This is a genomic window from Streptomyces sp. NPDC002643 (assembly GCF_053592555.1).
Window position 1 is genome coordinate 171665 of the sequence record NZ_JBSFVY010000006.1, and the last position, 229355, is coordinate 401019.

General features: G+C 69.7%; 198 protein-coding genes, 3 tRNA genes and 2 pseudogenes (2 of these 203 running past the window's edge). 105 read left to right on the forward strand and 98 right to left on the reverse strand.

The genetic code is table 11. The features are described 5' to 3' along the window. A protein-coding gene (trxB, locus tag ACWD4G_RS11400; RefSeq protein WP_451292449.1) for a thioredoxin-disulfide reductase crosses the window boundary here: on the forward strand, positions 1–175 show its end. 797 nt of this gene lie to the left of the window's left edge; the window shows 175 of its 972 coding nt (coding positions 798–972); its start codon lies beyond the left edge, outside the window; the stop codon is at positions 173–175. Between the two features lie 41 nt (positions 176–216). Next, a complete protein-coding gene (gene trxA, locus ACWD4G_RS11405; protein WP_451292450.1) occupies positions 217–549 on the forward strand; it encodes a thioredoxin in 333 nt (110 codons plus the stop codon). Between the two features lie 104 nt (positions 550–653). Here trxA and ACWD4G_RS11410 read toward each other — a convergent pair whose 3' ends face one another. The 9 genes from ACWD4G_RS11410 to rpmH all read right to left on the reverse strand — a co-directional run bounded on the left by ACWD4G_RS11410 (position 654) and on the right by rpmH (position 7639). Next, entirely contained in the window at positions 654–1271 is a 618-nt protein-coding gene (locus tag ACWD4G_RS11410; RefSeq protein WP_451292451.1) for a GNAT family N-acetyltransferase, read from the reverse strand. Between the two features lie 326 nt (positions 1272–1597). After that, positions 1598–2692 carry a ParB/RepB/Spo0J family partition protein gene (locus ACWD4G_RS11415; RefSeq protein WP_451292452.1) on the reverse strand — a complete coding sequence of 365 codons (1095 nt, stop codon included), beginning with the start codon at positions 2690–2692 and terminating at the stop codon, positions 1598–1600. Further along, the gene (locus ACWD4G_RS11420) at positions 2689–3762 is read right to left on the reverse strand and encodes a ParA family protein (protein WP_451292642.1); all 1074 of its coding nucleotides are present in this window, start codon (positions 3760–3762) and stop codon (positions 2689–2691) included. Before ACWD4G_RS11420 ends, ACWD4G_RS11415 begins: the two co-directional genes overlap by 4 nt. A 355-nt stretch (positions 3763–4117) precedes the next feature. Next, positions 4118–4834 (reverse strand): 16S rRNA (guanine(527)-N(7))-methyltransferase RsmG, encoded by a 717-nt coding sequence (gene rsmG / locus ACWD4G_RS11425; protein WP_451292453.1) that lies wholly within the window; start codon positions 4832–4834, stop codon positions 4118–4120. Positions 4835–4949: 115 nt separating this feature from the next. Next, positions 4950–5462, reverse strand: coding sequence for a Jag family protein (locus tag ACWD4G_RS11430; protein ID WP_451292454.1), 513 nt, complete (start codon positions 5460–5462; stop codon positions 4950–4952). Positions 5463–5477: 15 nt separating this feature from the next. Beyond that, the gene (gene yidC / locus ACWD4G_RS11435; RefSeq protein ID WP_451292455.1) at positions 5478–6755 is read right to left on the reverse strand and encodes a membrane protein insertase YidC; all 1278 of its coding nucleotides are present in this window, start codon (positions 6753–6755) and stop codon (positions 5478–5480) included. Positions 6756–6758: 3 nt separating this feature from the next. Continuing rightward, complete coding sequence (yidD, locus tag ACWD4G_RS11440; protein ID WP_451292456.1) at positions 6759–7112, reverse strand: membrane protein insertion efficiency factor YidD; 354 nt, start codon at positions 7110–7112, stop codon at positions 6759–6761. Continuing rightward, positions 7109–7480 (reverse strand): ribonuclease P protein component, encoded by a 372-nt coding sequence (gene rnpA, locus ACWD4G_RS11445; protein ID WP_451292457.1) that lies wholly within the window; start codon positions 7478–7480, stop codon positions 7109–7111. The genes yidD and rnpA overlap by 4 nt, the downstream gene beginning before the upstream one ends. 21 nt (positions 7481–7501) lie before the next feature. Continuing rightward, on the reverse strand, positions 7502–7639 hold the full coding sequence (gene rpmH, locus ACWD4G_RS11450; RefSeq protein WP_003956500.1) for a 50S ribosomal protein L34: 138 nt from the start codon (positions 7637–7639) through the stop codon (positions 7502–7504). A 417-nt stretch (positions 7640–8056) separates the two neighbouring features. On the opposite strand from rpmH, the gene dnaA reads away from it, so the two are divergent. From dnaA to ACWD4G_RS11495, 9 genes are all read left to right on the forward strand, one after another. After that, complete coding sequence (gene dnaA, locus ACWD4G_RS11455) at positions 8057–9988, forward strand: chromosomal replication initiator protein DnaA (protein ID WP_451292458.1); 1932 nt, start codon at positions 8057–8059, stop codon at positions 9986–9988. A 959-nt stretch (positions 9989–10947) separates the two neighbouring features. After that, entirely contained in the window at positions 10948–12078 is a 1131-nt protein-coding gene (dnaN, locus tag ACWD4G_RS11460) for a DNA polymerase III subunit beta (RefSeq protein ID WP_451292459.1), read from the forward strand. Positions 12079–12258: 180 nt separating this feature from the next. Continuing rightward, positions 12259–13134 carry a phosphogluconate dehydrogenase (NAD(+)-dependent, decarboxylating) gene (gnd, locus tag ACWD4G_RS11465; RefSeq protein WP_451292460.1) on the forward strand — a complete coding sequence of 292 codons (876 nt, stop codon included), beginning with the start codon at positions 12259–12261 and terminating at the stop codon, positions 13132–13134. Between the two features lie 129 nt (positions 13135–13263). Beyond that, the gene (gene recF / locus ACWD4G_RS11470) at positions 13264–14388 is read left to right on the forward strand and encodes a DNA replication/repair protein RecF (RefSeq protein ID WP_451292461.1); all 1125 of its coding nucleotides are present in this window, start codon (positions 13264–13266) and stop codon (positions 14386–14388) included. Then, positions 14385–14915, forward strand: a complete 531-nt coding sequence (locus ACWD4G_RS11475) for a DUF721 domain-containing protein (RefSeq protein ID WP_451292462.1) — start codon at positions 14385–14387, stop codon at positions 14913–14915. Before recF ends, ACWD4G_RS11475 begins: the two co-directional genes overlap by 4 nt. A gap of 395 nt (positions 14916–15310) precedes the next feature. Next, a complete protein-coding gene (gene gyrB / locus ACWD4G_RS11480) occupies positions 15311–17380 on the forward strand; it encodes a DNA topoisomerase (ATP-hydrolyzing) subunit B (RefSeq protein ID WP_451292463.1) in 2070 nt (689 codons plus the stop codon). Positions 17381–17422: 42 nt separating this feature from the next. Next, a complete protein-coding gene (gyrA, locus tag ACWD4G_RS11485; RefSeq protein ID WP_451292464.1) occupies positions 17423–20029 on the forward strand; it encodes a DNA gyrase subunit A in 2607 nt (868 codons plus the stop codon). Between the two features lie 18 nt (positions 20030–20047). Continuing rightward, a complete protein-coding gene (locus ACWD4G_RS11490) occupies positions 20048–20845 on the forward strand; it encodes a DUF3566 domain-containing protein (protein WP_451292465.1) in 798 nt (265 codons plus the stop codon). Between the two features lie 141 nt (positions 20846–20986). Next, a tRNA-Ile gene (locus tag ACWD4G_RS11495) sits at positions 20987–21063 on the forward strand. A 150-nt stretch (positions 21064–21213) separates the two neighbouring features. Here ACWD4G_RS11495 and ACWD4G_RS11500 read toward each other — a convergent pair. Next, positions 21214–21582 carry a DUF6344 domain-containing protein gene (locus tag ACWD4G_RS11500; protein ID WP_451292466.1) on the reverse strand — a complete coding sequence of 123 codons (369 nt, stop codon included), beginning with the start codon at positions 21580–21582 and terminating at the stop codon, positions 21214–21216. 360 nt (positions 21583–21942) lie between these two features. Here ACWD4G_RS11500 and ACWD4G_RS11505 point away from each other — a divergent pair, with 360 nt between their 5' ends. Both ACWD4G_RS11505 and ACWD4G_RS11510 read left to right on the forward strand, forming a co-directional pair. Then, a complete protein-coding gene (locus tag ACWD4G_RS11505) occupies positions 21943–22071 on the forward strand; it encodes a DLW-39 family protein (protein ID WP_003999697.1) in 129 nt (42 codons plus the stop codon). Positions 22072–22394: 323 nt separating this feature from the next. Next, on the forward strand, positions 22395–24014 hold the full coding sequence (locus ACWD4G_RS11510; RefSeq protein WP_451292467.1) for a hypothetical protein: 1620 nt from the start codon (positions 22395–22397) through the stop codon (positions 24012–24014). Between the two features lie 37 nt (positions 24015–24051). On the opposite strand, the gene ACWD4G_RS11515 is transcribed toward ACWD4G_RS11510, so the two are convergent. Together ACWD4G_RS11515 and ACWD4G_RS11520 are read right to left on the reverse strand one after the other, a co-directional pair. Next, the gene (locus ACWD4G_RS11515) at positions 24052–26028 is read right to left on the reverse strand and encodes a protein kinase domain-containing protein (RefSeq protein ID WP_451292468.1); all 1977 of its coding nucleotides are present in this window, start codon (positions 26026–26028) and stop codon (positions 24052–24054) included. A gap of 218 nt (positions 26029–26246) precedes the next feature. Next, complete coding sequence (locus tag ACWD4G_RS11520) at positions 26247–26795, reverse strand: helix-turn-helix domain-containing protein (RefSeq protein WP_451292469.1); 549 nt, start codon at positions 26793–26795, stop codon at positions 26247–26249. A gap of 183 nt (positions 26796–26978) precedes the next feature. Here ACWD4G_RS11520 and ACWD4G_RS11525 point away from each other — a divergent pair. Beyond that, positions 26979–27051 (forward strand) — tRNA-Ala (locus ACWD4G_RS11525). A 495-nt stretch (positions 27052–27546) separates the two neighbouring features. Here ACWD4G_RS11525 and ACWD4G_RS11530 read toward each other — a convergent pair. After that, positions 27547–28269, reverse strand: a complete 723-nt coding sequence (locus ACWD4G_RS11530) for a DUF5324 family protein (protein ID WP_451292470.1) — start codon at positions 28267–28269, stop codon at positions 27547–27549. Between the two features lie 363 nt (positions 28270–28632). Between ACWD4G_RS11530 and ACWD4G_RS11535 the strand changes: the two genes are divergently transcribed. Beyond that, the gene (locus tag ACWD4G_RS11535; protein WP_451292471.1) at positions 28633–29166 is read left to right on the forward strand and encodes a peptidylprolyl isomerase; all 534 of its coding nucleotides are present in this window, start codon (positions 28633–28635) and stop codon (positions 29164–29166) included. Positions 29167–29350: 184 nt separating this feature from the next. After that, the gene (locus ACWD4G_RS11540) at positions 29351–30241 is read left to right on the forward strand and encodes a rhomboid family intramembrane serine protease (protein ID WP_451292643.1); all 891 of its coding nucleotides are present in this window, start codon (positions 29351–29353) and stop codon (positions 30239–30241) included. Between the two features lie 331 nt (positions 30242–30572). On the opposite strand, the gene crgA is transcribed toward ACWD4G_RS11540, so the two are convergent. Next, on the reverse strand, positions 30573–30827 hold the full coding sequence (gene crgA / locus ACWD4G_RS11545; RefSeq protein ID WP_451292472.1) for a cell division protein CrgA: 255 nt from the start codon (positions 30825–30827) through the stop codon (positions 30573–30575). Between the two features lie 141 nt (positions 30828–30968). On the opposite strand from crgA, the gene ACWD4G_RS11550 reads away from it, so the two are divergent. From ACWD4G_RS11550 to ACWD4G_RS11575, 6 genes are all read left to right on the forward strand, one after another. Further along, positions 30969–31868, forward strand: coding sequence for a DUF881 domain-containing protein (locus ACWD4G_RS11550; RefSeq protein ID WP_451292473.1), 900 nt, complete (start codon positions 30969–30971; stop codon positions 31866–31868). A gap of 33 nt (positions 31869–31901) precedes the next feature. Beyond that, positions 31902–32594, forward strand: coding sequence for a class E sortase (locus tag ACWD4G_RS11555; RefSeq protein ID WP_451292474.1), 693 nt, complete (start codon positions 31902–31904; stop codon positions 32592–32594). 53 nt (positions 32595–32647) lie between these two features. After that, positions 32648–32809: a hypothetical protein gene (locus ACWD4G_RS11560; RefSeq protein ID WP_451292475.1), complete on the forward strand. Its 162-nt coding sequence runs from the start codon at positions 32648–32650 to the stop codon at positions 32807–32809. Further along, the gene (locus tag ACWD4G_RS11565) at positions 32806–33456 is read left to right on the forward strand and encodes an aminodeoxychorismate/anthranilate synthase component II (protein ID WP_451292476.1); all 651 of its coding nucleotides are present in this window, start codon (positions 32806–32808) and stop codon (positions 33454–33456) included. The genes ACWD4G_RS11560 and ACWD4G_RS11565 overlap by 4 nt, the downstream gene beginning before the upstream one ends. Next, complete coding sequence (locus ACWD4G_RS11570; protein WP_451292477.1) at positions 33453–34805, forward strand: class E sortase; 1353 nt, start codon at positions 33453–33455, stop codon at positions 34803–34805. Before ACWD4G_RS11565 ends, ACWD4G_RS11570 begins: the two co-directional genes overlap by 4 nt. Positions 34806–34986: 181 nt before the next feature. Next, positions 34987–35661 carry a class E sortase gene (locus tag ACWD4G_RS11575; RefSeq protein WP_451292644.1) on the forward strand — a complete coding sequence of 225 codons (675 nt, stop codon included), beginning with the start codon at positions 34987–34989 and terminating at the stop codon, positions 35659–35661. A 198-nt stretch (positions 35662–35859) separates the two neighbouring features. On the opposite strand, the gene pknB is transcribed toward ACWD4G_RS11575, so the two are convergent. The 6 genes from pknB to ACWD4G_RS11605 all read right to left on the reverse strand — a co-directional run bounded on the left by pknB (position 35860) and on the right by ACWD4G_RS11605 (position 43987). Then, a complete protein-coding gene (gene pknB, locus ACWD4G_RS11580) occupies positions 35860–37860 on the reverse strand; it encodes a Stk1 family PASTA domain-containing Ser/Thr kinase (RefSeq protein ID WP_451292478.1) in 2001 nt (666 codons plus the stop codon). Between the two features lie 170 nt (positions 37861–38030). After that, positions 38031–39491, reverse strand: coding sequence for a peptidoglycan D,D-transpeptidase FtsI family protein (locus ACWD4G_RS11585; RefSeq protein ID WP_451292479.1), 1461 nt, complete (start codon positions 39489–39491; stop codon positions 38031–38033). Next, positions 39488–40924, reverse strand: coding sequence for an FtsW/RodA/SpoVE family cell cycle protein (locus ACWD4G_RS11590; RefSeq protein ID WP_451292480.1), 1437 nt, complete (start codon positions 40922–40924; stop codon positions 39488–39490). The genes ACWD4G_RS11585 and ACWD4G_RS11590 overlap by 4 nt, the downstream gene beginning before the upstream one ends. A 27-nt stretch (positions 40925–40951) precedes the next feature. Then, positions 40952–42514, reverse strand: coding sequence for a Stp1/IreP family PP2C-type Ser/Thr phosphatase (locus ACWD4G_RS11595; RefSeq protein ID WP_451292645.1), 1563 nt, complete (start codon positions 42512–42514; stop codon positions 40952–40954). Positions 42515–42612: 98 nt separating this feature from the next. After that, on the reverse strand, positions 42613–43134 hold the full coding sequence (locus ACWD4G_RS11600; protein WP_451292481.1) for an FHA domain-containing protein FhaB/FipA: 522 nt from the start codon (positions 43132–43134) through the stop codon (positions 42613–42615). A gap of 10 nt (positions 43135–43144) precedes the next feature. Next, on the reverse strand, positions 43145–43987 hold the full coding sequence (locus ACWD4G_RS11605; protein WP_451292482.1) for an FhaA domain-containing protein: 843 nt from the start codon (positions 43985–43987) through the stop codon (positions 43145–43147). A gap of 483 nt (positions 43988–44470) precedes the next feature. Between ACWD4G_RS11605 and ACWD4G_RS11610 the strand changes: the two genes are divergently transcribed. The 5 genes from ACWD4G_RS11610 to ACWD4G_RS11630 all read left to right on the forward strand — a co-directional run bounded on the left by ACWD4G_RS11610 (position 44471) and on the right by ACWD4G_RS11630 (position 51132). After that, positions 44471–44554: transfer RNA gene (locus ACWD4G_RS11610), tRNA-Leu, on the forward strand. A gap of 393 nt (positions 44555–44947) precedes the next feature. Then, positions 44948–47758 (forward strand): beta-L-arabinofuranosidase domain-containing protein, encoded by a 2811-nt coding sequence (locus ACWD4G_RS11615; RefSeq protein WP_451292483.1) that lies wholly within the window; start codon positions 44948–44950, stop codon positions 47756–47758. Positions 47759–47981: 223 nt separating this feature from the next. Then, complete coding sequence (locus ACWD4G_RS11620; RefSeq protein WP_451292646.1) at positions 47982–49409, forward strand: DUF2252 domain-containing protein; 1428 nt, start codon at positions 47982–47984, stop codon at positions 49407–49409. Between the two features lie 75 nt (positions 49410–49484). Continuing rightward, positions 49485–50552: a J domain-containing protein gene (locus ACWD4G_RS11625; RefSeq protein ID WP_451292484.1), complete on the forward strand. Its 1068-nt coding sequence runs from the start codon at positions 49485–49487 to the stop codon at positions 50550–50552. Between the two features lie 250 nt (positions 50553–50802). Then, positions 50803–51132: a rhodanese-like domain-containing protein gene (locus ACWD4G_RS11630; protein WP_451292647.1), complete on the forward strand. Its 330-nt coding sequence runs from the start codon at positions 50803–50805 to the stop codon at positions 51130–51132. Positions 51133–51253: 121 nt separating this feature from the next. On the opposite strand, the gene ACWD4G_RS11635 is transcribed toward ACWD4G_RS11630, so the two are convergent. Beyond that, positions 51254–52465, reverse strand: a complete 1212-nt coding sequence (locus ACWD4G_RS11635) for an acyl-CoA dehydrogenase family protein (protein WP_451292485.1) — start codon at positions 52463–52465, stop codon at positions 51254–51256. 321 nt (positions 52466–52786) lie between these two features. Between ACWD4G_RS11635 and ACWD4G_RS11640 the strand changes: the two genes are divergently transcribed. Genes ACWD4G_RS11640 through ACWD4G_RS11650 form a run of 3 tightly spaced genes read left to right on the forward strand, consistent with a single transcriptional unit; the run spans position 52787 to position 55749 of the window. Then, complete coding sequence (locus ACWD4G_RS11640; protein WP_451292486.1) at positions 52787–53635, forward strand: DUF5819 family protein; 849 nt, start codon at positions 52787–52789, stop codon at positions 53633–53635. After that, the gene (locus ACWD4G_RS11645) at positions 53632–54933 is read left to right on the forward strand and encodes an HTTM domain-containing protein (protein WP_451292487.1); all 1302 of its coding nucleotides are present in this window, start codon (positions 53632–53634) and stop codon (positions 54931–54933) included. Before ACWD4G_RS11640 ends, ACWD4G_RS11645 begins: the two co-directional genes overlap by 4 nt. Before the next feature lie 21 nt (positions 54934–54954). Further along, positions 54955–55749: a TrmH family RNA methyltransferase gene (locus ACWD4G_RS11650; RefSeq protein WP_451292488.1), complete on the forward strand. Its 795-nt coding sequence runs from the start codon at positions 54955–54957 to the stop codon at positions 55747–55749. Positions 55750–55755: 6 nt separating this feature from the next. Here ACWD4G_RS11650 and paaN read toward each other — a convergent pair whose 3' ends face one another. Next, complete coding sequence (gene paaN, locus ACWD4G_RS11655; RefSeq protein WP_451292489.1) at positions 55756–57447, reverse strand: phenylacetic acid degradation protein PaaN; 1692 nt, start codon at positions 57445–57447, stop codon at positions 55756–55758. 147 nt (positions 57448–57594) lie between these two features. Between paaN and ACWD4G_RS11660 the strand changes: the two genes are divergently transcribed. Both ACWD4G_RS11660 and ACWD4G_RS11665 read left to right on the forward strand, forming a co-directional pair. Beyond that, positions 57595–59109: a 3-hydroxyacyl-CoA dehydrogenase gene (locus ACWD4G_RS11660; RefSeq protein WP_451292490.1), complete on the forward strand. Its 1515-nt coding sequence runs from the start codon at positions 57595–57597 to the stop codon at positions 59107–59109. Beyond that, a complete protein-coding gene (locus tag ACWD4G_RS11665; RefSeq protein ID WP_451292491.1) occupies positions 59106–59696 on the forward strand; it encodes a TetR/AcrR family transcriptional regulator in 591 nt (196 codons plus the stop codon). The genes ACWD4G_RS11660 and ACWD4G_RS11665 overlap by 4 nt, the downstream gene beginning before the upstream one ends. 24 nt (positions 59697–59720) lie before the next feature. On the opposite strand, the gene ACWD4G_RS11670 is transcribed toward ACWD4G_RS11665, so the two are convergent. Continuing rightward, a complete protein-coding gene (locus ACWD4G_RS11670; RefSeq protein ID WP_451292648.1) occupies positions 59721–60206 on the reverse strand; it encodes an Lrp/AsnC family transcriptional regulator in 486 nt (161 codons plus the stop codon). A gap of 189 nt (positions 60207–60395) precedes the next feature. Between ACWD4G_RS11670 and pdhA (ACWD4G_RS11675) the strand changes: the two genes are divergently transcribed. The 6 genes from pdhA (ACWD4G_RS11675) to ACWD4G_RS11700 all read left to right on the forward strand — a co-directional run bounded on the left by pdhA (ACWD4G_RS11675) (position 60396) and on the right by ACWD4G_RS11700 (position 68440). Further along, on the forward strand, positions 60396–61610 hold the full coding sequence (gene pdhA, locus ACWD4G_RS11675) for a pyruvate dehydrogenase (acetyl-transferring) E1 component subunit alpha (RefSeq protein ID WP_451292492.1): 1215 nt from the start codon (positions 60396–60398) through the stop codon (positions 61608–61610). After that, entirely contained in the window at positions 61607–62611 is a 1005-nt protein-coding gene (locus ACWD4G_RS11680) for an alpha-ketoacid dehydrogenase subunit beta (RefSeq protein ID WP_451292493.1), read from the forward strand. Before pdhA (ACWD4G_RS11675) ends, ACWD4G_RS11680 begins: the two co-directional genes overlap by 4 nt. Then, on the forward strand, positions 62611–64170 hold the full coding sequence (locus ACWD4G_RS11685) for a dihydrolipoamide acetyltransferase family protein (RefSeq protein ID WP_451292494.1): 1560 nt from the start codon (positions 62611–62613) through the stop codon (positions 64168–64170). The genes ACWD4G_RS11680 and ACWD4G_RS11685 overlap by 1 nt, the downstream gene beginning before the upstream one ends. Before the next feature lie 394 nt (positions 64171–64564). Further along, positions 64565–65695, forward strand: a complete 1131-nt coding sequence (locus ACWD4G_RS11690; RefSeq protein WP_451292495.1) for a DUF6457 domain-containing protein — start codon at positions 64565–64567, stop codon at positions 65693–65695. Next, positions 65692–67212 (forward strand): molybdopterin-binding protein, encoded by a 1521-nt coding sequence (locus tag ACWD4G_RS11695; RefSeq protein WP_451292496.1) that lies wholly within the window; start codon positions 65692–65694, stop codon positions 67210–67212. Before ACWD4G_RS11690 ends, ACWD4G_RS11695 begins: the two co-directional genes overlap by 4 nt. Before the next feature lie 112 nt (positions 67213–67324). Next, positions 67325–68440: a potassium channel family protein gene (locus tag ACWD4G_RS11700; protein ID WP_451292497.1), complete on the forward strand. Its 1116-nt coding sequence runs from the start codon at positions 67325–67327 to the stop codon at positions 68438–68440. 63 nt (positions 68441–68503) lie between these two features. On the opposite strand, the gene ACWD4G_RS11705 is transcribed toward ACWD4G_RS11700, so the two are convergent. Continuing rightward, on the reverse strand, positions 68504–69352 hold the full coding sequence (locus tag ACWD4G_RS11705) for an ABC transporter permease (RefSeq protein WP_451292498.1): 849 nt from the start codon (positions 69350–69352) through the stop codon (positions 68504–68506). Next, the gene (locus ACWD4G_RS11710; protein WP_451292499.1) at positions 69349–70371 is read right to left on the reverse strand and encodes an ATP-binding cassette domain-containing protein; all 1023 of its coding nucleotides are present in this window, start codon (positions 70369–70371) and stop codon (positions 69349–69351) included. Before ACWD4G_RS11710 ends, ACWD4G_RS11705 begins: the two co-directional genes overlap by 4 nt. 419 nt (positions 70372–70790) lie before the next feature. Between ACWD4G_RS11710 and ACWD4G_RS11715 the strand changes: the two genes are divergently transcribed. After that, the gene (locus ACWD4G_RS11715; protein ID WP_451292500.1) at positions 70791–71771 is read left to right on the forward strand and encodes an NAD(P)H-quinone oxidoreductase; all 981 of its coding nucleotides are present in this window, start codon (positions 70791–70793) and stop codon (positions 71769–71771) included. 80 nt (positions 71772–71851) lie between these two features. Here the strand turns inward: ACWD4G_RS11715 and ACWD4G_RS11720 are convergent, their stop codons facing one another. Then, positions 71852–72271, reverse strand: coding sequence for a hypothetical protein (locus ACWD4G_RS11720; RefSeq protein ID WP_451292501.1), 420 nt, complete (start codon positions 72269–72271; stop codon positions 71852–71854). A 226-nt stretch (positions 72272–72497) separates the two neighbouring features. Between ACWD4G_RS11720 and ACWD4G_RS11725 the strand changes: the two genes are divergently transcribed. After that, positions 72498–73043: a bacterial proteasome activator family protein gene (locus ACWD4G_RS11725; protein ID WP_451292502.1), complete on the forward strand. Its 546-nt coding sequence runs from the start codon at positions 72498–72500 to the stop codon at positions 73041–73043. A gap of 126 nt (positions 73044–73169) precedes the next feature. Here the strand turns inward: ACWD4G_RS11725 and ACWD4G_RS11730 are convergent, their stop codons facing one another. Further along, complete coding sequence (locus ACWD4G_RS11730; RefSeq protein WP_451292503.1) at positions 73170–74822, reverse strand: protein kinase domain-containing protein; 1653 nt, start codon at positions 74820–74822, stop codon at positions 73170–73172. A 433-nt stretch (positions 74823–75255) separates the two neighbouring features. On the opposite strand from ACWD4G_RS11730, the gene ACWD4G_RS11735 reads away from it, so the two are divergent. The 4 genes from ACWD4G_RS11735 (at position 75256) to ACWD4G_RS11750 (ending at position 81142) form a co-directional block, all read left to right on the forward strand. After that, positions 75256–76845, forward strand: a complete 1590-nt coding sequence (locus tag ACWD4G_RS11735) for a protein kinase domain-containing protein (protein WP_451292504.1) — start codon at positions 75256–75258, stop codon at positions 76843–76845. 496 nt (positions 76846–77341) lie between these two features. Further along, entirely contained in the window at positions 77342–78598 is a 1257-nt protein-coding gene (pdhA, locus tag ACWD4G_RS11740) for a pyruvate dehydrogenase (acetyl-transferring) E1 component subunit alpha (RefSeq protein ID WP_451292505.1), read from the forward strand. Beyond that, positions 78595–79626 (forward strand): alpha-ketoacid dehydrogenase subunit beta, encoded by a 1032-nt coding sequence (locus tag ACWD4G_RS11745; RefSeq protein WP_451292506.1) that lies wholly within the window; start codon positions 78595–78597, stop codon positions 79624–79626. Before pdhA (ACWD4G_RS11740) ends, ACWD4G_RS11745 begins: the two co-directional genes overlap by 4 nt. Before the next feature lie 10 nt (positions 79627–79636). Further along, positions 79637–81142 carry a dihydrolipoamide acetyltransferase family protein gene (locus ACWD4G_RS11750; RefSeq protein ID WP_451292507.1) on the forward strand — a complete coding sequence of 502 codons (1506 nt, stop codon included), beginning with the start codon at positions 79637–79639 and terminating at the stop codon, positions 81140–81142. Between the two features lie 119 nt (positions 81143–81261). On the opposite strand, the gene ACWD4G_RS11755 is transcribed toward ACWD4G_RS11750, so the two are convergent. Next, positions 81262–82095, reverse strand: coding sequence for a D-alanyl-D-alanine carboxypeptidase family protein (locus ACWD4G_RS11755; RefSeq protein ID WP_451292508.1), 834 nt, complete (start codon positions 82093–82095; stop codon positions 81262–81264). Positions 82096–82570: 475 nt separating this feature from the next. On the opposite strand from ACWD4G_RS11755, the gene ACWD4G_RS11760 reads away from it, so the two are divergent. Together ACWD4G_RS11760 and ACWD4G_RS11765 are read left to right on the forward strand one after the other, a co-directional pair. Then, complete coding sequence (locus ACWD4G_RS11760; RefSeq protein WP_451292649.1) at positions 82571–83245, forward strand: GntR family transcriptional regulator; 675 nt, start codon at positions 82571–82573, stop codon at positions 83243–83245. Beyond that, on the forward strand, positions 83242–84561 hold the full coding sequence (locus tag ACWD4G_RS11765; protein ID WP_451292509.1) for an MFS transporter: 1320 nt from the start codon (positions 83242–83244) through the stop codon (positions 84559–84561). The genes ACWD4G_RS11760 and ACWD4G_RS11765 overlap by 4 nt, the downstream gene beginning before the upstream one ends. Before the next feature lie 92 nt (positions 84562–84653). Here the strand turns inward: ACWD4G_RS11765 and ACWD4G_RS11770 are convergent, their stop codons facing one another. Continuing rightward, positions 84654–85478: a maleylpyruvate isomerase family mycothiol-dependent enzyme gene (locus tag ACWD4G_RS11770; RefSeq protein ID WP_451292510.1), complete on the reverse strand. Its 825-nt coding sequence runs from the start codon at positions 85476–85478 to the stop codon at positions 84654–84656. Positions 85479–85773: 295 nt separating this feature from the next. Between ACWD4G_RS11770 and ACWD4G_RS11775 the strand changes: the two genes are divergently transcribed. After that, positions 85774–86592 carry a carbon-nitrogen family hydrolase gene (locus ACWD4G_RS11775; RefSeq protein ID WP_451292511.1) on the forward strand — a complete coding sequence of 273 codons (819 nt, stop codon included), beginning with the start codon at positions 85774–85776 and terminating at the stop codon, positions 86590–86592. Positions 86593–86615: 23 nt separating this feature from the next. Here ACWD4G_RS11775 and ACWD4G_RS11780 read toward each other — a convergent pair whose 3' ends face one another. Together ACWD4G_RS11780 and ACWD4G_RS11785 are read right to left on the reverse strand one after the other, a co-directional pair. Next, on the reverse strand, positions 86616–87107 hold the full coding sequence (locus ACWD4G_RS11780; protein WP_451292512.1) for an LURP-one-related/scramblase family protein: 492 nt from the start codon (positions 87105–87107) through the stop codon (positions 86616–86618). After that, positions 87104–88138: a helix-turn-helix domain-containing protein gene (locus tag ACWD4G_RS11785; RefSeq protein WP_451292513.1), complete on the reverse strand. Its 1035-nt coding sequence runs from the start codon at positions 88136–88138 to the stop codon at positions 87104–87106. The genes ACWD4G_RS11780 and ACWD4G_RS11785 overlap by 4 nt, the downstream gene beginning before the upstream one ends. Positions 88139–88190: 52 nt before the next feature. Between ACWD4G_RS11785 and ACWD4G_RS11790 the strand changes: the two genes are divergently transcribed. Further along, complete coding sequence (locus ACWD4G_RS11790) at positions 88191–88595, forward strand: cupin domain-containing protein (RefSeq protein ID WP_451292514.1); 405 nt, start codon at positions 88191–88193, stop codon at positions 88593–88595. Positions 88596–88692: 97 nt separating this feature from the next. After that, positions 88693–90531 (forward strand): NHL domain-containing thioredoxin family protein, encoded by a 1839-nt coding sequence (locus tag ACWD4G_RS11795; protein ID WP_451292515.1) that lies wholly within the window; start codon positions 88693–88695, stop codon positions 90529–90531. Between the two features lie 57 nt (positions 90532–90588). Here the strand turns inward: ACWD4G_RS11795 and ACWD4G_RS11800 are convergent, their stop codons facing one another. From ACWD4G_RS11800 to ACWD4G_RS11810, 3 genes are all read right to left on the reverse strand, one after another. Continuing rightward, positions 90589–90828, reverse strand: a complete 240-nt coding sequence (locus tag ACWD4G_RS11800; protein ID WP_451292516.1) for a DUF6458 family protein — start codon at positions 90826–90828, stop codon at positions 90589–90591. A 94-nt stretch (positions 90829–90922) separates the two neighbouring features. Continuing rightward, positions 90923–92221, reverse strand: a complete 1299-nt coding sequence (locus tag ACWD4G_RS11805; RefSeq protein ID WP_451292517.1) for a M18 family aminopeptidase — start codon at positions 92219–92221, stop codon at positions 90923–90925. A 367-nt stretch (positions 92222–92588) separates the two neighbouring features. Continuing rightward, positions 92589–94430: an acyl-CoA dehydrogenase gene (locus ACWD4G_RS11810; protein ID WP_451292518.1), complete on the reverse strand. Its 1842-nt coding sequence runs from the start codon at positions 94428–94430 to the stop codon at positions 92589–92591. A gap of 159 nt (positions 94431–94589) precedes the next feature. Between ACWD4G_RS11810 and ACWD4G_RS11815 the strand changes: the two genes are divergently transcribed. The 3 genes from ACWD4G_RS11815 (at position 94590) to ACWD4G_RS11825 (ending at position 97376) form a co-directional block, all read left to right on the forward strand. Further along, complete coding sequence (locus tag ACWD4G_RS11815) at positions 94590–95096, forward strand: SseB family protein (protein ID WP_451292519.1); 507 nt, start codon at positions 94590–94592, stop codon at positions 95094–95096. A 297-nt stretch (positions 95097–95393) separates the two neighbouring features. After that, on the forward strand, positions 95394–96365 hold the full coding sequence (locus tag ACWD4G_RS11820) for a pirin family protein (protein ID WP_451292520.1): 972 nt from the start codon (positions 95394–95396) through the stop codon (positions 96363–96365). 408 nt (positions 96366–96773) lie between these two features. Further along, a complete protein-coding gene (locus ACWD4G_RS11825; protein WP_451292521.1) occupies positions 96774–97376 on the forward strand; it encodes a hypothetical protein in 603 nt (200 codons plus the stop codon). A gap of 1 nt (position 97377) precedes the next feature. On the opposite strand, the gene ACWD4G_RS11830 is transcribed toward ACWD4G_RS11825, so the two are convergent. Further along, a complete protein-coding gene (locus ACWD4G_RS11830; RefSeq protein WP_451292522.1) occupies positions 97378–98112 on the reverse strand; it encodes a right-handed parallel beta-helix repeat-containing protein in 735 nt (244 codons plus the stop codon). A gap of 254 nt (positions 98113–98366) precedes the next feature. On the opposite strand from ACWD4G_RS11830, the gene ACWD4G_RS11835 reads away from it, so the two are divergent. Together ACWD4G_RS11835 and ACWD4G_RS11840 are read left to right on the forward strand one after the other, a co-directional pair. Then, positions 98367–99515 (forward strand): helix-turn-helix domain-containing protein, encoded by a 1149-nt coding sequence (locus ACWD4G_RS11835; protein ID WP_451292523.1) that lies wholly within the window; start codon positions 98367–98369, stop codon positions 99513–99515. Between the two features lie 135 nt (positions 99516–99650). Beyond that, positions 99651–100656 (forward strand): annotated as a pseudogene (locus tag ACWD4G_RS11840) (AI-2E family transporter). Positions 100657–101085: 429 nt separating this feature from the next. On the opposite strand, the gene ACWD4G_RS11845 reads toward ACWD4G_RS11840, so the two are convergent. Beyond that, a complete protein-coding gene (locus ACWD4G_RS11845) occupies positions 101086–103434 on the reverse strand; it encodes a SpoIIE family protein phosphatase (RefSeq protein WP_451292524.1) in 2349 nt (782 codons plus the stop codon). 393 nt (positions 103435–103827) lie between these two features. Here ACWD4G_RS11845 and aspS point away from each other — a divergent pair, with 393 nt between their 5' ends. The 3 genes from aspS (at position 103828) to ACWD4G_RS11860 (ending at position 107829) form a co-directional block, all read left to right on the forward strand. Continuing rightward, the gene (aspS, locus tag ACWD4G_RS11850; RefSeq protein ID WP_451292525.1) at positions 103828–105591 is read left to right on the forward strand and encodes an aspartate--tRNA ligase; all 1764 of its coding nucleotides are present in this window, start codon (positions 103828–103830) and stop codon (positions 105589–105591) included. Positions 105592–105800: 209 nt separating this feature from the next. Next, on the forward strand, positions 105801–106697 hold the full coding sequence (locus tag ACWD4G_RS11855) for an intradiol ring-cleavage dioxygenase (RefSeq protein WP_451292526.1): 897 nt from the start codon (positions 105801–105803) through the stop codon (positions 106695–106697). A gap of 160 nt (positions 106698–106857) precedes the next feature. Further along, entirely contained in the window at positions 106858–107829 is a 972-nt protein-coding gene (locus tag ACWD4G_RS11860; protein ID WP_451292527.1) for an intradiol ring-cleavage dioxygenase, read from the forward strand. Between the two features lie 731 nt (positions 107830–108560). Here ACWD4G_RS11860 and ACWD4G_RS11865 read toward each other — a convergent pair. The 3 genes from ACWD4G_RS11865 to ACWD4G_RS11875 form a co-directional block, all read right to left on the reverse strand. After that, complete coding sequence (locus ACWD4G_RS11865) at positions 108561–109160, reverse strand: O-methyltransferase (RefSeq protein ID WP_451292528.1); 600 nt, start codon at positions 109158–109160, stop codon at positions 108561–108563. Between the two features lie 92 nt (positions 109161–109252). Beyond that, positions 109253–110710 (reverse strand): AAA family ATPase, encoded by a 1458-nt coding sequence (locus ACWD4G_RS11870; protein ID WP_451292529.1) that lies wholly within the window; start codon positions 110708–110710, stop codon positions 109253–109255. A gap of 188 nt (positions 110711–110898) precedes the next feature. Then, positions 110899–111600, reverse strand: coding sequence for a hypothetical protein (locus tag ACWD4G_RS11875; protein ID WP_451292650.1), 702 nt, complete (start codon positions 111598–111600; stop codon positions 110899–110901). A gap of 136 nt (positions 111601–111736) precedes the next feature. On the opposite strand from ACWD4G_RS11875, the gene ACWD4G_RS11880 reads away from it, so the two are divergent. Then, positions 111737–112636, forward strand: a complete 900-nt coding sequence (locus ACWD4G_RS11880) for an aminoglycoside phosphotransferase family protein (protein ID WP_451292530.1) — start codon at positions 111737–111739, stop codon at positions 112634–112636. 96 nt (positions 112637–112732) lie between these two features. On the opposite strand, the gene ACWD4G_RS11885 is transcribed toward ACWD4G_RS11880, so the two are convergent. Together ACWD4G_RS11885 and ACWD4G_RS11890 are read right to left on the reverse strand one after the other, a co-directional pair. Beyond that, entirely contained in the window at positions 112733–113323 is a 591-nt protein-coding gene (locus ACWD4G_RS11885; RefSeq protein WP_451292531.1) for a pathogenesis-related family 1 protein, read from the reverse strand. Between the two features lie 217 nt (positions 113324–113540). Next, complete coding sequence (locus ACWD4G_RS11890; RefSeq protein ID WP_451292532.1) at positions 113541–116732, reverse strand: S8 family serine peptidase; 3192 nt, start codon at positions 116730–116732, stop codon at positions 113541–113543. A 361-nt stretch (positions 116733–117093) separates the two neighbouring features. Here ACWD4G_RS11890 and ACWD4G_RS11895 point away from each other — a divergent pair, with 361 nt between their 5' ends. The 3 genes from ACWD4G_RS11895 to ACWD4G_RS11905 are packed head-to-tail and all read left to right on the forward strand — an operon-like array spanning position 117094 to position 120385. Further along, complete coding sequence (locus ACWD4G_RS11895; protein WP_451292533.1) at positions 117094–117699, forward strand: DUF4956 domain-containing protein; 606 nt, start codon at positions 117094–117096, stop codon at positions 117697–117699. Further along, positions 117696–118493 carry a polyphosphate polymerase domain-containing protein gene (locus tag ACWD4G_RS11900; RefSeq protein ID WP_451292534.1) on the forward strand — a complete coding sequence of 266 codons (798 nt, stop codon included), beginning with the start codon at positions 117696–117698 and terminating at the stop codon, positions 118491–118493. Before ACWD4G_RS11895 ends, ACWD4G_RS11900 begins: the two co-directional genes overlap by 4 nt. After that, positions 118490–120385: a carbohydrate-binding domain-containing protein gene (locus ACWD4G_RS11905; protein WP_451292535.1), complete on the forward strand. Its 1896-nt coding sequence runs from the start codon at positions 118490–118492 to the stop codon at positions 120383–120385. The genes ACWD4G_RS11900 and ACWD4G_RS11905 overlap by 4 nt, the downstream gene beginning before the upstream one ends. Positions 120386–120568: 183 nt before the next feature. On the opposite strand, the gene ACWD4G_RS11910 is transcribed toward ACWD4G_RS11905, so the two are convergent. From ACWD4G_RS11910 to ACWD4G_RS11920, 3 genes are read right to left on the reverse strand one after another with little or no spacing between them, the layout of a single operon-like run. Beyond that, a complete protein-coding gene (locus ACWD4G_RS11910) occupies positions 120569–121039 on the reverse strand; it encodes a hypothetical protein (RefSeq protein ID WP_451292536.1) in 471 nt (156 codons plus the stop codon). After that, entirely contained in the window at positions 121036–121344 is a 309-nt protein-coding gene (locus ACWD4G_RS11915; protein ID WP_451292537.1) for a hypothetical protein, read from the reverse strand. The genes ACWD4G_RS11910 and ACWD4G_RS11915 overlap by 4 nt, the downstream gene beginning before the upstream one ends. A gap of 53 nt (positions 121345–121397) precedes the next feature. After that, entirely contained in the window at positions 121398–121865 is a 468-nt protein-coding gene (locus ACWD4G_RS11920) for an ATP-binding protein (RefSeq protein ID WP_451292538.1), read from the reverse strand. Between the two features lie 223 nt (positions 121866–122088). Here ACWD4G_RS11920 and ACWD4G_RS11925 point away from each other — a divergent pair, with 223 nt between their 5' ends. The 10 genes from ACWD4G_RS11925 (at position 122089) to ACWD4G_RS11970 (ending at position 128297) form a co-directional block, all read left to right on the forward strand. Beyond that, positions 122089–122937 carry a helix-turn-helix domain-containing protein gene (locus tag ACWD4G_RS11925; protein WP_451292539.1) on the forward strand — a complete coding sequence of 283 codons (849 nt, stop codon included), beginning with the start codon at positions 122089–122091 and terminating at the stop codon, positions 122935–122937. A gap of 3 nt (positions 122938–122940) precedes the next feature. Then, positions 122941–123144, forward strand: coding sequence for a DUF397 domain-containing protein (locus ACWD4G_RS11930; protein WP_451292540.1), 204 nt, complete (start codon positions 122941–122943; stop codon positions 123142–123144). Between the two features lie 38 nt (positions 123145–123182). Further along, positions 123183–123413, forward strand: coding sequence for a hypothetical protein (locus tag ACWD4G_RS11935; protein ID WP_451292651.1), 231 nt, complete (start codon positions 123183–123185; stop codon positions 123411–123413). Beyond that, positions 123397–123918 carry a DUF6879 family protein gene (locus tag ACWD4G_RS11940; protein WP_451292541.1) on the forward strand — a complete coding sequence of 174 codons (522 nt, stop codon included), beginning with the start codon at positions 123397–123399 and terminating at the stop codon, positions 123916–123918. Before ACWD4G_RS11935 ends, ACWD4G_RS11940 begins: the two co-directional genes overlap by 17 nt. Then, a complete protein-coding gene (locus ACWD4G_RS11945) occupies positions 123908–124741 on the forward strand; it encodes a helix-turn-helix domain-containing protein (RefSeq protein ID WP_451292542.1) in 834 nt (277 codons plus the stop codon). Before ACWD4G_RS11940 ends, ACWD4G_RS11945 begins: the two co-directional genes overlap by 11 nt. Before the next feature lie 599 nt (positions 124742–125340). Beyond that, complete coding sequence (locus ACWD4G_RS11950; protein WP_451292543.1) at positions 125341–125544, forward strand: hypothetical protein; 204 nt, start codon at positions 125341–125343, stop codon at positions 125542–125544. After that, positions 125544–126668 carry a radical SAM protein gene (locus ACWD4G_RS11955; RefSeq protein ID WP_451292544.1) on the forward strand — a complete coding sequence of 375 codons (1125 nt, stop codon included), beginning with the start codon at positions 125544–125546 and terminating at the stop codon, positions 126666–126668. The genes ACWD4G_RS11950 and ACWD4G_RS11955 overlap by 1 nt, the downstream gene beginning before the upstream one ends. Beyond that, positions 126665–126829, forward strand: a complete 165-nt coding sequence (locus ACWD4G_RS11960) for a hypothetical protein (RefSeq protein ID WP_451292545.1) — start codon at positions 126665–126667, stop codon at positions 126827–126829. The genes ACWD4G_RS11955 and ACWD4G_RS11960 overlap by 4 nt, the downstream gene beginning before the upstream one ends. 88 nt (positions 126830–126917) lie before the next feature. Further along, positions 126918–127787, forward strand: coding sequence for a GNAT family N-acetyltransferase (locus tag ACWD4G_RS11965; RefSeq protein WP_451292546.1), 870 nt, complete (start codon positions 126918–126920; stop codon positions 127785–127787). Between the two features lie 213 nt (positions 127788–128000). Beyond that, positions 128001–128297, forward strand: a complete 297-nt coding sequence (locus ACWD4G_RS11970) for a hypothetical protein (RefSeq protein ID WP_451292547.1) — start codon at positions 128001–128003, stop codon at positions 128295–128297. Between the two features lie 18 nt (positions 128298–128315). Here ACWD4G_RS11970 and ACWD4G_RS11975 read toward each other — a convergent pair whose 3' ends face one another. Beyond that, the gene (locus ACWD4G_RS11975) at positions 128316–129035 is read right to left on the reverse strand and encodes a CAP domain-containing protein (protein ID WP_451292548.1); all 720 of its coding nucleotides are present in this window, start codon (positions 129033–129035) and stop codon (positions 128316–128318) included. Between the two features lie 662 nt (positions 129036–129697). On the opposite strand from ACWD4G_RS11975, the gene ACWD4G_RS11980 reads away from it, so the two are divergent. The 5 genes from ACWD4G_RS11980 to ACWD4G_RS12000 all read left to right on the forward strand — a co-directional run bounded on the left by ACWD4G_RS11980 (position 129698) and on the right by ACWD4G_RS12000 (position 135822). Continuing rightward, on the forward strand, positions 129698–130063 hold the full coding sequence (locus ACWD4G_RS11980) for a hypothetical protein (RefSeq protein WP_451292549.1): 366 nt from the start codon (positions 129698–129700) through the stop codon (positions 130061–130063). A 167-nt stretch (positions 130064–130230) separates the two neighbouring features. Beyond that, the gene (locus ACWD4G_RS11985) at positions 130231–131583 is read left to right on the forward strand and encodes a pectate lyase family protein (RefSeq protein ID WP_451292550.1); all 1353 of its coding nucleotides are present in this window, start codon (positions 130231–130233) and stop codon (positions 131581–131583) included. A gap of 236 nt (positions 131584–131819) precedes the next feature. Beyond that, complete coding sequence (locus ACWD4G_RS11990) at positions 131820–132410, forward strand: Crp/Fnr family transcriptional regulator (protein WP_451292652.1); 591 nt, start codon at positions 131820–131822, stop codon at positions 132408–132410. Positions 132411–132568: 158 nt separating this feature from the next. Next, positions 132569–133645: a hypothetical protein gene (locus ACWD4G_RS11995; protein WP_451292551.1), complete on the forward strand. Its 1077-nt coding sequence runs from the start codon at positions 132569–132571 to the stop codon at positions 133643–133645. After that, positions 133642–135822: a hypothetical protein gene (locus tag ACWD4G_RS12000; RefSeq protein WP_451292552.1), complete on the forward strand. Its 2181-nt coding sequence runs from the start codon at positions 133642–133644 to the stop codon at positions 135820–135822. Before ACWD4G_RS11995 ends, ACWD4G_RS12000 begins: the two co-directional genes overlap by 4 nt. A gap of 49 nt (positions 135823–135871) precedes the next feature. On the opposite strand, the gene metG is transcribed toward ACWD4G_RS12000, so the two are convergent. Together metG and ACWD4G_RS12010 are read right to left on the reverse strand one after the other, a co-directional pair. Beyond that, the gene (gene metG, locus ACWD4G_RS12005; protein WP_451292553.1) at positions 135872–137599 is read right to left on the reverse strand and encodes a methionine--tRNA ligase; all 1728 of its coding nucleotides are present in this window, start codon (positions 137597–137599) and stop codon (positions 135872–135874) included. Between the two features lie 174 nt (positions 137600–137773). Further along, the gene (locus ACWD4G_RS12010) at positions 137774–140029 is read right to left on the reverse strand and encodes a VWA domain-containing protein (RefSeq protein WP_451292554.1); all 2256 of its coding nucleotides are present in this window, start codon (positions 140027–140029) and stop codon (positions 137774–137776) included. A gap of 256 nt (positions 140030–140285) precedes the next feature. Between ACWD4G_RS12010 and ACWD4G_RS12015 the strand changes: the two genes are divergently transcribed. Next, on the forward strand, positions 140286–142364 hold the full coding sequence (locus tag ACWD4G_RS12015; protein ID WP_451292555.1) for a PhoX family protein: 2079 nt from the start codon (positions 140286–140288) through the stop codon (positions 142362–142364). A gap of 69 nt (positions 142365–142433) precedes the next feature. Here ACWD4G_RS12015 and ACWD4G_RS12020 read toward each other — a convergent pair whose 3' ends face one another. The 4 genes from ACWD4G_RS12020 to ACWD4G_RS12035 form a co-directional block, all read right to left on the reverse strand. Next, on the reverse strand, positions 142434–142706 hold the full coding sequence (locus ACWD4G_RS12020) for a hypothetical protein (protein WP_451292556.1): 273 nt from the start codon (positions 142704–142706) through the stop codon (positions 142434–142436). Between the two features lie 450 nt (positions 142707–143156). Beyond that, positions 143157–144170: an endonuclease/exonuclease/phosphatase family protein gene (locus ACWD4G_RS12025; protein WP_451292557.1), complete on the reverse strand. Its 1014-nt coding sequence runs from the start codon at positions 144168–144170 to the stop codon at positions 143157–143159. 186 nt (positions 144171–144356) lie between these two features. Further along, on the reverse strand, positions 144357–144929 hold the full coding sequence (locus ACWD4G_RS12030; RefSeq protein ID WP_451292558.1) for a hypothetical protein: 573 nt from the start codon (positions 144927–144929) through the stop codon (positions 144357–144359). 191 nt (positions 144930–145120) lie between these two features. Next, entirely contained in the window at positions 145121–146365 is a 1245-nt protein-coding gene (locus ACWD4G_RS12035) for an erythromycin esterase family protein (protein ID WP_451292559.1), read from the reverse strand. A gap of 70 nt (positions 146366–146435) precedes the next feature. On the opposite strand from ACWD4G_RS12035, the gene ACWD4G_RS12040 reads away from it, so the two are divergent. After that, on the forward strand, positions 146436–147293 hold the full coding sequence (locus ACWD4G_RS12040) for a TioE family transcriptional regulator (protein WP_451292560.1): 858 nt from the start codon (positions 146436–146438) through the stop codon (positions 147291–147293). 25 nt (positions 147294–147318) lie between these two features. On the opposite strand, the gene ACWD4G_RS12045 is transcribed toward ACWD4G_RS12040, so the two are convergent. Then, positions 147319–147798: a DUF7144 family membrane protein gene (locus ACWD4G_RS12045; protein ID WP_451292561.1), complete on the reverse strand. Its 480-nt coding sequence runs from the start codon at positions 147796–147798 to the stop codon at positions 147319–147321. 163 nt (positions 147799–147961) lie between these two features. After that, on the reverse strand, positions 147962–148777 hold the full coding sequence (locus ACWD4G_RS12050) for an alpha/beta fold hydrolase (protein WP_451292562.1): 816 nt from the start codon (positions 148775–148777) through the stop codon (positions 147962–147964). 231 nt (positions 148778–149008) lie between these two features. Here ACWD4G_RS12050 and ACWD4G_RS12055 point away from each other — a divergent pair. After that, positions 149009–150262 (forward strand): annotated as a pseudogene (locus ACWD4G_RS12055) (aminotransferase-like domain-containing protein); the annotation flags it as partial. A gap of 364 nt (positions 150263–150626) precedes the next feature. Here ACWD4G_RS12055 and ACWD4G_RS12060 read toward each other — a convergent pair. After that, positions 150627–151544 (reverse strand): hypothetical protein, encoded by a 918-nt coding sequence (locus ACWD4G_RS12060; protein WP_451292563.1) that lies wholly within the window; start codon positions 151542–151544, stop codon positions 150627–150629. Positions 151545–151685: 141 nt separating this feature from the next. Continuing rightward, entirely contained in the window at positions 151686–152135 is a 450-nt protein-coding gene (locus ACWD4G_RS12065; protein WP_451292564.1) for a hypothetical protein, read from the reverse strand. 167 nt (positions 152136–152302) lie between these two features. Between ACWD4G_RS12065 and ACWD4G_RS12070 the strand changes: the two genes are divergently transcribed. After that, a complete protein-coding gene (locus ACWD4G_RS12070) occupies positions 152303–153640 on the forward strand; it encodes a PP2C family protein-serine/threonine phosphatase (protein ID WP_451292653.1) in 1338 nt (445 codons plus the stop codon). A gap of 90 nt (positions 153641–153730) precedes the next feature. Further along, positions 153731–155080 (forward strand): hypothetical protein, encoded by a 1350-nt coding sequence (locus ACWD4G_RS12075; protein WP_451292565.1) that lies wholly within the window; start codon positions 153731–153733, stop codon positions 155078–155080. Positions 155081–155369: 289 nt separating this feature from the next. Here the strand turns inward: ACWD4G_RS12075 and ACWD4G_RS12080 are convergent, their stop codons facing one another. The 8 genes from ACWD4G_RS12080 to ACWD4G_RS12115 form a co-directional block, all read right to left on the reverse strand. After that, the gene (locus tag ACWD4G_RS12080) at positions 155370–156764 is read right to left on the reverse strand and encodes a sensor histidine kinase (RefSeq protein ID WP_451292566.1); all 1395 of its coding nucleotides are present in this window, start codon (positions 156762–156764) and stop codon (positions 155370–155372) included. A 91-nt stretch (positions 156765–156855) separates the two neighbouring features. Next, positions 156856–157641 carry a response regulator transcription factor gene (locus ACWD4G_RS12085; RefSeq protein WP_451292567.1) on the reverse strand — a complete coding sequence of 262 codons (786 nt, stop codon included), beginning with the start codon at positions 157639–157641 and terminating at the stop codon, positions 156856–156858. 656 nt (positions 157642–158297) lie between these two features. After that, positions 158298–158492 carry a hypothetical protein gene (locus ACWD4G_RS12090; RefSeq protein WP_451292568.1) on the reverse strand — a complete coding sequence of 65 codons (195 nt, stop codon included), beginning with the start codon at positions 158490–158492 and terminating at the stop codon, positions 158298–158300. A gap of 93 nt (positions 158493–158585) precedes the next feature. Then, positions 158586–159434 carry a helix-turn-helix domain-containing protein gene (locus ACWD4G_RS12095; protein WP_451292569.1) on the reverse strand — a complete coding sequence of 283 codons (849 nt, stop codon included), beginning with the start codon at positions 159432–159434 and terminating at the stop codon, positions 158586–158588. Positions 159435–159464: 30 nt separating this feature from the next. After that, a complete protein-coding gene (locus ACWD4G_RS12100) occupies positions 159465–159995 on the reverse strand; it encodes a DUF6879 family protein (protein ID WP_451292570.1) in 531 nt (176 codons plus the stop codon). Continuing rightward, a complete protein-coding gene (locus ACWD4G_RS12105; RefSeq protein WP_451292571.1) occupies positions 159970–160227 on the reverse strand; it encodes a hypothetical protein in 258 nt (85 codons plus the stop codon). The genes ACWD4G_RS12100 and ACWD4G_RS12105 overlap by 26 nt, the downstream gene beginning before the upstream one ends. A gap of 171 nt (positions 160228–160398) precedes the next feature. Then, a complete protein-coding gene (locus ACWD4G_RS12110; protein ID WP_451292572.1) occupies positions 160399–160920 on the reverse strand; it encodes a DUF6879 family protein in 522 nt (173 codons plus the stop codon). Next, positions 160904–161113: a hypothetical protein gene (locus ACWD4G_RS12115; protein WP_451292573.1), complete on the reverse strand. Its 210-nt coding sequence runs from the start codon at positions 161111–161113 to the stop codon at positions 160904–160906. The genes ACWD4G_RS12110 and ACWD4G_RS12115 overlap by 17 nt, the downstream gene beginning before the upstream one ends. Positions 161114–161308: 195 nt before the next feature. Here ACWD4G_RS12115 and ACWD4G_RS12120 point away from each other — a divergent pair, with 195 nt between their 5' ends. Next, complete coding sequence (locus ACWD4G_RS12120; RefSeq protein ID WP_451292574.1) at positions 161309–161836, forward strand: DUF6879 family protein; 528 nt, start codon at positions 161309–161311, stop codon at positions 161834–161836. 8 nt (positions 161837–161844) lie between these two features. On the opposite strand, the gene ACWD4G_RS12125 is transcribed toward ACWD4G_RS12120, so the two are convergent. Continuing rightward, entirely contained in the window at positions 161845–162111 is a 267-nt protein-coding gene (locus ACWD4G_RS12125) for a DUF397 domain-containing protein (RefSeq protein ID WP_451292575.1), read from the reverse strand. Positions 162112–162121: 10 nt separating this feature from the next. Next, positions 162122–162973, reverse strand: a complete 852-nt coding sequence (locus ACWD4G_RS12130) for a helix-turn-helix domain-containing protein (RefSeq protein ID WP_451292576.1) — start codon at positions 162971–162973, stop codon at positions 162122–162124. A 225-nt stretch (positions 162974–163198) separates the two neighbouring features. Between ACWD4G_RS12130 and ACWD4G_RS12135 the strand changes: the two genes are divergently transcribed. After that, entirely contained in the window at positions 163199–163645 is a 447-nt protein-coding gene (locus ACWD4G_RS12135; RefSeq protein WP_451292577.1) for an ATP-binding protein, read from the forward strand. A 295-nt stretch (positions 163646–163940) separates the two neighbouring features. Here the strand turns inward: ACWD4G_RS12135 and ACWD4G_RS12140 are convergent, their stop codons facing one another. After that, the gene (locus ACWD4G_RS12140) at positions 163941–165902 is read right to left on the reverse strand and encodes an Ig-like domain repeat protein (RefSeq protein ID WP_451292578.1); all 1962 of its coding nucleotides are present in this window, start codon (positions 165900–165902) and stop codon (positions 163941–163943) included. Positions 165903–166244: 342 nt separating this feature from the next. Between ACWD4G_RS12140 and ACWD4G_RS12145 the strand changes: the two genes are divergently transcribed. Further along, positions 166245–167012 carry a membrane protein gene (locus ACWD4G_RS12145; protein ID WP_451292579.1) on the forward strand — a complete coding sequence of 256 codons (768 nt, stop codon included), beginning with the start codon at positions 166245–166247 and terminating at the stop codon, positions 167010–167012. 159 nt (positions 167013–167171) lie between these two features. Here the strand turns inward: ACWD4G_RS12145 and ACWD4G_RS12150 are convergent, their stop codons facing one another. Further along, positions 167172–168023: an NPP1 family protein gene (locus tag ACWD4G_RS12150; RefSeq protein ID WP_451292580.1), complete on the reverse strand. Its 852-nt coding sequence runs from the start codon at positions 168021–168023 to the stop codon at positions 167172–167174. Positions 168024–168338: 315 nt separating this feature from the next. Between ACWD4G_RS12150 and ACWD4G_RS12155 the strand changes: the two genes are divergently transcribed. Together ACWD4G_RS12155 and ACWD4G_RS12160 are read left to right on the forward strand one after the other, a co-directional pair. Then, the gene (locus ACWD4G_RS12155; protein ID WP_451292581.1) at positions 168339–169925 is read left to right on the forward strand and encodes a hypothetical protein; all 1587 of its coding nucleotides are present in this window, start codon (positions 168339–168341) and stop codon (positions 169923–169925) included. 364 nt (positions 169926–170289) lie between these two features. Continuing rightward, entirely contained in the window at positions 170290–170913 is a 624-nt protein-coding gene (locus ACWD4G_RS12160; RefSeq protein WP_451292582.1) for a Uma2 family endonuclease, read from the forward strand. Between the two features lie 23 nt (positions 170914–170936). Here ACWD4G_RS12160 and ACWD4G_RS12165 read toward each other — a convergent pair whose 3' ends face one another. Continuing rightward, positions 170937–171098: a hypothetical protein gene (locus ACWD4G_RS12165; RefSeq protein ID WP_451292583.1), complete on the reverse strand. Its 162-nt coding sequence runs from the start codon at positions 171096–171098 to the stop codon at positions 170937–170939. A 171-nt stretch (positions 171099–171269) separates the two neighbouring features. Here ACWD4G_RS12165 and ACWD4G_RS12170 point away from each other — a divergent pair, with 171 nt between their 5' ends. The 3 genes from ACWD4G_RS12170 (at position 171270) to ACWD4G_RS12180 (ending at position 175250) form a co-directional block, all read left to right on the forward strand. Then, positions 171270–172613 (forward strand): tetratricopeptide repeat protein, encoded by a 1344-nt coding sequence (locus ACWD4G_RS12170; protein ID WP_451292584.1) that lies wholly within the window; start codon positions 171270–171272, stop codon positions 172611–172613. A 757-nt stretch (positions 172614–173370) separates the two neighbouring features. Beyond that, positions 173371–174408: a permease gene (locus ACWD4G_RS12175; RefSeq protein ID WP_451292654.1), complete on the forward strand. Its 1038-nt coding sequence runs from the start codon at positions 173371–173373 to the stop codon at positions 174406–174408. Next, positions 174405–175250, forward strand: coding sequence for a TIGR03943 family putative permease subunit (locus ACWD4G_RS12180; RefSeq protein WP_451292655.1), 846 nt, complete (start codon positions 174405–174407; stop codon positions 175248–175250). The genes ACWD4G_RS12175 and ACWD4G_RS12180 overlap by 4 nt, the downstream gene beginning before the upstream one ends. Before the next feature lie 78 nt (positions 175251–175328). Here the strand turns inward: ACWD4G_RS12180 and ACWD4G_RS12185 are convergent, their stop codons facing one another. From ACWD4G_RS12185 to ACWD4G_RS12200, 4 genes are all read right to left on the reverse strand, one after another. Continuing rightward, complete coding sequence (locus ACWD4G_RS12185; RefSeq protein WP_451292585.1) at positions 175329–176093, reverse strand: hypothetical protein; 765 nt, start codon at positions 176091–176093, stop codon at positions 175329–175331. Continuing rightward, complete coding sequence (locus ACWD4G_RS12190) at positions 176090–176698, reverse strand: SigE family RNA polymerase sigma factor (protein WP_451292656.1); 609 nt, start codon at positions 176696–176698, stop codon at positions 176090–176092. Before ACWD4G_RS12190 ends, ACWD4G_RS12185 begins: the two co-directional genes overlap by 4 nt. Before the next feature lie 231 nt (positions 176699–176929). Continuing rightward, positions 176930–177544: a hypothetical protein gene (locus ACWD4G_RS12195; protein ID WP_451292586.1), complete on the reverse strand. Its 615-nt coding sequence runs from the start codon at positions 177542–177544 to the stop codon at positions 176930–176932. Positions 177545–177773: 229 nt separating this feature from the next. After that, the gene (locus ACWD4G_RS12200; protein ID WP_451292587.1) at positions 177774–178052 is read right to left on the reverse strand and encodes a hypothetical protein; all 279 of its coding nucleotides are present in this window, start codon (positions 178050–178052) and stop codon (positions 177774–177776) included. Positions 178053–178156: 104 nt separating this feature from the next. Between ACWD4G_RS12200 and ACWD4G_RS12205 the strand changes: the two genes are divergently transcribed. The 3 genes from ACWD4G_RS12205 (at position 178157) to ACWD4G_RS12215 (ending at position 180556) form a co-directional block, all read left to right on the forward strand. After that, entirely contained in the window at positions 178157–178660 is a 504-nt protein-coding gene (locus tag ACWD4G_RS12205) for a SigE family RNA polymerase sigma factor (protein ID WP_451292588.1), read from the forward strand. Continuing rightward, positions 178650–179522: a L,D-transpeptidase family protein gene (locus tag ACWD4G_RS12210; protein WP_451292589.1), complete on the forward strand. Its 873-nt coding sequence runs from the start codon at positions 178650–178652 to the stop codon at positions 179520–179522. Before ACWD4G_RS12205 ends, ACWD4G_RS12210 begins: the two co-directional genes overlap by 11 nt. A 137-nt stretch (positions 179523–179659) precedes the next feature. Further along, positions 179660–180556, forward strand: coding sequence for a calcium-binding protein (locus tag ACWD4G_RS12215; protein WP_451292590.1), 897 nt, complete (start codon positions 179660–179662; stop codon positions 180554–180556). A gap of 52 nt (positions 180557–180608) precedes the next feature. On the opposite strand, the gene ACWD4G_RS12220 is transcribed toward ACWD4G_RS12215, so the two are convergent. Next, a complete protein-coding gene (locus ACWD4G_RS12220) occupies positions 180609–181085 on the reverse strand; it encodes a hypothetical protein (protein WP_451292591.1) in 477 nt (158 codons plus the stop codon). A 195-nt stretch (positions 181086–181280) separates the two neighbouring features. Between ACWD4G_RS12220 and ACWD4G_RS12225 the strand changes: the two genes are divergently transcribed. Next, a complete protein-coding gene (locus tag ACWD4G_RS12225; RefSeq protein WP_451292592.1) occupies positions 181281–182486 on the forward strand; it encodes a hypothetical protein in 1206 nt (401 codons plus the stop codon). A gap of 48 nt (positions 182487–182534) precedes the next feature. Here the strand turns inward: ACWD4G_RS12225 and ACWD4G_RS12230 are convergent, their stop codons facing one another. The 3 genes from ACWD4G_RS12230 to ACWD4G_RS12240 all read right to left on the reverse strand — a co-directional run bounded on the left by ACWD4G_RS12230 (position 182535) and on the right by ACWD4G_RS12240 (position 184419). After that, on the reverse strand, positions 182535–183143 hold the full coding sequence (locus tag ACWD4G_RS12230) for a TlpA disulfide reductase family protein (protein WP_451292593.1): 609 nt from the start codon (positions 183141–183143) through the stop codon (positions 182535–182537). 104 nt (positions 183144–183247) lie between these two features. Beyond that, complete coding sequence (locus tag ACWD4G_RS12235; protein ID WP_451292594.1) at positions 183248–183793, reverse strand: DUF3515 family protein; 546 nt, start codon at positions 183791–183793, stop codon at positions 183248–183250. A gap of 275 nt (positions 183794–184068) precedes the next feature. After that, positions 184069–184419 (reverse strand): LuxR C-terminal-related transcriptional regulator, encoded by a 351-nt coding sequence (locus ACWD4G_RS12240; RefSeq protein ID WP_451292595.1) that lies wholly within the window; start codon positions 184417–184419, stop codon positions 184069–184071. Between the two features lie 501 nt (positions 184420–184920). Between ACWD4G_RS12240 and ACWD4G_RS12245 the strand changes: the two genes are divergently transcribed. Further along, on the forward strand, positions 184921–186099 hold the full coding sequence (locus ACWD4G_RS12245; protein WP_451292596.1) for a hypothetical protein: 1179 nt from the start codon (positions 184921–184923) through the stop codon (positions 186097–186099). 18 nt (positions 186100–186117) lie between these two features. Here the strand turns inward: ACWD4G_RS12245 and ACWD4G_RS12250 are convergent, their stop codons facing one another. The 6 genes from ACWD4G_RS12250 to ACWD4G_RS12275 form a co-directional block, all read right to left on the reverse strand. Further along, complete coding sequence (locus tag ACWD4G_RS12250) at positions 186118–188232, reverse strand: serine/threonine-protein kinase (RefSeq protein WP_451292597.1); 2115 nt, start codon at positions 188230–188232, stop codon at positions 186118–186120. Positions 188233–188577: 345 nt separating this feature from the next. Then, positions 188578–189162: an AAA family ATPase gene (locus ACWD4G_RS12255; protein ID WP_451292598.1), complete on the reverse strand. Its 585-nt coding sequence runs from the start codon at positions 189160–189162 to the stop codon at positions 188578–188580. 450 nt (positions 189163–189612) lie between these two features. Then, the gene (locus ACWD4G_RS12260) at positions 189613–191967 is read right to left on the reverse strand and encodes an SdrD B-like domain-containing protein (RefSeq protein WP_451292599.1); all 2355 of its coding nucleotides are present in this window, start codon (positions 191965–191967) and stop codon (positions 189613–189615) included. A 131-nt stretch (positions 191968–192098) separates the two neighbouring features. Next, positions 192099–192926, reverse strand: coding sequence for an ABC transporter permease (locus tag ACWD4G_RS12265; RefSeq protein ID WP_451292600.1), 828 nt, complete (start codon positions 192924–192926; stop codon positions 192099–192101). Further along, positions 192923–193912, reverse strand: coding sequence for an ATP-binding cassette domain-containing protein (locus ACWD4G_RS12270; RefSeq protein WP_451292601.1), 990 nt, complete (start codon positions 193910–193912; stop codon positions 192923–192925). Before ACWD4G_RS12270 ends, ACWD4G_RS12265 begins: the two co-directional genes overlap by 4 nt. Positions 193913–193992: 80 nt before the next feature. Continuing rightward, entirely contained in the window at positions 193993–194664 is a 672-nt protein-coding gene (locus ACWD4G_RS12275; RefSeq protein WP_451292602.1) for a DUF4097 family beta strand repeat-containing protein, read from the reverse strand. Between the two features lie 258 nt (positions 194665–194922). Between ACWD4G_RS12275 and ACWD4G_RS12280 the strand changes: the two genes are divergently transcribed. Next, positions 194923–195687 (forward strand): helix-turn-helix domain-containing protein, encoded by a 765-nt coding sequence (locus ACWD4G_RS12280; protein WP_451292603.1) that lies wholly within the window; start codon positions 194923–194925, stop codon positions 195685–195687. Positions 195688–195717: 30 nt separating this feature from the next. On the opposite strand, the gene ACWD4G_RS12285 is transcribed toward ACWD4G_RS12280, so the two are convergent. From ACWD4G_RS12285 to ACWD4G_RS12295, 3 genes are all read right to left on the reverse strand, one after another. Continuing rightward, entirely contained in the window at positions 195718–198279 is a 2562-nt protein-coding gene (locus tag ACWD4G_RS12285) for a SpoIIE family protein phosphatase (RefSeq protein ID WP_451292604.1), read from the reverse strand. 414 nt (positions 198280–198693) lie between these two features. After that, entirely contained in the window at positions 198694–199086 is a 393-nt protein-coding gene (locus tag ACWD4G_RS12290; protein WP_451292605.1) for an SCO5389 family protein, read from the reverse strand. A gap of 41 nt (positions 199087–199127) precedes the next feature. Continuing rightward, positions 199128–200096 carry an ATP-binding protein gene (locus ACWD4G_RS12295; protein ID WP_451292606.1) on the reverse strand — a complete coding sequence of 323 codons (969 nt, stop codon included), beginning with the start codon at positions 200094–200096 and terminating at the stop codon, positions 199128–199130. Between the two features lie 490 nt (positions 200097–200586). On the opposite strand from ACWD4G_RS12295, the gene ACWD4G_RS12300 reads away from it, so the two are divergent. After that, on the forward strand, positions 200587–201552 hold the full coding sequence (locus ACWD4G_RS12300; protein WP_451292607.1) for a hypothetical protein: 966 nt from the start codon (positions 200587–200589) through the stop codon (positions 201550–201552). 117 nt (positions 201553–201669) lie between these two features. Here ACWD4G_RS12300 and ACWD4G_RS12305 read toward each other — a convergent pair whose 3' ends face one another. Beyond that, entirely contained in the window at positions 201670–202173 is a 504-nt protein-coding gene (locus ACWD4G_RS12305; protein ID WP_451292608.1) for an NUDIX hydrolase, read from the reverse strand. 90 nt (positions 202174–202263) lie between these two features. On the opposite strand from ACWD4G_RS12305, the gene ACWD4G_RS12310 reads away from it, so the two are divergent. Next, entirely contained in the window at positions 202264–202722 is a 459-nt protein-coding gene (locus tag ACWD4G_RS12310) for a hypothetical protein (protein WP_451292609.1), read from the forward strand. A gap of 308 nt (positions 202723–203030) precedes the next feature. Here the strand turns inward: ACWD4G_RS12310 and ACWD4G_RS12315 are convergent, their stop codons facing one another. The 3 genes from ACWD4G_RS12315 to ACWD4G_RS12325 all read right to left on the reverse strand — a co-directional run bounded on the left by ACWD4G_RS12315 (position 203031) and on the right by ACWD4G_RS12325 (position 210742). Next, complete coding sequence (locus ACWD4G_RS12315) at positions 203031–204440, reverse strand: glycoside hydrolase family 43 protein (RefSeq protein WP_451292610.1); 1410 nt, start codon at positions 204438–204440, stop codon at positions 203031–203033. Further along, positions 204437–206473, reverse strand: a complete 2037-nt coding sequence (locus ACWD4G_RS12320) for a ricin-type beta-trefoil lectin domain protein (RefSeq protein WP_451292611.1) — start codon at positions 206471–206473, stop codon at positions 204437–204439. The genes ACWD4G_RS12315 and ACWD4G_RS12320 overlap by 4 nt, the downstream gene beginning before the upstream one ends. Positions 206474–206749: 276 nt before the next feature. After that, positions 206750–210742 carry a glycoside hydrolase family 2 TIM barrel-domain containing protein gene (locus tag ACWD4G_RS12325; protein ID WP_451292612.1) on the reverse strand — a complete coding sequence of 1331 codons (3993 nt, stop codon included), beginning with the start codon at positions 210740–210742 and terminating at the stop codon, positions 206750–206752. A gap of 250 nt (positions 210743–210992) precedes the next feature. On the opposite strand from ACWD4G_RS12325, the gene ACWD4G_RS12330 reads away from it, so the two are divergent. Next, on the forward strand, positions 210993–212486 hold the full coding sequence (locus ACWD4G_RS12330; RefSeq protein ID WP_451292613.1) for a beta/gamma crystallin domain-containing protein: 1494 nt from the start codon (positions 210993–210995) through the stop codon (positions 212484–212486). A gap of 133 nt (positions 212487–212619) precedes the next feature. Here ACWD4G_RS12330 and ACWD4G_RS12335 read toward each other — a convergent pair whose 3' ends face one another. The 7 genes from ACWD4G_RS12335 to ACWD4G_RS12365 all read right to left on the reverse strand — a co-directional run bounded on the left by ACWD4G_RS12335 (position 212620) and on the right by ACWD4G_RS12365 (position 217032). Further along, positions 212620–213039 (reverse strand): hypothetical protein, encoded by a 420-nt coding sequence (locus ACWD4G_RS12335; protein ID WP_451292614.1) that lies wholly within the window; start codon positions 213037–213039, stop codon positions 212620–212622. Further along, the gene (locus ACWD4G_RS12340) at positions 213036–213494 is read right to left on the reverse strand and encodes a hypothetical protein (RefSeq protein WP_451292657.1); all 459 of its coding nucleotides are present in this window, start codon (positions 213492–213494) and stop codon (positions 213036–213038) included. The genes ACWD4G_RS12335 and ACWD4G_RS12340 overlap by 4 nt, the downstream gene beginning before the upstream one ends. A gap of 118 nt (positions 213495–213612) precedes the next feature. Further along, positions 213613–213978 carry a hypothetical protein gene (locus ACWD4G_RS12345; protein ID WP_451292615.1) on the reverse strand — a complete coding sequence of 122 codons (366 nt, stop codon included), beginning with the start codon at positions 213976–213978 and terminating at the stop codon, positions 213613–213615. 53 nt (positions 213979–214031) lie between these two features. Then, positions 214032–214577, reverse strand: a complete 546-nt coding sequence (locus tag ACWD4G_RS12350; protein ID WP_451292616.1) for a class IV adenylate cyclase — start codon at positions 214575–214577, stop codon at positions 214032–214034. A gap of 254 nt (positions 214578–214831) precedes the next feature. Further along, positions 214832–215191 carry an ASCH domain-containing protein gene (locus ACWD4G_RS12355; RefSeq protein ID WP_451292617.1) on the reverse strand — a complete coding sequence of 120 codons (360 nt, stop codon included), beginning with the start codon at positions 215189–215191 and terminating at the stop codon, positions 214832–214834. Continuing rightward, positions 215188–216303, reverse strand: a complete 1116-nt coding sequence (locus ACWD4G_RS12360; RefSeq protein WP_451292618.1) for a hypothetical protein — start codon at positions 216301–216303, stop codon at positions 215188–215190. Before ACWD4G_RS12360 ends, ACWD4G_RS12355 begins: the two co-directional genes overlap by 4 nt. Before the next feature lie 288 nt (positions 216304–216591). Further along, complete coding sequence (locus ACWD4G_RS12365) at positions 216592–217032, reverse strand: ATP-binding protein (protein ID WP_451292619.1); 441 nt, start codon at positions 217030–217032, stop codon at positions 216592–216594. A 153-nt stretch (positions 217033–217185) separates the two neighbouring features. On the opposite strand from ACWD4G_RS12365, the gene ACWD4G_RS12370 reads away from it, so the two are divergent. Next, on the forward strand, positions 217186–218538 hold the full coding sequence (locus tag ACWD4G_RS12370; protein WP_451292620.1) for a transcriptional regulator: 1353 nt from the start codon (positions 217186–217188) through the stop codon (positions 218536–218538). A 371-nt stretch (positions 218539–218909) separates the two neighbouring features. Beyond that, on the forward strand, positions 218910–220625 hold the full coding sequence (locus tag ACWD4G_RS12375) for an AIPR family protein (protein ID WP_451292621.1): 1716 nt from the start codon (positions 218910–218912) through the stop codon (positions 220623–220625). Positions 220626–221059: 434 nt separating this feature from the next. On the opposite strand, the gene ACWD4G_RS12380 is transcribed toward ACWD4G_RS12375, so the two are convergent. Beyond that, positions 221060–221539, reverse strand: a complete 480-nt coding sequence (locus ACWD4G_RS12380) for an Lrp/AsnC family transcriptional regulator (protein WP_451292622.1) — start codon at positions 221537–221539, stop codon at positions 221060–221062. A 150-nt stretch (positions 221540–221689) separates the two neighbouring features. On the opposite strand from ACWD4G_RS12380, the gene ACWD4G_RS12385 reads away from it, so the two are divergent. From ACWD4G_RS12385 to ACWD4G_RS12395, 3 genes are all read left to right on the forward strand, one after another. Further along, positions 221690–222487 (forward strand): class I SAM-dependent methyltransferase, encoded by a 798-nt coding sequence (locus ACWD4G_RS12385; protein ID WP_451292623.1) that lies wholly within the window; start codon positions 221690–221692, stop codon positions 222485–222487. Then, complete coding sequence (locus ACWD4G_RS12390; protein WP_451292624.1) at positions 222484–223047, forward strand: N-acetyltransferase family protein; 564 nt, start codon at positions 222484–222486, stop codon at positions 223045–223047. The genes ACWD4G_RS12385 and ACWD4G_RS12390 overlap by 4 nt, the downstream gene beginning before the upstream one ends. A 127-nt stretch (positions 223048–223174) precedes the next feature. Further along, complete coding sequence (locus ACWD4G_RS12395) at positions 223175–224161, forward strand: hypothetical protein (protein ID WP_451292625.1); 987 nt, start codon at positions 223175–223177, stop codon at positions 224159–224161. A 42-nt stretch (positions 224162–224203) separates the two neighbouring features. On the opposite strand, the gene ACWD4G_RS12400 is transcribed toward ACWD4G_RS12395, so the two are convergent. Further along, a complete protein-coding gene (locus ACWD4G_RS12400) occupies positions 224204–227440 on the reverse strand; it encodes an AfsR/SARP family transcriptional regulator (RefSeq protein ID WP_451292626.1) in 3237 nt (1078 codons plus the stop codon). Positions 227441–227725: 285 nt separating this feature from the next. Between ACWD4G_RS12400 and ACWD4G_RS12405 the strand changes: the two genes are divergently transcribed. Further along, positions 227726–228772, forward strand: a complete 1047-nt coding sequence (locus ACWD4G_RS12405) for an alpha/beta hydrolase-fold protein (RefSeq protein ID WP_451292627.1) — start codon at positions 227726–227728, stop codon at positions 228770–228772. A gap of 213 nt (positions 228773–228985) precedes the next feature. After that, positions 228986–229355, forward strand: the start of a protein-coding gene (locus ACWD4G_RS12410; protein WP_451292628.1) for a serine hydrolase domain-containing protein. The gene runs 1079 nt beyond the window's last position; only the first 370 of its 1449 coding nucleotides appear in the window; it begins with the start codon at positions 228986–228988; the stop codon falls past the right edge of the window.

A 229355-nucleotide genomic window follows, 5' to 3' on the forward strand; every position in this document is an offset into this window, starting at 1 on the left:
GACCCGGACGAACCTGACTGGTGTCTTCGGCGCCGGCGACGTCGTCGACCACACCTACCGCCAGGCGATCACGGCAGCCGGCACCGGCTGCTCCGCCGCCCTCGACGCCGAGCGCTTCCTGGCCGCCCTCGCGGACGGCGAGCAGAGCGCCGAGCCCGAGAAGACCACGGTCTGACCCCCATCCGCCCCACCGCACGAACCAGTTAGGAGCCCTCAGTGGCCGGCACCCTGAAGCAAGTAACCGACGACTCCTTCGAGCAGGACGTCCTCAAGAACGAGAAGCCCGTCCTGGTGGACTTCTGGGCCGAGTGGTGCGGCCCGTGCCGCCAGATCGCGCCGTCCCTCGAAGCGATCGCCAAGGAGTACGGCGACAAGATCGAGATCGTCAAGCTCAACATCGACGAGAACCCGGCCACGGCTGCCAAGTACGGCGTCATGTCCATCCCCACGCTGAACGTCTACCAGCGTGGCGAGGTCGCCAAGACCATCGTCGGTGCCAAGCCGAAGGCCGCGATCGTGCGTGACCTTGAGGACTTCATCGCTGAGTGATGTTTCACGTGAAACATGAAGGGGCCGACCCGAGCGGGTCGGCCCCTTCGCTTTGAGTCTCTTTGAGCGCGTCGCCTGCGGAAGGCCTACGCCCTCGCACCTCTTCACAGCGGCCTCAGGACCGGCTCCTTCTGTACCGCCCCCAGAAGCCGGTCGAGTGCCAACTCGACGTCCTCCTTCCAGGAGAGCGTCGTCCGCAGCTCCAACCGCAACCGGGGATAAGTGGGATGAGGGCGAACCGTCTTGAAGCCCACAGCTGTCAGATGGTCGGCGGGCAGCACGCAGGCGGGGTCCTTCCACCGTGCGTTCCCAAAGGCTTCGATCGCCCGGAAGCCACGCCGCAACAGATCCTTCGCGACAGTCTGGACCATCACACGGCCGAGCCCCTGTCCCTGATAGCCCTGCATGATGAAGGCGGTCATCAGCAGGACCGCGTCGGAAGACACCGGGCTCGTCGGGAACGCCGTGGAGCGGGGCACATACGCCGGCGGCGCGTACAGCACAAAGCCCACCGGTACGTCATCGACATAGACGACGCGACCGCAGGAGCCCCAGTCCAGGAGAACGGCGGAGATCCATGCCTCCTTCTCCAGCGCGGGCGTTCCGGCCCTTACCGCGGCCTCGCCGCTGACTGGGTCCAACTCCCAGAAGACACACGAGCGACAGCGCTTGGGAAGGTCCTGAAGGTTGTCCAGCGTGAGCGGTACGAGCCGACGCCCCATGAAGGCTGTTCCTCGCTTCCTTCGCCCGCGGCCTCACGGGCGGCTGTCAGAGCGTTCCGCTCCCTGAGCAGGCTGCCGACGAAACCGCCGACCGCGCCCAGTCCCAAGCCTGCGGTCACCAGACCGGAACGGCTCACGGTTCGCATTGCCCCCGCCTCCCCGATAAAGGTGTCGCCAGGTGGATGCGTCATACCCGAACGCATCGTATCCACGATGCGATGGCCTAGATACCGCATGAAAGCAAAGAGCGGGCTGTGTCCGGTAAGGATCGGACACAGCCCGCTCAGACGGTCGACCAGCCGAAAGCCGTTCCGTCCCCCGAAGGCTCAGGCTTCCGCGTCGTCGGAGTCGTCGTCCAGAAGACTCTTCTGCAATGCCAGCTTCTCGCCCGGGGCGAGCGTGCTGAGGATTCGCTCAAGATCCTCCGGAGAGGCGAACTCAACGGTGATCTTTCCCTTCTTCTGGCCGAGATCGATCTTCACCCGGGTCTCGAAGCGGTCCGAGAGCCTGGTCGCCAGATCGGTCAGCGCCGGAGAGACCCGGGAGCCGGCACGCAGTCCCTTGGAGCGGGATGCGGTCTTGGGCCGCGAGCCCATGAGGGTCACGATCTCCTCGACGGCGCGGACGGAGAGCCCCTCGGCCACGATCCGGTGAGCCAGCTTGTCCTGCTCCTCCGAGTCCTCGACGGATAGCAGCGCCCGGGCATGCCCAGCGGAGAGAACACCGGCGGCCACACGGCGCTGGACCGCAGGCGAGAGCTTCAGCAGACGCAGGGTGTTGGAGACCTGTGGACGGGACCGGCCGATACGGTCCGCCAACTGGTCGTGCGTGCAGTTGAAGTCCTTAAGCAACTGGTCGTAGGCGGCTGCCTCTTCCAGCGGGTTCAGCTGGGCACGGTGGAGGTTCTCCAGAAGGGCGTCCAGAAGAAGCTTCTCGTCATCCGTGGCCCGCACGATCGCGGGGATAGCCTCCAGGCCGGCTTCACGGCAGGCCCTCCAGCGCCGCTCACCCATGATGAGTTCAAAGCGAGCGGGGCCCAACTGCCGTACGACGACGGGCTGTAGGAGTCCGACCTCCTTGATGGAGGTGACGAGTTCCTGAAGAAGGTCGTCGTCGAACACCTCACGCGGCTGGCGAGGGTTCGGCGTGATGGAGTCGAGGGGCAGCTCGGCGAAGTAGGCGCCGATGGGTGCTGCCGGTACATCGGTAACGCTGTTGGCAGGTGGCTCCTCTGTTTCACGTGAAACAGGAAGCGCGGCCACCTTCGCAGCCGCCACCCCGCGCTCGGGGGTGAGGACCGGTACCGCTGCCGGTGATGTGGACGCGGGTCCACCCGTCTGCGGTGCTGCCTTCTCCCCCGTTGGGGCTGCCGGGATCAGTGCGGCGAGACCACGGCCCAACCCCCTCCGTCGCTCGCTCACTGCATCCCCTCCACCATGTTCGGGTTGTTCTGGGTGCCGATATGGGCGTGCGTCGGGTCGTACCCCACGCCGACGCCCTTCAAGGCGATTTCTCGTGCGGCCTCAAGATAGGAGAGAGCACCGCTCGATCCTGGATCGTAGGTCAGTACCGTCTGCCCATAGCTCGGCGCTTCGGAGATCCGGACCGAGCGCGGAATGCTGGTCCGCAGCACCTCGTCGCCGAAGTGGCTGCGCACCTCGTCGGCGACCTGGGACGCGAGACGCGTCCGGCCGTCGTACATGGTGAGCAGGATGGTCGACACATGCAGGGCGGGGTTGAGGTGCCCCCGCACCAGGTCGACATTACGGAGCAGCTGTCCAAGGCCCTCCAGCGCGTAGTACTCGCACTGGATCGGGATGAGGACTTCCTCGCCGGCGACCATCGCATTGACCGTCAGAAGGCCGAGCGAGGGCGGGCAGTCGATCAGGATGTAGTCCAGTGGCTGCTCGTACGCCTGAATCGCTCGCTGAAGTCTGCTCTCTCGCGCCACCAGCGAGACCAACTCGATCTCCGCACCGGCGAGATCGATCGTGGCGGGCGCGCAGAAGAGACCCTCGACATCGGGAACGGGCTGGACGACTTCCGCGAGCGGCTTGCTCTCGACCAGCACGTCGTAGATGGACGGCACCTCGGCATGATGGTCGATGCCCAGCGCGGTGGACGCGTTGCCCTGAGGGTCGAGGTCGATCACCAGGACCCGGGCGCCGTGCAGGGCAAGCGAGGCGGCGAGGTTGACCGTCGTGGTGGTCTTGCCGACCCCGCCCTTCTGGTTGGCGACCACGATGACCCTGGTCTGCTCGGGCCGTGGCAGCCCCTCACCGGCACGACCCAGCGCCTCTACCGCCAGTTGGGCAGCACGACCGATGGGAGTGTCGTCCATCGGGGGCGGTGTTTCACGTGAAACATCGTCCCCCATCGACTCGGTACGGGGGCCGGGGACCGGATCGGTCATCGGTCCCGCGATGTTGGCGTCGGACCGCAAGGATTCACTCTCCTCGACTTCAGACTCGCAATGAACAGAGCCTCCCATGTCTTCGGGGTCGTGAACCAGTGAGGCCTGGTGTTCTGTGGAGAAATCCACCTCTGTGGAAAACTCCGTGCCCCGCAAGGGGGACGGAGAGTCATTGGAAGCACCCTCTCTGAGTGATCCAAGGGGCTTCCGGTCGCGCGGTTCGGCCGCAGCGCGGCCACGGCCGATGATTCCGTGCAGCAGTGAGCGACGTTTCACGTGAAACACGATGCCTAGCGGCTCAGGCCGTCACCGCGCGACACTCCGAGATGCGTAGGTTTGGAAGCTTGTGTGGAGTACGAATCGTCCTCAGTACGACTCGTCCTCAGGACGGATCAGCCAACGTCCACATCAATAGCGCCCCTGCCCACCCGTCTCACCGGCGTCGACGTGCCCGCCCCGTCCGGGCCGCCTTCGCACGCTTCGCCGCGAAGCGCACACCGCCAGGGCTCTCACCGACCTCCACCCGGACAACGGTGGACAACGGGTCCACCACGCCCTCGCCGACATGGAGGATCGAGGTCTCGACAGCACCGAGCTTGCTCAGGGCCACAGCCGCGCTCTTCAGTTCCTCCTCGGCGGTGTCGCCCTTGAGGGCCAGCATCTCGCCGTAGGGACGCAGCAGCGGAATGCCCCAGGTGGCCAGTCGGTCCAGCGGAGCCACGGCCCGTGCCGTCACCACATGGACCGGCTGGAGCGTGCCGAGGACCTCTTCCGCCCGGCCTCGCACCACGGTCACATGGTCCAGGCCCAGCAACTCGACAACCTCGGTGAGGAAGTTGGTGCGCCGCAGCAGGGGCTCCAGCAACGTGATCTTGAGGTCCTCCCGGACAAGGGCCAGCGGAATACCGGGCAGCCCCGCACCCGAGCCGACGTCGCACACCGTCACCCCCTCGGGAACGACCTCGGAGAGCACCGCGCAGTTCAGCAGATGCCTCTCCCACAGACGAGGCACTTCCCGTGGACCGATGAGCCCCCGCTGCACTCCCGCCTCCGCCAGGAGCTCGGCGTACCGGACCGCGTCCGCGTAGCGATCACCGAATACGTCACGCGCCTGCTCGGGCGCAGGGGGGAGCTCCGCTGCCTCCGTCACGGGGACCGTCCTTCCGTACCGCAAGAGCGCACTGGGCGCTGACACCAGAACTACAGGCTGACAAAGTTCGGCCCCGCCTGCCGACAGACGGGGCCGGGGAAACGTACGTACCGAATCAGGCAGGAAGCACGACGACGAAGCGCTGCGGCTCCTCGCCCTCGGACTCGCTGCGCAGGCCCGCGGTCTTGACCGCGTCGTGCACGACCTTGCGCTCGAAGGGCGTCATCGGCTTCAGCTTCACGGGCTCACCGGTGCTCTTGGCCTCGGCCGCGGCCTTGGCGCCCAGTTCGGAGAGCTCGGCCCGCTTCTTGGCGCGGTAGCCGGCGATGTCCAGCATCAGTCGGCTGCGGTCGCCGGTCTCACGGTGCACGGCCAGGCGCGTGAGCTCCTGGAGGGCCTCAAGCACCTCGCCCTCGCGGCCGACGAGCTTCTGCAGATCGCGGCTGCCGGCATCGCTGATGATCGAGACGGAGGCACGGTCGGCCTCGACGTCCATGTCGATGTCACCGTCGAGATCGGCGATGTCCAGCAGACCTTCCAGGTAGTCCGCCGCGATCTCACCCTCCTGCTCCAGGCGGGTGAGGGTGTCGCCACCCTCGGAGGCGGCGGGGGTGGTGCCTTCCGTCACGGGATGGGCTCCTTCTTACTTCTTGGACGGGGACTTGGGGCGCTGCTGGCCCTTGCGCTGACCGGACTGGGCCCTGCTGCGGCCACCGGCGCCGGCCTTGGGCGCGGCCTTTCCGGCAGCGGCGGGCCCCGCGTCCTCGGGCTGGTCGGACTTGGTCAGCGAGGTGGGCTCGCTCTTCGGCTCGGAGTCGCCGGGGGTCTTCGCCCCGCCGGACTGACGCTGGGCCTTGGTCTGGCGCTTGGGCTGCTGGCGCTTGGGAGCGCCGGTCGGCGTACCGTCCTCGGCCGTGGCGACGGCCGAGACCTCGCTCTTGACCACGGTGCCGTCGGCCTGAGCCGCGAGGCCCTCCTTGCCGAGGCCGTTGATGAACTTCCGCTCGAACTCGTTGCGGTCACGGCCCTTGGCGACGATGGCCTTGACGATGGCGCGCTCGCCACGGCCGCGGGTCTTGCCGTGGTGCGTGACGTGCTTGAACAGGCGCTCCAGGTAGGCGGCCTGGGCCTTGGAACCCGGAGTCGGATTGTTGTGGATGACGTACATCTGCTGGCCCATGGTCCACACGTTGGTGGTCAGCCAGTAGACGAGAACACCGACCGGGAAGTTGATGCCGAAGACGGCGAACATGATCGGGAAGATGTACATCAGCATCTTCTGCTGCTGCATGAACGGCGTCTTCACCGTGGTGTCGACGTTCTTCGTCATCAGCTGACGCTGTGTGTAGAACTGCGACGCCGACATCAGGACGATCATGATCGCGGTGACGATACGGACAGTCGTGATCGAGGCGTCGAGCGCCGCGGCCTCCGCGGAGGTGTCCGTGAACGTGGCGGCCAGCGGAGCACCGAAGATGTGCGCCTTCTGCGCGCTCTGCAGCAGGCTCTCGTTGATGACACCGATGGTGTCGTTGTTCGCGATGCTGTTGAGCACGTGGTACAGGGCGAAGAAGAACGGCGACTGCGCCAGGATGGGAAGGCACGAGGAGAGCGGGTTGGTGCCCGTCTCCTTGTACAGCTTCATCATCTCTTCGGACTGACGCTGCTTGTCGTTCTTGTAGCGCTCCTGGATCTTCTTCATCTCGGGCTGGAGCGTCTGCATCGCCCGGGTCGCCTTGATCTGCTTCACAAAGAGCGGGATCAGGCAGATACGGATCAGGATCACCAAGGACACGATGGACAGGCCCCAGGCCCACCCGGTGTCATCGCCGAAGATGGCGCCGTACACCGTGTGGAACTGGACGATGACCCAGGAGACGGGTGTCGTGATGAAGCTGAAGAGACTGGCAATCGTGTCCACTAATCATGCTCCTTGGGCATGGGACGGGGTCTCGGCGGCCGGGCCCGAGGGACCGTGGCCCTCGGTGGCCGGTTCGGCGGCGGAGGTCCCGCCCTTTCGTGCGCGCCAGGCGCCACGCAGCATCTCGTGCCACCGGGGGCGCTTGCGCGGCGGAACATGGTCCACCCCGCCGAGCGACCACGGGTTGCACCGCAGGATGCGCCAGGCGGTCAGTGCCGTGCCCTTGATCGCACCGTGCCTGTCGATGGCCGTGTAGCCGTAGTGGGAGCACGACGGGTAGTACTTGCACACCGGCCCGAGCAGTGGACTGATCGTCCACTGGTACAGCTTGATCAGCGCCAGCAGCGGGTACTTCATCGTGCGCCCCCTCCCAGCAGCCGCCGTAGAGCGGCGTCCAGGTCTTGGGCCAGTTGTACGTGGTCGGCGTCGCCCGCACCGGGCAGCGCTCGTACGACTACCAGGCTACCGGGGGGCAGCTGAGCCACCCGGTCGCGCATCAGATGGCGCAGTCGACGCTTCACCTTGTTCCGTACGACGGCGCCACCGACGGCCTTGCTCACGACGAAACCCGCACGCGTCGGGGGAGCGCTCTCCCCAGGCGCGTGCGGGTCCGTGGCACCGCTACGTAGGTGAACGACGAGGAGTGGGCGTCCGGCCCGGCGCCCTCGTCGTACCGCGGTCGCGAAGTCCTCGCGCCGCCTCAGCCGGTTCTCGGTGGGCAGCACGACGGCATGACCTGACCGGGATCAGGCGGACAGTCGGGCGCGACCCTTGCTGCGGCGGGACGCGAGAATCGCGCGGCCGGCACGGGTGCGCATCCGCAGCCGGAAGCCGTGGGTCTTCGCGCGACGACGGTTGTTCGGCTGGAAGGTGCGCTTGCTCACTCGGGGGCTCCAGAGATAAATCGGGGTTTGCGGGTGCCGTCCTGGCTGTCACCGTGCGCCCACGAAAAGCTTCGTATTCACGCCCGAGTGCACCGCTTTCCGATCACCTGACGCGATCTGTGCCCATCGGAGGCAGGCGGCAGCAGCCATCGACAACTCGACCTGGTTACGGTACGCGCGGCTACGCCATCCGGTCAAACCAGAGGTCACGGGGGGACACTATCCACAGGCTGGGGACAACAACTTGAACCGCACCGGCCGCCGTGACTACCGTGACGGAACTCCGCTTCGTTCCCTTTCCCGTGGCTGCCGGGCCACCGACCCGCCACCGGACCCCGTTCCGAGCGCACCACCGCAGTTCCAAACCGACCCGTCCCAGAACCACACGTTCGTGGGACCTGTGAGAGAGCGTGCCCTGTGGCTGACGTACCTGCCGATCTTGCCGCAGTGTGGCCACGAGTACTGGAACAGCTCCTCGGTGAGGGTCGCGGCCAGGGGGTCGAGGCGAAGGACGAGCACTGGATCAAGCGCTGCCAGCCGCTGGCGCTCGTGGCGGACACCGCTCTGCTCGCCGTTCCGAACGAGTTCGCGAAGGGCGTACTCGAAGGCCGCCTGGCGCCGGCCGTCAGCGAGAGCCTGAGCCGGGAGTGCGGTCGCCCGATCCGGATCGCGATCACCGTCGACAGTTCGATGAACGAGCCCCCACCGCCGGTCCAGTCCCGATTCGAAGAACCCGAGCTCCCCTCCTCCCCGGTGCGGAGCGGCGACGCCTACGACCGAGGCGACTCCTATGACAGGAGGGACGCGTACGACGGAGGCCGCGAGGCCCGCGGCCCGTACGGCGACCAGTTGCCGCCCCCGCGCACGGACCAGCCGCCCACCGGCCGCGGCGACCAACTTCCGTCCGTGCGCCCCGCGTACCCGTCCGAATACCAACGCCCCGAGCCGGGCGCCTGGCCTCGGCCGCCGCAGGACGACTACGGCTGGCAGCAGCAGCGACTCGGCTTCCCCGAGCGGGACCCGTACGCGTCGCCGTCCCTGGACTACCGCGCGCAGAGCCTGGACCGACCGCCATACGACCAGCAGCGACCGGACTACGACTCTTCTCGTACTGAATACGACCGTCCCGGCACGGAGTACGACCGCCCTGGCCCCGACTACGACCGGCCGGGTGGCGACTACGACCAGCGGCCCGACCGCCGTGAGCTGCCCGAGCCCTCGACAGGGCCGGGGCACGCGCACCGGGGCGGACCGGCCGGCGGCGCACCCGGTGGGCCGGGCGCCCAGCCGTCGCCCACGCCCGGCCCGGGTGAGCCCACGGCCCGTCTGAACCCCAAGTACCTCTTCGACACCTTCGTCATCGGTGCCTCGAACCGCTTCGCGCACGCCGCCGCGGTGGCCGTCGCCGAGGCGCCGGCGAAGGCGTACAACCCCCTCTTCATCTATGGGGAGTCGGGGCTCGGCAAGACGCATCTGCTGCACGCGATCGGGCACTACGCGCGCAGCCTCTACCCGGGCACGCGTGTGCGGTACGTGAGCTCCGAGGAGTTCACCAACGAGTTCATCAACTCGATCCGCGACGGCAAGGGCGACAGCTTCCGCAAGCGGTACCGCGAGATGGACATCCTGCTCGTCGACGACATCCAGTTCCTGGCGGACAAGGAGTCGACGCAGGAGGAGTTCTTCCACACCTTCAACACGCTCCACAACGCCAACAAGCAGATCGTGCTCTCCAGCGACCGGCCGCCCAAGCAGCTGGTCACGCTGGAGGACCGGCTGAGGAACCGTTTCGAGTGGGGTCTGATCACCGACGTCCAGCCGCCCGAGCTGGAGACGCGGATCGCGATCCTCCGCAAGAAGGCGGTCCAGGAGCAGCTCAACGCCCCGCCGGAAGTACTGGAGTTCATCGCGTCCCGCATCTCGCGGAACATCCGTGAGCTGGAGGGCGCGCTGATCCGGGTCACGGCGTTCGCGTCGCTCAACCGGCAGCCCGTGGACCTCGGGTTGACCGAGATCGTCCTCAAGGACCTGATCCCGGGCGGGGAGAACGCGTCCCCCGAGATCACCGCGACCGCGATCATGGCGGCGACGGCCGACTACTTCGGACTGACCGTCGACGACCTGTGCGGCACCTCGCGCGGGCGCGCGCTGGTGACCGCCCGGCAGATCGCCATGTATCTGTGCCGTGAGCTCACCGATCTGTCGCTGCCCAAGATCGGCGCGCAGTTCGGCAACCGCGACCACACCACCGTCATGCACGCCGACCGCAAGATCCGCGCGCTGATGGCCGAGCGGCGCTCCATCTACAACCAGGTGACCGAGCTGACGAACCGCATCAAGAACGGCTGACGCACCGCTTCGTACGACGCAGAGGGCGCCCCTGGGACGAGTTCCCGAGGGCGCCTTCGTCGTTCACGAGGGGCGCTCTCGGCATCCTTGAGGACCCCTCCGCCTCGCTGCGGGGCGCCCCTCAATGGCTCCGAGGGGCCCTTCAGCGCGGCCTGCTCCGTCGTCGCGTCGTCAGCCGGTGTTCGAATACCCGCCGCGTTACGGCCACCCTCCACAGATTCGGGGACTTTTTCCCGTCCACACCCTGGGGATCGGGAAGTTATGCAGATCGCATCCACAGGCGGGCCTGTGCGTAGATCATCGAAGCAGGTCAGCCCCCTGTGGATTCGTGGACAAACGATCTCCACAGGCTGTGGACGAAGCGGAGATCCACAGCCTGTGGACGGGGTTGTCCACCGACTGCCCACAGGCTGTGGCCAGTTGTCCCCAGTGATCGTCCACTTCTCCACATGGCTGTCCACTGTTCGGCAGCGCGACGCCCTCTCTCACCGCGTCGAGTGAAAGGCGTCACACGAAGTTGCCGGGTTGGGCTGTGGGAAAGGCGGGTAAACCTGGGGACGCCGCTGGGGAGAACTGCCCTCGGCCTGTGCATGGTGTGTGCAGAACTTTCTGTTCTCCACAGAGACCCCTGGTTTTCCACCGCCTCCACCCACAGGCCCGGTGGACAAAATCTGCCCCCTGAGCTGGGAAAACGGGGTTATCCACGGTATCCACAGGCCCTACTACTACTCCCAACTAGAGAGAGCTGGGAATCCGTTTCGAAGGGGGTCCTGTGCACAACTCGCTCCCGGCTGCCTGACCGCGTCTCGTCATGACTTGACCCCGAGAGGCTCCGAGTGTCAGTGGCGTGCGTCAGACTGGTCCCCGGTGTCCTTCCCCTCACAGGGACCGACGACACCGAGACAGACGACGAAGCCAGGCAGGGCGAGAAGCGCCGGCAACAGCAGGAGGCGGCAACGGTGAAGATCCGGGTGGAACGCGACGTACTCGCGGAGGCGGTCGCCTGGGCGGCGCGCAGCCTCCCGGCCCGCCCGCCGGCGCCTGTCCTCGCCGGCCTCCTTCTGAAGGCCGAGGAGGGGCATCTGAGCCTGTCCAGCTTCGACTACGAGGTCTCCGCGCGTGTGTCCGTGGAGGCCGAGGTCGACGAGGAGGGCACGGTCCTCGTCTCGGGCCGACTCCTCGCGGACATCTGCCGCGCCCTGCCCACCCGCCCGGTGGAGATTTCCACAGACGGTGTACGGGCGACGGTGGTCTGCGGCTCCTCGCGGTTCACACTCCACACACTGCCTGTGGAGGAGTACCCGTCCCTTCCCCAGATGCCGAACGCCACGGGCACCGTCCCCGGCGAGGTCTTCGCCTCCGCCGCCGCCCAGGTGGCCATCGCGGCCGGGCGCGACGACACACTGCCCGTTCTCACGGGTGTGCGCATCGAGATCGAGGGCGACACGGTCACGCTCGCCTCCACCGACCGCTACCGCTTCGCGGTCCGCGAGTTCCTGTGGAAGCCGGAGAACCCCGAGGCGTCCGCGGTCGCCCTGGTGCCCGCCAAGACGCTCCTGGACACCGCCAAGGCGCTCACGAGCGGCGACAGCGTCATCCTGGCGCTCTCCGGCTCGGGTGCGGGCGAGGGCCTGATCGGTTTCGAGGGCGCCGGGCGCCGTACGACGACCCGTCTCCTCGAAGGCGACCTGCCGAAGTACCGCACGCTGTTCCCGACCGAGTTCAACAGCGTCGCCGTGATCGAGACCGCCCCCTTCGTGGAGGCCGTCAAGCGTGTGGCGCTGGTCGCCGAGCGGAACACCCCGGTGCGGTTGAGCTTCGAGCAGGGCGTGCTGACCCTGGAGGCCGGTTCCAGCGACGACGCACAGGCTGTGGAAAGGGTCGACGCCCAGCTGGAGGGCGACGACATCTCGATCGCCTTCAATCCGACCTTCCTGCTGGACGGTCTGAGCGCCATCGACTCCCCGGTGGCCCAGCTCTCCTTCACGACGTCCACGAAGCCCGCGCTGCTCAGCGGCAAGCCGGCCGTGGACGCAGAGGCGGACGAGGCCTACAAGTACCTGATCATGCCGGTGCGCCTCAGCGGCTGACGTTGTCCACAGCGCCGGGTGCCCTTGTGGGTGCCCGGCGCTGTGGTGACGGAGGATTCCGCAGGTCGGGGCGTACGTATGAGCGCGTATGCCCACTGATGTGCGCGTGCGTCCGGGTTTAGGGTCGTGCGTGGGCACCACAGGTGCCCTCATGCCACGTCGCAACCTAAGGAACAACTGATGGAGCTCGGTCTCGTCGGCCTCGGCAAGATGGGCGGCAACATGCGTGAGCGGATACGCCGCGCGGGCCACACCGTCATCGGATACGACCGGAACCCGGACCTCGCCGATGTCCACAGCCTGGAAGAGCTTGTGGGCAAGCTCACGGGCCCGCGCGTCGTCTGGGTCATGGTTCCGGCCGGTGCTCCCACCCAGTCGACCATCGACGAGCTGGCCGAGCTGCTGGAGCCGGGCGATGTCGTCGTGGACGGCGGCAACTCCCGCTGGACGGACGACGAGAAGCACGCCGAGGAATTGGCGGCCAAGGGCATCGGCTTTGTCGACTGCGGGGTCTCCGGCGGTGTCTGGGGCCTGGAGAACGGCTATGCGCTGATGTACGGCGGCGACGCGGAGAACGTGGCCAAGGTGCTGCCCGTCTTCGACGCGCTCAAGCCGAAGGGCGACCTCGGTGCCGTGCACGCCGGCAAGGTCGGCGCCGGGCACTTCGCGAAGATGGTCCACAACGGCATCGAGTACGCCATGATGCAGGCGTACGCCGAGGGCTGGGAGCTGCTGGAGAAGGTCGACTCGGTGACGGACGTCCGTGAGGTCTTCCGCTCCTGGCAGGAGGGCACGGTCATCCGCTCCTGGCTGCTCGACCTCGCGGTGAACGCCCTCGACGAGGACGAGCACCTGGAGCGGCTCAAGGGGTACGCGCAGGACTCCGGCGAGGGCCGCTGGACCGTGGAGGCCGCCATCGACCACGCCGTGCCGCTGCCCGCGATCACGGCCTCGCTCTTCGCCCGCTTCGCCTCCCGCCAGGACGACTCCCCGCAGATGAAGATGATCGCGGCGCTGCGGAACCAGTTCGGCGGGCACGCGGTCGAGAAGAAGTAGCGCGCGGGAGAAGCGGTCTGCGGTCGGCACGCACGACACATCAGGCACAGGACACGACTACGGTGGACGGCACGTCGTCCACAGGGCCGCGCGGCGGTCCACAAGCCCGGGGGAGGTCGGCACCCGACCATGCACGTCACGCATCTGTCGCTGGCCGACTTCCGCTCGTACGCCCGGGTCGAGGTCCCGCTCGACCCGGGCGTCACCGCGTTCGTGGGCCCCAACGGACAGGGCAAGACGAATCTGGTCGAGGCCGTCGGCTATCTCGCCACCCTCGGCAGCCACCGGGTGTCCTCGGACGCTCCGCTGGTGCGCATGGGCGCCGACCGCGCGGTGATCCGGGCGCAGGTGCGCCAGGGCGAGCGGCAGCAGCTGATCGAGCTGGAGCTCAACCCGGGCAAGGCCAATCGCGCCCGCATCAATAGATCCTCGCAGGTAAGACCGCGTGATGTGCTCGGCATCCTGCGCACCGTGCTGTTCGCGCCGGAGGATCTCGCCCTGGTCAAGGGGGACCCCGGGGAGCGGCGGCGCTTCCTCGACGAGCTGATCACCGCGCGTGCGCCGCGCCTCGCGGGGGTCCGCTCCGACTACGAGCGGGTCCTCAAGCAGCGCAACACTCTGCTGAAGACGGCGGCTCTTGCCCGACGGCATGGCGGGCGCTCCATGGATCTGTCCACCCTTGACGTCTGGGACCAGCACCTCGCGCGCGTGGGCGCCGAACTGCTTGCCCAGCGGATGGACCTGGTCGCCGCCATCCAGCCGCTCACCGACAAGGCGTACGAACAGCTGGCGCCCGGCGGCGGCCCCGTGAGTTTGGAATACAAACCCTCTTCGCCCGGCATCGTCGGCCATGGCCGCGAGGAACTGTACGAGCAGCTGATGACCGCCCTCGCCGAGGCCCGCAAGCAGGAGATCGAGCGGGGCGTGACCCTCGTCGGGCCCCACCGGGACGATGTGATTCTCAAACTCGGTCAGCTGCCCGCCAAGGGATACGCCTCCCACGGCGAATCCTGGTCCTACGCCCTGGCACTGCGCCTCGCCTCGTACGACCTGCTGCGCGCCGAGGGCAATGAGCCGGTGCTCGTCCTGGACGACGTCTTCGCCGAGCTGGACTCCCGTCGGAGGGAGCGGCTGGCGGAACTGGTCGCGCCGGGTGAGCAGGTGCTGGTGACCGCCGCGGTCGACGACGACGTACCGGACGTACTGACGGGGACGCGGTACGCCGTGTCCGACGGGATGGTGGAGCGCGTATGAGCGGTTCCGAAGGAGCGCCGAAGCCGCCCGAGCCGTCCGGCGTGGACCTCGCGCGCGTGGCGCTGCGCGCCGCCAAGGAGGCCGCACGCGCGCGCGGGGACGCCGCCCAGCAGAAGAAGCAGGCCCGGCGCGGCGGTCTGCGCTCCGGCGCGCGGGCCGACGGCAGGGACCCCATGGCGCTGGGCTCCGCCATCAACCGGCTGATCACCGAGCGGGGTTGGGAGACACCGGCCGCCGTCGGCGGGGTCATGGGCCGCTGGCCGCAGATCGTGGGCGCGGACCTGGCCAAGCACTGTGTGCCGACGCGGTACGACGAGGACGAGCGGGTGCTGGTCGTGAGTTGCGATTCCACGGCCTGGGCGACCCAGCTGCGCCATCTCTCGCCGGCCCTGGTCGCCCGTCTCAACGACGACCTGGGGCACGGCCGGGTCCGGATGATCAAGGTGCTGAATCCCGGTGGCCCGGCCCGACGCTACGGACCCCTGCGCGCCCCGGGAAGCACCGGCCCCGGCGACACCTACGGGTGACCGTAGTCACATTTCCAGGCTCCTCCGCACCCCTGACCGGGGGCCCTCGGCTGCCCTCTGAGCGCCCATGCGCTCCGCTGCGCGCGTTCGCATGCGGTTGCGAACATCGACCTGACCCGGGAGTAGCAAAGGGTTGACACCCGGAAGCGCTGAGTGCCGCTGTGAGCCTCTTGGAGCCCCGTTCCGCATATGGGGAGTCGGGCGAGACCGGTTCAGGGCGGCACATGCGGACTCAGGTACCGGCAAACCCCCATCACTGTCGGCGCTACCGGTAGACTGGAAGCCAATCCCGCCCCATACGTGGGGACCGCTTCGGAAACACTGTGCAACGCTGACAAAGGCTTCCACCGCTACATGCCGCAGCCGCTCCGGCAAACCCGCCGGGAGCCTGGCTTGTGCTGTGCCAGAAAGGGCGCTTCGTGGCCGATTCCGGCAACCCCAACGAGAACATCCCGTCCACCGAGGCCCTGGCCGGACCGGCCGAGGCCTCAGCCTCGGCGTACGACGCCAGCGCCATCACCGTCCTCGAAGGGCTGGACGCGGTCCGCAAGCGGCCCGGCATGTACATCGGCTCGACCGGTGAGCGCGGCCTGCACCACCTCGTGCAGGAGGTCGTGGACAACTCCGTCGACGAGGCCCTGGCCGGTCACGCGGACACCATCGACGTGACGATCCTGCCCGACGGCGGTGTCCGGGTCGTCGACAACGGCCGCGGCATCCCCGTGGGCATCGTCCCGTCGGAGGGCAAGCCCGCCGTCGAGGTCGTGCTGACCGTCCTGCACGCGGGCGGCAAGTTCGGCGGCGGTGGCTACGCGGTCTCCGGCGGTCTGCACGGCGTCGGCGTCTCCGTGGTGAACGCCCTGTCGACGAAGGTCGCCGTCGAGGTCAAGACCGACGGCCACCGCTGGACGCAGGACTACAAGCTCGGCGTCCCGACGGCCCCGCTGGCCAAGCACGAGGCCACGGAGGAGCACGGCACCTCGGTCACGTTCTGGGCCGACCCGGACATCTTCGAGACCACCGACTACTCCTTCGAGACGCTCTCGCGGCGCTTCCAGGAGATGGCGTTCCTCAACAAGGGGTTGAGCATCAACCTCACCGACGAGCGCGAGTCCGCGAAGGCCACCGCCGGGGCGGACGAAGCCGGTGAGGACGAGAAGCACGAGGTCAAGACCGTCTCGTACCACTACGAGGGCGGCATCGTCGACTTCGTGAAGCACCTCAACTCCCGCAAGGGGGACGTGGTGCACCCCTCCGTGATCGACTTCGAGGCCGAGGACAAGGACAAGAACCTGTCCGTCGAGGTCGCGATGCAGTGGAACAGCGGTTACAGCGAGGGTGTGTACTCCTTCGCGAACATCATCCACACGCACGAGGGCGGCACCCACGAGGAGGGCTTCCGCGCGGCGATGACCGGTCTGATCAACCGCTACGCGCGCGACAAGAAGCTGCTGCGCGAGAAGGACGACAACCTCACGGGTGACGACATCCGCGAGGGTCTGACGGCGATCATCTCGATCAAGTTGAGCGAACCGCAGTTCGAGGGCCAGACCAAGACCAAGCTGGGCAACACCGAGGCGAAGACCTTTGTGCAGAAGGTCGTCCACGAGCACCTCACGGACTGGCTGGACCGCAACCCGAACGAGGCCGCGGACATCATCCGCAAGTCCATCCAGGCGGCCACCGCGCGTGTGGCGGCCCGCAAGGCCCGTGACCTCACGCGCCGCAAGGGCCTCCTTGAGACGGCGTCCCTGCCGGGCAAGCTGAGCGACTGCCAGTCGAACGACCCCACCAAGTGCGAGATCTTCATCGTCGAGGGTGACTCCGCCGGCGGCTCGGCCAAGTCCGGCCGCAACCCGCAGTACCAGGCGATCCTCCCGATCCGGGGCAAGATCCTCAACGTCGAGAAGGCGCGGATCGACAAGATCCTGCAGAACCAGGAGATCCAGGCACTGATCTCCGCCTTCGGCACCGGTGTGCACGAGGACTTCGACATCTCCAAGCTCCGCTATCACAAGATCATCCTGATGGCGGACGCCGACGTCGACGGCCAGCACATCAACACCCTGCTGCTGACGTTCCTGTTCCGCTTCATGCGCCCGCTCGTCGAGGCCGGACACGTGTTCCTGTCGCGCCCCCCGCTGTACAAGATCAAGTGGGGCCGGGACGACTTCGAGTACGCGTACTCGGACCGTGAGCGCGATGCCCTGATCGAGCTCGGCCGGCAGAACGGCAAGCGCATCAAGGAAGACTCGATCCAGCGCTTCAAGGGTCTCGGCGAGATGAACGCCGAGGAACTGCGCGTGACGACCATGGACATCGACCACCGCGTCCTCGGCCAGGTCACGCTGGACGACGCCGCCCAAGCCGACGAGCTGTTCTCGGTCCTCATGGGTGAAGACGTCGAGGCCCGGCGCCAGTTCATCCAGCGCAACGCCAAGGACGTCCGCTTCCTCGACATCTGAGTCGGTCTCCGCTGACCGCACCAGGAAGGATTCCCACCAGCAATGGCCGACGAGACCCCTGATCTTTCTTCTGGCCCAGTCACGCCCGACGAGGCCGGCGACACCCTGCGCATCGAGCCCGTCCAGCTAGAGACGGAGATGCAGCGCTCGTACCTGGACTACGCGATGTCCGTCATCGTGTCCCGCGCGCTGCCCGACGTCAGGGACGGCCTCAAGCCCGTCCACCGCCGTGTGCTGTACGCCATGTACGACGGCGGCTACCGGCCCGAGAAGGGCTTCTACAAGTGCGCCCGCGTCGTCGGCGACGTCATGGGCAACTACCACCCGCACGGCGACTCCTCGATCTACGACGCGCTGGTCCGCCTCGCGCAGCCGTGGTCGATGCGCATGCCGCTGGTGGACTCCAACGGCAACTTCGGCTCTCCGGGCAACGACCCGGCGGCGGCCATGCGCTACACCGAGTGCAAGATGGCGCCGCTGTCGATGGAGATGGTCCGCGACATCGACGAGGAGACCGTCGACTTCACGGACAACTACGACGGCCGCTCCCAGGAGCCGACCGTCCTCCCGGCTCGCTTCCCGAACCTGCTGATCAACGGCTCGGCCGGTATCGCGGTCGGCATGGCCACCAACATCCCGCCGCACAACCTCCGCGAGGTCGCGGCCGGCGCCCAGTGGTACCTGGAGAACCCGGAGGCCACCCACGAGGAGCTGCTCGACGCCCTGATCGAGCGCATCAAGGGCCCCGACTTCCCGACCGGTGCCCTGGTGGTGGGCCGCAAGGGCATCGAGGAGGCGTACCGCACGGGCCGCGGCTCCATCACGATGCGCGCGGTCGTCGAGGTCGAGGAGATCCAGAACCGCCAGTGCCTGGTGGTCACGGAACTGCCGTACCAGGTCAACCCGGACAACCTGGCGCAGAAGATCGCCGACCTCGTCAAGGACGGCAAGATCGGCGGCATCGCCGACGTCCGTGACGAGACCTCCTCCCGCACCGGTCAGCGTCTCGTGATCGTGCTCAAGAGGGACGCGGTCGCCAAGGTCGTCCTGAACAACCTCTACAAGCACACCGATCTGCAGACCAACTTCGGCGCCAACATGCTGGCCCTGGTCGACGGCGTGCCGCGTACCCTCTCCCTGGACGCGTTCATCCGTCACTGGGTGACGCACCAGATCGAGGTCATCGTCCGCCGTACGCGCTTCAGGCTGCGCAAGGCCGAGGAGCGGGCGCACATCCTGCGCGGCCTGCTGAAGGCCCTGGACGCCATCGACGAGGTCATCGCGCTGATCCGGCGCAGCGACACGGTCGACATCGCGCGCACGGGTCTGATGGACCTCCTGGAGATCGACGAGATCCAGGCCAACGCCATCCTGGAGATGCAGCTGCGTCGACTGGCCGCCCTGGAGCGCCAGAAGATCCTCCAGGAGCACGCCGAACTCCAGGCGAAGATCAACGAGTACAACGAGATCCTCGCCTCGCCGGTCCGTCAGCGCGGCATCGTCAGCGCCGAACTCGCCGCGATCGTCGAGAAGTACGGCGACGACCGCAAGACCATGCTGGTGCCCTACGACGGTGACATGTCCATCGAGGACCTCATCGCCGAGGAGGACATCGTCGTCACCGTCTCGCGCGGCGGCTATGTCAAGCGGACGAAGACGGTCGACTACCGCGCGCAGAAGCGCGGCGGCAAGGGCGTACGCGGCACGAAGCTCAAGGAAGACGACATCGTCGACCACTTCTTCGTGTCCACGACCCACCACTGGCTGCTGTTCTTCACCAACAAGGGCCGCGTCTACCGGGCCAAGGCCTATGAGCTGCCCGACGCCGGGCGTGACGCGCGTGGACAGCATGTCGCCAACCTGCTGGCCTTCCAGCCGGACGAGTCGATCGCCGAGATCCTCGCGATCCGCGACTACGAGGCCGCGCCCTATCTGGTGCTCGCCACCAAGGGCGGTCTTGTGAAGAAGACGCCTCTGAAGGATTACGATTCGCCCCGTTCCGGCGGTGTGATCGCGATCAACCTCCGTGAGAAAGAAGACGGTTCCGACGACGAACTGATCGGAGCCGAACTGGTCTCGGCCGAGGACGACATCCTTCTGATCAGCAAGAAGGCACAGTCGATCCGCTTCACGGCGACGGACGAGGCACTGCGTCCCATGGGCCGCGCGACCTCGGGTGTCAAGGGCATGAGTTTCCGTGAGGGCGATGAGCTGCTCTCGATGAATGTTGTTCGACCCGGTACGTTCGTGTTCACTGCCACAGACGGTGGGTACGCGAAGCGGACCGCCGTCGACGAGTACCGCGTCCAGGGTCGCGGTGGCCTCGGCATCAAGGCCGCCAAGATCGTCGAGGACCGCGGTTCGCTGGTCGGCGCGCTGGTGGTCGAGGAGACGGACGAGATCCTCGCCATCACGCTGTCGGGCGGTGTGATTCGTACACGAGTGAATGAGATCAGGGAAACCGGCCGTGACACCATGGGCGTCCAACTGATCAACCTGGGCAAGCGCGATGCCGTGGTCGGTATCGCTCGGAACGCCGAGGCGGGGCGTGAGGCGGAGGAAGTCGACGGCGACGAAGCCGTGGACGAGACCGCCGAAGGTGCCACGACGACCGGTACGGCCGAGGGTGAGGCACCCTCGGCCGAGTAGCACGAGGAGTGAGTCAGCGTGAGCGGAGCCACGGGCGCGGGATCGTCCGGTACTTCGGCCGGCACTTCGACCGGTGCGGAGGCGGGCGGCGGCGGCCGTGGCTCCGCCGCGCCTGCGATGGACACGCACACCACCCAGCTGAAGGCGATCAAGCCGGGTGCCGCCGAACCGTCGGCGTCGGCGGCGGACGCGCAGGGAGCCGCGGTGGGAGCCGTGAAGGACGGCCGGGCCCCGCAGGCCCAGCCCCTGCCGGGTACGGCTCCGGGTGGACCCGCCGCGGCGCAGGCGCAGCCTCCGGCTCCGGCGCCTGCTTCCGCCTCCCCGCTGCCCGGGGAGCGGCGACCGCAGCAGCAGGGCCCGTACCACCCGCCGCAGGCCTACCAGCCGGTCCCCGAGGGGGCCTCGCGCAAGCCGCGTACGGGAGTGGGAGCGCGTACGGCGCCTCGTACGCGCAAGGCGCGGCTGCGGGTGGCCAAGGCCGATCCGTGGTCCGTGATGAAGGTCAGCTTCCTGCTCTCCATCGCCCTCGGCGTCTGCACGATCGTCGCCGCGACGGTGCTGTGGATGGTCATGAACGGGATGGGCGTCTTCTCCACCGTCGGCGACACCATCTCCGAGGCCACCGGTTCGAACGAGTCCAACGGCTTCGATCTGCAGTCGTTCCTGTCGCTGCCCAATGTGCTGATCTTCACCTCGATCATCGCGGTCATCGATGTCGTCCTCGCCACCGCGCTCGCCACGTTGGGCGCGTTCATCTACAACCTCTCCGCGGGCTTTGTGGGCGGTATCGAGCTGACGCTCGCCGAGGACGAGTGAACGAGGACGACTGAACAAGGGCGCTGAACCGCGCTGTGCTGTGCCGCGTTGTGCGTGGGCCGGGTATCGATTTTGGGACTGCCCGCGTCGTGCGCTAATCTTCAGGAGTCAGCGCGCGGGACACACACCGCAGAGCGCGGCGGGGCTATAGCTCAGTTGGTTAGAGCGCATCCCTGATAAGGATGAGGCCACAGGTTCAAATCCTGTTAGCCCCACCAGTATGAAGACCCTCGACCGGGATCGGTTGAGGGTCTTTGTCGTGTGACATGAAAATCCCCCGGCCGTTGTGGGCCGGGGGATTTCTCATTCCGGTGTGGCGTTGTACGCGAGATCGCCGCCGGGTTCGTCGGGGTTCGACGGGGCCGGAATCAGCGCTGGAGCGGTGTGATCGGTTCGACCGCTGTCACCGGCGTCACTGATGTCACCGGTGTGTCGGGGGCGGCCGGGCTCGTGACGGGGAGGGCCAGGGCCATGGCTGTGCGCGGGCGGCAGGAGGGCGAGGAGCCGTGCGCCTCGGCGCGGATGCGCTGCTTCATCGTCGGGGGCAGGGAGCGGTCGTGTGGCCTGCTCTGGAGGGGCAGTGAGGGCTTCGTCGCCGGGGCCGCGCAGTTGCGGGTCGTCTCGGCCTGCGGTACCGCGGCGGCGGCCGTGGTCGTGATGAGTCCGAGCGCCGTGCACAGCGCGAGGAAGGCGGTGACGACGGTGGTCCACAGCTTCATGACCTTGTTCTGGGCCATGGCCCCTCACTTTCGGGTTGGGCGATTTGCGTACTTTGCTCATGATGTGTATGTGGGTTCCGAAACGGCGGACCGACGCCCCTGGCGCGTCGATCTTCGGATGAACACCACTCGGATGGGTGTGAGAGGTGCGGAACGTTTCGAGAACTCGCGGGAAGGAGGTCCCGGCCGGGTCCGCCGAGGTGTGCGAGATGTGATGGATCTGTGTGATGAACTTGCGATCGGAATGACGGCATCCGGTTCTATTGCGGTCTTCCGAACGGGAGTTGAGGGGCCGACGCAGGTCACCGTTGGATATCGGTCGGTGTGTATAGTCGGGCGCCAGAGGTCCCCTACGTCAAGGAAAGACGAGGTCGCGCGGTGAAGAAGCTTCTCCTGGTCGCACTGGCCGCCATCGGCGGGCTCCTCGTGTACCGCCAGATCCAGGCGGATCGCGCCGAGCAGGATCTGTGGACGGAGGCGACTGACTCCGTGCCCACGGGTTCGTGAACATCGACATCAGTCTCAGAGCGGACCCCGGTCGCCTTCGCGGCCGGGGTCTCGTGTTGTCCGGCCGCAAGGCCTGATCACTCGCGATTCAGGAGTGATTGAGGCGTGATCGAGGCGTGATTCAGGTGTGAATCAGATGGTCGCCGCGGTGGAGGAGAGGCTTCCCAGAGGCTGTTTTCGGCCGCTCGGCCATCGGAAGGTGGGCACGCGCGCGTACGGCCCGGCAGGATGGGCCCGTTCGGGGCCAGGGCATCCCGGCCACGACTTCTGAACTCGGCCTACGAGGCCACGGCTTCGGGGCTCACGACGAGGGGTGGCGCGTGATGGGGCGGCGCACGGTCTGGTGGCGAGCCGCGGCGGCCTTCGGGGCGGTCCTGTGCGTGATGTGCGCGCCGACGGCCCTGGCCGGCCCCGCCGAGGCGTCCGACGCGCCTGCGCCCTACTCCTACGCCGAGGACGCCACTACCGTCGAGGGCGCGACGAGCACCACGGGAGCGGTACGGCTGTTGCCCGGCAAGACCTACCGCAGCTCCATCGGCCCCGGCGAGAAGCTCTACTACCGCCTCGATCTCGACGCCGTGTCCAACGCGTACGCCTCCGCCACGGCCGTCCCCGACGTGGGAGCCGCCGTCGCCTCCGCCGACGGCATCCGGGTATCCGTCGAGGACGCCGACGCCCACCGCTGCTCCTACGAGACCACCCGCTTCGGCGCGACCCGCAGCGCACGTCCCGTCACGGCCTGGGCCTCACGCGTGATCGGCGCCGACGAGTACATGTGCCAGGGGGCCGGGACGTACTACGTCGTCGTCGAACGGGTCTCGTCGGGGGCGGCGGGTTCGTCGGCGGCTTCGTCGTCGGGTTCGTCGGGCGCGGGGAGTGTGTCGGGCGCCGCGGGGACGTCCACTTCGGGCTCCTCGTCCGGTACCTCGTCCGACCCGTCGTCGGGTTCCGGGGCAGGGGGATCAGGAGGGGACTGGGGGCTGGAGGTCGGCTCCGCCGTGGAGGCCGCCGTGAAGCAGGGCGGCTCGACGACCGCCCCGGAGAACTGGGACTCCGCGTCGCCCGAAGCGCTGCGAGGAGATCCCGTGATACGTGGTGGCGGGAGCGGCTTCGCCACGGCGACACCTGTGGCGCAAGGCGTCTGGCAGGACAAGGACGGGATCAGGCCCGGGGAGACGCTCTACTACAAGGTGCCCGTCGACTGGGGTCAGCAGATCCACACCACCGTCGAACTGGGCAGTACGACCGGCGGCGACGGCTATGTGGGCAGCGCGCTGGCCATGTCGCTCCACAACCCCGCACGCGGGCCCGTGGCGGACAGGGTCTTCAACTACAGCGGTGACCAGCGGGCCGCCGACCTGGGTCCGCTCCCCCCTGTCGCCTACGACAACCGCTTCTCCTTCGACGACGAGATGCGCGGGATGCGGTTCGCCGGCTGGTACTACCTGTCCTTCCACCTCGCTGCGGCGGTCGCCCAACAGTTCGATGACCAGTCCGTCGGCCTCACCCTGCGGATCAGGGTCTCCGGCCAGGCGGAGGCGGGGCCGGGGTACCTGGGCGAGTCCGCGCCGCGCGGGGTCTTCGAGGTGACCGCCGAGGACCTGGAGGCGGCGGAGAACGGGACGACGCAGGACACCTTGGAGGGGGACGGCGAGGGGGAGGCCGCTGGTACGGGGGACACCGAAGCCTCGGGGGGCGGAGGGGGCTCCGGGAATTCCCCGCTGACCGGCGACGAGCGGCTTGCCATGACGGCGGTCGCCGCGGGCGGGATCGGTACGGGAAGCCTGCTTGTGCTCATGCTGATGGTGTGGACGCTCGTGGCACGCAAGCGAGCGGCCCGGGCGGAGCTGGTGGGGCATGGGCAAGGCGGGTCCGCGTCCGGCCGGGGATCGGGGCCGCGCAGGGGCCGACGGGGGCGGCACGGGCCGTCTCGGGGCCGGTGAGCCGCGTCGTACGGGGCGAGGCGTCGGCAGGGCCGGGTCAGAGGCGGCTCAGTGCCCAGAAGCCCACCGCGAAGCAGGCCAGGGCCACCAGGAGGACCGGGACCACCACCTTCGCGGGCGGGCCCGGGCGGCGTCGAGGGACAGCCCGTGAGTGACGTGGAACTTCTGAGGTCCCTCCGGCGTAGGAATCAGCAGAGGCGTACGCGTGCTGCCGCACCGCCGAGGTCGAGGCCTGAGAGAGGTCCAGGGGTGGGTGCGGCTGGGGGGAGGGCACGTGCGTGGGTTCGTGGTGCGGAGCGGGCAGACCCGTCGCGGTGGGAAGGGGCATCGCGGACGGGGGAGTGGCCTGCTGCTCCGGCTGGTGCTGTGGGTAGCCGGAGGCGTGCTGCTGTTGCTCGGCCTGGAGCGCCGACGCCCGAGCGGCCAGCATCTGCGGCGGCGGCAGATGGAAGCTGCCGGTGTCCGACATCGTGGCCGGCCGCGGCGGCTCGGGGTCCCGCTCGGGCCTCGGGGGTACCGCGGCGGGCGACTCGGGAGCGGGTGCCGGGCCGGGGGATGCCTGGCCCGGGGGCACCGGACCAGGGCTTACGGGGGCGGAGTACGCCGAAGACGGGGAAGCCGCGCCCTGATACCAGTGCCCGGAGCCGGAGCCGGAGCCGGAGCCGGAGCCGGTCTGGGACGGGGCTGTGGTGGGCATGGGCGGTGTTGATATGGAGCCGGTCGGCAGCGAGGGGGGCGCGTTCCCTGTGCCGGTCGGTGCCGAAGGGTTCGGCGAGGGCGGGCTGTTGGGCGGCAGACCTTGCGGTGACACGCCTTGCGGTGACATGCCTTGAGAGGGCGGGCCCTGCGGTGGTAGCCCCTGCGGTGGCGGGCCCTCAGGCTGTGGACCGAGTCGCGGAGGGTTGGGTGGCGGGGGCGGCGTCAGGTCCGTGACGGACGAGGACGTACCGCCGGTACTCCCGATGCCACCTGCGCTGCTCGTACCACCGGTGTTGCCCGTACCGCCGACGTTGCCGTCGGCCGCACCCGTACCGCCGCTGCCGCTGACGTTGCCCGTACCCCCCGTACCGCCGCCGCTGCCGCCCGTGTCGTCGCTGGTGCCGGAGTAGGCCCTGTCCAGCCCGGATGCCCTGTGCAGGGGTCCTTTGGGGCCGAAGCCGGTGGGGAGGGGGCCGAGTTGGTCGAAGACCTCCACCAGTTCGTCGTCGGCGGTCGGCTCGGGCAGGAGCTCGACGGCTGCGGCGAGCGCCTTGCGGGCGCCGGTGGCGGTGCGGAAACGGGCGTCCGGGTCGGGCTGGAGCAGCGTGGCGATCACCTGCCACAGCGGCTCGGGGATGCTGCGAGGTGCCTTCGGGGTGCCGTGGGTGGCGAAGTGCTCGATGAGGGCCTTGGCGTCGGGTTTGGCGCCCTCCAGCAGATACAGGGCGACCAGACCGACCGCGAACAGGTCGGCGGGGAAGTCCGGGTCCGCGCCCAGCATCTGCTCGGGGGCGAAGTAACCCGGCGTGCCCACCACGTAGTTGGTCTCGGTCAGCCGGGGCTCACCGAGCCGCATGGCGATGCCGAAGTCGGACAGACGCAGTCGGGGCCGGGCGGTGCCGGTGGCCTCCAGCAGCACGTTGGCGGGCTTGATGTCGCGGTGGATGACGCCCTCGGCGTGCACGGCGGCGAGGCCGGACAGCAACTGGTCGAGCAACTCGCAGACATAGCCGGGCGGAAGGGGGCCGTAGTCGTTCACGAGATTGACCAGGGAGCCCCCCGCGACCAGGTCCATGGTGAAGAGGACCTTGTCGTCGTCGGCGGCCCAGCTGGCGGGCGCGAGCACATGGGGATGGTCGATCCGTACGGCCTGTTCACGGACGAACCTCAGCAGGGCGTGCGCGTCACGCTGCTGCAGGACCTTGGCGGCCACATAACGGCGGCGCCGGTGGTCCCAGGTGCGCCAGACCGCGCCGACTCCCCCGCGCCCGATCGGGTCGACCAGTTCGTACCGGCCGGCGAAGACCTCACCCATGGTTGTGCGTCGTTCCCCCTTCGGCTCCCCCCTTGGCTGCCCGTCGACGGAAGGCCGCGGCAGTCATGCCGCCCTCCGCGGAGCCGGCTCCTTCCGAGCCTACGGCCAGGTCTCCGAGGCCTCTTCGGGACGGCTCGACTTCCCCCTCACCCCTTGCGTTCCCCTTTGTCGGCCGAGGCCCGGTCGCCGAACCCCCTTTCGGTGACCGGGCCTTGGGCTCAGTTCTGGTGGGACTGGTAGTGGGAGACGGCGTCGGAGGTGCGGCCCGCGCCGTACACCCGGAGAAACTCTGCCAGTTCCGGGTGGGTCGGGGCGAGGGTGTCCGCCGCCTCGATGATGTCGCCGGCGGCCGCCACCGAGCGCAGCAGCGACTGGATCTCGCGGACGACCCGCTTGACCGTGGGCGCCCCCGAACTCGTCGTCGACTGCGTGGTGTTGCTGAGCACCGATCCCCCCTGTGACTTCTTGATCTCGTCCATGCGCTCGGTGGCCTCGGCGGCGCTCACGCTGCCGTCGGCGACCTGACCGGCCAGGTCCTGCAGCAGTTGGACCCGCTGAACCACCGCCGGATTGCCGATCTTGGCACGCTGACCGCTCATCAGCTGCGACAGCATCGGGGCGGACAGCCCCAACACCCCTGCGAGGCGAGCCTGGTTGAGCCCCAGGTCCTCGATGAGCCTACGGAAGAGCGCCCCCAACGGCTCTCCGTACCAGTTCCGCTGCAGCTCCCGGGCTCTTGCGGTCGCTTCCTGCTGTGCGGCGTCCATTGCGTCTCCCCATCGCTTCCCCAAAAACTGCGGTTCGCTGTAGCGAACCACGACGAGCATCTTACGGAGAGTGGTCGTTCACGGGGACCCCCAATCTTTTTGCGAGATCCCGGGGGTGACCCGGTACTCTGGTCTGCGGCACCTCCCAGTGGTCGGTACTTCTGGGTGGACGCCTTCCCTTCCGGGGCCTTAGCTCAGTTGGTAGAGCGCTGTCTTTGCATGGCAGATGTCAGGGGTTCGACTCCCCTAGGCTCCACAGCCGGTTGACCGGGCCGGACGTCGTACGACGTCCGGCCCGGTCTTTTTCTGTGCGGCGGCAGCGGGGCACCGGGCGTTGCCTCGGGCTGCGGGCGTCGCGATCGCTATCGATGCACTTCACGAGGGAACGGGCCCTGGATTGGGGCGACGGGCGGCGGCCCCTGTCGACGTGCGCATTTGCGAAACCCGTGGTGTGGGTCACAGCGAGTTGTGATCCTCTACGCGCATAACCCTTTGCAACCGGAACAACACATTCCGGGGTGGGGGTGCGGTGTGGGTCCCGCCGAGGGCGACAGCGGGGATGTTTCACGTGAAACGGCCCTGTGGGGCAGGAGACTTTCTCAAGTCTGCTGCCCCACAGGGCCGTTGAAAGTGGACCACCGGGCAGTCGAATCGTGCCCTCAGGTCTCGCTGCCGTCTCACCGCGTGAGCCAATGGGCTCTCGGCTGTCTTCGGCTCTCTGTCTTCGGCTCTCTGCCCTCGGCTATCGGTCTCAGCGGCGGTCGTCGCGTTCCGCTGCCTCCTCCTCGGCCTGCTTGGCCTGGACCTCGGGGTCCAGGACGGACTGGTCGCTGCCGTCGACGGAGGACAGCCGATCGGAATCGGAGACCTCGGTGGCGGCGGGCGGCTCGACCAGCCAGTCGGGGTTGGCCTGCTTGTCCCACCACTTCCAGACGGCGAAGGCACCGCCCGCCACCACGCCCACCACGGCCATGCCCTTCAGGGCCCGGCCGAGCTTCGCACGGCGCCGCTGCCTGCGGACCAGCCTCTCGATCTGCCGGGGCGAGACCTGCCCGCGCAGCGCGGCCAGCACGGCGACACTGCGCGCTGCCGCCTCCTCACGGACGGGGCCGGCCGCGGCCACCGCCTGCTCGATCCGTGGACGGGAGTAGTCGGCGGCCTGCCGAGCCGCCTCACGGGTCTGGCGGGCCGCCTTACGAGTACGGACGGCGGCCTCGTGGGCCGCGTAGTCGACCTTCGGCGGCACATGCGTACGGGCCTGCTCCAGACGCGGGACGATATGCGCCTCGTACTGGACGCGTGCCTGTTCCGCGGCCTGGGACACCTTCGGCGCGAGCACGACACGTGCCTCGTGCGCGTAGTGCGAGGCCTTCTCCTTGGCCGTGTCGGCGTAGGGCGCCACCACTTCCGCGGCGTGCAGCACGCTGTCCTTCGCCGTACCGGTCGCGGCGCGCACGCTGTCGATGCGGGTCACGGGTTCCTCCTCCTCGGTGGCGTACGGTATTTCGACTTTCCACCCTTTTGGGGATCATGCATCCCGGAGCGCTCCGGGGCATGCGAGGGCGGGCATCCGGGTCATGGGCGCCGACTCCACGGGATCGCGGAACGGAAGCCGCCCAAGATCCGGGGTGTGCGATAGCGGATGAATATGGGGCAACGGGAACTAGTCCACGACAGTGCCGACAATGCCACGGATCGCCGTGAAGCGCGCCGGTACCGGGGGGTACGCGACCGTATTTCCGCGTGCCCGGCGCACGAGGGTGCGGGCGTCGGGCGACGCGGCGCCCCGTCCGTGCGAGGATCGGGGGAGTTCACAGAGGACAACGGAAGGCAGATCGTGGCTGAGCAGCTGTACGCCACCCTGAAGACCAACCAAGGCGACATCGAGGTGCGGCTGCTGCCGAACCACGCGCCCAAGACGGTCCGTAACTTCGTCGAGCTCGCCCAGGGCGAGCGTGAGTGGACCAACCCGGCCACCGGCCAGAAGTCCACGGACAAGCTCTACGACGGCACGGTCTTCCACCGGGTGATCAGCGGATTCATGATCCAGGGCGGTGACCCGCTGGGCAACGGCACCGGTGGTCCCGGCTACCAGTTCGCGGACGAGTTCCACCCGGACCTCGCCTTCGACAAGCCCTACCTGCTGGCCATGGCCAACGCCGGCCCGGGGACCAACGGCTCGCAGTTCTTCATCACCGTCGCCCCGACGGCCTGGCTGACCCGCAAGCACACCATCTTCGGCGAGGTCGTCGACGCGGCCAGCCAGAAGGTCGTGGACGCCATCGCGACCGCGCAGACCAACCCGCGCACGGACCGCCCGGTCAACGACGTCGTCATCGAGACGGTCGTCGTCGAGACCCGCCAGGGCTGAGTTCAGGGACCTGCCGGGTTTCGAGACCCGCTCGGTTTCGAGATCCGCCGAGTTTCGAGACCTGCCGGGTGCCGGGATCGGAACCCGAAAGGTTCGCAAGGTCCCGAAGGGAACCATTCGCCCCGCTCATCCGTAAGGATGGGCGGGGCCGATGCGTTCCACACGCGAGAGGGAGGCGACATCGATGGAGCAGGTGCCGAGCAGCCGGCCGAACGCGCAGAGCCTGCCGTCCTGCTACCGTCACCCGGGCCGTGAGACGGGCATCCGGTGCACCCGCTGCGAGCGCCCCATCTGCCCCGAGTGCATGGTCAGCGCCTCCGTCGGCTTCCAGTGCCCGGAGTGCGTCCGCGGAGGCTCCGGCACAGGCCACGCACCGTCGGCCTCCCAGCCCCGCACCCTCGCGGGCGGTACCGTCACGGGCGACCCCCGGCTGCTCACCAAGCTGCTGATCGGTGTGAACCTGCTGGTGTACCTGGTCCAGCTCTCCCTGGGCGATCAGTTCACCGAACGGTTCGAGCTCATCGGCCGTGCCTGGGTCCCCGAACTGGGCAGCACGCTCCAGGGCGTCGCCGAAGGCCAGTGGTACCGACTGGTCACGTCGATGTTCCTGCACGGCAGCGTCATGCACATCGCCTTCAACATGCTCAGCCTGTGGTGGCTCGGCGGCCCCCTGGAAGCCGCCCTCGGCCGCGTCCGCTATCTCACGCTCTACGCCGTCTCGGGCCTCGCGGGCAGCGCGCTCACGTATCTGCTCTCCGCGCAGAACCAGGCGTCCCTCGGCGCCTCCGGCGCCATCTTCGGACTCTTCGGCGCGACCGCCGTCCTGATGCGCCGGCTCAGGTACGACATGCGCCCGATCATCGTCCTGCTGGTGATCAACCTGATCATCACGTTCGGCTGGTCCGGTATCGCCTGGCAGGCTCATGTGGGTGGCCTGGTGGCCGGTGTCGTCGTGGGTTACGCGATGGTCCACGCACCGCGCGAGCGCCGGGCGCTGATCCAGTACGGCGTGGCCGCCCTGGTGCTGATCGCCGCCGTCGTCCTGGTTCTGGTCAGGACCGCGCAGCTCGGCTGAACCGGCGCTCCGGGCGGGCCGGCAATCGATACAGCACTGTTGTCCACAGATCGTGGCGGATCTTGTGCACAAAGTGCGGGAACAGATGTGCCCCCTGTCGCTCACCTGCTTTTTCGCAGGTCAGACAGGGGGCGAACAGGCTTACGGGAGGTGGTCGGTCAGTCGTACCGGCGTCAACGTCCTGCGGGTTATCCACAGATGGTCTTTCTTTTCCCCATGTGGATAACCCCTGTGGATAACTTTGTGACCAGCTCTGGTCAGAGCTGGTCACACGGCCCGGAACCGGTTGGACCGCCGAGGCGGAGGCGGCTGCTTCCGTGGCGCGGCGCCGCTACTTCCACTGGGTCGAGACGCCGAATCCCGCGGCGATGAAGCCGAAGCCGACGACGATGTTCCAGTTGCCGAGCGAGTCGATGGGCAGGGAGCCGTCGGTCACGTAGAAGACGACGATCCAGGCCAGACCGATGACGAACATGGCCAGCATGACCGGCGCGACCCAGCCGCGGCTGTTGAGCTTGATGTTCGTGGCCTGCTTGGACGGCGGCGGCGTGTAGTCGGCCTTCTTGCGGATACGTGACTTCGGCACGAGGGTCTCTCCTGTCGATGCGCTGCGTGGCCGCGCAGGGAACGATGGCGGGCTCCGGGGCAGCGTACTAGGGGACTCTTGAGCTCCCCCGGGCGTCCGTTAGCGTAGTGCTTCCGCGGCGCCGAAGGAGATAAGGGTACGTTGAGCAATTCAGCCGACTCCCCCGAGGCAGGTTCCGGCGACGCTTTCCCGGCGGGTGCCGTACCTCCCGCCCAGGTGCCGGGCGCCGAGCCTTCCGCCTCGAACGGTGCCAAGGCTTCCACCCCGCACGGTGCCAAGCTCACCGCTCCGAACGGTGACGCGGCCGCCCGTGGAGGCTTCCGGCCCGCGCGCGTGCTCACGGTGGGCGTCTTCGCCCTCGCCGGGCTGATCTTCTTCACCAGCTTCGACACCGCCAAGGGCACGAACATCCGCACGGACGCCTCGCTGCTCAAGCTCTCCGACCTGATCCAGGAGCGCAGTCACAAGAACGGGCAGCTGAACGAGTCCAACGCGACGCTCCGGGACGACGTCGAGGCCCTCGCCGAGCGGGACGACGGCAGCAGCGAGGCCGACGACGCCCGGCTGAAGGCGCTGGAGAAGAACGCCGGCACTCAGAAGCTCAAGGGCGACGCCCTCACCGTCACCCTCGACGACGCCCCGCCGGACGCCACCGCCAAGCTCCCCGGCTACCCCGAGCCCCAGCCCGACTACCTCGTCATCCACCAGCAGGACCTCCAGGCTGTGGTGAACGCCCTGTGGCTGGGCGGCGCCAAGGGCATCAAGGTCATGGACCAGCGTCTGATCTCCACCAGCGCCGTACGCTGCGTCGGCAACACCCTGATCCTCCAGGGCCGCGTCTACTCGCCCCCGTACAAGATCCAGGCGGTCGGGGACACGGAGAAGCTGCAGAAGGCGCTCGCGGAGTCCGCGGCGATCCAGAACTACATGGTGTACGTCAACGTCTACGGGCTGGGCTGGAAAGTCACCGAGGACGGGCCGGTGACTCTGCCCGGCTACTCGGGCACAGTGGACCTGAAGTACGCGAAGCCGGTGGAGTAACCGCCGCCGGCGCGACGGCAGCCCGGGGGCCCCGTGTCGGTGCGCGTGATCGTCAGGACCGTCAGCGAGCTCTGCGTCACCGTCGGCACCCTCATCGTGCTTTTCGTCGTCTACGTCCTGTTCTGGACCGGTGTGAAGGCCGACACCGAGATGGACCGCCAGGTCGATCTGCTCCAGGAACAGTGGGCGAGGCAGCCGGAGAGACCGGCCTTCGCGCCGGGGGGCTCGGACAGCACGGAGCCGCCCGCCGCGTACGAGGACGGCAGACCGTTCGCCCTCATGTACATCCCGCGTCTTGGTTTCACGTGGAACAAGCCCGTCCTTGAGGGCACGAAGACGAACACACTCAAGAAAGGGCTCGGTCACTACGCGAATACCGCGCAGCTGGGACAGAAGGGGAACTTCGCGGTGGCCGGACACCGCCGTACGTACGGTGATCCCTTCAAAGATTTTCCCAAGCTGCGCCCCGGCGACGCGGTCGTCCTGAGCGATGGGACGACCTGGTTCACCTATGTCATCGACCGGGGGCCCCATCGGACCCTGCCCACGGATGTCCAGGTCATCGACCCCGTGCCGAGGAAATCGGGGTACACGCGCGCGGGGCGCTATCTGACGCTGACGACCTGCGACCCGGAGTGGGGGCACAGCCACCGGCTCGTCGTCTGGGGCCATCTCGAATCCACTCAGCCTGTGGAGACCGGGAAACCGGAGGCACTACGCCGTTAGTCTGGTGGCGGTACGGCGTGAGTCCGGTGCCGTGGTGTGAAGAAAGGGACGGCATGTACGGCTGGATCTGGCGGCATCTGCCCGGGAACGTCTGGGTGAAGGCGCTGATTTCCCTCGTGCTGACCCTGGCCGCCGTCTATGTCCTCTTCCAGTACGTCTTCCCCTGGGCCGAGCCCATGCTGCCCTTCAACGATGTGACGGTGAACGACCAGTGAGTGCCGCCCGCCCCGCCCGCATCCTCGTCGTCGACAACTACGACAGCTTCGTCTTCAACCTGGTCCAGTACCTCTACCAACTGGGTGCCCGGTGCGAAGTGCTGCGCAACGACGAGGTGGCGACCTCGCACGCCCAGGACGGCTTCGACGGCGTGCTGCTGTCCCCCGGCCCCGGCACGCCCGAGGAGGCCGGCGTCTGCGTCGACATGGTCCGCCACTGCGCCGCGACCGGCGTGCCCGTCTTCGGCGTCTGCCTCGGCATGCAGTCGATGCAGGTGGCGTACGGCGGTGTCGTGGACCGCGCGCCCGAACTGCTGCACGGCAAGACCTCGCTGGTGGAGCACGAGGGCAAGGGCGTCTTCGCGGGCCTGCCCTCGCCGTTCACCGCGACCCGCTACCACTCGCTGGCCGCCGAGCCGGAGACCGTACCGGCCGAGCTGGAGATCACCGCGCGTACGCACGACGGGATCATCATGGGGCTGAGGCACCGTGAACTGCCCGTCGAGGGCGTGCAGTTCCACCCCGAGTCGGTGCTCACCGAGCACGGTCACCTCATGCTGGCCAACTGGTTGGTGGAGTGCGGGGACCAAGGGGCCGTCGGGAGGTCGGTGGGGCTCGCCCCGGTGGTGGGCAGGGCCACGGCGTGACGGCCCTGCGCCCCGAGCGCGAGAGTGCCCCCTACGGCGGTGAGGCCGCGTACGGGGGCACCGAGGCGTTCGAGGCGGAGGCGTTCCAGACGCCGCCCGGCGGCTTCCCTGCGCCGGCCGAGGCGGCACAGCAGTGGCACGGCCGGCAGGACCCGGAGTACGCGCGGGGGGACTGGTACGGGCAGCGGCCGATGGAGGAGCCGCCGTACGAACCGCGACACCGGCCCCCGTACACCGAGCCCTTCGAGCCGCGCCCCCAAGTCCCGGGGGACGAGCGGTTCGAGCGTCCCGAGGCCCCGCGGAGCGAGACGTACGAGTCGTATGGGTCCTTCGCGGCCACGGCCTACGACACGCCGGCGCCCGCGCATCCCTCGGTCGACCGTATCCAGGAGCACCCTCCCATCGACGAGGAGACCGTGGCGCTGCGGGTCGAGGAGGCCCGGCGGATGGCGGCGGCGGCCGAGCCCATAGCCCCTCCGCCCGCTCCCGGAGGCCGTGCGGCCCGCCGTAAGGCCGCGAGACGGCACGGGAGGCATGGCGGGTCCTCCGGAGCCCACATGGGCCCGGGAGCCGCTCACGTGGCCGCCTACGGGACCGAGACGCCGTTAGGCGCCGCCGGAGAGGCGTCGGCGTCGCTCTCCCGCGTCGAGGCGCGGCGGGCGGCGCGGGCGCGGAAGCCCAGCTTCGGTGTGATGGCGAGCCGGGTCATCGGCGAGGTGTTCATCACCACCGGCGTGCTGATGCTGCTGTTCGTGACCTACCAGTTGTGGTGGTCGAACATCCGGGCCCAGCAGCAGGCGGGCAAGGAGGCGACGAGCCTTCAGCAGGAGTGGGCCAACGGCAAGCGCGCGCCGGGCGCGTTCGAACCGGGGCAGGGCTTCGCCATCCTGCACATCCCGAAGCTGGACGTGGTCGTGCCGATCGCGGAGGGCATCAGCAAGTCGAAGGTCCTGGACCGCGGCATGGTCGGGCACTACGACGAGAACAGCATCAAGACCGCCATGCCCGGCGACAAGACGGGCAACTTCGGTCTCGCCGGGCACCGCAACACCCATGGTGAACCGTTCCGCTACATCAACCGGCTCCAGCCCGGTGACCCCATCGTCGTCGAGACCCAGGACACGTACTACGTCTACGACATGGCCTCGATCCTGCCGGTGACCCCGCCGACGAACGTCAGCGTGCTGGAACCGGTCCCGCCGGGCTCCGGATTCACCGGGCCGGGCCGCTACATCACACTGACCACCTGCACGCCGGAGTTCACCAGCAAGTACCGGATGATCGTGTGGGGCAAGATGGTCGAGGAACGGCCGCGCAGCGAGGGGAAGCCCGACGCGCTCGTCCAGTAGGGGCTCGACCAAGGGCGGATGAACTGTGGCAGTGACCACCGACGGTACGGACGACACCGAGGCCGCACAGGCCACCGAAGAACGAACCGATGACGCGTCCGGACCGGAGCAGCGGACGGACGACGCGTCCGGGACCGAGGAGCGGACCGAGGCGGCCGAAGCCGCGCCGCGACGGCGCGGTATGGGGCGGATCGCCATGGCGGTCAGTGTCTTCGGCGAACTCCTCATCACGGCCGGCCTGGTGCTGGGTCTGTTCGTCGTCTACTCGTTGTGGTGGACGAACGTCCTCGCCGACCGTGAGGCGGGCAAGGAAGCGAACAGGGTCCGTGACAACTGGGCGACCGCGGACGACGACCCGGGGGCCCTGGACACCAAGGACGGCATCGGCTTCCTGCACGTCCCGGCCATGAACAACGGCGAGGTCCTGGTGAAGAAGGGCACCTCCACCAAGATCCTCAATGGCGGCGTCGCCGGGTACTACACCGATCCGATCAAGGCGACCCTCCCGACCGCCGACAAGGACGGCAACTTCACCCTCGCCGCCCACCGCGACGGCCACGGCGCCAAGTTCCACAACATCGACAAGCTCAAGAAGGGCGACGCGATCGTCTTCGAGACCCGGGACAACTGGTACGTCTACAAGGTCTACGACACCCTTCCCGAGACCTCGAAGTACAACGTCAAGGTGTTGTCGGCCGTCCCGAAGGAGTCGGGGAAGAAGGAGCCGGGCCAGTACATCACTTTGACCACCTGCACACCGGTGTACACCTCCCGGCACCGCTTCATCGTCTGGGGCGAGTTGGAGCGCGTGGAGCGGGTGAACGCGGAGCGGACGCCGCCGAAGGAACTGCGGTAGCGAAAGGAACTGCGAGAGCGACAGGAACTGCGGTAGCGCCGCGGCGAGTTGCTCGCAACGCGGAGCATCGACGGATGTTTCACGTGAAACATCCAAAGGTCATGTGAAACGGGCACAGCATGACGGAGGCCCGGCCCCCTTCCGAGAGGGGGCCGGGCCTCCGTCCTATCCGGACGAGATGGCGGATCGAGGTCCGCGTCAGTCGTCTCCGAAGCCTCCGAAGAAGCCTCCGTTGTTGCCACCGTTGTTGTTGCCGCCGTTGTTGCTGAAGCTCACGGTGGCGAGGGTGATCGTTGTCTGGCTCGGGTCGGCCTCGTTGCCGGAGTCCGGGTCCTGGTCGGTGACGATCGCGGTGTCGCTCTGGTCGCTGCCGTTGGCGAACTGGATGTTCGTGAAGCCGGCTGCCTGAAGGGTCTGCTTGGCCTGACCCAACGTCTGACCGACGACGTTCGGGACCTCGGTCTCCTGCTCCTCGGCCTCTTTGCCGATCTGGATGGTGACCGTGTCACCTGGGGCGGCCTCGCTGCCGCCTTCCGGCGACGTGGCGATGACCTTGCCCACCAGGTTGGCGTCCTGGGTCTCGACCTCGGTGCACTCGCCGACCAGGTTGTTGGCCGTCATCTGGGCCTTCGCCTGGTCACAGCTGAGGCCGGTGACCGTCGGGACCGTGACCTTCTCCGCCTCTGTGGCGACCGTCAGGGTGACCGTGGAGCCCTTCTCCAGATTGCCGCTGGAGGGGTCCTGCCCGATGACGATGCCCGCTGTGCGGTCGGACTCCTCGGTCTTCTTCTCGACCTCGAAGCCCTTCTCCTTGAGCTGGGCCTCGGCCTCGTCGAACTGAAGGCCCTGGACGTCGGGGACCGCGACCTTCGGGGCGCCCGTCGAGATCACCAGGGAGATGGTGTCGCCCTTTTCGACCGAGTCACCTGCGGCGGGATTTTGGCTGCAGACGTTGCCGGTCTTCTGGTCCTCGCACTCGTCCTTGGTGGTCGTCACCTTGAGGTCGACGTTCTCGGCGGCCTGTTTGGCCTCGGCCTCGGTCTGGCCCACGAAGTTCGGTGCCTTGAGGGCGCTGTCGGCCGCGTTGTTGCCCGAGAACATCCACTGCCCGATGAGGACGGCGCCGATCAGCACCAGTACACCGGCGACGACCAGGAGGATCGTCGAGGTGTTGTTCTTCTTCGGCTGCTGACGGCGGCGCCCCTGGCGGTCGTCGTAGCCTCCGTAGCCGTCGTCCGGGCCCATCGGCGGCAGCATCGTGGTCGCCTGGGCGTCATGGGTGCGCAGGGCCGTGGTGGCCTGGTCGTCCCCGTAGCCGCCGTACCCGACCGAGCCCATGGCCGCCGTGGCCGCGACGGGCTGGCCGTCGAGACAGGCCTCGATGTCGGCGCGCATCTCGTCGGCGGACTGGTAGCGGTAGTCCGGGTCCTTGACCAGGGCACGCAGGACGATGGCGTCCATCTCCGGAGTGATCTCCGGGTCGAAGACGCTCGGCGGCTGCGGTTCCTCCCGTACGTGCTGGTACGCGACCGCCACGGGGGAGTCGCCCACGAACGGCGGGCGGACCGTGAGTAGTTCGTAGAGGAGACAGCCCGTCGAGTACAGGTCGGAGCGGGCGTCCACCTGCTCGCCCTTGGCCTGCTCCGGGGAGAGGTACTGGGCGGTGCCGATGACCGCGGAGGTCTGCGTCATCGTCATACCGGCATCGCCCATGGCCCGGGCGATACCGAAGTCCATCACCTTGACCTGGCCGTTGCGCGTCAACATGACGTTCGCCGGCTTGATGTCGCGGTGGACGATGCCGTTGCGGTGGGCGTACTCCAGACCCTGGAGGATGCCGATGGTCATCTCCATGGCCCGCTCCGGCAGCAGCTTGCGGCCGCTGTGAAGTAGCTCACGGAGGGTGGAGCCCTCGACGTACTCCATGACGATGTACGGGATCGAGACCCCGTCGATGTAGTCCTCGCCCGTGTCGTAGACCGCGACGATCGCGGGGTGGTTGAGCGAGGCGGCCGACTGGGCCTCCCGGCGGAACCGGGCCTGGAAGGTGGGGTCGCGCGCGAGGTCCGCTCGCAGCGTCTTCACCGCCACGGTGCGGCCGAGGCGGGTGTCCATCGCGAGGTAGACCTCCGCCATGCCACCACGGCCGAGCACCTGGCCCAGCTCGTACCGGCCGCCGAGGCGACGCGGCTCTTCCATAGCTTCCTACCAGCCCTCTCCGTCGGTCCCCGACCGCACCCATGTGTGGTCCGGCGGCTGTGCTCCGGGCATACGGTACCCGTCTCGCCTTCACTGACCTGGCCGACCGCGTCACCCGATACAGGACCGGTATCGCAACGTGCACCGATGTGGAGGTGACGTGAGCGGGGTCACTTCTTGCTGTTGATCACTGCCTGCATCACGCTCTTCGCGATCGGGCCGGCGAGACCGCCACCGGAGATCTCACCGCGGTCCGCGCTGCCGTCCTCGACGACCACGGCGACGGCGACCGGCGAGCTGCCGTCGCTGAGCTTGGCGTACGAGATGAACCAGGCGTACGGCAGTTCCTTGTTGTCGACGCCGTGCTGGGCGGTACCGGTCTTGCCACCGACGGTGACACCGTCGATCTGCGCGCCGGTGCCGGTGCCCGACTTGACGACGGACTCCATCATCTCCTGCAGCTTCTGGGCGGTCTCCGCCGAGACCGCCTGGGAGAGGGTCTCGGGCTCGTGCGTCTCGATGACGTCGAGGTTGGAGGCGCGCAACTGGTCGACCATGTACGGCTTCATCAGCTCACCGTCGTTGGCGACGGCCGAGGCGACCATGGCCATCTGCAGCGGGGTGGCGCGGTTGGAGGCCTGACCGATGCCGGCCAGGGCGTTCTGCGGACGGTTGTCCTCGGGGTAGACGCTCTCCGCGGCGCGGACCGGGATGTCCAGCTCGCTCTCGTTGAAGCCGAACTTCTCGGCCTGCTCGATCATCTTGTCGTTGCCGACGGTGTCGGAGAGCTTGGCGAAGACCGTGTTGCAGGACTGCTCCAGCGCGTAGCGGAGCGTGGCGTTCTTGCACACGCCGTGCTGGTTGCCGAGATCGGTGCTCGACTCGGGCAGCGGGTACGGGTCCGGGGAGTCCGTCTTGTCGTCGACGCCCGAGACGGCACCGTTCTCCAGCGCCGCGGCAGCCGTGACCACCTTGAACGTGGAGCCCGGCGGGTAGGTCTCGCGCAGCGCGCGGTTCAGCATCGGCTTGTCGTCGTCCTTCTCCAGCTTCGAGAAGGTCTCGCTGTCCTTGCTGCTGATACCGGCGAACGTCGACGGGTCGTACGACGGCGTGGAGGCCAGGGCGAGGACCGCGCCGGTCTGCGGGTCGATCGCGGCGACGGCGCCCTTCTTGTCACCGAGGCCCTTGAACGCGGCCTTCTGCGCGGCGGCGTTGAGGGTGGTGACGACGCTGCCGCCCTCCTTGGACTTGCCGGTGATCATGTCGAGGGTGTTGCGGAAGAACAGCCGGTCGTCGTTGCCGGTGAGGATGCCGTCCTCAAGGTTCTCCAGCTGGGTGGCGCCGACGATCTGGGACGAGTACCCGGTGACGGGCGCCCACATCTCGCCGTCCTTCCAGGTCCGCTTGTACTTGTAGTCGGTGCCCTCGGTCTCGACGGACCCGGTGATGGCCTTGCCGTCGACGATGATGTCGCCGCGCGGGGTGGCGTACCGCTCGATGGAGACCCGGCGGTTCTTGGTGTCCGTCTTCAGGGCGTCGGCCTGGACGTACTGAATCCAGTTGTCGCGGATGAGCAGGGCCAGGACGAGGAGGCCGCAGAAGATCGCGATTCGGCGCAGGGGCTTGTTCACGGTCGGACCACCTGGGTCATCTCGGCGTCGGGGTTCGGGGCGGGAGACGGCGCGGGGCGGCGCGCGGTGTCGCTGATGCGCAGCAGGATGCCGATCAGCGCCCAGTTGGCGATGACGGAGGAACCGCCGTACGCCACGAACGGCAGCGTCATACCGGTCAGCGGGATCAGGCCCATGACACCGCCGGCGACCACGAAGACCTGGAGGCCGAAGGCGCCGGACAGGCCGACCGCGAGCAGCTTGCCGAAGGGGTCGCGGGCGGCGAGGGCGGTGCGGATGCCGCGCTCCACGATCAGCCCGTAGAGCAGCAGGATCGCCATGACACCGGCCAGGCCCAGCTCCTCACCGAAGGTGGCGAGGATGAAGTCGGAGTTGGCGGCGAAGCCGATGAGGTCGGAGTTGCCCTGGCCGAGGCCGGTACCGAGGGTGCCGCCGGAGCCGAAGGCCCACAGGGCCTCCATGGACTGCTGGGAGTGTCCGGCGATGCCCTGCTGGCTCAGCTCGTACTCGCCCATCGGGTCGAGCCAGGCCTGGACACGCTGCTGGACATGGATCTCGAACGAGGCCACACCGACGGCGCCGGCGGCCGACATCAGCAGACCGAAGACGATCCAGCTGGTCCGCTCGGTGGCGACGTACAGCATGATCACGAACATGCCGAAGAACAGCAGGGAGGTGCCGAGGTCGGTCTCGAAGACCAGGATGAGGATCGACAGCACCCAGACGACCAGGATGGGCCCGAGGTCGCGGCCACGCGGCAGGTACAGGCCCATGAAGCGGCGGCTGGCGAGCGCGAGGGCGTCTCTCTTCACCATCAGATAGCCGGCGAAGAAGATGGCGAGCACGATCTTCGCGAACTCACCGGGCTGGATGGTGAATCCGAAGATGGAGATCCAGATCCGCGCGCCGAAGACGTTCAGACCGAGGCCCGGTACGAGCGGCAGCAGCAGCAGGACGAGGGCCGCCGCCATGGAGATGTAGGTGTACCGCTGCAGGACGCGGTGGTCCTTGAGGAAGACCAGCACGGCGATGAACAGGGCCATGCCCAGCGCGGAGTACAGCAGCTGGCGCGGGGACGCCTGGAAGAACTCGTCACGCAGCTGGAGCCGCTCCGACTGGTCCAGCCGCCAGATGACCACCAGCCCGAGTCCGTTGAGCAGGGTGGCCAACGGCAGCATCAGCGGGTCCGCGTACGGGGCGAACTTGCGCACGACGAGGTGGCCGATGCCGGCGACGATGCCGAGGCCGAGGCCGTAGGCGAGCAGGCCCGCCGGGACCTGGTCGCTGATGGCGAGGCCCGCGTTGGCGTAGGCGAACACCGGGATGGCGACGGCGAAGACCAGCAGCGCCAGTTCGGTGTTGCGGCGGCTCGGTGCCCCGATCGCCCCGATCGTGGACGTGTGCTGCGTCGACGTGTTGGTAGTACTGCTCATCGTGTACGTGGGCCCCTCGCGGCTTGCCTACTGCTCACCGCACCGTGAGACCAGTTCCTTCTCCTCCTCGGAGAGGGTGGGGCCGGCCGACGGTGTGGGTGCGGTCTGGTTCGGGGTCGGGGACGTCGATGGCGTCGACGTCGGGGACGGTGTGGCCTTGGACGTGAGGGAGGTCTTGGTGGTTCCCGTGACGCCTCCGGCCTCGCCCTCTCCGGTCTTGGCGTTGCTGTCAGCGGCCTCGCGGCGCTCGGCGTTCTTCTTGCACGCCGACGCCTGGGTGGACAGCTCGTCGATCTTCTTCCGGGCGTCGCTCAGATTGCCCTGGGGGATCGTGGCCTCGACCTGCTTCTGCCAGAAGGACGGCAGGTACTTGAGTTCGATCTCGGGGTGGTCCTTCTCCACCTTCGAGAGCGAGATCCACGCCAGGTCCTGGCTGATGCCGCGGTACAGGGCGACATGGTCGTCCTTGGTGCCGACGTAGTACTGCGTCTGCGTCCAGCGGTAGCCGCCGTACAGGCCCCCGCCGAGCACGGCGAGGGCGAGGATGCCGAAGAAGGATCTCTTCAGCCACTTGCCCTTCTTGCGGGGCTTGACGAAGTCGTCGTCGGAGTAGGCCCCGAAGCTGCCCGCGGCCGGCATGTACCCGGTGGTGTCGCCGGAGCCGGGCGGGCCGAACTCGCCGCCACCGCCCTGTCCGTGCCCTTGCCGCCCGAGCCCGGAGGCGCGGCCCGCAGGGGTCTGCATGATGCCGTTGTCCTGCAGGTGGAGCTGGTTCTCGGCGACCGCGCCGACCACGACCGGGGTGTCGTGGAGCTGCCCGGCGAGGGTGTCTCCGGTGTCGAGGTCGAGGACGTCGGCGACGATGACGGTGATGTTGTCGGGGCCGCCGCCGCGCAGCGCCAGCTCGATCAGCTGCTGGACGGTCTCCTCGGGGCCGTGGTAGCTGGCGAGGGTCTCCTCCATCGTCTGGTGGGAGACCACGCCGGACAGGCCGTCGGAGCAGATCAGATAGCGGTCGCCGGCGCGGACCTCACGGATGGAGAGGTCGGGCTCGACGTGTTCGCCGCTGCCCAGCGCGCGCATCAGCAGGGAGCGCTGCGGGTGGGTGGTGGCCTCCTCCTCGGTGATGCGGCCCTCGTCGACCAGACGCTGCACCCAGGTGTGGTCCTGGGTGATCTGGGTGAGGACGCCGTCGCGCAGGAGGTACGCGCGGGAGTCGCCGACGTGGACGAGGCCGAGCCGCTGGCCGGTCCAGAGCAGGGCGGTGAGCGTGGTGCCCATGCCCTCCAGCTGGGGGTCCTCCTCGACCATGGCGCGCAGCTGGTCGTTGGCGCGCTGCACGGCCGTGCCGAGGGAGGTGAGGATGTCGGAGCCGGGGATGTCGTCGTCGAGGGTGACGAGGGTGGAGATCACCTCGGAGGAGGCGACCTCGCCGGCCGCCTGGCCGCCCATGCCGTCGGCGATCGCGAGGAGCCGGGGACCGGCGTAGCCGGAGTCCTCGTTGCCCTCGCGGATCATGCCTTTGTGCGATCCGGCGGCGAAGCGCAGTGACAGACTCATGCGCACCTCGCCCGTCGGCTCCGGGTACATCCGCACGGTGCCCACCCTCCGGTCGGGAGCGCGCCGGGGCCCCTGGTGGGGGCCTCCGCTGCGTGCTCGCTCCGCTCGCGCCTATTCATGATGTAGCACTACTTCCGCAGCTCGATGACGGTTTTGCCGATGCGGATCGGCGCACCCAGCGGAATCGGCGTGGGGGTCGTCAGTCGGTTCCGGTCGAGATATGTGCCGTTGGTGGACCCCAGGTCCTCGACGATCCACTGGCCGTCGCGGTCCGGGTAGATCCGGGCGTGCCTGCTGGAGGCGTAGTCGTCGTCCAGCACGATCGTGGAGTCGTGTGCGCGGCCCAGGGTGATGGTCTGGCCCTGCAGCGCGACGGTCGTGCCGGTCAGCGTGCCCTCGCTGACGACGAGCTTCGTCGGGGCGTTACGGCCGCGGCGGCCGCCGCCGGAGGGCTGCTGGCCGCGCTGCTGCGGGGGCGCGGCCTGCTGCCGGGGGGCGGCCTGGGCGCGCGCGTTGTCCCGGCGCGACCCCCGCTGGGTGACGCGCGTACCGAACAGGTCGCTGCGGATGACCTGCACGGCCACGATCACGAACAGCCACAGAACGGCCAGGAACCCCAGCCGCATAACCGTGAGGGTCAGCTCTGACATTGCCCCCGCTTCACCCTTCGGCTTGCCGGTAAATGATGGTGGTGCTGCCCACGACGATCCGCGAGCCGTCGCGGAGCGTAGCGCGGGTGGTGTGCTGCCCGTCCACCACGATGCCGTTGGTGGACCCGAGATCCTGGATCGTCGAGGGCGTTCCGGTCCGGATCTCGCAGTGCCGGCGGGAGACGCCGGGGTCGTCGATCCGCACGTCGGCTTCGGTGCTGCGGCCCAGCACCAGCGTCGGGCGGGAGATCTGATGGCGGGTGCCGTTGATCTCGATCCAGTAGCGTGTGCGTCCGCCGGCCGCCGGGGCGGCACCGGCCCGCTGGAGATAGGGCGCGGAGCCGGGTCGGCCTCCGGGCGGCGGTGTGGACGGCATGGGAGGGGCGCCCGAGGGGCCCGCGCCCGGTGCGCCGAAGCCGCCGGGGCGTCCGCCCGTGGCGGGGCCGACCGGGGCGCCCGCGGGAGCCTGCTGGTCGGTGGAGGAGGCGAGCGTACGGCTGCGCACCCGGTACAGGCCGGTATCGAGGTCCTCGGCCTTCTCCAGATGGACCTTGATCGCACCCATGAAGGTGTACCGCTGCTGCTTGGCGTAGTCGCGCACCATGCCGGCGAGCTCGTCGCCGAGCTGGCCGGAGTAGGGGCTGAGGCGCTCGTAGTCGGGCGTGCTCAGCTCCACGATGAAGTCGTTGGGGACGACCGTCCGGTCGCGGTTCCAGATGGTCGCGTTGTTGTCGCACTCCCGCTGGAGTGCTCCCGCGATCTCCACGGGCTGGACCTCGGACTTGAACACCTTGGCGAAGGTGCCGTTGACCAGACCTTCGAGACGCTGCTCGAACTTCTTCAGGACTCCCATGGGGCACCTCCTCCGTCGTCACCGCTCTGGGTACTGCGTCCGTACTGCTTACTGATCGTATCCACGCACCGGGAAATCGGCTGGTTCCCCCTGTCGGCCCGGTCGACCGGTGTCACCGGTGTCGACGCCCACTGAAGTCCCCTGCCGGATTCCCACGGGAGCTCCTCTTCGAACTACCCCCGTCCGCACTCTGCCAAGGATCGTAGAGGCGGCGCGAGACCAGTGTCCCGCACCCGACTGTGCACCCTGTCCTCCTCCAGGAGAGATGGCCAGGACCGGTACGAGGTTGATACGTGAACCAGCACTGGTTGATACGCGCCCGGAGGCCCCCGGGTTCGGCCCGTGCGGGCAGGTCCTGACATGGCGACGTGCGTCCTCGTCGGCCATGGACAAGGGATGTGAACGCACCCTCCCCAGCGTGCTAATCTTCTCGATGTCGGAAGGCGCCAGCCCGCAAGGACAGGGCCTGAGGACACACCCAATGCGCGGGTGGCGGAATAGGCAGACGCGCTGGATTCAGGTTCCAGTGCCCGCAAGGGCGTGGGGGTTCAACTCCCCCCTCGCGCACAGCGAAGCGGTCCCATCGTGATCACGATGGGACCGCTTCTTTTTTGTGTCCTCACTCACGTGCTTCCACGACCTCTTGGGTCGCTCTCCGGCCGGCCATCGGGCCTGTGAAGTGTGAGGAGTCTCTCAGGGGGTTCGGTGGGGATCTTGAGTTCCTGATCACGTCACGGGTGGTGATGTTTCACGTGAAACGGTGCGTGATGGGTTGATCGTTCCGGCGAGAACTGCGGGTCTGGCGATGGAGGTTGATCCGACGAATCCCGTCCACACCGTTGACGCCCGCCTGCCTCATACCTATCTTCTGGTCGGAAATTCGTACAACGTTCGCGATTTCGAACATTGCGGTTTCCGTGTCTCTTCCACGCCCCACCCCCAGCCAGAGACGAGGCGCACATGGCACCGCCCCTCTCCAGACGATTCCTCCTCCAGTCCGCGATCCTCGCCGCGGCCGTACCGGGAGTCTCCTTCGGCGCGGGCGGTGGTCGCGCCTCCGCCGCCGCCCTTCCCGCGCCCTCCGCCTGGTCGGTGCGGCCGTTCGAGCTCCAGGACGTGTCCCTCGGGCAGGGCCTGTTCGCCGGCAAGCGGCAGCTGATGCTCGACCACGGCCGCGGCTACGACGTGAACCGCCTCCTGCAGGTCTTCCGCGCCAACGCCGGTCTCTCCACGGGCGGCGCGGTCGCCCCCGGCGGCTGGGAGGGGTTGGACGGCGAGGCCAACGGCAACCTCCGCGGCCACTACACCGGCCACTTCATGACCATGCTGTCGCAGGCGTACGCGTCCACCGGGGACCAGGCGTACGCCGACAAGATCCGCACCATGGTCGGCGCGCTCACCGAGGTGCGCGCCGCCCTGCGCACCGATCCGCGCATGCTCGCCGTCACCGGCAAGTGGGGCGGCGCCCACGAGAACGTCCGGGGCTCGTACCAGTACATCGACCTCCCCGCCGCCGTGCTCGGCGGCTCCGCGGAGATCACCCTGTCGGTCTGGGTGAAGCCTACTCACAACGCCAACTGGCAGCGGGTCTTCGACTTCGGCGACAACACCACCCGGTACATGTACCTCGCCACCCGTAACGGCAGCGGCGTGCCGAGGTTCGCCATCACCACCAACGGGCCGGGCTCGGAACAAGGGCTCAACGGCACCGCCGCGCTTCCGCTGAACCAGTGGAGCCATCTCGCGGTGACCATCTCCGGCACCACGGGCACCCTGTACGTCAACGGCAGCCCCGTCGCCACGAACACCTCGATGACGCTCAACCCCTCCGTCCTCGGCACCCTGACGAACAACTGGCTGGGTCGGTCCAACTTTCCAACCGACCCCGTGTACGCGGGCGCCTTCGACGAGTTCAACGTCTATTCGCGGGCCCTGACCGCCGCCGAGATCACCTCGCTGCAGACCAACGAGGCCAAGAACTCCACCGCGGGGCTCGGCAACCTGGCCTCGTACTACTTCTCCGCCACCGACGGCGGCACCTTCGAAGACGCCTCCGGGCGCGGGCTCACCGCCACGCTGCGCCGGACCTGGGGCGGCCCGAGCCATCCCGGATTCCTCGCCGCGTATCCGGAGACGCAGTTCATCGAACTGGAGTCGATGACCAGCGGCGACTACACGAAGGTGTGGGCGCCCTACTACACCGCGCACAAGATCCTCAGGGGTCTGCTGGACGCGTATCTGGCCACGGACGACTCCCGGGCGCTGGACCTGGCGTCCGGGATGTGCGACTGGATGTACTCCCGGCTGTCCAAGCTGCCCGACGCCACCCTGCAACGGATGTGGGGGATCTTCTCCAGCGGTGAGTTCGGCGGCATCGTCGAGTCGATCGTCGACCTGTACACGCTCACCGGAAAGGCCGACCATCTCGCCCTCGCCAAGCTGTTCGACCTCGACCGGCTCATCGACGCCTGCGCCGCGAACACCGACATCCTCGACGGGCTGCACGCCAACCAGCACATCCCGATCTTCACCGGCTACGTACGCCTGTACGACGCGACAGGGGAGGCCCGCTATCTGACCGCCGCGAAGAACTTCTGGGGCATGGTCGTCCCGCCCCGCATGTACGGCATCGGCGGCACCAGCACGGGTGAGTTCTGGAAGGCGCGCGGGGTCATCTCGGGGACCATCAGCGACACCAACGCCGAGACCTGCTGCGCGTACAACATGCTCAAGCTCAGCCGGACCCTGTTCTTCCATGAGCAGGACCCGAAGTACATGGACTACTACGAGCGTGCCCTGTTCAACCAGGTGCTCGGCTCCAAGCAGGACACGGCCGACGCGGAGAAGCCGCTGGTCACGTACTTCATCGGCCTGAAGCCCGGCCATGTGCGCGACTACACCCCCAAGCAGGGCACCACCTGCTGCGAGGGCACCGGCATGGAGAGCGCCACCAAGTACCAGGACTCCGTGTACTTCACCAAGGCCGACGGCACCGCCCTCTACGTCAACCTCTACAGCGCGACCACCTTGAACTGGTCCGCCAAGGGCGTGACCGTCACCCAGACCACCGACTACCCGCGCGAGCAGGGCACGACGATCACCATCGGCGGCGGCAGCGCGGCCTTCGAACTGCGGCTCAGGGTGCCGTCCTGGGCGACCGCGGGCTTCCGCGTGACCCTCAACGGCGCCGAGGTGAGCGGCACTCCGACCCCCGGGAGCTACTTCACGATCCCGTCCCGCACCTGGCGCGGCGGCGATGTCGTACGCATCACCATGCCGTTCCGGCTGAGGGTGGAGAAGGCCCTCGACGACCCGTCCCTGCAGACCCTGTTCTACGGGCCGGTCAACCTGGTCGGCAGGAACAGCGCCACCGATTACCTGTCGTTCGGCCTGTACCGCAACGCCGGCCTCTCCGGGGATCTGCTGCCCTCCCTCACCCCGGTGAGCGGAAAGCCCCTGCACTACACGCTGGACGGCACCGAGTTCGCCCCCTTCCACGAGGGGACCGAGGACCCGACGCACGCCTACATCAGGCGGGCCGAGCCGAAGGTCCACTTCGGCGGTACCGACTCCGGGGTCGCCAACCCGGCGAAGTCCGACGGCACGACCCTGCTCGACGAGATCTGGGCCGGGGCGCCGTTCGCCAACAAGGGCGCGCTCGTCGCGCGCGTGCAGTCGACGGTGAACTCCTGGGTATCCGCCGAGTTGCTGAGCCGGGCCGACGGACAGGCGGTGATCACGACCGCGGCGAACGCGACGTACGAGGCGTGACGCGAGGCGCTCGGCCCGGCCGGTGCGGCCGGGCCGAGCGCCCGTGAGTGGGTTTTCCACAGGCACGGACGGCACGGGCGCGGAGTTGTCCACAGGCTGTGACGCGTTTTCGCCGTCGGCGGTACCGTCGTCACGAGTTGATGTTCGTGTACGACAGAGTGCGGGGGAGGCGGTCGGTGTGACCGAGGGCGGCGTGAGCGGTACGACAGCGGTGGAGCCGGAGATGGGGGCGGCGTCGGCGGCCACCCGCGCGGGTGCGGACGCGGCGGCGCGGGTCTCGTGGGTGCCCGGGTTCGGCAGGTGGCCCGTGGAGGGGTCACCCAAGGACGAGGGCAAGGCGTTGCGCGAGCGGGTGCCGCGCGCCGCGCACGCCGAGCTGACGCTCACCGACGACCGGCCGAACGCGGTGACTGCGGTCGAGGAGTCCAACCGCGGCCGTATCCCCGCCCTCACCCCGATAAGGGTCGGCCGGATGACCGCCAGCCCGTTCGCGTTCCTGCGCGGCGCGGCCGGACTCATGGCCCACGATCTGGCCCGTACGCCCATGACCGGGATCGGCACCCAGATCTGCGGCGACGCCCACGCGGCGAACTTCGGCCTGTACGCGGACGCCCGCGGCGGCCTCGTCATCGACCTCAACGACTTCGACGAGACCGTGCACGGCCCCTGGGAGTGGGACCTCAAGCGGCTCGCCACCTCCCTGGTGCTCGCCGGCCGTGTCGGAGGCGTGGGCGAGGACATCTGCCGCAAGGCCGCGTACGACGCGGCGGGCGCCTACCGGCGCACCATGCGGCTCCTCGCCAAGCTCCCGGCACTCGACGCGTGGAACGCCATCGCCGACGAGGAACTGGTCTCGCACAGCGACGCCCACGATCTGCTGGGCACACTGGAGCGGGTCTCCGAGAAGGCCCGGGCCAACACCAGCGGCCGTTTCGCGGCCAAGGCGACCGAGCAGGTGGCGGGCGGCGGACGCCGCTTCGTGGACGCCCCGCCCGTGCTGAGCCGGGTGGACGACGCGGTCGCCGATGCGGTCGCCGCCTCCCTGGAGCACTACCTGACCACACTCTCGGAGGACCGCCACCCGCTGCTCGCCCGGTACGCCGTGCACGATGTGGCGTTCCGCGTGGTCGGCACCGGCAGCGTGGGCACGCGCTCGTATGTCGTGCTGCTGCTGGACCACCGGGGTGAGCCGTTGGTCCTCCAGGTGAAGGAGGCCCGCGCCTCGGCACTTGAGCCACACCTCGCGGCGGCCGGGTTCGACGTCCCCAAGGTGAGCCACGAGGGCCGCCGGGTCGTTCTGGGACAGAAGCGGATGCAGGTCGTCAGCGACATCCTGCTGGGCTGGACCACCGTCCACGGACTGCCCTTCCAGGTCCGCCAGTTCCGCAACCGCAAGGGCAGCGTCGACCCCGCGGAACTCTCCGCCGACCAGATCGACGACTACGGCCGTATGACCGGTGCGCTCCTGGCCCGTGCCCACGCGCACAGTGCCGATCCTCGGCTCATCGCCGGCTACTGCGGCAAGAACGAGGAGTTCGACGAGGCCATCGCCACGTTCGCCACGGTCTACGCCGACCGTACGGAGGCGGACCACGCGGATCTGGTGGCGGCGGTGCGGGCGGGGCGGATCGCGGCGGAGACGGGGGTGTGACGTGAGGGCACCTGCGGTGGGCTCGGCGACGGAGGGCTTCGATGGGGTTCCGTGGTGTGGCCTAGGCTGGGGCGGGTGACGACCCCGGAAGCCGATCAGTCCCCGTTCGACCGCCCCGCCGAGCCTGCTGAGCCCGTCGCGGGCGCGGAGTCCGCGGAGGGCGCCGAGTCCACCGAGTCCGGCGCGGGGGCCGGGTCCGTCGATGGAGTGGGTGCCGACGAGGCCGGCGACGGCGCCGGGGCCGATGAGGGCCACGGGGCTGATGAGGGCGGCTCGGTCGGCGGGGCCAACGTGGTCGGCGGGGCCGGTGAAGGTGGCGGGGCTCGTGAGTCTGCGGGGGTGGAGCGGCCCGAGGAGCGGTTGGAGCGGGCTGTCCGTGCGGCCGAGCAGGCGTTGATCGAGTTCGAGATCGCGGTGGAGACCTTCCGGGTCGAGGTGGAGAACTTCTCCCGGCTGCACCATCAGAAGCTCGGCCCCATGTACGCGCGACTCGACGAACTCGACGCCCAGATCGCCGAGGCGAGGGCCGCGCGGACCGGTGATCCCGAGGATCTGCGCAAGGCTCAGGAGGCGCGGGCGCGGGTCATGCCCATGCCGGGCGTGGAGGAGCTTTTCCACGGCTGGATGGACTCGGATGGGCTGTTCCCCGAGGCCGCGGCGATGCTCACCGATCAGCCGGTCCGGCCCCCTGAGCGGGTCCGGCCGAGCGACGAGGCCCGCAGGCTCTACCGCGAGCTGGTCCGCAAGGCCCACCCCGACCTGGCCCAGGACGACAAGGAGCGCGCGCGGCGCGACGAGTTCATATCCCGTGTCAACGCCGCGTACGGCCGAGGCGACGAGGTGCTGCTGCGGGAGCTGGCGGAGGAGTGGGCCGCGGGGCCCGTGCCCGAGGAGCGCAGGCCGAGTCGCAGCGAGGAGCTCTACGCCCGCCTCGAATGGCTCGCCCAACGCAAGGAGATGCTCTCCGTCGTCGCCCGGGACTTGGAGGAGGGGGCGATCGGCTCGATGCTCCGCCTCGCGCCGGACGACCCCGACCGCCTCCTCGACGAGATCGCCGAGCAACTGCTGGCGGAGGTCGCACAGCGGGAGGCGGAACTGGCGGGGTTGCTGGGGCAGGGGGCGCGGGGCGGCGAAGAGGGGTAGCCCGAGAGGGATGCCCGAGGAAGGTGGCCTGAGCAGGGTCGCCTGAGGAGGTCGCCTGATGAAGGGGTAGCGGAGTGGCAGCCGGGTGGTCGGCTCGGCCGGGTTCGTTGCCGATCTTCGGTGCTTCTCGGCGTATCTCGGTATATCTCCGTGTTCCCCGGTGATCCTCGTTCCCCGGTGATCTTTCGGCGGCCGGTCGGGGGTCGGCCGGCGGTCCGGTAGCGTCGGACGCATGCATCTTGGAGCTGGTGTGCCCACGGTCGAGGTCGCGGACCTCAAGGACGGCGACTTCCTGCTGGACGTCCGTGAGGACGACGAGTGGCAGGCGGGCCATGCCGAAGGGGCGCTGCACATCCCCATCAGCGAGTTCGTGGCGCGCTACGGCGAGTTCACCGAGGCGGCGCCGCAGGACGGCAGGGTTCATGTGATCTGCCGCTCGGGCGGGCGTTCGGCGCAGGTCGCCATGTATCTAGTGCAGCAGGGCATCGACGCGGTGAACGTCGACGGCGGTATGCAGGTCTGGGCAGCCGCCGGCCGCCCGGTGGTGGACGACAAGGGCGGGGCGGGGTTCGTCCTCTAGGGACGGATGTCGGGAAGCCCGCGGCATCGGACCTGGGCAGGCCGGAGCAGACGGGGCCAGACCGGGTCGTAGGGGCGCGCGGGAAGCTGGTGCGCGCCCTCACTGCCGGCGTGCGAGGCGCTCAGCCCAGTGGGTGGGCGGCCAGGAGGTCGCCGAGGGCCTCCTCGTGCGCCGCCGCGGGGCCGAGGGACAGTTCGAGGTGCTTGGCCCAGGCGTGGTAGCGGTGCAGGGGGTAGTCGACATCGGCGCCGAAGCCTCCGTGCAGGTGTTGCGCGGTCTGCACGACCCGGCGTACGCCCTCGGAGGCCCAGATCTTGGCGACGGCCACGTCACCGGCGGCGGGTAGCGCGCCCCCGGCGCCCGAGCTGATCCGCCAGGCGGCCTGCCACAGGGTCGCCTCCATCGCGCGCAGATCGATATAACGGTCGGCGGCCTGCACGGCGACGGCCTGGAACGTGGCGATCGGGTACCCGAACTGCTCCCGCTTGCCGGCGTAGTCGCTGGTCATCCCGAGCACCGCCTCCCCCAGCCCGAGCGCCAGCGCGCAGGTCCCGGTGGTCAGCAGCTCCCTCAGCCGTTCCCACGCGCCCTCCGCGTCGATGATGTACCGCGCGGCGATCCGGGTCGACTCCAGCCGCAGCTCGGCCAGCCGCTCGCCACTCGTGGAGACCTGCTCGGCGAGCGCGACACCTTCGTGGACCCGGGGGACGAGGGCGAGCACGACCTGGCTTCCGGAACCCGGTAGGTGCCGGGGCCCCTTGGTGACGGCTGTCGCGTCGGGCTCGGGCACCTCGGGGACGACGGTGGGCACGACCGTCGCCGGTACGACGACGAAGTCGGCGTCGTACGCCCACGGCACCCCTGTCTGCACGCCGTCCAGAACCCAAGCGCCGGCGTCCTCCCGCCGTGCGGTGACGGCGAGTTCGGCGGGGTCGTGGCCGGTGCGGCCGTGGGCGGCGACGGTCAGTACGGTCTCGCCCCGGCCGATCCGGGCCAGCAGCTCCGCCTTCAACTCCTCGCCGCCGTGCGCCTGTACGGCCACCGCGGCCGCGCTGCTCTCCAACAGCGGCACCCGGGCCAGTACCTTCGCCGACTCACGCAGCACCAGGCAGAGGGCGATCGCGTCCAGCCCCGAACCGCCGTACGCGGGGTCCAGCAGCAGGCTGAGCAGGTCCGCGTCGGCGAGCCTCGTCCACAGGGCGCGGTCGAAGTCGTCGGCCACGGCGCCCGGTACCAGAGAGGGGCTCGGCACCCCGTCCGGGGCGACCCCGGCGAACACCGCCCTCGCCGCCTCGCCCGCCGCCTGCTGCTCCTCGGTGAAGGTGAAGTCCACGGTTTTGCCCTTCCGTGTCGCCCGAGTCCCCGATGACGGGGCGTCAAGATAGAACAGGTTCTAGAAGAAGGGAATGGCGCTGTCGGCGAGGCACCCGATCGCGGAGATCGATCTACCGATCGTTCGGTCCGGGCGCTCGCCTTGGCTCAATGGTGGGCCATGCCGCCGTAAGGTGTCCCCCGCTGTGGATAACCTCGTGCGTGCTGTGTGATCGGTGTGACGATGTGACTGGTGTGGCCGATGAGGCTGTGCCGGATGGACACGGCTGAGTAAGTTCCGGTGGGTAGCGGACCGGAATCGGCAATCGGGGAGCGGGGCGGAATGGACGCGAACGACGAGGTCTCGAACGTCCGGCGCGAGCCGGACGAGCCCGAGGGCTCCGCCTCCCCGACCCCTGCCCCGGTGCAAACCGCGCAACCGGCGGAACCGGCAACGGAACCGGCCCCACCGGCCCCACCGGCCCCACCGGGCCGACCGGCGTCGCAGCCGACCACCGGTATCGCCGCGCTCCCCCTCCCGTACCAGATAGCCGTGGCGCTCGCGCTGGCCGTCGTCGCGGTGGGAGCGTGCGCGCACCTCGTGCTGGTGTTTCTGCATATCGCGCCCTCGAACACACTGACGAAGCAGCACGGTCAGGCGGTCGATGAATGGGTGTACCCGGAGTTCGAGCAGAACTGGAAGCTGTTCGCGCCGAACCCGTTGCAGCAGAACATCGCCGTGCAGGTCCGTGCCGAGGTCCGCACCTCGGGCGGTGAGGTCCGCACGACCGGCTGGTACAACCTGTCCGCCCAGGACGGCGCCGCCATCGACGGCAATCTCATTCCCAGCCACACCCAGCAGAACGAGCTGCGCCGGGCCTGGGACTTCTACGTCGCCTCGCACGACGCCGAGAACCGCGCCACCACCTCCCGGGGTGAGCTGTCCGAGCGTTATCTGCGTCGCATCGTGATGCTCCGTCTCGACCGCGAAGAGGTCGGCGGCGCCGATGGGGTCATCGACCGTATACAGGTCCGGTCGCGCACCACGAATGTGCGGCCGCCCGACTGGAGCGAGGAAACGGTGTCCGAGGAACCCGTTGTCCGAGAGCTGTCCTGGTGGACGGTGACCGACAGCGACCGTATGGCCGACGATCAGGGCGACGCCGACCGGACGGGGGCGAGCGCCCAGTGAGCTCACCGAACCCGAGCACCCTGAACGCGTCGAACCCGAGCACTCCCGCCGGTGCCCGGGCGCGGCTCTCCTCGGTCGTCGCCGGCGGCATCACCCGCCTCACGGACAATGCGCTCGGCCCCTACCAGAGCGCGATCATCCGTATCGGATTCTCGCTCACCTGGCTCCTGTTCCTGCTGCGCGAGTTCCCGCACCGCAATGAGCTGTACGGCCCCGACGGGCCCTGGAGCTGGGATCTCGCCCAGCGACTCACCGTGGACAACGAGGCGTTCACCGTCCTGATGTGGTCGGACAGCGCGGTGTGGTTCGAGATCGTGTACGCGCTCGCCATGCTGTCGAGCCTCATGCTGCTGCTCGGCTGGCGCACCCGTGTCGCGAGCGTGCTCTTCATGGTGGGCGTCCTGTCGCTGCAGAACCGCAGCGTCTTCATGGGCGACGGCGGCGACAACGTCATCCATCTGATGTCGATCTACCTCGTCCTCGTCCGCTGCGGCCAGGTCTGGTCCCTGGACGCCCGACGCGCCCGGCGCACGCGGGCGCGCGCCCTGCGCGAGGGCAAGGAGCCGGAGGACCGTGTCGGGCCGACCCTGTGGGCCGTGCTCGGCTTCGCCCTGCTCGTGGTGACCTTCGGCGGTCTGCTCAGCCTTGGCTGGCTGGTGATCTTCTGGGGCCTGTGGGTCGTGTACGCGCTGTGGTGGTTCGTGTGCCGCGTGGACCGGTACGGCAGGTCCCACAACGTGTTCGACATCATCGGCAACCTCGTCCACAACGCCGCCCTCTTCGTGATCATGGCCGAGGCCTGTCTGATCTACGCTGCGGCCGGCTGGTACAAGATCCAGGGCTCGCGCTGGCAGGACGGCACCGCCGTCTACTACCCGCTCCACCTGGACTACTTCTCGCCCTGGCCCATGCTCTCCGACCTGATGTCGTCGAGCGGCACGATGGTGATGCTGGCGACGTACGGGACGGTTCTCGTCCAGGTCGCCTTCCCGTTCACACTCTTCAACCGGCGCGTCAAGAACGTGCTGCTGGCGGTCATGATGACCGAGCACGCGGTGATCGCCTTGGTGCTGGGCCTGCCGTTCTTCTCGCTCGCGATGATCGCCGCCGACGCCGTCTTCCTGCCGACGCCCTTCCTGAAGCGCCTCGGCGGCTGGGTGTCACGCGCGCGTGCCCGCGTCGTACGCCGGGTGCTCCCGGGACGCGGCGGCGCGTCGCCGGACCCGGACGAGGAACGGGCACCGGCCGCGCAGCAGAAGCAGGACGCCGAGCAGGCGCACGTCGGTTTCACCGCCTGAACGACGCATAGGCTGCACCGTATGAACGACCCGGCGAGCGCGACACCAGCCGACGCGGCGGCGCCCGACGACCCGGTACGGGCCTGGCACCGGCGCGTCGACAACTCCGTGCTGCTGGACGGCTTCCACGCCCTCAAGCACGCCGTACGCTTCGGCGCCGAGGTCCCGGTGGCTGTCGCCGCCGACCGCGCGGCGGCACTCGCCCTGGCCGACGAGCTGGCCCCGGACGTACGGGACCGGCTCGCGGAGCTGCTGTGGGAGGTCCCGGAGGAGACGTACCGCACGCTCGTGCCGCGTCCGCACCCCACGGCGGTCGCCGCCTTGGCCGTACGCCCGGCGCGCGCGACCAATCTGGCGGCGCTCGCGCACACCCCGCGCACCGCCCCGGTGATCATCCTCGACAATCCGCGCAACCTGGGCAACGCCGGTGCCGTGATCCGGCTCGCGGCCGGTTTCGGGGCGACCGGGGTGGTCACCACCGGCACGCTGGACCCCTGGCACCCCACGGTCGTACGCGGTGGTGCGGGCCTGCACTTCGCGACCGCCGTGGAGCGACTGGAGGTGGCGGAACTGCCGCCCGGCCCGCTGTTCGCGCTGGACCCCGAGGGCGACGACATCCGGGGCGTGCAGCTCCCGGACGACGCCGTCCTCGCCTTCGGCTCCGAACGCAGCGGCCTGTCCGCCGAACTCCGCGCACGCACCGACCACTTGCTGTCCCTGCCGATGCGCCCCCAGGTCTCCAGCTACAACCTGGCGACGAGTGTGGCGATGACGCTGTACCACTGGAGTGCGACCGGGGGCGCGAGGGCCTGTTAGGGGGCCTCAGGAGTCCCGGCGTACTTCCACCACCCGGAAGCGGTTGGCCACGAACGCGCCGTCGCACAACGCGGCGTTCGCCGCCGGGTTGCCACCAGACCCGTGAAAGTCCGAGAACGCGGCCGTCTGGTTCACATACACGCCACCCGTGAGGTTCAGCGACAACTGGGCGCACTCCTCAAGGCACGCCTCCTCCACCGCCTCGGCCACCTCACCGGAGGTGGTGTACGCGCCGACCGTCATCGCGCCCTTCTCCCGGACCGTGCGCCGCAGCAGCTCCACCGCGCCCTGCGCCGAGTCGACCGCGACGGCGAACGACACCGGCCCGAAGCACTCGTTCATGTAGGCGGCCTCGTCGTCCGGCTTTGCCCCGTCGAGCTTCACGATCACCGGCGTACGCACCACCGCGCCCGGGAACTCGGGGTTGGCGATCTCCCGTGAGGCGAGGGCGACTTCGCCCAGAGCGGCGGCGGCTTCGAGGCGGGCCTTCACATCGGGGTTGACGATGGCGCCGAGCAGGGCGTTCGCGCGGGCGTCGTCGCCGAGCAGACCGCCGACCGACTTGGCGAGATCGGTGACCACCTCGTCGTAGGACTTGGGGCCCTCGTCGGTGGTGATGCCGTCGCGGGGGATCAGCAGGTTCTGCGGGGTGGTGCACATCTGGCCGCTGTAGAGGGACAGCGAGAACGCCAGGTTGGACAGCATGCCCTTGTAGTCGTCGGTGGAGTGGACGAGCACCGTGTTGACGCCGGCCTTCTCCGTGTAGACCTGCGCCTGGCGGGCGTTGGCCTCCAGCCAGTCGCCGAAGGCGGTGGAGCCCGTGTAGTCGATGATGCGGATCTCCGGGCGCACCGCGAGGGCCTTGGCGATGCCCTCGCCGGGACGCTCGGCGGCCAGGGCCACCAGGTTCGGGTCGAAGCCCGTCTCGGCGAGCACCTGGCGGGCGACCCGGACGGTGAGGGCGAGCGGCAGCACGGCGCGCGGGTGGGGCTTGACCAGGACCGCGTTACCGGTGGCGAGGGAGGCGAACAGGCCCGGGTAGCCGTTCCACGTCGGGAAGGTGTTGCAGCCGATGACCAGGGCGATCCCGCGCGGCACCGGCTTGAACCGCTTGGTCATCGTGAGCGGGTCGCGCTTGCCCTGCGGCTTGGTCCACTCGGCGTTGTCGGGGGTGCGGACCTGTTCCGCGTACGCGTACGCCACCGCCTCCATGCCGCGGTCCTGGGCGTGGGGGCCGCCCGCCTGGAAGGCCATCATGAACGCCTGGCCGGAGGTGTGCATGACCGCGTGCGCGAACTCGTGGGTGCGGTCGCTGATCCGCTTGAGGATCTCCAGGCACACCACCGCGCGCGCCTCGGCGCCCGCGTCGCGCCACGCGCGCTGCCCCGCCTTCATCGCCGGCAGCAGTGTGTCGATGTCGGCGTGCGGATAGGTGATCCCGAGCGCCAGGCCGTACGGGGAGGTCTCGTCGCCCACCCAGTCGTCGGTGCCGGGCTGGTCCAGGTCGATGCGGGTGCCGAGGAGGGCGTCGAAGGCGGCCTTGCCCTCGGCCATGCCCAGGCTGCCGTTCTCGCCGTACGCCTTGGGGTGCTCGGGGTGCGGGGACCAGTACGCGCGCGTGCGGATCGCTTCCAGCGCCTGGTCGAGGGTGGGCCGGTGCTTGGCGATCAGATCGGGCGCGGACAGTGCGGCGGCCATGCGGGACCAACTCCTCACGTCAGGAGCTCTTCTTTGAGCCCTGACCTGGGCAGGAACAGGCTGACACGGCTAGAGTAACCGAACGATCGGTCGGGACAAGGGGGCCTGCCCCTTCTGTGGAAAACCCTGTGCGGGAGGATCGCGGGCATGTCAGCACTTGACCTCAGCAGCCCCGTCGCCGTCGTCGGCACGGGCACCATGGGCCAGGGCATAGCCCAGGTCGCGCTGGTCGCGGGTCACCCCGTACGCCTGTACGACGCCGCCCCCGGGCGTGCCGCGCAGGCCGTCGAGGCGATCGGAGCCCGGCTCGACCGGCTCGTCGCCAAGGACCGACTGACGGGTGCCGAACGCGACGCCGCCCGCGCCCGGCTGGACGCCGTGGAGAGCCTCGAAGGTCTCGCGGACTGCGCCCTCGTCGTCGAGGCCGTCCTGGAGCGGCTGGACGTCAAGCAGGAGCTGTTCCGCGCGCTGGAGGACATCGTCGGCGAGGACTGTCTGCTCGCCACCAACACCTCCTCCCTCTCCGTCACGGCCATCGGCGGTGCCCTGAGGCTGCCCGGGCGCTTCGTGGGCCTGCACTTCTTCAACCCCGCGCCGCTGCTGCCGCTCGTCGAGGTCGTCTCCGGGTTCGCCACCGACGTCACATCGGCCACGCGCGCGTACGAGACGGCCCGTGCCTGGGGCAAGACCCCCGTCGCCTGCGCCGACACCCCCGGCTTCATCGTCAACCGCATCGCACGGCCGTTCTACGCCGAGGCCTTCGCGGTCTACGAGGCCCAGGCCGCCGATCCGGCCACGATCGACGCGGTCCTGCGCGAGTCGGGCGGTTTCAGGATGGGCGCGTTCGAGCTGACCGACCTGATCGGGCAGGACGTCAACGAGTCGGTCACCCACTCCGTGTGGCGGGCCTTCTTCCAGGACGTGCGCTTCGCGCCCTCGCTGGCCCAGCGCCGGCTCGTCGAGTCCGGCCGGCTCGGCCGCAAGACGGGACAGGGCTGGTACGACTACACGGACGGCGCCGAGCCGCCCGAGCCGCACACCGCCGAACCGGTCCGGCCGCCCGCGTACGTCGTCGCCGAGGGCGATCTGGGACCGGCCTGCGAACTGCTCACCCTGATCCGGGAGGCGGGCATCCCCGTACGGGAGGACGACGAGGACCACGGCACCCGGCTCGTCCTGCCGAGCGGCGGTCAACTGGCGCTCGCGGACGGTCAGACGTCCGTGGAGTTCCGGGACGTCGTCTACTTCGACCTGGCGCTCGACTACCGCCGGGCCACCCGGATCGCCCTGTCGGCCTCCCAGGACACCGCTCAGCAGACGCTCACCGAGGCCATCGGGCTCTTCCAGGCGCTCGGCAAGGCCGTCAGCGTCATCGGGGACGCCCCGGGAATGATCGTCGCCCGCACGGTGGCCCGGATCGTCGACCTCGCGCACGACGCCGTGGCCAAGGGCGTGGCCACCGAGGAGGACATCGACACGGCGATGCGGCTCGGCGTCAACTACCCGCTGGGGCCCTTCGAATGGAGCCGCAGAATCGGCCGGGTCTGGGCGCACGACCTGCTGGAGGAACTGCATCTGCGGGAACCCTCCGGCCGCTACGCGCCCTCTCTGGCGCTGTATCGCCATGGACACGCTGCCGAGAAGCGGGAGGGCACCTCATGACCACGGCCAAGCGTGACACCTACACCCCGGAATCGCTGCTCTCCGTCGCCGTCCAGGTCTTCAACGAACGCGGCTACGACGGCACGTCCATGGAGCATCTCTCCAAAGCGGCGGGCATCTCCAAGTCGTCGATATACCACCACGTCGCCGGCAAGGAGGAGTTGCTGCGCCGGGCCGTCAGCCGGGCGATCGACGGGCTCTTCGGCATCCTCGACGAGGACCACGCGCGCGTGGGGCGCGCCGTGGAGCGCCTGGAGTACGTGGTGCGACGCATGGTCGAGGTCCTCGTCACCGAACTGCCCTACGTGACGCTGCTGTTGCGGGTGCGGGGGAACACCGCCACCGAGCGCTGGGCCCTGGAGCGGCGCCGCGACTTCGACCACCGGGTCGCCGAGCTGCTGAAGGCCGCCGCGGCCGAAGGCGACGTACGCGGCGACGTGGAGGTGCGCCTCGCCACCCGCCTCGTCTTCGGGATGATCAACTCCATCGTGGAGTGGTACCGCCCGGACGGCCGTGGCATGGGCGAACGCGAGGTCTCCGACGCGGTCGTCCAGGTGGTCTTCGGGGGGCTCCGCAGGGAGCAGTGATGCTCATCGGCCGCCCTGTGCGGCTCACCCCTCCGGTTCCACGTCCTCCTCCTCGAAGACCAGCAGGGTGCGGGTGCTCAGGACCTCCGGGATGGCCTGGAGTTTGGTGAGGACGACCTCGCGCAGGGCTCTGTTGTCCGGGGTGTGCACCAGCAGCAGGACGTCGAAGTCGCCGCCCACCAGGGCGATGTGAGCGGCGCCGGAGAGCTGGCGGAGTTGTTCGCGGACCGTGCGCCAGGAGTTCTGCACGATCTTGAGGGTGATGTAGGCCGAGGTGCCGTTTCCGGCGCGTTCGTGGTTCACGCGCGCCCCGAAGCCACGGATCACGCCGTCCTCGATGAGGCGGTTGATACGGGCGTAGGCGTTGGCGCGGGAGACATGGACGCGTTCGGCGACGGACCGTATCGAGGCGCGGCCGTCGGCCTGGAGCATGCGCAGGATGTCCTGATCTATGGCGTCCAGCGGTCGAGGGGGTGGCAGGGCCGGGCCGTGCTCCGGCGGCTCGGCCATTTGTTCAGGTGCCATGTTCCCCCGCCTCCCTACCATGGACGTACTGCGTTCATTGCAGGCTGTGCAGAACCGTTTGTCCACAGCCTGAGGGTGCCTGTAGCCAAAATGCGTCATCGACCGAACAATCGGTAGGTGAGACGCGTCACAGCCGTGCCGTGTCCCACAGCCGCTCCCACGAGGAGGTGCCGTATGACGGTCATGGAGCAGCGGGGCGCGTACCGCCCGACACCGCCGCCCGCCTGGCAGCCCCGTACGGACCCCGCTCCGCTGCTGCCCGACGCCCGGCCGTATCGCGTGCTCGGCACCGACGCGGCGGCCGATGCCGATCCCGCCCTGCTGCGCCGGCTCTACGCCGAGCTGGTCCGCGGGCGCCGGTACAACGCGCAGGCCACGGCCCTGACCAAGCAGGGCCGCCTCGCCGTCTACCCCTCCAGCACCGGTCAGGAGGCCTGCGAGGTCGCCGCCGCGCTCGTCCTGGAGCAGCGTGACTGGCTCTTCCCGAGCTACCGGGACACCCTCGCCGCCGTCGCCCGCGGCCTCGACCCCGTCCAGGCGCTCACCCTGCTGCGCGGCGACTGGCACACCGGTTACGACCCCCACGAGCACCGGGTCGCGCCCCTGTGCACCCCGCTCGCGACCCAGCTCCCGCACGCCGTGGGGCTCGCGCACGCCGCCCGCCTCAAGGGGGACGACGTGGTCGCGCTCGCCCTGGTCGGCGACGGCGGCACCAGTGAGGGCGACTTCCACGAGGCGCTCAACTTCGCGGCCGTCTGGCAGGCCCCGGTCGTCTTCCTCGTCCAGAACAACGGCTTCGCGATCTCCGTACCGCTGGAGAAGCAGACCGCCGCTCCTTCTCTGGCCCACAAGGCCGTCGGGTACGGGATGCCGGGCCGGCTGGTCGACGGCAACGACGCGGTGGCCGTGCACCAGGTGCTCGCCGAAGCCGTGGCCCACGCGCGCGCGGGTGGTGGTCCCACGCTGATCGAGGCGGTGACGTACCGCATCGACGCCCACACCAACGCCGACGACGCCACCCGCTACCGCGTGGACGCCGAGGTCGAGACATGGCGCGCTCATGACCCGATCGCGCTCCTGGAGCACGAGTTGACGGAGCGTGGGCTCCTCGACGACGACGGCATCCAGGCCGTGCTGGACGCCGCCGAGGCCATGGCCGCCGATCTGCGCGAGCGCATGAACCAGGACCCGGCGCTGGACCCCATGGATCTCTTCGCCCATGTGTTCGCCGAGCCGACCTCTCAACTGCGGGAGCAGGCGGCTCAGTTGCGGGCCGAGTTGGCCGCGGAGGCCGAGCCCCACACGGACCACACCGGGCATGCCGGGCACGCCGGAGGCGCCGCCGGGTCGGTCTCAGGCGCCGGGCGCGCGGAAGGGGCGGGCCGATGACCACCGTCGCCCTCAAGCCGGCCACCATGGCGCAGGCCCTCACGCGCGCGTTGCGGGATGCCATGACCGCCGATCCCACCGTGCACGTCATGGGGGAGGACGTCGGCACCCTCGGCGGGGTCTTCCGGGTCACCGACGGGCTCGCCGAGGAGTTCGGCGAGGACCGGGTCACGGACACTCCGCTCGCCGAGGCCGGCATCCTCGGAACGGCCGTCGGCATGGCCATGTACGGGCTCCGGCCGGTCGTGGAGATGCAGTTCGACGCGTTCGCCTACCCGGCGTTCGAACAGCTCATCAGCCATGTCGCCCGGATGCGCAACCGCACGCGCGGGGCGATGCCGCTGCCCATCACCGTCCGCGTCCCCTACGGCGGCGGCATCGGCGGCGTCGAGCACCACAGCGACTCCTCCGAGGCGTACTACATGGCGACTCCGGGGCTCCATGTCGTCACGCCCGCCACCGTCGCCGACGCCTACGGGCTGCTGCGCGCCGCCATCGCCTCCGACGACCCCGTCGTCTTCCTCGAACCCAAGCGTCTGTACTGGTCCAAGGACTCCTGGAACCCCGAGGAACCGCGGACCGTCGAGCCGATCGGCCGCGCGGTCGTGCGCCGTACCGGCCGCAGCGCCACGCTCATCACCTACGGGCCGTCCCTCCCCGTCTGCCTGGAGGCCGCCGAGGCGGCCACGGCCGAGGGCTGGGACCTCGAAGTCGTCGACCTGCGCTCCCTGGTGCCCTTCGACGACGAGACCGTCGCCGCGTCGGTACGGCGCACCGGTCGCGCCGTCGTCGTCCACGAGTCCGGCGGCTACGGCGGACCGGGCGGCGAGATCGCGGCCCGGGTCACCGAGCGCTGCTTCCACCACCTGGAGGCGCCCGTGCTGCGCGTCGCCGGGTTCGACATCCCGTATCCGCCGCCGATGCTGGAGCGTCACCATCTGCCCGGCGTCGACCGGATTCTGGACGCGGTGGGGCGGCTGCAGTGGGAGGCGGAGAGCTGATGGCCCAGGTGCTGGAGTTCAAGCTGCCCGACCTCGGCGAAGGGCTCACCGAGGCCGAGATCGTCCGCTGGCTGGTCCAGGTCGGGGACGTCGTCGCCGTCGACCAGCCCGTCGTCGAGGTCGAGACGGCCAAGGCCATGGTCGAGGTCCCCTGCCCCTACGGCGGCGTCGTCACCGCCCGCTTCGGCGAGGAGGGCACGGAACTGCCCGTGGGGGCACCGCTGTTGACGGTGGCGGTGGGACCGCCGGTCGCCGACGGCGGCGCCGGGAGCCCCGGCACGGCGCAGGGCACCGGCTCCGCCGGGAAGACCGAGGGCTCCGGGAACGTGCTGGTGGGCTACGGCACCGGAGCGCCTCCGGCACGGCGCAGGAGGGTACGGCCGGGGGAGCCGGCTCGGCCGGGTGAGCCCGCTCGGCCCACTCCGTCGACATCGGCCGCCGCTGAGCCTGCCGCGCCCATGGCACTCGCCGCGCCCGATGTGACACGCGCGCCGACCGCCGCTCCCGGGCGGACCGAAGGGCCTGTCTCGGTCGCTCCCGAGAGGCCCGGCGGACCCGCGTCGACTGCCGCCCCCGAGCGGCCCCACGGCCCCGTGCCGGTCATCTCACCGCTCGTGCGTCGGCTCGCGCGCGAGCACGGTCTGGATCTGCGGAAGGTGCGCGGTTCCGGGCCCGACGGCCTGATCCTTCGGGCGGACGTGGAGTACGCGCTGCGGACCGCCGGACCGGCTGTCACCGCCGGCACCTCGGCACCGGAAGCTCCCCTCGCGCGGCCCGCCGCCATGTCCCCGCAGCCCCTGCCCCTGTCCGCGCCGCCCCTCGCATCCGCTGCTCCACCCCTCGCGGCCTCCACGCGCGCGGAGACCGCCCCCGGCACACGTGTCCCCCTCCGGGGCATTCGCGGGGCCGTCGCCGACAAGCTGTCGCGGAGTCGGCGGGAGATCCCCGACGCGACCTGCTGGGTGGACGCCGACGCCACGGAGCTGATGAACGCCCGTACGGCGATGAATGCCACCGGCGGCCCGAAGATCTCCCTCCTCGCGCTGCTCGCCCGGATCTGCACCGCCGCGCTGGCCCGCTACCCGGAGCTCAACTCCACGGTCGACATGGCGGCCCGCGAGGTCGTACGGCTGGACCAGGTGCACCTCGGGTTCGCCGCGCAGACCGAGCGGGGGCTGGTGGTGCCCGTGGTGCGAGACGCCCACACCAGGAACGCGGAGTCGCTGAGCACCGAGTTCGCCCGGCTGACGGAGGCCGCGCGGACGGGGACGCTGACCCCGGCGGAGCTGACCGGCGGGACCTTCACGCTGAACAACTACGGCGTCTTCGGCGTCGACGGCTCCACGCCGATCATCAACCACCCCGAGGCGGCCATGCTCGGCGTCGGCCGTATCGTCCCCAAGCCGTGGGTGCACCAGGGCGAGTTGGCGGTACGGCAGGTCGTGCAGCTCTCGCTCACCTTCGACCACCGGGTCTGCGACGGCGGCACGGCGGGCGGCTTCCTGCGCCATGTCGCCGACTGCGTCGAACAACCGGCGGTGCTGCTGCGCACACTCTGATCGGCCGCGCGCACTCCGACCCGGGCCGGTGGAGGCCCCGGCCCGGCCATCCGGCCGCGCTCACGCGCCGCCGCGCCGGACACGTGCCGCCGGTGGACCTCGCTCCGGCTCCGACGGCGCCGCTGCGCCCGCGAGGGCCCGCCTCCGCTTTCGGCGGGCTTGCTCCGGCTCCGCCCGCGAGGGCCCGGCTCCGCTGGCGGTGGACCTTGCTCCGGCTCCGCCCGCATTGCCGTGCGGCGGGGCCCGTCTCCGCTGTCGGCGGATCTCGCAGCCGCTCCCGCCCGCGCCGCCTCCCCGCAAGGACGCGCACCTCTGCCGGCGGACCTCACCCCGGCTCCCACCGCGCCGCCTCCCCCGCGTTCCCTGTGATCGCCGGGGCACGCATACTCGGGGGATGACCGCGTACGAGTTTCCGGGCGGCCCCGGTGCCGAGGCGTACGACGCCGTCGTGCTCGCCGGGGGTGCCGCCCGGCGGCTCGGTGGCGCGGACAAACCCGGAGTCCGTGTGGGCGGACGGGCTCTGCTGGACCGGGTGCTGGCCGCCTGTGCCGGAGCCGGGACGACCGTGGTCGTCGCCGATCCCCGCCCCACCGCACGACCCGTGCTCTGGGCCCGCGAGGAGCCCCCGGGTGGCGGCCCGCTCGCCGCCCTCGACGCCGGGCTCCGCAACACCACCGCTCCGTACGTCGTGGTCCTCTCGGCCGACCTGCCGTTCCTGGGGGAGGAGACGGTACGGCGGTTGGTCGAGGCCCTGCGCGCCGGTGACGCCGATGGCGACGGCCGGACCACGCCGCCGCTCGACGAGCACACGAGCGGCCCTCCGCCCGGGTCCGCCGCCGAGGGCATGCCCGTGCCCGCCGACGCCGAAGGGACTCCCGCCCGCACCCCCGTCGAAGGCGGTCCCCCTCCAGCCTCCGTCGAAGGCGTCCTGCTCACCGACCCCGACGGTCGTGATCAGCCCCTGGTGGCCGCCTACCGGGCCGATGCCCTGCGACGGGAGCTGGCCCGGCTCGCCGCCGAGCACGGTGGGACGGCCGGGCTGCCCCTGCGGCGGCTGATCGCCGCGCTCCACCTCACCCGTATCACCGACCCGGTCGCGTCCTTCGACTGCGACACCTGGGACGACATCGCCGCCGCCCGCGCACGGATCAGGGAGCATGGCCACGTGTTGGATGAATGGATTTCCGCAGTCAAGGACGAGCTGGGGATCGACCTGGACGTCGACATCCGCGAGCTGCTCGATCTGGCCCGTGATGCCGCGCACTCGGTGGCCAGGCCCGCCGCCCCGCTGACCACGTTCCTCGTCGGGTACGCGGCGGCCAAGGCCGGGGGCGGTCCCGAAGCGGTCGCGGAGGCCGCTCGCAAGGCCTCCGCGCTGGCCCTGCGCTGGGCCGACGAGAACGCCCCCGACGCCGAGCCGGGTGGCAAGCAGGGCGGCGCCCCCGCTTCCGGCACGGACACCGCGTCCGGTACTGGCCCGGGCGGTGCCTCCGCCGCCCCCGACAGCACCCCGGACGCCGGATGACCGCCGCTCAGGACGCCGACGAACTCGACGTGGAGGAGGCGCTGGCCGTGGCCAACGACAGGGGCGACCGGGGGCGGGACCAACCACGCTCCGGACGGGAAGCACCCTCCCCAAGCGGCCACTCGTCTCAAGCCAGCCACGCCCCCCAAGCCAGCCACGCCCCCCAAGCCAGCCACTCCCCCCAAGCCAGCCACTCCCCCCAAGCCAGCCACTCCCCGCAAGGCGGCAGACCCCCTCACGGCGGTCACTCCTCCACAGGCGGCGACCGTTCGCCGGGAGACCACCGCGCCCACTCCGCCAAGGACGACAGCCACCACAGATCCACCCCCTGGCCCGAGGCCCGTGCCATCGCCGAGCGCGCCGCCCGCTCGGGAGGGCGCCGCACCCCGATCTCCGTCACCGTCGACGACGCGCTCGGCCTCGTTCTCGCCGCCCCCCTCACCGCCCTCACCGACCTCCCCTCCTTCGACACCTCCGCGATGGACGGCTGGGCGGTCGCCGGGCCGGGCCCCTGGGACGTACGGGCGGACGGGGTGCTGGCAGGGCACGCCGAGTCCGGGCGGCTCACCGACGGCGAGGCGGTCCGGATCGCCACCGGCGCCCGTATCCCGCCCGACACCACCGCCGTACTGCGCAGCGAACACGGCCGCACGGACGACAAGGGTCGCCTGCACCCCACCCGGGACCTCGCCCACGGCCAGGACATCCGCCCCCGTGGCCAGGAGTGCCGCAGCGGCGACCAACTGCTGCCGCTGGGCACGCTGATCACCCCGGCGGCGCTCGGCCTCGCGGCGGCGGCCGGCTACGACACCCTGACCGTCCTCCCCCGCCCCCGGGTCGAACTGCTCGTCCTCGGCGATGAACTGCTCACCGAGGGCCTCCCGCGTGACGGTCTGATCCGGGACGCCCTCGGCCCGATGCTGCCCTCCTGGCTACGCGCGCTCGGCGCCGAGGTCACCGCCGTACGCCGCCTCGGGGACGACGCCGACGCGCTGTACGAGGCCGTCCGTACGTCCACGGCCGACCTCATCGTCACCACGGGCGGAACGGCCTCCGGACCCGTCGACCATGTCCACCCCACCCTGCGCCGCCTCGGTGCCGAACTCCTCGTCAACGGCGTCAAGGTGCGCCCGGGCCACCCCATGCTGCTGGCCCGGACACAGGAGCGGCAGCACCTCGTGGGTCTGCCGGGCAACCCGCTGGCCGCCGTATCGGGACTCTTCACGCTCGCCGAGCCACTGCTGCGGACCCTCGCCGGGCACGCGGCCCAGGAGCCGTATGCGTTGCCCCTGCGGGAGTCGGCGCATGGGCACCCGTACGACACCCGGCTGATTCCCGTCGCTCTGCGCGGTGACGCCGCCGTGCCGCTGCACTACAACGGCCCGGCGATGCTGCGCGGTATCGCGACCGCTGATGCCCTTGCTGTTGTGCCGCCCGGTGGCGCTCGGCCCGGTCAGGCGTTGGAACTGCTCGATCTACCGTGGGCGACAGCGGGAATCCAGGTGTGTTTCACGTGAAACATCCGCATGTCCAACTGGTCATGGCCTTAGGGATGTTTCACGTGAAACACGAGGTGGAGCGGGGCGAAGCGCAGCAAGGTGTTGTACGCCGAAGCGGGGAGTGTTTCACGTGAAACTGCCGGGCCATGACGCCATTGCCCGCAACGAGGACGAGCGTGTGGCGACGCATCAGCTGAGACTGCCGAAGAGGGAGGTCGAGCGCCCGATCCGCCAGGTCGGCAAGCGTCTGTCCATGGCGTTGCTGGTGCTGGTCGCCACCGCGTTCATCGTCTACGCCGATCATGAGGGGTACAACGACAACTCCGACGGCGCCGTCGACCTGCTCGACTCGTTCTACTACGCCACCGTCAGCCTCTCCACCACCGGATACGGCGACATCACCCCGGCCAGCGACGGGGCCCGGCTCACCAACATCCTTGTGATCACACCGATGCGGGTGCTCTTCCTGATCATTCTGGTCGGCACCACGCTGGAGGTCCTCACGGAACGCACCCGCGAGGAATGGCGATTGAACCGCTGGAGGGCGACCTTGAGGGAGCACACCGTTGTTGTCGGCTTCGGTACGAAGGGGCGGTCGGCGATACAGACCGTCTGCGCGACGGGGCTGAGGAAGGACCAGGTCATCGTCGTGGACCCCAGCTCCAAGGTCATCGAGGCGGCGACGGCCGACGGATACGTGGGGATCGTCGGCGACGCGACCCGTAGCGAGGTCCTGCTCCATGCCGAGGCGCAGAAGGCGCGGCAGATCATCATCGCGACGGCACGGGACGACACGGCCGTCCTCGTCACGCTGACCGCCCGCCAGCTCAATCGCGGGGCGAAGATCGTGGCCGCCGTGCGGGAGGAGGAGAACGCGCCGCTGCTCAAGCAGTCCGGGGCCGACGCGGTCATCACCAGCGCCAGCGCGGCCGGGCGGCTGCTCGGCCTCTCCGTGCTCAGCCCCGCCGCCGGCATGGTCATGGAGGACCTGATCCAGCAGGGCAGCGGGCTCGACATCGTCGAACGGCCCGTCGTCAAGGCCGAGGTGGGGCGCAAGGTGCGGGAGACGGAGGACCTGGTGGTCAGCGTCGTACGCGGCCATCGGGTGCTCGGCTATGACGACCCGTCCATCGGTCAACTCCAGGTGGCGGACCGGCTGATCACCATCGTCCGGGCCACCCCGAGCACCAGGGTCGCCCCCGACACCAAGCATCTGCCACAGGGGGACACCCGGCATCTGCCGTAGGGACCGTGACGACAGGAGAGCGCCGCAGGGCAGCAGCCCTCGGGACGCTCTCCTGCGCCGACGCTACTTGCGGTTGTACAGCCGCATCGTGATCGGGCCGAAGACCAGCACGAACAGGGCGGACCAGCCCAGCGACCAGGCGATCTCGGCGGTCGGCCAGTCGCCCGCCATCAACTCGCGGACCGCCGACGCGAGATGGGTGATCGGGCTGTTGTTGACGAACGCCTGGAGCCAGCCCGGCATGGTGGTCGGGTCGACGAAGACGTTGGACAGGAAGGTCAGCGGGAAGATCACCATCATGCTGACGCCCATCACGGACTTCTCCGAGCGCAGCATCAGCCCGAACATCGTCCAGATCCACGAGAACGCGAACGAGAAGACGATCAGCAGGGCGATACCGAGGACCACACCCACGAACCCGCCGTCCGGGCGGTAGCCGAGGATCAGTCCGACGGTGAGCATCACCACGGACGCGATCGCGTACCGCAGCGCGTCGCCCAGCAGATAGCCGACCATCGTCGACGGCCGCCAGATCGGCAGCGAGCGAAATCGGTCGAAAACGCCCTTCTCGATGTCCGTGTTCACCGAGACACCCGTGTACATCGTGATCATGACGACGGACATCACCAGGATGCCCGGCAGCAGGAACTGGATGTACTCCTTCGGGGAGCCGGCCAGGGCACCGCCGAAGAGGTAGGTGTACATCAGCACCATCATGATCGGGAAGGCGGTGACGTCGAAGAGCTGCTCCGGTACGTGCTTGATCTTGAGGATGGCCCGCCAGCCGAAGGTCAGGGACGCCGACAGGGCGCTGGGCCTCGGCGGTCGTTCCTTGGCGATGAGCAGTTCGGCGAGCGACTCGGCGCTGACGGGGGCGAGTTCCTTGCTCTCGGTGGGGGTCACGGTGCTCATGCGGCCGCCTCGTCCTTCGTGTCGCCGACCTCGGGGTCGTGGGCCTGGGTGTCGTGTCCGGTGAGGGCGAGGAACACCTCGTCCAGGCTGGGCTGGCCCAGCGAGAAGTTGTCGACGGTGATGCCGGAGCGGGCCAGCTCGGCCAGCGCGCGGGCCGCGGCCTCCGCGGCCCCCTGCCCGTTCGTGGAGCCGGCGCCGACGCGCGCGGTCAGGGCCACCGGGTCCGGGTCCCGCTGCACCTCGGCGTGGAGCGCGATCCGCAGCACCTCCTCGGCCTGGGGCCGCTGCGCCGCGTCACGCAGTCGCAGATGGACGGAACCGGCTCCCACGGACGCCTTCAGCTCGCCCTTCGTGCCCTCCGCGATCACCCTGCCGTGGTCGATGACGGCGATCCGGGACGCCAACTGGTCGGCCTCGTCCAGATACTGCGTGGTCAGCAGCACCGTGGTGCCCTGGGAGACCACCGCGCGCACGATGTCCCACACCTGGTTGCGGCTGCGCGGGTCGAGGCCGGTCGTCGGCTCGTCCAGGAACAGCAGGTCGGGGGTGTTGAGGATGGACGCGGCGATGTCTATGCGGCGCCGCATGCCGCCCGAGTAGTGCTTGACCTGTTTCCCGGCGGCCTCGCTGAGCCCGAACGCCTCCAGCAGCTGCCCGGAGCGGCGCCGGGCCGCCCGCTTGTCGTGGCCGAGAAGGCGGGCCAGCAGCACCAGGTTCTCCATACCGGTCAGGTCCTCGTCCACCGAGGCGTACTGTCCGGTCAGGCTCACCCGGCCGCGTACCTCGTCGGCCTCGCGGACGACATCGTGACCGAAGACATGGGCCTCGCCGCCGTCGGGGCGCAGCAGGGTGGCGAGCATCTTCACCGTGGTCGTCTTGCCGGCGCCGTTCGGGCCGAGGACGCCGTAGACCGTGCCGGCCGGAACAGCCAGGTCGACGCCGTCCACCGCCCGGGTCTCGCCGAACGTCTTCACCAGACCCGCGGTCTCGATCGCGAGGCCGGACGTCTGTGGGCTCATGTCTGCGTTCCTTCCGTGTACGGGCCCGGTGTCCGGGGCTGTGCAAGGGGAGACCGCCGCCGCGGCCGGAACTCATCGGTGGCGGCACGAATCGTGGCCGAACGAATCGCCGCAACTCATCGGTGGACGCACGGACCGCCGCGCGAAATCGCCGCACGAGAAACCGCCGAGCCCCCGACACCGACGCGGCCGTCGCGTACTCGCGGACGAGTTCCCCACCGGCCCCCCGTCCACGGGGCCGCACCCTCCACACTCGCTCCCCCACCAGAGGAATGCATCTCGATGAGGACCAAGGGGCCAGACGGATACAACCGGGGACGCAGACCCGCCCTGGGGCGCCCACGCAGCAGAAACGGGGCGGCGGAGCCGGTCCCGGAGGCGTAGGGACCGGCGCGAGGCCGGGGAGTAGCGTCGGCGCCATGTATGCGATCACGATTTCTGAACCCGGTGGGCCCGAGGCGTTGGTGTGGGCCGAGGTGGCCGATCCGGTGCCCGGTGAGGGGGAAGTGCTCGTCGAGGTGACGGCCGGCGCCGTGAACCGGGCCGATCTGCTGCAGCGGCAGGGGTTCTACAACCCGCCCCCGGGCGCCTCCCCCTACCCCGGCCTGGAGTGCTCCGGCCGGATCGCGGCGATCGGGACCGGCGTCTCCGGATGGGCCGTCGGCGACGAGGTGTGCGCGCTGCTCTCGGGCGGCGGCTACGCGGAGAAGGTCGTCGTCCCGGTCGGCCAGCTGCTGCCCGTACCCTCCGGCCTCGACCTCAAGCAGGCCGCCGCCCTCCCCGAGGTGACCTGCACGGTCTGGTCGAACGTCTTCATGATCTCCCACCTCCGCCCCGGCGAGACCCTCCTCGTGCACGGCGGCTCCAGCGGTATCGGCACCATGGCCATCCAGCTCGCGAAGGCGGTCGGTGCGACGGTCGCGGTCACCGCGGGCACCAAGGAGAAGCTCGAACGGTGTGCCGCCCTGGGTGCCGACATCCTGATCGACTACCGCGAGCAGGACTTCGTCGAGGAGGTGCGCCGGGCCACCGACGGCAAGGGCGCGGATGTCGTCCTCGACAACATGGGGGCCAAATACCTCGACCGCAATGTCAAGGTCCTCGCCGTCAACGGCCGTCTCGCCGTGATCGGCCTCCAGGGCGGCGTCAAGGCCGAGCTGAACATCGGCGCCCTCCTCGCCAAGCGCGCCGCCATCAGCGCCACCTCGCTGCGCGCCCGGCCCCTTGAGGAGAAGACGGCCATCGTCGCCGCCGTACGCGAACATGTGTGGCCCCTGATCGAGGGCGGCCATGTACGGCCGGTCGTCGACCGCGAGATCCCCATGAACGACGCGGCCACGGCCCACCGCGTACTGGAGGAGAGCGGCCACGTGGGCAAGGTGCTGCTGGTGGTGCCGTAACAGCACCGCCCGGCACCCGCCGTGACAGAGCCGGACCTGTGACAGAGCGGGGCCCCGACCCCGTACGACGGCTCCGGCGTTCAGGTGCGGCGTATGCGCAGTCCCACGAAGGCGAGGCCGAGGCCCAGGCCCATCAGGATCAGGCCGCCGCCGAGGGCGAGGGCCCGCAGGACCTGCTCGTCGGGGGTGCTGTGGCCGTTGCGGGCGCCGTACGACGGTACGGGCAGGGCGGCGTTCTGCGACGGCTCGGGGGACACACCCGCCTCCGGGCCGTCCGGTTCGCCGGGAGCCTCGGACGAGTCGGCGTTCGCGCTGGGGTCGGCCTCCTCCGGCTCCGTGGGGTCGATCCCCTGCCGCCCCGGCCGCTCCCGCCCCTCGCCCGCGCGGCTGCCCGCCCACGAGGTGGCGGGGTCGGGACCGGCGGCGTACCCGTACGGCACCGTTCCCGCCACGAGGACCAGGAGCAGTCCCGCGACGAGAACCAGTCCCGTCAGCCGCACGGAGCGAACGCAAGGAGCCACGCCCTCAGCGTCACACGCCCCCGCCACCCCGGCATCTCGACCCGAACCCGCCCGAACAACCCACCGCCCGAACACCCCACCGCCTGAACCCCCACCTTGCCCGAACACACCACCCCCGACGCGAACGCCTTGTACGTAAACGGTGGATCACCCCGCGTCGGGGGCAGCACGGTGGTGAGGTGTCGGTGTGCGAGAGAATGGCGGCATGGAGATGCCGAGGAACGAACGGTCCCCCGAACAGCCCCAGATCCTGGTCGTGGGCCAGGACGGAATGGCGGTGGGTGGCGGCGGAGGAGACGAGGACTCCCGCGAGGTCCCGGTGACGGACATGGTGGAGCAGCCCGCCAAGGTCATGCGGATCGGCAGCATGATCAAGCAGTTGCTCGAAGAGGTGCGGGTGGCGCCCCTCGACGAGGCGAGCCGGGCCCGGCTGAAGGAGATCCACGCCAGTTCGGTCAAGGAGCTGGAGGACGGCCTGGCGCCGGAGTTGGTCGAGGAGCTGGAGCGGCTCTCGCTCCCCTTCACCGACGAGGCCATCCCCAGCGACGCGGAACTGCGGATCGCGCAGGCCCAGTTGGTCGGCTGGCTCGAAGGTCTCTTCCACGGGATTCAGACGACGCTGTTCGCCCAGCAGATGGCGGCGCGGGCCCAGTTGGAGCAGATGCGCCGCGCTCTCCCGCCGGGTGTCGGCGGCCACGACGGCGACGACGACCCCCGCACGCTCGGCCGCTCCGGCGGCCCGTACCTCTAAACCCCCGCCCGGCCTCCGAGGGAGGCCACCCCCGCCCCCCACCGACGTACGAAAGGGCCCGGCACCTCACGTGCCGGGCCCTTCCTACGCCCTGGGCTCACACGAGCGCGGCCCGGCGCCGCAGGCCTACGCCGGGTTCCCCGTGGACACCTTCAGGATGATCGTCGCCATGTCCTTGGGGTCGACGTCCTCGTCCGCCGAGGGGTACTGCTCCATGACCGTGCCCTCGCCGTAAGTGTTCTCGTCGACTTCCTGGGTGTCGTACTGCCAGCCCGCGGCCTGGAGGCACTCCTTCACCGAGTCGATGTTCTTGAAGGTGAAGTCGGGGAGCATGATCTTGTCGGGGTCGTTGTACGACTCCGTCGGCTCCGTGCACTCGGTCTTGTCGATGACCTTGGTGGTGTCGGGCCCCTTGTGCCCCTCTTCCACGGTCGGGGAGGGGGAGGCGCTCGCGTTGTTGTCGCCGCCCCCGGACTCGCTGCCGCTGTTCATCGCGACCGCTGTGACCAGACCGCCGATCGCGATGATCGAGACCGCGATCGCGCCGATGACGACACCCTTGTTGCTCTTGCCGCCCCCGGAACGCCCCGCCGACAGCGAGGACTGCTGCGGAGTGATGTTGTACGGCGGCGGAGTGGCGACACCCTGCTGCGGCGCGTACGCGGCGGTCTGCGGCGGGGTCTGGTACCCGCCCTGCTGCGGATAGCCGTACGACGGCGCCGGGGTCGGCGCGGGCGTCGACGGACCGAAGGCGCCCGCCTGGGACGGCGGCGTGTACGGCATCTGGACACCGCCCGACTGCGGCGGAGCCGTCTGGTCGACCGGCGGGAAGACGGCCGAGGAGACCCCGGCGCCGTTCGCCGTCTGCGCGCCCGGCACGATGCTCGGCGCGACGGCCTGCAGGGACGCGGCGACCCTCAGGCACTCGTCGCGCATCGCCTCGGCGCTCGGGAACCGCTCGTTCGGGTTCTTCTTCAGCGCACGGGCGACCAGGGCGTCGACGGCCGGCGGAAGGGAACGGTTGATCGAGGAGGGGGCGACCGGCTCCTCCTGGACGTGGGCGTACGCGATCGCCAGCGGGGAGTCCGCCTCGAACGGCAGCCGCCCGGTGGTCAGCTGGAACAGCATGATGCCGACCGAGTACAGATCGGACCGGGCGTCCACACCGCGGCCGAGGGCCTGCTCGGGCGAGAGGTACTGCGGGGTGCCGACGACCATGCCGGTCTGCGTCATCGACGTCACCCCGGACTGCATGGCGCGCGCGATGCCGAAGTCCATGACCTTGACGACATTGCGCTTGGTCATCATCACGTTGCCCGGCTTGATGTCCCGGTGGACCAGGCCCATCTCATGGCTGATCTCCAGCGCCGCCAGCACATCGGCGGTGATCTTCAGCGCCTTGTCGGCGGGCATCGCGCCCTGCTGCCGGATGTCCGCGTCGAGGACCGAGCCGAGCGGCTTGCCCTCGATGTACTCCATGACGATGTACGGCGTCGTCAGCCCGTCGACCTCGTCCTCGCCGGTGTCGAAGACCGAGACGATGTTGGTGTGGGTGAGCTTCGCCACGGCCTGGGCCTCACGGCGGAAACGCTCACGGAAGGCCTGCTCACGGCCGAGCTCGGTGTGCAGTGTCTTGACCGCGACCTGCCGGTCGAGCACCGCGTCGTACGCGAGGTGGACGGATGCCATACCGCCCTCGCCGAGCAGGTCACGCAGCTGATAGCGGCCGCCGGCGAGCGAACGCCCCGCGTACCGGCCCTGTGCGGCGTCCTGGCTCATCTTCCTGCGTCCCCCATCGGCGCGCGCGAGCGCCGAACTGACGCGGCCCCCGCGGTCGGTGATCCTCACGATCCCCGACCATCCTGGTGATCCTTTGTGCTATTCCAGGCCAAGTCTGCCGCAGGGCACTGACACGTCAAGCGCGGTGCCCGTTCCGTGACCGTACGCGAAAGAAGCGTCGCGGAAGCGTTACAGGGGGCGTACGCCCGGTACACAGAACTTGCACGACTGCGCGCCCGGCGGGTTTGATGGCCGATCAACGTTGATCACGCCCCGAATCCGACCGGAACCCCTCTCGCGCCCGAGCGGAATCCGAGCGGAACCCGTCTCACATCCAACTCGGACCGGCCCCTTGCGTGAAGGCTGTAGCGTGGCCGAGGGAGACCGTAACAAGAACCGCGCGGACCGCGGGCAGAAACGACGGCGAGGACCGATGGCACAGCAGCAGCGCTCTCAGGGCCCGTCCGACCCCGAGGCGACTGGCGGCGGAATGTCAGACGCGCCGGAGTCGTGGGGCAACGGCGGGCTTGTCGGCGACGGCCGTTACCGGCTGACCGGCAGACTCGGCCGGGGTGGCATGGCCGAGGTGTTCGCGGCCGAGGACGTACGCCTCGGCCGTACGGTCGCGGTCAAGCTGCTCCGCTCCGATCTGGCCGAGGACCCCGTCTCCAAGGCCCGCTTCACCCGCGAGGCACAGTCCGTCGCCGGCCTCAACCACCACGCGATCGTGGCGGTCTACGACTCCGGCGAGGACGTGGTCGGCGGCACCTCCGTGCCGTACATCGTGATGGAGCTGGTCGAGGGCCGCACCATCCGTGACCTGCTGCTCAACGCCGAGGCACCCGGCCCGGAGCAGGCGCTGATCATCGTCTCCGGTGTCCTTGAGGCACTGGCGTACTCCCACCAGCACGGCATCGTGCACCGTGACATCAAGCCGGCCAACGTCATCATCACCACCAACGGCGCGGTGAAGGTGATGGACTTCGGCATCGCGCGCGCCCTGCACGGCGCGTCCACCACGATGACGCAGACCGGCATGGTCATGGGCACGCCCCAGTACCTCTCCCCGGAGCAGGCGCTCGGCAAGGCCGTCGACCACCGCTCCGACCTGTACGCGACGGGCTGTCTGCTCTACGAACTGCTCGCGCTGCGCCCGCCGTTCGTCGGCGAGACCCCGCTGTCGGTGGTCTACCAGCACGTCCAGGACATCCCGACCCCGCCCTCCGAGGTCACCGAGGGGGCGCCGCCGGAGCTCGACGGCCTCGCCATGCGCTCCCTCGCCAAGGAGCCCGACGACCGCTTCCAGAGCGCCGAGGAGATGCGCGGCCTGGTCCAGTACGGCCTGCAGATGCTGTACGACCAGGGCAGCCACACCGGCACCTGGAACACGGGCCCGGTCGCGGCGCACGACGGCCGGCACACCCCGCCGGGCGGTATGTCCGGTACGACGGTCATGCCGCACCCCGGTGACATGGGCACCTCCCAGATCCCGCAGCCGATCATCCCGGGCTATGGCGGCGGTGGCCGGGACGACGGCGGCTTCGAGGGGCACGGCAACCGCGGCAGCGGTCGCGGCAAGCTCTGGATTCTGGCCGTCCTCGCGGTGATCGCCATCGCGGCGGGCGTCGCCCTCGCGCTGAACCAGGGCGACAACACCGGCGGCGGCACGGACACCACGCCGTCGCCCACGGTCTCCTCGTCCAGCAAGGACGAGGAGAGCACCGAGTCGCCCAGCGAGCAGCCGACCGAGGAGGCGACGGAGGAGAACACCGGTTCGGGCGACGGCTCGAACTACACCCCGTCGTACACGCCGTCCCCGACCTACAGCCCCTCCGCGCCCGAGACCCAGCCGACCGAGGAGCCCACCGACACCGAGACGGTCACGGAGGAGCCGACGCCCACGGCGGACGAGTCGACGCCCACAGCGGAGGAGACCACGCCCGACGACGGCAGCGGCGGTGACGGCGGCGACGACGGCGGCACGGTGACCGAGGGCGTCGTGGGCGGCGCCGACGGCAACTGACCCGAGCGGCCGTCGCGAGCACCGCCGAGCGGGCGGATCGAGATCCGTTCGGTACGACGAACCCTGAGGAGCGCGCCCGACACACCGGGCGCGCTCCCTCTTTTTTCGCCGACGAGGCCGTACGGCGAACTCTTCCCGAGCCGGGGGTGGCCGGGATAACGTGCCGGTGTTCCGGCCCCCTGCGAGGCTGTAACCAGTGCTGTGACCAGCAACAGTTCCCGACAGGCGCCACTTACCTGGACGTCCGAGTACCGAATTACTTGGAAATCCAAGGAAAAACGCAGGTCAGGAGGGGTTTCACAGGAATGTGTGGCACTGGGTAACGTGCCTTGTGCAGGGCGCTCGCCGGGGCACCTGTCACGTCTGTTCCCGGCCAGGGCACCCACCCCGTGCACGGATTCCGGGACCAGGCGAGTCGCTTCCCAGGCTCTGAACGAGCTGGGGGGAACCCCAGGTCTCCGGCAATCCCGGGGGCCGGACCGACGGAGGAGCACACGTGACCGTGGAGAGCACTGCCGCGCGCAAGCCGCGACGCAGCGCCGCAGGCAAGACCGGCACCACTGGTGGCAAGGCGGCCGGCACCACCGGCACCAAGCGCACCACTGCGAAGAAGACGACCAGCGCCGCCGCCAAGGACCAGCCCGGCACCGAACCCGAGCTCGTCCAGCTGCTGACACCCGAGGGCAAGCGCGTCAAGAACGCGGACACCGCCCCGTACGACCCGTACGTCGCCGACATCACCCCCGATGAGCTGCGCGGTCTGTACCGCGACATGGTCCTCACCCGGCGGTTCGACGCCGAGGCCACCTCCCTGCAGCGCCAGGGCGAGCTGGGGCTGTGGGCCTCGCTGCTCGGCCAGGAGGCCGCCCAGATCGGCTCCGGACGGGCCACCCGCGCGGACGACTACGTCTTCCCGACCTACCGGGAGCACGGGGTCGCCTGGTGCAGGGGAGTCGACCCGACCAATCTGCTCGGCATGTTCCGCGGTGTGAACAACGGCGGCTGGGACCCGAACAGCAACAACTTCCACCTCTACACGATCGTCATCGGCTCCCAGGCGCTGCACGCCACCGGCTACGCGATGGGTGTCGCCAAGGACGGCGCGGACTCCGCGGTCATCGCCTACTTCGGCGACGGCGCCTCCAGCCAGGGCGATGTCGCGGAGGCGTTCACCTTCTCCGCGGTCTACAACGCACCTGTCGTGTTCTTCTGCCAGAACAACCAGTGGGCGATCTCCGAGCCCACCGAGAAGCAGACCCGGGTCCCGCTCTACCAGCGTGCCCAGGGCTTCGGCTTCCCCGGTGTCCGCGTCGACGGCAATGACGTCCTCGCCTGTCTCGCGGTCACCAAGTGGGCGCTGGACCGGGCCCGGCGCGGCGAGGGCCCCACCCTCGTCGAGGCGTACACGTACCGCATGGGCGCCCACACCACCTCCGACGACCCGACCCGCTACCGGCACGACGAGGAGCGGGTGGCGTGGGAGGCGAAGGACCCGATCGCACGCCTGCGCGGCTATCTGGAGTCCGAAACTGACACGAACGAGGGATTCTTCGCGGAACTCGAAGAGGAGAGCGAGGCGTTGGGAAGGCGAGTGCGCGAAGTGGTGCGTGCCATGCCCGACCCGGACCACTTCGCCGTCTTCGAGAACGTGTACGCGGACGGCCACGCGCTCGTGGACGAGGAGCGCGCGCAGTTCGCCGCGTACCAGGCCTCGTTCGCCGACGTGGATGTAGAGGAGGGGGAGCAGCGATGACCACACGGACCGCGGCAACGGCCTCGGTGTCGGCCGAGGGGGCGGCGTCCGCGCCGAAGAGCATGGCGATCGCCAAGGCGATCAACGAATCGCTGCGCAAGGCCCTCGAAACGGACCCCAAGGTCCTCGTCATGGGTGAGGACGTCGGCAAGCTCGGCGGTGTGTTCCGGGTGACCGACGGCCTGCAGAAGGATTTCGGCGAGGAGCGCGTCATCGACACCCCGCTCGCCGAGTCCGGCATCGTCGGCACGGCCATCGGCCTCGCCCTGCGGGGCTACCGCCCGGTGGTCGAGATCCAGTTCGACGGCTTCGTCTTCCCGGCGTACGACCAGATCGTCACCCAGCTCGCGAAGATGCACGCGCGCTCCCTGGGCAAGGTCAAGCTCCCCGTCGTCGTCCGTATCCCCTACGGCGGCGGCATCGGCGCGGTGGAGCACCACTCGGAGTCCCCGGAGGCGCTGTTCGCGCATGTCGCGGGCCTGAAGGTGGTCAGTCCCTCCAATGCCTCGGACGCCTACTGGATGATGCAGCAGGCCATCCAGAGCGACGACCCGGTGATCTTCTTCGAGCCGAAGCGCCGCTACTGGGACAAGGCCGAGGTCAACCCGGACGCCATCCCCGGCCCCCTGCACAAGGCCCGGGTGGTCCGGGAGGGCACGGACCTCACGCTCGTCGCGTACGGCCCCATGGTCAAGCTCTGCCAGGAGGTCGCCGACGCGGCCGCGGAGGAGGGCAAGTCCCTGGAGGTCCTGGACCTCAGGTCGGTCTCCCCGCTGGACTTCGACTCGATCCAGGCCTCCGTGGAGAAGACCCGCCGGCTGGTCGTGGTCCATGAGGCCCCGGTGTTCTTCGGCTCGGGCGCGGAGATCGCCGCCCGGATCACGGAGCGCTGCTTCTACCACCTGGAGGCCCCGGTGCTCAGGGTCGGCGGCTATCACGCCCCGTACCCGCCGGCCCGCCTGGAGGAGGAGTACCTGCCGGGTCTGGACCGTGTGCTCGACGCCGTCGACCGCTCGCTGGCGTACTGAGGGAGAGGCCTTGACGACGATGACAGACACGTCTCTGCGCGAGTTCAAGATGCCCGACGTGGGCGAGGGGCTCACCGAGGCCGAGATCCTCAAGTGGTACGTCCAGCCCGGTGACTCGGTCACCGACGGCCAGGTCGTCTGCGAGGTCGAGACGGCCAAGGCCGCGGTCGAACTGCCGATCCCGTACGACGGTGTCGTCCGCGCGCTGCACTTCGCCGAGGGCACCACGGTCGACGTCGGTACGTCGATCATCGCGGTGGAGGTGGCCGGGGGCGGTGGCGCTGCCGCTGAGGTGGCCGGGGGTGGTGCGGCCCCCGCCGAGGAGGCGCCCCGGGCTGCCGCCGAGGCCGCGCCGGGGCCGGAGACCAAGCCGGCCGCCCCCGCCAAGCCCGAGGGGCGCAAGCCGGTGCTCGTCGGGTACGGCGTCGCCGAGTCGTCCACCAAGCGTCGCCCCCGCCGGGGTGTGCCCGCCCTGGCGGCTCCCGCCGAGGACACCCTGTACGGCGCCACGGCACTCCAGGGCGTCCAGGGCGAGTTGAACGGTCACGGGGGTGGCGCGCAGCCGCGGCCGCTGGCGAAGCCGCCGGTGCGCAAGCTGGCGAAGGACCTCGGGGTCGACCTGGCCTCGGTCACCCCGTCCGGCCCGGACGGCGTCATCACCCGCGAGGACGTCCATGCGGCGGTGGCCCCGCCGACGGCGCCCGAGCCGGTGACGGCGTCGGCCGCCGCCCCGGTGGAAGCGCCCGAGGCCGGTGCGTCCGGGGTCAGGGTGCCGGCCGGGGCCCCGGCGCCGGTGGCCGCGTCGTACGACAGTGCCCGTGAGACCCGTATTCCCATCAAGGGCGTCCGCAAGGCGACGGCCGCGGCGATGGTCGGCTCGGCGTTCACGGCGCCGCACGCGTCCACGTTCGTGACGGTCGACGTGACGCGCACGATGAAGCTGGTCGAGGAGCTCAAGCAGGACAAGGAGTTCCAGGGGCTGCGGGTGAACCCGCTGCTGCTGATCGCCAAGGCCCTGCTGGTGGCGATCAAGCGCCACCCCGACATCAACGCGTCGTGGGACGAGGCCGCCCAGGAGATCGTGGTCAAGCACTACGTGAATCTCGGTATCGCCGCGGCCACCCCGCGCGGGCTGATCGTGCCGAACATCAAGGACGCCCACGCGAAGACGCTGCCGCAACTGGCCGAGTCGCTGGGTGAGCTGGTCTCGACGGCGAAGGACGGCCGTACGTCTCCGGCCGCGATGCAGGGTGGCACGGTCACCATCACCAACGTCGGCGTCTTCGGCGTCGACACCGGCACACCCATCCTCAACCCCGGTGAGTCCGCGATCCTCGCGGTCGGCACGATCAAGCCCCAGCCGTGGGTCCACAAGGGCAAGGTGAAGCCCCGCCAGGTGATGACCCTGGCGCTCTCCTTCGACCACCGGCTGGTGGACGGGGAGTTGGGCGCGAAGGTCCTGGCGGACGTGGCGGCGATTCTGGAACAGCCGAAGAGGCTGATGACCTGGGCGTGAGGGTTCTCGGCCGATAGGCACACAAGGAAGGGGCCCACCGCGGTGTGCGGTGGGCCCCTTGCGCTTGTCTCACGGGGAGCTGTCGAGGCTCCTGACGTGCGGGCTCCTGACGTGCGGTCCTACAGCGCCGCGAAGCCGTAGTTCAGGAGCTTCTTGGCGTCTGCGAGGCGGTTGTCGGCGGAGGAGGCGGTGAGGACCGTGCCGTAGATCGTCTTGCCGTTGCGGGTGGCGGCGAAGACGAGGCAGTACTTGGCCTGGGTGCCCGAGCCGGTCTTGACGCCGATCGTGCCCGAGTAGGTGGTCAGCAGCGGGTTGGTGTTCGTCCAGGTCGGCATCGTGCGGGTGCCGCCGGACTTGGTGATCGTCTTGGCCGTGTACGACTTGGTCTTCACGATCGTCTTGAACGTGGAGTTCTTCATCACGTTCCGGGCGAGGGTCGTGAGGTCCTTCGGCGTCGAGTAGTTCGAGCCGTTGCTGATGCCGTCGAACGAGTCGAACTTCGTGTTCGTCATCTTGAGGCTCTTGGCCATCGTGTTCATCTTGCCGATGAACGACTTCACCCGCGCCGCACGCGTCGAGCCCGTACCGAACTTGTCGGCGAGGGCGTACGCGGCGTCGCAGCCCGACGGCAGCATCAGCCCGTAGAGCAGCTGACGGACGGTGACCTTGTCGCCGACGATCAGGCGGGCGGAGGACGCCGTGTTCTTGACGATGTAGTCGCTGTACGCCTTCTGGATCGTGACCTTGGCGTCCAGGTTCAGGTTCTTCTGCGACAGCACGACCTTGGCGGTCATGATCTTCGTGGTGGAGCCGGTGGCACGCGTGGTGTTCGCGGTCTTGCCCCAGCTCTTGCCGGTGGCCGGGTTGATCACGAACCCGCCCTTGGCATTGATCGTGGGCTTCGCGACAGCGGCCTGCGCGGGAGCGGAGCTGATCACTCCGGTCGCGATCATCGCACCGGAGGTCACGACGACGGCAGTGGCTCTGCGGACACGCGCGCCCTTTATGGCGGTAATCAAGTCAAGTACCCCAGTTGCGTCAAATGTCTGTGGAGCGCGGCCACTTGGGTGCCGACATCGTGGGCAGAGCACGGCCGCTTCTCGTGTGACAAGTGAGTAGCACAAAAGGTTGTGCGGTGGTTGAGGCGGGGGTCAATTCTGGTCCACCCGACAGCGCTTCGATAGGTGCGTGACAGTTCCGGGTGTGGTTTCGAAGGAGTTTCGAAAGAGCTTTGAAGGGGGGCCCGGGGAGGCCGTAGGAGCGTTTCGGGGGCGGCAGGTTCGGGAGGGGCGAGCCGGCCGGGGGTGGTCTCGTTCCGGATCGTGGACGGAACCGGCGATGCGTACGTGTTGTATCTATGCTGTGGCCATGCCCTCAGCGTCGCCCATGACCACATCCCGCCGAACCACCGCGACCGCACCCACGACCATGACCGCGACCGAGACCAGGACTTCCGACGCCCCCGTGAAACAGCCCCCCGCCGCCGACCGCGTCTACTCCCATGTCAAACAGGGCGTCCTGGAGCGCCGTTACGAGGGCGGCACCCTGCTCACCGAGGGCGAGCTGGCCGAGGCGGTCGGGGTGTCACGGACCCCGGTGCGCGAGGCGCTGCTGCGGCTGGAGGTCGAGGGGCTGATCAAGCTCTACCCGAAGAAGGGCGCCCTGGTCCTGCCGGTCTCCGCGCAGGAGATCGCGGATGTGGTCGAGACGCGGCAGCTGGTCGAGGAGCACGCGGTCCGCAAGACGGTGCCGGCGTCGCCGCAGCTCATCGCCCGTCTGGAGGAGCTGCTGGAGCGGCAGAAGGAGCAGGCGGCGGCCGGAGATCTGGCGGGCGCGGCCGTCACCGACCGCTGTTTCCACGCCGAGATCGTCCGCAGCGGCGGCAACGAGATCCTCTCCCGCCTCTACGACCAGCTCCGCGACCGGCAGTTGCGCATGGGTGTCGCCGTGATGCACGCCCACCCCGACCGGGTCACCAAGACGCTCGTCGAGCACGAGGAGATCCTCCAGGCGCTGCGCGCCGGTGACGCGGAGACGGCCGTGGGCCTGGTCCACCGGCACGTCAACTGGTTCTCGAACCTGGCTCGGGGGGAGGTCCGTTGAGCCGCGCGGGCATATCCTCGTCGTCCTCCGCGTCCCTCCCCGGCGACCCACCCGGTGGCCGCCGCGCCCTCGCCGTCTGGGGCACAGGCGTCTCGGTCTACTTCGTCGCCGTCATCTTCCGTACGTCGCTGGGGGTCGCCGGCCTCGACGCCGCCGAGCGCTTCCATGTCAGCGCCTCCGCCCTGTCGACGTTCTCCATACTCCAGCTGCTGGTCTACGCGGGCATGCAGATACCCGTCGGCCTGCTGGTCGACCGGCTCGGCACCAAGAAGGTGCTGACCCTGGGCGTGCTGCTGTTCACGGCCGGCCAACTCGGCTTCGCGCTGTCGCCGTCGTACGGCACCGCCCTTGCCTCGCGCGTGCTGCTGGGCTGCGGCGACGCGATGACCTTCATCAGTGTGCTGCGGCTCGGCACCCGGTGGTTCCCGGCCCGGCGCGGGCCGATGATCGCGCAGTTCGCTGGGCTGGCCGGTATGGCGGGCAACCTGGTCTCGACGCTCGTGCTGGCCCGGCTGCTGCACGGGGTGGGCTGGACGGCGGCGTTCGCGGGCAGTTCGGCCGCCGGTGTCGTGGTGCTCGTCCTGACGCTGCTCTTCCTGAAGGACCACCCGGAGGGGCACGCGCCGGAGCCGGTGCCGCACCAGGGGGCGGCGTATGTGCGGCGGCAGATCGCGGCGTCCTGGCGGGAGCCGGGGACCCGGCTCGGGCTGTGGGTGCACTTCACCACGCAGTTCCCGGCGATGGTGTTCCTGCTGCTGTGGGGGCTGCCGTTCCTGGTCCAGGCGCAGGGGCTGAGCCGGGCCACCGCCGGTGATCTGCTCACCCTGGTCGTCCTCTCCAACATGATGGTCGGACTGGTGTACGGCCAGGTGGTGGCCCGGCATCACGCCGCGCGGTTGCCGCTGGCGCTGGGCACGGTTCTGGCGACGGCGACGGTCTGGGCGACCACGCTCGTCTACCCCGGCGACCACGCCCCGATGTGGCTGCTGATCACCCTCTGTGTGGTCCTCGGCGCCTGTGGCCCCGCTTCCATGCTCGGCTTCGACTTCGCCCGCCCGGCGAACCCGCCGGAGCGTCAGGGAACCGCCTCCGGGATCACCAACATGGGTGGTTTCGTGGCCTCCATGACGACTCTGCTGGCGGTCGGCGTCCTCCTCGACCTGACCGACGACAACTACGCCATCGCCTTCTCCGCCGTCTTCGTCCTCCAGGCTCTGGGCCTGACCCAGATCTTCCGTCTGAGGGGGCGGGCGGCCCGCCGCGAGCGGGAACGCCTGGTGGCGAGCCGGGTGGAGACGGTGCACGTACCGGCGTAAGGACGTGACGCGCCGCCGCGACGGCGGGGCCTACCGGTGCCCGTGGGGTACCGGTACGGCGGTGTAAGGGGCGTGCTCCTGGAGGCCGGTCGTTACACCGTCACCGCGAAGGAGTGGAGGATCGCCGCGATCAGCTGGGGGTCGCCCTCGGCCTTGATGCGGTCGGCGACCAGATCCGCGGTGACCCGGCCGCAGGCCAGCCGGACGTAGGTCTCCCAGTCGAGGGTGAGGGTGGCGGCCGGACCGAGGGCCGGGGAGGTCTCCAGGGTGCCGCGGCCCTGCATGTCCACGCGGACCGTGCGGATGAACTCGACGGGCCCGTGCACGTCGAACACGACGGCCGAACTGCGCGGCGCCTGAGCGTCCTCCGCGATGACCTTCGGCAGCACGGACAGCAGCTCGTCGCGGACGATGTGCGCGCCCGGCGAGTCCAGGTTCCCCGGCTGTCCGAGCGCCGCCCGCAGGTCCTGCTCATGGACCCACACGTCGAACGCGCGGTTGCGCATGGCCTGTTCCAGCGCCAGCTCCGTGCCGAGCGGGCCGCGCACCTTGTGGTCCGGCGTCCGCGACTCGTTCCGCAGCTGGCGGTTGCGGCGGATGATCGTGTACTCCAGCTCGGACGTCATCTCCGGCGCGGTGTGGTGCCGACGGGCGTCGACCTGCATCTCCATGTACCGCTGGTGCTCGGTCCGTACGTGGTACAGGTCGCGCGGGAGGGTGTGGATCGGCCGCGGGTCGCCGAGCATCTCGCAGTCCATGCCGATCACATGGGAGACCACATCGCGTACCGACCAGCCGGGGCATGGCGTACGCCTGTTCCACTCGCCCTCCACGAGCGGTGTCACCAGCTCGGATATCGCGTCCACTGAGTGGGTCCAGGCGTCGGCGTAGGGCTGAAGAGTGGGATGCAGACTCACGGAACGGGACCCCTCGGGCGGTCGGTACGGTCGGTACGTGGTGGACGGTTCTCGTTGGGGGCGTCGGCGTTGACGGCGGCGAGTGGGAGTGCGGGTTGACGGCGGTCGGTGTGGGCGTCGTTATACGTGCGTTGACGACGATCGGTGTGCGGGTTGACGGTGGTGAGCGGGCGTCGGCGGCTGTCGGTGGGTGCTGTGGAACGTTAAGTTACGCTGCTGTGGGGCACCCCGGCAGTGCTTTCGTGTGACGATCGTAGGCGGGTATGGACAGCTCGAATGCCAGGACGGTGGTAGTGTGCGCGCCTCGCTGATCCAGATCGGTGTAGACGAGGACGAATCGGTCGAATCACGCAGGCGGCGGGTGGCGTCGCTGGTGCGGGAGCAGGCCGGTGCCGATCTCGTCGTCCTGCCGGAGCTGTGGACCACCGGCGCGTTCTCGTACGAGGCGTTCGCCGAGGAGGCCGAGCCGCTCGACGGGCCCACGTACGAGGCGATGGCCAAGGCGGCGAGCGACGCGGGCGTCTGGCTGCACGCCGGCTCGATCCCCGAGCGGACCCCGTCCGAGAGCGGCTCCGCCGCGAGTGGCGGCCCCCTTTACAACACGTCCCTGGTCTTCTCCCCCTCCGGTGAACTGGCCGCCGCCTACCGCAAGATCCACCGCTTCGGCTTCGACAAGGGCGAGGCCGTGCTGATGGGTGCGGGGCGCGACCTGGTGACCGTACGGCTGCCGGGCACCGTCCTCGGTATCGCCACCTGCTACGACCTCCGCTTTCCCGAGCTCTTCCGCGGTCTCGTCGACGCCGGGGCCGAGACCTTCGTGCTGTCGGCGGGCTGGCCGGAGCGCCGCCGCGCGCACTGGACGCTCCTCGCCCAGGCCCGGGCCGTCGAGAACCAGGCGTTCGTTCTCGCCTGCGGAACGGCCGGTACGCATGCGGGAGTTCCCCAGGCCGGTCACTCGATCGTGGTCGATCCCTGGGGTGAGGTACTGGCCGAGGCCGGTTCGGAGGAGCAGGTCCTCACGGTGGAGTTCGATCCGGCGAAGGTCGCGACGACACGGGAGCAGTTCCCGGCCCTGAAGGACAGGCTCCTGGGGGTCGAGGCACCGCGCCGCTGAGCCGGGCCCCGTGCCTCTGGTGCTTACCCCCGGTCCTTCTCCGCGAGATGGATCACGCACACCGTCACCGCGATCAGCAGCGCCGGGTCGGCGTCGTCCCGGACGACGTCCAGGCCGTAGGTGTCCCGGATGTGCAGCCACCGGCGGGAGACGACGGCGAGGAGTTCGCCCTCGTACTCGACGGCGAACTCGCGGTCCAGGACCTTGCCGCTGACGTCCAGTTCCGTGCGGCCGTCCGCCAAGGCCACCCGGTAGTGGTTGCGCAGGAGTGACAGGCGTTTGCGGCGGACGGTGGCCAGGGGTTCGCCGTCGCGTTCGATCACCATGGTGTCGCGCAAGGCGAACATCTTCTGACGGATGTCGATCAGAACCCGTCCCTGGGTGTCCTTCAGCTCGAAGGTGTCCCGCAGCCGCATGGCCTTGCCGTCGACGAGGAAGGCCTTTCTGCCGTGCTCGTCCTCGATCCAGTAGTCGTCACCGATGCCGAGGATTCGGTCGCGTACGAGGAATCTCATGCGTCCAGAGGTTCCCCGGTGCCCGCTCCGAAACGTCGTCTGTAGGCCGAAGGGCTCAGCCCGGTCTCCTGGCGCAGCCGCGCGCGGAGGTTGGCGGCGGTGCCGAGCCCGCTGCGCTCGGCGACCACGTCGAGGCGTTCCTCACCGCGTTCGATGAGGCGCCGGGCCAGGGTGACGCGTTCCGCGATCAGCCAGGCGAGGGGGGTCGTGCCGAGTTGGGCGCGGAAGCGGCGGTGCAGGGTCGCGGGCGAGACGGCCGCCCGCGCGGCGAGGTCCGCGACGGAGAGGGGTCGGTCCAGCCGCTCCTGGGCCCACACCAGCACGGGCGTCAGGGACTCGTCCGGAATATGCGGAACGGGCCGCTCGACGAACTGCCGCTGCCCGCCGTCGCGATGGGCGGCGAAGACCAGACGGCGGGAGACATGGTTGGCGATCTCGGCGCCGTGGTCCCGGCGCCAGATGTGCAGTCCGAGATCGAGCGACGCGGCGCTTCCGGCCGAACTCAACACGTCGCCCTCGTCGACATAGAGCACATCGGGTTCCAGCAGGACCTTCGGATGCCGTTCGCGGAAGGCATCGGCCCAGCGCCAGTGGGTGGCGGCCCGGCGTCCGTCGAGAATGCCCGCCTCGGCCAGCGCGAATGTCCCGGTGCAGAAGCTCACGACACGCGCCCCGCGCGCGTGGGTGCGCCGGACGGCGTCGAGGACGGCGGGGGCGCGCGGCACCACGTTGTCCGGGCGGCCCGGTACGACAAGCGTGTCCGCGTCGTCGACCGCGTCCAGGCCGGCCGCCCCGGTCAGAGTGAAGAACCCGTGGTTCATCCGCACCTCGGGTGCCGGTGTGCACAGCGTCACCTCGTACAACGGTCCCGGCAGCCCCAACTCGGGCCGCGGCAGCCCGAACAGCTCCGTCGCCACCCCGACCTCGAAGGGATTGGTGGCCTCGTCGACCATCACGGCGACGCGATGTGGGGCGGCGGGCGACGGGGCCGGGCCACCGTGTGGTGAGCGCTGCGAGGATTCTTGCGGCATGTGCGATTCCTAGCACTCGTAGGGCCGTGCCACCACGCCGCACGATGATCGTATGGAATCCACGGAAGCCACCGAGCCCATCTCCTTGTCCGACGCCCTCGCCTCCTTCGACACCCTGTGGAGCCCCCGCATCGTCACCACGGTCAACGACTACGACGTCCGGGTGGCCAAGGTCGAGGGGGAGCACCTCTGGCACACCCATGACCACACCGACGAGTTCTTCCTGGTCCTCGACGGCGAGCTGCACATCTCGCTGCGCGAGGCCACCGGTGAACGCACGGTCGTCCTGCCCAGGGGCTCGGTCTTCACCGTCCCCCGAGGCACCGAACACAAGCCCTACGCCCCGGCCCGCGCCGCCATCCTCGTCCTCGAACCCACCGGCACCCTCACCGTCGGAGACCGCCACGACGAGATCCCCGATCATGTGGACGCGACGACCGGACACGCGCTGAACTGACCGGCGACAGCCCACCCGCCGGAGTTGTCCACAGGCCGGTGCGCGGAGTTATCCACAGGCTCGCGAACGGATCTCGCGCAAGTGGCAGTCTGGACCCATGAACGACTCCACGACCAAGCACCCGGCACACCGCCGTGCCCGTGTCCGCGCCCCCGAGCTGATCGGGAAGGGCGGCTGGCTGAACACGGGCGGGAAGCAGTACACCCTCGCTGACCTGCGGGGAAAGATAGTGGTGCTGGATTTCTGGACGTTCTGCTGCATCAACTGTCTGCATGTCCTGGACGAGCTGCGCCACCTTGAGGACAAGCACCGGGACACGGTGGTGGTCATCGGCGTGCACTCGCCGAAGTTCGTGCACGAGGCCGAGCACGGGGCGGTGGTCGACGCCGTGGAGCGGTACGAGGTGGAGCACCCCGTACTCGACGACCCGGAGCTCGCCACCTGGAAGCAGTACGCGGTACGGGCCTGGCCCACGCTCGTGGTGATCGACCCGGAGGGATACGTGGTCGCCCAGCACGCCGGCGAGGGCCATGTCCACGCCATCGAGAGGCTGGTCACCGAACTGGAGGCCGAGCACGGGGCGAAGGGCACCCTGCGGCGGGGCGACGGGCCGTATGTTCCATCCGAGCCCGAGCCGACGGTGCTGCGCTTCCCCGGCAAGGCCCTGCTCCTGCCGGACGGCGACTTCCTCGTCAGCGACACCACCCGGCACCGCCTGGTCCGGCTGGCCCCGGACGGCGAGACCGTCGTACGGCACTACGGGACCGGGGAGCGCGGTTTCGTGGACGGCCCCGCCGACCACGCCCGCTTCAGCGAGCCCCAGGGGCTGACGCTGCTGGACGGCGGTGACGTGGTCGTCGCCGACACCGTGAACCACGCTCTGCGCCGACTCGACCCGGACACCGGGCATGTCACGACCCTCGCGGGTACGGGCCGCCAGTGGTGGCAGGGCTCGCCGACCTCGGGGCCGGCGTGGGAGATCGACCTGTCGTCGCCGTGGGACGTGGCGGTGTTCGGCGGCAAGGTGTGGATCGCCATGGCCGGTGTCCACCAGCTGTGGACCTACGATCCGGCCGACTGCACCGTGGCCGTGGCGGCGGGCACGACGAACGAGGGGCTCGTGGACGGGCCGGGGACCGAGGCCTGGTTCGCTCAGCCGTCGGGGCTCGCGGCCACCGCCGACCGGCTGTGGCTGGCCGACTCGGAGACGTCCGCGCTGAGATGGGTGGACCTGGACGGGGTGGTCCACACGGCGGTCGGTACCGGGCTCTTCGACTTCGGGCACCGTGACGGCGCGGCCGAACAGGCGCTGCTCCAGCATCCGCTGGGGGTCACGGCCCTGCCGGACGGTTCGGTGGCGGTCAGCGACACCTACAACCACGCCCTGCGCCGCTACGACCCGGCGACGGACGAGGTCACCACGCTCGCCACGGACTTGAGGGAGCCCAGTGACGCGGTGCTCGCCGGGGAGGACATCGTGGTCGTGGAGTCCGCCCGCCACCGGCTGACCCGGCTGCGGCTGCCGGAGGAGGCGGTGAGGGTGGAGGCGGTCGCCCACCGCACGCGGCGGGCGGCCACCGAAGTGGCGCCCGGCAGCCTCCGGTTGGACGTGGTGTTCCAGGCGCCGCCCGGCCAGAAGCTCGACGACCGCTACGGCCCCTCGACCCGGCTGCTCGTCTCCTCCACGCCGCCCGAGCTGCTGCTCAAGGGCGACGGCGCGGACACGGCCCTCTCACGCGAGCTGGAGCTGAACCCCTCCATATCCGAGGGCGTCCTGCACGTCTCCGCGATGGCCGCCTCCTGCGACGACGACCCCCGGAACGAGTACCCGGCCTGCCATGTCCACCAGCAGGACTGGGGTGTACCGGTTCGAATAACGACCGCGGGCGCGCACCGACTGCCGCTGGTGCTGGCGGGGATGGACGAGAGGCCCTAGGGGCCGGGGAACCGGGGTGACGGCCGCCCCGTGGCCGTGGGCTCTCCCAGGTGCCGGTCAGTAACCCTGGTAGCCGTCGCGGTGGTGGTGGCGGTCGTCGTCGATGACGGGGGTCGTCGGTGGCACCACCACGCGCCGCCGCCTCGCGATGCTGCTGAACGTCACGGTTCCGATCAGTCCCACGACGATGAGGATGACACCGACCAGGTCGAGGTTGACCCCTTGCATGTCCCAGTCGGTGGCGAACGTGAGGATGGCCCCCACGGCGATCAGGATGATGCACCCGCCCAGGCCCATGAGCGTTCCCTCCCAGTCCGGTTGGGTCGGCCGGCCGTTCCGGTCGCTGTGTCCTACCGGTCGGGGCCGGGTACCCCGATGGGCCCGGAGATAACTAGCCCTCCAGGAAGGCGGCGAGGGCGTTGGCGAGGAGGTAGGGGTCCTTGGCGCCGCAGAGTTCGCGGGCGCTGTGCATGGAGAGGATGGCGACGCCGATGTCGACGGTCCGGATGCCGTGGCGGGCGGCGGTGATGGGGCCGATGGTGGTGCCGCAGGGCATGGAGTTGTTGGAGACGAAGGACTGGAAGGGGACACCGGCCCGCTCGCAGGCGGCGGCGAAGATCGCACGGCCCGAACCGTCCGTGGCGTAGCGGTTGTTGACGTTCACCTTGAGGATCGGGCCGACGTCGGCGCGGGGGTGGTGCGTCGGGTCGTGGCGCTCCGCGTAGTTGGGGTGGACGGCGTGACCGGTGTCCGAGGAGAGACAGACCGTACCGGCGAAGGCGCGGGCCCGGTCCTCGTAGGAGCCGCCGCGGGCGAACACCGAGCGCTCCATGACGCCGCCGAGGAGCGGGCCGTCGGCGCCGGTGTCGGACTGGGAGCCGTTCTCCTCGTGGTCGAAGGCGGCGAGGACGGGGATGTGGGGGAGGTCGTCACCGGAGGTGGCGACCGCGGCGAGCGCCGCCGTACCGGCGTGCACGGAGAGGAGGTTGTCCATGCGGGGGCCGGCGAGGAGTTCCTTGTCGCGGCCCAGATAGGCGGGCGGTTCGACGGAGTGGGTCATCAGGTCCCAGCCGGTGACCTCGCCGGCGGGCAGGCCCAGTTCGTGCTCCAGGAAGGCGATGAGGTCGCCGTCGCGGACATCGTCGCCGAGGCCCCAGATGGGCTGGAGGTGGCGCTGTTTGTCGAGTTTCAGACCCTCGGAGGTGACCGAGCGGTCGAGGTGGATGGCGAGTTGGGGGACGCGCAGGAGGGGTCTGTCGATGTTGACCAGGCGGCTGGAGCCGTCGCGCAGGGAGAGACGGCCGGCGAGACCGAGGTCGCGGTCGAGCCAGGAGTTGAGGAGCGGGCCGCCGTAGATCTCGACGGCGACCTGACGGAAACCGTGGGCGCCGCTGTCGGGGCGGGGCTTCACCCGGAGATTGGGGGAGTCGGTGTGGGCACCGACGATACGGAACGGGGTGTGGGGGGCGGCGCCCTCCGGGACGTACCAGGCGATGATCGCGCCGCCGCGCAGCACGTACTTGCCGCCGAGCGAGCCGTCCCACGCGTCGGTCTCCGAGACCTGTCGGAAGCCGGCCTTCTCCAGCCGTTCCGCGGAGGCGGCCACCGCGTGGTACGGGGAGGGGCCCGCCGCCAGGAAGGTCATGAGGTCGTCGGTGTGGCTGCGATCGAAGCGTGGGGGTGTGCGCATGGAGTTCACCTTAACGACGTTCGAGGGCCCGCTCCCGGGGGATGGGAACGGGCCCTCGACAAGGGGTGCCAGCGGGCAATCCGGTGCGGGACGGACGGGCAGGGTCCGTCCCGCACCGCGACCTCGGGGGTGCCGATGGGTTGGGCACCCGGCGGCTGGGGCTGGGCGGGGGTGGGTTTCGCTTACCGGCGCTTGCAGGGTGCCTCCCCCACTCTCAGCTTCGTTCGAGCGGGAGGTGCCCCCACCGCGGGTGCCCCCATCGCCCCAGCGGCACGATGCCCGCAGCTACGACAGCCACGATGCCCGCAGCTACGACAGCCCGCAGCTACAAGAGCCACGCCTGCCCGCAGCTGTGCAGGGCTTCGGATCAGAACGCCGCCTCGTCCAGGTTCATCAGGTCCAGGTCCGTGCCCTCGGCGATCTTGCGGGTCAGGGTCACACCCGGGAGGACGTTGGCGGCGAAGAACTTCGCGGCGGCGATCTTGCCGGTGTAGAAGGGCACGTCCTTGGCAGACACAGCCTTCGCCGAGGCCGTGGCCAGCTTCTCGGCGGCGACCGCGGCGCCCTTGAGGAGCAGGTAGCCGACGACCACGTCGCCGGAGGCGAGGAGGAAGCGGGTGGTGTTGAGGCCGACCTTGTAGATGTTCCTGACGTCCTGCTCGGTGGCCGCGAGGTCGGTGAGCATCAGACCGACGATCGACTCCAGCTCCACGGCGGCCTTGGCGAGGTGCTCGCGGGCACCGGCCAGCTCCTCGCCGCCCTCGCCGAGCGCCAGGAACTTCTTGATCTCCTCGGCGAGGGAGTTCAGCGCGGCGCCCTGGTTGCGGACGATCTTCCGGAAGAAGAAGTCCTGGCCCTGGATCGCGGTGGTGCCCTCGTACAGGGTGTCGATCTTGGCGTCGCGGATGTACTGCTCGATCGGGTACTCCTGCAGGAAGCCGGAGCCGCCGAAGGTCTGCAGCGACTGGGCGAGCTGCTCGTAGCCCTTCTCGGAGCCGTAGCCCTTGACGATCGGGAGGAGCAGGTCGTTCAGGGCGTGCTCGGCGGAGGTGTCCTCGCCGGCCGCCTCCTTGACCGCGATGGTGTCCTGGACGGAGGCCGTGTACAGCACCAGCGCCCGCATACCCTCCGCGTACGCCTTCTGCGTCATCAGCGAGCGGCGGACGTCGGGGTGGTGGGTGATGGTGACCTTGGGCGCGGTCTTGTCCATGAAGTTCGCGAGGTCGGGGCCCTGGACGCGCTCCTTGGCGTACTCAAGGGCGTTCAGGTAGCCCGTCGACAGGGTCGAGATCGCCTTCGTGCCGACCATCATGCGGGCGAACTCGATGATGCGGAACATCTGGCGGATGCCGTCGTGCTTGTCGCCGATCAGCCAGCCCTTGGCGGGGTGGCGGTCGCCGAAGGTCATCTCGCAGGTGTTGGACGCCTTGAGGCCCATCTTGTGCTCGACGTTGGTCGCGTAGACGCCGTTGCGCATCCCCAGCTCACCGGTCTCGAAGTCGAACAGGTACTTCGGGACGAGGAAGAGGGACAGGCCCTTGGTGCCGGGGCCGTGGCCCTCGGGGCGGGCGAGGACGTAGTGGAGGATGTTCTCCTCCATGTCGTGCTCACCGGAGGTGATGAACCGCTTCACACCCTCGATGTGCCAGGAGCCGTCCTCCTGCTGGATCGCCTTGGTGCGCCCGGCGCCGACGTCCGAACCCGCGTCGGGCTCGGTCAGCACCATGGTCGAACCCCAGGTCCGCTCCACCGCGATCTTGGCGATCTTCTTCTGGACCTCGTTGCCCTCGTCGTGGAGGATGCCGGCGAAGGCCGGGCCGGAGGAGTACATCCACACGGCCGGGTTGGCGCCGAGGATCAGCTCCGCGTACGACCAGATCAGGGACGGGGGAGCCGTCGTACCGCCGATCGCCTCGGGGACGCCGAGGCGCCAGTACTCCGAGTCCATGAAGGCCTTGTAGCTCTTCTTGAAGGAGGCCGGGACCGGGGCGGTGTTGGTCTCCGGGTCGAAGACCGGGGGGTTGCGGTCGGCGTCGGTGAAGGACTCCGCCAGCTCGTTCTCCGCGAGGCGGGTCAGCTCCTCCAGGATGCTCTTGGCGGTCTCCGTGTCCATCTCCGCGAACGGGCCGGTGCCGTACAGCTTGTCGCGCCCGAGTACTTCGAAGAGGTTGAACTCGATGTCGCGGAGGTTCGACTTGTAGTGCCCCATGGCGATGGCTCCGTAGAGAGATCGGCGAGGCACTTGATCCTCGCGGCGGTTCATCACGTACTCGCGTACCAGCAAGTAGCTTGTATGTCGATGATGCTACCCATCGGTAATAAGAAGCAACCCCGATCGGGCCATCTGTGACTCGTTACGCTTTGCCGCATGTACGGCTACGACCAGAGCGCTGGCACTCAGCAGCAGTACGCCCCTCCGCAGCAGCCGATGTCCGGGCAGCAGATGCCGGGGCAGATGCCCGGCGGCCCCATGGGCGGCGGTTACGGGCAGCAGTCGCCGCTGTATCCCGAGCCGTCACCGCCCTCGCTCGCGGACGCGGTGCGGGCGTTCACCACCGGGCAGATGGCCGCCGAGGACTTCCAGCAGGTGTTCGCGACGTCCAAGGTGTACTGCCCGCGCGGCGACAACCCCGGGTTCCTGGCGCTGCACAACACCCAGCAGCCGGTGATCCCGATGTTCACCTCGCTCAAGGAACTCCGTCGGTACGCGGGCAAGGAGTCCAAGTACTTCGTGATCACCGGGGCGGAGGTGATCGATCTGCTGCCGACCGGGTATGGGTTCGTCCTCGACATGGAGGGGGAGCATCGGATGGTTTTCGATGCGAAGGCTGTGGAGCAGATGGTCGAGTTCGCCATGCGGAGGATGTACGGGTAGGTCCGGTCGGGGAGGGTGGGCTGGGGTTCGTTGCGGGGTGCGGGTCGTGTGTGGTTGCTCGCGCCCACGCGGCGGAGCCGCATATTGATACAGCCCCGCGCCCCTGAAAAGACGGGGCTGCGCCCCGGCCTTTTCATTGATGTCGCGCCGCTGGTCTTGGATGACCGGCGGCGTTTCTGTTGCCTGGCCGGGGGGACGAAGGTGCCCTCGCCCCGGGAATGCGGCGCGGCTCCGCGTGGTTGGGGCTGGCAGGAAGTTCAATAGTCAACTAAACTGGCCGCACAAGGAGGTACCGACATGCCCGCAGTGACCGTCGAGAACCCGCTGACCCTGCCCCGTGTCGTCGCTCCCGCCGACGCCGTGGCCCGTCCGGTGCTTGCCGTGACGACCGCGCCCAGCGGTTTCGAGGGCGAGGGCTTCCCGGTCCGCCGTGCGTTCGCCGGGATCAACTACCGCCATCTCGACCCGTTCATCATGATGGACCAGATGGGTGAGGTGGACTACGCGCCCGGGGAGCCCAAGGGGACCCCCTGGCACCCCCACCGTGGCTTCGAGACCGTCACCTACATCATCGACGGGATCTTCGACCACCAGGACAGCAACGGCGGTGGCGGCACCATCACCAACGGCGACACCCAGTGGATGACCGCCGGTTCCGGTCTGCTCCACATCGAGGCGCCGCCGGAGTCCCTCGTCATGTCCGGCGGTCTCTTCCACGGCATCCAGCTGTGGGTGAACCTCCCCGCCAAGGACAAGATGATGGACCCGAGGTACCAGGACATCCGCGGCGGCCAGGTCCAGCTGCTCACCACCCCCGACGGCGGCGCGCTGCTCCGTGTCATCGCCGGTGAGCTGGACGGCCACCAGGGTCCGGGTGTCACCCACACCCCGATCACCCTGCTCCACGCGACCGTGGCGCCGGGCGCGGAGATCACGCTGCCGTGGCGCGCGGACTTCAACGCGCTCGCGTATGTGCTCGCCGGGCGCGGCAGCGTCGGTGTGGACCGGCGTCCGATCCAGCTCGGTCAGACGGCCGTGTTCGGCGCGGGCTCGTCCCTCACCGTGCGCGCCGACGAGAAGCAGGACGCGGACGCGCCCGACCTGGAGATCCTTCTCCTCGGCGGACAGCCGATCCGTGAGCCCATGGCCCACTACGGCCCGTTCGTCATGAACACCCGCGAGGAGCTGCAGCAGGCGTTCGAGGACTTCCAGAAGGGGCGGCTGGGGACGATTCCGGCGGTCCACGGGATGACGGAGGGCGGCCTCTGATCCGGCCGGTCTTGGCCGGCTGAGGGCGGCCCCTGGCCCGGCTGGCCTCAGCCGGCGGAGGGTGGTCTCTGGTCCGGCCGACCTTGGCCGGCTGAGGGCGGTCTCCGACCCGTCCGACCTTGGCCGATTTCGATCGGTCCTGAGTGACTCCGAACTGCTCCGGGCGGCCCCCGACCGACCCTGGTCACACGTTCACGGAGAGGCCCTCACCCCGGCTTGGGTGAGGGCCTCTCCGTATGTGGTGAAAGCCGCATACCGCGCATACTGGGAAGGAATCATGGGAGGCCGACGGGAGACCGACGGGAGGCCGGCATGGGGACCTCGACACCGCCCCCGACGGCGCGGACGACTCTGCGCATCGATCCCGATCCGCCTTTCAGAAAGGACGTCTGGCCCGGGATCGCAGGGATGGCGTCCGGTGTCCTTCTGCTCATCGCGATACCGGTGATGTACGGCAACACCCCGGACTACGACGGCGAGGACGGCCTCCGCGAGACGGTCGCCTTCTACCGCGACCAGGGCAACCTGGATCTGACCGAGGCGATGGCACCGCTGATGCTGGTCTCCGGGCTGCTGTTCCTGTGGTTCCTGGGCGGGTTGACACGGCGGGTCGGGAACCGGGCGCTCCTGGTGCTCGCGGGTGGGATCGCCTTCGTGGTGCTGACGATGGTCGCCACCATCGCCGGGTCCATCTACGCGATCACCGCGAACAACACCGAGTCGTTCGTGGTGGGGCCCGGGACCGCGATGGTCGCCATGGTGCTGCTCGATGTGGCGTACGGCGGGTTCATCGCGGCGATGGCCGGGGCGGCGGTTCTCCTCTTCACCGTCTGGCGGGCGACCATGCTGACCCATGCCCTCCCCGCCTGGCTGGGCTGGTCCGCCTTCGTCATCGCCCTGCTCTGCCTCGCGGGGCCGGTCAGCGCATGGCTCACCGTGCTGCTGATGGGGGCGTGGACGGGGGCGACGGGGACGGTGATGGCACTGCGGCCGACGGCGGAGAGCGGTTGAGTCACAGCCTGGTGTTGCCGCCCTTGTTGGTGATGGTCGGCTTGTCGCAGGTGTTCCAACGGAGCTTGTTCGGGCCGGTCTTGCCGCTGCCCTTGCCGCCCCAGCGGATCAGGGGGACGGACTTGCCGTAGTAGCCCTTGCCGTACTTGTTGTTCTTGACGGTGTTGCCGCCGCCGCAGGTCTCGCCCTTCCGCGCGTCGCGCCACTCGCTGACGACGGCGTACGTACCGGACTTGGTGAAGGTGTTGCCGCTCACCGTGTTGTCGCGGCTGCCGTCCCGGATGCGTACGGGGTCGCCGGTGATGGACGAGAACTTGTTGCCGGTGATGGTCGAGTTGGTCGTCCCGACCAGGTACACGCCGTGCATATGGCCCTTGTTGCGCAGGTTCGAGAACGTGTTCTTCTTGATCACGATGCCGGACGAGTTCTTCACATGGACGCCGGCGTAGCCCGTGGAGCCGCTGAGGTTCTTGAAGGTGTTGCCGGTGATCGTGACGTTCGAGACGTTCCTGAGCAGGATCGCGTTGTCGTGGCCGGAGAACGTCCTGCCCTTGATCGTGAAGCCGCCGGGGCCGCCGTCTATGCAGAGCTGGTAGTCGCCCTTCGGGCACTTCGTCTGCCCCGGGTACTTGGCGGCCGCCTGCGGCGCGGACCAACTCGGCTCGGCCAGGGCGCCGAGCAGCAGCGCGCTGCCGAGAACGGTGGTGACGGTGGCCTTCGGTACGGAACGGCGCATGCCGTGACTTCCCTTCGGTGGGTGGGTGGTTGAGGGCGGCCGGCCCTCCCCTCGCCGGGTCGGCCGCCGTGACAGCAACCGAGCCTGCGGTGCCGGATCTTGTCCGGCAACGGTTTTCCGTGTCCGGGACAGACGTACGGCTGTCCGGGCTGGTCAGCGGCCTGTCCGGGGCGGTGCGGGTGGTGTGCGCCGGGTGTGACGACGTGGCCGGGACGAGGGTTGTCGGTCGTGAACGGCGGGATCACAATGACCGCATGGCGATCACGGGGGACAGCGGACACACAGAAAACACCGGCGGCGAGGGGGAGTTGGACCCGGCGACCGCGCGTACCCCGGCCGCGTACATCGCCCTGTTGCGGCGGCTCAAGGAACAGAGCGGGCTCACCTACCGGCAGTTGGAGCAGAAGGCCGCCGAGCGCGGGGACGTCCTCGCCCGCAGCACCCTCGCCGACGTACTCCGCCGCGACGGTCTCCCCCGCCCCGAGGTCGTCACCGCGCTCGTACGGGCCTGTGGGGTGGGGAGGGAGGGGGAGGCCGTCTGGCTGGAGGCCAGGGAGCGGCTTGCCGCGGGGGGCGGCGACGGTTCCGCGGACGCCGACCTTTCCATCGGGGGCGACAGTTCCGCGGACGTCGACCCTTTCGCCGGGGGCGACGGGGCCGAGGGGCAGCATGACGGGGGCGACGGCGAGCGGGAAGGCGCCTCCGGCAAGCGAAAAGGGGGCGCATCCCCCACTCCCCGTACTACGGCCGTCGCCGCCGTCGCCTCGCTCGGTACGGTCGCGCTGCTGGTCGTAGGGGCCCTGGTGCTGTTGCCGGACGGCGACGGCGACGCCTCGCGTGACGCCGGGGCGGGGGCGAAGGCCTCCGGGACCTCGGGGCCGTCCATGAACGCGGCGGCCACCCCCGTGGGGCCCGGTCCCGCCCCCGGGCTCTCGCTCATCCGGCCCGCGCGGGCGCCCGAACTCTGTCTGACCGACGGGGACGTACGGGTGGACAGCGGCGAGTCCAAGTTGGTCGCCGTACAGCGGCCGTGTGCCGAGGCCGTGCCGCCGCGTACGTATCTGCTGCGGGCCGACGACGGGCTGTACCGCATCCAGTGGGACAACCCGCAGTTCGGCAAGGGGTGTCTCACCCTGCTGGTCGACGGAGTCTTCCGGAACAGGCTCGAACCCTGGAACGACTGCGATGCCGGTGGCGACTCCCAACTCTTCCGTATCGAACGGGCCGAGGGCACCAAGGGGTGGCGGCTGCGGTCCGCGCTGGGGGACGACATGTGCGTGGGTATCGACGGGGACGCCGGTGAGAGGGGTGCGCCGGCCGTGGTCGAGGGGTGTGACGACCGTGAGGGGAGCGATGGCGTCGCCGTCGGCGATCGTCAGCTGTTCCTCATCGGCAAGGGGTGACGCAAGGTCGCGGCGCGGGTCACCCGCCCGGGCCGTCTGCGCACGACAGGCCGGTCCGGCGCGTGATCGGCTGGGAAGGTGGAGGTGCTTTCCGAGTCCGTGCGGCGGGTCGCGGCCTGGTGTGCCGTGCTGCTGATGGTCGCGGGGGTCGTGTACATCGGGGTTCGGCTGTGTGTGGAGTTGCGGACCGCCGTCATTCCCGTGCTGCTCGCGTTGCTGGGTGCGGCGTTGTTGGGGCCGTTGTACCGGAGGCTGGTCAGGGCGCGGGTGAATCGCTCGGTCGCGGCCGGGGTGACCTGTGTCGCCGTCGTCGCGGTGGTCGGCGGGGCCGTCTACATCGTGGTCGCGGCGCTCGTCGACACCGGGGACCAGATCATCGCCTCGGTCCGGGACGCGGCCCAGGATCTCGCCGAGCGCTTCGGGGCCGCCGGGACCTCCCTCGACGATCTCGCCGCCAACGCCAGGGAACTGCTCTCGAAGTTCGGGGGGACCGCGGCGGCCGGGGTGATCAGCGGGGTGAGCGTGGTCGGCGAGGTCATCGCCATGGCCGTACTCGCGTTGCTGCTCGTCTTCTTCTTCCTGCGGGACTCGCACCGGGCCGTCGACGCGATCCGGGCCCTGTCGCCGAGCGGGGCCGCCGACACGGTCGAGGCGATGGCGCGGCGGGCCTTCGAGGCGGTCGAGGGGTTCATGCGGGGGACCACGGTCATCGCGCTGATCGACGCCCTCTGCATCACCGTGGGGCTGCTGATCCTCGGCGTGCCGGGGGGCGGTGGGGCTCGGGGCGCTGGTGTTCGTGGGGGCGTACGTCCCCTATCTCGGGGCGTTCATCTCCGGTGCGGTGGCCGTGCTGGTCGCCTTGGCGGACCGGGGGTTCGTGATCGCCCTGTGGGCGCTCGGGGTGGTGGTGGCCGTGCAGGTGCTGGAGGGGCATGTGCTGCAACCGATGATCCAGAGCCGGACCGTGCGGATGCATCCGGCGGTCGTCCTGCTGGCCATCACGGCGGGCGCGTCGGTGGCCGGAATCCTCGGCATGCTCCTGGCGGTGCCACTGACGGCGGCGGCGTTCGGGGTGGCACGGTATGCCTCCGGCGGGCAGGGGGAGGAGAACGCCGAGCCGACTGCACCGCCACCTCGGTGACGGTACGTCCGCTCGGTGACGGTCGGCCCGCTCGGTGACGGTCCGCCTCCGATAGGCCGCCGAGCCCTTACGAGCCGTCCCAGCCTCTCAGCGAAGGTCCGCCCGCTATAACCGGCCCGGCCCTTCCGAGGCGGCCGACCCTTCCCGAGGCGGTCGGCTCCTCCGAGCCGTCCAGCCCCTTTGCGAGGGTCCGCCCGCTGGAGCCCAGCCGTCCGAGCCGTCCAGCCGTCCGAGCCGTCCAGCCGTTCAGCGAAGGTCCGCCCGCCATCACCTGCTCAGCCCTTACGAGCCGCCCCAGCCCCTCAGTGATGGTCCGCCCCCACATAACCCGCCCGGCCCTCAGGAACTGCTCAGCCCCTTGGCGACGGTCCGCCCCCAAAACCCGCCCAGCCCATCCAAGCTGTCCAACCCCTCAACGCCGATCGCCCCCTACCGCCCGCCCAATCCTTCCGGCGCGCCCGGCCCTCCCAGGCCGCCCAAGCCCTCCAGGCCTCCCAGCTCGTCCAACCCCTCCATGACGTCCACCCCGGCCGAGTCACCCGGCTGTACCGGCCCGCCCGGCTTCGCCGGCGCTTCCGGCGCTCCCGGCGCCCCCCGCTCCCCCGGCGGAGCCGTCTCGTGGAGTTCGAACCAGATGCTCTTGCCGTAGCCACGCGGGTCCACCCCCCACGCGTCGGCGAGCATGTCCATGAGGACGAGGCCGCGGCCGGAGGAGGCCAGTTCGCCGGGGTGGCGTTTGTGGGGGAGGTCGTCGCCGGCGTCGGTCACCTCGATTCGCATACGGCGCTTGCCGCCCTCCCCCGTCATCTCGGCGACGAGCAGCGCGTCCGCGTCGGTGTGGACGAGGACGTTGGTCAGCATCTCGGAGACGAGGAGGACCGCGGAGTGGATCTGGTCGTCGTCGGCCCAGTCGTGCAGCAGCTCGCGGACCTGCTGCCGGGCCCCGGAGATGCGCTCGGGTTCGGCCTGGGCGACGGTCAGGGCGCTGCGCCGTACCGGTAGCCCGGCGGTCGCGGTGTCGCCGCGGTCCCGCCCCGCGCTCTCCCGGCAGAGCAGCAGCATCGCGATGTCGTCCTCGCGGCGGTCGGCGAGCGGACCGGGTGTGTGGTGCGACGACGGGCCGTGCACCCCTTGCACCAGCACATCCGCCAACTCCTCCAGCCGCGCCCGCTCATAAGGCGGTGCATAAGGCGGTGTGTCGTCGCCGGCGCGGGCGTCGAACGACTCCAGAATCCGCCGGACACGGAGCCAGCCCGTGTCGAGGTCGTGGCCACCGGTCTCGATGAGGCCGTCGGTGCACAGCAGCATCGTCTCGCCGGGCTCCAGCACCAGCCGGGTCGTGGGGTAGTCCGCGTCGGGGTCGATGCCGAGGGGGAGGCCGCCGGGGGTCGGGCGAACCAGGACCGTGCCGTCGGCCATCCGGATCGCCGGGTCGAGATGTCCGGCGCGGGCGATGTCCAGCACCCCGGACGCCGGGTCGACCTCGACGTACAGGCAGGTCGCGAAGCGCAGGTCGGTGAAGTCGGCGGTGGCGGTGACGGCGTCGTGGGTGATGCCGTGGAGGAAGCGGGAGGCGCGGGAGAGGACCGCGTCGGGGCGGTGGCCCTCGGAGGCGTAGGCACGCAGGGCTATCCGGAGCTGGCCCATGAGCCCGGCGGCCCGTACGTCATGGCCCTGGACGTCGCCGATGACCAGGGCGAAGCGACCGTTCGGCAGGGCGATCATGTCGTACCAGTCGCCGCCGACCTGGAGTCCGCCCCCGGTCGGGACATAGCGGGCGGCGACGGTCATGCCGGGTATCTCGGGGCCGAGGGTCGGCAGCATGGTGCGCTGGAGGCCGTCGGTCAGCTCGCGCTCGGTCTCGGCGGCGCCCGCGCGGGACAGGGCCTGGGCGAGCATACGGGCGACGGTGGTCAGGACCGAGCGCTCGTCGGGGGTGAAGGCGACCGGGTAGGTGAAGCCCGCCATCCAGGCGCCGATGGTGCGGCCGGCGACGATCAGCGGCAGAAACGCCCAGGACTGGCGGCCGAACTGTTCGGCGAGCGGCCACGCCGTGGGATAGCGGCCCTGGTACTCCTCGGGCGAGGAGAGATAGACGGCGCGGCCGGTGCGGACGACCTCGGCGGCCGGATAGTCCGTCTCCAGCGGCATCAGGGCGAAGGGACCCTCGTCGCCGGGCTTGTGCCCGTGGTGGCCGATGACGGTGAGCCGGTCGCCCTCCGCCCCGAACACGGCGAGGCCGTCCGGAGAGAAGCCGGGCATGGCGAGGCCGGCCGCGACCCGCAGGACCTCCTCGGTGGACCGCGCCTCGGCCAGCGCGCGACCGGCGTCCAGCAGGAACGCCTCACGGGAGCGCCGCCAGTCGCCGGTGACGGCGGGGGCGCGGGAGGCGGTCTGCGGCGAGGGCTCGGTGACCTCCTGGAGCGTGCCGATCAGTTCGTAGGAGCCGCGCGCCCGGTCGAAGGTCGATCTGGAGCGGCTGCGGACCGTACGGATGACCCGGCCGCGGTCGTCCATGACCCGGATGCGGACCTCGGCGATCGTGTCCTCCAGGCCGGCGAGCTGGACGACGGAGACGATCTCGTTCCAGTCGACGGGGTGGAGTCTGGCTCTCGCGCCGGCCTGGGTGAGGGTGCTCGGCTCCGCGGGGAGCCCCAGCAGTCGGGCGGCTTCGGCGTCCACGGTGACGGCACCGGCGGCGCTGTCCCAGGTCCACAGTCCCGTCGCCAGAGCGGACAGGACGTCCCCCACGGGAGAAGGGGGCTCACCAGTGCGCATTGACCCACTCTAAGAACAGCTGATCGGACCGTGCCACCGAAGCTGTCCGGGGCACCGGGCAGTACCGCGAGTAACCGCGATCGGCGGCGACGGCGGTACGACGATCGACGCTATCGGCAGAAACCGCTTGCGGTCCTGCGGATGGCTATGCCCATGGCTGGACGGTGCGTGGCTGTCGGGCTCGGCGGTGCGGGGCGGGTGTGCGACGGGGGTGCGCTGGCGCCGCGTGGGGCCGACGGCGGTAAACGGTGGGAGGCGATCTTGGGGTGCCCGGTACCCTTGGGGTTGTTTCACGTGAAACACCCACCGTGAGCATGGGCCGTGTGCCCGTTCTTGCCGGGGTGGCAACCTCGGCAGGCGCCAAACCCGACCAACGAAGGACGATGAACGACGATGCATCGGTACAGGTCCCACACCTGCGGCGAGCTCCGCGCCTCTGACGTCGGCACCGACGTCCGGCTGAGCGGCTGGCTGCACAATCGGCGCGACCTGGGCGGCATCCTCTTCATCGATCTGCGCGACCACTACGGCATCACGCAGCTCGTCGCCCGTCCGGGCACCCCGGCGTACGAGGCCCTGGACAAGATCTCCAAGGAGTCGACCGTCCGCGTGGACGGCAAGGTCGTCTCCCGTGGCGCCGAGAACGTGAACCCGGACCTCCCGACCGGTGAGGTCGAGGTCGAGGTCGGCGAGGTCGAGCTGCTCGGCGCCGCCGCCCCGCTCCCCTTCACCATCAACGCCGAGGACGGGGTCAACGAGGAGCGGCGCCTGGAGTACCGCTTCCTGGACCTGCGCCGCGAGCGCATGCACCGCAACATCATGCTGCGTACGGCCGTGATCTCGGCCATCCGTCACAAGATGACGGCGCTGGGCTTCAACGAGATGGCGACCCCGATCCTCTCGGCGACCTCCCCCGAGGGCGCCCGTGACTTCGTGGTCCCCTCCCGCCTCAACCCGGGCAAGTTCTACGCGCTCCCGCAGGCGCCGCAGCAGTTCAAGCAGCTGCTGATGATCTCGGGCTTCGACCGGTACTTCCAGATCGCGCCCTGCTTCCGTGACGAGGACGCGCGCGCGGACCGTTCGCCGGGCGAGTTCTACCAGCTCGACGTCGAGATGAGCTTCGTGGAGCAGGAGGACGTCTTCCAGCCCATCGAGAAGCTGATGACCGAGCTGTTCGAGGAGTTCGGGGGCGGCCGTCATGTGACGTCTCCGTTCCCGCGTATCCCGTTCCGTGAGGCGATGCTCAAGTACGGCTCCGACAAGCCGGATCTGCGCGCCCAGCTGGAACTGGTCGACATCACCGATGTCTTCGAGGGCTCGGAGTTCAAGGCCTTCGCCGGTAAGCACGTACGCGCGCTGGCCGTGCCGGATGTCTCCGCCCAGCCCCGGAAGTTCTTCGACCAGCTCGGCGAGTACGCGATCGAGCAGGGCGCCAAGGGTCTGGCCTGGGTGCGGGTCGCCGAGGACGGTTCGCTCTCCGGCCCGATCGCCAAGTTCCTCACCGAGGAGAACGTCGCCGAGCTGACCAAGCGGCTGTCGCTGGCCGCCGGTCACGCCGTCTTCTTCGGCGCGGGCGAGTTCGACGAGGTCTCGAAGATCATGGGCGCGGTGCGGGTCGAGGCCGCCAAGCGCGCCGGGCACTTCGAGGAGGGCGTCTTCCGCTTCTGCTGGATCGTCGACTTCCCTATGTACGAGAAGGACGAGGACACCGGGAAGATCGACTTCTCGCACAACCCGTTCTCCATGCCGCAGGGCGGTCTGGAGGCCCTGGAGACCCAGGACCCGCTGGATATCCTCGGCTGGCAGTACGACATCGTCTGCAACGGCGTCGAGCTGTCCTCCGGCGCGATCCGGAACCACGAGCCCGACATCATGCTCAAGGCCTTCGAGATCGCGGGCTACGACCGGGACACCGTCGAGGAGCAGTTCGCGGGCATGCTGCGCGCGTTCCGCTTCGGTGCCCCGCCGCACGGCGGTATCGCGCCGGGTGTCGACCGCATCGTGATGCTTCTCGCGGACGAGCCCAACATCCGCGAGACCATCGCCTTCCCGCTCAACGGCAACGCCCAGGACCTGATGATGGGCGCACCGACCGAACTGGAGGAGGCCCGCCTGAGGGAGCTGCACCTTTCGGTACGGAAGCCGCAGCCGAAGTAGTCGATATGCCGTGAAGTGAGTAAGGCAAGCCTTTGCCCGGCTTGAAAGAAAGGGTCCTGAAATCGACGAACGATTTCAGGACCCTTTTCTATGCGTGGTGAAAAGGCTTCGTTTTCTCAGCTCGCTGACAGGCTTCATATCTAACTTCCCGGCCCATGACAGCCAATCAACAGCCTGAGCAGCCGCAGTCGTCCCAAGAAACGACCGGAATGCAGGATTTGACGGAAAAACGGGATGTGACGCGCCGAAAGGTCGTCGTGACCGGGGCGGGCGCGGTGGCCGCGATGGGGCTCGGCACCGCGGTGGCGGCGAACGCTGTCGCCGGTGAGCGGAGAGAGGGCGCCGCCCGGAATCCGGAGGGCCGGGACACCGCCGAGGAGTGCTATCTGCTGACCTCGGAGACCACCGAGGGCCCGTACTACATCGACGCGGACAAGCTCCGCCGCGATGTCACCGAGGACAAGGAGGGCATCCCGCTGACCCTCCGCGTCAAGGTGATCGACTCCGAGACCTGCCGGCCCGTCCGCGACGCGGCCGTCGACATCTGGCACTGCGACGCGGGCGGCGTCTACTCCGGTTACGAGGACATGGGCAACGGCGGTGGCGGCCCGGCCCCCACCGGTGAACCCCCGACGGACGCGCCGACCGGCACCCCGACCGGCCCGCCCCCGGGCGGCGGCCACCAGGAGCCGACCGACGACACCCGCTATCTGCGCGGCACCTGGCGCACCGACCGGCACGGGTTCGTCACCTTCAAGACCATCTTCCCCGGCTGGTACCGGGGTCGTTGCGTCCACATCCACGTCAAGGTGCACGTCAACGGGGAGTGGACGGACGCCGGTTACGAGGGCGGGAACACCTGCCACACCGGGCAGTTCTTCTTTGACGAGGAGTCCGTCCTGGCCTCCGCCGCAGTGGAGCCGTATGTCTCCAACACGGCGGAGCGCACGACCCTCGACGAGGACACCATCTACGACGGCACCGGCACCCAGGGCGGTCTGCTCAAGCTCCGTTACGACAAGAGGGACATCGCGAAGGGTGTCCGCGCCTCGCTCACCGTCGGGGTCGACCCGGAGGCGACGAACACCGGACAGGGTCTGCCATAAAGCGGCCGTATAAGTAAGGTAAGCCTTGCCGAAGCTTTGCTGAAAGAGGGCCTGAAATGGACGGAGATTTCAGGCCCTCTTTCCTCACTCTTGGGAATAAGTGCTAAACCACAGTCCTTTCTTAAGGCCTTGACAGTCTGCGTCCCTAACTTCCCTGCCCATGACGGGAATGCAGACCGAAAACGGTGAGTACAGCGAGAACGGCGACGGCCGGCCCAGCCAGGGGCCCAAGCACAAGCGGGATCTGACGCGCCGCAAGGTCGTCGTCGCGAGTGCGGGTGCCGTGGCCGCCGTGGGTGTGGGCGGAGCCGTCGTGGCGACCGCGAGCGCGGGCACGACCAAGGGCAAGGGCAACGCGAGCCCCCTCGCCTCCACCAGCGCGAGCGCCGGCGAGGAGTGCTACAAGCTCACCTCGGAGACCACCGAGGGCCCCTACTACATCGACGCCGACAAGCTGCGCCAGGACATCACCGAGGACAAGGAGGGCATCCCCCTGACCCTCCGCATCAAGGTGATCGACTCCGAGACCTGCCGGCCGATCCGCGACGCGGCCGTCGACATCTGGCACTGCGACGCCCTGGGCTACTACTCGGGCTACGAGAGCTTCTCCGAGGGCGGCGGCACCGCGCCCACGGACGCCCCCACCGGCACCCCCACGGACATGCCGTCCGGCACCCCGACCGGCGAGCCCCCCGCCGGCGGCGGGGGCGGCGGCCACGAGGAGCCCACCAGCGACACCCGCTACCTGCGCGGCACCTGGAAGACGGACAAGAAGGGCTTCGTCACCTTCACCACGATCTTCCCCGGCTGGTACCAGGGCCGCTGTGTGCACGTCCACACCAAGGTGCATGTCAACGGGGAGTGGACGGACGCCGGTTACGAGGGCGGGAACACCTGCCACACCGGGCAGTTCTTCTTCGACGAGGAGTCGGTCCTCGCGTCCGCCGAGGTGGAGCCGTACTCGACCTCCACGACCGAGCGGACCACCCTCGACGAGGACACCATCTACGACGACAGCGGCACGCAGGGCGGGCTGCTGAAGCTGAAGTACAAGAAGAACGACATCGCCAAGGGCGTCATCGGCAGCATCACCGTGGGGGTCGATCCGGAGGCGACGAACACCGGCACGTGATCGCTGCGCTGGCTTGGGCGGGGGTGCGGCTCCGCCGCCGGGGCAGGCCGGTAGTTGTTTGTCTGCCGCGCCGTTGTGGCTGGTCGCGCCCGCGCGGCGGTAGCCGCACATCCAACACAGCCCCGCGCCCCTTTGGGGCGCGGGTCATGGCCCGGAACCCTACCCCCTGGGTTCCGGGCCCTTCGGCATGCCCGCGTACCCGTGCCCCGGGATGGGGGCTTGGGAAGTCATCAGGAGACGCACAGGTTTCTCGACGGGCGATCACAGCGGGGCGCGGTCTGATGGGACGTACAGGGTGAGAAACCCGTAGGAGACGAATACGTCGAAACGTCGAACGTCGAACGTCGAATCGAAACGCTGGAGAAGGTCATGAAGATCGCCATGCTGGTGGCGTTGCTGCTGATCGTCGGGGCGGTGGGGGCGGTGGTCGCGCAGCGACGGTCCGGCGCCGGGCGGGAACCGGCGTCGGACCTGGACGCCGAGGCCGACGCCAACCGCTGGGTGGTACGGCTCGGCGGCAGCCTCGCCGGGATCGACGTACGGACGCAGGCCGGGGCGGACGGCAGCGCGGCGCAGTCCCTGTCCGACGCCGGCGAACGTCTGCGCACGGCCCGCGCCCAGTTGGCCGCCGCCCGCACTCCGGCCCAGTACGCGCTGGTCACGCGTACGGCGACCGAGGGGCTGCACCATGTCCAGGCGGCGCGGACGGCGATGGGCCTGGACCCGGTGGCTCAGGTGGCTTCGGGGCGGGCGTCCCGTACGGCGATCAGCAGCCCGCTCGACCAGGCGAGCCGGGTGCTCCGGAAGTCGGAACGCCCCTCCAGCACGGCCAGCAGATCGGTCACCGCGGTCTCGTGACCCTCGGGCCGGCCGGGCTGGGGCAACAGATCGTCGATGACGTACATCCCACCGGGCGCGACGAGTCGCAGCGCCCGGTCGAGGTGTGTGAACTTGCCGGGCCAGGTGTCGGCGAAGACGAGATCGAAGGGGGCGCCGTCGTACTCCTCCAGCCAGCGCCCGCCGTCCGCCGTCACGAAGCTGACCCGGTCGTCACCGCCGAGCCGGTCGCGGGCGATGCCCTGCACCTCGCCGTCCAGTTCGACGGTCACCAACTCGGCGCCGCCACTCATCCCACTGAGCAGCCAGGCGGTCCCCTCTCCGACCCCGGTCCCGAGTTCGAGCACCCGACCGCCGGGCCGGCTCGCGGCGAGCGTGGCGAGGAAACTGCCGGTACGCGGTTCGCACGACATGGTGAAACCGGCGGCATGCGCGGCGGCCCGCAGCTCCGACAGCACAGCGGGGAACTGGGTGATGGTGGGATTGTCGTCCATACCGGGATTCTGAGAGCACGACGCCGGGGCGTTCAACCAGTTTCCGGTGCCGGTTTCCGGTGCCGCTCATGGCCGTGCCGGATTCCCGTGGCTCAGGGTCGCCATGCGGAGACCACGTCCCCGGCACCCCACACCAATGCGACCCCGTCGTCCTCGCCCATGGGCGTCACGGTCCCGGACAGTGACACCACGGCCAGTCGCGCCCCGGTGTCCGGGAAGCCGGGAACCTGTTCGGCCCCTGTCCGCAGTGCGGTCAAGTCGTGCCGGTCGAACGGCGAGGCGAGCCACTTCACGGACCCGGCGAAGTGGAGGGCGCTCGCGACGGGAGCGCGGTCCGCGCCGATGAGGTCGATCTCCGGGGAGAACCGCCGGTTCCACCAACCTCCGACGACCTCGGTGTCCGGCCACGGGAACTCCCCGACGGCGGCGGCCAGCTCCAGCGCTTCCCGGATCAGCGGTTCCACGGCCCGCCCACGCCAGGCGGCCCAACGCCGCTGAACGAGCTGGTACGCGGCTTCGGGCCGGCCCCGCCTCGACAGTTCCTGCGCGGAGCGCAGGGCAGCGAGGTAGAGACGCAGGTTGCTGTCGGCGACGCGGTAGAGCGCGGGCTTGCCGGGACTGGTGGACAGCGGTGTGTCGCAGGCGAGGACGCGCTTCTCCTCCGTGAGCCTGCGCAGCAGAGGGGACAGTACCCCCGACGGCAGCGCCCCGCTCTGGCTCCCCGCCGTCGCCCCGATGTTGGCGTGCGTACGGTCGCCGCTGCCTACCGCCTCCAGCACCCGCCGCGACTGGTCGGGCGCCGGGAACTCCGCCATGAGGGCCGCTTCCGGAACGCCGAAGAGCGGCGAGGCGGGGTCCGCGCACTCGGCCTCGATGAAGTGCAGTGCCGGGGTGCCGTGCGGCCAGGCTCGCAGGATTCCCGGCAGCCCACCGGACACGAGATGTGCGTCGACGGCGTCCGCGGCCGCCAGCCCCAGCGCGTCCCCTGTCTCCGCCGGGTTGAGCGGACCGAGTACCAGGCTGTCCGCCCGCCCGTAGAACGGCCGGTCGTATGCCGTGAACCGCTCCATCATGTGCGGATCACTGCCGAGCAGGAGGAGAAGCACGGGCCGATGGGCCAGCAGCCTGTCCCAGGCGGTCTGGAGTGCTCCGTCGAAGACGCGGTCCTGCTCGGCGAGCCAGGGCAGTTCGTCGAGTACGACAACGCATGGGGAGTCGGTCGGCAGAACGCCGGCGAGTGTGCGCCAGGCGTCGGGCCAGTTGGTCGGCGCGCTCTTCGGCAGGAGCTCCCGGTCGACGGGGAGGGACGACTCCCTCAGCTCGGCCATGAAGTCCGCGATGCCCTCCACGGGGGAGGCGCCCTTGGTCGCGGTGAAGAAGACATACGGCCGCCGGGCCCGGTCACAGAACTCCTGAACGAGCCGCGACTTCCCGACCTGCCGCCGCCCTCTTATGGTTACGGCCACCCCGGCACCCTCGGAGGTGACGCGGTCGAGACGCTTGTGGAGGAGGGCCAGCTCCGTCTGACGGCCTACGAAGGGGGTGGGCATGGGGCGGCCTCCTGAGAAGTCGCGCAGAGTTTTGTAGATGCATTCTACGTAGTTTGATTCTATGTAATTCCTCGACGATGCGCGGGGCCGGGCGAGGGAAAAGGCAGGGCCAGCAGGGGGCGGGGGCTATCGCTTCAGTGAACCCGGGCCACGTAGCGGCGTTTGCTCATCGGCCCCTCACCGGTCGGTCACCAAGGGTCTTCCTCCGTCGGGGGGTTCATCGCCTCCTCTTCCAGGAGGCGTTCGGCGATGTCGTCGGCCCAGGTCTGGGCCCATGCTCTGAGGGTCAGAATCGCCTGTTCGTCCAGGGCGTGGCGAGCGAATTCCCTGTCGTCCAGATACTGGGTGGCTTCCAGGCGGGACTGGAGGTCCGCCAGGTCGAAGGTGGACGAGGTGTCCTGGGTGTGGCGGCGGGCCAGTTCCTCGCGTTCGGGGTGGGTCCAGTGGTCCGCCGTGGCGTGTACCGCGATCAGGTCGCGGGCGGTGATCCGGTCCGCCAGGGACCTGACCTTCGTGCCGATGACGTCTTCCAGGGAGAGGGCCGGGCCCAGCGGTGTGTCCACCGGGGGGTGCCAGAAGGGTTCCTTGACGAGGTCCAGGGTTCGGGCCTCCGCCGTCGTCGGGTCCGTGATCACCAGGCGGGCGGAGAGAGGGGTCGTCGCCGCCTCCGTCATGACCAGCCAGCCTCGGGCCGTCAGGCCCTCGCTGATCGCCGTCGCGATGCGGTCCATGGGTGTGGGGTGTTCCGTCGCCACCTCCAGGGTCGCGCCTCGGCCCACCTTCTCCAGCAGGCCGTGCGCCTGGACCGCGTAGTCGCCGGTCAAGGCCAGGCCATAGGGGGCGCCGATGGTCAGGACTTCCGTGAGGAGGTGGTGGACCGGGTCGGGGATGGAGGGGTGCGCGTCGGGGGCGTTCACGTTCGGGCCTGTGCGGTGGTGGGGGGTGGAGGTGGGGCCATGGGGGGATTATCACGCCGCCGGAAAAGTGATTGACGCTCGTCGGTGTCCGGCGGTCGGATGACGTGCCATGAGCGCAGGGCAGATGCGTCCCGGCATGCACCCCATCGACGTCGGCCTGGTGCGGCGGCTGATCGCCGGGCAGTTCCCCCAGTGGGCGGGGTTGGCGGTGCGGCGCGTTCCGTCCGGTGGGACGGTCAACGCCATGTACCAGCTCGGCGACGACATGGTCGTACGGCTGCCGCTCGTGGAGGGCGGGGTCGGGGATGTGGCGGTGGAGCGGACGTGGCTGCCCCGGCTCGCGCCTCACCTGCCCACGGCCGTCCCCGAGGTGCTCGGCGAGGGGGAACCCGGTGAGGGGTACCCATGGCCGTGGTCGGTCTACCGGTGGCTGGCAGGGGAGAATCCCGAGGCGGGAGCCCTGAGCGCGCCGGTGCCGCTGGCCGGGGATCTGGCCGCGTTCGTGGCGGCGATGCGGAGCATCACCCTGCCGGGGGCGCCGCGGGCCCACCGCGGTGGGCCGGTCGCCTCGCTCGACGCGGAGACCCGGGCGGCGATCGAGGAACTGCGGGCGATCCCCCAGGAGGGCGTCGACTGCGATGCCGCCACGGCCGTGTGGGAGGAGGCGCTGCGGGCCCCCGGCTGGGACGGGCCGCCGGTGTGGCTGCACGCCGATCTCATGCCGGGCAATCTGCTGGTGGACGGTGGCCGGCTGACCTCCGTGATCGACTTCGGGTGCCTGGGGGCGGGCGATCCTGCCTGCGATCTGTTCCCGGCGTGGAATCTGCTCCCGGCCAAGGCGAGGGAGGTCTTCCGCGAGGCGCTGGGCGTGGACGACGCGACCTGGGTCCGCGGCCGTGGACGGACACTCTCGCAGGCGCTGATCGCGCTGCCGCACTACCGGAAGACGAACCCCGCCATGGCGCACAACGCCCGGCACGTGATCCGGACGGTGCTGGAAGAGGACTGAGGGTCGGCCAAGCGAGCTGAGGCCGGCCAAGCAGGTCGGGCGAAGCCCGCTGCGGCCCGGCGGCGGAGCCGCATATCGACACGGCCGGCGGAGCGCTCAGTACGGCCTTCGGCCCACCCAGTTCCCCGGTGGGTCGAAGTTCGCCACCACATATGTCCAGCCGTTGCGGCACTTGGTCTTCGCCGCGCCGATTCTCGTCGAGGTGCGCCAGACGACCTGGGTGTAGTGGAGGCACTGGCGGCCGTTCACGCAGGAGTTCGTGGCGCGGTCGTAGTCGGGTTTTTCGTCCACCCACAGGCGGGCCGCGTCCGACAGTGAGAAGTCGGGGCCGGAACCCTTCGCCAGGGTTTCGCCGTAGCGGCTGTTCGAGTGGATCAGCGCGCAGTCGTCGACCCTCACCCTCGCCCAGTAACGGGACTGGGCCGCCACCGATTCGTCCCAGACGAGCGGGGGGACACCGACGTCCGCCCGCGCCTTGTTGACGATCGTCAGGAGGCCGTTGACGTCCCGTTTTCGTACCGTCGTCCCGGTCGCCGACTCCCACATCGTCGCCGCCGCCGTCGGTCGTCCGGTCGTCGTCTCCTCCACCACCCTCGGCCGGTGATCCGCCGCCCGCGCCGCCCCCGGTGTGAGCATCACCATGGCCGCCGCGACCGCCGCCATCGCTCGCACCCTGTCCTGTCGCACGCCCTGTGTCCTCCTGCCTCTGTCGCTCAACTTCCTTACCGGCGTTGCTACTTGTAGAGGAGCGACCGCAGCGTGCGGAGCGGACGAGGAGTTCTGCCATTCCATCGGGGGAAACTCGGACGCGAGGGGTTTCGAAAACCGAAGACCGCCCGCGAACTCCTCCTCAAGCAGCGGGAGTTCGCGGGCGGTCGGCCCGACAACAGGTATCCGGCTATCGCTACGGCGTCACCGTCAGCGCCGTCTGCCCCACCTTCGTCTCGCCGTCCCCGAACTCCACGACCCCCACGTACCGTTCGCCCTTCGCGGCGTCCGGCCAGGTGAGCGTGATCTCGGGGCGGTCCCCGGAGGTGACCTTCTGCTCGGCCGGGGTGACCGCCGGGGTCACGGCCGGGGTGCCCTGGCCGACCTCGTAGGTCCACAGGGTGTACTGCTGGCTGGTGGTGCCGGCCGGCAGCTCGTACTGGAGGACGTAGACGTCGTAGTCCCCGGGCGGCAGATCGGCGTACTCGTCGGAGCCGACGTCGGGCCAGCGGCCCACATGCTCGCCCTTGGTGTCGAAGACGTACAGGTCGATGTCACTGCCGGCGACATGGTCCGCCGAGGTGGTGGCCACCCGGGTGAACGGCACGCCCTCGGGGACATGCACCCGGTGCTTCACGACCGCGTCGTTCGTGTGCTGGCTCTCCCAGAAGCGGGACTGGTCGGTGCCGGTCAGGGTGCCGGTGGTCCGCTCGCCGGTGTAGAGGGACGCCTTCGCGGTCAGCTCGCCGTTCCAGCCGACGCCCGGCGACAGCTTCACCGAGTCCGAGCCGGTGACCGTGACCGGGTCCGGCGCCACGAAACGCACCGGCCGCAGGGCGATCGGGCTGGTCACCCGGTGGGCGCTGTGCGCGTCGCTCCAGGTCAGGGAGCCGAAGGCCCAGTCATCGTAGGTCGCGTCCGTACGTTCGAACGCCACCTGGTACGTCGCCGACTCGCCCGGCGCCAGCGTCAGCCGCTTCGGCGTGACCTCGGCGCGGACACCGGCCGGGGTCTGGAGCTTCGCCGTGTAGGTGGCCTTCTCGTCGTCCACGTTGGTGACCTTGCGGGTCACCGTCTGGTGGCCGAGCAGGTCGCCGACCGCGATCGACGCGTAGTTGAGGTCGCTCGGGTCGATCTTCGCGGCCGTGGCGCAGGCGTCGCCGCCGTCCTGGGTGGCCGGCGGGTTGCCGATCGCACAGAGGTACGAGATCCAGTCGGCGGACGTGGAGTCGTAGACCAGACCGGGGTCGGCGGCACGGGTGACGACGGGGGTGCCGGAGCCGTAGTCGAGGGGCGTGGCGGAGTCGGCGCCCTGGCGGCCGATGGGGTCGCCGGTCTCGTCCTTGGTCGTGGCCGTCGTCATCAGCGCCGACTTGATCTCCATCGGCGACCAGTCGGGGTGCAGCTGCTTCAGCAGGGCGGCGAGGCCCGCGATGTGCGGCGACGCCATCGACGTACCGTCGGCGAAACCGAACTGCCCGGTGAACTGGCCCGTGCCCGGCACCGTGCCCGCCACGACGGCCTCGCCGGGGGCGGCGATGTCCGGCTTCAGCAGGTCGCCCTTGCCGAAGTGGTCGGGGCCGCTGGAGGAGAAGTCGGTGATGTCCCGGGTCTTCACCGAGTGGCTCTGGCTGCCGACGAACTCGGCGGTCGCGCCCGCTTCCGCCGCGTACTCCTTGACGGCCTTCGCCTCTTCCGTCGTCACCTGGAACACGGGCACCCGGAAGGCGTACGCGATGAAGTCCTGGGAACTGGCCGGGGTGTTGGCGAGGACGATCGCCTTGCCGCCCGCCGCCGCGACCTCGTCGGCCTTCGCCTCGATGAAGACGCCGCCGCTCCGGTCGCAGACCACGATCTTGTCCTTGGCCTTCGCCGGGTCCAGCGTGCCGGACGCGCAGAGCGCGGCCTTCGCCTGGTCCGCGTCCGCCTTGCGCACGTCGACGGCGTTCACCAGCGGCGTCGAGGCGAGGCCGCCGTTGAGGTTGCGGTGGGTGTAGCGCTCGCCGTTGCCGAGGACGAGGGACCCGGTGTAGTCGGTGTCGTGCGTGGACGCGGCGACCGTGGTGACCCAGGGGGCGGTGTGTGCCACGGTGTCGGGGCCGCTGTTGCCCGCGGAGGTGGCGACGAAGACGCCCGCCCTGGCCGCGTTGAACATCGCCTCCTTGGTCGGCGCGCCGCTCAGGTCACCGCCGATGGAGTAGTTGATGACGTCCACACCGTCGGCGACCGCACGGTCGATCGCGGCGGTGGTGTCCACGGCCCAACAACCGGTGCTCCAGCACGCCTTGTAGTACGCGAGGCGCGCCGCCGGGGCGATACCGCTGAGCTTTCCGCTCGCGTTGCTGCCGGGCACGGACGCCTCGACACCGTGGTTGCCGGCGGCCGTGGTGCCGGTGTGGGTGCCGTGGCTGTCGCGGTCCATCGGCGAGGAGACGTCGTCGGCGGTGGGCTCGGCGACACCCTTGCGGTACCACTGGGCGCCGATCACCTTGTTGTTGCAGGTGACCTTGTACGCCGGGTCCGTGCCCGGGTCGCAGTCGCCCTTCCACTTCTTCGCGATCGCCTCGGCGTCCGGGCGGGGCTCGGGCAGCGGGGCGAGCAGCGGGTTCGACGGGTCGAAGCCGGTGTCGACGATGCCGACGACGACCCCTTCACCGGCGTGCGCCGGGCCGCCGGCCTTCGCCCACAGGCCCTTGTCGCCGGTCAGGCCCAACATGCGGGGGAGATTGGGGAGGTCGGCGGTTCCGGACTTGGCCTTGGCCTTCGAGGCGGCGGACTCGGGGTCGGCTGCGGCGGGCGCCGGGGAGGGCTGTGGGACCCGCTCGTCGGTCCCGGTGCCGGCCCCCGGCCCATGGTCGGCAGCCGGTGTGCCGGACGTCGGTGTGTCGGACGTCGGTGTGTCGGACGTCGGTGTGTCGGACGTCGGTTGCGCGACCGAGTTGCGCATCAGCGAGACCACCCCGGGCTGGGCGGACAGCTTCGACGCCTGCTTGGCGGTGAGTTCGGCGGCGAAACCGTTGAACGTGTAGGTGTAGTCGTAGAGCGGCCGGACCCCGGGTACGGCGTCGAGGACCTTGTCCCGACGGTCGTCCAGGTGTTCCAGATAGTCCTCGACCGCGTCGGATTCGGTGTCGAGTCGTCGGTCGGCCTTCGGTGCCGTCCGCTTCAGTCCGGGCAGTCCGCCCTCGTAGGCGGCGACGGGTGCGTCGGCGAGCTTCACCACATAGGTGCCGGGTCCGTAACTCCCGTTGTTCTCAAGGGAGTCGGTGGAGCTGTCGTTGGCGGCGAAGACGGGTGCGGTGACGGCGGTCAGCGTCAGGGCGCTCGCGAGAAGGGGCGTCAGCAGGGCGGCGGCCGCGCTTCTCGGGCGTATGTGATGGTGTGTCAACTGTGGTCCATGTCAGTCGAACGGGTAAAAACCTCGTCCCCCATTGACCTCATTCAACAGCCGACTCACCGGTAATAAATCTTGAAGCGTCAAGTACTGGAGGGTCTCCACAGGCGTTTCACAAGGCATCACAGAACCCGCCGTGAAGCGGGTCGGCGGGTGGTGCGTGAGGGGGTCGGCGGGTGGTCGACGAGCGGGTTGACGCGTGGTGCGCGAGCGATCGGCGCGTGGTGCGCGGGCGGGTCGGCGGGTGGTGTGCCGGCGACCCCTGGTTCACCCGGCGTTGGCCCGCCCAACTTCTCAAGTTCAGTTAAGCGAAGGCAAAGGGAACCCAAAGCTTCACCCACGATCGTCTTCTGTCATGGACCAGACCCTTCTCGTGGTCGCCGACCTGGCCGCCATCTCCGTGCTGACCTTCGCGGTCTACTTCCCCCGCCACCACCGCCGCGACCTGATCGCCGCGTTCCTCGGTGTCAACGTCGGCGTTCTCGCGGTGGCGATGACGCTCAGCTCGTCCTCGGTCGGTATCGGCCTCGGCATGGGCCTGTTCGGAGTCCTGTCGATCATCCGGCTGCGCTCCTACGAGATCGCCCAGCACGAGATCGCGTACTACTTCTCCGCGCTCGCCATAGGCCTGCTGGCCGGGCTCCCCGAGCAGGTCAACATCCTCTCGGCCCTGCTCATGGCCCTGATCGTCGCCACGATGTACGTCGGCGACCACCCGAAGCTCTACGGCCGCTACCGGCAGCGCAGCCTCCGCCTCGACGCCGCCTACACCGACGAGGACGCCCTGCGCGCCCATCTCGAAGTGCTGCTCGGCGGACGCGTGGTGAACCTGAACGTGCAGAGCGTCGACCTCGTCAACGACATCACCCAGGTCGACGTCCGCTATGTCGTCACCGGCGCCGGCAGGCCCGCGCCCCAGGAGGCGGGCGCCGGGCTGGTCGACCGAGGGGTCCGGGCATGACGACCATGGACCACTCCGTCACCCCGGTCGTGGGGGCGCTGCGCCCCATCGGTCTCGACGAACTCGTCGAGCGGGCCGAGCTGTTGACCCGGGTCGACCGCAAGTACATGCTCCCCGCCACCGAACTGCCGTTCGTGATCGGCGGTCTGGAGGAGGACATCCGAGTCCTGGAGGTCGAGGGGCAGCGGCGGTTCGCGTACCGGTCGATCTACTTCGACACCCCAGACATGGACGGCTATCTCGGCGCCGCCCGGCGCCGGCGCCGGCGCTTCAAGCTCCGCGTCCGCACCTATGTCGAGGCGGACCGGCACTACTTCGAGGTCAAGACCCGGGGTCCCCGGGGCACCACCGTCAAGCAGCGCGTCCCGTACGAGGGCGATCCCTGGCGGCTGAGCCCCGAGGCCCGCGCGTACGCGGACGAGACGCTCGGCGCGGCCGGTATCGACGCGCGCCGCTTCCGGCTGGTCCCCACGCTCACCACCGGCTACCGGCGCACCACGCTGTTCCTGCCCGGCAGCGGCAGCCGGGTCACCGTCGACACCGACCTGACCTGGGCGCTTCCCGACGGCACCGAACTGCGCACCCCCGAGCGCACCATCGTCGAGACCAAGGCCGGGCGGGCCGGTTCCACCGCCGACCGGCTGCTGTGGTCCCTGGGGCACCGCCCCTGCCCGGTCTCCAAGTACGGCACGGGCCTCGCCGCCCTCCGCCCCGACCTGCCCGCCAACCGCTGGCTGCCCGTCCTGCGCCGCCACTTCCCGACCGCGCCCGCACTGAATGGGAGCCCCGCATGAACATGAGAACGATCAGCCGTATCCGTAACAGGTCCTTCGGCGCCCGTATGCGTACGGGTGGTGCCCGTACGCGTACGAAGGTGGCGGCCGCCCTCGCCTCCGTGGTCCTCGCGACCGCCGCGCTCGCCGGGTGCTCCTCCGGGGGTGACTCGGAGTCCGACGCGGCGTCCGGGTCGTCGTCATCGAGCGCGAGCGCGGCGGCGGCCGTGGACGGCGGGCAGTCGGCCGCCGAGGTCCTCGCCGACAACGAGGAGACGCACGCCGAGGACGGGGAGACGGAGGAGGACGCCTCGGACGCCGTCGCCATCGAACTGAAGGGCGACTCGGCGTCGGCCGACGGCAAGGGCGTGGACGTCGACGGGTCCACCGTCACCATCACCTCCAGCGGGACGTACCGGCTCAGCGGCACCCTCGACGACGGGCAGATCGTGATCACCGCGCCCGAGGCGACGGTGAAGCTGGTGCTGGATGGGGTCGACATCTCCAGCTCCTCCGGTGCGGCGATCGCGGCGACGGAGGCGGAGCGGCTGGTGGTCGTGCTGGCGGACGGCACCGAGAACACTTTGAGTGACACCGACGCGTACGCCGAGGACGCCGAGGCGGACGCCGCGCTGTACAGCGCCGGCGACCTGACCATCGGCGGCAGCGGCTCGCTGACGGTGAAGGGCAACGGCAACGACGCGATCGCCGGTAAGGACGGGCTGGTGATCGAGGGCGGGAACATCACCGTCGAGGCCGCCGACGACGGTATCCGCGGCAAGGACTACCTGGTCGTGACCGGTGGCTCGGTCACCGTCACGGCGAAGGGCGACGGGCTGAAGTCCGACAACTCCGATGAGGAGGACGCCGGTTACATAGCCGTCGAGGGCGGCACGGTGAACGTCACGGCGAGCGGTGATGCCGTGGACGCGGCCACCGACCTGGTCGTGACAGGCGGCAAGGTGACCGTGAAGGCGGAGGGCTCCGACGACACCTCGGCGCACGGTCTCAAGTCGGGCGTGATCACCGTGCTGGAGGGTGGCACGGTCGACGTGAACGCCTCCGCCGACGCCCTGCACGGCGACGCGGCCGTCCATCTCGCGGGCGCGACCGTCACCCTCGCCTCCGGCGACGACGGTGTGCACGCCGAGGGCGACCTGGTCATCAGCAAGGGCACGCTGACGATCACGGGCTCCAACGAGGGCCTGGAGGGCAAGGACATCCTGATCAGCGGCGGTACGACGACGGTGACGTCCAACGACGACGGTGTCAACGCGTCCGGCAGCGAGGCGACTTCGGAGGACCAGTCCGGACAGGGCGGCGGCCCCGGAGGCGGCGGACCCGGCGGCGGTGGCGAGATGGGCGTCGGCGACTACAGCGCCAAGGTCACCGGCGGCACCCTCGTCCTCAACTCCGAGGGCGACGGCTTCGACTCCAACGGCACCGCCGAGATCACCGGCGGCACGATCGTCGTCAACGGCCCCCAGCGCGGCGGCAACGGCGCGCTCGACGTCAACGGCAGCCTAACGGTGAGCGGCGGCACGCTGCTGGCCTCCGGCAGCGCCGGGATGGTGGTGGCCCCGGACGAGGAGTCCGACCAGGGCTGGCTGTCAGCCACCTTGGATTCATCGGTCGAGGCGGGCACGACCCTGCACATTGTCGACGCGGACGGGAAGGTCGTGGCCTCGTACGTCACCTCGAAGACCATCCAGAACGTGGTGTACTCGGGCGCCGGGATCAAGAACGGCGAGGAGTACACCGTCTACTCCGGCGGCACGACCTCCGGCAGCGACACCGGCGGCCTGGCGGGCTCCGGCAAGCTGGGCTCCGCCGAGAAGATCGCCACGGTCACGGCAGGCGAGGCCCCGGAGGGCGGCGGCTTCGGAGGCGGCCCGGGCGGAGACCGAGGCTGAGCACCCGCCCGCACCGAGGCCACCGTCGCCACCGCTGCTCCACACTGCCCGCCGGTGGGTGGCCTGGCGGCGGCGACGGGGGGCGGTGGCGTCGGCCGAGCGGTGGCGCTATGGCTGACCGGCAGGGCGACGACAGACGGCGGAGCTACGACTGAACGGCAGCACTACGACGGACCGGCGGTGCTATGCCTGATCGGCGGAGCCATGGCCGACCGGTTGGGCGGCGAACAACTCCTCCGCGTCGGTGACGGTGTGGGCCATGGTCAGCCAGCGGGTGAGGGTGGCCAGGTCGGAGCAGGCGGTGACGCGTTCCCAGGTGTTGCCGGTGACCTCGATGCCCCGGCTCTGCAGAATCCGTAGAACCGCCGTGGCCCGGCCCTCCGCGAACCCGGCTGCCCATGCCTCCGTGTACTCCTCGGACCAGCGGCCGGCAAGGGCCCGCAGGCCGCTGACCTCGTCGAGGTTCAGGGACTCGCGGCGGCTGATCTCACAGAGGTGGGCGTTGTGGTCGGCGATCGCGTCGTCGAAGGACAGCCCGATGGCCATGGTGAGGGTCGTGAGCATGAACCGCCCCCTCACCTTCTCCTGCAGTTCCGGATTCATCCGTTCGATGAGCCGGGAGGAGTGGATCTCACGAGGGTGCCGAGTCCTCACGCGGTCGCTCCGTCGGACGAGCCCTCGATGACCTGCGGGTTCTCGATGGCCTTCGGGCTCTCCGCGGGCGGCTCATCGGTGAACAGGTCCTCCGCGCGCTCGACCGTGCCGGCCCGGTCGAGCCAGCCGTCGACGCGGGCGAGGTCGGTGCAGGTGGTGATGCGGGTGCGGACCTCGTCGGAGACAGGAATGCCGCGCACCTCCAGGACACGCAGAATCCCCTTGGCCTCGCCTGTGACGGCACCTTCCGTGTAGGCCCTCTCCCGGAGCGTGGCCCTGCCGGGATAGTAGGTGACGAAGCTCATGATTTCCTCCCATTTCTCTCCGGCGGGGAAGTGCCCCGCAGGTTGACTTCCACTCACGACGCCTCGGTGAGTTCGCACCAGACGAACTTGCCGTCGGTGCGGTCGGGTTCCTCGGTGCGGATGGATCGGTACCAGCCCCAACTCTCGGCACAAGCCTCGACCAGGGCGAGACCGCGCCCGCTCTCAAGGATGGGTGCGGTGTTACGGGGCTTCATGGCGAGGGCGGGCGTACAGGGCTGGGTGTCCCAGACGGTGACCCTGAGCACCGGGTCGGCCCAGCGGACCTTCATGGCCGCCGGGCCCTTGGTGTGCCGCAGGGCGTTGGTGATCAGTTCGGTGGCGACGAGTTCGGCGGCGTCGGCGAGGTGGAGGAGGCCGTGAATGCCGAGGATCAGCCGAAGGGTACGGCGACAGATCGTGACGGCTCGGGGGTCGTTGGGGATGTTGAGCGTGTAGGTCCAGGGCTCTTCGGGCTCTTCGGGGCGGATGGGCTCGCACTCGGACTCTCCGGTTTCGGGCATGCGTGACTCCTGTTCGGTGGTGGGGGTTGGGCTCACTGCGGCATGGGCGGTGGCTCTGCCGCGCCCGCCGTGGCAGGGCGGTGCGGTGCGCTTCCGGGGGTCCCGAGATTCCGCAGGGTGTGCGTCGCGTCACTGACGGTACGGACTAAAGTTAGTTCGCTGCAACCCATTGTCGTAACCTGGTCACCCGATGTGGTGATGTGTGGCGAGCGCGGAGGTACGAGTGCCACGGAAACAGCCGACGGCACGGCAGGAGCGGCTGGGCCGTGAGTTGCGGAGACTGCGGGAGGCGGCCGGGTTGACCGCGCGTGAGGCGGGCCGGTTGCTGGGCGTCGTCTCAGTGACCATGAGCCAGATCGAGTCCGGCGTCGCAGGGGTCAGCGAGGCACGCGTACGGCGGATGGCGGCGCAGTACGCCTGTCAGAACGCGGAGTTGGTCGACGCCCTGGTGGAGATGGCCACCTGTCGTACGCGAGGTTGGTGGGAGGAGTTCCGGGGCGTACTGCCGCCGCTGTTTCTGGACTTGGCCGAGCTGGAGCATCACGCGACGTTCATTCAGGAGGTCGGCGCCGCGCATGTCACGGGACTCCTGCAGACCGAGGACTACGCGCGGGCGGTGTTCGAGTTCTGGTGCCCCGAACTGCCCATGAGCGAGGTGGAGGCACGGGTTGAGCACCGGATGCGGCGCGGGGTCGTCCTCGATAGGGCGGCGGAGGCTCCGTATACGGCTGTGTTGCATGAGTCCGTACTGCGCACCCGGGTGGCCGACCGCCGGGTTCTCAGGGCGCAACTCGACGAAGTGCTCGTGCAGTCGGAGCGTCCCGGCGTCACCGTGAGGGTGATCCCTTTTTCCGTGGACGGGTACGCCGGGGCCACTGCCACGTTCCTCTACGCCGGTGGTCGGGTACCCGAGTTGGACACAGTGCAGAAGGACACGCCATCGGGTTCGGGCTTCGTGAGCGCAGCTGCACAATTGACTGCTATGCGAACAGTTTTCCGTAAAATCGAGTCGCTATCACTGGACCCATGCCGGTCACAGGAGTTCATGCACCAACTGGCGAAGGAGCTGTAAGCCATGAGCCAGTGGCAGAAGTCGTCGTTCTCCGGAGGCACGGACGGCGCCTCATGCATCGAAATCGCCCCCTCCGCCGAGGACTTGCTCCTCCGCGAGAGCGACGACCCGGATCGAATACTCCCCGCCACCCACCAGGGCCTCGCCGCCCTCATACGTCACCTCACCTCCCCACCACGACGAGACAGACGCATCGGCGAGAGGTGAGCGCGGCTGAGCCAAGATTCTTACCCGACAACGCAAATATCGCCGATGCCGGGTGGACGAGCACGAATCGCCCTCGTACGGTCGTCCCGAGCAGCAACGGCAACGGAGAGTGCGGCAAGGACGACTGCCCCAACCTCTACCGGACGGCAAACGGCTCGATCATCGTCCAGGGCGATCTGTCCGTCGCGTTCCGACCTCCCGAAGGCGAGGCCTTGGTGGAGATCCCCGAAGCTGTCCTCAGGGAGGCCGTGCATGCTCTTGGATGGTGAAGCCTGGCGGGCCAAGTTCCGGGGCTTCGAGAACGAGGCGTGGCGGCTGGAGACACTTCCTGTCTACAAAGTTCCGCAGGAGGTGGATGAGATCCGGGCTTTCTTGGCGGGCGAGCGCATCGATCCTCATGCGTACTCGAACGACTACACCGAGGATCTGAAGAGGGTGCGTCGAGAGGGAAAGAAAAAGGGGCGCGTTCACATCGTCACCCGTCCTCTCACTACGTATCTGCGGTACGAGTTCATGTGCTACCGACCGCACGTATGGGCCGGTGAGGACATTCGAATCATGGATGTCACCGACCGGCAAAACCCGCTGGCCGGGGTCCAGGATTTCTGGATGTTCGACAAGCGGGAAGTGGTCCTCATGAATTACGAAGCGGACGGTACGCAGATCAACCGGGAAGTCCACGCGGGGGACGTGGCACCCTTCGTCGAATATCAGCGCATCGCGCTGGCCGAGTCGGTCCCCTTCGAGGAGTACGCGAAGGGTCTTGACGTTTGAACCGGAGGAGCTGGGTCAGTCCAGAGCGGACCTGGCCGACACTCTGAAGACGCTCCGTAAGCGAGTCGGGATCACACAGACCCGGCTCGCTCTGCGCTGCAATATGTCCCAGACGAAGATCAGCAATATCGAGGGCGGGAAGCTGACGCCGAGTCTCGTCGATGTCGAGTTGATCCTGAGGGCGCTGGAAGCACCTCCTGAACTCGCCTCGCACGTAGCGACGCTTGCTCGGACTGCCAACACCGAGTGGCAAGACGCCTGGTCCCAGCGTCGAACGGGCCTGGAGAAGAAGCAGAATCTGCTGGTTGGGTTCGAGCGATCGGCAACGGAATTCCGTTACTTCCTGTTGTCCATGGTGACCGGCCTTCTCGCGACACCGGAGTATGTGCGTGCCAGTCTGGCGCATATTCCTGGAGACCACAGCAAGGCGATCGCGAAGAAGCTGGAACGGCAGTCCGTTCTCTATGACGCTTCGAAGAGTTTTACGTTCATCTTGACGGAACAGGCCGTGCGGTGGCCGTTCCTTCCCGCGCATGCCATGGCGATGCAGGTGGACAGGCTTGTGTCGATCAGTCTGCTGCCCAACGTCCGACTTGGAGTAATTCCACTGGAAGGCCATATGCCCATGGCCCCGTTGAATACTTTCACCGTCTATGACACATGGATGGCGACAGCCGAGACACAGACCGGGGCGATGGTCTTTCGTGACCATCGGGACGTGTCGGCGTATCTGGAAGAATTCTCCGTGTACGAAGGGTACGCCTTGTTCGAAGACGAGGGAAGGGAACGTCTCTCCGAATGGGCTCGTCGTTTCCGTTCGTGATCTTTACCCGACTGCGCCAATAAAGCTGGGTTCCGCCCTGAATGTGCCCCATCATGGCTGGGACGCAAAATTAGGGAGGGCCGATGACGGATACGCAGAGACCTCAAGGATACGGACTTGGGGAACTGCCGCCGGAGCCGAAAGCCGTACCGGGGTGCGGTGTATTTCTCGAAATCTGTGTGCGCCGGAGAAACAGCCGATCCAGTGGCGACTACAGTGCTGTTTCCGATGCGAACGTGGAACTGCGGCGGCACCAGAGCGAGGCGCACGAGTCATGAGAGATAAGCCGGATTCCGGAATCTTCGCCGACCGCCCGCTCATGACCCTACGGGTGTCCCATGATTCGGGTCGGACCTGGGAACCGGAACGCGCTGTGTCCGCCGCGGATTACCTTCCGCCCCTCACCCTGGCGGAATGGCCTCCGTGCCAGTGCCGGTGCTGCAACGGGCGGCCTGGCAGGCGCCTCAACCGCTGAGGCAATCCGCCTCCGCCCCCTCACGAATCCCGCACCACCACGAGAGACGAGAGAAAGGAAGCGCGTAGATGTCCGTTGTCCCTGAGCGCGTCGCGACCGTTTCCCTGCACGGGAGGTTCCCTGCGTGGCAACTGCACCATCCACCCTGACCCGGTGCACTCTCCCTCCTCGCAACGAGAGCTGCGGGGACTGCGGCGGCAGCGGTGCCGACTCGTCGGGCAAGAGCTGCGGCACCTGCAACGGGCTCGGCGAGATCTACTGCCGCGTCGCCGACCGCCAGGGCGTACGCGTGCCGTCGCGCGTCTCGATCCGGAAGGACTACCACTGATGGCCCACGCTCTGATCGCCTCCCCGTTCCTTGACGGGCACCTGCTCCTCAAGCCCGGTGCCAGGGCTGGGGCTCGCATCCCCGCCTACCACTACGAGGGCCTGCGGCAGGCCGCTGCTGACGGTGAGGCTTTGCCTACCTGGGCGGTGCAGACCGCGTCCGACGTGTGGGGCATCGACCTGAGCGGCCAGCCCGCGCAGGGCACGGTGCTGGTGCGCGAGCCGTCCCCGTACGGCTACTGCCGGGCTTCCTGGGAGATCAACCTCGGCTGCAATTTCGGCTGCAAGCACTGCTACCTCGGCGAGCGCCCCTTCTCCGGGCTCGCGTGGGAGGGCAAGGTGCGGCTGCTGGACATCATGCGCGAGGCCGGCGTCCTCTGGCTCCAGATCACCGGCGGCGAGCCCACCATGGACCCGGACTTCCAGGGCGCCTACCGGTACGCCTGGCAGGCCGGGATGATGCTCACCATCTCCACGAACGGCTCGCTGCTCTGGCGGCCGGACCTCCTCAAGCTCTTCCAGGACTCTCCGCCGTACCGGCTGGTGGTCAGCATGTACGGGGCGAGCGAGGAGTCCTTCGACACGCTCACCCAGCGCCGCGGGGCCTGGAAGGCGTTCCGGCGCGGCATCGACGCCGCACGCGAGGCGGGGCTTCCGCTGCGGATCAACGTCGTGGTGACCGAGGACAACGCTTCTGAGGCCGACGAGATGGCCGCCCTCGCCGACGAGTGGAACGTCGAGAATCACGCGTACACGAACATGACGCCCACGATCTATGGCGGCGGTGAGCCGCTGCTCGCCCAGTCCGCCGCCCATCTGCGCCGGCGCAAGCCGTTCGCCGGCTGCAACGCGGGACACACCTTCTTCCACGCCGACCCGCACGCCAAGGTCTCGATCTGCAAGGTCGGCCGCGACGACCAGATCGACCTCATGGCCGATGGCATCGACGGCCTCACCCGGCTCGGCGCCATCGCCGACCGCCTCATGCTTCGCACCGGTGGGTGCGAGTGCTGCGCCCTGTCCGGCACCTGCCGGGTTTGCCGCCCCCTGGCCAAGCACTACCAGGAGGCGAAGGCGCCGCTGCACAGCTACTGCCAGCACGGAGACAAGGAGAATGCCTCATGACCCCGCCCGTACCGGTGGCCATCCTCCCCAGCCCGCCGGCCTCGGCCCGCCGCGCCGCCCCGCCCGTGGCCGCTTCGGCGGTTACCGCCGTCCTGGACCTGGACGCGGTCGTGGAGAGCGCGGAGTGCTCCTGCGACGCCGGTGACGACAACCCCCACTAACCTACTGAATCCGGTCGGTACCGTTCAGGCCCTGGCGTCTTCGCGTCGGGGCCTGAGCCCTGGCCAGCCGACCGTTAAGGTGCCGCTCATGTTCTTCCGCTGGGACTGGCTCCGGCCCGTATTGACCGCGCCGATCGTGCCGACTCTCGGCCCCGTCCACCCCCATGTCCTCACCGTGGATCTCTTCGAGGACACGCTGCGGGCGGCCGTCTCTGACCGTTCCTTCCTGCACTACGACAAGGACCGGCGTTGGAGCAGTGAGAAGGACGAGGCGGTTCTTCGTGGCGATGTGGTCCACCTGTCCGATCACACTCTCATCCCCACGCTGACCCGGCGCGGACGTGGCACCGTCAAGGTCTTCGCCTACGGGCACCGTGACAGCGTCGTGGACGAAGCGGCGGAACTGTCCGCGAAGCTCGCCGTCGTGCATGACGTGGTCAACGCGAGGGTCGTGCGCCCGCTCGGTCCCGAAACCGGATTCCCGCGTGGCACCCGCATCCAACTTCAGGACTTCACCGCCCGCCCCTGTCCCGACCCCGGCGGTCCGGTCCGGCCCTTCACCGACTGGCCGACCGCCGTGCAAGAGACCTTCGCCCCGTTCGCCTCGGCCATGGCCGCGGATGGCCTGGCCTTTCTTCACGGGCAGATGCAGGCCGGCCGGTGCGGCCCGGTCCTCGCTGCCGCCTCGGATGGTCGCATCGTGGGTGCGATCGGCCCGATGGAAGTACGTCCCGACGCGATCGGCTGCCCCCAGCTCATGCCCCAGTACTTCGCCGTCCTGCCCGAGGCCCGAGGGCAGGGCCTCGGGCGTGTTCTGTGGCGGGCCGCGATGCACTGGGGTCAGTCCCATGGCGCCGCTTACCAGCTCCTACAGACCGAGGTCGGCGGCCCCTCCGACAGACTGTGTCAGTCCGAAGGGCTGACCTCCCTCGGGTTCAGCCACACCACACGGGCGTAGTGGGATCGCGGCCTGACCTGGACAACGAAAGACCGGACCACTCCTTGGCCTGGACAGCATCCGACGAGTTCACGCACACCCCCATCGATCTGCCCGGCCGCATCGAGGACGGTGTCCGCGCGATGATGCGACGCCTCGGACTGGTCTTCGCCGCCCTCGACTTCATCGTGGACGGACAGGGCACGCACTATCTGGTACAACTTCCGGTTCCTGGTGAGCATCGTGGTGCCGGGGCTGACCTGGCAGTACGACCTCGACGACGAGCGCCGGTTGGTCGGAGCCCGCGTCTGGGACGAGGACGGCTCCAGCGCCCGGCTCCACTCCGACGGTGCCGTCACCGAGGTCGGTCCGCTGTGGGCCGTTCTTGAGGATGCCTACCGTGCCTACCGGAACGCCGGGCAGCCCGCTCCCGACCGCTATCGCGTCACCATCGGCGACGACCAAGAACAACGCGTCTGGCTCGACAACCCGGGCGGATCGAGCTGGGTTCTGCGCGCTTGTTGCCGCTGATGCGCGCCTACCGTCCGGCTAAGCCGTCGAGCCGAAGTCCTGGGTCCAGTAGTTGCCCGGCTGGGCCAGGCCGATGCCTATTTCCTTGAAGTCGCAGTTGAGGATGTTGGCGCGGTGGCCGGAGCTGTTCATCCAGCCGTCCATGACGCTCTCGGGGGTGCCGTATCCGGCGGCGACGTTCTCTCCTGCCGATGTGAAGCGGTATCCGACGCGGGCGAGCCGGTCGCTCATCGAGGAGCCGTCGGAACCGGTGTGGGACATGTTCTGGTGGTCGGCCATGTCCTGGCTGTGGTCCTGGGCGGCCTTGGTGAGCTTGGTGTTCTCGGTCAGTGGCGCACAACCCGCCTTCTCGCGTTCGGCGTTGACCAGGGCCAGCACACGGTCCGTGGGCCCGGAGTCCGCACGGTTCTCGGAGTCGCTCGGGGTGCGGTCGGCCTCCGTGGCCTTCGGGGTGCTCGCGGGCGCGGTCGTCTTCTTGGCGGGAGTGTCCGCAGGCTGCTCGGCGGCCGGGCGGCGGTCCTTCGACGGGGACGCGCTCGGGGTGGGGGTGGTGCGGGACGCCTTCGGAGTGCGGGACGGTGAGGGGGAGGGGGAGGTGTCCCTGGGGGTGCTCGCCGATGGGGAGGGCGTCGGCTTCGGGGTCTTCGGCGGGGCGGCGTCGGTCACCGCGTCCGACTCGTGCCCTCCCCACCAGGAGGACGCGACATCGCCCCAGCCGCCCAGTCCGACGCCGCTCACGTGCGCGGCCGTGGGAATGCCCACGGCGCCCACGGCCACGACGACGGCCGCGGCTATGGCCGTCTTCCGGCGCCTTGTTCTCGGCCGCCTCGCTTTCGGGCGCCCCGTATGCGGCGGTTTCGTTTTCCGGCGATGCCTGCTCATACGCGGCCTCACTAAGCGGTGTCAGCGGTACTAAGCGGTATCAAGGGGTATCAAGGGGCTCAAGCTGTACTAAGCGTCCGACTTTCGGTGGGAATGGGGCCTCGGCCCTGGCGAGCCCGGTCATTATGGGGACCCCCGAGCGCGCCGGGCAACGAACGTGTGTGCTGTCGCCGGGCGCCGTCGGCGAGGTGTTCCGAGGGTGTGAAGACGGGTCGATCCCGGTGGGCGGGAGCACGCTTCCGGGCCCCCGCGCCCAGCCGGGACCAGGCAGAAGGCCGCCCTTTCGGAATGGCCTGCCAGGGAATCGCCGATCCGGATGATCAGTTGAATTTGTCGTTTGCGTGGTGAATGTTTGCTCAATGTGCGGATGGTGATGGGCGAGAGGTGTTTGTCGTTTTGCGGAAAAGGGCTGATCGGCCCTATCGGGAGCAATTCGGTCGTGACGCATGTCACCCCGATTCGAGGCGTGCGCGGGACGGGCGCAGACTGGAAGTACGGGGTTCCCGAGAGGAGGAATCATGGGAGCCGTCATGCGGAAGGACGCACCCGTCGAGATCGAGGACGACGGCGTCGAACTGCGGATGCGGGACATCGGCGGGGACACCGACGTCGCCTTCGTGAAGTTCCCCAAGGGCACGGACATGCGCCCCGCGCTCCAGGGCGAACCCGACGGCCTCTGCCAGGTCCCGCACTGGGGCTACATGTTCAAGGGCCGACTGGTGATGCACACCAGGGAGGGCGACCGGACGTACGAGGCCGGCGAGGCCTTCTACTGGGCGCCCGGCCACGCACCGGAAGCGCTTGAGGACTGCGAGTACATCGACTTCTCGCCCAAGAAGGAGTTCGAGGAGGTCATCAGCCACGTGAAGTCCAACCTCGGCTGACCGAAAGGCGGTTCGTCCGGCGGCCCGCCGAAGTTCTCCGAGCGAAAGGGAAGTTGGCGGCAACCTTTCCCCACACGGCGACCACACATGAGTCGTAGCTCCCTTCACAGGGGCTCCATACGAACCACGTGATCCCCGAATCACGTACGTCACGTAAGGACTCATCCGTGGCCTCAGCCAACTCGCGCCCGTCCCACCGCCGGTCCGTCCGCAGGCGCCGCGCCCTCGTGGTCACCGCCGCCGCCGTGGCCGCCGGTGTCGGCGCCGGCGTGCTGGTGATGAACGCCAACGCCGGTGCCGTGGACCTCTACCACGAGGTGCTGCCCGCCAAGGACGGCTGGGCGGCGTCCGGTTCCGGTACCACCGGCGGTACGAAGGCGGACGCGGCGCACACCTTCACGGTCTCGACCCGCGCCCAGCTGGTGAAGGCGCTGGGCTCCCAGACCGACACCACCCCCCGGATCATCAAGATCAAGGGCACGATCGACGCCAACACCAATGACTCCGGCAAGAAGCTGACCTGCGAGGACTACGCCTCCGGCACCGGCTACTCGCTCTCCGCCTACCTCAAGGCCTATGACCCCTCGACCTATGGCAAGAAGGCGCCGTCCGGCACCCAGGAGACCGCCCGCAAGGCCGCCGCGGACAAGCAGAAGAAGAACATCGTCTTCCGCGTGCCGTCCAACACCACCATCGTGGGGGTGCCGGGCACGAACGCCGGGATCACCGGCGGCAGCCTCCAGGTCCAGAACGTCAAGAACGTCATCGTCCGCAATCTGACGTTCGCCGCGACCGAGGACTGCTTCCCGCAGTGGGACCCGACGGACGGCTCGTCCGGTGAGTGGAACTCCAACTACGACTCCGTCACCCTGCGCGGCGCGACCAACGTCTGGGCGGACCACAACACGTTCACCGACACACCGACCTTCGACAAGTCGCTGAAGACGTACTTCGGCCGCAAGTACCAGATCCACGACGGCGCCCTCGACATCACCAACGGCTCCGACCTGGTGACCGTCGAGCGGAACCTCTTCTACTGCCACGACAAGACCATGCTGATCGGCAGCAGCGACACCGACTCCACGGGCAAGCTGCGCGTCACGATCCACCACAACGTCTGGAAGGGGATCGTGCAGAGGGCGCCCCTGGCCCGCATCGGGCAGATCCACCTCTACAACAACGTGTACGACACCACCACGCTCAACGGCTACGAGCCGAAGTACAGCATCGACTCCCGCGCCAAGGCCCAGGTCGTCGCCGAGCGCAACGTCTGGAAGATCCCGGCGGGCGCCAAGACCGCCAAGCTCCTCAGCGGCGACGGCACCGGCTCCTTCGCCGGCAAGGGCAACCTGGTCAACGGCACCGAGACCGACCTGGCCGCCGCGTACAACTCGGCCAGCTCCAAGAAGCTGAAGACCACGGCCAACTGGACGCCGACCCTCACGGCCGGCCTCCAGACCACGGTGAAGGACCTGCTGACGGACCTGACGAACACGACGGGCGCCGGAAAGCTCTCCTGACCGATCCCCGCACACGTGGCGCCGCCCGGCCAACCTTCTTCTGGCCGGGCGGCGTCCCGAGCGACGAAGTACGACTGAAGTACGACTAGGGTCCGGAGCCACCAACGGTCACGGAGGTGAGCGTGACGGATCACAGGCCCCGCACGGAGGATCAGCCACGGCCCTTTGCGGAGGATCAGCCACGGCCCTTCACGGCGGACGGGCCACGGCCCTTCACCGAGGGTCAGCTACGGCTCATCCGGGACGCCGGTCGGCGACGCGACTGGCTCCGCGGGGAGACCCTGATGAGCGAGGGCTCCCCGTCCGACGACGTCGTCCTCGTCGAAGACGGACTGGTGAAGATCACCGCGGAGACCGCCAACGGATACACCAGCGTGCTCGCCCTGCGCGGCCCCGGCGAACTGCTCGGGGAGATGTCCTGCGTCGACGGCGGCCCCCGCTCGGCCACCGTCACCGCGATCCGGTCCGGCCGGGGGGTGACCGTACCGGCCGAGCGCTTCCGGCGGCTGCTGGCCGAGCAGGGGCCGCTCGCCCTCGCCGTGCTGCGCGCGGTCACCGCCCGGCTGCGCCACGCCGACCGGCTGCGGGCCGAACACGGCGCCTACCCCGCGGGCACCCGGGTCGCCCGGGTCCTCGCGGACCTCGCCCTGCGCCACGGCGAGTCCGTACGGGTCACCCAACGCGAACTCGCGGGCGCCGCCGGCGCCTCCCGCGAATCCGTGGCACGCACCGTGCGCGAACTGCGACAGGACGGCCTCGTCACCGCCACCCGGGGGTGCGTCCTAGTGCACGACCCCTCGGCACTGCTCAGCTGGCACGGGGAGTGAGCACCCCATGGCGGAGCGGAACACGAACGCCCCCTCGGCCCGGCCGCCGGTGAAGGTCCGGTAACGCCTCGACCAAGTCACGGCAGTTACCGAGCCGTAGTGCCCAGAGTGTCAACTGACACCGAACGTACGACAGTTGTGCGATATCTCTTTCCGCCATGGTGAGTTCCACAGCGCCGCGTTCCCACACGCGGCCTCTCCCGGCCCAGTACTCCCTCATCGCGATCCTCGACATCGAGGGCTTCGGCCGACGCACCGATCCCGGCCAGGCATGGCTCCGTGACCGGCTGAGCACCGTGGTGACCCGGGCGCTCCACGCCGCCGGCATCGCGGAGCCCGTGTGGGAGGACCGGGGCGACGCCGTCGTGCTGCTCCTCGCCGGAACGGTGCCCAAGACCGATCTCCTGGGCGGTTTCGTCCGCGCTCTCGTCCGTGAACTGCGCGACCACGCCCGCGACCACTCCGGTGACGCCGAGCGCGAGATGCGGCTCCGCGTCGCCGTCCACGCCGGTGAGGTCGCCCGCCATGGCACGGGCTGGGTCGGCGCGGACCTCAACACCGCCTTCCGCATGGCCGACATGGGCGCCCTGCGCCGGGCCCTGGCCGAGGCACCCGGCGCGGTCCTGGCCCTCGTCGTCTCCGACGTACTGCACCGGGGAGTGGTCCGGCACCGCCATCCGGGCCTGGAGGCCGCCGAGTTCGCGCCCGCCGTACTGTCCGCCAAGGAGGTGCGGGACGAGACCGTGTGGATCAGGGTCCCCGGCCGGCCGGCCCCACCGCTGCCGCCGGGGCAGACCGCCTCCGGACCCCGGCCGGGCACACCGCCTCGGCAGCCGTCCGCCCCGGAGGCCGGAGCCAACTACGGCATCAGCGCCACCCACGTCACCGTGACCGGCGTCGGCGTCAACCACGGCACGGTCAGCCAGTCCTGGACCGGCCCGTTCACCGGCGGAGCCGACCGGGCGGGCGCCGACCTCTTCGCCGAACTCGCCCGGCTGCGCGTCGAGTTGAAGGAGGCGCGGCGGCGCGAGGAGATCGACGCCGTCACCTTCGAGGCGTCCGAGGAGGAACTCGACACCGCTGAGCGGAACGCCCACGCCCAGGACGACGAGGGCCGCGGCCGGCTCCTGCGCGCACTGATGAAACTCCGGGGGCTCATCCCCGACACCGCGGCCCTCGCCGGACTGGTGGCGACGGTCGCCCAGCTCATCCAGCAAGTGAAAGGCCAGGCATGACAGCGGGAAACCAAGGAACTCCGGGAGACCCGGAGAACCATGGCATCCAGGCGTTCGGCGTCGACATCCACGGCGTCGGCATCAACCACGGGCAGGTCAACCTGTATGTCCCGCCCGAGAACGCCCCTCCGGAGAAGAAGATCGAGGCGGCACGGGCGAACCTGCTGGCCGGGATGCGGGAGCGGGCCGAGCAGCTGATCGACGACGCCATCGACGACATGAACGCCTCCGGCGACACCCCGTCGCCGGAGGCGATGTACTACCGGGTCCTGTCCCTGGTGAGCCGCCGCGCCCCGGAGGACCTCACGGACGAGGCATGGCACAAACTGCGCCACGCCCTGGACCGGCTCGTCCACGACCCGGGCGAGTACGGCGAGGTCGGCCGCGTCCTGCGCGACCTGCTGCGTGCCGCGGTCGGCACACGGCAGGTCCCCGACCCGGGCGGCCGCCCGGACCCGGGCACCTTGCTGGAGAGCCTGGACGAGGACCACCGCGACGACGTCAAGGACCATCTGCGGTACGTCATCCAGAACATCGAACGGGACGCGCTGGACCGGGACGAGGAATCGGAGCTGGACCAACGGCTCGCCAAGAAGCGGGAGGAGAGAGCACCGCTCTTCTTCACCCCGGACCCCGTGCTGCACAGCCCGCTCCCGCCCGAGGAGCCGACCGTCGACGCCGGTGGAGTCGTCGTCCTGTGCTTCCTCGGTGTGCTCGCCGGAGTGGCGATGCTGTTCGCGCAGATACCGGACGACCTCCTCGCGGACGACTGGAGCGCCGCCTTCTTCACCGCGTCCCTGGGGGCCGTGGCCCTGGCCTTCGGCCTGCCCCCTTGGCTGCGCGCGATGGTCCGCAGCGCCCGACGCGCCGACTGGCTGGCCGACCCTGACGTCAACTCCCTCACCGAGCAGGAGAAGAACCCCTTCCGTACCCGGGGAGCCAGGCTGGGCGCCGCGCTGACCAATCGGAAGCAGTGGCGCGAGGAACGCGAACGCCGTGCCAAGGAACGGCAGAGGACCAAGAAGGCGATGTTCCGCCGGACCGTCGAGACCATCGTCCAGAACCGGTTCCTGGAGTACGAGCCGAAGGGCTCCGACGCCGCCAAGATGTGGCGCCGGCACACCGAACGCCCCCGCCAGGACCTCATCGACGAACTCACCCACCGGCACTGGCGCACCGCCACCCCCGGCGCGCTCGACTGGCTGATCCAGTTGCGGGCCAAGGAGATCGGCGGACGTGCCGTCGACTCCGCCCAGATACGTCTGGAGGAGCAGCTCCGGCGCATCAGGCGGCTCGGCGCGGTGATCGGCATCGTGCTGCTGGTCTTCGCCGCCACCCGGCTCATCCCCGCCCGGGCCCCGGACATGGGCGGCTGGGCCCTGATCGTGATCGCCGTGAGCCTGGTGATCGGGGCCCCCTCCGCCCTCCACCTCGGCAAGATGAGGGCCTTCAAACGCGAGCGACAGCAGTACGACACCGACCAGCTGGAGCTTCAGGAGTGGGCGCTCGAACTCAAGCGGAGCCGCCCGAGCGATGAGCAGATGGCCCGCTGGTACGACCTCGACCAGCTGTATCTGCGCCGCGAGGTCCTCGCCGAGCACCGTATGGAGCACCGCGACATCCTCTTCAGCTTCTTCCTGGTCGAGGGCGTCCCCGGCTGCGTACGGGCCAAGGTCACCAACGGCCCGCCGCGCTACTCGCAGTACCACCAGACGTTCTACGTGCTGACGTCGAGCGGGGTGTGGGTCAGCTCGTGGAACGTGGACTTCGCCACCGGCGAGCACGACGGCCGGCAGGACCAGGTGTTCCGCTACGACGCCATCAGCTCGGTGACCGTGGAGTCCGTCGGGGTCCGCTTCGGCGACTCGCTGAGGGAGATCGTCTCCGTCTCCGAGGAGGGCGCGCGGCGCGGTGCCGACGACGAGGACGAGCTGGTGCTGCACGAGGCCATGCGGCTGGTCCTGCACAACGGTCAGCGCATGACCGCCCTGCTGGAGAACTACGAGCAGCTGTACGACTCCAACAAGGAGGACCGCGGTCAGCTGCGCCTCGTCGCCCTGGAGACCTCCGGCATCACGGCCGGCTTCCGCATCCTGACCGCCATGGCCACCGAGGGCCGCAAGTGGTTCGAACAGCGACGGCAGCGGTCGTACCAGCTGTTCGTGGAGGAGCGATAGGACTCGGCCGGCCTGTCACGGGGGGCAGGCCGGCCGTTCTTTAGTGGTGTTACGCGGGCTCGCCGCCGAAGCGCTCCTTGTACGCCTCCAGGTCGTCCTCCGTGAGCTTGGCGAAGAGGACCGGCGGGACGGTGAAGGGCGTACCGGCCGGGACGAGGTCGAGGGCCTTGGCCTCGTCCGCCGTGACCCAGGTCGCGGTGTCGTCCTTCAGGCCGAACGCCCCGCGCATGGCGGCCGAGGTCGTCGGGATGAAGGGCTCGGAGACCACCGAGTAGAGGTGGATGAGGTTCATCGCCGTACGCAGGGTGAGGGCGGCGGCGTCCTGGTCGGTCTTGATCTCCAGCCAGGGGGCCTTCTCCTCCAGGTACGAGTTGCCCGCGGACCACAGCGCGCGCAGCGCGGCGGCGGCCTTGCGGAACTGCAGGGCCTCCATGTGCTCCTCGTACTCGGCGAGCAGCCGGGCGATCTCTTCACCGAGGCGGGCCTCCGCCGCACCGGCCGCCGCGCCCGCGGGCACGTCGTCGCCGAAGCGCTTGCGGGAGAAGGACAGCACTCGGTTGACGAAGTTGCCGAGGGTGTCGGCGAGGTCCTTGTTGACCGTGGCGGTGAAGTGCTCCCAGGTGAAGGACGAGTCGTCCGACTCGGGAGCGTTGGCGATCAGGAAGTACCGCCAGTAGTCGGCGGGGAGGATGTCCAGCGCCTGGTCGGTGAAGACGCCGCGCCGCTGCGAGGTGGAGAACTTCCCGCCGTAGTACGTCAGCCAGTTGAACGCCTTGACGTAGTCGACCTTCTTCCACGGCTCGCGCACGCCCAGCTCGGTGGCCGGGAACATCACCGTGTGGAAGGGGACGTTGTCCTTGGCCATGAACTCCGTGTAGCGGACGTCGTGGTCGACGTCGTACCACCACGACTTCCAGTCGCGGTTCTCCGGGTCTGTGTCTCGCGCGGCGTCCGACCACTCCTTCGTCGCGCCGATGTACTCGATCGGGGCGTCGAACCAGACGTAGAAGACCTTGCCCTCCGCCGCCAGCTCCGGCCAGGTGTCGGCCGGTACCGGGACACCCCAGTCCAGGTCGCGGGTGATGGCGCGGTCGTGCAGGCCCTCGTTCAGCCACTTGCGGGCGATGGAGGAGGCCAGCTGGGGCCAGTCGTCCTCGTGACGGGAGACCCAGGCCTCCACCTCGTGCTGGAGCTTGGACTGCAGGAGGAAGAGGTGCTTGGTCTCGCGCACTTCGAGTTCGGTGGACCCGGAGATCGCCGAGCGCGGGTCGATCAGGTCGGTCGGGTCGAGGACGCGGGTGCAGTTCTCGCACTGGTCGCCGCGGGCCTTGTCGTAGCCGCAGTGGGGGCAGGTGCCCTCGACATAGCGGTCCGGGAGGAAGCGGCCGTCGGCCGGCGAGTACACCTGGCGGATCGCCCGCTCCTCGATGAACCCGTTCTCCTTCAGCCGGCGGGCGAAGTGCTGGGTGATCTCCACGTTCTGCGGGCTGGAGCTGCGGCCGAAGTAGTCGAAGGCGAGCGCGAAGCCGTCGTACACGGCCTTCTGCGCGTCGTGCGCCTGCGCGCAGAACTCGTCGACCGGCAGCCCCTGCTCCTTGGCGGCCAGCTCGGCGGGGGTGCCGTGCTCGTCCGTCGCACAGATGTAGAGGACGTCGTGGCCGCGCTGGCGCAGGTAACGGGAGTACACGTCCGCCGGGAGCATGGACCCCACCATGTTGCCCAGGTGCTTGATCCCGTTGATGTACGGAAGGGCGCTGGTGATGAGGTGTCGAGCCATCGCGGGCTGCTCCCAGGTCGTTACGTGGGGTGACGGGCTCCGGGTTTCCGGTCGTCCGTCGTCGTTTTCGAACCTTGAAATCGTAGCCGACACGGGTGGGCCGCCCGCTTCCCGTTTTACGGGGTGGGAAGCGGGCGGCCGGTGATCTACGGGGACCCGGGGGGCTACCGGGGGCTACGGGCGCCAGTCGGCGAGGATGCCTTCGTAGAGCTCGGTGTCCGTCAGTTCGAGCGGGGTCTGGCCGGCGAGGAAGTGGGACGCGTTGCCGGTCTTGAGCTTGCGGAGGTAGTCGAAGGCCTTGTTCTCCGGGTCACCGAAGGCGACGAAGGCGAAGTGGACCGCCGGGTGGTTCTCGGCGGCGTCCGCCAGGGCCTGGTTGGCGGGGGTCTTCGCGTCGGGGGCGCCGTCCGTCTGGAACACGACCAGGGCGGGTGCCTTGGGGTCGGCCGACTTCTGGTGCTGGGCGAGCACTTCTTCCACGGCCGCGTGGTAGCTGGTACGGCCCATGCGGCCGAGGCCGGCGTGGAGGTCGTCGACCTTGTTCTCGTACTCGGTGAGGGTGAGCTCGCCGGTGCCGTCGAGTTCGGTGGAGAAGAAGACGACGGGGACGGTGGCCTCGGGGTCGAGGTGGGCCGCGAGGGCGAGGGTCTGCTCGCCGAGGGCCTGGGCGGAGCCGTCCTTGTAGTACGGGCGCATGGAGGCGGAGCGGTCGAGGACGAGGTACACCTTGGCGCGGGCGCCGTCGAGACCTCGCTGCGCGAGGACGGCACCGGCGGCTTCGTAGGCGCTGCTCAGCCCTGCCCCCACAGCAGTTTTCCCACCCGCCCCACCCGTGCGGCTTTCGTCGTCGGCTGCGGGTGCCACCGGTGGGGCGCCTTCGCCGCCGGCGACTGCGGGTTCGGGGGTGGGTTCGGGCGTGGTGGCGGATTCGGGGGTGGAGATGGGTTCGGGTGCCGCTTCGGCTTCGGGGGACGCCTCGGGGGCGGCTGCTGCCGCTGCCGCTACCGGTTCCGGTTCCGGTTCCGGGGAGGAGGGGGCGGTCTCGGTGGAGGTGGTGGGTTCGGGTGCCGCTTCGGGTTCCGGGGAGGCGTCGGGGGCGGGGGAGATCGCCGGTTCCGAGGAAGCTGCGGGTTCGGGGGCAGCCGGGGTGGTGGGGGCTGCCTCGGCGGGGGTGGGCTGGGACGCCGACTCGGGTTCGCCGGCCTCAGCCGACTCGGAGGGCTCGGTCGACTCGGGGGATGTGGAGGGCTCGGTCGACTCGACGGTTTCCTCGGCCTCGGCGGCTGCCACTGCGGCTTCGGGCGCTTCTTCGGCGTCGGCGTCGGCCGTGGGCTCAGCGGTCTCCGTAGGCTCGCGCTCCGCAGCAGCCTCGGTCTTCGCAGCGGTCTCCGTCGCGGACTCGGCTGCCTCTTCGGGCTCAGGGCCGGCCGTGGGCTCGGGGGCGGCTACGGGCTCGGCGGTCTCCGCGGTCGCGTGGGCTTCCGCGGGCTCGGTGGTCTCGGCGGCCGTAAGGCCCTCCGCCGACGCGGTGGTCTCCTCGGCCACGGGAACCTCGGCTGCTTCGGGAGCCCCGGCGGCAGCGGGCGCTTCCGCATCCGCCGCAACGGGCTCCACCTCGGCCTCCGGCTCCCCGGCGGCCACGGCCACGGTCTCCGACTCGGCCTCGGCCACCGGCTCAGGGGCGACCGCGACCTCAGCCTCCGCCACCTCGGCGGCCCCGGCCTCAACCTGCGGCTCAGCCTCGGCAACGGCCTCAGGCTCGGAGCTGACCTCCGACTCCGGCTCGGAGTCGACCTTCACCTCCGGCTCGGCGTCAGCCACCGCGACCGGCTCCACAACCTCGGCCTCGGCAGCCACCACCGGCTCTGCCTCGGCCACGGGCGCCTCAGCCTCCTCGGCCTTCGGCGCCGCCGACTCCGCCTCGGCAACGACCTCGGCCTCCGCCCCGACGACGGGCTCGGCCTCGGCCTTCTCCCGCTCCGACGCCGCGTCGGCGGCAACCACCGGCGCCGCCTCCTCGGCCTCGGCGGCCACCGGCTGCGCCGGCTCCTCTTCCGCACCGGTCGCCCCCTCGGCCCCCGCCGCAGGCGTCTTCGCCTTCTCCTGGTCCTCGGCCCCCGGCGCCGCAGGCGCCGCCCCCGGCTCCTCCGCTCGCGGCTTCGGTACCGACACGTTGTCGAACGCCGCCGACACCAGCTCGTCGGCGACGGACGGCGGCGCCGACGTGGGCTCCGGCGTCGCGACAGGCTCGGTCGGACGGGCCTCGGCCGTGGTCGCTCCCTCGCCGGCCGGCGCCGGAACCGTCGGCTCGGCCTCCGGCAGGGAACCGGGCACGGAACCCGGCAAGGAACCCGCCTCCTGCGAAGGCACGGCGTCGCGTCCCTTGCGTGAGCGGCCGAACGCGTTCCGCAGGAGAGAGAGAATGCCCATGTGCGCAACCCTTCGCGTGAGTTGATGCCCGTCAATCCCTGGCCAGGACGGACACGTAAGGTTAGCCGCCACACGTGGCGATCTTGGGGTGGGGCGGGCGCCTTTCACTATCCCCGCCGCTCGGCGCTGTCAAGGGTGCCTCAACTGCCGCAGGTTCACCCCGTGTTCACTTCGCGGCCGTGTTTTCGAACGCGCGCGCCCCTAACGTCGCGCTCACACCAAAAGGACACATAAGACGACGAGCGAGGAGCGCGCTGTGCGCAAGCTGCTGCCGATGATCGGCTCGCATTCCGGCGGACGTTCCGCCATGACGTGCCGGTTCCGCTGTGGTGACGCCTGCTTCCACGAGGTCCCGAACACCAGCACCAACGAGTACGTCGGTGACGTCATCGCGAGCGCGCTCAGCCGCCGCTCGGTGATGAGAGCCGCCGCCGTCGTCTCCGTGGCCACCGCGGCCGGTACGGCGACGACGCTCGGCACGGCGATGCCCGCCGCCGCGGCCACCACCGGCACCACCGCCGCGACCGCCACCACCTCCAAGAAGCACACCAAGAAGGCCGCCCGAGGCCTCCGCTTCGACGCCGTCGCCCCCAACACCGCCGACGCCGTCACCGTCCCCGAAGGCTACGAGCAGAACGTCGTCATCCGCTGGGGCGAGCCCATCCTGCGCGGTGCCCCGGCCTTCGACCCGGAGAACCAGACCGCCGCCGCCCAGGCCGGTCAGTTCGGCTACAACAACGACTTCCTCGCCCTGCTCCCGCTCCCGGGCGAGCGCCACCGCAAGCTCCTCGTCGCCAACCACGAGTACACCGACGAGATCCTGATGTTCCGCGGCTACGACGCCGCCAACCCGACCCGCGAGCAGGTCGAGATCGCCTGGGCGGCCCACGGCCTGTCCGCCGTCGTCGTGGAGGAGGACCGGCGCAGCGGCAGCCTCACGCCCGTGCCCCGCCACCACCTCAACCGCCGCGTCACCGCCACCACCGAGTTCCGGCTGACCGGCCCGGCCGCCGGCTCGGACCTCCTCAAGACCTCCGTCGACCCGACGGGCACCAAGGCCCTCGGCACCCTCAACAACTGCTCCGGCGGCACCACCCCCTGGGGCACCACGCTGCACGGCGAGGAGAACTTCAACCAGTACTTCGCCAACAGCAGCCGCACCACCGACAAGCGGTACGGCATCGGCACCGGCGCCACCGAGCGCAAGTGGGAGCGGTTCGACAAGCGGTTCGACGTCGCCCAGGAGCCCAACGAGGTCCACCGCTTCGGCTATGTGGTGGAGTTCGACCCGTACGACCCGACCTCCACGCCGCGCAAGCACACCGCGCTCGGCCGGTTCAAGCACGAGGCCGCCACCATCCGGCTGACCGCCGACGGCCGTCCCGTCGTCTACTCCGGTGACGACGAGCGGTTCGACTACTTCTACAAGTTCGTCAGCAGCAAGCGGATGAAGAAGGGGTCGGGCCGCGCCGTCCGCGAGCACAACCTCTCGCTCCTCGACGAGGGCACCCTCTACGTCGCCAAGCTCACCGGTGACTCCCCGGCGATCGAGATCGACGGCACCGGCAAGCTGCCCGGCGACGGTGAGTTCGACGGCAGCGGCGAGTGGATTCCGCTGGCCACCGCCACCGCCGAGGGCGCCGTCTCCCACGTCGACGGCATGACCGCCGAGGAGGTCTTCGTCTTCACCCGTCTCGCCGGTGACAAGGTCGGCGCGACGAAGATGGACCGCCCCGAGGACATCGAGCCCAACCCGGTCACCGGCAAGGTCTACGTCGCCCTCACCAACAACTCCAACCGCGGTGTCGGCTCCAACGCCAAGGCGGACGAGGCCAACCCGCGCAACGCCAACAAGCACGGCCACGTCCTGGAGCTCACCGAGCGCTGGAACCGGCCCGAGAGCACCACGTTCGCCTGGCTGCTCTTCCTCGTCGCGGGCGACCCCGAGGACCCGGCCACCTACTTCGCCGGTTTCCCGAAGGACGACGTCTCCCCGATCTCCTGCCCGGACAACGTCGCCTTCGACTCGTACGGCAACCTGTGGATCTCCACCGACGGTGCCCAGCTCGGCTCGCACGACGGTCTGTTCGGCGTGGCGACCAAGGGTGAGCGCCGGGGTGAGCTGAAGCAGTTCCTCACCGTCCCGAGCGGCGCCGAGACCTGCGGTCCGATCATCACCGACCGCCGTGTCCTGGTCGCCGTCCAGCACCCGGGCGAGCTCGACGGCGCCTCCGTCGAGAACCCGAAGAGCACCTGGCCCGACGGCCCCGGCAAGATCGTCCGCCCGGCCGTCGTCGCGGTCTACCGCGCGGACGGCTGCGACATCGGCGTCTGAGGTACGACGAAATGCGGGCCGCCTCCCTTCGCAGGGAGGCGGCCCGCACTCATGTGGGGTCCGTGTGGCTCACGGGGCCAGGCAGCTGACGCCCGGGGCGCCGGCCGGGTCCAGGAGACCGGCCGGGTCGAGGAGCGCGGCGGGGTCGGCGAGCTCCGTTACACCGGCCGGGGCCTCGGTGAGGCAGGTGACCGTGCCGACCGGGTCCGGGATCGCGTTGGCGGCCGGGGCCATGGCGCCGGCGAGGGCGAGGGTTGCGAGCAGGACAGTGGCGGTACGCCGCATGGAGAACATCCCCTTGTCAGAAGGAAGGTGAAGAGGGTGGTTGGACAGTTCGATCATTGCCCCTTCCCTCCTGCGAACGCGCCCTCCGTCACTCGGGAGGGGATGACGTAACGATTCGCCGTGGGGAGGCACGTTGACCGGTTTGCCCCTTTGGGGCGAGCGGGTGCCGATGGCCGTGACGGTGTGGGGGTTACGCCGTTGTCGATGCCCCGGAGCGGGGACGGTCAGCGGGGCGAGGTGATCGCACGGGCCGCCGCGACCTCCTGCCGCAACGGCTCCAGCACACTCCCCGGCGGCCCGCTCAACGCCCGTTGGAACTCCGTACGGATGGCGAAGAGGCCCCGACAAAGCCGCCTGCGCATTCGCGCCCGCCCGGGGTGGGTTTCCGACGCCCGCCCGGCATGGGCCTCCGGCGCCCACCGGGCGGGGGTTTCCGAGGCCTGCCGGGCGGGGGCTTCTGCCGTTTTCCGTGGTCTTCTGCTGCCGACTACGGCCTTTCGCGGTCCTCTACTTCCTTCGATGAAGGGTGAGGTCGACGGTGAGGGCGACGTGATCCGTGCCGGAGAGTTCGCGGAAGCGGACCTTGTCGGCGGAGAAGTCCTCGGCCGATACGAGGACGTGGTCGATCTGGGCGCCGATCCTGGGGGCCGTACGGGAGGGCCAGGTCGGGGTGCGGTCGGCGTCGGTGAGCCGGGCGGCGTCGCTGAGCCCGGTGTCGAGGATGCTCCGGAAGGCGGCGTGGTCCTGGGAGGCGTTGAAGTCCCCGGCGATGACGGTCGGCGTCCGGGCATCGGCGGCGGCGTACGCGCGCAACGCCCCCAACTCCTTCCGCCAGGTGTCGAGTTGCCCCGGCAGCGGGGGCATGGGGTGGGCGAGTTGCAGCCGTACGGGATGGCCGTCGATGTCGGCGACGGCGCCGGGCATGCCCATGGTGGCGGGGATGGCCGCGCCGGCCTTGAGCGGGAACCGGCTGAGAATGACGGACCCCTCGGACCCGTACCCCTCGACGCCCTGCCGATAGGGATAGGCGGGCTTCTCGCCGCTCAGATCACCGAAGACGTCCCGGAGGGAGGCCAGACAGACGGCCTCGCACTCCTCCACGAACACGATGTCCGGCTTCTCGCGCTCCACGGCCCTGATGAGCGCATCGGTGCCCTGACCGAACTTCACATTGGACGTCATGACGCGAAGCTCGGCGATCCGCGCCCCGTCCGGCTCGGTCCGCTCCCCGTAGGGCTCGATGTACCAGGCGATCGCCCCGAGCAGTACGACGCCCCACACCAGCCCGGTCCAGAACCGGGCGAGGGCGGAGAGCAGCAGACCGAGGCCGACGGGGATGAGCAGCCAGGGAAGGAAGGCGAGCAACTGGGTGATCGGAGTGAACCCGTCACCGTCGAAGACGCGACAGCCGACGACCACGCTCACACCGAGGAGAAACAGCCCGGCGAACGCCTTCTTGCCCCCGTGCGTCCTTCGCCGCGCGGGGGCCTCCGGCCGCCCTTCGATGGTCGTGCTCTCCACGGGCCGTCCGGCCTTTCCGCTCGCCTCGCTGGTGATTGCTCCTTCACAAGGACGAGGTGGACGGGGTGAAGGTTGCGTGCGGCCGTGGTCACGTCACGCGATCGCGGTCACGGCCGCGCACGGCACGGTGGTCGGTCGGTGAGGCGTCAGGTCGGTCGGTGAGGCGTCCGGTCGGTGAGGCGGTGATCAGTCGGTGAAGGGGACGGCGCCGGCGGGGTCGGTGTGCCAGTTGGTGGCGATGGGCTGGTTGACGGTGACGGTGTCCGGGAGGTCGAGGGTGATGGAGTTGAGTTCGTCGCCGGTGACGGCGAGGTGGATCTGGTCGAACTCCCAGCCCAGGTCGTCGCTGGTGGTCTTGGGGTTGATGCCGGCGTAGGCGGTGGTGGAGCCGCCCAGGGTGATGCTCTCGCTGACGCTCTGCTCGGCGGGCGACACCTCGGTGTCGAGGGAGGAGCCGAAGGAGGCGGAGGGGTAGACGCCTTCGAGGGTGCAGGAGATGCCGGGCTTGGCCTGGGCGGCGACGAGGAGGTAGCCGCCCGCCTGGGTCTCCTCGCTGACGGTGAAGGTGAGGTCGTCGGTCACGCAGGCGGGGGTGGTGCTGGTGGTGTCGGCCGTGGCGGCGGCGGTCGCCGCGCCGGTGAGGGCGAGGGCGGCGAGCGCGGCGAGGGCGAGGCGGGCGGAACGGGCGACGAGACGCGAGCGCATGGAGATCTCCGTGGTGCGGTATCTGTGGTGGTTCGTCCAGCCGGTTGCTGGCATGACCGCAGCTTGTTCGGTGATCCGTCCTGCCCGCCACAGCCGTCGGCCACTACGGGACGCCGGAACACCGGAATGCGCCCTGACCAGCGCGAACGCCGACCTCCTGGAACGGCTGCCGGGACGTGGGAAGCCGACGATCTCCTGGGAGGGTCCCGGTGGGACGGACCGTCGGGGGCGGTCCCCGGTTCTCTCTAGCCCTGGGGGACGTCCTGGTCCTGGGGGATGTCCCAGTCCTGGGGGACGTCCTTGATGAAGACGATGCCGTCGATGGCGGGTAGATGGGCCGGGTCCAGAGGGGCGTAGCCGAACCAGGGGGAGGGGCGGGGGGTGAGGGGGGTGGGGAAGTGGGCGGGGGCGATGAGGATGTGGTCGCCCGGGAGGTCGTGGAGCAGGCCTTCGACGGTGTTCGGGGGCGGGGCGCCCACTCCTTGGTGGCGCATGGTGCCGATGGCCATGGCCAGGAAGGCGTAGTCCTCGGCCAGGTGGGTGCTGAGGACGGCGCCGGCGCTCCACCATTCCAGGGGGAGGCCGCCCATGCGCAGGGAGCTTTTCACTCGCTGCAGATGGGCGTTGTGGGCGTGGACCAGGACGGGGGCGCGGTCGGCCAGGGTCAGAAGGGTGTCGGCCATCATCCGGGAGCGCAGGGCGATCAGCCAGGTCAGGCGGCTCGGGGAGGGGGAGGCCATCCAGTGGTGGTAGCGGAGGAGGCCGGTCGCGGTGCGGGCGTGCAGACGGGCCCGGGTCCAGGCCTCGTGCGAGGTCGCGGCGATGGCGTGGGGGGTCTCGGCGTCGAGCAGGGCCGTCAAGTCGTCGGCGAGCAGGCGTAGTTCCCTGGCCGCGGGCGACCGGCCGATGGACCGGGTCGGGTCCGTCATCGCTGCGGGCTCGGTCCAGCGGGCGTCGGGGCCCAGGAGGCGGTCGAGGGTTTCGGCGGTGCAGGGAAGCAGGGTCTCGTCCAACCCGGCCTGCGTCGTCAGGTAGGTGTGGAGGGCGGTCAGGGCCTCGCGGGGGCTTGCCGCGGCCGTGATCTCCAGGGGGCCGTCGACGCCGGCGAAGCGGACCCGGTCGGACGCCGGGCGGCCTGCCGCCTCGGCCCGCTCGTTGTACGCGCGCATCCAGCGGACCAGTTCGCGGTTGGCGGCGGACGCGCCGAAGCCGTGGCTGAAGCCGTGCGCCATGGCCTCGTCGAGGGTGCCGGTGCCCGAGGTGACGTAGTCGTCCACGGTCAGGCCCTTCAGACAGTCGCTCTCGATCGCGATCGTCCGATAGCCCTCCTCCTCGACGAGCTGCCGGAACAGTGTGTTGCGCAGTTCGAGCGGGGCGTCCACACCGTGGGTGGGCTCGCCCAGGGCCAGTACGCGCGGCCGGGTCGGCAGCAGTTCCATGACGGCGGCGGCGTCGACGGCATGGGTGGTGTCCTTGATGTCGGTAGCCATGCCTTCAACGCTATCGTTGAACCTTCGGTGGAAACTTTGGCGAGACTTCGGTGAGGAATACGGCTGCGTCATGGGGCGGAACCTTCAAAGCGGGGTGCGGCTGCGGCCGGTCGATCTGGCGCGCGGGCAGGGGCTGTCCACCCAGGCCGTCCGCAACTACGAGGAGGCCGGCATCCTCCCGCCCGCCGCCCGCACACCCTCCGGCTACCGCAGCTACACCCCCCTGCACGCGGCGGCCCTGCGCGCGTTCCTCGCCCTGGTGCCGGGCCACGGCCATCAGACGGCCGCCTCGATCATGCGGGCGGTGAACCAGGGAGAGGGGGAGGGGGAAGGGGACGGGGAGGGCGCGGCCGAGGAGGCGTTTCGGCTGATCGATGAGAGCCATGCCCAACTGCTCGCCGACCGGCAGACCCTCCGGGCCGTCGAGAGCGCCCTCCGTGAGCTGGGGGCGACCGGGCCTGCTGGGCCTGCCGTGCCTACGGGGCCCACGGGGCGCCCCTGGCCCACCGCGGCCACGGGCCGCCCACGGCCCACCGCGCCCACTCCCGCGTTCGCGTCGGGTGCCGTGTCCGGGAGCGGCGGTACGTTCATCGGGCCGCTCGCCGGGCAACTCGGCGTACGGCCCGCGACGTTGCGCACATGGGAGCGGGCCGGGTTGGTGTGCCCACGACGTGACCCGCTGACCGGCTACCGGGTCTACGACGAGGCCGACGTCCGCGACGCCCGGCTGGTCCACCAGCTCAGACGGGGCGGATATCTGCTGGAACAGATCGCCCCGCTGATCGCCCAGGTGCGCGCGGCCGGAGGCCTGGAACCGCTGGAGGCCGCGCTCTCCGACTGGCGCGCCCGACTGTCCGCCCGGGCCCGCGCGATGCTCAACGGGGCCGCCGAACTGGAGACGTACCTCCGCGAACGCGAACGCGGATGACCCCTGTGGGGCGCGTGCCCGCCGCCTACGTCATCGGCTCGTGCTCGGGATCGCGCGAGGTCGCCAGCGCCCACATCACGAAGACGGCCATCGCGATACAGATCACCGACCACACCGGGGCGTACGGCAGGAACATGAAGTACTCGATGGCGAAGAGGGAGGCGATGGCGATGCCCACCCCTCGGGCCCAGTCCTTGTGCTGGAGGATGCCCCAGCCGGTCACGGTGGCGACGACGCCCATCACCACGTGAATCCAGCCCCATGTGGTCAGGCTGAACTCGAAGACGTAGTCGCCGATCGTCGTGTAGACGTCGTCCGTGGCGATCCCGGCGATGCCGTTGAGGATGCCCACGACGCCGCCGACCATCAGCAGGACACCGGCGAACACCGTGCCCCCGAGGGCCCACGACGAACCCGAGTACTTCGCGTAGGAGGGCGTCGGGGTCGGGATGGTCTGGCCGGAGGACTGCGGGTTCTCGCGCGGAGTGGTGCCGTGCTGCGCCATGGGGGCCTCCTCGGGCGGATCGGTCCTGGGACGGCTCGTGTGAGTCCCTGGGACGGACTGACAGCTCATCCGCATGCTCGCGCCGGAGGAGGAGGGGTGCATCAGGGGTGGGCTGAACGGGTGAACTCCGGGCGGCGGGGTTTGGGCCGCCCCGAGGGGGAGGTCAGCTCGCCGGTTGGGCGTCCACGCTGGTCAGGAAGGCGGCCAGGGCCTTGTTGAAGGCTTCCGGGCGCTCCAGGTTCGGGAGGTGGGCGGCGTCCCGGACGACCTCGACGGTGGAGTCGGGGAGGGCCGCGTGCATGGCCTCGGCGTCCCGTACGGGCGTGTACTCGTCGTCGGCGCCCACGATCACCAGGGCCGGGACGGTGACCCGGGTGAGCAGCGCGCGGTAGTCGGGGCGTTCCGCGCGGCCGCGCAGGGCCGCCGCCGCGCCCTCGGGGTCCGTGCTCGTCATCATGCGGTGGACATGCGCCGCGACCCGCGCGTCCGCGTACGGCGCGACCATCTTGTACAGGACCTCGTCCGCGTACCCGGCCATCCCCTCCCGCAGCAGACGGTCCGCCATCGCGTTCCGGGTGCGCCTGCCCTCCTCCGTCTCGGCGGTCGGGAAGGTGTCGGCCAGGACCAGGCCCCGGATGCGCCCCGGGAAGAGCCGGTAGCACTCCATCGCTATCTGGCCGCCCATCGACAGGCCCGCGAGGACGAACTCGTCGACCCCGATGTCGTCCAGGAGCGCCCGGACGTCCTCGGCGAAGGTCGACAGCGGTGTGAGGCCGGGGACGACGGGGGACTCGCCGTAGCCGCGCAGGTCGGGCGCGATCACGCGGCGGGTCGTGGAGAACTCCGCGATCTGGGGGCGCCACATCGTGCGGTCGAAGGGGTGGCCGTGGATCAGGACGAGGGGGAGGGGGACCGGGTTCGCCGGGTGCGGAGTTGGGCTTTCAGAGCCTTTGTCCTCATGTGCGAGGAAGGGAGTCATGGACACGACCCTAGGGCGACTCGATTTCTCGGTGCAATGGAAACTTTGCCCTCGGTGCAATGTCGTGGAAGGGCGTGTTCGGGGGCGTGTGGCGGAGCTGCTGGATGAGCGGAGGGGGCTTGATGGCGCGTCTAGAGGGTGGGGGAGGCGGTCGGGGTGAAGAGGGTGATGGATGAGGGGAGCCGCAGGGTGAGGGGAGCCGCAGGGTGACGACGAGGGTGAGGCGTGGGCGTGGGTGACTATCGGCGGATCGCTGACCGGATCGCTGAGGAGATCGCCGCCGGGCGGTTGAAGCCGGGGGACCGGTTGCCGCCGCAGCGGGTGTTCGCCCGGCGGCGGGGGATCGCGGGGTCCACGGCGGGCCGGGTGTACGGGGAGCTGGTGCGGCGGGGGCTGGTGGTGGGGGAGGTGGGGCGCGGGACCTTCGTACGGGCGTCGCCCGCCGTGGCACAGGGGCGGGCCCTGGCCGAGGCGGTCTCCTCGGTGCCGGTGAACCTCGAACTCAACTACCCGTCCGTGGCCGGGCAGGAGCAGCTGCTCGCCGGCGGGCTCGTGCCGTTGCTGCGGGCGGATGTGCTGGGCGAGGCGACCCGTACGGCCGCCGCCGACGGGACGCTCGCGGCACGGGAGGCGGTGGCCGAGCTGCTCACCCTGCCGGGCGCGGGCGGGGTTTCCGGTGAGGGCGCCCGGGGGTGGCGGCCGGGGGCCGAGCGGATTCTGTTCGCCGGGAACGCCCGGCAGGCCATCGCCGGGGCCTTCGCCCACCTCGTACGCCCCGGTGGGCGGGTCGGCGTGGAGGCGCTCACGTATCCGCTGGTCAAGGAGATCGCGGCGCGGCTGGGGGTGGTGCTGGTGCCGCTCGCGATGGACGGGGACGGGGTGCGGCCGGAGGCCGTGGCCGCCGCGCATCGGGCGGCGCCGCTGTCGGCGGTGTATGTGCAGCCGACCCTGCACAATCCGACGTCCGTGACGATGGGGACGCGGCGCAGACGCGAACTCGCCGATGTCGTGAGGGAGTTGGACCTCGCGGTGATCGAGGACCGGATCTGGGCGTTTCTCGAAGAGGGCGAGGGGGCGTTGCCGCTGGCCGCCTACGCGCCGGAGCGGGTCTACGTCGTCGACGGGCTGTCCAAGCGGGTGGTGCCCGGGCTGACGTTGGGGTTCGTGGTGGTGCCGGAGGGGCGCGGCGAAGGGATGGGGGCGGCCCTGCGGTCCGGGGGGTGGACGGCGGGGAGGTTCGCCCTGGAGGCGGGCGTGCGGTGGATCGTGGAGGGGACCGTGGCGCGGCTGGTCGCGGCGAAGCGGAAGGACGCGGCCGCGCGGCAGCGGCTGGTGAGGGAGGAACTCGGCGAGTTCGCGGTGCGCGGCGACGCCCGGTCGTACTACGCGTGGTGGGAGCTGCCGGAGGGGTGGCGGGCGGACGCGTTCCGCGGCGCGGCCCTGGAGCGGGGGGTGGCGGTGACAGCGGGGACGGTGTTCGACGTGCCGGTGGTGGGGGCCGCGAGGAGACGGAGGGCCGGCGGGCCGGGGGCGAGCGGGCTGGGGGCCAGTGGGCCAAGGGCCGACGGGCGAGGGGCCGACGGGCGAGGGGCCGACGGCCGGACTCCGGGGTCCGGCGGCTCGGGGACTCACCGTCCGGGGGCTCACGGCCCGGAGGCTTATGGCCCGGAGGCTCATGGCCCGGGAGCTCACGGTCGTCCGGCCGGAGCGCCCACCCTTTCCGCCACAGTGCCCGCACCTTCCGCCGGAGTACCCATCGACCCCGCCGGACGCCCCACCGATCCCGCCGGTGCGCGCACCGTACCCACCGTTCCCCCCGGAGGGTTCACCGTTCCCCCCGCCGACTGCGTCAGGCTTGGACTCGCGTCGGCTCCTCTGCCGGAGTTGGCGGCGGCGCTGCGGACACTCGCCGACATCGCCCGATCCGGCCCATGAGCCAGGCGGTCGCCGCGACCGCCAGACCGAGCGCCAGCAGACTCCAGGTCACCGTGCGGAGGGTGGCCGTGAGCGTGTCGTAGATGGCGCCGGCCGCGGCGGGCGAGACGCCGGGCGGCAGGTCGGTCAGCGTCAGATGGCGGCCCAGGGCCACGGCCATACCGAGCGAGGCGCCGCCCAGGGCCGTGCCGAGGCCCGTCGCGCAGATCGCCCGGCGACGGTGGGTGGCGAGGAGAATGCCCCCGGCGGCCAGCGCGAACGCGCCCACCGGGAGCCAGAAGGCGGCTACTTCCAGCACGCGATATCCCTTCCGCAGCCGGACCAGTTCGTCGGCCGACAGCACGGTGAACTCGGTGTGCGCCACCGGGATGCGATGGGCGAACGGAACGTGGTCGCGGACGAGTTGGCGTCTGACGCGTTCGCCGACGGGGGCGAGGTCCAGGGTCACCGGGGCCGCCGCCTCGCTTCCGGCGGCGCCGTCCTCGCGCACCGCCCCCAGGACCGCGTCGTGCGCCGCCCGGTTCACGGTGTGCCAGGCCGCGCGGAACGCCTCAGTCTGCGTGAACGACCGCGCCGCCTCGTGCGTGAACTCCCGCACCGGGTCCCGCAGCGGCGGCCCCACCCGGACCTCCCGCAGAATCCCCTCGGCCACCGCGTCCGCCAGCGCCTCCCGTACGTCCGGGTCGGCCGCCAGGGGCGCCGTCACCGCCTCGTACCGCTCCCGGTTCCCGATCTCGTACGTCGCCCACAGCGCCAACGCGCCCACCGGCATCAGCAGGCAGGCGAGTACGGTCAGCGCGACGGACACGACGCCGCGAACACGTTGGAGCACCCCTTCAGGCAAGGGCCCCCACGGCCCCGGCGCGACCGCTGCGACCACCGGTGACTGCGAATGGTCGTACAAGAGCCGCCGTACGGGGTCGTGGGGGCCGAAGGGGCCGAAGGGGCCGCAGGGGGTGAGAGGGCGGTGGGGTCACGGGGTTCGGTGGCCCTCGGCGTCCTCGTGGGTGTAGTAGCGGTAGAACATCACCGCGAAGACCCCGGCCGCCACGCCGAGGGACATGCCGGTGGAGCGAAGGACCGAGTGCTGGTCGGCCTGGCTGTAGAGGAAGCCGAAGGCGCAGCCGGCGAAGACGGCCCAGAGCCCGGCGTGGAACTCGCGGCGCAGCCGTGGCGCCACGGTCTGTACGGCCAGATAGAGCGCCGCGAAGACGAACGCGGTCACGAAGCCGAAGAGGAGGTTCCAGCCGGTGATGGGGCCGGCGTCGCGGTTCATGGCCGCGGCCCAGTAGCCGTAGACCAGGCCGAGGGTCGCGGGCCAGATCCAGCGGGCGAGGGCGTGGGTGCGCGCGCCGAAGATGTCGGGCGGGGCCGGTGTGGGCCGTCGTACCGGGGTCGTGGGCGTGGGTGCCGCGTGAGCCATGGGAGCACTCCTCTCGTCCGCCCCGGGCCCCGGACACCGGCCGGGCACCGGGGCACTCCCGCCCCGACTCCCAGCGCACACCCGGCCGGGCCCCGTGGCAAGTCGGGATGCGGACGCGGCGGCGGCGTGTTTCGCTGTGGCTCATGCGGAGGCGGTCGCGGATGCCGATGCGGCGTGTGGCGATGGAGCGTGTGCGCCGGGAGCGGGACCCCTTCGAGCGGCAGCAACCGCTGCGGGTCCGCGGCCACGACATCGCCTGGCTGCCACCCCTGGTCGTGCTGATCGCCGTCCTGGCGATCGACTGGTACACGAGCGGTGACTTCCGCGTCATCTCGTGGCTGGTTCTCGTCCCCGGCATCGCCGCCGCCGTCTGCCGGGTGTGGACGACCGCCCTGTACGCCGTACTCGCCATGCTCATGTACGTCGTCGGCGACAACTCCTGGCCGCACCAGTACCGCACCGGGCTGCCCGACTTCATCCTCGTAGCCCTCGGCGGTGTGCTGTCCGTGCTGGCCTGCGCGGTGCGGCTGCGCGGCCAGGAGCGGATGCTGCACATGCGGGCCGTCGTCGAGACCACCCGCCGTATCCTGCTGCGTCGGCTTCCGCCGGACGTCGGCGGCCTCGACCACGCCGAGGAGTATCTCGCCGCCGACAGCCAGGCCCGCGTCGGCGGCGACTTCTACGACATCCAGCCCAGCCCGCATGGCACCCGCGTCGTCATCGGCGATGTCCAGGGCAAGGGGCTCGCGGCGGTGGAGGCGGCGTCCGTGCTGCTCGGCACCTTCCGGGAGGCCGCGTACTACGAGGCCGACGCCGGTACCGTCGCCGAGCGGCTGGAGACGCGGATGGTGCGGCATGTGCGGTACTGCGCGCATGTCGGACGGGACGACGACGAGCGGTTCGCGACCGCAGTGCTCCTCGACTTCCCCCAGCTGCGCAGCGAGCGCACCGACTGGGGGCCCGACCTCACGGGGATCGCGGGGACCGACGCCGTCACGGTCGACGTCATCAACTTCGGGCACGAGCCGCCGCTCATCGTCTCCGCCGAGTCCGTACGGCCGCTGCCGCTGCGGGACGGACTGCCGCTGGGGCTCGGCGAGTTGGTGCCGCAGGGGCATCGGTCGCGCGGCGTACGGCTCGGGCCGCGCGAGACGCTGCTCCTCGTCACCGACGGGGTGACGGAGGCCCGCGACGGCGGCGGGTCCTTCTTCCCCCTCCAGCCGTATCTGACCGCCGCCCTCGCCACCGACCCACGCCCCGCCACCGACCCCACCGCCCTCGTCCGCCTCGTCCGCGACGGGCTGCTCGCGCATACCGGGGGGCACCTGGACGACGACACGACGATCTTCGCGGTGCGGCGGGGTGGTTCGGGTGCCGGAGGTCGGGGCGCGGAGGGCGGGCGCCCCGGCGGTCGGGTGGTGCGCCGGGGCGGTGATGGTCGTCGCGTCGGTCCTGTCGGTCCTGTCGGTCCTGTCGGTCCTGTCGGGCGACCGGAAACTCCCTGAACGATCCGTTCCGACCGGCTCTTTTCCCTCGTTCGCACGCGCAGCGGTTACGGTGCTGGATGGCGTACGTGATCGATGGGGAGGGAACCGATGCCCGGAACCGTGCTGCTGCTCGCGGCCTCGCCCATGGGCAAGGGGTGTCTTGTCGACGCCGCCTCCGTCCTTCCCGTACTCGCCGCCGTACCACCCGACGTGCTGTCCGGCACGGGTACGGCGAACGTCGTCGAGCTGGCCGATCCGCTGGAACCGCAGGCCGTCCTCACCCGGCTGCGCGCCGCCGCCACCGCGCCCGGGCCGCTGACCGTCTACCTCACCGGGCAGCTCCAACTCGACCGCAAGCAGCGGCTCGTGCATCTCGCGCTGGCGCGTACGACGCCGGCGACCGTGCGGTACACCGCGTTTCCCTGGCACTGGATCGTGGAGGAGCTGCGGTTGCGGGTGCCGGGGTCGACGACGTTGTTCGTGGATCTGCACGCGGACGCGGAGGTGTGGCGGCAGTTGGCGGGGCGGCCGTTGGGGCTGGGGCCGGGTGTGAGCGTGTACGGGCGGATCGCGCCGCCGGGGGGCGGGGGTGTGCGGCGTGGGGTGGCCGTACCGGCGTATATGAAGGCGCTCGCGACGATATTGAGGAGTGGGCGGCGGCCGGTTCCCGGGGTGTTGCACGAGCAGGTGATGGGGAGGGCCGGGGGGTACGGGGATCTGGTGCTGGCGTGGGATGCGACGGCGTCCGGGGGGCCGGGAGGGTTTTTCGCCCCCGCCGCCCCTACCCTTCCCGTCCCGGGGGCGGCCGCCCCTTCGACCCCGCCCCCGGGGGCCGCGCCCCCGGACCCCCATCGGCCTGAACGGCCTCGTCCTCAATCGCCGGACGGGCTGATTGATGCCGGGACGGCGACAGAAGGCGAGGGCGCTGACCTGCATGTCGCCGTCACAGCGCCTCGCAGCCCGGCCGCGCCCGACGCCGCCACTGATCCCCATGCCGCCATCACCGCCGCCGTCGAGGCCGGGCGGCATGGTGAGGCCGATGCTCTTGCCGAGCGGTGGGAGTCGGCGGCACGGCGGGACCTCGGCGACGGGGACGACGCGGTGTTGCACTGGCGGGAGGTGCGGGCCGATCTGGCGATGTTCGCGGGGGACGCGGCCCTGAGCTGTGCGCGGTGGCTGGGGGTGGCGCGGGCGCGGCTGGAGGTCGGGCAGGAGGGCCGGGAGCAGGCGGTCGAGATGGCCGTGGACCGGGCCCATCACCAGTGGGGGCAGATCACCGACGCGGGACGCGCCCATGAACTTGGGCTGGAACTGGCCGAGTTGAGGGCCCGGGTGCCGGGCCGGCGGGCAGGTGCGCTGCGACATGTCCAGCAGCACCTCGCCGAACTGCGGGGGCAACTCGCGAAGGGGCCGCAGACGACCGGTGAGTTGAGGTCGGCCCAGCACGTACCCGGTTAGCCGACCGGGCCGATGAGCCGTCGTTCCGTTCGCCGTAGATCGATGAGCCGTCGATCAGGGCAAGCGCCGGGCCGACCTCGGAGGGGGAGATGTACGAGGTCACACCTGGGCGCGCCCCCGTACGTCGTTCACTTAATCTGGCGCCTCTCCGGAACTGATCGGAGTTCGATCAGAGACGGATCAGAAAATCACCAAGCGATGGTAAAAACCGCACCTCACAGCCATCCCCAAGTTACGCGGGAGTCAGGAACCGTTCAGGGCGGGACGGGGGGAGGAGTGAGCCGTCGATCTACGACGGTGCCGGGAGGCGGACCCTGAACCAGGCGCCCTGGTGGGACGGTTCGAGGGTGACCGTGCCGCCGTGGGCCGTGGCGATCGCGGTGACGATGCTCAGGCCGAGACCGCTGCCGGGGGCCCTCGTCTCCTCGCCGCGCACGAACGGGTCGAAGAGCCGGGCACGCAGCTCGCGCGGAACGCCGGAGCCGTCGTCCATCACCTCGATCACGCGGCAGCCGTCCTCCGTGCCGACCCCGAGCGTGGTCGTACTGCCGGCGGGGGTGTGGACGCGGGCGTTGTTCAGCAGGTTGGCGACGAGTTGGTGCAGGCGCAGCGGGTCGCCGACGACCGTGTGGTCGCCGGGGGCGATCAGCAGGCGTACGCGGTGGTCGGGGTGGCAGTCGCGGGCGGCGGTGGCGGCGTCGCGGCAGAGTTGGGTGAGGTCGACCGAGGTCAGCTGGAGGGGCTGGCCGAGGTCGAGGCGGGTGAGGAGGACGAGTTCGTCGATGAGGGTGCTCATCCGGCCGACCTCGGTGGCGATCCGGCCGAGTGCCTCCTGCCGCATGGGCTCGTACGCGGGTTCGCCGTCGCCGACGCGGGCGAGTTCGGCGTAACCGGAGATGGTGGTCAGGGGGTTGCGCAGCTCGTGCCCGGCGGAGGCCATGAACTCGCGCAGCCGCCGCTCCGCCTCCTGCCGCTCCCTGGCCTCCCGCCGTCCGAGCCGCCGCGCACCGAACAGCACGGTGCCCAGCAGGGGCAGCGCCGCGACGGTCTCGACCTGGAGCATCCGCTCGACGGCGAGCCGGTCGTCGAGGGTGGAATGGGCGACGAGGAGATAGCGGGCGTTGGCAACGAGAGTGTCGTCTCCGGGAGTGTTGTCACCGGGGGTGTTGTCATGGGTGGCGTTCGCCGGGACTCGTACGACCTGGGCGCGGTAGTCGTCGCCGAACGCGGAGGGGTGGGTGCGGGCGGCGTACGTCTTCAGGCGGGCCGGGGTGAGGGTGGGCAGGGCGGGGAGGGTGCGGGAACCCCGGTGGCGTTCGAGGACGTGGGCGTCGGCGGTGAGGACCAGGACCAGGGAGTCGCTGTCCAGCAGGCCGGGGGCGGTGCGTGGGGTGGCCGGGTCGCGGGCGAGTCGGCTGATCGCCGCGATCTGCTGGTCGGCGCGGGTGGCGAGGTGGTGGGCGAGGGTGTGGGCGGAGAGCCCGGCCACGGCGCCGAGGGTGGCGAGCGTCGCGATCAGCCAGAAGCCGACGGTGCGCTGACCGGCGCGGCCGGGACGGATGGGCTGCTCGACGGGCGGTCCGGGCAGCGGGGGCCGCGCGACCCGCTGCCGTTCGTACGCGGCATCGCCGACGAGCAGCCCGGCGGCCCGCATGGACCCTCCGATCCCGCTGAACCCACTCATAACCCGGCCCGTCCTTCTCCCCGGCTGTGCTTGCCCGTTCTCAAGTCGCTCGGCGACCCATGGGTGTCCCCGGCGCCCGACGGCATCCCGCTCAGTTGGCGCACAGCTGGTAACCCACGCCCCTCACGGTCCGTATCAGCGACTGCCCCGGCTCCCCCAACTTCCGCCGCAGGTAATAGATATAGGTGTCCACGACGCCGGACCCCTCGTCCCGGTGGTTCCACACCCGCTCCTGGATCTGTCCCCGGGAGAGCACCCGCCCGGGGTTCTCCATCAGATATCTGAGCAGGGCGAACTCGGTGGTCGTGAGGTCCACGGGCCGACCGCCGGCCCACACCTGGTGGGCGTCGGCGTCCAGTTGCACGGCACCGGCCCGCAGCCGGTTCCGGTCGGTGACGGGACTTCCGCCGCCGGCCCGCCGCAACAACGCCCGCACCCGCGCGGCGACCTCCTTCAGCTCGAACGGCTTGGTGACGAAGTCGTCGCCGCCCATGTCCAGCCCCCGCACCCGGTCGTCGACACCGCCGAGCCCGGTCAGGAACAGCACCGGTACGGCGTTGCCCCGGTCCCGCAATGTCCGGCACACCTCGAACCCGCTGAGGTCGGGCAGATTGACGTCGAGGAGGATCAGATCGGGATCGTGCCGGGTGACGGCCTGCAGGGCCTGCCGCCCGGTGGCCGCGGCGCTCACCTGGTAGCCGAGGAACTCCAGCGCCATGGTGAGCATGGAACGAATTCCCTCCTCGTCATCCACGACGAGCAGCCGACTGGTCAGCGCGCCCACCGAAGACTGGGCGCCCGACGCGCCCCACGACGGTGATGTTGCCGACGGGACGGATACAGCTGCTGAGGGGACCGAGGGCACAGGGGTGGTCATGTCCTGTTCCTTTGCGACCGTGACCTCATTTGAGGTCTCAAGTTCCGGCAGGTTCGTATCGTCACATGTACCGGCAGGTAAGGGAGAGCGCTTTCGAATTGATTTGGAATGATCCGTTCCACATCGAAAGCCCCGGTATGTCGCCTGTTGGCCAGTGATACACCTGAAGTTCGGCCACAGTTGGAGTGGCGACCGAACTGTGAGAATGATGAGCGGTGATCGAGCTGCTGCGCGAACACGGCCGCCCGTTTCCGGGCTCCAGAGGCATCCTGCGGCCGAGGGGCTTCAGCGGCCCGGTACGACGAGGGACAGGTCCGTTCCGGAGGCGAGGCGTTGTGTTCCTGCTGTTGAGCTGATCACGGCCATGGCTGACCGCGCTGCCGCCCATGCCGGGCGGGAGTTCATGGGGTGGGAGGCGGGTGCCTCGGTGATGAGCGGGTCCGAGTCTCAGGAATGAGCGGGCTTATGCGGCTTGACGCAGCGCCGGCACCCACACGGAGGCCATTCGGCCATGGCAAGGGGCGGCAGGCTGTCCGTGCTGAGGACAGCCTGCTCCGGCTGCCATGTCCGCCCGGAATCACGAGACACCCGCATGGTCATGAGCGGAAGATCGAAAAAGAACTCGCGCTCTCTTTTCTCGCCTTCCTCTCCCTCGCTCATGTCCGGTGCATTTCCTCGTGATGCCGACGCAGAAGCACATTGCAGTCGGACACCGCGCTGTAGTCGTACTCGGACCGCGCGTTCTGCCTGGCGACCGCGAGGGACATGCAATCGGCGCAGCCGGGCTTCGCGGAGGGCTCGGTCGGCGGCGGCTCACTCAGGCTGTGGTCCTGCGAATTCTGTGTCGCCACGCGTGGCCTCCCGGGCTGGTCCGCTTTCGATGCGATGACCGTAGGGAGCCCAGCTGTTGAGGGGCCACGTTCTTGCATGAGCTTGCATGTGGACTACCCGAGAGAGTTAATGGCCTCGGTGATCAGAGCGCGCGCACCCGAGCCGTGCACAGCGATCTTCGACAACTCGGAGAACGCCTTCGCATAGGTGGCGATCTCGCTCGGCGCCGAGACGTTGACCGCGGCCGTGAGCAGTTCGACGCTCGTCTGGCGGTCGTCGAACATGTAGAAGGCCTCCAGCGGCCACACGCGTCGTTGGGCGGTGAAGGGGATCACTCCCAGGCTGACGTTCGGCAGGGCCATGACGGCGAGCAGGTAGCCGAGCTGGCCGGCCATGGTTTCCGCGTCGCCGATGCGGTAACGGAGCACCGTTTCTTCCAGTAGCAGGGCGAAACGGTGGTTGCCCTCGTGGAGCACGCGCGACCGTTCGATACGGGAGGCGGCGGCCGTGGCGGAGTCGTCCGGGGTGTCCTGGAACGCGGCGATGCTGGAGAGCAGGGCTTTCGCGTATGCCTCGGTCTGGAGCATCCCGGGAACGACATTCGAGCAGTACACGCGGAAGCGGCGGGTGCGCTCCCACAGGGGGATGACTTCCTCCTGTGCCCTGCGCATCCCGTGGCGGTGGAGCTTCTTCCAGTGCACGTACATCTGATCGGCCTGGCGGTTGGCCGCGACCAGGTCCGCCGTCTGCTCCTCGGCGCCACACGCCTCGCACCATGCGCGGATGTCGGCGTCGGACGGGGGTGTCTTCGCCCCCTCGATGCGCGATGACTTGGCCGGGCTCCAGCCGCACCGAAGCGCCATCTCGTGTCCGGTCAGCCCGGCATCTCTGCGTAGCTCCCCGAGGCGTGCGGCGAGGATCTCACGGGCGGCCTGGGCACTGGACGAGGGTGACACGGACATAAGGAGTCGGCTCTTCAGCGGCTAGCTGGGTCAGACGGAGTACTTCTCGTGCGGGACAGCGCGTTCCCAGATGGTTTCGAAGGCGCTCGACGCCAGGCGCGCCACGGGTGGCTCGGTACGGACCTCCCAGCCGGGTTCCGACCAGTCCCCCTCACCCGAGAAGTGGTTGAAGAGCACGACCTTGCCGTCGAACACCCAGCAGTCGTTGCCAGGCAGGGCGATGTCCGACGCCTGTCGCCTCGGCAGCCAGCGGACCTGTTCCCCGGCGTGGAGATTCACCACGGTGCCGGCGTGCTCGTAACGGATGTACTCGGTGACCGGCTCGGACACGATACGGGCGCGGCGTACGACGACACCTCGGGCCACTGTGCGCCGAATCAGGTCGACCCACGGTGCCCAGTAGGCGGATGCCGGGTCCACATCGCGCAGACCCGTACTCCTCCAGGCCGCGAAGTCCGCTGCCTCGTCGCCCACGCCGTACGAGTCGCGCATCTCCAAGTGCACGGCCGAATGCTTGGCCGCAGCCAGCAACTCGTCAAAGCCCGGTTCGTTCTGCGACATCGCACGCCTCCCTGAGCATGGGCACCATACGCGCCGGAATCCTGATCACGGCTTCGTGCGCGGGAATCCCCCTCGTATGCCCAGGCACCTCGAACCCCGCACACTCGGCCTCCAGCCGCTCGCCCGGCTTCCAGCCCTGGAGCACCAGTTCCCCCTGCTCCTCATCCACCCACACCGTGGGCGAACCCTGCTGCCCGGTCTCTGGATCAATCCCGATGAACCGTAGTGCCATGAGTGCCTCCGGTGTCGAGTACGGCTTACATCAACTTGCACGAGCATCGCGATGAGGAGGGCAAATCGTCAAGGGCGCACCGGCGCACGGGCGTACGGCGTACATCGACGAGCGCTTGCAGCTGCGGACGGTGATTCGGAGGCCGCTTGGCAGGAGTGGGCGGATGCGTAGTCACTCGAACTGTTTCACGTACTCGGCAAACGGTACGGAGCTGGCGACGGCGATGCGCTGCCACTCCAGGTACGGGGTGATGTCGCCCGTGAACAACTCCCGGTTGATCTGCGTCCCGTCCGGCCGGAAGTTGAGATGTACAATTCGCGTCTCATCGAACATCCACCAGTCGGTTTCGGAGAGAGGAAGATCGTAGTCGTACCGGGTGACGTCCAGGATGCGGATTTCCTCTCCGGCCTTGATGTTGCCGGGGATTCCCCAGGCGAATTGGTAACGCTGATAGTCCGTCAGTGGCTGTCGTACGATCCGAACCCGCCCGATCGTGCGCCCGGACGCCACATGCCCACGTACTCGTTCGTGCCACCGCACATTGTGCTCCAGCGGCTTCGGCTCTCCCCGAAGGAAGCGCGCGATGTTCTCGGCTTCCCTTGGCATGGTGTACGTGGGCTGGGCCTCGAATCGCCACGCATCACGCTCGTACGCGTCGAAAGTCCTTCGCCATGCGTCACCATCCAAGAGCACGTAGGGCCTCCTTGAGCACCGCTTCCGGGATCTCGACCAGCGACTCCCCCTCCGGCGGACGGAACGCGTCGGACACGTTCCCTTGGATCACGAAGGAGCCGCTTGACGTGCGATAGATGTTCGGGCAGTCGTCGTCATCACATTCGGGCCCGTTGAACGTGCCGGTGAGCCGTGTCAGTTCCTCGCGCGCCATGCCTCTCCCCTCTCGTGGACCCTGGTCAAGGCCCCCACCGGACGACGCTACGGACGGCACCGTTCCTCGTCCACGCCGACTTCGGAATATTCCCGTGCTGGCATAAACAGCCGGACCTTCCGGTGCCATGGCTGCCTCCGATGCCGCTACGGTTCAGCCCGGCCCGTATGGCACCGGTCCTGAGGAGGCCCTGCGATGTCGCAGAAGGTACCCAGCTTCGACGAACTGCTGAACAGCGCTCAGCGCTCCGCCGTCCACCTGGAGATGCGCGACTCGTACGGAGTCGCCAATGAAGCCGGCGACTTCGCCCGCTGGAAGAGCACTGGCGAGCGGGACAACGACCCCGGATCTCCGTACTGGGCGGCGTGGGTGAGCCTGATCCGGGGCACGGTGGCACGGGGCGTTGCGGTGCGCCGGGCTCGCATCGTGTCCGAGCCGGTCAGCGACTACATCCGGTTCGAACACGCTGGCACCGTTGTCAATGTAGAAGCCGGCGAGCGCGTGCGGTGGCTGCCGCGTCGGCGCGCCTCCGACATCGCATTGCCCGGCAACGACTTCTGGCTGATCGACGACCGGCTCATCCGGTGGAACCACTTCACCGGCGACGGCGCCTCCGGTGGCGGGGAGATCAGCGAGGATCAAGCAGCGGCGAAGCTGTGCGCTGACGCCTTCGCAGCGGTGTGGGCACGGGCGACGCCGCACGAGGACTACAGGATCAGCTAGCTCGAACGTCAGCGTTCAGTGCTGACTGTGTATGTCAGCGGCGCGCGGTCCCTTAGCGCATGAAGGAGGGCGCTGAAGGCAGAGGGGGCGGCGTCGAGTATGGCTTGGGTGGGATCGGCGCTTTCGGTTATGTGGATCGTCTCGGGGGTGGCGGATATGTGGACGCAGGCGTCGCCTTCCTGGCAGGGCGACGACTTCTGTGGGGTGGCGAGGACGTGGACGCAGGATTCGCCTTGGCCGCAGTGAGACGACTTTTGCCAGGCGTACGTGGGCATGGCTTCTCCTTCACAGGTCGTGGATGAGGCTGTGGATGAAGTCGCGGGACTTCGAGGGCGTAAGGGCCACGTGTTCCATACGGTCCAGCAGAAGGCGGTACATCTCCAATTGGGCTTCCGCGTCTACTAGTACAGGGCCGTGGGACTGGTCCAGCGAGACCGTGTCGAGCTGAGGGACAGGGCCGTGCGCGTAGAAGACGTGATGCCCGGAACCCGGGTAGGCGCCGATGGCGAAGGGGATCACTTCGATGGTGATGTGCTCGCGTTCGCTCAGCTCCACCAGGTGCTTCAGCTGACGCTTGGCGACGGACGGGCCGCCTACCGGCACGCGCAGCGCGGCTTCGTGGACGATTGCGCGGAACGGGATCGCGTCGTCCCGGTCCAGTGCCGCCTGGCGCTGGAGGCGAAGGTTTACGCGATGCTCAATTTCCGAACGTGAGAACTCGGGTACTACCTGTCGGAAGACTTCGCGGGCGTGGTCGGTGATCTGGAGCAACCCGGGTACGTGTGCTGTGTTGGCCGACCGCAGTGCTGTTGCGTGATGTTCCAGCTCGGCGATGTTCAGGAGGGTGGGCGGGAGCACATCCCGGAACGTTTCCCACCAGCCGCGCGATTTGTCGGTCGCGATGTCGACCAAGGCTTCGACGAAGGTGGGGTCCGGGCATGAGTAGGTGCGAGCCATCGTTCGAAGCCTGTCGGGGCTCACTCCGAACCGTGCCGACTCGACATTGCTGAGTTGACCGGAGCTGGTGCCGAGCAGTCTCGCGGCCTCGGTTGACGTCAAGCCCGCTCGCTCGCGCAGTTTGCGCAGCTCGGTGGCTAGGCGGAGGCGTCGGGCAGTTGGGGCGGGTCTTGTTGTCATGCCTTCCCTTCCGGCCCGCGGATTGCGGGGATGGTCACCCACACGGGGGAGAAGTAGTCGAGATCCTTCGAGTTCCCGCAAAGAAGCTTTGCCGAAGTCCTATCGTCTACGACAGGCGCCCCGCCCAGAAGCGCCCCGCTCGACGGAGCGGCGACGACCACTGGGCATCCGTACGCATGTCGTTCCCGACGACGACCCCACAACGCCACCACCCAACTCCCCTCAGTGACCGGAGACTTCCATGACACCGTATCCCCGTCCTGGACCTGCGCCCTGCGCCTGCCCCGAGACCCGCGTGCACCCGGCGTCGCCCGCGCCACCCTCCGTGCGGTCCTCGGCCCCCATGACCTGGCCGAACTCACTCCTACCGCCGAACTCCTGACCTCCGAGCTGCTCACCAACGCCGTCCGGGCGGAGACGGCGTACGGCGACGGCCGGGACGTCGCGGTCCGGTTCGAGTTGAGCGGAGCGGAGCTGCGGGTCGAGGTGTCCGACTCGGCGGGCGGGAAGCCGGAGTTGAGGTGCGCCGAAGACGGTGACGAGTGCGGCCGAGGTCTCGTCCTGGTCGACGCCTTGGCCGACGACTGGGGCGTGGCACCACGCCACGGGGCCGGCAAGGTCGTGTGGGCGTTGCTGGCGTTGTCGCCGGTGGGACGAGGCGGCGGGCGATGACGGGGGTTCAGCGGGCCGTACGTTCCGTGGTGCTGTTGGTTCTACGGTTGCTCATGCCCGCCGGTGGTCGGCGGCGGAGACCGCCCGGGAGGGCGTGGGAGATGAGCCCGCACATGGTGGCCGGGGTGGTCGGGCGAGGCCAACGCCACCGCCCTGACCCGCCAGTATCTGTCCGCCCCCGGCATATGGCTGCCGGAAGCCACCGCGCGCGGCGGCCCGCGACGATCAGTGATCGACACACGGTGATCAGCATCAACGTCGCGGGCCGTCGCGCTCAAGAGCTTTGCCCGGTCGGCTACTTCGTATAAATGAAGTACTTCCACGGGCCGTACGTCGTCGTGTTCACATTGTCCCCCGACGACGAATCCCGGTACTCCGAGCGGAAGCGGAGGCGGATGTCCGTGGTCGGGGTGCCGGTGAGGGTGACGTTGGACTTTCCGGCCGTGCCGAGGGGGAAGTAGTCGGAGGCCCAGTCGCGCCAGGCGCCGTCGTAGAAGAACTGCAGCTTCAGGCGCTGCTTGCGGCCCTGGTAGTACGTCATCGTGGTCTGCAGGACGGGGTCCTTGGACTTGCGGATGTAGTGGTACTTCTGGCCCCAGACCGACCGGGTCTTGTAGTGGCCCGCGATCGACGACGAGATCCTGACCTTGGTGTAGACGGTGTTCGTGACCGTCCTCGGCTTGTAGCGGGAGTCGCCCGCGAACTTCGCCCACACCTTGGTGTCACGGGTCAGGTCGAGGGTGACGGACAGGTTGCCCGACGAGTTGACCGTGCCGGACTTCACCAGCTTCTTCGGCTTGTCGGAGCCGTACGGGTCGGCCCAGATCTCGACCTTGCGGTTCTTGTACGTCTTGCCGAGGTGCGCCGTGAATTTCACGTCGGCGCCGTACGCGTACGTCTTGCGGTTCTTGTCCAGGGTCAGGGTGGGGGTGGCGCGAGAGACTTCCACGCTGTCCGAGGCGGAGGCCGCCGTGTGGTCGGCGTCGCCCGCGTACGTCACCTTGTACGTGACCTTGCCACCGGCCGGCGGGGTGTCCGTGAAGGAGAACTTGCCGCCCGTGCCGAGGGTCTTGGTGCCGAGCGACTTGCCCTTGGGGGATTCGAGGTCGGTACGGGTGACCGTGAGCGGGGTGCCGGCGGGCAGAGCCAGGTTCGAGGTGAGCTTGCCGGAGACGGTGAGCGGCTTGGCGCGGGTCGCTGTCGCCGGGGCGTTCACGGTGAGCGTGGCGACGTACTTGCGGGGCTCGTCGAGGACGTGGAACAGGCTGGACTCGCCGGTCCCGGTCAGCACGAACAGCTTCTGGCCGTCGCCCGACCAGCCGATGGAGTGCCCGAAGAACGGCATCCAGGAGTGGGACAGGTTGCGGACGCTGGCGGGTTTGTCGGCGCCGCCGGAGAAGACGTAGGTGTCGCCGATGTCGTCGGTGTCGATGACGGTCGCCGCGACCGTGCCGTCCGGGGCGATGCTGACGGTCTGGGGGTCGTCGGGGACGGAGTAGGTGCGCGTCTCCGCCAGATCGGAGAGCCGGTACTCGGTGAGCGCCCTGTTGCCGGGCCCCGCCACGACCACCGACTGGCCGTCCGGGGTCAGGGCGGCGTCCTCGTAGAAGCCACCCTTCTCGGCGGAGGCATGGATCACCGGGGTGCCGGAGGAGATGTCGTAGACGACGATCGGGGCCGAGCTGATGCTGTAGTCGAGGGCCACCAGGGTGCCCGGGTTGTCGGGGTCGGCGAGGAGCATCGGCGGGTCGGACCAGTCGTGGCCGGCCGCGAGGTCCAGGTTCACCGTCGGGGTCTCGGCGGTGAGGTCGACCGCGCCGAGCCCGGAGTCCCAGTCGCGGCCCCAGCCGAAGTAGAGCTTGCCGTCGGCGTAGGCCAGCCGGGACGGGGCGCTCTTCTCGCCGGTCGGGTACTCCGCGCTCAGCGTGAGCTTCTCGGTGTCGATGGCGACGATCCGGTCGGCCTCCGGGGCCGTGGCGTACAGCGTGCCGGAGTCCGGGCTCAGTTCGAGGCTGTTGACGCCGGGCAGACCGGTGAGGGTCTTGACGACGTTGCCCGCGTAGTCGGCGACGACGACACGGCCGCCGTCGGAGAAGAAGACCTGCTGGTGGACGCCGTCGACGACCGTGTCGTCCGCCCAGTCCGACAGCGGGAAGGGCTTGGTGGTGTCGGCGGACGCCACCGGCGCGACCGCGAGCGCGGCCGAGCTGAAGAGGACCGCCAGCGCGGTGGCGGCCGGAAGAGTGCGGATGCGCACGATTGCTCAGAACCCCCGGGACGAAAGAAAAGAAACGGGCGCGTCGTCGCGCGGGGCCGGTGTGTTCGACCTGTGCCGCGCATGTGATGCGTTGTGGTGCATGTGGTGGTGCCTGTGACGCGTGTGCGAAGAGTAAGTCATGGCTCTGACAAGAGGGTCACAGGGGGTGGTTGAGAACTCAATGGATTTACGGGAGGGACCCCTGCCCCGGCGTACGCGCCGTCCGCGCACCCCGTGCGCCGTCACCCGAACGGCCCTGAGCTGCGCCTTCACCCACTTGGCGCACTGCTATCCACAAGGGGAGGGGACGTACCCCACGTGCCCACGAAGGGAAAACCGCCCATGGTCAGCCTGTCCATCGACTTCGAGCAGGGTCTTGACGACGCCTGGTCGAAGGTCGCGCAGTTCGTGCCGAAACTCGCCGCGTTCCTCGTCGTCCTGATCATCGGCTGGTTCGTCGCCAAACTGGTCGCCCGCGTCCTCGACCGCGTCCTGCGCAAGGTCGGCTCCGAGCGCCTCTCCGAACGTGCCGGAACGTCTCGCCTCCTGGGCGACTCCTCGTACGACCTGACCGGCATCGTCTGCCGGATCGTGTACTACGCGCTGATGCTGATGACCCTCCAGCTCGCGCTCGGCGTCTTCGGCGACAACCCCGTCAGCGCGATGATCAACGCCATCGTGGCCTGGCTGCCCCGCGCGATCGTCGCCGTCGTCCTCGTCGTGATCGCCATGGCCATCGCCAACGCGGTACGCGGGATCGTCGGCGGCGCGCTCGCATCGGTGTCGTACGGCAGGACGCTGGCCACCGTCGTCTGGGCCTGTGTCGTCGGACTCGGCGTCATCGCGGCGCTCGGGCAGGCCGGGATCGCCCAGGACGTCACCCGGCCCGTCCTCTACGCCGCGCTCGGCACGGCCGCGGGCATCCTCGTCGTCGGGGTCGGCGGTGGGCTGATCGCCCCGATGCGGCAGCGCTGGGAGCGGATGCTGAACACCGTCGAACGGGAGACCGTGCAGGCGAGGGGCAGCGTGGCCGCGTACCAGGCGGGCCGGGCCGACACCCTGCGCGTCCCGCCGGGCCGGGAGCGGGAACGGACGAGCGCCGACATCTGACGTACCGCGAGGCGTACCGCGAGACGTACCGCACGGCGTAGGCGAGTCGTAGCAAGTCGTAGGCGGGTCGTACGGCAATAGGTAGGCAAGGGGTCGGCCCCGGCGGTGAGTGAGTGTCCGCCGGGGTCGATCCCTTCCTGCTGCCGGAGGCCGGGACCGTCAGGCGTTCGGGTCGAACGGTATGCCCGACGGCAGGGCGCGGCTCAGCTCGGTGGTGAAGCGGCCGTCCTTCAGCGGGAAGTTGGCGTCGCCCCAGGTGGCGTTCTGCATCTTCGTCTGGAGGTTCACGCCGTTGGTGCCGGCCGGGAAGCTGTTCCAGCTGACCAGGCGCGGGAAGTCCCAGCCGCCGTCGCTCCAGGCCTCGGCGGTCTCGCCGGACTTGGCGAAGCGGAACGCGTGGGTCAGGGCGCCGTCCTTGTGGTAGACGACCTTGAGCCGCACCCCGTCCCTCGGCACCGAGCCGAACGTGGTGGTCGAGTAGCCGCCGTGGGCGGAGACGGACGCGTAGGTCGGGGTGCTGTCACCCTGCCGGACCCACAGCACCGCCGACTCCCAGTCGTGACGGTGCGAGGTGGCCGTGCAGTTGTCGCAGCTCATGTCCTTCTCGAAGTAGAGCGTGTAGACGATGCCGCACCAGCCGTTGTTGCACTTCACGCGCGAGTACGTGTTGGCCAGGCCGAGGTGGCCCGAGCGGCACTGGCCGGTGACGGGGCCGCTGTCGTCGAGGCCGCCGTTGAGGGTGCCGTTGATGTCGATGGCCGCCGCAGGGAAACAGCTGTCCGTGTCGTAGTCGAACACCGGCTGGAACGTCCGCTGGAACGATGTGGTGCTCTCCGGCAGCGGGTTCAGCACGGCGGCGTGCGCGCTGCCGGTCATGCCGATGGCCAGCGCGGCGGCGCTGCCGACGACGAACATGGCTCTGCGGAGCCGGCCCAGTCTGCCGAGGCCGGATCTCATGGACTTCTTCGGCGTGTTGGCCGGTGTGTTCGACGCGTTCGTGACTCGGGACATCGGCGGTGCTCTCCACTCGCTCAGCGGGGGCCGCCGGTGATCCGGCCGCCTGGCGGATCAGAGAGTGGCAGGTGAAGAGGTCCCCGTCAGGGGTTTTCACATGAACGATCAACGACGGGGATTCGGCTCATCGGGGTGCGGAGGGGTCTGCCGACCCTCCATGCCCGCTGACTCCGGCGTACTCGGCGCTCGATGGCAGCCCCTCCGCCCCGCGCGCCCCCGTGTGTGCACCCGTCACGCCCTGTCACCATGTCGCAGAGCAGGGAAAGCTGGTGCGGGAGCGGCACAACGGGCGGAAACGGGTGGGTGTGTGGCATGGGTGGACCGGTCGGGGCCGAGATCGACGTCGAGCCCTACACGATCGAGGAGGAGGCAGCCGAGGCGCTGGCGGCGGAGGTCACGGACCTGCCCGGCGTACGGGAACGGCTGTCGGGGCCGGCGTCGGGCCTGCGGATCGCGGACTTCCGGCTGTTGGACCGGGACGGCGGCGAGGACTCCCGGTTCCGTGCCGTCGTGCACGACCCGGAGTCGTATCGCTCGGTGGGCGTGACCGGACGCCTCGGCGCGCTCGGGGCCGCGGAGGTCGCCGCCGTACGGTATCGGCCGTTGCCGGACCGGGAGGAGTTCGCGCGGGCGGTGGAGACCGTACGGGCCGATCCGGAGCTGGGGCTGATCCTCGCCCGGGAGGGCGCGCACCCGTATCGGCCGATGCCGCCGCTGGCCGACATCGACCACGGGGACGGTACGAGCGAGCGGGTCGTGACCGTCGGGCTGCGGGACCCCGGCGGTGAGATCACGCACCGGATCGTGGGCGTACGTATGCGCGACATGGCCCTCGTCCCGGCCCCCGCCGGGGTCGCCGCGCCCGCCGCGCACGACTGCGAGACGACACCGGGGGTGGACGACTGCCCGCCGACGCCCGGCCACAAGGCGGTCCGTGTGCGGGTGCGGTACGGGGCGACGGTGGTGTGGGACCTGGTCGTCGTACGCCCGGAGAACTCCTCGGGGACGAACGGGTCGGGTGCCGAGCTGCGGTTCGTGGACCATCGCGGGACCCGGGTGCTGTACCGGGCGCATGTGCCGATCCTCAATGTGGAGTACGGCTCGGCGGGGACGGGGATCGGCTGCGGGCCGACGTACCGCGACTGGCAGAACGAGGAAGCGTGCTTCACAGCCGACGGCACCGACCCGGTCGGCCCCGGCTTCCGGCTGTGTACGTCACCGCCGAGGACGATCCTCGAAAGCGGGGTCGACTCGGGGAACTTCCGGGGGGTCGCCCTGCATCACGACGGGTCGGAGCTGCGGATCGTCAGTGAACTGGCCGCCGGGTGGTACCGGTACATCAGCGACTGGCGGCTGGCCGACGACGGGGTGATCCGGCCCCGGTTCGGCTTCGCGGGGGTCACCAACCCCTGCACCTGCAAGCTGCACACCCACCACGCGTACTGGCGGCTGGACTTCGACATCGCGGACGCGGCGGACGACCGGGTCGACGAGTACAACGACCCGCCGCTCGGCGGGGGCCCGGCCTGGCGGCCCATCACCCATGAGGCCCGCCGCCCGCGCGCGCCGCTCACCCGCCGCCAGTGGCGTGTCCTCAACCGCGCCACCGGCCAGGGCTACCACCTGGTCCCCGGGCCGAACGACAGCACGGCGGACGCGTACGGCGCCGGCGACCTCTGGGCCGTCCGCTACCGGGGCACCGAGATCGACGACGGCCAGGGCTTCACCACCGACCCCGCCCTCTCCCGCGCCCGCATCGACAACTTCGTCACCGGCGAACCGATCGACGGCCAGGACGTCGTCCTCTGGTACGCGGCCCACTTCCGTCACGACGAACACGACCCGACCCCACGGCCGCACGTGGTGGGGCCGGACCTGTATCCGGCCCGCCTGCCGTAGCCGCGGGCGCGGTGCGCCGCTCGGAAAGGGATGCGTCGCACAGAAACGTAACAGCACACTCGTTCGAGTGAACGGCTCCGGATTCCGCGCGTGAGCTGCCCTTCTTCGCTGAGAGGGTCGCGTTGACCGAACCGGATGAAGGAGGTCTGTCATGTCGACAGCGGAGTCGTTCACCTTGGCGGAGCGCGAGGACGAGGAAGCCGTGCACACGGTCTCGATCACCGTACGCACCATCTCGCCCGCTGGCGGGTATACCTGGAGGCTGGCACGTACGCTGGACGAGGCGGGGTCGCGGACCGGTCCTCTCAGGCCCGAACCGGACACTGCGGATCTTGCACCAGCGGGAGACCAGGGAGACGTCGGAATGACCAAACGGGCCATCTACCGGCACTTGCGCGAGCTCCGCGAGGAATTCACCCCGCCACCCGGCTTCACGTACCCGGAAATCACCGCCGAGACGCTCGTCATGATGATGAGCCCGCGTCCCCGTCATCAGTTGACGGCGGTGGACCTGCGTGATCGGCTGGCGCCCCAGCTGCCCGAGGGCATGGTCGTCGCGGAGGCGACGGACACCGATGACGAGTCACTCGGCACGCTCCGCGTACCCGACCTCCTGGTCGTGCCCAGGAGTGCAATGGACACGGACGATCCGCTCGACCCCCGCGACATCGTTTTGGCCATCGAGATCGTGTCCCCCTCCAACCCTGACAACGACTACAAGAACAAGACCTCCGACTACCCCGCCATGGGCATCCCCCACTATCTGATCGTCGACCCACGCGACGGCACGTGGACCTACCAGTGGGAGATCGGCGGCCGGAGCGGCCGTCCGGCATACGAGAACCGGATTCACCGGCCCTACGGGGACTCGGTCATCATCGCGACCGAGTTGGGCGAGTTGACGATCAAGACCGGTGATCTGCCCCGGTACAGCGCCAAGGACATGATGGTCGAAGTCGAAGGAGCCGAAGGAGCCGAAGGGGAATGACCGGCGGAGCCGACGGGCCCCTTTCAGCGGGGGACCGCGTTGGCGATCGTCATCAGGGCCGCCACCGTCAGGAACGCGGCGGTGATCGGGCGGGCGTGGCGGGTGAGCAGGTCTCGGATCATGGGGACCTCGCAGCGGCTACGGCGACAGCGGGGGCGGCTGTCGACAGTTGCTGATTCGCTCATCAAGCGATCATCACGTGACCATCGAGTGACAGTGGCTGACTGGCTCATTAAGCACACTTAAGGCATTGCTTAACGTAAAGCTTTGGCCTACCAACGGCAAGACCGCATACGGGAGTTGGGGTAAACAGCCGACGTAAGCGCGCTTACTGGCATGCTTACTTCATGGTAGGCATGGCCGAGCGTGACGACCCCGAGGTCATCGGGCGCAGGGTGCAGCAACTGCGTACGGAACGCGGCCTCACTCAGCGGCAGTTGGCGGAACCGGCATACACCCCGGCCTATATCTCCACCCTGGAGTCCGGCCGCGTCCGCCCCTCCGAACCGGCCCTCCGCCATATCGCCGAACGCCTCGGAGTCGGCTACGAGGAACTCGCCACCGGCCGCCCCGTCGGCTTCGCCACCGAACTGCGTCTGCGGCTGACCGGCGCCCAGCGCACCCTCGCCACCGGTGCCACCGAAGCCGCCGCCGAGGGCTTCGCCTTCGTCCTCGCCGAAGCGGAGGAGCACGGGCTCAGCGGCGAACAGGCCGACGCCCTGCTGGGGTTGGGCGAATGCGCGCTGGAGACCGGCGATCTCGAAACCGCCCGCTTACGTTTCGAGCAGGCCGAGCGGCGGCTCGGCGACGCCCCGCTCCCCGCCCGCGTCCCGGCCCTCCGGGGACGTGCCGTCGCCCACTACCTCGCCGGTGAACTCCGCTACTCCTGCTATCTGTTCGAGTCCACGCTCGACGAGCTGAACCGCACCGGGATGCACGACCCCGACGCGCTGCTCCTCCTCTACACCGGCGTCATCGCCCCCTATATGGACATGGGCGCCCACGCCCGCGCCGCCCAGGCCGCCGAGCTGGCCCTCGCGCTCGCCCCCCAGTCCGGTGACCCCGTGCTCGTCGCCCGTATGCATCGCTCGGTCGCCCGCACGATGATCGCCGAGGGCCGGATCGCCGAGGCCGATGCCTCCCTCGCCAAGGCCTCCGAGCTGTACCGGCAGCTCCAGATCCGCACCGAACTCGCCAACTGCCACTGGATGCGCGGCTATCTCCACGCCCAGAACGGCGACTACGCGCGCGCCGAGGGCGAACTGCGTGAGGCCCGCGGCATGCTCTCCGCGAAGCGGGCCGCGCTCTACACCAGCCAGGTCGCCGTCGAACTCGCCGACGTCCTGCACCGCCGAGGGAAGTCCGACGAAGCCGCCATGCTCTTGCGGGAGGTCCTCACCGACCTCCACTCCGAACGCGGCGCCCTCCACTCCGCCGCCGCGCACCGGCTGCTCGGCATCATCGCCGAGGACGCCAGGGACACGGAGGCGGCGGAGGAACACTACGTCCGGGCGCTGAGCCTGCTGGAGCGCGCGGGCGCGGCCGGTGACCTCGCCGACCTCTGCCGACTCCTCGGCGACCTCTTCCGCCGCACCGGCCGGGTCGAAGCCGCCCTCGACGCCTACCGCACCGGCCTCGGCCACCGCACGGCCCCCGGCACCACCACCCTCGGCCCGGCCCCCGCACAGCCACCTCTCTGACTTTTCCACAGCCGCGCACAGCCTCGCCGCCTAGCGTCCGGCCGATGGACGAGGAACGGACGCCGAAGAAACAGGGACAACAGGGACGACAAGGACGCCAGGGACAAGGACAGGGACAGAGGAGCGGGTCGGAAAGGCCGATGAGAGCTCTGGAGCGGAGAACGACCGGGGAACGGGCGGGGGTAGCGCCGCCCGAACTGCGGGCGGGGTTGTGACCCGCGGACCGGGCAAGACGGAATCCCGGGCCGGGGCTGCGGAACACGGGCCGGTCGAGACCGATGCCCGGACCGGGGCTGTGGAGCCTCATGGTGCGGCTCCGCCGCACGGGCCGAGCGGCACTGAATCCCGGGCCGGGGCCGTGGAGCACGGGCTCGCTGAGACCGAAGCCCGAGTCGGGGTCGTGGAACCCGGGCTGACCGGCACCCAAGCCCCGGCCGGGGTCGTGGAGCGCGGGTCGTCCGAGACCGAAGTCCGGGCTGGCGCTGTGGAGCGCGGGTCGGCTGAGACCGATGCCCGGGCTGGGGTTGCGGAGCGTGGGCTGACCGCCGCCCGTTCCCGGCCCGGGGCCGCAGGGAAGGGGCTGACCGCCACCGATGCCCGGCCCGGGGCCGCAGGGGTGGGGCTGACCGGCGCCCAAGCCCCGGCCGTGGGCGTAGAGCCCGGGCTGACCGGCGCCCAAGCCCTGCCCGGGGACGTAGAGCCCAGGCCGACCGGTGCCGAAAATCCTGTCGTGAAGGCTGTGGTGTCGTCGGGGGCCCTGTCGGCGGGGCGGCGGGTTCTCGATGGGGTTCGGGTTTTGGTGCGGGGACTTGTGTATGTCGTGCTCGGGGGGCTTGCTCTCGGGGCCATCGGCACCGTGATCTCCGTGCTGGGGCCGCTTGTCGCGCTTGATCTTGCGACGCCTGCCATGGCCGCCTGGTGGACGGTGTTCACCGCGGTCGTCGTGCAGGGTGTGCCCTTTCTGCTGCTGGGCACGCTGGTGTCGGCCGGGATCGGGGCGTTCGTGCCGGAGCGGGTGTTCGGGCGGCTGCTGCCGCGCAACCCGGTGCTCGCCGTGCCCGTCGCCGGGGCGGCCGGCGTCGTACTGCCGGGCTGCGAGTGCGCGTCCGTGCCCGTGGCCGGGAGCCTGATGCGGCGCGGCGTGACCCCGGCCGCCGCGCTCGCCTTCCTGCTCTCCGCCCCGGCCATCAACCCCGTCGTCCTCGTCGCCACCTCCGTCGCCTTCCCCGGGCAGCCCCTCATGGTCCTCGGCCGGCTCCTCGCCTCCCTCGCCACGGCCGTGGTGATGGGCTGGCTGTGGGTGCGGTTCGGGAAGGAGGAGTGGTTGCGGCTGCCGAAGCGGAGGGGCACGGGTACGGGGGCTGCCGGCGCAGGCGGCCCAGCTACCCGGCGGGGACGCTGGGGTGCCTTCGCCGCCGGGCTCCAGCACGACTTCCTGCACGCCGGTGGCTTCCTCGTCCTCGGCGCGGCGGCCGCCGCCACCTTCAACATCGTCGTACCGCGCTCCCTCCTCGACCTCTTCACCGGCTCCGCCTGGCTCTCGGTGCTCCTCCTCGCCGTCCTCGCGGTCGTCCTGTGCGTGTGCAGCGAGGCCGACGCCTTCGTCGCCGCCTCCCTCAGCGGTTTCTCGCCGACGGCCCGGCTGGCGTTCATGGTGGTCGGCCCGATGGTCGACCTGAAACTCATCGCCCTCCAGGCGGGGACCTTCGGCCGGGCGTTCGCGCTCCGCTTCTCCGCCGCGACCTGGCTGGTGGCCGTGCTCAGCAGCGTTCTCGTCGGGTGGTGGCTCCTGTGAAGCGCTACGGCCCCACTGTCCTGCTCCTTCTCTCCGCCGCCGCCGTCCTGCGCATCTCCCTCTTCAGCGAGCTGTATCTGCGGTACGTACAGCCGGGGTTGAGGCCGTTCCTCGTCGCGTCCGGACTGCTGCTGGCCGTGTTGGGGATCGTCGCCGGAGTGAGGGCATCGAGGACCGAGGGGGAGGGGGAAGGGGAAGGGGAAGGGGAAGGGGAAGGGAAAGACGGGGGTGCCGATGCGCATGAGGGTGCCCACGACCATGCGGGCGCCGACGAAGAGGAGGGCGCCGACGACCATGCGGGCGCCGACGACCATGACGGCCACGGCCACGGCCACAGCCACGGCTCCCACGGCCCCCGTATCGCCTGGCTGCTCGCCGTCCCCGCGCTCGCTCTCCTCCTCTTCCCGCCCCCGGCCCTCGGCTCGTACAGCGCGAGCCAGTCGGCGGCCGAGTACGCGGCTCGCGGTGTCGGGACGTTCGACCCGTTGCCGAAGCAGGACCCGGTCGAGTTGACGCTCGGGGAGTTCAGCTCTCGGGCCATCTACGACAGCGGGCGTTCGCTGAAGGGCCGTACAGTCCGGATGACCGGGTTCGTCACCCATGACAAGAGCGGCATCTGGTATCTGACCCGGCTCCTCGTCTCGTGCTGTGCCGCCGACGCCAGCCCCTACAAGATCGAGATCCGGGGTGTCGACGTACCGCCCGCCGACGCCTGGGTCACCGTCACCGGCACCTGGCACCCCGAGGGCGCACTCGGCTCCGAGGAAGCCTGGCCCCCTGTACTCGACGCCACGTCCGTCGAGCAGGTCCCCGAGCCGGCGAACCCCTACGAGAAGCGGTGACCGGGCGGGGCGGCAGCCCTTCCGGCCTCCTGTCCCCTCCCCCACATCCCGCGGTCCGCTTACATCCCGAACTCCCTCTCACATTCCGAAGTCCATCTCCGCGATCACCTCACCGGTGGCGTCGTAGATCCTGACCTCCCGTACGGGGCCCTCGAAATCGAGGGAGCGGGCCAGTTCCTCCGGTACGTCCACATGCACGGCGTAGACGCCCCAACTGGTGTTGCCCTTAAGCCGGATGACCGTCCCGTTGATCGTCTCGCCGTCGTACGCGGTCGCCTCGACCCGGGTCGCGGCGGAGTGGACGCCGTAGAAGAGGCCGTGGACGGTGTAACCGGCGGTCGCGGAGCCGGAGCCCTGCATCGAGATGCCGGGCTCGGTGGTGTCGAGGTTCCCGTCGACCACGCTCTTGAAGTCCTGGACACCGGGCACCCCCGGCTCCGTGTCCGGGTCGCGCCAGTGTTTGCCGTCCGCCGTCAACCACAGCTTCGTCCCGCCCTCGACGGTCACCCGCTCCCCCGGTGAGACCACCCGCACCTTCCCGGCGGGCGGCGAGGGGGAGGCGGTGGGTGCGGAGGACGGCGTCGGGTCGGCGGTGACCGGTGGAGCCATGGGCCGGACGGACCCGGAGGGCCCGTCGGGGCGGAGGGCCAGGACGACGAGCGGCAGCAGCAACAGCCCGCACCCGGAACTCACCAGGGCCGCACGCTGCCGCAACTTCCGTCCGCGCCCCTTTCGTTCGATCGCCTCCAACGGCACGGGCGGCGGAGTGAAGTCGTACGCCGCCTCCGCGAACACCTCACGCAACAGCCGTCCCGTGTCATCGTTTTCGTTCGGGTGGTTCATGGGCGGGCTCCGGGCACGTGCGAGCGGGGCTGGGGGGAGAAGGGGGGAGCGGGAGGAGAGGGAGCGGAGGCGGAGGTGGGGGCGGAGGCGGGGGCGCCGCGCGGACCGGTGTCCGCGGCGAACGCCGGGTGTGCGCGCAGGGCCGTGAGCCCCCTGCGGATGTGCGTCTTCACGGTGCCGAGCGAGCAACCGAGCAGCTCGGCGATCTCGCGCTCGCTCAGGTCCTCCCAGAAGCGCAGCACCAGTACCGACCGCTGTCGGGCCGAGAGCGCCGCCAACGCCTGTGTGAGGGCGGCCCGTTGGGCGACCGAGTCGGCGTGCCCGGCCTGCGGCTCATGCACCCGCTCGGGCAGGAGCGGCGTCAGCAGATGGGCCACGCGTCTCTTGCGTACGCGACTGATGTTGTTGTTGACCAGCGACCGCCGTACGTAGAAGTCGACCTCGTCGCGCGGGATGCGCCGCCAGCGGGCGTACACCTTCGCCAGCGTCGTCTGCACGAGATCCTCGGCCTCGTGGAAGTCCCCGGTCAGCATGTGCGCGGTACGCACCAGCCGGGGCCAGGCGGCGGTGGCGTACGCGGCGAAGTCCCCGCCCCCGGCGGTCACTTCGTACTCCTTCGATGCGTACGAGTTCTCGTACGGTCTGTCGTGCGACACGGACGGTGGTCCTCGGGTTGGGAACGGGGAGCGTGCCGTGGGGGCCGGGGTCGGTCAAGCCCCGGGCCCGCACGGTCACTTCGGCGGCTGCCACGGCGTACCGGCATCGGTTCGGCCGGTTCGGCAGGCTCGGCCGGTTCGGCTCGGTTCGGTTCGGCGGCAGCCGTGGCGCCGAACCGCTCAGGTCAGCGGCAGCTCGGCGTAGACCCGGCCCCTGGTGTCGTGGACGGTGACCTTGTGGAGGAAGTCGTCCCCGGTCTCTCCGTCGGGCAGCGGGGCGACGGCGTACCACACGCCCCAACCCGGCCTCCCGGCCAGCTCGATCAGCTTGCCGCGCACCGGGCCCTCGGCCGTGTCGACCACGACGCGGGAGGCGGTGCCCCGGCCGCCGTAGTAGAGGCCGGAGAGGTAGTAGACCCCTTCGTCGCCGCCGGCCTGCAGCGTCACTCCCGGCTGGCTGAGGTCGACGTTGCCGTCGACCACGCTGCGGAACTGTTCCTCGCCCGGCAGCGACGGATCGATCCAGTGCTTGCCCTCGGCCGTGAGCCACAGCTCGAAACCGGGCGCGCCCACGACCCGCTCACCCGGCGCGACGATCCGCGGACCGGGCGCCTTCTTCCCCACGCCGGCCGTGGCCTCGGCCACCGCCGCCGACGTGGCGTGCGCCGTCTCCCCCCGCGAGACGGCGTACGACAGCGTCGGCGTCCCCGCCAGCAGCGTGGTCAGCGCGGCGACGGCGACGCATCTGTGCGTCCGTGTCCTGGTCTGCGTCCTTGTCCTCGTCGAACTGGTCATGACGGACAACCCCCATGAATGCGTTGGTCTGACACCTTGATAAACCCGGGCGACGGCCGACGTGGATGACACCGGAGGGCATCTTTTTTCGAACGGCCAGAGCGGCCAGAGCGGCCAGAGCGGCCAGAGCGGCCAGAGCGGCCAGGACGGTCAGGACGGCCAGAACGGCCGAATCCCGATGGTGAACCGCCGGCTGGCGTCCCCTCGACACCCGGCTCGGCGACGACGGTCAACAGCCGCTCCCCTTAGACCCGTTGCTCCTCGCACCGGGTACGGGCTCGCCCTCGACGACCTCGGCGTCGAGCAGCGCCTCCCCCGGCGGCCGCCGACTCGGCCCCTCGTCCCGCACCCCCAGCCCGCTCCCGGCGCACCCGGTGAGAGAGAGGGCGAGGCCCACTGCGGCGCCCCAAGCGGCGAGGGTGCGGCCTGCTTGACGCCGCGCGCCGCCCCCGTACCCGTGGTCGCCGTTCCCGCCGCCTCCGCCGTCCGTTCCACTGCCCGTGGTCATGGGCACCCCCCTGCGATGTGTTTCGATGGTCGTCGTGTCGTGCGTACGGGACCTGTACGCACGGCGGGGGCGACGGGGTTGCATGGAATTTCGGCGGCGGGGACATGACCGAGGAAGAGTTCGACGCGTTCTACGCCTCCGCGTTCCCTCGGCTGACCGGCCAGCTCTACGCCTTCACCGGGGATCACGGGGAGGCGCAGGACGTGGTGCAGGAGGCGTTCGTCCGGGCCTGGGACCGGCGGCGGGAGTTCCTCGCGGAGGGGGCGCCCGAGGCATGGGTGCGGACGGTGGCGATGCGGCTCGCGGTGAGCCGGTGGCGCCGGGCGCGTCGCTGGCTGGAGCTGGTGCGCGGGGCATCGCCGCCGGAGCACGTACCGGGCCCCGATCCCGAACGGGCGGTGCTGGTCGCGGCGTTGCGCCGGCTGCCGGAGGCGCAGCGGATGGCGGTCGTCCTGCACCATCTGTGCGATTTGAGTGTCGAGCAGGTAGCCTCCGAAACCGGTGCCCCCATCGGCACCGTGAAGGCCCGGCTGTCCCGTGGCCGCGCGGCACTGGCCCGCGAACTGGCCTCCGGCGAGGGTGAGAGGGAGGACGACCGTGTCCGATGAACTCACCCAGAGGCTCAGGGAGTTGGCGGACACCGCCACGATCCCGCCCCCCGCGTCCGGCGCCGAGGTCCGGGCCACCGCACTGCGCCGCCGACGCCGCCGCCGTACGACGGGAGCGCTGGCCGGAGCCTGCGCGGCGGCGACGCTGGCCGCCTTCCTCACCCTGCACATCACCGGCGACGGCCAAGGCCACGGCCCGTCCGCCCACGCCACCGCCCCCACCCCCACGGCCCCCGACGCCACCGCGCCCAGCGCCTCGTCCACCCCGGCCCCCGACGCCACCGCGCCCAGCGCCTCGTCCACCCCGGCCCCCGACGCCACGGTGGACCTCACCCGCCGCGTCCTGACGATCGCCGATCGCCGACTCCCCATCACCACGGGCACCTTCAGAACGCCGACGCCCACGGGTCGGATGACGGTGACGGCGAGAGCCGAGAGCAAGGCCGTCCCGGCGACGACGGTCGGCCTCGGCGCCGCCTACGACGTGAAACTCCCCTGGGTCCTGGAACTGGCCCCGGCGACAACGGCGGAGGGAATGCCGACGGCGGAGGCAACGGAGAATGCGGATGGAGCGGCGACGGCCGCCGAGGGAACCGCGGCCACGGAAGCCAGCCGGGCGGACGCCACGTTCATCGCCGGCATCCCCTTCAACGAGAGGGCCGTCGGCGCGTACGACGTCACGCCGGGCTGGATCGGTCTGCGCACCACCGACGCCAAGTGGCTCTACACCCGCCTCCGCGAGGGCGCGGTGGTCACCATCGAGGGCGGGCCGACGACGGCCACCCCGAGCCCCTCGGCCACCGGGCCGGCCAGCCCGAGCCCCGGGCCGACCAGCCCGGGGCCGACCTGGCCGCCGTCGTAGATCCCCTTTCACGTAAATCCCGTTCGCCGAGGGCAACCAACCGCACACCCCACAAGTCACCTCTCTTGTCGTGGGAGTCACGCGGTTCTCCGCTCTCCGCTCTCTGTCGTTCCCTGTCGTTCTGTGGAGGTAGTGCAATGCGCTCTCGTCTCGTCCGTCGCCGGATGTCCCGTGCCGCGTCGGGGCTGGCGCTGGCCGTCGGTGTGGGGCTGGCCGCGCCCGTCGTGATGGCCAGTACGGCCGGTGCCGCCGGGGCGGAGGCCAGTGCCGTCATCACCGGGCACTCGGTCACCTACACTGCCGCCGCCGGCCAGACCAACAAGCTGACCGTCACCGCGTCGAACTCCGGTGACCAGTTCACCTACCTCATCGACGACGTCGTCGCCGTCAACGCGGGCAACGGCTGCGCCTACCCGAACGCCAAGGACCGCACGAAGGTCTCCTGCACGGTCACCGTCCTGGAGACCCAGGACCCCTACGCCTCGGCCCGGTTCTACCTCGCCGACGGCAACGACACCGTCACCTACACTAACAAGACCGACCAGACGTACAACTTCGCGGCCGTCGACCTGGGCCCGGGCAAGGACAAGCTGACCGAGACCGCCGGCGTCCAGGGCAACGACGTCAACGGCGGCACGGGCGACGACATCCTCAAGATCGGCCGGTACACCGTCGCGCGCGGCCAGGACGGCAATGACACCATCAACGCCGCCGACGGCACCATCGTCATGGGCGGCAAGGGCGCCGACACCCTCTCCGCGGGCCCCGACAGCAGTGTCCGGGGCGGCGCCGGCAACGACGTCATCCAGGGCGGCGCGGGCTGGCAGAGCCTCACCGGCGACTCCGGCAACGACACGATCCGCGGCGGCGCCGGCCGCGACTTCATCTACGGCAACAACGGCAACGACGTCCTGTACGGCAACGCGGAGGACGACACGATCTACGGCAACTACGGCAACGACAAGCTGTACGGCGGCGCCGGCAAGGACGTTCTGTCGGGCGGCCCCGGCAAGGACGTCGTCCGCCAGAGCTGACGGCACGGCTTCCGCGCGAACCTGCCCCTCAGCCCTCCGGGACCTCGGCCCCTCAGCCCTCCGGGTGGAGTGCCGATCCCGGTGTGCTGCGGGGCAGGCGCGGTACGCGCATCGCCACGGTCAGCCGGCCGGAGGCCCAGCCGGACAGGACGTACGCGGACGGGATCTGGAGGGTGATCATCGCCAGGCTCGCCAGCGCGAAGGGGACCTCCGCCGCTTCCCTCGCCCCGTCGTAGGCGAGCGAGACGGCGGCCGAGGCCAGCAGGAACGCCAGCGTGTAGACGGTGGAGTCGGTGACGACCACCTGCCAGCGCGGCAGCGCCGGGCGCAGTTTGCGGGTGAGGGTCAGGGCGACGAAGGCCATGGGCAGGACGGCCGCCTGGTGCGGGCTGAACAACAGCATCTCGCCCGGCGCCGGCGCCATCCCGGAGAGCAGCATCAACGCCGACTCCATCAGGCCGCTCACGGCCGCCGATCCGACGGTGACGATCCCCGCGTACAGGGCGGCGCTGCGCCAGGGAGTGAACATACCGGCCTCCTGTCCCCCGAGCCGACGGTCACCGGCTCGCCCCGATTCTCCCACCGGGCCCCGAACCATCCCCCGCTCGGCCCCCTTCCCGGCACCGACGCCACGGCAAGGAGGCACACCGCAGCGGGCGGAAACCCGGCGCGGCTCACCCGTACGTCCCCCGCCCGGTGGTGGACGCCCCCGCGCGATGCTGCCGTGGAGCCACATGCTCTGTACGCGCCGTACGCGCTGAATGCCCCGTGCGTGCCGTACACCCTGTGCGCGCCGTACGCCCTGTGCGTCGTGCACGCCGTGCTCCCGGGAGGCTCCGCCATGCGTCGTCGTTCCTATCGTCGGCCCTACCGTCGTGTTCTCGCCCGGATCATGGGCGCCGGAGTGCTCATGGGGGCGACGGCGGCCTGCACGATGATGGAGAAGGACCAGCCCCGAGGCTTCCCCGAGGCCGCCGTAGTCGAGAGTTCCGCCTCCGCCTCACCCTCCGCCCGGCCCACCCCGGCGCTCACCGACGCCCGCGCCCGCAGCGCGCTCCTCCGCGCGGGTGACCTCGGCGACGCCTGGTCCGGCACCGAGTCCATCGCCACCTGGCGCGACGGTCTGCTCAAGGGCCGCACCGATCCCCCCGAGTGCCAGCCCCTCCTCGACGCGGTCTACGCCGAGGACGTGCTCGGCGAACCCAAGGGCGGCACCGCCGTCACCGGCTTCGACGACGACGAGTACGGCGCCCAACTCCGCTACCAGGTCGGCGCGTACGACGAGGCCGAGGTGGCCGCCCGTATCGACCACTTCCGCGAACTCGCCCAGAAGTGCCAGGAGTTCACCATCAACGGGGTGGGGGACCGGGAACACTACGCGCGGATCACCCCGGTCGACCTCCCCGACGACCTCGGCGAGACCGGCCAGGCCGTACGGCTCGTCGTCAGCGGAGAGGTCGACGGCGAGGAGGACGGCGCCCTCACCCTCGACCTCGCCACCCTCCGCATGGGCGACACCGCCGCCCTCCTCACCCACGGCGGCCTCTACGGCATCGACGAGACCGCCACCAGGGACGCCGCCCGCGCCGGCGCACTACGCCTCCGCGACGCATTGGCCGAGAAGCAGCCGGAGAAGAAGCCGAAGCCCAAGCCGACGAAGGAGAAGGAGAAGCCGAAGAAGGACGAGAAGAAGAAGCCGAGCGGTGGCGAGGTGACCCCGAGCGCCCGGAACGAGAACGACTCAAGCGCAACACGGAACGAGGAAACGCGGACCGACGAGACCGGGACGAGCCCGAACGACCAGGAAGAGGAAACCCCGAGCGGGGCGGACGAGGAGGGCGTGAGCGGTCAGGACGAGGAGAGCGAGGGCGAGCAGGACGAGTACGAGGAATACGAGGAATACGACGAGTACGACGAGTACGAGGAGTAGGCGAGCACGAGGAGAGTAGGGCGAGGACCGGCGGAGACGAGCGCTCGGCTACGCCTTCTCCTTCTCCTTTTCCTTCTCCTTCAGCATCGGCGTGACCGCGCTCGTCACTCCCTCCTCGGTCACCATGCTCTGCGAGACCCCGGCGATCCGGCCCTCGCGGTCGATGAACAGGGTGAAGGGCAGGAACTGCGGGTTCACCATGCCGCGCGGCAGCTTCAGGGCCTGCTTGCCCTCCGGGTCGTACAGGCTCGGGTACGACAGCCCGAACTCCCGCTGGAAGTCGAGGCCGAGCCCGCGGTCGACGTCGGTGTTGATGCCGAGCACCTGGAGCCCCTGGCCGGCCAGCTTCCGCTGGGTACGCTCCAGGTCGGGTGACTCCTTGCGGCAGGGACCGCAGGTGGAGGACCAGGCGTTCACGACGACGACGTCGCCGCGATAGTCGGAGAGCCGGACGGTCCTGCCGTCGACCGTGGTCCCGGCGAAGTCCGGCGCGGCCTCCCGCTGCCCTTCCGGGATGCTCCGGTACGCCGACCCCTCGGACCCGGCCGACTGCTCCGCCCCTTCCGGGTCGGTCATCAACCGCTTGGTGGTCCCGCAACCGGACAACACGACCGCGACCGTGAGCACGAGCCCGACCGAGAGCGGCCGTATGGCCACACGTGGAGCCTTCACCGCCATCGCCACCCGCGCCCCAACTCCCTGGTCAACCCTTCGAACAGCTTAGAACCCCGGTCGGGACCCATGGCAGACAGGGGCGGGCCCTATGGCTGGTAGGAGCCGTCCAGGCATTCCCGGCTCTGTTCGATCGGTTGGACCAGGCCGGAGAGGCCGACCAGCACCGCGTCGGTGGCGGCCTTGTCCGGGGCCACCTGTACCTCAAGGGCGGGCTCGCGGCCGTACGTGATCAGCAGGGCCCGCCCTTCGCGGTCCTCGTCCGAGCGCCAGACCCAGTCCACGCCGTCGACCTGGGTGCAGGGATCGGTGGTGGCGCCGGGCATGGCGAAGCCGCAGCGCGCGATCACGGCCCCGTCGCCCCACACCGCGGCCCCCACGGTGTCGGTCGCCCCCCGCTCCAGCCCGGCCAGCCGCTCCGGGAACTCCTCGCTGATCCGCGTACAGGCGGGGGCGCCGGCGTCGGGCGCGGCGGCGAAGGTGTACGTCGTCTCCGAGAGCCCCCGCACCACGAAGGTGCCGACGGTCGCGAGAACGAGCACGCCGACGGCCAGGGCGACGAGACGGCTACGGCGGGACAGGCGGAGCGGATGGAGCGCGCGGACCGGGCGGGACGTACGGATCGGGCGGGACATGCCCGGATCGTACGGCGCGGCCCTGGAGCCCTTCACGGCGGCCGGCGCGGCCTCGCGCGACGGCTGCCCCTGGGGACACTGCCCTTGAGGACAACTCCCCATGAGACATTACGAAACGGTGTGTTCCCGTCCTACCCTCAGCGGAGCGGGCGTGACCGCGTACAACAAGGTGATGCCGGTGAGGGTGTGCGGTGCCATCCCCTGAGCCGGTACGAAAGAGGGCCCACCGCAGGGTGAGCCCTCCCGCGCTACCGGTGGCCGGTCGCGGTCGTCGGTCAGACGGCGGATGCCCCCACCAGGGTCGGCCGGGGTGCGGCGGTGGAACCGCAGGCGCAGTGCGGGTCGGCGCACAGCAGTTCGTGCGCGAGCACGGAGACCACCGCGACCTGCAAACGCGTCTGCTGCTGCAACTTCTCCACTATGCGGGCGACATGCGCTTTCACCGTGCGCTCGGCGATCCCCAGTTCCCGGGCCAGTTGGCGGTTGCCCAGGCCCGTGCCCAGCAGGAGCAGGACTTCCTTCTCACGGTCCGTCAGGGTCTTGAGCCTGCTGATGTCCCGGATGGGATCGGCCCCCGTACGCCGGTAGGCGCAAGCCGTGTCCCCTACGTCAGACCTCGTGCTCATTGGTCGAACCTTCCCGATGCCGCTTTTCCCGACAGAGCCCCGTGCCCCGGGTGCGGCGGCGATCGATGTCCAACTTAGCGCCCGCTACTGACAGAAGCACCCCCGGAATGACACGGCCGCGTCACAGAGGGGAGGGGTCCCCGGAGGCCACTGCCCGAAGGGACAATTTCGGTCAACCCCCTTGATGCGTAGCTTGGTTGAAGCACCGGACGAGTCCCACCCACCCGCGTACCCCCTGAAGGGGCGCCCCCTGCTCAAGGGCGCCCACGGGCCGAGCGCATCCCGGCTCAGGATCGCTCCGGCCCGGCGCGCAGGCGTACGAGACGCACTCCTCGTACGCCTGCGCGCGCTGCCCGCTGCCGACAGTCAAGTGGCCCGGCCCCCCAGGCCGTTGCCGCCGTCGGCCCGCGTTCACTCTTTCGTGCGGTGCTGGAACGTTCACGTGCGCGCGGAGCGGTGTCGTCGCTGGAACATCGTGAACGCCGGTCGGGTGATCGGTCGATGGACGGTCAGGGTGGGAGGTCGGTCGGTATGGCGGAGCGGCTGCGGCTCGGGGATGTGGAGCGGGTGCCGCCGGAGCGGATCGCGGCGCTGATGACCGACAGCTTCGACAACCTCGTCGTCGTGGCCCTCGCGGACGCCACCAACTCCTACCTCCCGCAGCGCACCCGCCGGTTGCTGCGCAAGCCGGAGTGGCGGCAGGACTGGCAGGACGCGTTGTGCTGCGCGGCGGGGGAGTTGCAGGTCGCGAGCGAGCGGATGCGTTATGCGGGCGACCCCCGCTTACGGATCACCGAGCACCGACTGCGCCGGGTCCGGCTGCGCGGCAACGAGGCGAGCGTGCTGGTGAAGAAGCTGCGCCGCGGCGACTTCCACAACAGCCCCGAGCGCCGCAGCGGCACGGACTCCCATCTCACCGCGCTGGGGTGGCTGCGGGCCGCCTTCGCGGAGGAGTACGCGGAGCTGCTGGACCGCGAGCGCGTACGCCTCGGCGTCGCCGACCGCCCCCTGGAGCCGTCCTTCCGCGACGTCCACGAACAGATCGCCCACGCCTGCGCCACCGGACTGCTCGGCGCGCCCCGTACCCCGAGGGTGGACGCGTTACTGGTCGCGGACGAGATCACCGTCCGCGACGCCACCGCCGACGACGCCAAGGACCAGGAGGAACGCGACGCGGCGTTACGGCACCCGCTGCTGCTCGGCCGCTGGGAGAACGCCCTGCGCCAACTCGGCCTCATGACCGCGCAGCGGGCCCACGCGGAAACACCCCACGCCCTCGGCACCCTCCCGCCCGACTTCTACGCGCTCCCCTGGGCGGAGGCCACCGCCGTCCTCAACGCGCGCCGCTTCCTCGCGGCCGTCCAGCAGCGACGCCTGGAGTACAAGCGGTACGTCCGCCGCATCACCCGTACCCTGCGCGAACGCGAGCGCCAGGACCCGCACATCATCGCCCTCGCCGAGGCCAGGGCAACGGCCGGCCGGCACCTCGTCGACCACCACCCCGCCGAGTACACCTACCTCCGCGCCCAGCTCCGCCCCCATGAACTCCACCCCGGCTTCCTCCCCGCCACCCTCGTCTCCAGCCCCCAACGGGCCGAGATCAAACGCCGGGTACTGGCGGCGCTGGAGGACGGGACGTGGAAGGACGGCACGTGGGGAGACACGGACGCCATCGGCTGAACCCAGGTGTGCCGCGGGTCAGGCGATCTTGGTGCACAGCAGGTTCTCTCCGCCGTCCACCTCCCAGTAGTAATAGGAGTAGCCCTGCTCGGCGGGGCAGCGGTCGCTGCCGTACGAGGCCTTGAAGTACGCGGTGATCTGCATGATGTAGCCGTACTCGGCGGGCACCTTGTCGGCGCTGCAGTTCCACTGGGTCATCAGGTCCGCGGGACCCGGCTGGTCGCCGTCGGCCTCCGCCAGGAAGCACTGGCCCTTGCGGTAGACGCGCTCCAGGCAGAGCGTCACGGAGTCCGGCGTGGTGGAGCTGCTCTCGTAACGCCTGGAACGTCCGGCGCCGGTGGGGCAGGAGGCCGCCGCGTCATACGACTTCGACGTCACCCTCACATACGCGTCCGCCGTGGCGCAGCCCACCCGCTGGGGGACGCGGTCGCTCCAGTAGCCGTACCCGTCCTGGTAGGAGCTGAGGCAGTCCCCGGTGGCCACCGCGTCGAAGGCGAGGTACTCCGGGTCGGGTGTCGGGGAGGGGGCGTAGGTGTCGTAGGTGGACCCGGAGGTCCCACCCGACGTACCGCTCGTCGTACCGCCTGTCGATCCGGTGTCCGTCTCCCAGGGCCGCCAGATGAAGACGACGAAGGCCACCAGGAGGAGGACGAACCAGCCGGAACCGGACTTCTTCTTGGGCTGGCCCGTGACCGGTGTGGGCGTGGTCGTAGAGGTGGGCGTGGGCGTGGAGGCGCGGCCGGCGGCGGCCCGGGCGCGATCGCGGTCCATCAACGCGCGGGCCTCGCGGGCGAGTTGGACGGGATCGGGGTTGTTCTGTGCGGCCCTCCGGCCGGATGGCCGCCCGGCGGCCGGGGGCGCGGGGGTGGGCGCGGACGTGGAGGTGGACGCGGAGGCCCGCTCCTCCTGTGCTCTGCGCTGGGCGCGCTGGCGCTTGGCCCGCTCCTCCTCGCGCCGCTCCCGCGCCCGCCGCGCTTGCTCGCGCAGCTCTTGTTCCCGTCGCTGCTGTTCTCGCTGTTCCTGCTGTTCTCGCTGTTCCCGTTCTCGTCGTTGCCGTTCCTCGGGCAGGACGCGGGTCGGCGCCGGGGGTGGTACGGCCCGGGTGCGCTGATCGACGGTCAGGGAGTCGTCGGGCGGGTTGTCACCGGTCGCTGTCGCTGTCGCTGTCGTGGTCGCGGTCCCGCGCAGACGGCGACCGTGTTCCTCGTACTCCGTGATGAGCGCGGCCCATTTCGGCGGCAGCCATCGACGTCCGTCGCTGCCGCTGGGCAGGGCGGAGACGGAGGCGGTGAACTCCCGCAGCAGACGGGCCGGTTCGGGGCGGCCCGAGGGGTCGGCGGCCAGGCACGGCCGGATCACGGGCTCCAGTTCGCGGGGCAGCCCCGCCAGGTCGAGTTCGCCGCGCTGCACCCGGGTGAGCAGCCGCAGGGTGTCGCCGTCCTCGGCGTAGGGCGGGCGCCCGACGGCCAGATGGAAGAGGGTGGCGCCCAGCGAGTACACGTCGGACGCGGGCGTGGACGGCTCGCCCCGCGCCTGTTCCGGCGAGGTGAAGGCGATCGTGCCGAGCGTGAGGGTGGTCCGGGTGAGGTCGGAGGCGTGCGAGATGCCGAAGTCGATCAGGCGGGGGCCGCTCAGCGGGAGCAGTACGTTCTGCGGCTTCACGTCGCGGTGCACGACACCCGCGCGGTGCAGATCGAGCAGGGCCTCGGCGGTGCCCGCGGCTATCCAGCGCACCGAGGAGGCGGGCAGCACCCCGGCCGTGGCGACGAGCTGGGACAGCGGCGGAGCCGCGATGTACTCGCTGGCCATCCAGGGCTGTTCGGCCTCGGTGTCGGCATGTAGGACGGTGGCGGTGTAGGCACCGTTCACCCGCTGCGCCAGCGTGACCTCACGGGCGAACCGCCTGCGGTCACCGTCACTGACCGTCCCCTCGGCGAGCAACGTCTTGACGGCGACGAGCCGCCCCTCCGCCGTGATCCCCAGATAGACCCGCCCCATACCACCCGCGTCGAGCCGCCCGAGAAGCCGATACACCCCGAGCCGCGCAGGGTCCCCGTCACGCAACGCCTGAGTAGCCGGCCCCTGCCCCCGCACGGCCATCCCGCCCTCCCCCATCAGACCCTGGACCGCCACCCCACCATGACATGGTCCGGTCACAAGTATGCGCTGGTACCGGGCTTTTGCGCGATGCCCAGTGCCGGGGCCGAGGCGGGACCGATACGGGGCCGGTACACAGTTGGAACGCGTCCGGAACATGGCCGGAAGGCGGCCGGGCACGGTGGTCGATGGCAGGGGCGTCGAGGGGATGGATCTCGAAGGTGGCCTCGCGGTAAGAGCGGGACAAGTGACGTCGCACGCTCTCGGTGATTCAAGTCGGCCGCACCAACTCATGGGACGATCAGCCGTTCCCGGACGAGTGAGATCTGCCGCGGGGTCCCAAGCCTCGCGGTCATGCGCCTCGTTGCCTCGCCGTCAGCTTCACGTCTTGCCTGCGGGTGCCGCACCGTCGTGGACGGACGCGCGAGCGAAGGCCGCGATGTTCTCAAGGCTCGGCTGGTAGCCGTCCGAGGTGTCCACGGTCAGGGTGGGGACGTCCAGGGAGATCGGCACCCAGGACTCAAGGGAGTGCTCCCCGGCAGCGATGGCTTCGAGCAGGTCCTGGTCGCCGTGGGCGGCCCGGTGCGCGTCTTGCTTGGCACGCTGGACGATGCGGCCGTGGGCGACGTCGGCCTGGGTGGTGCAGCGAACGACGCGGAGGCGTGCCAGGCTGGTGAACGGCTTGAGGTTCGGCCGCCACAGCCGGTCCTGGAAGGCCGCTTCGGCGACGAGCGTGACTCCGGCCCTGAGCAGCACCCTGAGCGTGCCGAAGAAGGCGTCGAGGGTGGGGTGGTTGAGGGGGTCGTCGCCGCCGCTCTGGTAGCCGGGGTGGGACAGGACCATGCCCTGTTTGATCTCGTCGCGGATGATCGCGGGGCATCCGAGGTCGCGGGCGAGTTCGTGGGCGAGCGTGGTCTTCCCCGTTCCAGGACCGCCGCTCACGACGACCAGGGTCGGTGTGCTCATCGCGTGTTCTCACAGGTCGGCATGGGTTCCCGTTCGTGGCGTCGTCCCGTCAGGACGGGGATGGATGGGGCACGGCGTACTTGGCGAGCAGGAAGGCGATGAATCCTGGATCGCGGGACAGTTTGGTGTATTCGCGGGGTGGTGTTGGGCCATTGCCGGGGCGGGGCGGTGTTCCACGAGGCGTTCGATGACGAAGCCTGCCTTGGTGACCAAGCCAGTCGGGGGTCGGATGGGCACGGGCGTGGCGGACCATGTCGGCGCTCTGGTCGAACCCGGTTCACGAACGCCTGTGTGCACGCCAAGGGGGTGGGCGGGGCGGCGTTGCGGGTGGCGGTGGGGCGGGAGAGCGTGCGGGTGTTCGTGTTCGACGGGGACGAGACACCGCCGGTGATAAGGGAGTTGGGCGCTGAGGCTTGGGACGAGGGTGGCCGGGGGCTGTGGCTCGTTCATCTACCCCGGCTCGCCCCGCCGGCTGACCGGCTTCGATCGGAGGCCGGCGTCGAGCGTGTGGTTCACGTAGCCCGGGGCGCCGACGTAGATCGTCGTGCGGCCATGGGTGTTCACGTCGGAGTTGATCGTGCGGTTGGTGCCGGCGTCCTGCACCGTCCAGGTGAGGGAGGACGGGGTGGGCGGGTGGCCCGGCAGGCGTCTCAGGTTGACGCCCGAGAAGTCGAAGGCCACGCGGTACGTGGTGTTCGGCTTCAGTTCCGGCGTGCCGAAGACGTACTCGCCGTCGGCGTTCGTGTAGGTGACGAGGTCCGGGCCGGGGGGCCGCTTCGGGTCGAGGGTCACCTTCACGCCCTTGACCGGCGGCTCGGACGGGTCCTGGACGCCGTTGCCGTCGGTGTCGAACCAGACGCGGCTGCCGATCTGCACGGGCGCCTGGTCGCAGACCAGTTCGAGATCGGCGAGGCCGTTGGCCTTGCCGAAGAGGGACGCTGACGAGAGCGATGTCTTCTGGAGGCTCATGTTGCCCTGGACCGAACCGGTTTCCGAGTTCCAGCGGCGTACGCCCTGGGCGGAGGACTGACTGCCGATCGGGTCGTGGACCGTGCCCCACAGCGTCTTGCGGAACGGCTGGAGGGCGGGTGCGCCCTGTGCGATCTGGTGGTGCCGGCCGCCGTCCTTGATGACCGTGAGGTCGTCGTAGAACTCGCCGCCGCCCGGCCCGAGGCCGTTGTTCGGCAGGGAGCCTTCGAGCGAACCGCAGCCCCCGTTGGCGCCAAGGGCGTAGCCCCCGCCATGACGCTTGCAGGCGCGCAGCACGTCACCGGCCGCGATCGCCCGCATCGTCGTACGGTTCGGCTGGTCCACGGAACCGTACGCGTACGTCGCGTTGCCCTGCATGTCGGCGAAACGGTCCCGGTAGGCGAGGATCAGATCGCCGTTGTCGGCGATCTGGAGATTGGACAGGATCGGCTGCGGGGCGGAGGCGAAACCACGGCCCCCGGGCTCGAACACCGAGGGGACGCGCTCGTTCCACGCCTCCCACCGGGCGCTCAGGGTGCCGCCGACGGAGGACGCGGTCCGGCAGGGGGAGCCGGAGGTCACGGGCTGCGGCTGGTACGCGCAACCGCGCGGGTGGTCCAGCCGGTGCCGGAAGACCTCGGTGAACGTCCCGGACCTGAAGGCGAACACATGCGCGCTCAGCTTCGCCGGGTCGCCCCACGGGCGGACCCGGTCGACCGTGTTCTCGGCTCCGCACACCCCGCCGACGAGCACCCGCCTGCCGCGCACCCCGATGCCGTACGGATGCCACTGCCCCTCGCAGCCGTCCGGCCTCGGCACGGCGTACGAGGACCAGGTGCCGGGGGTGACCGCGTCGCCGGAACCGTTGAGCGGCACCCGGTACAGCTTGGAGTCGTTGAGGTTGACCGCGTACAGCGTCCGCCCGTCGCCGGAGACGTCGATGTCGCCCAGGCCCTCGCGTCCGACGCGGGGGTAGATCGCGTCGTCGTCGAGGTAGTCGTTCGACGGTTCGTGCGGGGTCAGGGCGCCGGGCAGGGTGACGAAGGAGGTGACCGCGTCCGTGCCGTCGTTGTAGCGGTAGATGGTGTTGTACGCGCCGCGCGGACCGTACGCGGTGTGCCGCTTGACCAGGGTGCCCAGGTAGGTGTTGCCCGTACGGTCGACGCCGATGCCGTACACCGCCTGCTGCTCGGTGTTGGACGTCAGCCGGGTCGGCTCGGTGCCGGCGGTGAAGTCGCCGCGGAACCGCACGAGCCCCGCCTGCCCGGTCGCGTTGCCCTTGGCGAGGGAGCAGCCGACCAGCTCCGGGTTCTCCTGGCAGTACACGTCCGGCTCCCAGAAGCCGGTGGTGTACGTGGTGTTGCGGCCGCCGGAGACGTCGACGAAGCCGACGGTGCCACGGATGACGGTCGTGCCGGTGCCGGTGCCGGTGCCGGTGCCGGTGCCGAGGCCGGCGACGGCGGGCTGGAGGCCGGCGGGGTCGGGGTTGTGGACCTGGACGCGGTACCGGCCGCCCCGCAGCGGGGACGCGGCCGGGTCGAACAGCGCGGCACCGTGGGAGTTCGTCGTGCGGGTCAGTACGGTGCCCCGGTCGTCGGTCAGCGTGACCCGTACGCCCCTCAGCCCCGACTCCAGCGGATAGTCGTACTCCCCGTCGGCGTCCACCTCGTTGACGACCCGTACGGTGACGGTGCCGTCGCCGGAGGCCTCTCGTGCCGGGCGGACGCCGACACCGACCGGAACCGCCTCAACCACCGAGCCCACGCCCACCGCCGCAGCCACCACCGCCACCGCCAGCGTCAGACCCACACCCCCTGGTGTCGCTCGCTTCACCACGTACCTCATCTCCTGATCGCGGCCTGGCCGACGAACCTCGCTGCATACATATGAAGTGCCCCGCTCGGCTAATCAGGCCGAACGGGGCATAAGGGCTGTACGGGGTGTATGGCGCACGGGAGTGAGCTGAATCAGCGGGGGTCGTCGTTGAACTTCGACGTCGACCAGAAGTAGCCCAGGGCCGCGAGGCCGACGCACCAGGCGAGGGCGAGCCAGCCGTTGTGGCCGATCTCGGTGCCGAGGAGGAGGCCGCGCAGGGTCTCGATGGCGGGGGTGAAGGGCTGGTACTCGGCGATCGGCTGGAACCAGCCCGGCATCGCGTCGACCGGGACGAAGGCGCTGGAGATCAGCGGCAGGAAGATCAGCGGCATCGCGTTGTTGCTGGCGGCCTCGGCGTTCGGGCTGACCAGGCCCATGCCGACCGCGATCCAGGTGAGTGCCAGCGCGAACAGCACCAGCAGCCCGAACGCCGCCAGCCACTCCAGGACGGTGGCGTCCGTGGACCGGAAGCCGATCGCCACACCGACGGCGCCGACGAGGACCACGCTGATCACCGACTGCAGCACGCTGCCGATGACATGCCCGACCAGCACCGACCCGCGATGGATCGCCATCGTGCGGAAGCGGGCGATGATGCCCTCGGTCATGTCGTTGGAGACGGAGACCGCCGTGCCGATCGTGGTGGAGCCGATGGTCATCAGCAGCAGGCCCGGTACGAGATACGCGATGTACTCGGCGCGGTCCGCGCCCCCGCCGCCCATGCCCGCGCTCATGGTGTCGCCGAAGATGTAGACGAAGAGCAGCAACAGCATGATCGGCGTGAGCAGCAGGTTCAGGGTGAGCGACGGGTAGCGCCGGGCGTGCAGGAGGTTGCGGCGCAGCATCGTCGTGGAGTCGCGTACGGCGAGGGAGAACCGGGTCGGGCGGGCGGGAGCCAGGGTGGTCGTACTCGTGCTCATCGGGCGTTCTCCTTCGGCTGGTTGGACTGCGTGGACTGGTTCGGCTGGTGGGGGATGTGGGTGTCGCCGGTCAGGGCGAAGAACACGTCGTCCAGGTCCGGGGTGTGCACGGTCAGTTCGTCGGCCTCGATGCCGGCCGTGTCCAACCGGTCGAGGACCGCGCGCAGTTCGCGCTGGCTGCCGTCGCTCGGCAGGTGCAGGGCGAGGGCCTCGTCGTCCCGGGAGGCGCCGCCCAGGGTGGAGGCGGCGCTCCGGTACGCGGCCGGGTCGGTGAAGCGGAGTCGTACGTGTCCGCCGGGGACGATCCGCTTCAGCTCCTCGGCGGTGCCCTCGGCCGCGATCCCGCCGTTGTTCAACACCGCGATGCGGTCGGCGAGTTCGTCGGCCTCCTCCAGGTACTGGGTGGTGAGGAAGACGGTGACACCACCCGTGACCAGCTCGCGGATGGTCTGCCACATGTTGTGCCGGGAGCGGGGGTCGAGGCCGGTGGTGGGCTCGTCGAGGAAGATGATCCTCGGGTCGCCGACCAGGGTCATGGCGATGTCGAGGCGGCGCTTCATACCGCCGGAGTAGGTGGAGGCGGGCTTCTTGGCCGCCTCCGTGAGGTCGAAGCGCTCCAGCAGTTCGGCCGCCACCCGCCGGCCCTCGCCCCGCGAGAGGTGGTGCAGGTCCGCCATCAGGAGCATGTTCTCCTCACCGGTGATCAGCCCGTCCACGGCGGAGAACTGCCCGGTGACCCCGATCGCGCCGCGTACGGCGTGTGCGTCGGTGGCGAGGTCGTGACCGCCGACGTGGATCGAGCCGCTGCCGGGATCGGGGGAGATGAGCGTGGAGAGGATCTTGACGGCGGTGGTCTTGCCGGCGCCGTTCGGGCCGAGCAGGGAGAAGATCGTCCCCTGCGGTACGGCCAGGTCGACGCCGTCGAGGACGGTCTTGTCGCCGTAGGACTTGCGCAGCCCGTGCGCCGCGATGGCCAGGTCGGTCATGTCAGGTAACCCCTTGGATGTGTGCTGCTGCGGATTCACCGGCTGCGGATTCACTGGCCCTGTACTCAGAGGCCCTGTACTCAGAGGCTGCGGGCGTCGATGTCGCCCTGAGAGGTGGTCGCGCTGATGTTCAGCTCGGCGGTGGCGCCCTCGGTGTTCCTGAGCGCGTTGCTGATCCGGCCGTGGGAGGTGCCGGCGTCGAGGGTGGCGGAGACCCCGGCGGCGGCGACGACCGAGATATCGCCCTGCTGGGTGCGCAGGGTCACCGTGCCGCGCTGGGCCTCGGTGATCCGGATGTCGCCCCGCTGGGTGCTGATGTCGGCGGGGCCGCTCAGACGGCCGATCGAGACATCGCCGTCGTGGGCGGTGAGACGGGCGCTCGCGGCCTCGTCGAGCTTGACCGTGCGGTAGCCGCCGGTGAAGGTGACATCGCCGAGGCGCCCCACGCCCCGGAGTTCGGCGGCGCCGGTCTTCGCCTCGACGCTGGAGCCGGCCGGCAGCTGGACGGTCACCTCGACGGAGCCGGAGTTGCCGAGCAGCCGGTTCTTCGGCGCGGGGGTCTGGATGCGCAGGACTCCGTCGGCGCAGGAGATCTCGATCTCCTCGGCGGCCTTCACATCGCGGCTCTTGCCGGCGTCGGCGGGCCGGACCTCGACGGTGGTGTCGGCCCGGTCGGCGGCGATGAACTGGAGGCGCCCGGCGGGGATCTCGACGACGGCGGTGATCTGGGCGGGGGTGTCGAACTTCTGCATGGCTTTTTTCCTTCGTCCGTTGGCGGGCCCCTTGTGGCCCGTCGTTTCCAACGATGGAAAAGCTACGTTGCGTTCATGGATCTGGCAACGCATGTGTTGCGAAGGAATGTTATTAGTGCAGGTGGAAGCCGTAAAATCGTTGCAACTGGTCTGTGGCTAACGCAACAACACCCCCTCAGGCGCGTTGCAATGAATAGGGAATGAACGCTATGGTGCGTGCGGACACACCACGCACCACGCCGCCGAAAGGACACCGCGATGCCGGGAGGCAGGCTCACTCAGCAGGAACGTCAGCAGATCGCGCTGGGGCTGGCCGACGGCCTCGCCTACGCGGAGATCGCCAGACGCCTGGACCGCCCGACCTCGACCGTCACCCGCGAGGTCATGCGCAACGGCGGCCCCGTCGCCTACCGCGCCGACCTCGCCCACCGCGCCACCGAACAGCGCGCCCACCGCCGCAAGCAGACCGCCCCCCGCGATCACCGGACACCCCCGCAGACCCACGGTCGCGACAGCGCGGCCGTACGGGAGTACGAGGAGAGGTTCACCACCGTCTTCATGCAGTCGGGCCTGCCCAAGATGACCGCCCGGGTGCTGGCCTGCCTCTACACCACCGACGGAGGCAGCCTCACCGCGTCCGAACTCGCCCGGCGTCTTCAGATCAGCCCGGCGTCCGTCTCCAAGGCGATAGCGTTCCTCGACAGCCAGGGCCTCATCCGCCGGGAACGCGACGAACGCCGCCGTGAGCGCTACATCGTCGACGACGACGTCATGTACCAGTCCACGCTCGCCAGCGTCCGGTCCCTCGCCGAACTCGCCGAGATCACACGGCAGGGCGTCGGCCTCCTCGGTCCGGGCACCCCGGCCGGCATCCGCCTGGAGAACATCGCCCGCTTCGTCGACTTCATCTGCGAGAGCATGGCCCGCGCCGCCGAACAGGCCCGTGAAGTCCTCCACACCAAGTCCGGCCCCGGGACGCCCCCGGCCGCCCACACCACCGGGCAGCCGAGCCAGGACGACTGAACAACACGCCGCCGTCAACGAACGGCCGCCTCACCCCAGCGGCCCCTCCAGCGACTGCTCCGCCCAGATCACCTTGCCCTCCGGCAGGAACCGCGTGCCCCAGCGCTGGGTGAACTGGGAGATGAGGAAGAGGCCCCGGCCGCCCTCGTCCGTCGTGCGCGGGTGGCGCAGATGGGGCGCGGTGGGGCCGCCGTCGAAGACCTCGCAGATCAGGGTGCGTTCGAGGATGAGCCGGAGCTGGATGGGCCCGGCGGCGTGCCGGATGGCGTTGGTGACGAGTTCGCTGACGATCAGCTCGGTGGTGAAGGCGAGGTCCTCCAGCCCCCAGACGCCCAGTTGCCGCGCGGTCGTCTTACGGGCCTGAGCGACAAGCGCCGGGTCCGCCGGCAGGTCCCAGGAGGCGACCCGGTGGGCGGGCAGCCGCCGGGTGCGGGCGAGGAGGAGGGCGACGTCGTCGGTGGGGCGGGCCGGGGCGAGGGCGTCCAGGACCCGCTGGGCCCGGCGTTCGAGGGAGGGCTCGGGATGGGCGAGGGCCCGGCGCAGGGTCTCGGGGGAGGACTCCGCGGGGAGTCCGTCCGTGTGGAGCGCGATCAACGTGCCCGCCGGAAGCGTCAGTTCGAGGGACTCGAAGGGCCGGCCGTCGACGCCCAGCGCCGGTCCCTCGGGCAGCTCGGGGCAGGTCACCGTGGAGTCGGGGGCCACCAGCGCCGGGGTGAAACGGCCCGCCGCCGCCATGGCGCACGCGCCCGACACGGGGTCGTGCACCACGTACAGACAGCGCGCGCCGACCGTCTGCACGCCGCCCCCGCCCGCACCGTCCCCCTCCTGCCGCGCCGACTTGGCGACCATGTCGTCGAGATGGGCGAGCACCTCGTCCGGCGGCAGATCGAGATCGGCGAGGGTGCGTACGGCCGTACGGAGGCTGCCCATCGCGGCGGCGCCGTCGATGCCGTGGCCCGCGACCTCGCCGACGACCAGGGCGACCCGGGCGCCGGAGAGCGGGATGACGTCGTACCAGTCGCCGCCGAGGCCGGTCAGTTCATCGGCGGGACGGTAGCGGACGGCGACCTCGGCTGCCTCCTGCTCCGGCAGCCGGCGCGGCAGCAGGCTGCGCTGCAGCACGAGGGCGGCGTCGCGCTCCCGCGTGTAGCGGCGGGCGTTGTCCACGCACACGGCGGCCCGGCCCACCAGCTCCTCCGCCAGACCCATGTCGACCTCGTCGAACGGGTCCTGCCGGTCGCGCCGGAAGAACTTGGCGATGCCGAGCGTGATCCCCCGCGCCCGGATCGGCACGATCATCATGCTGTGCAGCCCGAGCGCCGAGTCCGACAGCGCCTGCCCGCCCGGCACCGCCGTGGCGCACTCGTCCGAGTCCGGGCTCAGCAGCGGCTCCGACCACGACCGCCCGCTCAGCAGCACCCGCACCGGGGGCGAACCGGCCTCGTACGAGGCGATGCCGCCGATCTCCAGCACCGCCTCCGGCACCCCCTCCCGGGCGGACTGGTGCGCGCAGCGCCTCAGCCGCAGCGTCCCGTCGCCCGGGTCCGGTTCGCCGAGCGGGTCCGGTTCGGCGCCGCGCAGCACCGAGTCCAGCAGGTCGACGGTCACGAAGTCGGCGAGGGCCGGGACGACGACGTCGGCCAGCTCCCGCGCGGTGCGCCGTACGTCGAGGGTGCGGCCGATCTGTTCACCGGCCCGGTCGAGAAGGGCGAGCCGGGAGCGGGCGCGATGCCGCTCCGACACATCCATCACCGTGTAGTACACGCCGATGGGGAGCCCCTGTTCGTCCTCCAGCCGGGTGAACGACATCGAGTGGGCGATCTCGCGGTACGGGGCCGCGCGCACCCGCCCCACATGCTCGTAATCGAGCACCGGTTCGCCCGTCGCCAGTACCTTCCGCATCTGCGCCTCGATGCGGTCCGCGTCCAGCCCCGGCTGCACCTCGCCCAGCCGCAGCCCCACCCTCTCGTACGCCCGTCCGCCCCCGAACCGCTCCAGCGCCGCGTTCGACCACACGAACCGCAGCTCGGTGTCCACGATGGCGATCCCGATCGGCGCCCGAGCGGTGAGCCCCTCCAGCACCGGCCGGCTCATGTTCCAGCCGGGGGCTTCGGTGGCGTCGGAGACGAGGGCGACCCAGTGGGAGGGGGCGGTGGGGCCGGTTGGGGTGGGGGTGGTGGTCGGGGCGCGGGTGCCGCTCGTGCCCATCGGCCGGGCCGTGGCCGGTGGTGCCGTCGGCCCGCCTGGTTCGCGCATGGCCACCAGCCGGACCATGACCCTCAGCCGGTGGCCGTCGTGGTGGCGGGCGGTGAGGATGCCGGACCAGCCGCCGAGGGCGCGGTGGGAGTCGGCCAGACGGGCGATCCGCTCGGCGTCTTCGGTGATGAGCAGCGTACGGACATCGCGGCCCAGGATCTCGCCCGCCGGGTATCCGAACAGCCGCTCGGCGTCACGGGTCCAGCTCGTCACGGTCCCGTTCGCGTCGATGAGCAGCGGCGCGGCATCGGCCACGTCGAACCGCTGACGGGTGACGCCACTGACGTCGATGACATCACTGACATCACTGACACCGCTGTTCTCGTTCGTCCCCACGGCGACCCTCTCTGTCGCTGAGACGCCCTCTGGCCCCATTATTCACCTTGTGTGATCGCAGGCAGGCCAACTTGTGACGGCCCGAGCGGCCCGAGAACCCGCCGCCGGGCGCGGGCCGCCGACCCGGAGAGGCACCCGGCGCCGCGACACCCCCTCCGGGATCGGGCCGGAACGGGCATGAACGGACGAAGACGGACGCCGGGAGGACCCCGAAGACGCCCCCGGGCAACCCCCGGCACCGCATGAACAGAGGCGCCCACCCCTTCCCCCACGCGGCCGTACGCCGGTAACGCGCCCCTGTACGCCCCCCTGAGCCCCACCCCTGCGGACACGCCCGCCTCCTCCGCGGGAGGGGATGCGGAGGAGGCGGGCGGTGCGGGAACTCGGAGGCACGGGCCCGGAGCCCGTCGGCCGTCAGCAGTCGCGGAACTCCGGGGACTGGTTGAGGATCTGCGCGCGCAGGGAGGTGAACCGGGTGTACGTCTCACCGCCGCGCGCCTCCTGTGGGAAGACCGCCACCCGGTGGCAGTTCTGGAAGGCGAGGGCGACCCCGAAGTGCCGCTCCAGGCTGCCCCGGATCGCGTCGCTGGACAGCGCCCGCAGCAGCTGCCCCCGTTCCTTCTCCGACGGCGGCGGCGTCTGGTTGTCGGCGAACTCGGCGCTGCCGCCCCGCAGTTCACCGACGAGGGAGGCGATCAGTTCATAGGCGTACGGCAGCGACGTACGCACCGTCTCCACGAACTCCTCCTCCCGTATCTCGCCCTTCTCGGCATCGGCGAGCAACTGCGGGGAGACGTCGAGCGACATGGATGTTCCTGTTCTGTGCTGTGGTACGGGAAATGCGGTGGTCAGGCGGGTGAGCCGGTGGCGGCCAGGGCCTGAGGCCCATGGCGGAATTCGGGGTCGACCTGGCCGGCGAGGTCATGGCCGGTGGCGGCGTTGGCCCAGGCTTCGGCGTTGCGGAGGTGGAACTCGACGGCATGGCGCTGGAACGCGGCCCAGTCCTTCGTACGGGCGTCGACGGCGTCCTTGAGCTGCCGCAGCGCGTGCAGGTTGTGCGACTCCAACTCGCCCTGCTCACGGCCCTGTTCCTGTGCCCGTACGTACGACGACTGCACACAGTGCGTGATCAGATCGTCGCCGACGTGCTCCTTGAGGAAGAGGAGGTCGTCCTCGCCGGTGACCTTGTTGCCGACGACGGCGATCGGGATACCGAACTCGGCGGCGTGCTCCCGGTACTGCCGGTACACGGACACGCTCTTCCGGGTCGGCTCGACCACGAGGAAGGTCATGTCGAACCGCGTGAACAGCCCGGACGCGAAGGCATCCGCCCCCGCCGTCATATCGACGACGACGTACTCGCCGGGCCCGTCGACGAGATGGTTGAGGTAGAGCTCCACCGCGCCGAGCTTGGAGTGGTAGCAGGCCACGCCGAGGTCGCTCTCGTCGAAGGCGCCGGTGACCATGAGGGGGACGTCGCCGACACGTCGTACGTGGGTGGTGTGGATGTCGTCGTCACCGAGCAGGCGGAGGAGACGTGAACCCCGGCCGGGCGGGGTCGTCTTGACCATGGCCTCGCGGGAGACGATCCGGGGGTTGTCGCCCCGCAGATGGTCCTTGATGTCACCGGTGCGCGAGCTGAGCGGCGGCGCGCCGAAGACATCCTCCTCGTCCTGGCCGAGGGCGTGGGCGAGATGCTGGTTGATGTCGCCGTCGATCGCGACGAGCGGGGCGCCGGAGCGGGCGAGATGCCGGGCGAAGAGCGCGGACAGGGTCGTCTTACCGCTGCCGCCCTTGCCGACGAAGGCTACGCGCACGGGCGTTCACCCCATCCCATATCACTAATGAAAATGGATGTCATGACGTAGAGGGTCGAGAGCGGGGTGGGTCTTGTCAAATCAGCCCGCTCCAACTCCTTTGCGACCGTCGCGAGTCGGTCGACTTGGTCAAGTCTTTACCGGGCTACGGGGCATCCGCCGAGGTGCCCGGAGGGTCTGAATGGGCGCCGGGAGTGACTGGTGGAATCCTCCATTCCACATGTGCCCGATATGTGCACATCCTGTGCCCTTCTTGTGTGCCCTCCCTTGCCGTTCGGGCCGTCGAACCCCGAAGTGAACGGGCGTTTCCCGAGGTTGACAGCCCATACCCGGTGGTAAACGATGTGCGCACGCTGTGGCTCATTCGACCAGTGAGCCCGGTGTCCACGACCACTCACACCCCCGGCGCGAGCCCGGCAGCTTCGCCCTGCCCCGCCCCGCGCCCCGGGTCTCGTACGGCTTTGAACTTCGGTTCGAGGATGGGATCTGCATGTCCATAGCGAGACGTGTCACCATGCGCCGCCTGCTGGGGACGGGCGTCGCCGCTCTTGCGTTGAGCGCGGCCGTTTCCGGTCCGGCCTTCGCCACCGGTACGCCCGGCGGTGACGGCTGGGGCAAGAAGAGCTACGCCCCGGGCCAGGGCGCGGGCACGGCCACCGAGACCGACCGCTGCGAGTTCTCCCTCGACGGCGTGAAGTTCGCCGACTGGGTCAAGCTCGACGAGACGAACCTCAAGCCCGGTGAGGACGGCAAGGCCCACATCGAGGTGCGGGCCGCCTCCGACGCCACGACCTGCACGGTCTCGCTGGCGTCCTACCTGGCCCACGGCCCGACGTTCGCCACCTCCGGCGAGCAGGTCTTCGTCGACTTCGACACGGTCACGGTGCGGCCGGGCGCCACGGACTCCCTCGACATCGCGGTGCCGGACGCGGGCTGCTACGCGCAGATCGACCTCTACCGGGGCAAGGTCAAGTTCGACGGCAAGCTCGACGCCGACGACGGCTTCGAGCACGGCGATGTGCCCAAGGGCCCGGACCGCCCCGTCATCAAGGACAAGCTGATCGCGGCGTGGAACGGCGGCACGAAGGACTGCACGACCGAGGAGCAGCCGCCGGCCGAGGAGAACCCCCCGGCGGAGGAGCAGCCCCCGGCGGAGGAGCAGCCGCCCGCCGAGGAGCAGCCCCCGGCGGAGGAGAACCCGCCGACCGAGGAGAACCCGCCCGCCGACGAACAGCCCCCGGCCGACGAGGAAACCCCGGCGGACCCCACCCCGGACCCCACCCCCTCCGACTCGACCCCGACCGACCCCAAGCCCAACGGCGGCGGCGGTGACCTCGCCGAAACCGGCGGCGGCAACGCCATCCCGCTGGCCCTCGGCGCGGCGGGCCTCCTGGCGGCGGGCGGCGCGATCTTCATCGTGACCCGCCGCAGAAGCACAGGCCGCACGGACGCCTGACACCGCCCGACTCGTGGTGTGCCAGGGGCGGGGCCTCGGAGAGCGCGAATCTCCGGGGCCCCGCCCTTTTCCCCCGCTTTCCCCGCCGTCCTGAGCAAGCTCGGCTCGGTCGTCCTGTCACCAGCGGGCGACGAGCGTCTCCTCCTCACCCCGGTTGCGGTACAGCCAGATGGTCCCGGGTGCGATGGCCCCGGTCAGATAGCCGACGATGGGCTCCCGCTGAGTCGCGCTGTCCAGCTCGCCGAGGAGCTTCAGAGCGTCGGGCAGGGGGAAGAAGGCGGCCTGTTCGATGTCGTCGTCCTGTGGCGCGATGTCCCCCGACCACTCGTCGATCTCGAAGGCGGCAGCCAACGCCGAAGGGTGCCGCTCGGAATCGATGTGCATGAGGAACGCGGTCCGCACCGGATCGCCCACCAGCAGCCCGGTCTCCTCCCGCAGCTCGCGCCGGAGCGCTTCGTGCATGAGCTCGCCGTCCTCGACGCCGCCGCCGGGCAGCGACCAGAGCATCTCACCATCGGCGCCGAGACTCTCCCGCACCAGCAGAATCTCGTCGCCTTGGCGGACGACGCCCATGACCAACTGCACCCGGGGCCTGGGGCCCTTCGCATCCTCCGTCGTCATGCCGTTGACCGTACGACGAGATCTGCCGCCCGTTCATCGGTGAGCAATCCATGACTCCCGCACGTACCCCTCCCCGAGTGCACTCGGTAGGTGAGCGCGAACGGAGAACCGGACGTGTTGAGCAAGGAGCTGACGCGCGGTGCCGCGCTGGCTGTGGTGGTGGCTGTTCTGCCTGTGCTGGCGGGGTGCGGCGGTGGTGGTGACAAGGCCGTGGACAAGGTGGAGGAGGACGAGTCCAGTCCGGTGGCGGCGGTCGTGGCGCCGGCCAAGGTCGAGGTGCTGGCCCGACTCACCGGCTGCGAGGTCAAGATCCGGACCGAGGCGGAGGAGTTGAGGGAGGGCGTCTGCCACACGGCGGCCGGTGACTACCTCATCACCACCTTCCCCGAGGAGGAGCTGAAGCTGACCTGGCTGGAGACCGCCGCCATCTACGGCGGCAAGTACCTCGTCGGCCCCCGCTGGGCCATCTCCGGCAAGGAGGACGTCATCACCCCGATGAAGGAGAAGGTCGGCGGCGAGCTCCAGGACGTCAGCGTCTACAACTCGTAGCCCGTAGGCTGCAGGGCCGCACAACGCGCGAACCCCACTCCGCAGGCAGCGGAGTGGGGTTCGAAGTGGAGCGCCGGGCAGGCCTTGCACCTGCATTTCCCCGCAGGAAGCGGGGCGTCTTTCCTTGGACCACCAACGCATTGAGTGCTTCTCGGAGTTGTTTTCCGGTGAGCGGCTCGTGATCAACTATAAGGGATCTTCGGTGATCCACCAACTCGCCTGCGGAGACTGGGAGAACGGAAGAACGGGAGAACGGGCGGTGGCCCGGAGCGGGATGCTCCGGGCCACCGCGCTGGGGTCGGCTTTCGTCAGTAGCCCACCTGGAACGTCGCGTCCGCGCGCTCCGTCGCCGTCGAGATGGGGTCGATGCGGAGCGCGAAGCCGCTGTGGCGGATGTAGCGGGTCGCGTTGTTGTACGAGCGGAAGGAGGACCAGGTGGAGTCCGCGAGGCCGGCCGTGCGGACGAAGGTCGCGTCGGCGGCGAACGTCGACGTGCCGTCGTTCACGTCGAGACGCAGCTCGTAGCTGTAGTGACGGAGGTAGCGGGTCGGGTAGTTGACCGACTGGAAGGAGACCGCCGAGGAGTCCGCGAGGCCCGGGACCAGCTTCCACTGGGAGTCGGGGTACGGGTCGAAGGGGTACTCGTCGATCCGGCCCACGAAACCGCTGTGGCGGACGTAACGGGCCGGGTAGTTGTACGACTTGAGGCGGTTCCAGGCGGGGGTGCCCCACTTGGCGATCAGGTTGCTGTACTCGGTCGAGGTGATCGGGTGGATGCCGCAGTGCTTGGAGTTGAGCGGCTGGGTGTAGAGCTTCTGGTCGAGGGCCGTCCAGGTGCCGGCGGCGAGGTCGTTCGTCTGCCAGACGTAGAAGACGCCGTTGGGGGTGTAGGTGTCGCCCCAGAGGTACCAGGTGTTCGACGTCAGGGACTTGACCACCGTCGGCGCCTCGGTGCCGCCGTGGGATGCCGCCGTACTGAACGGGGTGAAGCTGCCCGGGGTGAGAGTCGTCGAGCGGGCGCCGACCAGGGTGCCGTTCCGCTTGTAGTAGAGGTAGTTGACGCCGTTCACACCCATGGTGAGGTTGCCGTCGATGACGTCGTAGCCGGGGTCGAAGAAGACCTGCGGGTCGGTCGTCGTGACGAAGTCGGTCGTGTAGCTGACCATGATGACGTTGTGGCCGCTGCTGTTCACCGAGGAGTAGAGGATGCCGTACTGGCCGCGTGAGGCGTCCCAGTAGGCCTCGGGGGCCCAGCTGTGCGTGGTCGTCATGTCGTGCAGCTTCAGCAGGCGGTAGCCGGTGAAGGTGCGCAGGTCGGCGGAGTCCCAGACATGGATGTTGACGCTGGTGCGGGTCCAGTCGGTGCCGCTGAGGTCGGTCGCGATGACGACGAACGTGCCGTCCTGCTTGCGCATCACGAACGGGTCGCGCAGGCCGCCCGCGCCGAGGGTGGGGGTGGCGACGGGGTTGTTCTGGTTCAGCGGGGTCCAGATCAGACCGTCCTGGCTGACGGCGAGGTGGAGGTTGTAGTTCGCCTCCAGCATGGTGTTGGACTCGGTGAAGTAGACCATCGCGTACGCCGAGTCGGCCGCGTGGGCGGTGCCCGCGCCGAGGGTCAGTACGCCGGTCGCGGCGAGCGGGGCGGTGGCGGCGGCGCCCAGGAAGAGCCGACGGGAGAGGCCGCGGCCCTCGGCGGAGGGGAGGTTCTCGTGTCTCATATCTGGCTCCACTTCTGGTTGTTCTGGCCGTTGCAGGACCACAGGACGAGCTTGGTGCCGTTGGCGGTGGCGGCCCCGTACGCGTCGAGGCAGAGCCCGGCGTTGACGTTGGTGAAGGTGCCGTCGGCGCCCACGTTCCACTGCTGGTTGGTGCCGCCGTGGCAGTCCCAGATGACGACGCGGGTGCCGTTGCTGGTGCCGGCGTCCCAGGCGTCCAGGCACTTGTTGCCGTAGACCACCAGCTCCTTGCGGGTGCTGTCGTACTGCCACGCCTGGTTCTGGCCGCCGTTGCAGTCCCACAGCTGGGCGTCGGTGCCGTTGGTGATGGTGTTGTCGTTGATGTCGGCGCAGCGGCCGGACCCGGTGCCCTTGATCAGGGTGCCGTTCTTGCCGGGCAGCGGGCGTACGACGATGCCTTCGAGGGTGGGGGCGCCGGAGAAGGAGACGGTGTTGGCGCTGCCCGCGCTCAGCGAGACGTTGACGGAGATGTTGCCGGGGGTCGAACCGGTCGGCGGGAAGGTGACCTTGGTGGGGTTCTGGCTGCCGTTGACGGTGAGGGTGCCGACGACGGGCGCGGAGGTGTTGTTGGTGTAGGAGACGTCGACCGTCTTCAGACCGGTCGAGCCGGCGACCACACCGGAGAAGCTCGCCGTGCCGTTGTAGGTACTCGCCGACTGCTCGGTGCCGCCGGTGACCGTGAGGATCACCGAGCTGCCCGCCGGGACGCTGGTGGTGTAACTCGTGCCGGTGGTGGCCACGTTCTGGCGGGCCCACAGGTCACGGACGGTCGCGGAGGCGTTGGTCAGACCGAGGTCGGACCAGCGGACGGTCATGTTCTGGGTGGTGGAGGTGCGGTTGAGCAGGACGACCGCGCGGTTGCCGCTGCCGGAGAGGACCTTGCCGTAGACCTGCAGGCCCCTGGTGTCCTCGGCGACCTTGACGCCCTGGAGGCCGCGCGGGTCCTGGTCGACCGCGATGACCTCGGGGTTGGTGAGGGTGGTCCGGGTCTCGGCGGTCATCGTGGTGAGGTCGAGACCGGCGAGGAGCGGGGCGCCGGAGATGGCCCACAGGTTCAGGTGGGAGCGGCTCTGGGCGGCGGTGAGGCCGTTCATGCCGACGACCATCATGTCGGGGTCGTTGTAGGAGCCGGTGTGCTGGGCCGTGGGGTGGATGTTGCGGTCGAAGGCGGTCAGGACGTTCGCGTACGACGGGGTGCCGCCGTGGAAGTAGATGTCGGTGTTGGTCCGCCAGATGCGGCCCATGCCGGGGGCCCAGTTCCAGGGGTTGGAGTAGCCCCAGTTGCAGATCGAGAGGCTGAGCGGGCGGCCGGTGGTCTCGGTGGCGGCGGTCACGGCGTCGCTGATCGCCTGGTACGTCGTCTTCGGGTCGAGGCCCTCGGCGTCGCCGCCGCACCAGTCGACCTTCACGTAGTCGAAGCCCCACCGGGAGAACTGGGTCATGTCCTGCTCGTAGTGGCCCTCACTGCCACTGCCGGGCGCGGCGGGCCGGCCGGTCGGGAAGTAGTAGCCGCAGCCGTCCTTCCCGGCGTCCGTGTAGATCCCGGCCTTGAGCCCCTTGCTGTGGATGTAGTCGGCGATGGCCTGCATACCGCCCGGCCACTCGGCCTCGTCGACCGTGATGTTGCCCGCGCTGTCGCGAGTGCCCTGCCACCAGCCCTCGTCGATGTTGATGTACTCGTACCCGGCCTCCGGCAGGCCCGCCGCGACGAACGCGTCGACCTGCTCCTTGATGACCTCGTAGTTCACGACGGCCGCGAACGCGTTCCAGGAGGCCCAGCCCATGGGGGCCTCGGTGACGGGGATTTGACGGTCGGTCACGGCGACGGGGGAGGCGTCGGCGAGGGCGGACTCGGCGCCCTGGGCCCGGCTCGGGTCCTGACCGGCCTGGCCCTGGCCCGGCTGGGCGAAGAGGAGGGCGGCGGTCGCGGCGGTGGCCAGCGCCAGGGCCCGTACGGCCGCCGATGTGCAACGGCCTCTGAGGCTCGGCGACCTGGGTGGGGAAGTGGGGGACATGCGGCTCCTACGGATATCCGGGGGTCGATATCTCGAACAAGGATCGGCTCACCGAACGTATCGGCGGGCCGAAACTAGAGCCGCGCGGGGCGGAAGTCAACGGATGTGACAGAGGTGGTTTCTGGCAGCGCCACGACGCCGAACCCCTGGGCGGGCTCGGCGCCGTGGGCAGGATCGGTACGCGGCGACGGCCCCGCCTCGCAGTGAGGAGAGGCCGTCGCCTGGAACCGTCGCCCGAAACGGTCGCCTGGAGCCGTCGCCTGAGAACAGCGCCCTCTACTCCGTGGCCGTGGGCCGCCGCGAAGTCGGCATCGCCTCGTCCACGTCCGTCAGCGGCCGCAGCCGGTAGCTGTACGCGTAGTCCCGGCTCGCGAAGAGTTTGTACTCGTCGTGGGTGTGGGCGCCCCAGCTGTTGTCGCCGCCGATGCCCATCTGGCGGTGGTTGACGCGGAGGACGACGGAGTCGCGGGGAGTGAGTTGGTAGTCGTGGCGGACGCCGGCCGAGAGGTCCTCGGGGGTGAAGTGCGAGGCGTTGAACTCCAACAGGGTGCCCGGCTCGGCGGAGACCAGCAGGCCCGAGCCGTTCCGGCCCGTCAGCGCCAGCCAGCGGACGTCCGTCTTGTTGCCGTTCTCCTGGGGGCGGATGTACGGGGTCCACTGCTCGGCGACCGTCCCCGAGTACACACCCACATCCGTGCCGTCGTTGCGGTCCCAGTGGTTCTCCTCCGGGCCCCGGCCGTAGTAGTGGAGGCGGTCCAGACGGCCGGGGAGGAAGAGCATGCCGCCGACCTCCGGGATGTACGGCAGCGAGGCCGCGCCCGGGTGGAGGGTCTGGTCGACCTTGATCTCGCCGTTGCCGAAGACCGTGTAGATGGTCGTGTACGACGACTCCGTGGTCGTCGGCAGCGTGCCCTTGACCGTGATGATCACGGCTCGGTCGTCCGACGCCCGTACCTCCACGCCCGTCACGCTCCGGCGCGCGCCCGCGTCCCGCCATGTCTGGTTGCGGATGTGCTGGCCGTTGCCGTTGTCGTTGTCGGTGGGGGCCCGCCAGAAGTTCGGCACCGGGCCGGAGTCGACCAGACGCGTGCCGTCGACCTCGTACGACGTGAGGGTGCCGGTCTTCTTGTCCACGGTGACCGAGAAGCCGTCCGTGCCCTCGCCGCCCTCACCCCTGACGGTGACCTCCTCCTCGCCGTCCTCGTACGACAGCGGCGGCACGCTCGTCAGCGGGACGGGGGTCACCGCCGGGCCGCCGATGTCCAGGGGGAGCTGCTGCCGGGCGATCTCGAAGCCGGCCTTCGCCCACGGGGTGCGTTCCTTGGTGGTGAAGGAGAGGCGCAGGAAGTACTCGGCGTCCGGGGAGGCGGGCAGCCGGAGGGGGACCGTGATGTCCTTGGAGGACAGCGGGGGCACGTCGAGCTGGGCTCGGGTGAGCCTGCCCCGGCGGACCACCTCGCCGTCCGCCACCAGCTCCCAACTCCCGTCGAACTCACGGAGGTTGGTGAAGAGGTATTCGTTGGTGAGGGTGATCGCGCCGGGGGCGGCCCCCGACCCGGCCGTGACGTTGATCGCCTGGTAGATCCGCTTGACCTCGGCGGCCTTCCCGGTGTGGCCCCGGTCGGCGAGGACGATGCCGTCGGCGACGAAGGCCCCGTCGTTGGGGTGGTCGCCCCAGTCGCCGCCGTACGCGAAGAAGGTCTTGTCGTACGGCTTACGGGGTTTGCGCTCCTCGAAGCCGACGGTGGCCGAGTCGAACCAGAAGCGGACACCGTCGTCGGATGCCTTACGGCCGTCGTCGGAGGCCAGTTCGGCGGCGGTGAGGGCGCGGGCGTACACCCGCGCCCGGCGTATCGTTCCGCTGAACTCGCGGGTCGGGTTGTCGGTGTCCGTACCGAGGGCGAGCGGGGCGGTGTTGACGGAGGGGCGGCGGGTGGTCGTCCGGGTGGCCCTGGCCTCGCCGTCGACGTAGAGGGTGAGGGTGCCGGAGCCGGCGTCGAAGACACCGGCGATGTGGTGCTCGGCGCCGGTCCAGCCGTCGGCCGGGACGGCCCAACTGGCCGAGATCCACTGCCCACCGCCGTAGATGAAGAACTCGACGCTCTTGTTGGTCTGCTTCAGCGCGTACTGGGTGTCGCCCTTGGCGAGGATCGGCTGGTGGAAGCCGGTGTGGTGCGGGGTGACCCACGCTTCGAGGGTGAGTGAGCCGGTGAGGTCGAGGGAGGCGTCGCGGGCGAAGACGGTCGCGTAGGTGACGCCCTTGTCGCGGGTGAAGGTGCCCGCGGGGTTGACGAGTTCACCGCGCAGCGCGTTCGGACCGGACTCGGTGAACAGCTTCCGCGTCGGGGTCGGGGTGCTCACCGACTGGTCGGCGAAGTCCCAGATCCAGCCGCCCTGCAGGACGTCGTAACGCCGTATGAGATCCCAGTACTTCGTGAAGTTCCCGGTCGAGTTCCCCATGGAGTGCGAGTACTCGATCATCACATACGGCCGGGTGTCGGCGGTGTCCTTCGCCCGCTGCTCGACCCGCGACGGACTGTCGTACATCTCCGAGCGGATATCGCTGATCGTCGGCCGGTCGTCGCCCTCGTACTGGACGACGCGGGTCGTGTCGTACGACTTGATCCAGTCCCGCATGTTGACGAAGGTGCTGCCGCCGCCGGCCTCGTTGCCGAGGGACCAGATGACGACCGAGGCGTGGTTCTTGTCGCGGTGGACCATGTTCTGGGCGCGGGCGACACAGGCGGTGGACCAGTCGGCGTTGTTGCCGGGGAAGCGGTCGCGGATGCCGTGGGTTTCGAGGTTCGTCTCGTCGACGAGATAGAGGCCGTACTCGTCCGCCAGTTCGTACCAGAGCGGGTTGTTGGGGTAGTGGGAGGTGCGGACGGTGTTCATGTTCATCCGCTTGATGATCCCGATGTCCTTCACCAGGTCCGCGCGGGTGAGGGCCATGCCCCGGTCCGGGTGCATCTCGTGGCGGTTGGTGCCCCGGAGGGAGATGGGCTGCCCGTTGATCCGCATGAGCGCGCCCCCCTCCCCTTCCTTGAGGGCGAATTCGCGGAGGCCGACGCGGTGGGAGAGCGTCTCGACGACCTTGCCGCGCGGGTCGCGCAGCTGGAGGACGGCGGTGTAGAGGTACGGGTGCTCGGCGGACCAGAGGGCCGGGGAGGGCACGGCCCTGCTCGCCTGTACGGTCACGTCCTCGCCGGGGGCGGTGATGGTGACCGGCTGGTGGAGGGGGCGGGACCAGACCGGGTGCCCCCGGTCGTCGTAGAGCTGGGTCTCGACGGAGTACGAGCCGTCACCGGCATCCTCGCCGTACCCGCGCACGCTCGCGGTGACGGACAGCTCGGCGGTCGTGTAGTCGTCGCCGAGCGGGGTGTCCAGCTTGAAGTCGCGGAGGTGGACGGTGGGGGTGGAGTACAGGTAGACCGAGCGGAAGATTCCGCTCAGCCGGATCATGTCCTGGTCCTCCAGCCAGTCGCCGTCGGAGTAGCGGTACACCTCGACGGCGAGGTGGTTGGTGCGGCCCGGCCTGAGGTGCGCGGTGATGTCGTACTCGGCGGGGGTGTACGAGTCCTCGGAGTAGCCGACGAGTTCCCCGTTGACCCATACGTAGTGCGCGGACTTGACGCCCTCGAAGTGGAGGAAGGTGCGGCGGCCGGACCAGTCGCGGGGGACGGTGAAGGTACGGCGGTACTGGCCGACGGGGTTGTAGGCGGTCGGGGCGTTGGGCGGCTGGACGTCCTCGCCCGTCCCGTTCTTCCCGTTCGGGCCCCACCAGGGGTAGGTGATGTTGACGTAGATCGGGAAGTCGTAGCCGTGCAGCTGCCAGTTGGCGGGGACCGGGATGGTGTCCCAGTCGCTGTCGTCGACGTCCGTGCCGTAGAAGTCGGGGTCGCGGTCGTCGGGGCGGTCCGCGTAGGCGAACTTCCACTGGCCGTCGAGGCTCAGGCGGTACGGGGAGTCGGTGCGGTCGGCCTTGAGCGCCTGTCTGACGTCGGCGTACGGCATGAGGGTGGTGTGGGGCGGTTCGGTGCCGACCCGGAAGAGGGCGATGTCGCCGTTCCACTCGGGGGTGCCTGCGGCTGCCGCCGTCGCCGTCGCCGTCGAGGTGCGGGGGGCCGCGTACGCGTCACCGCCGGGGAGGGCCAGGGCGCCGAGGAGGGCGGCGCCGCCCTCCAGGAGCCGGCGGCGGCTGACGGGGGTGGGGCGGGGGGCCGGGGCCTGGTGCGGCTGCGCCTGCGGCTGGGGCTGGGGGTGGGGCATGGAACCGGGGCCTTCCTCGGGACGACGGGGGCGGGTGCGCGTACAGAGGGAGCGTCGGAAGCTGTCCGATGATGTTGAAAATCCCGGCTCACCCTAGGACTTCGAACAGAAGGGGAGCAATGAATCTGTCGGACTTTGTGTGGTCCTGGGGGAGGGGACGGGTGGGGGTGGGGGCCGTGCGGGTGGGTGCCGGGTGGTGTCGCGGGGTGGGGCGGGGGCGGGCCCGGGGGGCCGTCGTTACGGTGCGCGCATGGTCGCGGGTGTCGTACTGGCGTTGTGTGCCGCGTTGTGCATGGGTACGGCGACGGTGTTGCAGGCGCTGGGGGCGCGGCGGGCGGCGACGGCCGAAGGGGAACTGGGCCGGGGGCGGGTCGTGGCGCGGGCGCTGCGGGGGTGGCCGTTTCTCGCGGGGGCCGGGCTGGACACGCTGGGGTTCGCGGCGCAGGTGGGGGCGTTGCAGTTGGTCCCGCTGTTCCTGGTGGAGGCGGCGGTGGCCGGGTCGCTGGCGGTGACGGCGGTGGTGGGGACGGCGGTACTGGGGCTGAGGCTGCGGTGGTTGGAATGGTGCGCGGTGGCTGTCGTATGCCTGGGCCTGGCGACGCTGGCGGTGTCCTCCGGGCATGACGGGCCGGGGCACGGTGACCTGGCGTTGCGGGTGGCGATGCTGGGGGTGGCGGTGGCCGTCGTGGGAGGCGGGTGGGTCCTGGGCGGACGGCTGCGGCGGGGCCGGGCGGTCGCGTTGGGCGCCGCGTCCGGCCTGAGCTTCGGCCTGACAGCGATCGCCGTACGCCTGCTCCCCGACGCGACGCTCCCGGCGCTGTTCACCAACCCCGCCGCGTACGTGGTGGTCATCGCCGGCCTCGGCGGCTACCTCCTCCTGGTCCAGGCCCTCCAGTCCGGCTCGGTCCCGGCGGCCACGGCGGCGATGGTGATCTGCGAGACGGTGTGGCCGGGCGTGTTCGGGGTGGTGTGGCTGGGGGATTCGACGCGGGAGGGGTATGAGGGGTGGGCCGCGGCCGGATTTGTGTGGTGCGTGGCGGGGGCGGTGGGGTTGGGGCGGTTCGGGGAGGCGGAGGGGCGTCGACGGGCGGGGGGTCGGGCTCGGTCAAGGGGCCGACCTCGGCCGGGGGGACGACGTCGGCCGGAGGGTCGACCTCGGCCGGGGATTCGACTTCGGCCGAGGGCTCGACGTCGACCGGGGATTCGACTTCGACCGATGGGCGGACGCGAGGGTAACTCCCCTTGCCCGCAAGGGCATTCCGCGATGGCCTTTGCCGTTTCCTGGCAACCTCTTCGGATTCAAGCGACTCTCACTTGCCGAATCCCTCTTCCCGTTCCACTCCACCGTGAGAATCAGAGGCCCTTGATGAACCGTTCGACCGCCCGTCGTGCCCTGCGTTTCGTCGGTGTCACCGGCGCCGCGCTGGCGGCCACCCTCGCGACCTCCCTCCCCGCCCACGCCATCAACCGGGTGGAACCCTGCGTATACGGTGAGTTCCTCTCCTTCGAGGCCGAAGGCAACGATCCCTGCTTCGCCAACGCCGGCACCGTCAACGTCGCCATTTACGGCGTGGGCTGGATGAACACCGGCAACAACGAGGTGAGCTTCAAGTTCCGCACGGTCCTGGGCGGCCCCCAGTGGGACTCGGGCCGCCTCCCCAAGTACTACGCCTTCGACCTGGGCCTCGCGTCGGGTTCCCCCACGGGCAAGGTCCACAAGATCGAGCAGATCACTATTTACTGAGGGGGGAGGCGGCGGACATTGTCAGCTGTGGAGCTGTGGAGCTGTGGAGCTGTGGAGCTGTGGAGCGGTGAAGCGCTGGCGCCGTGAGGCCGGTCCGCGTTCTCGGACCGGCCGTCAGCGGGTGAGCACGTCATCACGACATCCTCGGCGCGGCGATCTCCGCACTCAGTCCCGATACCCGGCGGTCCCGGCTCAGCGTCGGTCTGTGGCACGCGGATGCCCCGTGCCCGCGAAGATGATCCAGCAGGTATGCCGGGCCGTGTCGAGGAGATACCAGACGCGGCCGCCGCCGGTCACCTGCGATCTGCCACTGCTCGCAGGTCTGTCCGCGATGGGTGCCATGCGCGAGACCGCCCTTGAGACGGTGGTGCCGGGGTGTCTCGGTGGTCGGCCGGGGGGCGGTGCGCATGGTGAGCCAGGCACGGTAGGTGTTCTCGCGGGCCTGCTGGGCGAGGTTCTCCCAGCCCTTGGCCGAGGCCGCGTCGGCGAAGCGGACTTCCCAGCGGCCGTCCGGTGCCGGGGGCGCGGCGCGGTCGCCGCGGCCCGCGGTCATGCGACGTCCCGAGGATCGGGTACCGGGCCGTAGTCTTCGTCGTGATCCCGGGTCAGTGCGGCCAGCAGTTCGGGGTCGGAGTGGACCTCGGCGGTGTGCTGCCAGGCGACGAGCAGCTGAGCGACAGAGGCGCTGTTGCCGAGCGAGTCGGCGGCGCGCATGGTGTCGACCAGTTCGACGGCGAAGGCGTGGAGATCGGGCTCGGGCAGGAAGCGGACCCACGGGAACGCGTCCGGCAGTATGTCGAGGAGCAACTCCGTGCTGCCGGGCTCCCTGCGCGCCATCGCGGCCAGCATCCGGGTGGCGGCCGACACGACCGTCTGGTCCTGCTCGGCCCGCGCCGCGGTGGTCAGGACCAGATCCTCGCCGTCTCTGCGATGCAGAAGCAGCCTCGGCGATTCCTTGAGACGGGCAAGCGTCTGCTTGTTCCTGTTCACCAGCTCGGAGAAGTTCATTTCTTGTGCGCTTCCTGCGGGCAGCCATGAGCCGACGACGACGGCCCCGGGGGCCTCCCGTTCCCTCCGGGGGTGTCGGAACTTGTAGTTCGTGATCATGGCTTTACGAATACAACTGTCAGCTGAGCGCCTTTTCAATGGCCTCGAAGATGTCCGCGTCCGTCTCCTGCTGCCAGGACGGGAGGTCGGGCCAGTCCGCCACATAGCCCGGCTTCGGGTCGTCGAAGTGCCTGTACATCTGGGCGGTCCAGCAGATGGCGACGAACCGGCTCTTCTGCTCACGGGACAGCCGCGCCGTGCTCCCGCCACTGATCTCGACGAACTGGCGGACCTGCTCGTACACGGCCCCGGCCGCCTCCCGTTCCCACTGGGGTGTGTCGTCCCAGGGGGTCACGTAACCGGCCTTCGGCTCACCGGGGAAGTGCCGACGCACCCCCGCGATCCAGGCCTCACGGAACAGCCGTGCACCTTCGGTCTGCGACATGCCAACCTCTTTCGGCTCTCTATTCTTCGTGGCTTCGACGCGACAGCGTGCCGTCACGCGAAGAGGAGAGTCGGCTCAGCGAGGATGTCGCGCCCCAGTTCGCTCTTGTAGATCAGGTCGATGCTGCCGAAGCGGGCTTCGTCGTAGTCCAGCCCGAGTGCCGCCACCGCGTCCCTGACGGACTCCTCGGACGAACCCTCGATCTCCAGGAAGGTGGGCAGCTCCGGCCAGGTGTCGAAGTCGTAGGCAACGCCCTCCAGTTGCCACTCTTCACGGTAGTTCTGCTGGAAGCGGACCTGTCGCAGGCCGAGGGCCGTGAGCAGTTCCGCTGTCTTGTCCAGGTCGTCGACCTCGATCTCGATCTCGGTGGTCCCGTTGATGTGTGTGGCATCGACGACCTGCTTCAAGGTGAGCGTGGTCTTGCCGCCCTCGTCCCGCAGTCGAAGCCACTGCTCCCCTCGCACGGCGTCGTTCTCGAAGATCAGACGGGTGAACATGGTCTTGGGGAAGACCTGCTGAGCACCGGCGGCACGCAGCGCGCCAATGGTGGCCTCCACGTCGATCTCCAGGAACTTGGCTTCGTACTCGTTCTGCGCCACGGTTCTCCTTCGTGTTCCGGGTCTACGCGCTGAGGGTGTGGAAAGACGGACCCCTTCCAGAGATTTGTCGCCGTCTGCCAGCGCCTCCGCCTTGTCGAACGACAAGGCGGTCAACGTGAGAATGCGGAGGGATTCGCGGCGGATCATCTCTTCGGCGTCTCCCGCCCTCGGGGGGTGGCTGGACTTCTGGCCTGCGGATTTCGATCAACTCTGCTGAAACAGGCACCCGCACGGAGACAGAGGCGGAGAGCCTGTCACGGAGCGAGTAGTTGGACTTTGATCGCGAGTGCGCCGAGCGCTTCCTTCTCGGGCGGGTAGATCGTACGGATATTGGCGAGCTGCTCCTCGCGGGTCGCCGTCGGGTTGACGTTGGCAGGGCCCTCGCCGTCGAGCAGGGCCTCGAAGTCTGGGTACTCGGTGACCTGTCGTACGTTCACGTCGCATGTCTCGTCCGTCCCCTTGATCCGGAACCGGATCACATCACCCGTGGCGAGATCGGCGAGGTGTGGGTATTTGACCCGTACCTCGATTGTCTTCTGTCCGGCGGCGACCAGGTCGAAGTAGCGCCGGTAGAGGTTCAGTTCGCGGACGCGAGCGGGGACGGTGTCCGTCATGGGGTGGGAACGCTCCTGGTTGCTGGTGCGGTCATCATCCGGGCGAGTTCGCCGGCGGAGTACGAGCGGAAGAAGTGGCGGGGGTCGGACAGGACGACCTCGGCCATGTCGAGGAGTCGGTCGACGTACTCGGATGCAGATCCGGGCCACTTCCGAGTGTCAAGCATCCAAGGTGCCGCACCCTCGGGCAAGTTGGCGTGTCCTTCCCGAATGAGGGACTTGGACAGTTTGGCGCCGGTGTCGCTGACGATCTGTGGGCAGAACAACCGGGCGGGCAGCTGCCCGCAGGTGAGGCCGACAGCCTGTAAGGCGCCGTCGACGAGCTGAGAGCCGAACACCCAGTCGCCTCCCTTCACCATGACGTACAGGGTGCCGCGCATGCCCGTGACAGCGAGTTCTTTGACCATGTTCCGGTACAGGGTGGCGAGGTCGAGGTACCCACCGCCATCCGGGCCGATGATGATTTCGTACTCGCCGTGATGCAGGCACACGGCCGAGATGATCGCGCGGTCTGCGTCGGCGTCCTGTACGTGAGTGCGCTGGGCGTACTTCTCGGCCCACCCACAGCCGGGACGCGGACACGGCACACGGAGGTGCGGCACACCCGAGGACGGCGCGAGCCACCATCGGGCAGCTTCCATGCGCGGCAGTACACGCAGCCACGTACGGCGGAAGTGTTCACCGGCCTGCTGTTGGCTGTAGGTCTCGACGAAGTACGGAACGTGGAGTCGCTCGGACAGGTCGTTGAACAGGGGGCGGTACAGCGCGTTGACCTGGTCGATGATGCCCTGCTCGCCGAGGGCGTGCACGTACGCCCGTTGGTAGTGGTGTCCGCTCTCGTGGTCGCCGACGATGGCGTACGGCGCGTTGTCGAGGGCACCGAACTGGACCTCAGTGGGTACGCCGAACTTGTCCCGGAGACGTGTCGCCGTGGCGAACGTGAGGGACTGCACCAGAGAGGTACCGATGTGTGGGGCCCCGTTGATCTGTGTTCCCACGACGAACACGATCCGTTCAGGCGCGGCGTCGACGACTCGGGGCGTGAGCACGTCCTCGGCGTGGCTGAGCGCGTTGGCGAGGACCGTGTTTGGCGATACGGGGTAAGTAGTCACCCTGTCTTCCCCTCGTGAGTTGGGCAGGACTGCGCGGCAGTGCGGTGGGTGAGCTCTGACCGGGAGGGGCCGAGCGCCTTGTACGCTCGGCCCCAGCGGGTCGACCCGGGGTCCAATCCACCTCGGGGCGGCCCGTCCGTCGTGGTCGGGTCAGAAGCGGCACTGGGCGCAGGTGATCGCCCAGAACAATTCGTCGCTGTCGTAGTCGGCGCGTAGGTGCGCGTCGGCCACGGCGGTCACCGTGGAGACGAATCCAGGGCCCGGTGGGGTTGTCGAGGCTTGGCGCGGTCACGGTGCTTTCACCTCTGCCCACACGACTTTGCCGAACAGAGCGTCGTCGACCCCCCACTCGTGGCACAGAGCGTCAAGGATGACCAGGCCGCGCCCTCGGTCGCGGTGGCTGGAAGCGGGGTGGATTTGAGGGCGGCGTCTCACGGGGTCTTGTACCTCCACTCGGGTGTGGGCGTCGCCGGTGTCGAGCGTGACTCGGAGAGAGTCGCCGGGCTCGGTGCCGTACCGGATCGAGTTGGTGACCATCTCGCACGTCACCAGGACGACCGTGTCGACGTAGTCCTCGGACGCGTCCGGCGCGTGGTAGCCCATGAACTCGCGCACGAACTCGCGTGCGACATAGGCCGACTTGGGCTCGCCTTCCAGTAACAGAATGGGCGGCGGGCCGACGGGAGGTTCGCAGCAGACGGGGGCGGTATCCCGCTGTCGTTCGATCATGCGTCTTCCCTCACGGGTGGACTGTCCCGATCCGGTTGGTGGATCGGATGGTTCCTTCGACCAGGCAACACGCGTGACCCAGGCCGGGGTACCGTCGTAGGGGGTGGCAAAGGGTGTCACTTCCGCTACCCCCCGTCGTGGAAGGGTCCGGGGATGAAGGCACCAAACGACAAGCTCGCGCAGTGGTTGGATCGATCGGGGATGAGCCGCAAGGAGTTGGCGCGGCGCCTGAAATCCAAGGCGGTCCAGTGGAACCAGCCGCACATCTCGCCAGACGCGTCACGCATCCGCCACTGGCTCGAAGGCGATACACCGCGCGATCCGGTGCCGGACATTCTGGCGGGCGTGTTCTCGGACCACTTCGGATTTCGGGTCACAACATACGATCTCGGGCTCGGTGACAGCGGGTCGGCCGATGTCGCACTCGTGTACAACTCCTCGTACACAACTACGGTGGAAGTCGTCGCAGACCTGGGGAGAGCTGACGTGGACCGACGAAAGTTCCTTGCAGGCGCACCGTTCGCGGCCGTCGCGGGGATCGGGCCCTCGCGTGACTGGCTGTTGAATACACTCGATCAGGCACCCCGACCCGGCCCGCGGGTACGCATTGAGGACGTGACCGCGGTCAAGAACATGTTCACGACCTTCCAGCGCATGGACATCTTCCAGGGCGGGGGTTCGGGGCGGCTGGTGCTGGCCGAATACATGAACCAGCATGTGTACCCGCTGCTGCGCCGCGCCCACGGCGACGACGTACGGTACGTGCTCTGCGAGGCGGCGGCGGAACAGACGTACCTGCTCGGGTGGATGGCCTACGACAACGGCGAACACAGCGTCGCTCAGCGCTACTTGATCCAGTCCTTGCGCCTCGCCGAGGAATCCCGAAACCCGGCGCTCGGCGCACACGTGCTCGCGGGGATGGCCGACCAAGCGACGCTGCTCGGCAATCCGGCCGAGGGACGCCGACTGGCACAGGCCGGCCGCCAAGGGCTGGCGAAGGCCACGTCGCCTGCGTGCCTGGCCGACCTGTGGTGCCTTGAGGCGCGCGCGCTCGCGCTGCTCGGTGAGAAGTCCGCGGCAGCGCACGCCGTCGTCCAGTCGGAACGGGCGTACGAGAACGTCGACCTCGCCGACGAACCGGACTGGGCGGCGTTCATCGACCCCGCGTACCTGCACGGAGAACACGCGAACACCTTCCGCGACCTGGGCGAACCCGAGGCGGCCGAGGAACACGCCCGCCGGTCCATCAACCACGCGCACATGCAGAAGCGGGCCCGCCGAGGCGCGATGTCGCAGGCCGCGCTCGCCGTGTCCCACTTGCAACGGCGTGACCTTGAGGCCGCGTACTCTGCGGGTATCCGCACGCTCAAACTGACAGGACAGGTGAAGTCGTCGCGGGCCGTCGAGGCGGTACAGGACCTGCAGAAGCGCATGCAGCCGTTCGGGCGGCATCGGCTTGTGGCGGATTTCAGCGAACGGGCTCGTGAGTTGGTGGCCGCGGCGTAGGGACGGGAACGCACCGGGCCGCTCTCGGACCGGACGACAGCAGGGGACGACAACGTGAACCTGGGCCGGGAGCAACAGTAGGACGGTACAACCGGCAGGATCAGGGAGAGGGCGAGCGGCCCTTGAGCGACCACCTTGACCTGCGGGCGCAGTTGGAAGGCGGTGGCCAAGCTACGCCTCGTAACCTGTGGCGCGTCGTGGTGGACCTGGCATGTATCTGGTGTCGTTACCCATTGCTGCGCCCAAAGCGCAGAAATCCTCCCCAAGTCAGAGCCATCTGCCCTAATATGGCCCATGCCGCTGTGTGTTGGATCTCCTATAAAGAGATGCGCTTACTCGGGACAACGTCGTCTAGCATCTGGGAGTTTCGAATGAACCCACTCATCAAGGGGCTTTTCAAGAAGTTTCGCGAGGAGGAGGAACTCACCGAAATCAGTGATGCGGATGCCTTCGAACTTTTCGCTGCAAGCCTCATTCTTCCCGAGGACCTCCTGACACAGGTTCAAAAGTCTGACCTGCTTTTGGATCCGGGGGCCATTGGCGTTGATGTCATCGCGCTTGATGTGAATGGGCAGCTAGCTTGGGATGCTGACGACGTTAGGGAAATCTGCGATAATGCAGCAAAGGTTGAGGTGAGTCTTCACTTCATTCAGGCAAAGCAATCTGCTTCTGTTTCCAGCGCGGAGATCCTCAGTTTCGGCGACACTGTTCGGAAATTTCTTCAGAATGAGGGGTTCCCTGCCTACCCCCGCCTGGATTCGCTCGCTAAGGCACTTGGGTCGGTGTTCGAGAACTATGCGAGTCGCCTTAAGGATTCACCTTCTGTCTATCTTTACTTCACTACGACCGCGCCGAAGCAGGCAATTTCAGCCCATCCCGTAAAGGAGAGGATCGCAACCGCGACGGAACACATTGATAATCTCGGCTTCCTCGGCAAGGTGGTTGTCACCGTTCTAGGTGCTGACGACATTCATGATGCATGGGTGAGGAAGAATCATGCAAATGAGGTAGAGATCCAGTTCGAAAAGCAGGTGAACCTGCCAAAGATGCCCGGCGTTGATCAGGCCATCCTTGGTGTCGTCTCCGTGGCAGAGCTGCTCAAGTTGATCCAGACCGGGGAGGAAAAGAACCTTGATGAGCGTGTCTTTTATGACAACGTCCGAGGGTTTAAGGGGGAGGATAATTCGGTAAATAAGCAGATCATGAGCACTCTCGATTCCGCTGAGAGGAGCCTCCTTCCGGTCCTAAATAACGGCGTGACCGTAGTTGCCGCCTCATATTCGCCCAAGCCGGGAGATGCGGTCGCAGTGTCCGGTTACCAGATTGTAAATGGATGTCAGACCAGTCACTGTCTCTATCTTTCCAAGCAGTCGCTTGGGGATGCGATTTCTGAGGTCTACGTGCCAATTCGATTGGTTGTGACCGGAGATGAAGAGGTTGCGACTCAGATCATTCGTGCAACGAATTCCCAGACCGCCGTTCAGGAAAACGATCTGGTGGCGCTCAGTAAATTCCAGAAGAGACTGGAGGACTTCTATAAGCTCGATACGCCGGACATTAAGCTGACGTACGAGCGCCGTTCGGGGCAATTCTACAACAAGGAGGTGACCAAGAACCGAATCGTCGCAATTAGTGATCAAATGCGTGCTGTTTCAGCTATGTTCCTGGATGCCCCTCACGTGGCTGCCCGTTACGCGAGCAGGCTATACGCCGATATCGGTGAAGCGATCTTCCGCGAGGATCACAAGCTCCTTCCCTATATGGCTAGCGCCTTCGCTGCCTACCGGTTGGAGAATGCTTTCAGGTCTGGGGGGCTTGAGTCTGCTTACAAGCCCGCTCGGTACCACATTCTCATGGCTTTGAAATATCACGTACTTGGCGGGCAGTCGGCCGACCTTGATAAGAACAAGTCGGAAGAGCAAAGTGAACAGATCATTGTCGCTTTGAAGCAGCAGGATCTGATCTCTACATTTCGCGAGTTGGCGCAGTCCGTCATTGCGGCTGGCGGTGGGCAGATGCCTTCAAGGGATCGTCTGAAGCGGCAGCAATTCACTCAGGAACTGGTGACCGAGTTGATGAAGTCGTGACCGGATGCAAGCTTACCTTTCGGTCCTACTGACTTTGAATGCGTGATGTCGTCATGGTGGTTGGTGTCGGAGGTCGGCTCCGGTGAGGCAGCCGTCAAGGACGTTGTGGCGGTACGGGAGCTCCCGCATGACCTCCGGTCCCTGTTCACACGGGGGCGCGGCCAGACCGGGAAGCGCGTCCGGTGGAGCGGAGCCCGGGGCTTGAACCAGCAGAGAAAGTTTGAATCATGCTCGTGCTGGCCGTGTGTCCGGTCCCGGCAGATGCTTGACAGTTCGGTCCCAGCTGATGGTTGACGGTGGCCGTGATCGGCTTTTCTGTGTGCAGTGTGTGGTGGGAGGCCTGGATTTGGCGCTCGTGGAATTAAGGGACGTCTGGCAAGGGCAGGTCGGGCCAGGCCCTTCTTCGACCGTGCCGAGAGCCAGCCTCGGCCCCCTCAGGTAGCCCCTCCGCACTCCGCATCCCCCATAGCCGTAAGCACCCGCACATTCGTCTGCTGGTAGATCACCGAGCTGCGGAAGGTGACCACCTCGCGGCGGGTGCTGACCTGGTCCATGAGGAAGGCGTGGAGGCGTTCTATGTCGGGGACGGCTACGTGGATGATGAAGTCGTCGTCGCCGGAGACCACGAAGACGGAGACGACCTCGGGGAGGCCGGCGAGGTAGGTCTCGAAGCCTGAGATCACGTCTCGGCTCAGGGGGCGGAGGCGGGCGAAGACCAGGGCCTGGAGGGTGCGGCCGAGGAGGCGGGGTTGTACGGCCGCGTGGTAGCCGGTGATCACTCCGCGTGCGCGTAGGGCCCGTACCCGTTCCAGGCAGGTGGAGGGTGCGAGTCCGACCAGTCGGGCCAGCTCCCGGTTGGTCAGCCGTGCGTCGCGTTGCAGATGGGCGAGGATCGCCGAATCTATGCCGTCCATGGCCGTCATTCTGGCGGTCGTACCGAATGGGGTTCGGTCGGGGCTCCAACTGGCCGTATTTCGCTCTACGTTCGCATCGTCCGTGCACCGCAGCACGAGGGCGCTGCCGCTCACGCTCGCGTCCGCCGGTTTCGAAGGGAGCGTCGCCGTATGAGTACCGTCGCCGAGCAGCACTACGACCGGTTTCTCGCCGAGCACTACACCTGGATGCTCGGGGGTGACCCGGCCGCGCTGGTCGCGGGGCAGCGGGCCGGGCTGGTGGAGTGGGGTGTGGTGCCAAGGGAGGGGGAGGGGCCCGGTGGGGCTCTGGCCGTGGATCTGGGGTGCGGGCCGGGGTACAGCAGCCTGGCTCTGGCCGAGTCGGGCTTCGACTCCGTGCTCGCCGTCGATCTGAGTCGGGCGTTGTTGGACGAACTCACCGCGTACGCCGCCGACGTGCCTGCCGTACGTCCGGTGCGGGCCGATGTCCGCACCGCCCTGCGGGAGTTGGTCCGGCCTGGGTCGGTCGACGCCGTCGTCTGTCTCGGCGACACCCTCACCCATCTGCCGACCCGGGGAGACGTGGCCGCCCTCTTCGGCGCCGTCGCCACCGCGCTCGCACCCGACGGCACCGCCCTCTTCGCCTACCGCGACCTCACGGTCCCCCTCACCGGCACCGACCGCTTCCTCCCCGTCCGCGCCACCGAGGACCGCATCATGACCTGTTTCCTCGAATACCCGGACGACTACGACGGCTACACGGTCGTCGTACATGATCTGATTTACGCGCGTGAGGGCGGCGGAGACCGTGGCCACGGCAACTGGGCCATGACCGCCCACAGTTACCGCAAGCTGCGGCTCTCCCATGGCTGGGTGCTGGGGCAACTGCGGGCCGCCGGGCTCCATGTCGTACGGGAGGGCGCGGGGCCCGGAGGTATGCGGACCGTGGCTGTCAGGAGGGCGGCGTGATCGGCGGTCTGCGTCTCGCGCGGCCCGCCGACACCATACGCGTGGCGCGGTTGCATGCCGACAGTTGGCGTCGCCACTACCGGGGTGCGTACGCCGACGCCTTCCTGGACGGCGATGTGGTGGCGGATCGGCAAGCGGTGTGGGCGGCGCGGTTCGCCGAGCCGGCGGACGCCGCGGGGGTCACGATCCTCGCCGAGGACAGCGGCGGTGAGCTGCTCGGGTTCGTCCACGTCGTCCTCGACGACGATGCCGTCTGGGGCAGCCTCGTCGACAACCTCCATGTCAGCCATCACCGCCGGCGCACCGGAGTCGGCGGCCTGCTCCTCGCCAGGGCCGCCGAAGAGGTCGCCGGGCGCGCGGTCACCGGCAGCTCCCTCTACCTCTGGGTGCTCGAACAGAACACGGCCGCCCGGAAGTTCTACGAGGCGTACGGCGGACGATGCGTCGAGAAGGCGACCGTCTCCCCGCCCGGCGGCCACCCCGAACGCCTCCACGGCACTCCCACCAAACTCCGGGTCGCCTGGGGCACGGCGAACTCCGTCGCGCACGTGCCGAAGTGACGGCAACCATCCGGGCCCTCGGCGGCAACCATCGGGTGCAGCAACAGCAGCGAGCGTAACGAGCGTAAGGAAAGCAGCACAACGCAGCACGGCACGTGAAATCCCGCCCCCCACAAGGGAGTTCACCATGCGCACCCGCATCAAAGGTCACCCCCTACGACCCCTCGTACGGCTGCTCGCCGTCTTCTCGGCCGTCGCCGCACTGCTCCTCGCCCCCGGCCTCACCACCCCCTCCTCGGCCCAGCCCGCGATCGACGCGGCGCGGACCGAGGCGGCCGTGGCCCGAGCGGTCGACGCGGCCACCGAGGGAATGACACCGGCGGCTGCCGAAGGACCGGCACCGGCCGCCGCCGTCGCCGACGTCTGGAACCCGCCCTCCCACCTCGTCCAACCGCTCAACGAGGTCTGGAACCACGTCTCCTCCACCTACCCCGACCTCTACGGCTTCCGGAACTACGGCTGGGACCAGATCATGGCCAACGGCGGAAGCGTCAACTACTGCGTCCGCTGGGAGTCGGACCAGCCGGTCAGTACGGCCCTGCGCGACCAGATCCACGCCGCGCTGAAGAAGCAGTTCGGCAAGTGGATGGCCGCCATGCTCGACAACGGCCAGGGCACCAACGCCTGGCCGTACACCAATGTCCCCGTCAACATCGTCGGCTGGGCCGTGAAGAACCGCTCCACCCTCCAGTGGAGCGACAACTCCGTTGATATTTACACCAACATGCTCGACGGCGCCGGCGCCCCCCAGTGCAACCCCGACTGCGGCCGGTTCTTCCATCAGGACGGCAACTACTCCCGCTGTCCCGGCGGCGCCGCCCGCCACTACGACCAGTCCCTCTGGCTCACCGAGGGCTTCGGCGGAGGCGCCGGCGGCGACTGGGGACAGCGCATGGGCCGCGCCTACTTCACGGGTGCCCTCGCCCAGGAGAACATCCACATCTACCTCCACGAGGTCGGGCACACCTTCGGCCTCGACGACTTCTACGACTGGACGCCGACCGGCCAGTGCTGCTTCCTGATGAAGGCCGGCAGCGCCGACCGGATCACCGAGTTCGACATGTGGATGTTCCGCGACTTCTGGCGCCACATGAAGTACCGCTATGGGCTGTGACCTCGGCGTTCTGCCCCGGCTCTCAGATCTCGGCCCCGGCTCTCAGATCTCGGGCGGGAGCGCGGCCAGGCCTTCGGCGGCCTGGCTGTGTTCCGTCGGGTAGGTGTCGGCGGCGGGTACGGACAGGGCCAGGCGGAACTGTTCGCGGGCCTCCTGGATTCGGTCCGCCGCCGCATGGGCCTGGCCGAGGCGGCGGCGGAGGTCCAGTTCCAGGCGGTCGCAGTTGGGTTCGGTGACGGGGGAGAGGGATGCGTGCAGGAGGAGGGCCTGACGCAGGACGTCCACGGCGGCGTCCGGGTCCCCGGCGGCCAGTTCGGCCGAGCCCAGCCTGCCCAGGACGAGGGCGTGGTGCAGTACGTCCCCTGCCTGCCGGACCAGTTCCGCCGAGCGTCGCAGCAGCGCCTCGGCCTCACGGTGGTCGCCCAGGTCGAGGCGGACGTCGGCGGCACAGGTCAGCGCCCTGGCGATCATGATGGGGCGCCCGGCCGCCGCGGCCCGGTCGTGGGCCTCGGAGCAACAGGCCAGCGCCCGCTCGTGCCGGCCCTCGCCGTGGTGGACCATACCGAGCACGAGCAGGGCCAGCGCGGTGAGCCAGTCGTCGTCGAGGCGACGGGACATCTCCACGGCCACGGTGAGCCGGGGGAGCGCCCGGTCGAGTCGGCCCGCACCCAGTTCGGTGGCGCCGAGACCGGTCAGCGCCCGAGCCTCCTCATGCCGGTCCGCCCGCTCCCGGCTGAGGTCGAGCGCCTCGCCGAACCGGGTCAGCGCCTGCTCGTAACGGCCCACATACGCGTCGATGATGCCCATGCAGTTGCGCAGCGCGGCCGGCATCCGGCGGTCGCTCGCCCGGTCCACCTGCCCGAGCGCGATCTCCAGAACCGCCCGGCCCTCGTGATAACGCCCCCTGCGCAGGAGATAGTCGCTCAGCCCCTCGGCGATCCAGCACGCGAGATCCGCCTCACCGAGCGCGGCGGCGTACGCGACGACATCGGTCAGCTCACCCCCGACCCCGTCCAGCCAACGCTCGGCACTCTGCCAGCCCTCGGCACCCTTCCAGCCCTCCGTGCCCTTCCAGCCCTCGGCGTCCGTCCTGCCGCTCCCGGCCGGGAACGGCGCCCCGGCCTCGTACCCCGGCCCGGTGTACGCCGGCCCGGTGCGGAAGCCGGCGGGACCCCAGTCGCTGGCGGTCCGGCCCGCTTCCAGATAGAGCCGGAGTACGGCCGCCCGCGCCGCGTCGGCCTCGGCGGGCGCGCTCCGGGCCAGCCGTCGCGCGTGGACCCGTACCAGATCGTGCAACCGGTAACGCCCCGGCCGCGGCTGTTGCACCAGACTCGTGTCGACGAGCCCCTCCAGGATCAGCTCGGCCTCGGGCAGCGGCAGCCCCAGCATCGCGGCGGCCGTCCGTACGTCGAACTCGACGGTCGGCGCCAGCCCCAACGCCCGGAAACCACGCCGCTGTTCCGCCGACAACTGGTCGTACGACAGCCGGAACGCGGCCTCGACACTGCGGTCCCCGGCGGTCAGTTCGCCGAGCCGGCGCTCCTCGTTCGCCATACGGCCCACCAGGTACGCCAGGGTCCACGCGGGCCGGGTCTGCAACCGCGACCCGGAGATGCGCAGGGCCAGTGGCAGCCGGTCGCACAGTCCGACCAGCTCGCGCAGTGCCTCCGGCTCCCGCCGCGCCCGTTCCTCGCCGATGAGACCGGTGAGCAGGGACACCGCGGTCCTCTTCTCCAGGGGCTCCAGAGTGACCCGCCGCCCGGTGTCCAGCCCGGCCAGCCGCCGTCTGCTGGCCACGAGCACCGTGCTGCCCGGCCCGGTGGGCAGCAGCGGCCGTACCTGCCCGGCGCCGAGGGCGTCGTCCAGGACGAGCAGCAGCCGCAGCGAACTCGTCGCCGTGCGCCAGGCGGCCGTGAGATCGTCGAGGTCGCCGGGGACCTCGCTGTCGGCCGCGCCGATCGAGCGCAGCAACCGGCGCAGCACGCGCTGCGGCGAGACCTTGGGCCGCCCGGTGCCGTGCGCCCGAAGATCCACGAACAGACAGCCGTCCGGGTGCCGTTCGCGCAGCGCGTGGGCCGCGCGTACGACGAGCGTGGTCTTCCCGACCCCGGCCGTACCGTCCACCGCCATCACAGTCACCGCTCCGGGCGCGGACGGCACGGTCAGCAGAGCCAACTCACGCTCCCGGCCGACCAACTGCTCCACATCACCGGGGAGTTCATTGACCATCGCACGGCGGGACCGGGCGGCGGCCGGAGGGGGAGAGGCCGCCGCGTGGTCGTGCGGCGTGGGGGCCGAGGTCGGGGTCTGGACCTGGACCGGGGTCTGGTCCCGGACCTGGACCAGGCCCCGGTCCTCGACCGAAGCCGCTGTCGGGGCCGGTGCCGCCGTCGCTGTCGGGGCCGGTGCCGGGGCCGAGCCCGGCCTCCCCGTCGGGACCGAGCCCGGCCTCCCCGTCGGGACCGAGGCCGGCCTCCCCGCCGAGACCGACACCTGTGCCGGTGTCGCCGCCGGCCCCGCCCCGAGAAGCGCTTCGTCGTCCCGGTTGAGCAGCGCCTCATGGACGCGGCGGAGTTCGTTGCCCGGTTCGATCGCGAGGTCGTCGCGCAGGCGCTCGTACATCTCCTGGTACACCTTGAGCGCCTCCGCCGGACGTTCGCTCCCGTACAGCGCGCGCATGCGCAGTGCCACCAGTGACTCGTCATACGGATCGAACCCGGGCAGGGAGGACAGTTCGGCGAGGTCGTCCAGGGCGTCGGCGGACCGGCCGAGCAGGACCAGGCACTCACCTCTCGCCAGCCGCAGCGCGCGTCGGCGCTCCGCCAGCCGTTGCCGCTCGACCTCGGCGAACGGTCCCGGAAGCCCGGCCAGCGGCTCGCTCCGGAAGAGGTCGAGTGCGGTGGAGAATCGTTCCAGCGCGGTGTCGAGGTCGCCGGAGGCCTTCGCGCGGTGCGCTTCCCCGGCCCGTTCGGCGAGGTCCGCGACATCCAGCTCGACCCCGTCGCCGACGAAGCGGTACCCGCCCCCGCCGCTCAGGATCACCGACCCCGACTGCCCGACCCCGGCCGCGTCCAGCGCCTTGCGTAACGGATAGACGTAGCTGGGGAGCACCCGGCGCCCCGAACCGGGCGGGGCCTGACCCCATACCGCGTCGAGCAGCCGCTCATGGCCGACCAGGACGTTCGGCCGGAGCACCAGCGCCACCAGTACGGCCCGCCGTCGAACGGGCCCCAGATCCAGCTCGGTTCCGTCCCGCCAGGCCCGCACGGGCCCGAGCACCGCGATCCGTAACCGCCGGGGAGGCGTGCCCCCGACCGTTCCGCGACCAGCCGCATCCGTCCCGACGCCGCCGCCCCCGCCGTCCATCCAGCCATCTCCCCCGTGACAACCGCATCCCGACGCCCCCGCATCCCGACGCGCCCGCGTCCCGACACACATGCGTCCCGACTCCCTGAGGCTTCCTCAGTCCCGGCGTCAGCACCTGCATCATCGCGATTTGATCAGAATTTCATTGCATTCGGAAATGGTCGGAGCGATGTGATGTGCGGCGTGTGAAGCACCGGCATGCGCGGCACTTCCGCCCTTTCCGCCCTGGAGGCCGAGTTGAGCGAGCACCGCACCGACCGCGAGCACCGACCCACCCGTAGGAACGTCCTGAAGGCCGCCGGCGGGCTCTCCGCCGCGGTCGCCCTCGGCGGCACCGGCGTTCTCGCGACGGCACCGGCGGCGCACGCGGCCGGCAACGGCTTCGGGCTGACCGTCGTGGAGAGCGCCGAGACCGATCCGCGTATGTGGTACTACCGCTTCGCGACCGAGGCGATCGCCTGGCAGCCCGCCGTCAACGTGCTGCTGCCCGACGACTATCGCACCAGCGGACGCACCTACCCCGTCCTCTACCTCTTCCACGGCGGAGGCACCGACCAGGACTTCATGACCTTCGACCGGCTGCGCATCCGCGAACTGACCGCGGGCAAGCCGATCATCGTCGTGATGCCGGACGGCGGTCACGCGGGCTGGTACTCCAACCCGGTCAGTTCCAACACCGGACCCCACGACTGGGAGACCTTCCACATCGCCCAGCTGCTCCCGTGGATCGAGGCGAACTTCCGCACCTACGCCGAGTACGACGGCCGTGCCGTCGCCGGGTTCTCGATGGGCGGCTTCGGCGCGCTGAAGTACGCGGCCAAGTACTACGGCCACTTCGCCTCGGTGAGTTCCCACTCCGGCCCCGCCAGCCTGCGCCGTGACCTCGGCGCGGTCACCCACTGGGCGAACGTCTCCTCCGCCGCCCTGGACCTGGGCGGCGGCACGATCTACGGTGCCCCGCTGTGGGACCAGGCCAGGGTCAGCGCCGACAACCCGGTCGAGCGCGTCGAGAGCTACCGCAACAAGCGGATCTTCCTCGTCGCGGGCACCAGCCCGAACCCGGTCGACCCGTTCGACCTCCTCAACGAGACCGAAGTGCTCGCGGGTCAGCGGGAGTTCAAGGGCCTCCTCGACAACGCGGGCATCCCGTACGAGGCGCACGAGGAGCCCGGCGGCCACTTCGTCCGCCAACACCTGCTGGCCCGCGACATCGACGGCGTCATCGGCCGCCTGCGCAAGGCGTAGGGCCCGTACCCGCCCCGAATCCGAGCGGTGCCATGACATCCGAGCGGTGCCATGACGGAGGTCATGACAGATGTCATGGCACCGCTGTGAACGTGATCGTTCAGGAGAACGATGTAGGGCACACCGTCTCCCCGTGACAATCGCCTTACCGAACCCACGAGTTGGGCGATGACCAGGTCCGTGATCCGGACCGCTGGAACGGGGGAGTGAGTCATGCGTGTGAAGCGTGTTGTCGGGGCCGCACTGGGGTGCGCGTTGTTGGCGGTCGCCGCCGCGCCGACCGCGTCCGCCGCGCCACGGGTCGAGGCCCCGGCCGGCGGCGGCCTGGACCGGGCCGCCCTGCGCGCCGGTCTCGACGCCGTGCACGACGCGGGGATGTACGGCGCGTACTCCGCCGTACGGGACGGGCGCGACCGGTGGGCCGGGGCGTCGGGGCTCGCCGACGTCGACACCGGGCGCCCGGTCACCCCGGACATGCGGCACCGGGTGGGCAGCATCAGCAAGACGTTCACGACGGTGGCGATCATGCAGCAGGTGGAGAAGGGCCGTATCGACCTGGACGCGCCGGTCACCGAGTACGTCC

What these genes read in the sequence shown, in the direction of transcription:
- ACWD4G_RS11410 (WP_451292451.1), bottom strand. Translation starts at nt 1,271, where the DNA reads ATGGGGCGTCGGCTCGTACCGCTCACGCTGGACAACCTTCAGGACCTT.
- ACWD4G_RS11420 (WP_451292642.1), bottom strand. Translation starts at nt 3,762, where the DNA reads ATGGGAGGCTCTGTTCATTGCGAGTCTGAAGTCGAGGAGAGTGAATCC.
- yidD (WP_451292456.1), bottom strand. Translation starts at nt 7,112, where the DNA reads ATGAAGTACCCGCTGCTGGCGCTGATCAAGCTGTACCAGTGGACGATC.
- gnd (WP_451292460.1), top strand. Translation starts at nt 12,259, where the DNA reads ATGGAGCTCGGTCTCGTCGGCCTCGGCAAGATGGGCGGCAACATGCGT.
- recF (WP_451292461.1), top strand. Translation starts at nt 13,264, where the DNA reads ATGCACGTCACGCATCTGTCGCTGGCCGACTTCCGCTCGTACGCCCGG.
- ACWD4G_RS11475 (WP_451292462.1), top strand. Translation starts at nt 14,385, where the DNA reads ATGAGCGGTTCCGAAGGAGCGCCGAAGCCGCCCGAGCCGTCCGGCGTG.
- gyrA (WP_451292464.1), top strand. Translation starts at nt 17,423, where the DNA reads ATGGCCGACGAGACCCCTGATCTTTCTTCTGGCCCAGTCACGCCCGAC.
- ACWD4G_RS11500 (WP_451292466.1), bottom strand. Translation starts at nt 21,582, where the DNA reads ATGGCCCAGAACAAGGTCATGAAGCTGTGGACCACCGTCGTCACCGCC.
- ACWD4G_RS11510 (WP_451292467.1), top strand. Translation starts at nt 22,395, where the DNA reads ATGGGGCGGCGCACGGTCTGGTGGCGAGCCGCGGCGGCCTTCGGGGCG.
- ACWD4G_RS11515 (WP_451292468.1), bottom strand. Translation starts at nt 26,028, where the DNA reads ATGGGTGAGGTCTTCGCCGGCCGGTACGAACTGGTCGACCCGATCGGG.
- ACWD4G_RS11520 (WP_451292469.1), bottom strand. Translation starts at nt 26,795, where the DNA reads ATGGACGCCGCACAGCAGGAAGCGACCGCAAGAGCCCGGGAGCTGCAG.
- ACWD4G_RS11540 (WP_451292643.1), top strand. Translation starts at nt 29,351, where the DNA reads ATGGAGCAGGTGCCGAGCAGCCGGCCGAACGCGCAGAGCCTGCCGTCC.
- ACWD4G_RS11560 (WP_451292475.1), top strand. Translation starts at nt 32,648, where the DNA reads ATGTACGGCTGGATCTGGCGGCATCTGCCCGGGAACGTCTGGGTGAAG.
- ACWD4G_RS11575 (WP_451292644.1), top strand. Translation starts at nt 34,987, where the DNA reads ATGGGGCGGATCGCCATGGCGGTCAGTGTCTTCGGCGAACTCCTCATC.
- pknB (WP_451292478.1), bottom strand. Translation starts at nt 37,860, where the DNA reads ATGGAAGAGCCGCGTCGCCTCGGCGGCCGGTACGAGCTGGGCCAGGTG.
- ACWD4G_RS11590 (WP_451292480.1), bottom strand. Translation starts at nt 40,924, where the DNA reads ATGAGCAGTACTACCAACACGTCGACGCAGCACACGTCCACGATCGGG.
- ACWD4G_RS11595 (WP_451292645.1), bottom strand. Translation starts at nt 42,514, where the DNA reads ATGTACCCGGAGCCGACGGGCGAGGTGCGCATGAGTCTGTCACTGCGC.
- ACWD4G_RS11600 (WP_451292481.1), bottom strand. Translation starts at nt 43,134, where the DNA reads ATGTCAGAGCTGACCCTCACGGTTATGCGGCTGGGGTTCCTGGCCGTT.
- ACWD4G_RS11605 (WP_451292482.1), bottom strand. Translation starts at nt 43,987, where the DNA reads ATGGGAGTCCTGAAGAAGTTCGAGCAGCGTCTCGAAGGTCTGGTCAAC.
- ACWD4G_RS11615 (WP_451292483.1), top strand. Translation starts at nt 44,948, where the DNA reads ATGGCACCGCCCCTCTCCAGACGATTCCTCCTCCAGTCCGCGATCCTC.
- ACWD4G_RS11620 (WP_451292646.1), top strand. Translation starts at nt 47,982, where the DNA reads ATGGGGGCGGCGTCGGCGGCCACCCGCGCGGGTGCGGACGCGGCGGCG.
- ACWD4G_RS11640 (WP_451292486.1), top strand. Translation starts at nt 52,787, where the DNA reads ATGGACGCGAACGACGAGGTCTCGAACGTCCGGCGCGAGCCGGACGAG.
- ACWD4G_RS11650 (WP_451292488.1), top strand. Translation starts at nt 54,955, where the DNA reads ATGAACGACCCGGCGAGCGCGACACCAGCCGACGCGGCGGCGCCCGAC.
- paaN (WP_451292489.1), bottom strand. Translation starts at nt 57,447, where the DNA reads ATGGCCGCCGCACTGTCCGCGCCCGATCTGATCGCCAAGCACCGGCCC.
- ACWD4G_RS11660 (WP_451292490.1), top strand. Translation starts at nt 57,595, where the DNA reads ATGTCAGCACTTGACCTCAGCAGCCCCGTCGCCGTCGTCGGCACGGGC.
- ACWD4G_RS11665 (WP_451292491.1), top strand. Translation starts at nt 59,106, where the DNA reads ATGACCACGGCCAAGCGTGACACCTACACCCCGGAATCGCTGCTCTCC.
- ACWD4G_RS11670 (WP_451292648.1), bottom strand. Translation starts at nt 60,206, where the DNA reads ATGGCCGAGCCGCCGGAGCACGGCCCGGCCCTGCCACCCCCTCGACCG.
- pdhA (WP_451292492.1), top strand. Translation starts at nt 60,396, where the DNA reads ATGACGGTCATGGAGCAGCGGGGCGCGTACCGCCCGACACCGCCGCCC.
- ACWD4G_RS11680 (WP_451292493.1), top strand. Translation starts at nt 61,607, where the DNA reads ATGACCACCGTCGCCCTCAAGCCGGCCACCATGGCGCAGGCCCTCACG.
- ACWD4G_RS11685 (WP_451292494.1), top strand. Translation starts at nt 62,611, where the DNA reads ATGGCCCAGGTGCTGGAGTTCAAGCTGCCCGACCTCGGCGAAGGGCTC.
- ACWD4G_RS11690 (WP_451292495.1), top strand. Translation starts at nt 64,565, where the DNA reads ATGACCGCGTACGAGTTTCCGGGCGGCCCCGGTGCCGAGGCGTACGAC.
- ACWD4G_RS11695 (WP_451292496.1), top strand. Translation starts at nt 65,692, where the DNA reads ATGACCGCCGCTCAGGACGCCGACGAACTCGACGTGGAGGAGGCGCTG.
- ACWD4G_RS11705 (WP_451292498.1), bottom strand. Translation starts at nt 69,352, where the DNA reads ATGAGCACCGTGACCCCCACCGAGAGCAAGGAACTCGCCCCCGTCAGC.
- ACWD4G_RS11710 (WP_451292499.1), bottom strand. Translation starts at nt 70,371, where the DNA reads ATGAGCCCACAGACGTCCGGCCTCGCGATCGAGACCGCGGGTCTGGTG.
- ACWD4G_RS11715 (WP_451292500.1), top strand. Translation starts at nt 70,791, where the DNA reads ATGTATGCGATCACGATTTCTGAACCCGGTGGGCCCGAGGCGTTGGTG.
- ACWD4G_RS11725 (WP_451292502.1), top strand. Translation starts at nt 72,498, where the DNA reads ATGGAGATGCCGAGGAACGAACGGTCCCCCGAACAGCCCCAGATCCTG.
- ACWD4G_RS11730 (WP_451292503.1), bottom strand. Translation starts at nt 74,822, where the DNA reads ATGAGCCAGGACGCCGCACAGGGCCGGTACGCGGGGCGTTCGCTCGCC.
- ACWD4G_RS11735 (WP_451292504.1), top strand. Translation starts at nt 75,256, where the DNA reads ATGGCACAGCAGCAGCGCTCTCAGGGCCCGTCCGACCCCGAGGCGACT.
- ACWD4G_RS11745 (WP_451292506.1), top strand. Translation starts at nt 78,595, where the DNA reads ATGACCACACGGACCGCGGCAACGGCCTCGGTGTCGGCCGAGGGGGCG.
- ACWD4G_RS11755 (WP_451292508.1), bottom strand. Translation starts at nt 82,095, where the DNA reads ATGATCGCGACCGGAGTGATCAGCTCCGCTCCCGCGCAGGCCGCTGTC.
- ACWD4G_RS11760 (WP_451292649.1), top strand. Translation starts at nt 82,571, where the DNA reads ATGACCGCGACCGAGACCAGGACTTCCGACGCCCCCGTGAAACAGCCC.
- ACWD4G_RS11780 (WP_451292512.1), bottom strand. Translation starts at nt 87,107, where the DNA reads ATGAGATTCCTCGTACGCGACCGAATCCTCGGCATCGGTGACGACTAC.
- ACWD4G_RS11785 (WP_451292513.1), bottom strand. Translation starts at nt 88,138, where the DNA reads ATGCCGCAAGAATCCTCGCAGCGCTCACCACACGGTGGCCCGGCCCCG.
- ACWD4G_RS11790 (WP_451292514.1), top strand. Translation starts at nt 88,191, where the DNA reads ATGGAATCCACGGAAGCCACCGAGCCCATCTCCTTGTCCGACGCCCTC.
- ACWD4G_RS11795 (WP_451292515.1), top strand. Translation starts at nt 88,693, where the DNA reads ATGAACGACTCCACGACCAAGCACCCGGCACACCGCCGTGCCCGTGTC.
- ACWD4G_RS11800 (WP_451292516.1), bottom strand. Translation starts at nt 90,828, where the DNA reads ATGGGCCTGGGCGGGTGCATCATCCTGATCGCCGTGGGGGCCATCCTC.
- ACWD4G_RS11805 (WP_451292517.1), bottom strand. Translation starts at nt 92,221, where the DNA reads ATGCGCACACCCCCACGCTTCGATCGCAGCCACACCGACGACCTCATG.
- ACWD4G_RS11810 (WP_451292518.1), bottom strand. Translation starts at nt 94,430, where the DNA reads ATGGGGCACTACAAGTCGAACCTCCGCGACATCGAGTTCAACCTCTTC.
- ACWD4G_RS11815 (WP_451292519.1), top strand. Translation starts at nt 94,590, where the DNA reads ATGTACGGCTACGACCAGAGCGCTGGCACTCAGCAGCAGTACGCCCCT.
- ACWD4G_RS11820 (WP_451292520.1), top strand. Translation starts at nt 95,394, where the DNA reads ATGCCCGCAGTGACCGTCGAGAACCCGCTGACCCTGCCCCGTGTCGTC.
- ACWD4G_RS11825 (WP_451292521.1), top strand. Translation starts at nt 96,774, where the DNA reads ATGGCGTCCGGTGTCCTTCTGCTCATCGCGATACCGGTGATGTACGGC.
- ACWD4G_RS11830 (WP_451292522.1), bottom strand. Translation starts at nt 98,112, where the DNA reads ATGCGCCGTTCCGTACCGAAGGCCACCGTCACCACCGTTCTCGGCAGC.
- ACWD4G_RS11835 (WP_451292523.1), top strand. Translation starts at nt 98,367, where the DNA reads ATGGCGATCACGGGGGACAGCGGACACACAGAAAACACCGGCGGCGAG.
- ACWD4G_RS11845 (WP_451292524.1), bottom strand. Translation starts at nt 103,434, where the DNA reads ATGCGCACTGGTGAGCCCCCTTCTCCCGTGGGGGACGTCCTGTCCGCT.
- aspS (WP_451292525.1), top strand. Translation starts at nt 103,828, where the DNA reads ATGCATCGGTACAGGTCCCACACCTGCGGCGAGCTCCGCGCCTCTGAC.
- ACWD4G_RS11855 (WP_451292526.1), top strand. Translation starts at nt 105,801, where the DNA reads ATGCAGGATTTGACGGAAAAACGGGATGTGACGCGCCGAAAGGTCGTC.
- ACWD4G_RS11860 (WP_451292527.1), top strand. Translation starts at nt 106,858, where the DNA reads ATGACGGGAATGCAGACCGAAAACGGTGAGTACAGCGAGAACGGCGAC.
- ACWD4G_RS11865 (WP_451292528.1), bottom strand. Translation starts at nt 109,160, where the DNA reads ATGGACGACAATCCCACCATCACCCAGTTCCCCGCTGTGCTGTCGGAG.
- ACWD4G_RS11870 (WP_451292529.1), bottom strand. Translation starts at nt 110,710, where the DNA reads ATGCCCACCCCCTTCGTAGGCCGTCAGACGGAGCTGGCCCTCCTCCAC.
- ACWD4G_RS11880 (WP_451292530.1), top strand. Translation starts at nt 111,737, where the DNA reads ATGAGCGCAGGGCAGATGCGTCCCGGCATGCACCCCATCGACGTCGGC.
- ACWD4G_RS11895 (WP_451292533.1), top strand. Translation starts at nt 117,094, where the DNA reads ATGGACCAGACCCTTCTCGTGGTCGCCGACCTGGCCGCCATCTCCGTG.
- ACWD4G_RS11900 (WP_451292534.1), top strand. Translation starts at nt 117,696, where the DNA reads ATGACGACCATGGACCACTCCGTCACCCCGGTCGTGGGGGCGCTGCGC.
- ACWD4G_RS11905 (WP_451292535.1), top strand. Translation starts at nt 118,490, where the DNA reads ATGAACATGAGAACGATCAGCCGTATCCGTAACAGGTCCTTCGGCGCC.
- ACWD4G_RS11915 (WP_451292537.1), bottom strand. Translation starts at nt 121,344, where the DNA reads ATGAGCTTCGTCACCTACTATCCCGGCAGGGCCACGCTCCGGGAGAGG.
- ACWD4G_RS11920 (WP_451292538.1), bottom strand. Translation starts at nt 121,865, where the DNA reads ATGCCCGAAACCGGAGAGTCCGAGTGCGAGCCCATCCGCCCCGAAGAG.
- ACWD4G_RS11930 (WP_451292540.1), top strand. Translation starts at nt 122,941, where the DNA reads ATGAGCCAGTGGCAGAAGTCGTCGTTCTCCGGAGGCACGGACGGCGCC.
- ACWD4G_RS11940 (WP_451292541.1), top strand. Translation starts at nt 123,397, where the DNA reads ATGCTCTTGGATGGTGAAGCCTGGCGGGCCAAGTTCCGGGGCTTCGAG.
- ACWD4G_RS11955 (WP_451292544.1), top strand. Translation starts at nt 125,544, where the DNA reads ATGGCCCACGCTCTGATCGCCTCCCCGTTCCTTGACGGGCACCTGCTC.
- ACWD4G_RS11960 (WP_451292545.1), top strand. Translation starts at nt 126,665, where the DNA reads ATGACCCCGCCCGTACCGGTGGCCATCCTCCCCAGCCCGCCGGCCTCG.
- ACWD4G_RS11965 (WP_451292546.1), top strand. Translation starts at nt 126,918, where the DNA reads ATGTTCTTCCGCTGGGACTGGCTCCGGCCCGTATTGACCGCGCCGATC.
- ACWD4G_RS11980 (WP_451292549.1), top strand. Translation starts at nt 129,698, where the DNA reads ATGGGAGCCGTCATGCGGAAGGACGCACCCGTCGAGATCGAGGACGAC.
- ACWD4G_RS11995 (WP_451292551.1), top strand. Translation starts at nt 132,569, where the DNA reads ATGGTGAGTTCCACAGCGCCGCGTTCCCACACGCGGCCTCTCCCGGCC.
- ACWD4G_RS12000 (WP_451292552.1), top strand. Translation starts at nt 133,642, where the DNA reads ATGACAGCGGGAAACCAAGGAACTCCGGGAGACCCGGAGAACCATGGC.
- metG (WP_451292553.1), bottom strand. Translation starts at nt 137,599, where the DNA reads ATGGCTCGACACCTCATCACCAGCGCCCTTCCGTACATCAACGGGATC.
- ACWD4G_RS12010 (WP_451292554.1), bottom strand. Translation starts at nt 140,029, where the DNA reads ATGGGCATTCTCTCTCTCCTGCGGAACGCGTTCGGCCGCTCACGCAAG.
- ACWD4G_RS12020 (WP_451292556.1), bottom strand. Translation starts at nt 142,706, where the DNA reads ATGATCGAACTGTCCAACCACCCTCTTCACCTTCCTTCTGACAAGGGG.
- ACWD4G_RS12030 (WP_451292558.1), bottom strand. Translation starts at nt 144,929, where the DNA reads ATGCCAGCAACCGGCTGGACGAACCACCACAGATACCGCACCACGGAG.
- ACWD4G_RS12035 (WP_451292559.1), bottom strand. Translation starts at nt 146,365, where the DNA reads ATGGCTACCGACATCAAGGACACCACCCATGCCGTCGACGCCGCCGCC.
- ACWD4G_RS12040 (WP_451292560.1), top strand. Translation starts at nt 146,436, where the DNA reads ATGGGGCGGAACCTTCAAAGCGGGGTGCGGCTGCGGCCGGTCGATCTG.
- ACWD4G_RS12045 (WP_451292561.1), bottom strand. Translation starts at nt 147,798, where the DNA reads ATGGCGCAGCACGGCACCACTCCGCGCGAGAACCCGCAGTCCTCCGGC.
- ACWD4G_RS12050 (WP_451292562.1), bottom strand. Translation starts at nt 148,777, where the DNA reads ATGACTCCCTTCCTCGCACATGAGGACAAAGGCTCTGAAAGCCCAACT.
- ACWD4G_RS12065 (WP_451292564.1), bottom strand. Translation starts at nt 152,135, where the DNA reads ATGGCTCACGCGGCACCCACGCCCACGACCCCGGTACGACGGCCCACA.
- ACWD4G_RS12070 (WP_451292653.1), top strand. Translation starts at nt 152,303, where the DNA reads ATGCGGCGTGTGGCGATGGAGCGTGTGCGCCGGGAGCGGGACCCCTTC.
- ACWD4G_RS12075 (WP_451292565.1), top strand. Translation starts at nt 153,731, where the DNA reads ATGCCCGGAACCGTGCTGCTGCTCGCGGCCTCGCCCATGGGCAAGGGG.
- ACWD4G_RS12080 (WP_451292566.1), bottom strand. Translation starts at nt 156,764, where the DNA reads ATGAGTGGGTTCAGCGGGATCGGAGGGTCCATGCGGGCCGCCGGGCTG.
- ACWD4G_RS12085 (WP_451292567.1), bottom strand. Translation starts at nt 157,641, where the DNA reads ATGACCACCCCTGTGCCCTCGGTCCCCTCAGCAGCTGTATCCGTCCCG.
- ACWD4G_RS12095 (WP_451292569.1), bottom strand. Translation starts at nt 159,434, where the DNA reads ATGTCCGTGTCACCCTCGTCCAGTGCCCAGGCCGCCCGTGAGATCCTC.
- ACWD4G_RS12100 (WP_451292570.1), bottom strand. Translation starts at nt 159,995, where the DNA reads ATGTCGCAGAACGAACCGGGCTTTGACGAGTTGCTGGCTGCGGCCAAG.
- ACWD4G_RS12105 (WP_451292571.1), bottom strand. Translation starts at nt 160,227, where the DNA reads ATGGCACTACGGTTCATCGGGATTGATCCAGAGACCGGGCAGCAGGGT.
- ACWD4G_RS12115 (WP_451292573.1), bottom strand. Translation starts at nt 161,113, where the DNA reads ATGGCGCGCGAGGAACTGACACGGCTCACCGGCACGTTCAACGGGCCC.
- ACWD4G_RS12120 (WP_451292574.1), top strand. Translation starts at nt 161,309, where the DNA reads ATGTCGCAGAAGGTACCCAGCTTCGACGAACTGCTGAACAGCGCTCAG.
- ACWD4G_RS12125 (WP_451292575.1), bottom strand. Translation starts at nt 162,111, where the DNA reads ATGCCCACGTACGCCTGGCAAAAGTCGTCTCACTGCGGCCAAGGCGAA.
- ACWD4G_RS12130 (WP_451292576.1), bottom strand. Translation starts at nt 162,973, where the DNA reads ATGACAACAAGACCCGCCCCAACTGCCCGACGCCTCCGCCTAGCCACC.
- ACWD4G_RS12145 (WP_451292579.1), top strand. Translation starts at nt 166,245, where the DNA reads ATGGTCAGCCTGTCCATCGACTTCGAGCAGGGTCTTGACGACGCCTGG.
- ACWD4G_RS12150 (WP_451292580.1), bottom strand. Translation starts at nt 168,023, where the DNA reads ATGTCCCGAGTCACGAACGCGTCGAACACACCGGCCAACACGCCGAAG.
- ACWD4G_RS12155 (WP_451292581.1), top strand. Translation starts at nt 168,339, where the DNA reads ATGGGTGGACCGGTCGGGGCCGAGATCGACGTCGAGCCCTACACGATC.
- ACWD4G_RS12160 (WP_451292582.1), top strand. Translation starts at nt 170,290, where the DNA reads ATGACCAAACGGGCCATCTACCGGCACTTGCGCGAGCTCCGCGAGGAA.
- ACWD4G_RS12165 (WP_451292583.1), bottom strand. Translation starts at nt 171,098, where the DNA reads ATGAGCGAATCAGCAACTGTCGACAGCCGCCCCCGCTGTCGCCGTAGC.
- ACWD4G_RS12170 (WP_451292584.1), top strand. Translation starts at nt 171,270, where the DNA reads ATGGCCGAGCGTGACGACCCCGAGGTCATCGGGCGCAGGGTGCAGCAA.
- ACWD4G_RS12185 (WP_451292585.1), bottom strand. Translation starts at nt 176,093, where the DNA reads ATGAACCACCCGAACGAAAACGATGACACGGGACGGCTGTTGCGTGAG.
- ACWD4G_RS12195 (WP_451292586.1), bottom strand. Translation starts at nt 177,544, where the DNA reads ATGACCAGTTCGACGAGGACAAGGACGCAGACCAGGACACGGACGCAC.
- ACWD4G_RS12200 (WP_451292587.1), bottom strand. Translation starts at nt 178,052, where the DNA reads ATGACCACGGGCAGTGGAACGGACGGCGGAGGCGGCGGGAACGGCGAC.
- ACWD4G_RS12205 (WP_451292588.1), top strand. Translation starts at nt 178,157, where the DNA reads ATGACCGAGGAAGAGTTCGACGCGTTCTACGCCTCCGCGTTCCCTCGG.
- ACWD4G_RS12215 (WP_451292590.1), top strand. Translation starts at nt 179,660, where the DNA reads ATGCGCTCTCGTCTCGTCCGTCGCCGGATGTCCCGTGCCGCGTCGGGG.
- ACWD4G_RS12220 (WP_451292591.1), bottom strand. Translation starts at nt 181,085, where the DNA reads ATGTTCACTCCCTGGCGCAGCGCCGCCCTGTACGCGGGGATCGTCACC.
- ACWD4G_RS12235 (WP_451292594.1), bottom strand. Translation starts at nt 183,793, where the DNA reads ATGTCCCGCCCGATCCGTACGTCCCGCCCGGTCCGCGCGCTCCATCCG.
- ACWD4G_RS12240 (WP_451292595.1), bottom strand. Translation starts at nt 184,419, where the DNA reads ATGAGCACGAGGTCTGACGTAGGGGACACGGCTTGCGCCTACCGGCGT.
- ACWD4G_RS12245 (WP_451292596.1), top strand. Translation starts at nt 184,921, where the DNA reads ATGGACGGTCAGGGTGGGAGGTCGGTCGGTATGGCGGAGCGGCTGCGG.
- ACWD4G_RS12255 (WP_451292598.1), bottom strand. Translation starts at nt 189,162, where the DNA reads ATGAGCACACCGACCCTGGTCGTCGTGAGCGGCGGTCCTGGAACGGGG.
- ACWD4G_RS12265 (WP_451292600.1), bottom strand. Translation starts at nt 192,926, where the DNA reads ATGAGCACGAGTACGACCACCCTGGCTCCCGCCCGCCCGACCCGGTTC.
- ACWD4G_RS12270 (WP_451292601.1), bottom strand. Translation starts at nt 193,912, where the DNA reads ATGACCGACCTGGCCATCGCGGCGCACGGGCTGCGCAAGTCCTACGGC.
- ACWD4G_RS12275 (WP_451292602.1), bottom strand. Translation starts at nt 194,664, where the DNA reads ATGCAGAAGTTCGACACCCCCGCCCAGATCACCGCCGTCGTCGAGATC.
- ACWD4G_RS12280 (WP_451292603.1), top strand. Translation starts at nt 194,923, where the DNA reads ATGCCGGGAGGCAGGCTCACTCAGCAGGAACGTCAGCAGATCGCGCTG.
- ACWD4G_RS12290 (WP_451292605.1), bottom strand. Translation starts at nt 199,086, where the DNA reads ATGTCGCTCGACGTCTCCCCGCAGTTGCTCGCCGATGCCGAGAAGGGC.
- ACWD4G_RS12300 (WP_451292607.1), top strand. Translation starts at nt 200,587, where the DNA reads ATGTCCATAGCGAGACGTGTCACCATGCGCCGCCTGCTGGGGACGGGC.
- ACWD4G_RS12305 (WP_451292608.1), bottom strand. Translation starts at nt 202,173, where the DNA reads ATGACGACGGAGGATGCGAAGGGCCCCAGGCCCCGGGTGCAGTTGGTC.
- ACWD4G_RS12315 (WP_451292610.1), bottom strand. Translation starts at nt 204,440, where the DNA reads ATGAGACACGAGAACCTCCCCTCCGCCGAGGGCCGCGGCCTCTCCCGT.
- ACWD4G_RS12320 (WP_451292611.1), bottom strand. Translation starts at nt 206,473, where the DNA reads ATGTCCCCCACTTCCCCACCCAGGTCGCCGAGCCTCAGAGGCCGTTGC.
- ACWD4G_RS12325 (WP_451292612.1), bottom strand. Translation starts at nt 210,742, where the DNA reads ATGCCCCACCCCCAGCCCCAGCCGCAGGCGCAGCCGCACCAGGCCCCG.
- ACWD4G_RS12330 (WP_451292613.1), top strand. Translation starts at nt 210,993, where the DNA reads ATGGTCGCGGGTGTCGTACTGGCGTTGTGTGCCGCGTTGTGCATGGGT.
- ACWD4G_RS12335 (WP_451292614.1), bottom strand. Translation starts at nt 213,039, where the DNA reads ATGACCGCGGGCCGCGGCGACCGCGCCGCGCCCCCGGCACCGGACGGC.
- ACWD4G_RS12340 (WP_451292657.1), bottom strand. Translation starts at nt 213,494, where the DNA reads ATGAACTTCTCCGAGCTGGTGAACAGGAACAAGCAGACGCTTGCCCGT.
- ACWD4G_RS12345 (WP_451292615.1), bottom strand. Translation starts at nt 213,978, where the DNA reads ATGTCGCAGACCGAAGGTGCACGGCTGTTCCGTGAGGCCTGGATCGCG.
- ACWD4G_RS12355 (WP_451292617.1), bottom strand. Translation starts at nt 215,191, where the DNA reads ATGACGGACACCGTCCCCGCTCGCGTCCGCGAACTGAACCTCTACCGG.
- ACWD4G_RS12365 (WP_451292619.1), bottom strand. Translation starts at nt 217,032, where the DNA reads ATGATCGAACGACAGCGGGATACCGCCCCCGTCTGCTGCGAACCTCCC.
- ACWD4G_RS12370 (WP_451292620.1), top strand. Translation starts at nt 217,186, where the DNA reads ATGAAGGCACCAAACGACAAGCTCGCGCAGTGGTTGGATCGATCGGGG.
- ACWD4G_RS12375 (WP_451292621.1), top strand. Translation starts at nt 218,910, where the DNA reads ATGAACCCACTCATCAAGGGGCTTTTCAAGAAGTTTCGCGAGGAGGAG.
- ACWD4G_RS12380 (WP_451292622.1), bottom strand. Translation starts at nt 221,539, where the DNA reads ATGGACGGCATAGATTCGGCGATCCTCGCCCATCTGCAACGCGACGCA.
- ACWD4G_RS12385 (WP_451292623.1), top strand. Translation starts at nt 221,690, where the DNA reads ATGAGTACCGTCGCCGAGCAGCACTACGACCGGTTTCTCGCCGAGCAC.
- ACWD4G_RS12395 (WP_451292625.1), top strand. Translation starts at nt 223,175, where the DNA reads ATGCGCACCCGCATCAAAGGTCACCCCCTACGACCCCTCGTACGGCTG.
- ACWD4G_RS12405 (WP_451292627.1), top strand. Translation starts at nt 227,726, where the DNA reads ATGCGCGGCACTTCCGCCCTTTCCGCCCTGGAGGCCGAGTTGAGCGAG.